Here is a 230,686-nt window from a genome sequence, read left to right as displayed (position 1 = left end):
GCGCGTTCAGAGACTTTTCGATCGAGGAGCGGTCTTGCACGAAGACAGGAGCTATCAACAGCCTCGCGCTGACGCAAGCCGAGCCGCCCACGGACGCGCTGCAGGGGCCCCCTGAACGTTCGTAGGGCGCCGTCCTCGGCGGAGGCGCCCGTCCTCGACTCGAACAGCGCCTCGGCCTGGGCTATAGCCATGGACGATGCAGCCGCTCGTCCGGGCCGCCGCCCTCGCCGCCCTGCTCGCGGCCCTCGGTGCGCTCGGGAAAACCCCCAGGCGAAAGGCGCCCGAGGCCGCGCCAACGCCCTCCACCGTCGCGCCGGGCGTGGCCGCGTCGTGTGGCCCGCGCACGTTGCCCGAGGGCGACGTGTGCATCCCCCTGCCCCCGCCGGGTCGGGCGCAGCCAGACGGCCAGGACGAGCTCGCCGAGGGCCCGGAGGCCGCGACGGAGCGGAGCACGCTCGTGCCGCGTCGGCCGGAGCGGCCCGTCGAGGTCGCGGCGTACCGCTTCCCGCTCGCGGCCGAGGCAACGCCGTCGGTGCTCGCGGGGCTCGATCGACCCTTCGGCCTCTCGCTCGAAGCGGGCGACGTCGCGCCTGGGCCCGGCGCCGTGCTCCTCGATGCGTCGAGCGGAGATGCGGTCGTGTCGCTCGCGCTCGAAGGGCAGGAGGGCCCGGCGGAGGTCGCGTTCGTCGGGGAGATGCTCGGCGCGACGGTCGTCACGGCGCACCTCGTGCGCGACGGAGGCCGTCTGCGGCAGGTGCTCCTCGTGCACGGCAACCTCGATCGGCCGAGCGAACGTGCGGTCGTCGGCGCGCCGCTCGAAGCGGGTGACGAGCTCGGCTTCGTCGGTGACAGCGCGTTCCGCGGTCGCCCCGGCCTCTACCTCGAAGCGCGCCAGCTCCGCGAAGGCACGAGCCTCGGCGGCCTCGACGCCGCGCGGCTCCGGAAGGACATCGTCAGCGTCCCCGTCGACGTGCGCAACGCGCTGCCCCTGCGCTGATCTCAGGGCGCCAGCTTGTAGCCGTGTCCGTACACCGTCAGGATGTGCTGCGGTTTGTCCGGGGACTTCTCGACCTTCTTGCGCAGCTTGACGATGAAGTTGTCGACGGTGCGGTTCGTCGGTGAACCCTCGATGCCCCAGACCTTCTGCAAGATCTCCTCGCGCGAGACGGGCTGGCCGACGCGCTCGTAGAGCAGGCGCAAGAGCTCGACCTCGTAGAACGAGAGCGGGCTCGACTTCGTGCCGCGCGCGACCGTGTGGGTCGTCATGTTGATCTTGGCCTGCCCGATCGTGAAGATCTCGGGCGTCGGATCCCCAGGCCCGCGCGTGGTGCGGCGGAAGATCGCGCGCATGCGGGCGATGAGCTCGCCGACGCTGAAGGGCTTCGTGACGTAGTCGTCAGCGCCCGCGTCGAGGCCGCGGATCTTGTCGAGCTCCTGGCCACGCGCCGTGAGGATGATGATCGGGATGAACGCATCCCAGCGGCGCAGCTCCTCGCAGACCTTGAACCCGTTCGTGTCGGGCAGCATCAGGTCGAGCAGGACCGCCTGCGGCTTCTCCTGCCGCGCGAGCTGCACGCCCGCGTTGCCCGTGCCGGCCGAGACGACGGAGAACCCCTCGAACTCGAGCGCGTCGGTCAGGCCGAGGACGATGTGGGGTTCGTCCTCGATGATCAGGATCTTCTTCTTCGACGTCACCTCGGGGCGCCGTCTTATCACAAAACGCGACGAGGCCCGATGCCGGGCCTCGTCACGTTACGGTCTCAGGAGGTCAGGTGCGGTCGAGCTCAGCCGCCGCCCGTATCACCCGAGCAGGTGATGAACAGCGTCGAGCCCGGCTGCGCCTCGCCCTTGCCGACGAAGCGGATGATGCGCTTCTCGTTCGCCGGGCAATCCTGGACGATCTCGACGTTGCCGGTCGGGGGCGTGGTCGTCCCGTCGACGTAGCACCAGCCGTTGACCGGCTGGCCGTTGAGCTGCGGCTCCTCGCTCGCGTCGTCCTGGCAGGCCGCGCGCGCGTCTTGCGTGCCCTCCTCCACGCCGAGCTGCGTGATCTCGCAGAAGCAGTCCCAGCCGGCCTTCGCCGCCGCCGGATCCGCCTTCGCGAGCTCGACCGCCTTCGCCTTCGGGCCCTCGCTCGGGATGTCGGTGCGAGCCAAGGCCGGGTCGCAGACGCAACCGGCACCCTGCGTGTTGCGCGCCTCGAGGATGAGGCACGGCACGTTGCCGCTGCCGTCGGGCGTGAGCGTACGGGGCAGGCACTGGCCCTTGAGGGCGCTCTTCAGGCGGTCGATGATCGAGCCGATGGCCGGGCGATACCCGAAGTCCGGCTTGTCGAGGTCGACGTCCTCGATCTTCGCGGGGCACACGGAGGCGACGATGCCCTGATCGCCGAGGTCACGCATGACCTCGAGCGGACGGATGCCGGGGTACGCCTTCGCGCGGACCTGGAGCGTCGGCGCGTTGCCGTTGTTCGGGTCCTGCTGGCAGAGGGGGTTGTCGTTGTTCGCCTCGAAGCAGTCGCAGGCCGTGAGGTTCGTGTTCGTGCAGTCGAGCTGACTCGCGGCGGGCAGCGGGAAGATGCACGCGTACTGGAGGTCGTCGTTCGCGATCGTCCACTCGTGGCCGTTCAGCGGGTTCGCGTTCGGCGTGGAGGCATCGGCGAGCGGATCGCCCGTGATCGGGTTCGTGCCCGTGCGCTTCGTGACCGACTCGATCATGAGCGGATCGAGCGGCTTGTTGCCCGTCTTCTCGCTGCCGAGGATGACGTCCCAGGTCGACTCGCCGCTCGCGCCGATGGGCGCGTTGAGCTCGTTCGCGTTCTTGAAGCCCTTCGACAGGTCGGTCTTGTCGCGGGCGATGTCCTGCCAGGGCACGCCGACGATACCGGCGAAGAACACGAGGCCGGCGTCGCGGATGTTCGTGATGTCGTCCTGGGGGTTCAGGTCCGAGAAGATCGGGTTCGGGACGAGGTCACCCGCGCGGTTCGGGATGTCCGCGGCCGAGAACGCCTGGACGTAGCGCGAGGTCGGGTAGAGGAAGTCGATGCCGAAGCGGCGCTTCTGATCCCAGCAGCGCAGGTTGATGTCGTCCTCCTCGAGGCTGAGCACCGCATTGCCGCCCTGCGGGTTCACGCAGGTCGGATCGTCGGGGCAGCTACCCTTGTCCATGCCGCACGACTTGCAGCACGGGTCGTTCGGATCGGCGGCGCACTCCTGGCGCGCGCGCGGCATGCGCACGTTCGTGTTGCCGATCTGGAGCTGACCGACGTAGTAGAACTGGCCGTACTCCTTGATCGAGCAGTCGTTCTCGTCGGTGAGCATGACGATCGCGAGCAGCGAGTCGGGCCGCATGAACTCGGCGCGCTGCTGCAGGAGGATCGTGTCCGTGCCGTCGGGCGTGGCGCGGTTGTTGACGATGGAGATCGTCTCGTACGGCTCGGGGTCCGCGAGGAAGCGGTAGATGCTCTCGAGCTGGGACTCGTAACCGCAGCCGATCTGGCCCGTGCCGATGACCATGTCGCGCAGGTCTTGCTGCAGGCTCGGGATGTCGGCCTCGCCGAGCGGCGAGAGCTTCTGCTCCGGATCCCAGGCGAGGAAGCCCTTGTCCGTGCTGCCCGTGCCGTACGGATAGGTGTCGACCGAGGCGCCGCCGCACTGGTTGAGGCGCGAGAGCAGGTGACCCTTGTCGTTGTTCGTCGTGTTCGGCTGCGGCGAGCACTCCTTGCTGCTCGCGATGGAGTTCGGACACGAGTCGGCGCCGTGGCCGCCGATGCTGGAGCTGATGACGCCGATGTGGATGTCGAGGATCGGCTGGAACTCGCGCTTGGTGCCAGCGGGGCAGTCCTGCGTCGGGTAGCTCGGCTGCTGCATCGCGGACACGGGCACGCCGTTGTCGTCGACGCAGCGCGGGTTCACGAGGCCCGCCACGAGGTCGGGCACCGCGAGCGCGAGGATTTGCTGCTTGTCGGCCATCGACCGCGAGTTGTCGATGGCGAGGAGGATGTCGATCTTGTCGACCGAGCTCTGGGTGAGCCGCTCGACGATCGTGGCCGTGATACGGGGCTCGACGGGCTCGATCGGGCGATCGAGGCAGCCTGCGGCGCCAGCCGCCATGGTGGCTACGACCATCGAGAGGGCCGCTCGGGCCGCGCGCTTCCCCAGGAAGCTTTTCTGACGCTGTAAGCCTTTCATGCTGAGCTCCTTAGCCGACCTTACGCTGGGCTCGTCCCAGAAACGGAGTTGCCGCGACGAACGGTTCCATGCTGCCGGGCCCGTCCGTGATCGATGGCCTCGATGCTAGGGATGTCCCGCGAACGCGTCAATTCGAGATCCGGCCTCGGAACGGCCCTTTTGCAGAAAAGCCGGCGATCAAACGGGGGGCTACGCAACGGCCATGCCGACCCGCGATCCTGACCTGCGTGGAGATCCTGCTCTTTCAACTGCCAACTCAGTTGGCGCAATGGACAACGAGCGAGCCGGTCCGGGACCGGAGGCCGAGGACCCGGACAGCCGCACGCGCGGGTCTCGCCGCGCCCCCGCGATCCTGCTTGCGGGCGAGCGGCTCCTCTGGCTGATTGGCGCCCGATGATGCGAGTCGCCGTCGCGATGCTGCCCGAGGTGCGAGAGCTCCTCGCTGAAGATCCCGCGCAGATCGGCGCCTTGCTCGAAGAGATCCACGACGAGGACCTCGCCGACCTGCTCGGCATGCTCGAAGAGCACGAAGCGGCCCTCATCCTCAAGACGCTGAAGCCCGAGGAGGCCGCGCCGATCTTCGAGCGCCTCGACGAGGATCAGCAGGAGGCGCTCGTCGAGGAGCTCGGCGTCGAGAACGCCGCGCCGATCGTCTCGGAGATGGCCGCCGACGAGCGGACCGACCTCATCGAGGCGCTGCCCGAGGAGGTCGGCGACAACCTGCTCGAGTCGCTCGAGAAGGTCGATCCCGAGGCCGCCGCCGAGGTCGAGGAGCTCGCGAAGTGGCCCGAGGACAGCGCCGGCGGCCTGATGACCACCGACTACGTCTCGGTGCCGCCCTCGCTCACCGTCGCCGAGGCGATCGAGAGCATCCGCAAGTCGTCCCAGGACGCCGAGACGATTTATTACGTCTACGTACTTTCGGACGACGAGCGCCTCCTCGGCATCGTGTCGCTCCGTGATCTCTTGCTCGCCGCGCCCACGGACCGGATCACCGACGTGATGACGGAGAACATCTTCGCGCTGAGCCCCGAGACCGATCAGGAGGAGGTCGCGCGGAAGATGGCGAAGTACGACTTCGCCGCGATGCCCGTGGTCGGGCCGGATCGAAAGCTGCTCGGCGTGATCACGGTCGACGACGTGATGGACGTGCTCACGCAGGAGCAGACCGAGGACATGCAGCGCCTCGGCGCCGTCGAGCCGATCGAGGAAGGTTACTTCCAGACGAGCTTCTGGACCTTCTTCACGAAGCGCGCGCCGTGGCTCGCCGCGCTGCTCGTGAGCGAGTTCATCACGGGCACGGTGCTCCGGCACTACGACGCGATCATCGAGGCCGTCTCGAAGCTCGCCTACTACGTGCCGATGCTCATCTCGACGGGCGGCAACACGGGCTCGCAGTCGTCGTCGCTCATCATCCGGGGCCTCGCCGTGGGCGACGTGAAGCCGACGGACTGGAAGCGCGTCATCGTGCGCGAGATCGGCCAGGGCGTGGTGCTCGGCCTGATGCTCGCGATCATCGGCATGACGCGCATCTACCTCTGGGGCGACGGCTACGCGCTGATGTTCACGGTCGGCATCACGTTGATGGGCATCGTGATCATGGGCTGCACGGTGGGCTCGATGCTGCCGCTCTTCCTGCGCAAGCTCGGCCTCGATCCGGCGACGAGCTCGACGCCGTTCATCGCCACGCTGATCGACGTGCTCGGGATCCTGATCTATCTGAACGTGGCCAAGCTCCTGCTCGCCGAGGTGATCGCGCAGGCCGCAAAGACCGCGCACTGACGAACGCCGCGCGGACGAACGAGCCGAGCGGGATCCGAAAAACGAACAAATGGGAGAGGCACGCCTCTCCCTTGACGCTCGGTGCGGAACAAGGGAGACCGGAGGCCGCACACGGTCGCGTGTCGCGGAGCGTCGTAAGGAAGGACAAGTCGATGGCGGAAGGCTTCAATCGCGTCATGTTGCTCGGAAATCTGGGCGCGGATCCCGAGCTTCGGTTCACCCAGGGTGGCCAGGCCGTGCTCAACCTCCGCCTCGCCACGACCGAGAGTTACCTCGACAAAGACAAGGTCCGCCGCGAGCGCACCGACTGGCACAACGTCGTCGTGTGGGGCAAGCGCGGCGAGGCGCTGGCGAAGATCCTCGGCAAGGGGACGTCGCTCTTCGTCGAGGGCTCGCTGCGCACGTCGAGCTACGACGATCGCGACGGCAACAAGCGCTACAAGACCGAGGTCATCGCGAACAACGTGATCCTCGCCAGCCGCGGTCGCGGCGCGCCCGCCGGCGAAGACATGGGCCCGCCCGCCGACTTCTCCGGCCCGCCCGCGCGCGGTGGTGGCGGCGGCGGCGATTACGGCGACTTCAGCGGCGGTGGCGGCGGCGGTGGTGGTCGCAGCGGCGGCGGCGGCGGTGGCGGCTACGGCGGCGGTCGCGGCGGTGGTGGCGGCGGCGCCGGTGGTGGCGGTCGTGGCGGCGGTGGCGGTGGTGGCGGCGGTCGTCCCGCGCCGGATCCCGGGCCTCCGGCGGATGATTTCGGCTACGACGGCGGCGACGACATCCCGTTCTGATCTCAGGGCCGAGGTCGCGGTCGCCGCGCGAGCAGCACCGCGACCAGGAGCACGCCGATCCCCAGGCCGAGCAAGGCCGCCTCCCGCGGCCGCTCGGCTGCCATCAAGATCGTACGCACAAGCAAGCTCGGCGGCGGCGGCGGCACGAGCGATGCGAGCTCGGCGCTCGCCACGAGCTCGGCGCAGCGCTCGCTCGCTCGTGGCTCCTCGCAGACGAACGTACACAGCACAGCTTCGCTCGCGGCGCCCTCGAAGCCGAGCACGTGCCGGCCCCGGAGCACGACGGGCGTCTCGCCGCGCGTCCCCTGCCCCGTGAGCGCTTGCTCGAAGCGGCCCTCGTGCCGCGTGATGCCCTCGGCGTCCCAGCGGTCGAGCGTGATGCCATCCGACGCCGCGCCCCGCGCGATCGACGTCGCCATGCCGAGCACGATCTCTTCCACGCCCGGCGCGAACCGATCCGACGGCGCCTCCACGCACGCGACGCGGAGCCGCAGGCCCGCCTCGTCCACGAAGCCACGCCGGAGCCCAACGCGCGCGCCTTTCAGGCTCGACACCACGATCTGCGGCAGCGCCTCGGCGCGCTCCTCCGTCGCGCCCGCGGGCACGCCGAAGCGCACGATGGCCCCGCCGGAGAGCGCCTCCTCGCGCCGCTCGGTCATCGCGCGCCGCTCTAGCTCTTCTTGCCCGGGGCCTTGGGCTCGTCGAGCTCACGCATCATCGCGACGAGCTCGCTGCGGATGTCGAGCAGCGCCTCGCGCATCTTGCGCGCTTGCTCCACGCTCGGATCGTCCTCGCCCGGCGGCTCGATGCCGCCTTCGCGCAGCTTGCGGCGCGCGCCCGCGATCGTGAAGCGGTGCGCGTAGAGCAGGTCCTTCACCTTGAGGAGCGTCTCCACGTCGCGACGTGAATAGACACGCTGCCCTTTGGCGGACTTCTGCGGCCGGATGGAGCGGAACTCGCTCTCCCAGTAACGGAGCACGTGCGGCTCGACGCCGACGATCCCGGCGACCTCTCCGATGCGGTAGTAGAGCTTCGCAGGAAGCTCTCGGCGCCCGGACAAGCCGCTCACTCCTCCGCGACGGCAGAAGCCGTGGCGCCGCTCGTCCCAGCGACGCGCGGGTTCAGCGCGTGCTTCAGGATCTGGCTCGCCTTGAAGGAGAGGACACGGCGCTCGGTGATCACGATCGGATCACCCGTCTGCGGGTTGCGGCCCTGACGCTGGCGTTTGTCGCGCAGAACGAAATTGCCGAAGCCCGAGATCTTGATCTTCTCCCCGCGACCGAGGGTCTCCTTCATCGTCTCGAAGACGAGGTCGACGAGGTCCGCCGACTCCTTCTTCGAGAACCCCCCGAGCCGACCGTAGACGGCTTGTACGATTTCGGCCTTGGTCATAGACGAAGTCCCGCCCTTGCGAGGCCGAGGATAAAAGCCCGGGCCCGGAATATCCAGGGGGGAGTGATGTGGAGTTGCGAGGGAGGGCGCCGCGGCGGCGCGTGAGGGAGGGAACCGCGATCAGGCAGCGAGCTTGCCGACGGGCTGCTCGGCAGCCGTGGGCTCGCTCGGGCGCTCGCTCGACGCACCGAGGAGCATCGGCGCGGCCTCGCGGCGGCGCGTCGACTGCTCGTGCGCCACGAGCATCGCCACGTAGCCGTAGCCAATCGTGAAGAGCGCCGCGAACGGCGTGGCGAAGTAGTGGCCCGTCTGGATCGAGGCGACCGTCGAGCCGAACGAGAGCAGGCAGAGGCCCGTCTCGAGGAGCGGGAGGTCGGCGCGGGCGCGGTAGCGGCCCTTGTTCGTGCCGTGCTTCGGGGTCCGGACGAACTCACCGGCCATGTGGCGCATGCCCTCGAAGACCGCCTTCGAGAGGTGCGGCGCGAGGCCCGTGCCGAGGGCGATGAGCATCGGCAGCCGCGTGAGCACGTTCGCGCGGCTCCGGCCCTGGGCCGCCTCGGCGAACATGTAGAACGCCGCGAGCGAGCCCGTCGTCGCCACGCAGAGCGGCAGGTCGACGATGAGCATCGTGAGCGTGTCCGTGGCCGGCAGGAGCACGAGCGCGGGCAGGAGCAGCACGCTCAGCGTCACCATGAGCGGGTAGGCGAAGTGCGGCGTGAGGTGGAAGAGCGCCTCGATGCGCTGCGCGAGGCTGATGTCCGAGGAGAGCACACGCTTCAGGAGCTTGCGGGCCGTCTGCACGGTGCCCTTCGCCCAGCGGTACTGCTGCGCGCGGAGCGCCGAGACGTCCTCGGGCAGCTCCGACGGCGAGACCACGTCCTCGCGGTAGACGAACTTCCAGCCCGCGAGCTGCGCGCGGTAGGAGAGGTCGAGGTCCTCGGTGAGCGTGTCGTGCTGCCAGCCGCCGGCCTCGTGGATCGCGTTCTTGCGCCACATGCCGCCGGTGCCCGAGAAGTTGAAGAGCAGGCCGGCGCCGTAACGCGCGCGGTTCTCGACGAGGTGGTGGCCGTCGAGCATGAGCGCCTGGACCTTCGTGAGCACCGAGTGCTCGCGGTTCAGGTGGCCCCAGCGCGTCTGGACCATGCCGATCTTCGGGTCCGCGAAGTGACCCACGATGCTGCGAACGAACGAGGGCTGCGGGATGAAGTCCGCGTCGAAGATGGCGACGAGGTCGCCCTTCGCGACCTTGAGGCCCTCGTCGAGCGCGCCCGCCTTGTAGCCGACGCGGTTCGTCCGGTGCAGGTAGACGGCGTCGATGCCGCGCTCGCGCAGGCGGTCGACGTGCGCGCGGACGAGCGCCTGCGTCTCGTCGGTCGAATCGTCGAGGACCTGGATCTCGAGCTTGTCCGCCGGGTAGTCCATGCGCGCGGTCGCCTCGAGCAGGCGCGCGGCGACGGTGGACTCGTTGAACAGCGGGAGCTGGATCGTCACGCGAGGCAGGTCTTCTTCGGCCACGTGGGGCATTTGCTTCGCGCGCTCGATCTGGCGGCGATGCCGCAGGCACAGCACCACGAGGTGCAGCCGGTGCAGACCGTAAGCGCTGAGAGCGAGGAGGACGGCGAAGTACAGGACGACGAGCATCGTGTGGAGCATCGTGCGCGCCTCCCTCGGGCGCAAAAAAACAGCAGAACAACGAGCAAGTACCAGAGGCCGGCCGCCATAGTTGTCATGGACTTGTAAAACGTTGTCTCGGTTTGTCTCTGCTCGTCACGCACCTGCCCGAGCTCGCCGGCCCCCCGTGACAACTCCTGACGAACCTCGACACTTCGCGGACCACGCGAGACGCCTCCACGCACGCGGGTTACCTTCGGGAGGTGAACGACCGATCCGTGCAGACGACCCGCGCCGCGCTCGACGACCTGAAGACGCGGCACATCGCCTTCCTGAAAGCGCGGCTCACCTCGCCCGCAGCGCGCGCCGAGTGGCAGAAGACCGTGGCCGACGTGCTCGACGAGCTCCGGTTCGCGCCGCTCGGTCGACTCGTGGAGCCGAGCTCGCTCGCCTCCGCGCTCGACGCGGCGATCTCGAAGCAGACCGTGGACGGCTCGTTGCGCCCCGCGATCGAGCGGCTCGCGCGCGAGGCGCACGCGCATCTCGTGCAGGAGCGCGCGACGATCGGATCGTTCGTGCCGGAGCACGCGCAAAAAGGCCTCGCCGAGCTCTTCGCGCGGCCCGACGTGCTGCCGCCGAAGCTCGTGCGCGAGATCGCCGAGAGCGAGGCCGCGCGCGAGGTGATGCGCGAGGTGATGCACGACGCGCTGAAGCAGTTCTCCGAGCGCGTGAACCCGTTCGTCGCGGACTGGGGGCTGCCCTCGCTGATGAAGAAGCTCGGGCCGTTCGGCCTCGGCGGCGTGGGCAAGTCGATCGACGGGATGCGCGTGGATTTCGAGAAGCGGCTCGATCCGGAGATCCGGAAGTTCTTGCTCGGCTTCTCGCAGAAGGCCGTGAAAAACGCGGCGGAGTCGATCCTCGCGCGCGGGGGGGAACCGCCGTTCGTGGCGCTGCGGCAGCGGCTCGCGGGGTTTCTCCTGGAGCAACGGTTCGCCGAGGTGCTGCTCGACGTCGAGGCGACGAAACAAGGCGCGCGGATCGCCGTCGACGTGGCGGCGCACGTCGCGGCGAACAAGGAGCTCGCGGCGCGGCGGCGCGCGTTCGTGCTCGCGTGGGTGAAGGAGAACGAGGCGAAGCCGGTGTCCGAGGTGTTCGCGTCGTTCGGGCTACCGAACAAACTTCCGCGCGAGATCACCACGGCCCTCGCGGACGCGACGTTCCCCGCGCTGACGGCGACGATCTCGACGCCGGCCGCGCAAGCATGGCTCGCGTCGATCGTGAGCGAGTTTTACGACGGGCTCGTGGCTTCGGATGAGGTGGGGTAGGCCCTCCCCTCCCCCGTCGCTGCGGGAGAGGGGAGCCTGAGGCGGGGATTCAGGCCGCGCGGCGGCGGCGCGTCGCGAGGAGGAGGCCCGCGACGAGGGTGAGCGTGATGGGCAACGCGCCGCCTTGCGCAGGCGCGGTGCGGCAACCGCAACCGTCGGGGTTCTCGGGCGTCCCCGGGACGTTGTCCGTCGGCGGCTTGGGCTGGCACTGACCCGCCGTGTTCGACGTCGACGTGCACACCTGATTGTCGGGGCAGCCGTTGCCTTCCACGCCGCGGCAGCCGGCGACGCAGCGCTGCTCCTGGCAGATCAGGCCGCTCGTCGCGTTGCCGCAGTCCGCATCCGTCGTGCACTCGGCCTGCAGGACGTCGTCGCCCGGGAAGAGCGGGTTCGTCTCCTCCGGGTCGACCACGCCGTTCAGGTTCGTGTCCTCGGCGCCGTCGGCCTTCGACCCGCCGTCCGTGTCCGCGAGGAGCACGAACGTCTTCGTCTCGCCATTGTCCGCGTCCGCGATGCACTTCTGCGCGGCCGGGTCCGTTCCCTCGCCGTCGCACGAGCGGCCCGCCTCCGTGCCGTCGAAGAGCGCGTCGCCGTCGCTGTCGGCGTCCTTCAGGTTGATGCCGCCGTCGCCGTCGGTGTCGTCGCTCGGGTTCGGCTCGGCGCCGTCGGCGAGGCCGTCGTCGTCCGAGTCCGCGTCGTTCACGCCCGTGCCGAGCGCCTTCTCGAGACCGTCGCTCAGACCGTCGGCGTCGGCGTCGGCGACGTTCACGTCGTCGGCGCCGTCCTTCGGATCGAGCTCGCCCGCGTTGACCACGCCGTTCAGGTTGCTGTCCTCGGCGCCGTCGCTCACGCCACCGCCGTCGGTGTCGCGCGAGACGGGCGAGGTCTTCGTGCCGCCGAGATCGCCGTCGGCGCGGCAATGACCGGCCATCGCGTTCGTCGCCGGGTGCTGGCAGAACTTGCCCGCCTCGGTGCCGTCGAAGAGCGCGTCGTTGTCGCTGTCGACGTCGAGCACGTTGACGAGCCCGTCGCCGTCCGTGTCGTCGCTCGGGTTCGCCTCGTCGCCGTCGAGCAGGCCGTCGTCGTCCGTGTCGGCGTCCTTCTCGTTCGTGCCGAGCGTCTTCTCCAGCGCGTCGCCGAGGCCGTCGCCGTCGAAGTCCTTCGTCAGGTTGCCGTCGCCGGGGTTCTCGGGGTTGCCCTCGTTCGCGTCGACGACGCCGTTCAGGTTCGGGTCCTCCGAGCCGTCGCTCTTGCCGTCGTCGTCGCTGTCGGGGTTCAGCGGATCGGTGCCCGTCTGGCCGGAGTCGCCGTCGGCACGGCAGTGGCCGAACTGCTCCTCCGTGTCGGGGTCGTTGCAGGCCTTGCCGAGCTCGGTGCCGTCGAACAGGCCGTCGTTGTCGCTGTCGGGGTCGAGCGCGTTGATGAGCCCGTCGCCGTCCGAGTCCTCGTCCCAGCTCGGCTCCTCGTTGTCGCGCACGCCGTCGTCGTCGCTGTCGGCGTCGTTCGGATCCGTGCCGACCTGCTCTTCGAGGCCGTCGTGCAGGCCGTCGCCGTCCTGGTCGCCGCAGCCGTTGTCGACCGTGCCGTCACAGTCGTTGTCCTTGCTGTCGCCGCAGACCTCGAAGACCGGCGCGCCCGGCACCGCGTCGCAGGTGACGCCGCCCATGCCGTCGCAGACCTTCAAGCCGCCCGCCGTGCACTCGCCTTGGCCGTTCATGCAGGGCTCGCCGACGCCGAGGCCGTCGTCGGGCGTGCCGTTGCAGTCGTTGTCCGCGCCGTCGCACACCTCCGGCATGGGCTCGCTGGGAACGGCGTCGCAGGTCGTGGCGCCCGCGCCGTCGCAGATGACCTTGCCGGCCGCCTCGCACACGCCGTCGCCCACGATGCACGACGTCCCGAGGTTGAAGCCCTCGTCGGTCGTGCCGTCGCAGTCGTCGTCGATCGCGTTGCAGATCTCGGGGATGCTGCCCGGCGCGACGGTGGGCACGCACTCGAGCACGCCCGCGTTGCAGTTCCTCACCCCGGCGCTGCAGACCGGCGGCAGGTTCGTGGTGCAGGCCGTGCCGGACTCGGGGTTGTTGTCGTCGACCGTGCCGTTGCAATCATCGTCCTTGCCGTTGCAGAGCTCGGCGCTCGGCTCCTTCGCCACAGCCGTGCATTCGGTGGTTGCCCCAACGCACTGCTGAATGCCGGTACCGAGGCAGGCGCCGATGCCGGTCGAGCAGGGTGTGCCGAAGATGGGGCACTCGGGAACGGTCACCGTGAGGGTGCAGTAGTTCGCGAGGTTCTGCTGGTTCGTGTAGATGACCGCGAGGACGTGCGTGCCCTCTTCGCCCAGGCCCGGCTTCCAGGTGAGGTTCGTCGTGAAGGGGCTCGGCTTGGTCGTGCCGGGGACGGGGTTCAGCGTTCCGAACGACCCGATCGACGTCATCTTCAGGAACGAGTTCGACGTGCCCGTGAAGTTCGTGTTGAGCGTCTGGCCCATGTCGACGACGAAGTCGCCGCTGCCCGTACACGAGGGGATGGGGTTCTGTACGAGCTCGATAATGAAGTCGAGCGTGGTGCTGCTGATGTTGTTGTTGGCCGCGTTGTGGGACTCGAGGATGACCTGCGTCGCGTAGCGCGTGCCGGCGACGCCGCCGTTCGTGTTCCAGGTCAACGTGCAGCCGGGCGGGCTGCTGCTCGGCGCGAGGGTCGGCACGTTGCCGTTGAGCACGGGCGGATGCACCGAGTCCGGGTTCGTCATGCCGGTCTCGGCCTTCGTGGCGAAGCGGCATGAGACCGGCGTTCCATCGGGATCGACGGCGGGGATCTGGATCGTGCGGATCCCGTTCACCTGCATCTGGATCATCGCCGGGAGCACCGAGGCCGGATTGCCCGTGTTGCCGGTCGTGAGGTCGACCTTCGCCTCGATCCGGTAATTGTCCTGGGTGGGCTGGTTGCCCATGGGCTCGACACGGCAGCAGTCCGAGATGTAGGCCACGAACTGGCCGAACTGCGTGTACGTGTGGCTCACCGTGTAGCGATAGAACTGGTACTCGGCGCCGGACGCGTCGTAGCCCGAGCCGACGTACGTGCCCTGCGTGTTCGGATTGAATCCGCCATCGCCGAAGTTCAGCGTGCTCGACCCGATGAACGAGTCTTTGTGCCACGCCATCGTGACCTCGAAGCGCACCGAGCGCGGGGCCGAGACGGGGTCGGGAACGGTGTAAATGATGCTGGCGTAGCGAAAATGCGTCGCCTCGGCGCGCCCTGCGAACACAAAGACGCAAAGCGCCGCAAGGACGGCGAGGAAGCCCTTGAATTTCGACATCGGTCCTCCGGAGGGCACGAACGAGGCGGGGGCCTCGGCGTGGGCGCGCCGGCGGGAACGTGGGCGCGCCTCAACATCCCCTTGGTCGATCTTCCGACCAGGGGCGCCGAATGGTCGCCTTTCCCGCCGCGCCGCGCAAGCATGGCGCAAGGACACGCAGGCGTGTCCGTCGAGCCACGACGAACCCGCCGGCCCTTCGGATGTGGATCGCGCGAGGATCGAGGTGGAAGGAGGTCAGGAAAAGTGCGCGGCAGCTTCGACGGCGGCCTCGATGTGGCCGAAGCCGCGCGCAGGGCAAGCCGGGACCGCGGGGGCGAACGCCTCGACGTCGAGCAGGAGCTCCTGGCCCGCTTCTTCCGTCAGGAGCACGAGCGGCAGCCGGGGATACACCTTGCGCACCTCCTCGACCTCGGCGTGCGGATGATCCTTCGTCGCGAGCACGAGCACGTGCGGCCTGCGCGACGAGACCGCGCTCCGGGCCCCGTCCAGAGCGGAGCACGTCGACACGTCGTAATGATGCGCGGAGAGGAACGAGGCCAGATCCCCGGCGCTCGCGGGGTTCTCGTCGATGACCAGGACGCGGATCGCAGCTGCGTTATCCATGATGATTCGCCCCTAGCAAAAGACGCGCCCGTGGGCCCAAGAACCGGCGAACGCGCAGACTGCGGGTTCGGCGCGGCGTACCGGGTGGCGCGGTGCGATCGCGATTGCACATCACGTGCCGCGTCATTTCGCAGCAGCGATCGGGGCGAGCGTCAGCCGCCGAGATAGGCCGCGCGGACCTCTTCGTTCGCCGCGAGCTCCTTCGAGTCGCCGCTCATCGCGATCTCGCCGGTACGGAGCACGTACGCCCGCATGCTGTATTTCAGCGCCAGGCGCGTGTTCTGCTCGACGAGGAGGATGGTCGTGCCGGCCTGCGCGACGCGGGCGATCGCCTCGAAGATGTCCGCGACGAGCCGCGGCGCGATGCCGAGCGAGGGCTCGTCGAGCAGGAGCATGGAAGGCCTGGCCATCAGCGCGCGGCCAATCGCGAGCATCTGCTGCTCACCGCCCGAGAGCGTGCCGCCCTCCTGCTTCATGCGCTCGCCGAGGCGCGGGAAGAGGCGCACCACGTCCTCGAGCGTCTCGTCCATCGTCGCCTGCTTCTTGTGGTTCCAGGCGCCGATCTCCAGGTTCTCGCGCACCGTGAGGTTCGGGAAGATCGCGCGGCCCTCGGGGACGAGCGAGACGCCGAGGCTCACGATCTCCTCGGCCGGGACAGCCGCGAGGTCCTTGCCGTCGTAGACGACCTTGCCCGCGGCGATCGGCAAGAGCCGCACGATCGTCTTCAGCGTCGTCGTCTTGCCCGCGCCGTTGGCGCCGATCATCGCGACGATCTCGCCGCGGCGTACCTCCAGGCTCACGCCCTTCAGCGCCTTGATGCCGCCATACGAGACGGCGAGGTTCTCCACGACGAGCAGCGGCTTGCCCACCTCGGCCGTGGGGGCCTTTCGCGTCGGGTGCGCGGTCTTCACGTCGCGGCCTCCTCCTCGGCCGGGGCGGCGGACGCGGCCTCGTCCGGGGTCTCTTCGCCGAGGTACGCGGCGAGCACCTTGGGGTTCTTGCGGACCTCCTCGGGCGTGCCGTGGGCGATGGTCTCGCCGTGGTCGAGCACGTGGATCTCCTCGCACACGCCCATGACGACCTGCATGTTGTGCTCGACGAGGATGACCGTCAGATCGAAGCGATCGCGCAGCCAGCGGATCTGCTTCTTCAGGCCCTCGGCCTCGCCGTAGTTCATGCCCGCGGCCGGCTCGTCGAGCAGCAGGATCTTCGGTTCGAGCATCATCGCGCGGGCGATCTCGAGCCTGCGCTGGTTGCCGTACGAGAGCGAGGTCGAGGTCTCGTCGGCGAGCTTGTCGAGGTCGAAGATCGCGAGCAGCTCGATCGCGCGGCGCTGCATCTCGGCCTCGTCGCGGAAGAACGAAGGCGAGCGAAGCAGGGCCGAGAGGAGGCCCGAGCGACGGCGGTTCTCGCACGCCACGAGCACGTTCTCGAGAACGGTGAGCTGACCGAAGAGGCGGATGTTCTGGAAGGTGCGGGCGACGCCGCGACGCGCGATCTGCGCGGGCTTCAACAGCGAGAGCTCCTCGCCGGCGAAGCGAATCGAGCCACTGTCGGGCTTGTAGACGCCGGTCACGAGGTTGAAGACCGTCGTCTTGCCCGCGCCGTTCGGACCGATGAGGCCGAAGATCGAGCGCTCCGGCACCTTGAAGGTCACGCCTCCGACGGCGCGCAATCCGCCGAAGGTCTTCGTCACGCCCTGGAGATCGAGCGCGCTCACTTGTCCGCCTTCCCGGTGAACGGACCCGTCTCGTTCTCGGGGTTCGCCTCCACCTCGGTCCGCGCAGGCACGGGCTCGGGCGGAGCGTGGCTGACACGCTGGCGAGGCTTGCGCCGGAAGAGCTCGCGCTCGCCGAAGATGCCCTCGGGGCGCAGGATCATGAGGCCGATCAGCACCGAGGCGTAGACGACCATGCGCAGCGCGTTGAGGTCGAGCGCGGGGTAGGCCGCCTGGAGCGCCTGCACCGACTCGAAGCGCTGGAGCTGCTCGATCATCTTCACGGTGAACGTGACGAACACGCCGCCGACGATCGCGCCGGACACGCTGCCCGAGCCGCCGAGGATCACCATGGTGATCGCGTCGAACGAGTAGGCGAAGGTGAACTGATCGGGCTGGACGGTGGGGTTGCCGTTGCGCATCGACGCGAGCATCGCGCCCGCGATGCCGGCCCCGGTCGCCGCGATGACGAACGAGGTCACCTTGTACCGCGTCGGATCGACGCCCACGCTCGCCGTCGCGATCTCGTCCTCGCGCAGCGCACGGAGCGCGCGCCCCCAGCCCGAGAACTTGAGCCGCCACGCGATGATCACCGCGACCACGGCCGCGCCGAAGATCCAGAACGGGCCGGCATACTGAGGCACGCCGTTGCGATCGGGCCCGGCGTAGCCGTTCTGCCCGCCGAGGTAGGCGAGGAACTGCGCGACCGGCCCCTCGACGTCGCCGCCTGTCTGCGCCGTCGCGATGACCAGCCGGAAGATCTCGGCGAAGCCGAGCGTGACGATCGCGAGGTAGTCGCCGCGGAGCCGGAGGCTCGGCAGGCCCACGACGAACCCGAAGATCGCGGCCACCGCGCCCGCCGCGAGGATCGCCGCGGGCATGACGATGAACGAGTTCGAGAAGAGGATGTCGTCGGCGCCGAGCGCCTTGTGGATGTGGCCCGCGACGATCGCGGCCGTGTACGCGCCGATCCCGACGAAGCCGGCGTGGCCGATGGAGAACTGTCCCGCCATCCCGTTGATGACGTTCAGCGAGAGGGCCACGACGACGTTCACCAGGGCGAACAGCACGAGCTGCTGCAGAGCCGCGTCGGGCACGAGCGTGTCGAACGCGAACTCGAGCCCCACGACGGCGCCGAGGAGGGCCAGCGTGACCAGGATGCGGCGCAGGAGGGGGTTGGGCGACGTGGCTCGGCTCGACCGAGCGGCGTCTCCCAGCGTCGAGGGGGACATGGGCGGTGGAAAACTCGCGCGGCCGGCTCCCACGGTCAAGCAGGAGCGACGCGGGATCTTACTTCACTACCCGCAGGTAGGGCGGCAGCTCGCGGCGCGGCTTGCGACCCGGGCCCGGTGCGGGCGCCGCCTGCGGACGCGGAGACTCCGTCGCTTCCACGGTCTTCGGCTCTTCGGCGCTGCTCTCCGTCGTTTCCGCCGTCGCCGCCGCCGCCGCCGCTTCGCCCGACGAACCTTCCTTCGCGGCGGCCTCCTCGTCCGACTCGGTCCGCGCCGGGGCGGGCTCCTCGGCGAGCGGCTTCGGCTCGGGCTCCGGCGGCGCGTCCGAGACGGCGGCGAGCTTGGCGCGCGGCTTCTTCTGCGCGGGCTTCGGCGCGTCCTTCGCCTGCTGCGGCGGGGCCTGCATCTGCGCCACGACCTCGGGCGGGATGTCGGTCGGCCACATCATCCCCCGGCCGTCCTCGCCGACGAGCGCGTAGATCGCGTTCCAGGGCATGCGGCACCAGAAGGGAGCCCGATCGAACGAGAGCGTGCACGTGATGCCCTCGTCGTCGACCTTGAGGTCGGGGATCGGGACGAACATGTTCATCCCGATTTGCAGGACGAGCTGCGGCTTGTCGAGGAAGCGCTTCGGCACCGACACGCCCGAGCGTCGCGGGTCGAGGTGCACGAACATGCTGGGCCCCTCGAGCAGAGCGAGCGCGACCTCCTTCTTGGGCGGGAGCTTCTGGTGACCGTCGGACATCCTCTCTCCGATACCCTGTAAGCGCGCATCTCGCCAAGCCCGGAATGCGCGATCCGCACGCCGCGCGCGCCCGCTCGGAGGCCGGCGCGCGCTCGGCGAGACCAAGCAGCCTCAGGCGAGGCGCAGCACCTCGGCGTAGAGGGTCTCGTAGGCGGAGATCATCTTTCCGATCCCATAACGTTCCTCCACGAGCGCGCGGCCGGCGGCGCCCATGCGCGCGCGATCGGGTCGCGCCCACACGCTCCCGATCGCATCGGCGAGCGCGGCGGGCTCTCCGGCGGGGACGAGGAGGCCGGTCTCGCCATTGGTCACGATCTCGGGATTTCCGCCAACGCGCGTGGCGACGATCGGCAGGCCTGCGGCCGCGGCTTCGAGGAGCGTGAGGCTCGTGCCCTCGGTGCGCGACGCGAGCGCGAAGAGGTCGAAGCCGGGCAGGAGCGCGGCGACGTCGTCGCGGTGGCCGAGCAAGCTCACCGCGCCTTGCAGGCCGAACTTCTTCACCAGCTCTTCGAGCGAAGCGCGCTCGGCCCCGTCGCCGACGAGCGTGAGCCGCGCTCCGGGGTGACTCGTGCGCACGCGCGCAAACGCCTGGATCAGCGAGGCGTGGTCCTTCTCGGCCGAGAGGCGCGCCACGCAGCCCACGTGGAGCACGCCCGCGGGCACGCCGAGCGCATGCCTCGCGCGCGTGGCGTCACCGGGCTTGTAGGCGCGCGTGTCGACGCCGTTGCGGATCGTCACGAGCCGCCGCGCGCTGCCGCGCTCGATCGAGAGGGCCACGCGCCGCGCGTCGTCGCTCACGGCCACGATGCGGTCGGAGAGGGCCGAGGCCATGCGGTTCGCGAGCACGCGCCCGAGGTCGTCGGGGTAGTTGCGCCCGTGTTTCGTGTGGACCACGCGTGGACGCTTGCCCGTCACGCGCCGCGCGGCGAGGGCCGCGATCGCGCCGTGCACGTGCGGGCGTGGGTTGTGCGTGTGCACGAGGTCGATCCCTTCACGGCCGAACAGATCCGCGAGCTCGCCGATCACGGCCGGATCGAGCCCCTTGCCGCGCCGGAGGAGGCGCAGCGGCACATCCATCGGCGCGAGGCGTGGCGAGAGCTCGCCCGGCTCGTCGAGCGCGACCACCATGGGATCGAAGCGCGCGCGGTCGATGCCTTGCACGAGGTCGAGCACGACACGCTCGAGTCCGCCTGCTCGAAGGCCGAGCACGACGTGCGCGACGCGCGTGCGGGGCCTCGGCGTCGCGGCGCGTGACGCGGGTTTTTCCTCGTTCGGCTTCTTGATCGTCACGCTGCCGAGGTCGACGGGCACCTCGGAGACCGTGACCCGATGTTTGCCCGCGGCGGTGAGCGGGATGTCACGCACGAGCTCCACGGTGAGCGGCGCGTTCGCGCCGAGCACGAGCCGCAGGCGCTCGTCGACGAGCTTCGTCACCTCGGGCCCGTAGCTCGGCCCCGGCACGATGCGCAGCGTCACCGTGCGATCGGCGCGCTGGTGGACCTGGTAGCGCTCGACGGGCAAATCTTTGAACAGAAACGGAATCATCTCGCCGGCGACGATGCGGCTGTCCTCGCCGACGAGCAGGTCGAGCACGCGTCCCTCGACCGAGGCGAGCCGCGGCAGCCCTCGACCACACGCGCAGGCGCCGGCCTTGGCGATGGCCACGTCGTCGTTGCGGTAGCGGATGAACGGCATCGCGCGGTTGTAGAGGTCGGTGAGGATCACCTCGCCGGGCGCGCCCACGGGGACGGGGCGACCACCGCTACAGAGCTCGACGAAGACGCCCTCGGCGTGCACGTGCAGCCCCTCGTGCCGCTCGCACTCGGCGCCGATCAGCATCACCTCGCGGCAGCCGTACCGATCGAAAACGGGCGCGCCGAACGCGCGCTCGATGACCTCGCGCTGCGGCTCGAAGAGTTTTTCCGCCGAGGTGATGATGCCGCGCGGCCGAGGGATCGTGATGCCGTGCTCCAGCGCGGCGCGCGCGAGGAGGAAGAGCGGCGTCGTGTAACCAACGATGATGCGCGGCGCGTAGTCCACGATCTCGCGCACCGTCTCGGCGAGCCGATCGGAGCGCAAATGGAAGGTCGAGATGTACTTGCGCCGCCAGAGCATCTCCTGCACCGCGCGCTTCGCCGTGACGAATCCCTTCTTTTCGCTCGGCGCACGACCCCAGACGTGGAGCTCCTTCTCACCCATCTCCGCGCCGGCCCATCCGTCGGCGCGCAGCGCGGCCGCGACACGTCGTTCGTACGTCGGATGATCGTACGCGAAGCGCACCGGCACGCCGGTCGAGCCTCCGGTCGCGCTCTGATGGAGCGTCCCCACGTGCGTCTCGGCGACGAGCTCCTTGCTGTAGAGGCGCACGTCTTCCTTCGTGAGGATCGGGAACGCCGCGAGGTCCTCGGGCGCCTTCACCTGGCTAACGCGCACGCCGTGCTCCGCGAAGCGACGCCGGTAGAACGGCACGTTCTTCTCGGCGTGGCGGAGCGCTTCGAGGAGCCGCCGGAACGAGTCCTCGGCGACCTCTTCCGGCGTGCGCCACTGCGACTGTTCGAGCTCGGAGAGCGCCCGCAGCGTGTCGCGCTTCCGGAGGTGGGTCTCGTACAGCGGGAAAAGCACCGACTGGAACAGGCTCGCGTACATCGCAGCGAGCGTCCCCTCGGAGGGGCCCGTGTCAAGCGCGCGGCCGTGCTGGATCCAGCGGGAAATCGGCCTCGATCACGCCCCGGGCGACTTGCGTGCGTCCGGGTCTTCCGCGGCGCGCGGCGCGTCCGTCCGGACCTCGGGTCCGAGGATCGCGACGAGCACGCCGGCGAGGATGATGGCCGCGCCGAGCAGCTCCATGCCCGTGGGTTTGGCGCCGAGGAACACCGCGCCGATCACGAGCCCGCCGAGCGTCTCGCCCGGCGACACGAGCGCCACGATCGCAGGCGGGAGCGTGCGCGCCGCGGCCTGCACCGAGGTGTGCCCGATGAGCGTGGGGACGACGGCGATCGCCGCGAGGGCCACGAACGACGTCGCGGGCAAGCTCGTCACGCCGTCGAGCGCGCCGAGCGGCGGCAACACGATGAAGGTCACGATCGCGGCGACGCCGTAGATCAAGGAGCCCGCGTGCCGCGCGGGCAAGGCGTCCTTGATGGCGCGCGCGGCCGCCACGTAGAGCCCGTAGAGCGAGACCGCGCCGAGCACGAAGAGATCGCCCGTGAGCTTGTGTTCGCCCGTGCCTGCCGCGCGCCCGATCACCACGGCGCCCGCGGTCGCGAGGAGCACGCCGACCTGCTCGCGGCGCGTCGGTCGCACGCCGTGCACGAGGAACGCGAAGACGACCACGCTGAGCGGCTCGAGCGAGACGAGCGAGACGGCCGCCGGCAGCGAGGTCGCGAAGAGCCCGACCTGAAAGAGCGCGAAGTGCGCGCCGAGCATCGCCCCGCACGCGAGGATGCGGAGGCGCACCCCGGAAGGCAGCGCGCGCGCGTGGCGCACGACGCCCGCCGGATCGAACGCGAAGAGCAGGAGCGACGCGAGAAACACGCGTCCGAACGCGAGGAACAGCGGGTGCGCGGGCTTCGCCACCACGGCCATCGGCGCGCTCACGGCGAAGGACAAACTCGCGATCGTGATGAACAGCGCCGCGCGACCGCGGCCCTCGAGCTTCTCGCTCACAGGCTGATCTCGCCGGCCCACGACGCGGCGAACGCCGCGCGCGCCGCGGAGGCGCGACCCCCGGTCTCGTCCGCCGCGCGACCGAGCACGATCATGAGCTTCGTCAGCGCGGCCTCCGTCGTCATGTCCCCGGCGCCGATCGCCCCTGCCCGCGCGGCCGCGACGCCGCCGTGGTACCGCGTCAGATCCACCGCGCCGCGCGTCGACTGGCTCACGATCACCACGGGCACGTCCGCGGCGCGCGCCGCTTCGAGCACGGGCACGAGCGAGTTCTCCAGCCGCGGCACGTTCCCCGCGCCGAACGCCTCGATCACCATGCCGCGCACGCCCGCCGCGAGCGCGCCGTGCAAGAGCCGCGGATCGAGCCCCGGGAACGTGCGCACCGCGAGCACGTGAGGCTCGAGCCGGCCGTCGAACGAGGCCCGAGGTCGCGGCGCGAGCACGTGCCCCGCGAGGTTCACGCCGAGGCCGAGCTCCGCGAGCGGCGGACACGCGGGCGAACCGAAGGCCTTCATCCCCCACGCGTCGAGCTTCGTCGCGCGACAGCCGCGCAGCAGCTCCGAGTGGAACGCGATGCCGACCTCCGGGATCCGCGTGGTCGCCAGATGGCAGGCGTCGACGAGGTTCGTCCGCGCGTCGCTGCGCACGTCGGCGAGCGGCTTCTGCGCGCCCGTCAGGATCACGGGACGATCGAGCCCGGGCAGGAGGAACGCGAGCGCGCTCGCGGTGTAGGCCATCGTGTCCGTGCCGTGCACGATCACGAAGCCGTCGTAGCGATCGAGCGAGGCGTGAACGGTCTCGGCGAGCTCGACCCAGTGGTGAGGTTGGAAGTCGGCCGAGTCGAGGTTGTAGAGGATCTTCGTCTCGATCTCGGCGAGCTTGCGAAGGACGGGCAGCTCCGCGACGAGGTCGCGTGTGTACACGTCGGGTTCGAGCGGCGTCGGATCGCCGCCGCGCATCATGAGCGTCCCCCCCGTGTGGATCAGCAAGAGCCGCACGGGCGCGAGACTAGCAAAGGTTCGGCGATTGGCTCATCCGCCCGGCGCGAACATGAGGGGGTAGACCACCGTCACGATCCCGCCTTCGGGCCTCGGGAAGCTCAGGCCTTCGAAGGAGCGCACGATGCATGACACGACGCCGCCGTCGGGCATGTCCGACCCGCCGTTGCCCACGTTCGACACCGCGCCGTCGGCGCCGATCACGAAGCGCACGGAGACGCGCCCCTGGAGGTTCGGGTTGTTGCGCAGGCCGTTCTCGTAACAGAGCCGGAAGCGCCCGAAGTTCTGCCGGATGATCCGCCGCACCACCTCCGGAGGCAGCCGACCGCTCAGGGCCATTGCGCCCGGTCGCGTCTGCGTGGCGCCGCGCCCTTTGGGCTCCGGGGGTTCGTCGTAGCGAATCGGCGTCGCGGCCTTTGGCGGCTTCGGCGGCCGATCGTAGAGCAGCCCGATCAGGCCGGTCTCGCGGGCGTCTTCGGGCTCACCGGCACGCGCACGGGCAAACTCTTCCGCGTTCCAGCGCTCGCCCGCGGCCTGAAGCGAGCGCATCCACGCCGCTTCGATCTCCATCTCCGTGCGGCTCTTGCGTTGCCGGCGCTGTGCCCTGCGCTCGAGGCCCGCGATCTCGTCGGCGTAGAGCCCTTCCATCTCCCGCTCGTTGCTGCGTTGGATCATCTGCTGGATGTAGAACCGCTGATCGTCCGTGATGCCGTCGAAGTCGTCGTCGTCGATGGGCTGGAACCGCGAGGCCACGAACACGAAGACGAGCAGGTGGAGCAGCACCGAAGCGAGGTGCGAGAGCCCGAGGCGACGCTCGAGCATGGGCTCGCGTGGCGCGCGGGGAGCGCCGTCGCTGCCGGTGATCTCGATCGTGATCGGCCCGATGCGCACGGCGATCGTCCCGCCGGACCCGAGCGGAATCTCGGCGGCGTCGCGGGAAACGCGCGAGGTCTCGGCGAAGCCACGCGCGATGGCGCGCGCGGGGGTCATGGGTTTGCCCTCGCCGCCGATCACGACACGCGCGCCCTTCGGCACGATGACGCGCACGTCGCCGTCCCAGCGCGCGAGCAGCACGGCCGCGCGGGAAGCGCCCACGATCTCCGCGGGCAATGCGACGTCGCAACCCTCCTCGTCGCCGACGAAGAACGAGCGCGGCGGCGAGAGCTCCACGGCGGCGAGCACGCAGTCGCTCCCCCATCGCACGACGACGTCGACGGCGCGCGCCGCGGCGCTCACCCTTGCATCCCGAACCGGCGGATCGGAGGCCACGGACACACCGACCACGACACCCTCCCGATCGTTCCAGCCGAGGACCTGCGCCTGGAGGAAAGGTACACGAGGGGGGCACGCGCAGGAAGGGAGGGCGTTCACGCGCGCACGCGCGCTCGGCGACGACCTCACACGCGTGCCAGACGAAGCTCCGATCCTCGAACGAGGGTCCACATACGTCACAGCTGACGAACGAGCCCTCCGAAGCTCACCTCCCACACATGCCAGCGGCCGAAGGAGGTCGGATCCGAGGACCCACACATGTCACAGCCGCGCGGGAGAGGTCGGAACGGGCGACCCACACACGTCACAGCTCCCCGAGGAGGTCGGGGCGGACGCATCCCACGCGCCCCAGGTGGGCGAAGCACGTCGGTGAGGACGCGTGGCGCGTGTGGGAACGACAAAAGGAAACCGCCGAGGCCACCTCCCACGTGTGTGAGGTGGCCCCGGCGGGCGAGAGAGGGGCGTTGTTGCGCTGGATCAGCTGCCGGGCTGGAACATGATCGGGTACGTCACGGTGACGATGCCGTCCTCCGGCGCCGGGAAGCTCATCCCGTAGAACGAGCGGACCACGCAGGAGACCGCGTTCTGGTCGGGCAGATCCGACCCGCCGTTCGACACCTGCGAGACGCTGCCGTCGCGACCGATCACGAACCGCACGGCCACGCGGCCCTGGAGGTTCGGGTTCGTCCGCAGGCCCTGCTCGTAGCAGAACCGGAAGCGACCGAAGTTCTGCCGCACGGTCCGCTGGATGATCTCGGCCGGGAGACGACCGGTCGTCGTGACACCCTGCGGACGCATGATGGGCGCGCTCGTCTTGTGATCCTTCGGCTTGAGCTGGCGGTTGAAGCCGCCGGGGCCGCCGAGGTTCACGCCGATCGTGTTGATGCGATCGATGCCGATGCCCTCACCCTTGCCACCACCACCCTCCTCGTGGCCCGACACGCCGAGACCACCCGAACCCGCGGCCTCGTCGATCGACGAACCCCACATGTTGCCGAGGGCGCTTCGATCGTCGCTGCCGAACGAAGTGTCGCCGCCCCACTTCGCCGTGACGGCGCTCGGGTCGCCGCCGTTCATCACGTTGAGCAGGCCGATCATGCCGAAGTTGTGCGCCTCGCTGATCGCCGCCTGGCGCGCGATCTGCGGGTCCGTGTTGTTCTTGTCCCCGAAGATCGCGAACCGGCCGTCACTCTTCCTGCTCGTCGTGCTGCCCATCTTGCCTTCGCTGTCCTGGGCGCGCGCGCCGGAGCTGCCGCCGGGGGCCTTGTCGGTCGTCTCGACGAGCTCGGGCGTCTCCTTCTTCTCCTCCTCGCGCTCCGCGCTCACGTCGAGCGCGTGCTGAATGAAGTACTTGTCCTCGTCCGAGATCGCGCCCTCGTCCGTCACGCCGAGGGGCGGGAGGAAAAACGCGGCCGCCGCGAGCAGACCGGCGTGCACTGCGAGAGAGACGCCGTGCCAGGACAGACCCTTGCCCTGCATCGCCACGGCAGAGCCCTTGACCTTGCGGCCCGCCTTCACGCTCGCGACCTGGATGGTCAGGCCGCCGATCTCCACCTTCACCCGCGCGCCGAGCGAGAGCGAAACCTCGACGCTGCCCGCGAGCGCCGCGCACGGCATCGCGTTCGTCGCGTCGACCGGAGCACGCCGGCCCTCGGTCTCGATCGAGGCCTTCGCCGTCGCGGGAACCACGACACGCGCCTTGCCATCCGCGCCCACGAGCACGACCGGGAGCTGCGAGGCGCCGAGCGTGGCCGCGGGGATCACGAAGTCCGCGTTCTCCTCGCCGACGTGGAACGGACGAACCGGCGAGAGGTGCGCGACGTGGAGGATCGAGTCGCCCCACAGGATCATGATCTCGACCGCCTCGTCCGCGCGCTCGCACTCCTCGGCCGGGACCTCGGGGCCGCTCTTGACGAGCGCGTACGTGTACGAACCCTCGGGCGCGTCGGCGGCCACCGTCTCGGGCTCGCTCGCCTTGTCGGCGAAGAGAGCGCGGGGATCGAAGGGGCGCGCCTGGGTCGCGCCGAAAAGATCCACGGGCGCCTTGGCGACGAACGGGTTGTTCGAGTCGAGTGCCTGCTTCTTCTCGTTGCGATGATCCATGACAAACCTCTCCTGATTTCCTCCGCGCACGGCGGGGATCGCTCTCGTCTGTTTTCGTGAAGCTCTGCTACGCGGGCGACTCGTCGGATGCCCTCTCCAGGGCGTCCTCGCGTCTCATCCGGCGTTCAGCATCGCGTCCACGTACCTAACGACAGCGAGATCGGGGGCGGGTTCCAGAAAAGCGACATGGACCCGAAACAGCGGGGATCGCAGGGAAATGGGCGGCGCCGGGGGCTCAGCTCGCTCGCGTCTCGGCCGGCGCGGGCGTCCGACCGAGGAGCGCCCGGGACGACTCGATGAGGAGCGCGATCGCGAGGCCGACGAGCAGCACGCCGACGACGCCGTTCATCGTCGCCGTGTTCAAGGAGAAGCCGCCTTCGCGGATGGTGCCGAAGGCGTGGCGGATCTGCGCGATGAGCGCCCAGAGGGTCACGGTCATGACGAAGACCATGGGCACGGCCGTGTACCAGACGCGGCGCTTCTCGCGGTGGAGCCACACGGTGACGGCGAGGAGCGTGAGCGCGGCGAGGAGCTGGTTGCTCGTGCCGAAAAGCGTCCAGAAATCGAGGTAGGCGGGCCGCACGCCGGGCCCGGGCGGGCGCGCGGTGGCGACGAAGTACGCGGGGGGGACCAGGGTCAGCGCCGCGGCGATCGCGCCCGCCTTGCGCTTCTTGCTCCAGCCGAAGAGCTCCTCGAGGACGTAACGGCCGAGGCGCGTGGAGACGTCGAGCGTGTCGAAGACGAAGGTGGAGAAGGCCATCGCGCCGAACGTCGCGGCGAAGAGGAAGTGCTCCTTGCCGAGGATCACGGTCATGAAGCGGCCGACGCCGTCGCCGTAGATCTTGCCGGGGCCGGGGAGCTTTCCTTCTGGCGCGAGCGTGATGACCGTGGTGAGCGCGATGATGGCGACGAAGGCTTCGAGCAGCATCGCGCCATAACCCACGGGGTGCGTGTGCGACTCCTTGGCGATCTGCTTCGAGGTCGTGCCGGAGCAGACGAGGCCGTGGAAGCCCGAGCAGGCGCCACACGCGATGGTCACGAAGAGGAACGGGAAGAGCGAGCCGAAGGGGCCGCCGGCGTCGAAGGTCTTGAAGGCCGGCATGCGGATGTCGAACTCGCCCGGATAACGCAAGCCGCCGAAGAAGAGGCCGATCGTGCCGACGGCGAGCGCGAGATAGAGGACGAATCCGCCGAGGTAGCCACGCGGCTGCAGGAGCAGCCACACAGGCAAGAGCGAGGCGATGAAGCAGTAGACCAGGATGCCGAGGCCCCACGCGCGTTGCGGGTTCTCGAACGGCAGCACGAACGAGGTGGAGACCTTCGTGCCGAGCCAGACGACGCCGAGCGTCGCGGGCACGAAGATGATCGTGGTGAGCCAGAGCGGGGGCTTCCAGCGCTTGTCGATGAGGCCCATCAGGACCGAGAGGCCGAGGTACATCGTGCTCGCCGCGGCCACGGCGCCGCCCGGGTTGAAGCTGTATTTGCCGCCCTCGAACTCCTCGGTCTTGCCCACGAACGTGCTCGCCGTGATGTCGGCGAAGGCCACGATCACGTAGATGAGCGCGAGCCAGATGAACGTGAGGATGAGCAGCCACGCGCGCCGGCCGAGCTGCCGCCGGACGATCTCGGCCACGCTCTCGCCCTCGTGACGCACGCTCGCCACGAGCGCGGAGAAGTCGTGCACGGCGCCGATGAAGATCACGCCGAAGCCGATCCAGAGCACACACGGCACCCAGCCGAACATCTGCGCCGCGAGGATCGGGCCCGCGATGGGGCCCGCCGCGGCGATGGCGCTGAAGTGCTGTCCGAGCAGGTAGAAGGGCTTCGTCGGCACGAAGTCCTCGCCGTCCGCGCGCCGCACCGCGGGCGTCTCCTTGGCGTCGTCGAGCACGTAGTTCCGCGCGATGAGGCGACCGTAGGAGAAGTAGCCGACGGTGAGGACGACGATGACGCCGAGCGCGAGCAGGGGCAGCACGCGGCGAGTATACGGCCACGCCGCGTAGGTCGAAGCGCGTTACGAGCTCCGCGCGAGGCTCGCGAGCGCTCGCTGTGCAGAGCGCCTTCGCGTGTCGGCCTCGTCCCGCAGGCGCCGCATCTCCGTTTCCATCGGGCCGATGCGTTGCTGCATGGCGTCGAGCTCGCTCACGTACCGCGCCCGCAGCGCCCCCTCCGCGCCCGCGTCGCGCAGCACCGCGAGCTGCTCGGCGATCTTTCCGTGCCGGGTGAAGATCTCGACGAGCTCGTGATCGAGCCGCACCCGCTCGGCTTCGAGCTGCGCCGCCTCCTCGACGTTGCGGGAAAGCTCGGAAAGAACGTCGAGCTGCGAAACGTCGACCCGCCCGGAGGAACGCCAGGCCTCGATGTGCCCGGCCTCGATCGACTCGTAGGCCAGGCGCGTCGACTCGGTCCACGCCTCGCGCACCTCGAGCGTCGCCTCGCCGCGCGGCGGGACCTCGACGCGGAAACGTGCGGCACGGAGCGTCTCCGCGATCGGCGCGATGCCCTCGCCGGTGAGCGTGCGGCCGTCCTTGCGCGGGATCTCGATGGCGACGTCCACGACCGTCGCGTGATCGCTCCGCACGCGGAACGCGTGGCGCTCCTCGATGCGCCGCTGTTCGATGAGGCCGCCCGCCTCGAAGACGAGGCCTGCGAAGGTCGTGTCCTTGCGGCTCGTGCGGTGGCAACGAACGCCGGGGTCTTTCGTGAACGAGACGCGCACGGGCGCGCCGCGCGCCGCGGCCCCGACCGCGGACTCGCCGACGTAACGTCCGTCGTCGTAGACCGCGCATCGGCCCTCTTCGAGGCGCACGCCGGTGTCGTTGTCGAAGCAGAGCACGAGGTCGGGGCTCGGCCCCGCGCCCTCGCGGAAGAGGCGCTCCTTGCGCACGCGGACGCTCGCGGCGAGCACGGGGATCATCGCGGCGCCGCGGCGCGAAATGGAGACGGGGCCCTCGGCGACCCACTCCCTCGGCTCGGCGGCGGCCGCGGCGGCGAGCTCGGCGGCGGCCTGCTCGGTGTCCATCGTGTCGGCTTCGTCGAGGCGCTCCGGCGGCCGTCCCGCAAGCGCGACGAGCGTGCCGATCGGCGCGGCGGCGCGGATCGTCGCCGGCTGGCCGTGGGCCCTCCGCGTGCGTTCGAGCTTCGTGGCGTTCTCGGTCTCGTCGTCGCTCCGCCGATCTCCGCGCCCGTACGAATCACTCGACGCCGCGGCGGCTTGCGCGGACGACAGCACGAGCTCCACGTCGTCGAGATCCTCGTCGAGCGGGTTCTGCACGAGCGCGAACGCAAAAAGCCTCGCCTCCGCGCCGCTGAGCGCGAGCCGATACGAGAGCTGAAACGGCGCCGCGGGCACGACGTAGAGCACGCGCACGTCCTCCACGCGGCCTGCGAGGACCACGCGCACGGTGCGACCATCCCCGCCCGCGGAGGCGCGCCCGCGGTTCACGAGCACGTCGAGGCTCCCTTGCAGCGCGGGATCCGCGAGCTCGATCTGCCGCACCGACGCCATGTCGACGACCTCGATCTGCCCCGCGCCCGTGCGCAAAAGCAGCCACCTGCGTGGCCCTTGCCCGCTCGTCGACTCCTCGAAGCCGAGCACCTCGCCCTCGATCGGCCCGTCGCCGCCGAAGGCCCGCACGCGCCGACCTCGCGCGGCGTGCACGATGCCGCGCAGCGTCGTCCCTGGCTCGAAGCGCAGCTTTCGTTCGGCGAGCGCGGCGTCCGGGTCCTCGGGCGCGTCGAAGGCGAGCGCCGTCGCTCGCCCCTCGCCGCGCTCCACCCAGACGACGAGCGATCGGAGCACCTCGCCGAGCTCGGCGCGGCCGAAGGGCAACTCGAAGCTGCCGTCTGCGCTGCCGCGCCGCTCGACGTGGGCGAGGCCCTCCTTGGAGAGGACCACGCGGCGGATGCGGGGCCCAACATTTCGTCCCATGCGAAACGGAGGTTATCGCCGAAGCGCACCCCGAGAAAAGCGCGGGCGCTTGACCTGCCGCATCGGCTCGGAAACGATGCATGCATGCGTCACTTCCTCGTCGCTCTCGTCGCGCTCTCGGGTCTCCTCGCCGGCTGCTCGCACCGGGCGCCGCCTCCCGCGGCCGATCCCGGCTGCGGATGCGCGGCTCGGCAAAACAATCAGCAGTCGTCGCAGTGGTCGCGCTAGAGACCACGACCGATCGGTGAACGCGCCGCGGCGTCGACCCTTTCGAGGCGCTGCGACGCTCCCCCATTTGTGAACGACGTGCGGCTGGGGACCATTACGAGGAGACGAGCTCGTTCGGGCCGAAGTGCGAGGAGCAGTCTCGCCAAGGCGCCCTGACGCCGCTACACCTCCCGGCAGGAGCCATGCACATCCTGCCCGACGTCTCGGCGCGCCTCGCGCGCTTCGTGCCCACGCCCATCGACGCCGACCTCGACGCGCTCGCGCCGGAAGAACGCGAGGTGCTCCTCCACCTCGTCCGCGCGTCCTTGCCGATCGACGCGATCTTCCTGCGGCAATCGTTCGCCGAGGCGCCGGACATGCGCGAGGCGCTGGCAAAGGAGACGTCGCCGCACGCGAAGGACGCGCTCGCGTATTTCGATCTGTCGGCCGGGCCCTGGGATCGGCTCGATCAGGAGCCGTTCGTGGGCGAAATGCCGAGGCCGCCCGGCGCAGGGTATTACCCGGTCGACATGACGAAGGACGAATTCGAGGCGAGGATCGCCGCGCATCCGGCCGAGGCGGACGCGCTCCGGAGCCTCTACACGCTCGTCCGGCGCTCTGAAAAAGGGCTCGTCACGACTCCGTATTCGATTGCGTTCCGGTCGTTCCTCGGGCCCGTCGTCGCGGAGCTCGAAAAGGCGGCGGCGACGACGAAGGACGCCGGGCTTCGGCGGTACCTCGGCGCCGTGGGGAAATCGCTCGGGGCGGACGAGTATTACGAGAGTGACCTCGCCTGGATGGACATGGAGAGCCGCGTGGAGGTCACGATCGGCCCGTACGAGACCTACGAGGACCGGCTCTTCGGGTACAAGGCCGCGTTCACCTCGTTCGTGACCGTGATCGATCCGTCCGCAAGTAGCACGCTCGCGCGATTGAAGTCGGAGCTGCCCGCGATGGAGCAGAACCTCCCGATTCCGGACGCGCACAAGAACCCGAACCGCGGCACCGATTCGCCGATCCGCGTGGCCGACCTCGTGTATTCGGCCGGCGACACGCGGGCCGGCGTGCAGACGCTCGCGTTCAACCTCCCCAATGATGAGCGGGTCCGCGAGGCGAAGGGGAGCAAGAACGTCCTGCTCCGCAACGTGATGAAGGCCAAATTCGAGGGGATCCTGAAGCCGATCGCGGCGCGGGTCCTCGCGCCCGAGGAGCTCGCGCGCCTCTCGGCCGACGCATTCTTTCATCACACGCTCTTGCACGAGCTCTCGCACGGCCTCGGTCCCGGCCGGATCGTCGTGGACGGCGCCTCCACCGAGGTGCGGCTGCGCCTGGAGGAGCTGCATTCGCCGTTCGAGGAGGCGAAGGCGGACGTGATGGGGATCTACAACCTCCTCTTTTTGATGGATCGCGGTGTCCTGCCGGCCGAGGGGCGGTCCGCGCTCTTCTCCACGTTCCTCGCCGGCATGTTCCGCGCGACGCGCTTCGGAATCGAGGAGGCGCACGGCAAAGGGACGGCGCTCCAGCTCCACTGGCTGATGGAAAAGGGCGTGATCCGCGAGGATGCGGCGAGCGGGCTCTTCTCGATCGACCACGAAAAGGTGCCGGGCGCGATCCGCGCGCTGCTCGGCGAGATCCTCCTCGTGCAAGCCCGCGGCGACAAGGAAGGCGCGCGGGCCATGCTGTCGAAATACGGCGTGATGTCGGAGCCGCTTTCGCGCGCGCTCGGCAAGCTCGGCGATATCCCCGTGGATATCCGTCCGATCTATCCGGCCGCCGAGCGGCTGCTCGGCGTCACGTCATAACTCGAGCGACGAGGGCGACGTGGCGCGGACCGTCGCCTTGCGCGGCGGAGGCGGGATCTCCGGGTCGAGCGCGGCCGGGTCCGCCTCCGCGGGGGGCGGCGGGATCGAGAACGGCGCATTCACGAGCGAGCGCGTCCGCTCGTAGAGCGCGCGGCAAAGCGCGAGCGAGGGCGGCGTCCGGTTCGCGGCGAGCGCGTGCACCTCGGCCTGGACGGCCGCATTGATGGGCGTCGCGATGCCGAGCGAGAGGCCGCGGCTCGAGACTTCCCCATTCAAGAAATCCACCGCGGGCGGGCGGCCGCGCTCGATCGCGGCGAGCATCGACGAGCGCATCTTGCGGAAGCGCGTGCCGACCGCGAGCAAAATGGCGTGCTTGGCGAAGAGCGAGGGCGAGGCGACGGCGACACGATCGGCGTCGGAGAGCGCAATCCAGTCGAGGTCGAGCGTGCCCGAGACCTTCTCCAGCTTCACGCCCGAAGCGCGCGCCACGAGCACGACCTCCGTCATGATCTCCAGCGTGAGCCGACGAATGAAGCGATGGCGCAAGAGCGCGCCGAGCCGGTCGCCGCCGAGCGCGCCGAGCGAGGTGATCGCGCAGTTGATCGCGAGCTTCGACCAGCGCGCGCCGGCCAGGTTGTCCGTGAGGATCGTCTCGCCGATCGAGCCGAGCGCCTTCGCCAGCGGATACAGCCTGTCGTCGGGCTGCCCATCCATGCGGCCCAGGACAAACCCTCCGGGGGACGTGCGCTCGTACACGCCGGGCTCGACCATGGACGCGCCCCACGCGACCACGCCGCCGAGCACGCGCTCCGGGCCCGCGATCTGCGCGAGGCGCGGCTCGCAGAGGCCGTTCTGGAACGTCACCATCGCGCCCGTCTCCGCGAGGAACGGCAGCACGGAGCGCGCGGCCTCCTCCACCTGCGGCGGCTGCGTGGCGAGCAGGATGTAATCGAACGGCTCGGTGCCCGGCGGAAGCTCGGGGATCGCCCGCCCGCGCACGGTGCCGGGGCTGTTCTCGCCGAGCACGCGCAGGCCCTTCGTATTGATCGCGTCCGCGATCCGTGCATTCGTGGTCAGCGCCGTGACGTCGTGCCCACCCGCGAACAGGTGCGCGGCCACGAGGCCACCGATACCGCCGCATCCAACGACAAGAAAGCGCGGTCCAGAGGATCGCGCGCCGCTCGAGACGCCGTCTTGGCTCATGGGACTTTCGATTCTACATCGAATGCAGAGCTGCGCGAGGCAATTCTGCAATGCCGCGACGCATTATTGCTTGGGGACGAAGACCTCGAGGGCGCCGGGCACCATCTCGACCTCGAGCGGCAAGCGGCCGAGCGGCTCCCCGTCGACGTCGAGCAGGAAACGATCCGCGACGTCCTCGTTCAAAAGTTCCAATTGGATGCGCTCGCAGCGGTAGTGCTTCACGTCGAGCGAGTGCACGTGCGTGCCGGTGTACATTCGCGATGAGACCAGAAAAAAACGAAGGCGCGACGCGGCGCCGAGGTCGACGACGTCGAAGAGCCCGTCGTCCGGGTGCGCCATCGGCGCGACCTGCATGCCGCTGCCGAAGTACCGGCCGTTGCAGATCGCCAGGCAGCGCGTCTCGATCGTCTCCTCCCGGGAGCCGTCCTCCCGCCATATCGTGCATTTGACGCGGCCCACGACGCTCTGCGCGAGGCCTTTCACCGAGGACGTGAAATAGGCCATCGTGCCGCCGAGCGTGCGCGTCGACTCGGCCACGAGCTGATCGACGAGGCCGCTCATGCCGACCGAGAGGATGTTCACGAAGTAAGAGCTCTTCTTCTCGCCGGTGTGCGTCGCGTAGGAGAATCGGCCGATGTCGACCGCGCGCGTCTTGCCCTCGGCGATGGCCTCGCAATAACGATCGAGGCGGTTCTCGAGGCCGAGCGTGCGCCGGTAGTCGCCGCCGGTGCCGGCGCCAAGGATGCCGAACTTCGGCAGCTTCTTGCCGCCTTCGCGCGCCTCCATGAGCCCGCAGACGGCCTCGTGGATCGAGCCGTCGCCGCCCACCGCGATCACCATCTCCCGCCCCTCGTTCGCCGCGTCGCGCGCGATGTCGACCGCGTGCCGGGAACGTTCGGTGAACACGACGTCGACGCTCCCGAGGTGGCGCTCGATCGGACCGCGCATCTTCTCGAAGAGCGCGCCCGTCTTCCCTCCCGCCGACTGGGGGTTCACGATGAGAAGCGGCTTCATCGATGTAACCCTTGCCATGACATGACCGCGCGCCACAAGATCGAACCGGCCTCGTTCTCCACTCTCGGGCGCGCCGCGAAATGTTTTTCGCGCCTCCCACCAGACAACGAAGGCGACGATCGAGGCGAGGGGCCCGCGAGCGAACAATGGTCGACCAGCGAAAAACCGTAGCCGAAGACGTGGTGATCGCGGGGCGAGGCCTGCACACGGGGGCGCACGCGGACGTGACAATCCGCCCCGTCGGAGCGGGCGAGGGCCGTTTCTTCGTGCGGATGGATCTGCCGGGCGAACCCGTGATCCGGGCGCGCGCGGCGTTCGTCGTCGATACGACGCGCTCGACCACGCTCGCGAATGCAGGGGCGTCCGTGCGGACGCCGGAGCATTTGCTGGCGGCGCTCGCGGGGATGGGCGTGGACGACGCGCGCATCGAGATCACGGGGCCCGAGGTGCCGATCCTCGACGGCTCGGCGCTGCCGTGGGCCGAGGCGATCGCGCGCGTGGGGCTGTCGGCAGCGTATGCGCCGCGGCTCGAAACGGTCCTGGAGGCGCCGATCTGGGTGCCTTCGAGCGGTGACGCGTTCGTCGCGGCGATCCCCGCGCTGGAATTGAGGTTTTCCTGTGGAATCGCGTTCGACGCGGCGCCGATCGGCGAGCAATGGGCCTCGTTCGTGGCCTCACCCGAGCGATTCCTCGCGGAGGTGGCGCCGGCGCGGACGTTCGGGGTCCTCGCGGACGTGCAGGCGATGCAGGCGCGGGGGCTGCTCGCGGGCGGGAGCCTCGACGCGGCGCTCGTCTGCGACGAGACGCAATGGCTGAACGGCCCGCTGCGCCTCCCGAACGAGCCGGCGCGCCACAAGCTCCTCGATTTCGTGGGAGATCTGGCGCTCCTCGATCCGCTGCCGCGGGCGCATTACCTCGCGTTCAAGGCGGGGCACGCGCTGCACGTGCGGCTCGCGCAGCGGCTCTCCGAAGGGGGCTGATCGAGCCTCCGCGTCCAGGACGGTGCCCACGAATTCAGCATTTCCCGATGGATTCGCCGCTGCCGCCATGTTCTCCTCGACGCCATGCGTCACACGAGTCTCGCTCTTCTTCTTACGGCCACGCTCCTCGGCTGCTCGCTCGATTCGCAGCAGACCCCTCCCACCACGAATCCGGACGCGGGCGGCGGCGGCGGCGGCGCGGGGGGCGAACCGATGGACGCGGGGCCCGATGCCCCGGCCGACGCGGAGCCTCCGCCCGATCCGGTCCCGCCGACGATGTTCGTGCCGACCGCCGTCGGCAAGGGCGGCGCCGCGGCGACGGTGGATCACCGCGGAACGTGGGCCGCGATCGAGACGCTCAAGGCCGGCGGCAATGCGATCGACGCGGCCGTCGCCGCGGCCGCGATGCTCGGCGTGACCGATCCATTCTCGTGCGGCGTCGGCGGCGGCGGGTTCATGCTCGTATGGCTCGCCGACAAGAAGCAGGCCGTGGTGATCGATCACCGCGAGACGACGCCGCAGGGAATGAAGCACACGGCGTATTACGAGAACGGCGCGCCCATTGCATTCAACGATCTGCTCACGAGCGGCCTCTCCGTCGGCGTGCCCGGCACGCTGCGCGGCTGGGACGAGGCGCTGCGTCGTTATGGAAAACTCCCGCTCGCCGACGCGCTGAAGCTCGCCATTTTCGTGGCCAAGAAGGGGTTTGATGTCGACCCGACGTTCTTCGATCAAACGACGCGCAACATCGATCGGTTCCGGCAGATCCAGAGCACGCGCGCGCTCTTTCTGAACGCAGCCGGCGACCCCTTCCCCGTCGGATCGATCTTCACGAACCCCGACCTCGCCGCGACGTACGAGCTCATCGCGAAGAATGGCCCGGCGGTCTTTTATGACGGCGACATCGGCAAGGACATCGTCGCGACCGTGACGAACCCGCCGTTCACGGCGGACGCGACGATCGTACCTCGCCCGGGCTTCATGGCGGTCTCGGACCTGTCGGCCTACGAGGCGCGCGTGCGCCCCGCCGTGCAAACGACCTATCGCGGGCTCACGATCCTCGGCGTCGGTTTGCCTTCGAGCGGCGGGCTCACCGCGGGCATGACGCTGAACCTGCTCGACGGATTCGATGCGGCTTCCATGAGCAAGGCGGATTTCCTGCACCTGTGGCTCGAAGCCTCCCGCCTCACGTATGCGGATCGAAATACCTTCATGGGCGATCCCGAGTTCGTGAACGTGCCCGTGGAGGGAATGCTCTCCGCGGCGTACACGGCCGAGCGGCGGGCCCTCCTCGATCCGACGATGGCCTCCGTCGAGGCGAAGCCCGCGGGCAATCCTTTCGCGCATCAAATGGATCCGAGCGGCGCGAAGCCGAAGCCGCCGGCCTGGGTCTCCGCCGGAGAATCGCCCGCCGACCTCGATCCGGAGACCACGCACATCACGGTGGCCGATTCCTTCGGGAACCTGGTCTCCTATACCTGCACGATCGAATACGAGGGCGGCAATGGCATGGTGGTGCCGGGGCGCGGGTTCTTGCTGAACAACGAGCTGACCGATTTCAACATCCCCGCCACGCCGGACACGCCGCACCCGAACGTGCTCGAACCGGGCAAGCGGCCGCGCAGCAGCATGAGCCCGACGATCGTGCTCGCGAACGGCGCGCCCGTGCTCGCGCTCGGCTCGCCCGGCGGCGCGACCATCATCACGACCGTGATGCAGATCCTCGTGAACCACCTCGATTTCAAGATGCCGATCGACGAGGCATTGGCCGCGCCGCGCGTCTCGCAACGAAACGCGCCGAACGCCACGAGCAGCGCCGAGCCGCTGTTCATGAGCTCGCCCGAGGCGACGGCGCTCCAGGCGCGCGGGCATGCGTTCTCGGACGCGGGCCTCATCGGCGCGGCGACGGCGATTCGTTTGAATGACGATGGGACGGTGACGGCCGTCGCGGAGCCCGTGCGCCGCAATGGCGGGAGCGCGATGGTGGTGGAGCCGAAATGAGGGATTGAATCCGCGCCTCTGCGGGATCCCGGGGAAGCTCAGGCCTCGGGATCTTGCAGCAGATACCCGGCCATTTCATCGATCAGCGGAATCGCGTCCGGCTCGTGCACCTCGGCGACCTTGCGGGCCGCTTCGAGCGCGCGCGTCGCCGTCTTCACGTCGTTCGTCGCCACGCAGAGCTGCGTCGTCGCGAGCAGCACGGGCAGGAGCGCAGCCGGATCCTCGGCCTGCTCGGCGGCCGCGCGCGCGCGCGGCAAGAGGTCGCGGGCGCCTTCGATGTCGCCCACGGAGAGCGCCGCGACGATCTTGTTCGAAAAAAGCACGGCGCGCTGGGCCGGATCCTCGGCTTGTCGCTCCAGATCATCCGCCGACATCGACGCGAGCCGCTCCATCTCGAATGCCTGCGCGAGCCCGGCGCGCAGACGCCCGAGGCCCTCGACGTGCTCGGTCAGGTTCGCCGCCTGGGCGTCCTTCTGCGCCTGATCCAGCACCGCGAGCGCCTCCTCTTCGCGACCGAGGCTCGCCAGCGCCCGCGCTTCGAGCGCGCGCGAGGGCGCGAGCAGGTCGGGCACGGCCGCGAGCGACGGCTGGAGCGCCTTCACGCGCTTCAGCGCCTCCTCGAATTGCCCCGCGCCGAGCTCGTTCGCGGCGAGCGACAGGACGCTCCGCGGATCGTCGATCCCTTCCTCGGACATGACAAACCTTTCTCGCGCCTCAGCGCTCTTCCTTGGGCCGCTTTTCCGGCGGCAAATAATGGGCCCCGAATCCCTTTTTTTCGAGCCAGGCCGAGAGCAGCTCGCGCCGCTTCGCCTCCTCGAGCCCCGATTCTTCGAGGCCGAGATCCACGGCGATGCTCGCCACGAGCGAGCAACGATGCTCCCCGGGCGAGAGCTTCGCCTTCTCCGTCTCGTCCTTGCAAACCCGGAACACCGCTTCGTACTTTTCGAGCGTCGCCTTGGCCTTCGCTTCCTTCGAGCACCCGACGGCGAGCATGGACAAGGCGAGGACGAGCGCGGCGAAGGCGCGCGGGGTGTGGATTTGCATGAGGCCGGTGTTCCTGCCGTTCGGGCGGCAGCGCACCGTACACGAGGGCGCGGGGGAACGGAAGGGCGGGATCTAGCCGCGGCGGAGAACGATGGCCGCCTGCGGTTCGAGGACGCGGAACGTGAACGACTCGGTCAGGAAGAGCTCGACCCGCTGTTTTTCATGGTACGCGTATCCGATCGAGAGATCCTGCCCGACCGTGAGCTCGAAATCGCCGCCGCGCACGGAGAGCAGCACCGCGCCGGAGAGCGCGGGCGCCCACACGACCGGGTGATCGATGATCTGTCGCTCGATGCGCTTCAGGATCGGATAGCCGTCGTCCGAGCCCGCCGCGAGCTCGTCGTATTCACGCGAGCCCGCCACGAGCACGTACGGGCCCGTCACGCCGGCCGACCGGAGGACCTCCTTCGCCTGCACGACCGCGGCCGGAAATGCAGGGACGCTCGGGATGCGCACAGGCGGATACGGGCTCTTCTGCACGATGCCGTGGATGTCGCCCTCGGCATATCCATGAAAAACGGCGCCGTCCTCGACCCGCGCGATCCGCTCGGCCGCCTGCACCACCGCGGACATGTCGAGGTCGTCCGCGCCGCGCGCCGCCGCGTCGAGGTCCGCGAGGTCGAGCACGATCGGCGTGCGCAGCTCGAGGAGCGGCTGCGACGTGCGCTGTCCAATGGACACGCCGGGCACGGGGCCCTCACCGAGCGGGCGAAGCCGGCCCGTGTTGACCGAGGCATACCCCCAGCCGAACGGCCCGCGGAAATCGACGAGCTTGCGCGCCGCGAGGCTCAACTGGAGCACGCGCCGCGCCTCCGCGTCGATGAGCGCGAAGGCCTCGGGCAGGATCGGTGCAAGGTCACGACGAAGCAGATCCAGGGCCACGATTCACCTCCCCCTCAAGCTGCCAATGCCGAGCCCACGACCCGGGCCGCCTCGCTCGGGCGGCGACGCGTCCGCGCCCTCGCTTTCGCCTAGGGCCGCGGCTTTTCCTTCCTCGCTCGCCTCGATCTCCGTGATCGGGACGTCCTTCAACAAATAGGTGCGGATATTCTTGTCGAATAGGGAGTCCTGTCGGCGAATCCATTCGAGGTTCATCATCGCGTGCTCGATCTCCTCGGCACGGTTGTGCAAGAGGACGGCACGAAGCTCCGCGTCGTCCGTGACCTCGGCACGTTGCGCGTACCAATCGATGGCCTCGAGCTCCTCGATGAGGGACCAGAGCGCTCGGTGCATGTCGCGAGCCGCGGGCGACAGGGCGTCGTATGGCTCGTGGTAGGTCTCGCTGCCCATGCCCTTCGGATGCTGGATCCGGGCGCGAGTTGCGGAGCGTCGGGGGCAAACGCCGCGCGAGCAGGCGCGGCCCGAAATCAGTAGTGGATGCGCGGTCCTTGGGTCTGTCCGGCTCCCTGCTTCACCGCGTTCGCGAGCAGGAAAATCGACACCGGCAGAAGCACGCCCGCGACGATGTGCATGAGCGTCGTGAGGACCTGCGAGAGCGTGTAGAGCGTCCCGAGTCCCGCGCCCGCGAAGCTCAGCGAGAAATTCACGAGCTGACGCAAAACCGAGGCGAACGACATGATCGCCCCCGCGCCCGCGAGGCAATACCCCGCGGCGGCATGCGTCTTCTTCACCGTGCCGAGGCCCACGGCGACGAGGGCGACCCCGAGCAGCGTGAGCACGCCCGAGCTCGCCATGCCGAGCAGGCCCATCCCAAGTCCGCTCAGCCCGCCCATGCCCCACCGCCCTTCGGCTGCTGCCGCGTCTCGGCGAGCTTGTACGACCCGAACGCGATCCCGCCGTAGAACACCGTGCCCGTGACGAGCCAGATCACGGTGCCGATGGCGTGCATGAACATGAACGCGTCGCCCTTCACCGTCATCGCGTCGAGGAGGAAATCGAGCACGAGGCCGAAGAGCCGCACGCCCCCGGCGGCCGCGAAGACGACCCCCGCGTTCTGGTTCACGGGCCGCACGAGGACGATCCCCAGCACGAGCACCGCGATGGCCACCAGGACCTGCACGCCGCTGCCGACGCCCCCGATCACGGACAAAAAACCACGTTCTGCCGGGTTCATCCATCCTCCCACGCGCCGCTCGGCGCTCCGTCGACGAACGGGCCCGACAGTACACTTGTCCGGGACACACCGCGAGGGAAGAAGGCTCTCGACCGGACCGGCCCGAATTCATGCTACGACGCGCGCCGTGTCCCTCCCCGTCGGGCTCGCCGTCCTCGCGCTCGCCGTCCTTCTCGGCGGCATCGCTGCGATCTGGCGCGACCACGGGCACCGCGTCATGCCGGGCCTCGGGACGTTCGCGATGGTCGCGTCCGCCGCGATCGCACTCTTGCACCTCCTGCCCGAGGCCATCGCCGAGGCCGGCTGGCTGGCGCTCGCGGCCGCCGCGGCCGGCTTCCTCGTGCCGTTCCTGATCGAGCGGCTCGCGCCGCAGCGGGGCGCGCACGCGGACGATCCCACGCTCGTCATGGGGTACGTCGCGGTGCTCCTGCATCAGGCCGGCGAGGGCACGGCCGTCGCCTCGCTCGCGCGCGCGGGCGAGCTCAACCCGACGATCGTGCTGGCGATCGCGGGGCACACGGTGCCGCTCGCGATGGTGGTGGCGATCCAGGCGCTCGAACACGTGACGGGGCCGAAGAGCAAGCCCGTCGCGGCGCTCTCGCTCGCCGGCTGCGCGCTCGCGACCGTGGGCGGCGCGCTCTCGCTCGACCTCGTGGGCGAGGCGCGCATCGCCTCGATCCGGCCGTGGATCATCGCGGCCGTGGCGGGGCTCTTGCTGCACGCGCTCTCGCATGCGCCGAAGGCGAGCGAGGAGAACGCGCGGAGCCGGGTGACGGAGATCGTGGCGGGGCTCGTGGGGCTCTCGCTCGCGCTCGTGAGCCTGGAGCACGACGGCTGGGTGCTCTACCTCGGCTGGCCCTTGCGCGTCGCTGGCCTCGTGGTGCTCGTCGCGGCCGTGGTCGCGAAGGGCCTCTTCACGGGCGCGCGAACGGTCGCGGAACATCCGCTGCGATCGGACGGACGAGATCCTCGGGCTGGATGAGCCACGTCGGCTCGGGGACGTCCTCGAGCTCGTAGAAGCCGCCGCAGAACACCTCGTGCGGGCACGCCTCGCAGACGGGCTTTTTCACGCGGCGCTCGCGCAGGTACTCGAAGAGGTTCACCTCCTCGTTGTTCACGAAGAGCATGTGCCGTTCGAGCTTGAGCATGTCGCCGAGGAGGAACGCCTCGTAGCCGGGCATGAAGCAAAACGGCAGGTTGATGACCTGGATCTTCATGCGATCGCGGAAGTCGTCGATGACGCGCATCGTCTCCTTCGCGGCGGCGCTCGTGTCGGGGCAGACCGAGCTCGTGGCGCGGCCGAACGGCGTGAGGAACTGGATGTTGAACCAGCGCAGGCCGAGGTCGAACACGAGCGCGGCGACGTCGTGGAGTTTTTTGTGGTTCGACTTCGTGAGCGTGATGTTCGCGCCGAGCTCGACGCCGGGCGGCGCAAGGCGGACGAAGTTCTTCACGCCCGCGACGGTCTGATCGAAGGCCTCGGCGACGCCCACGTTTTGCGCGTGGGTCTGCGCGTCGGGGCCGTGGATGCTCGTGAGGATCGAGGTGACGCCCGAGTGGACGAGCTTCTTCGCGTAGTCCTCGTAGCTCGACATGCGCGCGTTCGTGGTGACGTTGACGCGCTCGTAGCCGATGCGGCGGGCGAAGCCGACGAGACGGACGAGGTTCGGGTTGAGCGTGGGCTCGCCGCCGTCGAAGTCGAGCAACGTGACGCCGAGCTTCCGGTACTTCACGAGCAACTCGCGCTGTCGGTCGAGGTCGCCGTCGAACTGCGTGCGCGTGCCGGTCGCGCAGAACGTGCAGCGGTTGTTGCACTTGTAGGTGACGTTCATGATCACCTTCTTCGGGCCCTCGGAGGCGCCGATGCGCTGATCGAACGTCCACTTGAAGCGGCGGAGGTCGTCCTCGGTGAAGGCGTCGGTCTCGATCGTCGGCGCTTGCTGGAAGCGCGGGCCCCAGTCGCTCACGACGGGCAGCGCGCGGCCCTTCTTCTTCGCCTCGGCGCCGAGGCGCGTGCCGGGCAGGGGCGTGGCGAACTGGACGCTCGGGAACGCGCCCGTCTCCTCGAAGAGGTCGAGCGCGAAGGCGAGCGTGCCGTTGATGTCGCGCTTCGTCTCGCCGGGCAGGCCGATCATGAAGTGCACGAGCATCGGGAGCGCGGCTTTTTGCGCGAGCTTCGCCGCTTCCCGGATGGCCCCGAGGTCGAGCTGTTTGTCCACGACCTCGTCGACGACGCGTTGCACGCCGCTCTCGGCGCTCACGCTGAGCGTGGTCAAGCGGCCCTTCATGGCCTCGACGTGCCGCGGAAGGATGTAGTCGGCGCGCACGCCGTTCGGGATCTCGAAGCGCAGATCGTGTTTTTCGACGAGGTCGAGCACGGCGTCGAAGTGCCGCTCGTTCACGTTGACGAGCTCGTCGAGCAGGTGGACACGACGCACGCCACGCGCGGCGAGGTCACCGAGGAGGCGGTCGAGGTAGGCGGGGCTGTAGCGGCGCTGGGTCTTCGGCGCGATGAGCTCGCCGTCCTTGCGGGCCGTGGGGTTCGAGGAGCAGTGGACGCAGCGGTAGGGGCAGCCGCGGCTCGTGAGGATCGGCGCGCTCTGCCCGTCGATCGGGAAGGCCCAGTGAGGGCGACCGAGGCCGCGGATCATGGCCTCGTGGAAGGCGAAATATGCCGGCAGATCGACGAGGTCCCACGCGGGCAAGGGCAGGTCGTCGAGGCGCGGCGGCTCCTCGGGGACGGTGGCGAACGGCTCCTCCGGCCGGCCTCGTCGAACGAGATCGGAAAAAACCTGTGCGAGGACGCCTTCGGCCTCGTAGCGGATCAAGGCGGAGACCTCGGGGTACGCGGCGAGGATCTCGCGCGACGGGACGTCGACGACGTGCTGGCCGCTCTGGTAGAGGTCTGCCAAGACAAGGGGACGATCCGGACGATGCGCGGCGAGACCAGCGAGGAGCTTCCCAAGCAGATCGTCGCGCAAGGGCGGCCTGTGAAACGGCGTGTACGCGACGAGGACGGCGTCGGCCTCGGGAGAAACACGCGCGAGGACCTTGCCGAGCGGCGCGCCGAGCCACACGTGGCCCGCGTCGTCGTCGTGGCTCGCGAGCGTCGCGCCCTCCATCGCGAGCGCGTCGACGAGGTCGACCTCGAAGCCCGACGCGCGAAGGACCGCGGCGGCCTGGAGGGCGCCGAGGTCGGCGAAGTACGGGTAGTCGATGAAGTCGCGCGAGACGCGGATCGGAGGGAAGACGATCGCGATGCGAGACATCCGCCGTATCGTATAAGGGAAGGGCTCCGCATGGCGAAGGTTGTTTCCCCGAAAAAAGTGGCCGCACTCTCCGTCGCCCTCACCGCGGCGATCGCCTCGTGGTCCTCGCCCTCGAGCGCGCAAGAAGGCCCGCGCGGCGGCCGAAGCACGACAGAGGCGCAAGCCGAGGCGAAGAAGGAAGAGGCCGGCGTGCGCACGCTCGGGACGAGCGGCCTCGAAGACGAGAAAGACCCGACGCTACGCGAGGTGACGGCGGAGCGGCGGAGCAGCTTCACGTTTGGTCTCGCGATCGGCGCGTCGCTCGGCAGCGTCGCGGGGTTCCCGAACGACCCGACGAAGATCGGCCTCTTGCGGTACTACACGGACACCGGGATCGGGGCGGGCTTCGGCGGGCGCGCGTGGGTGGGCGTGGCGCTGCGGGACTTCTTGACGTTCGGCCTGACGTTCGGATCGCTCGGGATCAGCGCGGGCGACAAGGTGATGTTCAGCGGGATGGTCGGGTTTCACACGGAGATCTACCCGCTCTACACGCTCGGCGGAGCGCTGCGCGACCTCGGGCTGATGGCGGAGACGGGCGTGGGGACGGCGATCGTGACGCCGGCCGACGACCAGGACACGCTGCTCGTCGACGGAGGTTTGACCTCGGCGCTCGGGCTCGGGGTGTTTTACGAGGGGTTCCGGCTCGGATCGAAGGTCGGAATGGGGCCGTATCTCTCGTACGATTACATGTACGGCACGTCGATCCGCGGCGGGGCGTTCGTGCTCGGGTGGCGGACGGCGCTTTATCCGCTGCAGAAGTGACCCCCGCAGGCTGTTAAACGCCGACGAATACCTCGTCCCACTCCTGCTCGCCGAGCAGCCATTCGAGCGCCTTGCGTCGCTCCAAAATGACGTTCGGCTGGATCTTGCCCGGCAAGCTCATTCGTTTGCGCGCGGCGATCTCGATTCCGCGGTGCAAGCAGCGAGCGAGGTCGCACGCGGCGAGGACCTCGTCGAGGCGGCGCAATCGGCAGCGCTTGCGCAAGGCGCGCACGTCGCGGGCGTCGTCGAGCTCGCCGAAGATCATGGCGAGCTCGGGTCCACAAATGCGCGAGTAATCGAGGGCCCGGAAGAGCGAGGACGCCCAGCCGAGCGCCCAGAGCGCCTCCATGCGTTCGAGCAGGACTGCGGGCACGTCCTCGGCGCGCCCCTCGAGCACGCGCGCCTCCGAGGGCGAGAGCGCGCCCGTGATGCCGATCTCGGAGACCCAATCGGAGGCGATCTCGGGCGGCATGCCCGACGCGCAAGCGATCACCGCGTCGAGCGCGAGCATGCGGTCGACGACCTCGTCCTTGTCCCGTAAAACCCCGCGGTCCGTGAGCAGCGGCAAGCTCACGTCGACCGGATACCCGAGCCGACGCGCCATGAAGAGCGAGCGCTGGCGGATCATGCGCAGCGCCTCGCCATCCACGGGCGAATCCCCCGACGCGCGTCCCCCAGGCGCCTTCACGGTTTCCATGCCCCCGACACAACCCGCTCGTGTCCGCCGAGGTCTTTCTGGATCTCGATAGCGGTAAAACCCTGCGCGGCGAAGAGGGCGCTCACGTCCTCGGCCTGGCCGGACATCACCTCGACGGCGATCACGCCGCCCGGGGCGAGGAAACGCGGCGCCTCGGCGGCGATGCGCCGGAGGAGCACGAGCCCGTCCGACCCGCCCGAGAGCGCGAGGTGCGGCTCGAAGCCGCGGATGTCCACCGCGAGCGTGTCGATCTCGGCCTCCGGGATGTACGGCGGGTTCGCCGTGACGAGGTCGAACACGACGCCGCGGCCTTCGAGCGCGGAGAACAGGTCCGAGACGCCGATCGCGCAGTTCGTGGCGCCGAGGCGCACGACGTTCTCCCGCGCGACCTCGGCCGCGTCGGGCGAGAGGTCGAGGCCGAGCACGCACGTGGTCGGTCGTTCCCGCGCGAGCGAGATCGCGACGCAGCCCGAGCCCGTGCAGAGGTCGAGCACGCGGGCCGAGAGGTCGAGGTGGCGCGTGCGCGCGAGCGCGACCTCGACGAGCGTCTCGGTGTCGGGGCGCGGGATGAGGACACGTCGATCGACGCGGAAGGGCCGACCGTAAAACTCGCGCACGCCGAGCAGGTACGCGATCGGCTCGCCGTTCCGGCGGCGCAGGAACAGCTCGCGGTACCGCGCGAGCTCGGCCTTGTCGAGCGGGCGCTCGGCGTCGACGAGGAGCTTGATCCGGTCGATGCGCAGGACGTGGCAGAGCAGGAGCTCGGCATCGAGGCGCGCCGAGGTAAACGCTCGCTTCTTGAGGTCGTCCACCGCCCACGCGAGCACGCGGCGGATCGTCCACGCCTCACCCGGCGCCTCGCCGCGCGTCGCCGTCACGTGCGGCCGCCTGCCTCGGCCGCGCGGCGGATCGCCTCGGCGACCACGCCCTCGACCTCACGCCGGATCTCGTCGCGCCGCTCGGGCGTGCTCGCCTCGAAGCGCAGCACGAGCACGGGCTGCGTGTTCGACGCGCGGCAGAGGCCCCACGCGCCGTCGCCGAAGTCGAAGCGACCGCCGTCGATGTCGAGCACGGGGCGCTTTCCGCGGTAGTGCGCGACGACGTCCGCGACGACGGCGAACTTGAGCGCGTCGGGGCAATCGACGCGGATCTCGGGCGTGACGAACGTGGGCGGCACGTCGGCGAGCAGCTCGCGCAGCGTCTTGCCCTCGGCCGCGACGATCTCCACGAGGCGCACCGTGGCGTAGACCGCGTCGTCGAAGCCCGGCCAGCGGTCGGCGAAGAACATGTGGCCGCTCATCTCGCCGGCGAGCAGCGCGTGCTCTTCCTTCATCTTCGTCTTGATCAGCGAGTGCCCCGTCTTCCACACGAGCGGCCGCCCGCCATGCTTCGCGATGTCGGCGTAGAGCGTCTCGGAGCACTTCACCTCGCCGAGGATGGTGGCGCCGGGATGTTCGCGGAGCAGCGCGCGGGCGTAGAGCAGGAGCAGTTTGTCCCCCCAGACCACCTCGCCCGTCTCGTCGATCGCGCCGATGCGATCCCCGTCGCCGTCCCACGCGACGCCGAGCGTGGCGCCCGTGGCGAGCACGCGCTCGCGCAGCGCGGCGAGGTTCGCGGGGACCGTGGGGTCGGGGTGGTGGTTCGGGAAGGTGCCGTCGATGTCGCAATAAAGGGCCTCGGGCGCGAGCCCGAGCGCAGAGAGCGTCGCGACGCCGAGCGGACCGGCCGCGCCGTTGCCGGCGTCGATGACGAAGCGAACGTTGGTATGCGCGAGGCGGCTCGATTGACGGACCGACTCGATGTACGCGGCCTCGACGCGGGTCTCGGTGAGCTTGCCGCGCGCGGCGGGCGGCTCGGCGAGGGCGACCTCTTGCTCGATGAGGTCGGCGAGGGCCTGGATGTCCTTGCCGTAGAACGAGGCCTTTCCGCGCATCATCTTGAAGCCGTTGTCGGGCGCGGGGTTGTGGCTCGCGGTGATCATCACCGCGCCGTGCGTCTCGAGGTGATGCGCGGCGAAGTAGAGCATCGGCGTCGGTCCCACGCCGACGTAGATCACGTCGGCGCCGCCCGCGAGCAGGCCCTCGGTGAGCGCCGCGAAGAGGCGATCGCTCGACAGGCGGCCGTCGCGCGCCACGGCGACGCGGGGAGTTCCCACGTCCTTGCGAAGGACGAACGCGAAGGCGCGGCCGAGCTCGCGGGCGAGGTCGTCTTCGAGGTCTCGATCGGCGACGCCGCGGATGTCGTACTCGCGGAAGATGTGGCGCGGGATCTTCATGAGGATGCCTACTCGCCCGCGGATTTGGCACGTCGGGCGAGGGAACGAAACCCCAAAGTTCGCCCGGGGTCGGGCCGCTCGCTGCGCACGGGCGGGCCGTGGGCGGGGAACGCGACTTGCACGTTCGCCCGGGCGTGAACCGACTCAGCGAACAGGATCTGAGGGCGTCGGGCGCGATGACGTTGCCCGTGGATCAACAGCGGCGAGCGCTCGAGCACAGGCTGGAGCTGGCGAAGGAGCGCCTCGTCGCGGATCTCAGTCGTGTCTCGTCGATGCTGAAATCGAGCGCCGGCTCGATGCGCAAGAACATCGTGCGCGCCGCGGTCACGATCGGCGGGCTCTTGTTGCTCGGGATCGTGACGGCCGTGGTGCGCCGCCGTCGGCGCCTCGTGTGGCGCCCGCTGTGAAGGAGGGCGAGCGATGAACCAGGAGCGACCATCGAACGGAAACGGGCACGCGCGCCTGCGCGGCTCGGCGACGATGCCGGCCGGCATCACGGAGCGCGAGCTGCCGCCGATCGCGCGGCGGCCGGCCGGCGAGGGTCTGTCGACCGGAGAGGCGCTCGCGGCCGTCGCGCGCGACACGATCGACGTGGCGACGGAGCTCGTGCGTGACGGCATCGCGCTCGGAAAGCTCGAAGCGCAGCGGGCCGTGGGCGAGATGGTGCCGCGCGTGGTGTGGGGCGTCGTGGCGTTCACCTGCGGGGCCGTGGGGGCCGTGGTGGCGGTGATCGCGATCATGATCGGGCTCGGGGCGATCATCCCCTCGGTCGCGGGCCGGCTCGCGATCCTCGCGGGTGTGCTGTTCGTGGTCGCCTTCTTCGGCGCGGTGCGCGCGATGCGCTCGGGGCGGGTGAGCGCGAGCATGCCGATCAGCAGGACGGAGACGCCGGTCGAGGAGGGCGTGCACAAGGCAGAGCTGCCCGGCGTGACGCTCCCGGGCGAACCGGGCCGATCGCGGCCGATGGTGGGCCCGTAGAGGGGCTAGTCGATGTCGTTGTACCCGACCGGCGGCTCGGCGAGCTTCGCGACCTTCGCAGCGCCACGAAACACGTAATCCGAGTAGCTGTAGGGCCCATCCGACCAAACGAAAAAGTCTTCCCGAAGCTCGCCGCCCGGGGCTCCGTCGAGCAGCTCCGGCGCGGCGAGGATCGGGCCTTCCTGGAAGACGGGCGCGGAGGCGTCGACCTCCTCGCCCGCTTCTTCCATCGCTTCGAGCGCGCCGCGGTGCCGATCGGCGTCGAGCTCGTCGACGGGGAAGAGCTCCCAGTCGAGCAGGACGAGCTCGGGGTGCGGAGGAGCGTCGGCGGAGGCCTCGAAGGGCGCGTGGATCGCGGGGGGCAAACCCGTCTCGGCGAGCACCGCGCGCAGGGATTTTTTGTAGCGCTCGGCGGACTCGCCCGGGGTCCAGAATGCGCGGAAGACGGCGCAGACCTCGTCGGCGGTGGCCGGTCGCCAGAGCGAGGGATCCCGCGAGGAGATCTCGATCCCCTTCTCGCGGCTCTGTCGCGCGGCGAAGGCCTGTGCGTGCGGGGCGAAGGCGGGCAGGTCGGCGAGGGCGCGATCGACGGCCCAGTGGATGCGATGATCGACCTCGCGAACGTAGCGGTGTTTGCCGAGGGCGCGCAGGAGGCGCTCGATCTCTTCGAGGGTGCGCGCGGAGAAGGACCAGGCGAGCATCATGGGGTCTTATCGCTTCAGTCGTTGCAGGAGGTACGGGCGCCGATCTTCGTCGCGCCGACGTCGACGGTGCAGCGCGTGACGCACGCGTCGACCATGGGGGACTTCGTCTCGACGCACATGCGCTGGCAAGCGTCGCGGAGCGCGGCCTTCATGACCGGCCCTTTCTCGTCGCCCTCGCCGCGGGCCGTCGCCTTGAACGTCCCTGAGCCGGCGGTGATCTCCGTCGTGCACTCGACGCCGCGCTTGCAGCCGGCGAGGAGCGAGAGGACGAGCGGGAGCGCGAGGAGGACGAGGCGTGGGGTTCTCTCGAAGGCCTTCCGGTTCACGGCGCGGAAGATAGCAAAGGACGGGGACGAGCAGGAGCGAGGCGCGCGATGATATGAGTGCAGGTCATCCATGGACCTCGCCCTCTGCATCTCGGTCACCCCGAAGGACACCTCCCACCTCGGCGACGAAGACCTGGCCGAGCTCGACAGCCCGGAGCTTCGGGACGCGGTCGTCCGGGCGCTCGAACGCCTCGGCTGCGTGCGCGTGTGGGACACCACGACGATGTCGCCGAAGGAGATCGCCGCGGAGCGCCGGCCCGACCTGATCTTCAACCTCTCCGAGGGGATTTTCGGGACCGGCCGTGAAGCCCAGGCCCCTGCCCTCTTCGAATGGCTGCAATGGCCGTACGTGGGCAGCGACCCGGTGACGCTCGGAATCACGCACGACAAGTGGTACACGAAATGCATTCTCGACCGCGCCGGCATTCCGACGCCTCGCGCCGAGGTGATCCATCGCCCGCTCGATCGCGCGCTCGGCCTGGGTTTTCCCGTGATCGCGAAGCCCGTCGCGGAAGGGGCTGGCAAGGGGATCTACGATGCGAATGTGGTCGACGACGACGCGGCGCTCGCGGCGATCGTGAGCACGTGCCTCGATCGATATCGACAGCCGCTGCTCGTGGAGGAGTTCTTGCCGGGCAGGGAGTTCACGGCCGCGGTGATCGGCAATCGAGGGTCGTTCGAGGTGCTGCCGCTCGTGGAGATCGATTTCACGGCGATTCCGCGGAGCCCTCGGCGCGTGTATGGCTACGACGCGAAGTTCACGTGGCACAGCACGAAGCACATGCTCTGCCCGGCGAAGGTCGACGGCGGGCTCCAGCGTGAAATCGAGTCCCTGGTGATCCGCACGTGCGAGGTGCTCGGGATCCGCGACTGGGCGCGGGTGGATCTGCGGCTCGACGGCGCGGGAAAACCGTACGTGCTGGAGATCAACCCGCTGCCGGGGATTTACCCGGACCTCGAGTACATTTCGTGCTTCACGAAATCGGCGTATGCCGCGGGGATGACGTTCGAGGGGCTCGTCGAGCGGCTCGTGCGGACGGCGACGGAGCGGTATCGGTCGGATTGGTTCTTGCCGCACAAGGTGGGGAGGCGGCGAGAGGATGGATGAGGGCGGTGGTGCGCGCGTGGGTGTGGCACGAGGCGCCTCGTCCAGCGTGGGGGGAGTGCCTTGCGCTGGCGCAACGGCCGGTAGGCCATCTGCATGGCGTGTCTTGCGCTGACGCAAACACTCTCCGGCGCTCGCCAGGACCTCTCTTGCGCTGACGCAAATGCCTTCCGGCGCTCGCCAGGAACCCTCTTGCGCCGACGCAAACGCCTGCCGGCGCTCGCCAGGGACCCTCTTGCGCCGACGCAAACGCCTGCCGGCGCTCGCCAGGAACCTTCTTGCGCCGACGCAAATGCCTTCAGCCACTCGTCAGGAGTCCTCTTGCGCCGACGCAAGCACCACCGCGCAGGCGCGACCGCTCGACTTGCGCTTGATCGCACGCTGTAAGAAGCCGGAGGGCGCCCTCATCTCCGGCGGCTCGGAGAAGGCTGACGGGCAAGACGTCCCACCTGCCCCCCGGTCACCGCGAGCATGCCCTTCGTCCGCCATGGTATGAAGCGCGCACCTGCATGAAAAAGCCGACCGGACCGCTACCCTTTCCCCCGACGCGACGCGATCCGGAGAGCGGCTTCACGGCGCACGGAAAGCGCTTCGACGATCCGTACGCCTGGCTCGAACGGCTCGACGACGCCGAAACGCAAGGCTTTATCGCTACGCAGGAGGCCGTGACGCGCGGCATCCTCGACGCGGTGCCGGGGCGCGACTGGCTCCGGGACGCGGTCGCTCGCTCCGCGCGATATGCGCGGCTGTCGCCGCCGATTCGTAGGGGCCCAAACGGTCGCGAGTTCCTCTGGCAAGCGGATGCGGAGGACGAGAAGCTCAAGCTCCTGATGCGGCGTGAAAAAGGCGCGCCGCTCGAAACCGTGCTCGACCCGAATACGTGGCCGAGCGACGAGGCCCTCGTTTTCGCCGTGCCCTCGCCCGACGGCGCGCGTGTCGCGTTCGGGAAGGCCGTGGGCAGCACCCACGAGGCGCAGATTCACGTGCTCGACGTCGAAACGGGGCGCCTTTTGCCCGATCGACCTCGCGGGACGGGCCACGCCTCGCTGGCCTGGCGACCCGACGGATCCGGCTTCTTTTATTCGGCGTGCCCCGACCCGGGCGAGGTGCCCGCGGGCGACGAGGCGCACTGGAACGCCATTTACGAGCACCGGCTCGGCTCGGACGCGCCGGCCCGCCGGGTCTTCGGGGACGATCACGACAAGGAGTACTGGTGCTCCGTCAAGGTCAGCGAGTGCGGCCGGTTCGCCGTGCTCTTCAAATGGGACTTCGTGCACGCGAACGTCGTCTACCTCCTTCGCCTCGCCGACGACGCGCTCTTGCCGGTGGCTCCCGCGATGCGCTCGCTCCATCAGGTGCAGGTGATCGGCGATTCGCTGCTCATCCATACCGACCTCGACGCGCCGCGCGGTCGTGCCTGCGTCGCGTCGCTCGCGGCGCCGACGGAGTGGCGGACGATCCTCCCCGAAAACGAGGACACGCTGCAAACCGTCGCCGGGGTCGGCGGCCGGCTCTATGCCGTCTATTGCCAGGCGGCCTCCCATCGCATCCGGATTCACGCCGCGGACGGTACATATCTCCGCGAGCTCGTGCTGCCGGCGCTCGGATCGGTCAATCGCAATGAAGGCGAAGGCGTCGTCAGCGGCGTCAGCGGCGCCTGGAGCGGCGACGAGGTGTGGGTGAGCTTCGAGTCGTACGTGCAGCCGCCCTCCCATTATCGTTACGACTACGCGACGGACCGCCTGACGCCCTACCACGTGCCCGACGTCGCGCTCGACCCTGCGGCGTACGTGACAAACCAGGTGTGGTACGCGTCGCCCGATGGCACGCGGGTCTCCATGTTCATCATCCACCCCAAGGACCTGCCTCGCGACGGAAAAATGCCCGTGCGTCTGAGCGCGTACGGCGGATTCAACGTCTCGCTCCAGCCGCGCTTCACGGCGGTCACCGCCGCCTGGCTGAAGCTCGGCGGCGTGCTCGCGTTCGCGAACATTCGAGGCGGCGGCGAATACGGGCGTGCCTGGCACGAGGCCGCGGTGAAGACGCGGCGGCAAAACGCGTTCGATGATTACATCGCCGCAGCGCGTTTTCTCGTCTCGGCCGGATACACGACGCCTGCGCGGCTCGCCTCGCGCGGCAACAGCAACGGCGGCGTGCTCGTCGCCGTCACCGCCATGCAAGCGCCCGAGGCCTTCGGCGCCGTGTTCTGCCGCGCGCCCACGCTCGACATGCTGCAATTTCCCAAATTCGGCTTCATGAGCTCGGCGACCGTCGAATACGGTTCGCCCGACGATCCCGTCGAGGGCGCCTATCTCGCCGGGTATTCGCCCTATCACAACGTTCGATCGGATCGCCGTTACCCCGTGATCACGTTCGTCCCGGCGCTGAACGATCGGATCGCGCCTCCGTACGATTCCCTCAAAATGGTCGCACGGCTCCAGGCGGAAAACACGCGCGGCGGACCGTATCTTTTGCTGCCGCTCCGGGCCTCGGGCCACGGCGGCGGCACCACGATGACGGCGCTCGTCGAACAAGACGTGGACGAACTGAGCTTTTATTGCTGGGCGCTCGACGTCGCGCCGCCCGCGGACGCGGCGGGTGCAACGGGCGCGGCGGGCGGGGCAGACGTAGCGGGCGCAGGTTGACCCGGCGCCGTCTCACCGATCGGCGCGCCGCTGCCTTTCGTCCGCCATCCGCCCGCGAAAAACCCGAGCGATCCATCCGATTGCCGCACCGTCACCGGCGGTGCCCAGTAACTCTTCGGCGGCGGCACCTCCCAGCGACCACGCCGCCACACCCAGCGCCGCCGCTCCCACGTCCACTCGCCGTCGATCCACACTTCCTGTTTGCCCGGCCGCGCCGGCACGATCTCCACGCGCGCGGCTGGCGGCGGATACGGCACGAGCACCGGCGCCTCGCGCACGTGCGGGCCGATCTCCGGCAGCGGGAGCGGCGAGCCGCCGCAGCCCACGAGCGCCACGAGCGCGACGAGGATCAGCCCCCGGCCCATCCGAAAAACGCCTCGACGGCCACACGGCCGAAGAAAAGATACTCGAGCGTCGCGAGCGCCAAAAACGGCCCGAACGCGACGCGCGCCTGTCCGAGCCCCTCGCCCGCTTCCTCGGCGAGCGGATCCTCGGCGAGCTCTTTTTCCGCCTCGGCGCGCTCCTCCGGCGTCATCGCCGCGAGCTCCTTGCGGATCTCCTCGCGCTCGAGCCGCACCGCCTCGGGCTCCTCGATCTTGCCGCGCACCGCGAGCACGCCGATCGCCGCGAGCGTGCCCTGCACCGCGCCCGCGCAGAGCACCACGAGCGCGCCTCCCCAGCCGAACCACGCGCCCGCGAGCATCAAGAGCTTCGCGTCGCCGAGCCCCATCCCCACGCCGCCCCGCAAGCGCGGGTAGATCACGATGAACGGCAGCCAGACGATGGCAAACCCCACGGCCGCGCCGATCAACGAGTCGACGAACGAGAGCTCGCGCAGCGAGGCCGTCGCGAGGCCGAGCACGGCGCCGCCGAGCGTGATCTCGTCGGGCAAGATCATGTGCTCGAGGTCGATGAACGCCGCGGCCACGAGGCCAAGCGCGAGTGCGAGGTCGGCGATGTAGATGGCGCCGGCGCGCGCGATCGAGGTCGTCGGATCGAGCGGTGCGATGATCACGTGCACGATCGCCACGGAGAGCAGGCCGCCGATCGCCTCGACGAGCGGGTAGCGCGGCGAGACGGCTGCGCCGCAGCAGCGCGCCTTGCCGCGCAGAAAGAGCCATCCGAGGACGGGGATGTTGTCCCACGGCCGGATCGGGGTCTCGCACGCGGGGCAACGCGAGGCGGGCCTTACGACGCTCATCCCGCGCGGAACACGGTAAATCACGACGTTCAGGAAGCTGCCCCAGAGCAGGCCGAAGACCAGCGCGAAGCCGTAGAGGAACGTGAGGGGCAGATCGCCGAGCATCAGCACGGGAGGCGCAGCATAGCGCGAGGCTTTGCCGTGGCGCGCCGTGTCTGGCATAAACCGCCGTCCCCGCATGAAAATCCCGGGAAACGAGACCAACGCCGCGCTCCTCTGCGCCCTCGTCGCGCTCGCGGGCTGCACCTCGGGCGGAGGCGGTTCCTCCACGGGCGGCGCCGACGGCGGGCCGGCCGTCGTGCTCTCGCCGAAGGGCAAGGTGCTCGAAGCCGCCGAAAACCAGGCCGATCCAGACGCCGGCGCGTCGAAGGCGGAGGCCGCGAAGAGCGAACGCGTGGACATCCCCGGCGGCGCCCTCGTCGCCGGCTCGACTCCGGGCGACAAGGGGCGCGATCCCGTGCTCGAACCGGCCGAGCTCGAGGTGAAGCTCGGGCCCTACGCGATCGATCGGTACCTCTACCCGAACGACCCGACGAAGCCGCCGCTCACGGGCGTGTCGCGCGGGAAGGCGGCCGAGCTCTGCGAGCAAGCAGGCGGGCGGCTCTGCACGGAGCTCGAATGGGAGCGCGCCTGCAAGGGGCCCGAGGGGACGACGTACGCAGGCCAGGCGTCGTGGGACGCGAAATGCGCGAAGGAGCCGGCCTCGTGCGCGTCGGGCTTCGGCGTGCTCGGCATGGGCGCGGCGTACCGGGAATGGACGGCGAGCGAGGTCTTGCCGATCGAGGACATGCAGCCGCGCGCGGCGGCCGTGCGCGGGGCGCGCGGGAGCGCCGTGGGACCGGATCATCGCTGCGCGCATCGGACCGCGATCGATCCGGGCGCGAGCGCGGAGGACCTCGGCTTCCGCTGCTGCCGCGGCGCGCCGAACGCGGCCACGATCCCCTCGCCGCAATGGGAGCAGACCTACCGGCGCGTGGAGCTGCCGGCGAAGGAGCTCGGGGAGATGTTCGCCTCGGTGCCGGCGCTCTCCACGCTCGACCGGGAGATCACGTATTTCAAGGAGCCGGACGACGTGAACGTGGTGCTCGCGCGGGGCGACGCGGGCGCGCCGCCGGCGAACACGGTGCTCACGACGTCGCCCTTGCTCTGGAACCCGGTGCCCGGCGAGCAGATCGTGGTGCTCGCGGGCCGCGCCGCGAAGGACTCGTTCGTCGTCGCGTTTTACCGTTTGCCGGGGGATCGATACCGCATCGCCTCGACGCTCGTGCTGAAGGACGAAAAGGGTCCGATCTCGCTCGGCTTCAATGGTTATGTGCGCAAACGTTTGTCGTGGGCGAGCTGCTGGGATTGCCGGGGGGAATCGGGGAACGTGACATACCGAGACGACGGGCGCGTCGTGATCACGCAGAAATGACCATGAAGCACGCGCTCGCGCTCTGCATCGTCGGAGGCGCGCTCGCCGCGTGCAAGAAGGCGCCGCCCCCGCCCGAGGACAAACCGCCGCCGGTCACGGCGAGCGCGAGTCAAGCCGCCGCGCCCCCCGCACCTCCGCCTCCGCAGGAGAAGGTGCCGACGCTCATGCCGGAGCCCTTCGCGCCCCTGAAAAGAAGCCTGACGGCGACGGTCCACGTCATCGACGGTGCGGTGCTCGTGGCCGAGGGCGTGCGCGTGGGCCGGGTCGAAGGCGAGACTGTCAAGTGGATCGGCCAGGTCCCGGACGACAACAAAGACATCGGCGGGACCGAGATCCGGGCTGTCTGGGGCTCCTGGCCGGACGGCGTCGATGTGTATTCGTCGGGCAAACGCGGCTACGGGTGGCGCCCGACGATCTTCCCGCTCACGGGGAAGGGGTCGCGACTCGCGTTCGGCGACGACGACGGCGGCGGCTGGTTCCAGGGCACGGCGCGCCTCGGCCCGACGACGATCGTGGCCTCGGGGTCACGCAAGGGCCGGCGCCGCTCGGTGATTCGAGGGCCCGTGCGCCAGTTCGAGCCGATCTCGGCCGAGCAGGGCGGCTGCAAGCCCGAGGAGGTCCCGAAATCGCAGGAGCCCGTGCCCCTGGCCCTGCCCTATTGGTGGATCAGCGCGACCGGGGCCGGCACGTTCATGACGATCGGCAACCTCTGCAACCGCGAGAATGCGCTGGCCGTGGAGGTTTGGGATCAAGAGGGGGCGTCGCGCATCGTCGAGCTCTCCGGCATGGTCAAACCAACGGGTGGCGTCGGGGCCGTGCCGGTCCCCGGAAAAGGCGACGAGCTGTGGCTCAGCACGAGCCCCGTGATCCATTACAAGGCCGGGACGTTCGAGGCCTTGCCGCCGATCGGGCCGAGGCTCCAGAAGCTCTTCGTTTCGCCGTCCGGCAAGCTCCACGCGCTCGCGGGCCGCGGGATCTTCCGCTTCGACGAGGGCCGGTGGACCCGCATCGCGAACCTCTCCTATCCCCTGACGTTCAGGTCGATCGGAATGGACGACGCGGGGACGATCTGGGTCCGGTACGCCTGGCCCGCCAGGCTGCGCGAAGTAAAAAACGAGCCCCCTGAAGACGCATGCACGACGCCGTTCGTGTACGTCGGCGAGATGCCCTTGCCCCAGGGCGCCTCGTACACGTTCCGAACGACCATTGACGCGCTCACCACGTTCCCCGCGCTGTCCGAGATCCGCGGCATCGAATACATCGAGGGCGGCGGCCAGCACTTCGGTATTCAGGTGAAGGACTGGGCGCAGGCCGACGCCGTCATCGCGCACATCCGCGCGAACGTGCCGGACGCGTCGCCCGAGCGGCTCTGTTTTGCCCCGACCGTGCCGAATGCGGTCGAGATCAAACGAGAATGAACCGACGAGCGGTGGCGCCCCTCGTCACGGCGACGCCAGGTAATCGTGATAGTGGTGAAAATACTTCACGAGACGCTCGGTCGCGTCGGCGAACTCCGGAAAATCGAGCGATTCGGTCGGCAGCTCCGCGCAGAGCACGACCTCACCCTGGCCGCCGAGGGCGAACTTCGCGATGCGCATGTCGCGGTTCAGGAGCAGGAGCCGGCGCGGCAGCTCCGGCGAGGGCTGGATGCGCGAGGAGAGCACGGGCAGGAGCGAGAGCAAAAGCCAGTGCTCGCTGCACTGGATGAAGTAAGGGGGCAGCGACTCGTTGCCGGGCCGCCGAGGGAAGACGCGCAGCGTCGTCTTCGGGCCTTCGTCCTTGACCTCGTAATCGAGCCTCTCGAGCCAACCGCGGACCGTCTCGACGTCCATCGCGACGGAGCCTAGCGTTCTTCCGGGCAAGATGCGACGAGACAGAGCCGGGCCCGGCCATCCGCCTCGTGCGTCGTGTCGAGCCGGCCGCCGAGCAGCGTCGCCGCGATGCGGGCGCAGTAGAGCGAGAGCCCCCGGCCATACGCCGCCTGGATGTACCGGCGACGCTGCGCCGGCGGCGCGCCCGTGGGCGGCGGATCGACCGTGAGCTGCGATCGCGAGGCGTAACGGACCTCGACGCGCGCCTCCGCCCCGTCCTGCGTCGCCGACACGACGAGCCCCGTCCGCGGCGTCGCGCGCTCGATCCCGAACGCGATGAGGTTGTCGATCGCCCGCGCGCAAAGCGCCCGATCGCACCGCACGATCACTTCGCCATGCCGGAGCGCCGGATCCAGGGCGAGCTCGACCTCCGCCGCCTCCGCCTGCTTGCCGAGCCGCCCGATCGCCTCCCGCCCGAACAGGACGAGGTCACATGCCGATGGGGCGCCCGCATGCCCACCTCGGCGCGCCACGAGATCGATGTTGCCCGCGAGGCGCCGCAAGACGTCGCAAAGCATCTGCGCGTCGGCCAGCGCCTCGTTCGTCTCCGCGCTCGTCCCCGGCGCGAGGGTGCTCTCGAGGAAACTCAGGTTCGTGATCAGCGCGGCGATGGGGTTGTTGAGGTCGTGGGCCATCACGGCCATCAACTCCTCAAGCGATGCTTCGCCGCCTGGGTCGGACATAGTCGGCCAGGATACCGCGATCGGCCGCGCAGAGCACGGAAACGATGCAACGTCCGAGAATTATCTCACAAGGAAAGGACCGCGGCCTCGCCGCGCTCGGCGACGCGGGCCGAGATCAGCGTGAGCAGGCTTTTTCTGCGTTCGTCGAGGTCCACGAGGGTGCGCGGCGAGACGAGCCAGGTCTCGAACGGCCCTGACGCGAGCAAATCCCGCGCGTGGTCTCGATCGAGCGCGAGGAGGGCTTTTTGCAGGCCGCGCGGGAAACGCGTGACGGGGCGGAGGCGCGAGAGCAGGACGTCGAGCGCGCGAGGATCGACCTTCGACGGGAACGCGGCAGCATTGTCGGTGAGAAGGATCGACCCGGCGACGTCGTCGAAGTGGACCGAGCGGCGCAGGACGTGGCCAGCGAGGTAGTCGAGGACGAGGGTCTCGACGTAGTCGGCGAGGAGCGAGGAGGTTTCGCCGGGGAGCGGGTCGGGCGAGGCGGCCCAGCGGGCCCAGGTCTCCGCTTCGAGGGAGTTTTCGAGCGTGACGTTGTGGCCGGCCGGCAAGGACCACGCGCCGGGGCCGTCGCCGCGGCCGGGGGCGAACATCAAGGCGTCGACGGTGCCGTCGTTCTGCACGGCGGCGTGGCGCGAGAGGTAGTCGCGCAGGTCGCGCTGGCCCGCGAAGAGGGCGCCGAGCTCGCCCGTGCCGATGCGCCGGAGCACGGCCGCGGGGACGACGCGCATGCCGAGCGCCCGCGCGAGCCGCTCGAACGCGAGGCTGCGCCGGTACGCGACGGGGTGCTCCGCGAGCGCGAGCAGGATCCGCGCGGGCGCCAAGCGGGGCGGGTCTTGCCGTTCGAGCGTGACGTCGAACATCCCCGGCCGGCTCCAACCGACGAGCGCGACCGACTTGATCGGGGCGTGCAGAAGCTCGCGGCGCACGGGATCGGCCTCGACGTCGAGCTCCTTCGGTGCGGGCCTTGGGGCGGCGCTCGCGGCGGGCGTCAAGCTCGTGACGATCGCAGCGGACGGCGCGGCCTTCGCAGAGGCCTTCGAATCGCCCTCCGTGGGTTGCCCTTCCCGCGCACAGGCCCCGAGGACGAGCGCCGCCGCGGCGATCCGCGAGAGCGCGCCGCCCGGGCTCTTCATGCGAGCACGCGCTCGCGGAGAAACTTCTGGATGCGGTCGCGCACGAGGTCGGGGCGCTCGATGGGCACGGCGTGGGAGCCCCCGTTCACCATGAGCAGCTCGCCGTGCGGCAGCGCAGCCGCCATCTCCTCGGCGTACCGGGGCGGCGTGAAGGTATCGCGATCCCCCGCGAGCACGAGCGCGGGCACGGTGACCTTCGGCAAAAGGTCCGCGGCCGAATGATCGCCGGCGGACCGGAGCATCCGCAGGAACATGGAGACGTCGATGTCGACCATGTGCTTGAGGTACGGCATCACGTCGTCGGGACGGATCGACCGATCGATCTCGCCCGTGAGCATCGCGAGGCGCAAGGCCGCCTCGGCGGGCACCCTTCCCCAGAGCGCCCGCACGATCTCGGGGTGGGCGTCGACGCGCGCGATGAGCTTCGGCAGCATCTGCGCGAGCACGTCGGTGCCCTTGAACGTGTGGGTGATTCGCCCCGGCGCGCCGCAGATCAGGACGAGCGCGCGCACCTTCTCGGGCCGGAGCCGGTAGGCTTCGAGCGAGACCTGGCAGCCCATCGAGTGGCCCACGAGCACGACCTCGGGGTCGCCCACGGCGCGCCGGACCGTATCGAGGTCGTGCGCGTGGTCGATGAGCTCGATGCGCCGGGAATCGGCGGGAAGGCTGCTACGGCCGTGGCCGCGGTAGTTCCAGTGCGCGACGCTGGCGACGGAGGAGAGGTCGTCCCACAGGTATTTCCAGATGAACCCGTCGCAGGCGATCCCGTCGGTGAGCAGGACCGTGAGATCCGAGGGGCCCCGCCTGCGCCGCACGAAGAGGCGCGTCGTGTCGGGGGCAATGGCGAACGAGGCGGTCTGGGGGGCGCTCCCGCTCGAGGGAGGGGGAAGACTGCTCGTCGTCAATCGCCGAGATCCTCTTCGCCTTCACCGACCTCGTTGACGCTCGGCAGCTTCTTGATCTCCAGCCGGGCGAGTTTCCACGCGCGCTGGACCACCCACGACAAAGACCGATCGAGCCGCGCCGCTTCTTCCTTGATCTCCTGGAGCATCGACTCCGGGAAGTAGAGACTTTGCTTCCTTTTGTCGGTCTTCGACGCCTCGTTGTTCTTCGCCAGCGTGTCTTTGTCGTTCATGGCTCCCCGAAGGCGTGAGCTAGCTACAAGGGAATACCTTAGCGCACGCGGGATGCACGAGGAAGCGCCGCGGGAGCAAGCTCACGCTCACCCAGTGGTCTTCCCCACATTGAAAACGTCGAAATCTTACCTTCCGCCGAACCCCACGTCCGTCCACGCACGGACGCTCCGCTCTCGTCAGCCGGCATGGTAGGTTTGCCTCATGTCGGGCGATTTCGTGCTCGTCGTGGATGCGGATCTCTCCGCTTACCGGGCGCTCGTCGAGGGGCTGCCGTCCGATACGTACGACGTCGTCTCGGTCGCCACCGCGCGCGCCGGATTCAACGTGGCCTGCGCCCTCGAACCGCACGTGATCGTGGCCTCGCTGGATCTGCCCGACGCCGACGCGCTGGAGCTCGCCTCGGTAATCCGCGGCCACGATACGCGCGTCGCCTACACGCCGCTCGTCGTCCTCACGACGTCGGACACGGAATCCACGCGCCTCGCCGTGCTCGGCAGCGGCGCCGACGTCGTGCTCTCCGCCCCCATCGATCCCGCGGAGCTCGTCGCCCAGGTGAACGCCATGATCGCCATGGGCGAGCGCATCCGCGAGCTCGAACGCGGCCAGTCGATCCTGCCCCCCGCGAGCGACGGCGAGGCCTTCGCCGTGCTCGGCGACCCCACGAAGATGTCGATCGCCAGCGTGCTCGGCGCCCTCGAGCTCGAACAACGCAGCGGCGAGCTGCGCTTCTCCAGCGCCACGAGCCCGAGCCGCCTCGCCATGTACATCGCCTCCGGCATGATCGTCGGCGGGACGCTCGACAAGGAGCACATCTCCGCGCTCGAAGCCCTCAAAGCGGCGCTCACGTGGTCGGGGACACAGTTCGGCTTCGTGCCACGCGAACCGACGCCGCCGCCGCCGGGCGCACAGCAGCTCGGGGCGCTGCTCATCGCGGCGTTCAACGAGACGGAGCCGAGCGATCGGCTGGCGCACGAGATCGAGGCGAGCCAGCGGCTCTTCAGCGAGACGGCGGCGAGCCTGAAGCTCACGGAGTCGATCGCAGGGCTGCGCGCGGCGGCGAGCCTCAAGTTCGGCGAGACGGCGTCGGGGCTAAGGCTCGAAGATACGGCCGCGGGGCGGAAGTTCTTGCGCGACACGGCGGCGGGGCTGCGGCTCGGGAGTACGGTCGCAGGGACGCGGCTCGCGGAGTCGGTCGCGGGGATCAAGCTCGGGGATACGGCAGCCGGGATCCGCATGGGGACCACGACGAGCGGCAAGGTCGCGCCCGTGCTGCCCGCGCCGCCGGCACCGCCTGCGCCGCCCGCGCCGCCTGCGCCGACCCCGGCGGAGCTCACGAGCACGCTGACGAGCTTCGATCAGCGCACGACGCCCACGCCAGCCGTGCCCGAGTCCGAGCGGACGTCCACGCGTGTGCGCAGCGCGAAGCCCGACCTCGCCGCCGAGAAGGCGGCCATGCGAGGCACCTTCCGCGGGCTCGAGGTCGAGCAGGTGATCAAGTCGTCGCGAAACGGGAGCTAGGCGAGCGCCCCTCTCCCGAAAGGGGGGTTTGGGGGCGTAGCTCGGCTCGTCCGAGCGTAGCCCCCAAACGGTGAATGAGGGGATGAGGGAGCGAATCGCTCAGGCGATCGCCGCAGGCTCGACGATCCGCCCCGCGATCGCGCTCGCCGCGACGACGAGCGGGCTCGCGAGGTAGACCTTCCCGGGGCCGGATCGACCAGGGAAGTTGCGGTTGATCGCGGAGACCGTGACTTCGTCGGCGGTGAACGACACGCCCGGCCCGGCCTTGATGCACGCGCCGCACGAAGGGTCCACGAGCTCGGCGCCCGCGCGCTGGAAGATCTCGATGTAGCCCTTCTGCTCGGCGTACCTGCGGATGTCCTGCGAGCCGAACTGGATGTAGAGGTGCACGCCGTCGGCGACGCGCTTGCCCTGCTCGACCGCGGCCCGGAGAACCTCGGCGTACATGTCCATGTCCGCCTTCTTCCCGCCCGTGCACGAGCCGCCGTAGGCCACGTGGATCTTCACGTCGCCGCCCGCGACGTCGGTGAGCGAGCGCAGAGGCACGCCATTGCGCGGGTCGCCCGGGGTCGCGACCATCGGCTCGATCGCGCCGAGATCCACGTCGAAGACCGCCATGTACGTGGCGCCCTCGTCGGCCCGCACGATCTGCGCGCGCACCGCGTCCGCGTCGAGGCCGCGTTGCTTGACGAGGTACTCCACGACGACCTCGTCGGCCTCGATGATGCCCGTGAAGCCGCCCGCCTCGACGGCCATGTTCGTGAGCGTCGCGCGCTCGTCGAGCCCCATCGCGCGCACGCCCTCGCCCGCGAACTCCAGCACCTTGCCGATGCCCTCGCCGCTCTTCCAGAACGGCTGCGAGAGCAGGTAGAGCATCACGTCCTTGGCGGTGACGCCGGGGCGCAGCTTCCCGTGCAGGTTGAAGCGCGCCGACTCGGGTACGGCGACGCGGATGTCGCGCGTGAGCCACGCGTTCGCCATGTCCGTCGAGCCGACGCCAAACGCGAAGCATCCGAGCGCGCCGGCCATGCACGTGTGCGAGTCCGTGCCCGCCACGACCTGCCCGGGCAGGGCGATCTCCTCGATCACCTTGTTGTGGCAGATCGCCTCGGACCCGACGGTCTTTCCGTCTCGTACGACCTCGCCGTAGAGCTTCACGCGGTGCTTCTGGGTGAACGTCTCCTGCACCGTGGCGAGCGAGGCGGCCTGCTCCTGGAGGCCCATCTTCTTGTGCGCCTCGGGCATCACGAGGTCGAGGAACGTGAGGTGATCGCGGAACGCGTACACGCTCTCCGGCGCCTCGACCTTCGCGTCGGGGCCGAAGCCGGCGCGGAAGAGCGACTCCGCCATCGGCGTGACGTACTCGTGCGAGAAGCGGACGTCGGTGCGCACGAAGAGCGAGTCGCCGGGCTTGACGGCCTTCACGCCGAGCGCGCCCGTCTTCGCGTCGACGATCGCGCGCGAGGCGAGGATCTTCTCGCAGAGCGTCATCGGCCGCGCCGGCGTGTCGAGCGTCGGCGGCGAGACCTCGCCGGCGAGGCGCGCCTTGTTGTACGTGAAGAGGCCTCCGTACTCGACGACGTCGCGGCTGATCGGGTCGAGCCCGCGCGTGAACTCGGAGATCGGGATCTCCTCGCCGCGCTTGACGCGGTCGAGCACGCTGAAGTCCGTGGTCGTGAGCAGGCCGATGTTCTGGCAGTTCTGCCCGTAGATCTTCTCGATGCTCTTGGCGACGACGATCTGGATGCCCGCCTCGCGCTCGGAGTACGGCGCCGTCTCGCGCGACGAGCCGCAGCCCTTCGAGCGGCCGCTGACGATCACGCCGAAGCCGCCGTTCTTGATGGAGTCGCGCTCGATGAGCCCGCCGCGCAGGCCGACCAGGCAGTACCGGGCGAGCGTCTCGTCGTAGTAGTAACAAACCCAGCCCGGCGTGAGCTCGTCGGTCGAGATGTTGTTCACGAGGGCGTGTCGCTCGGGCTCGAACTCGATCGAGCCTCCGGCGAGCTGCGCGCGGAGCGCCTCGGGATCCTCGGTCAGGTACAGGATACGTCCGCTCGGGCGGACCGATGTGCGACGGGGGATGGGCATGTTCCTCCTCGACCCTCACACGGCGAGAGAACGGAACCTCTCGCGCCGTCCCGGTGATTTATCCCGATCCCGACGCGGGATCCAAGGCGGACTTTCCGCAAATTTTTCGCGCACCTTGACGCATCGTGGCAGGACGCGATCTACCACCCGCCGCAGTCGACGTCGTCGAGCCGGATCCCCTTCAGCCACTCCCAGCCGAAGCGACCCCGACCGACCTCCACGAACACGTCTTGCCCCTCGTGCAGCGACGCGAAGAGCTCGCGCGCGACCGGCAGCTCGATCGGCGCGCTCTCCCGCGGCAGGCCGTCGAGGTGCACGAAGTACGACGTGCTGGTCTTGTACGAGCGTGATCCCTTCGAGGAAACGCGCGCCTTCAGGCACGTCGGCCGATCGGCGTCCATGCGGCCGTTCATGGCGATCGCGGTGCCCGCGCCCGAGAGCGGCATGGCGAGCAAGAGGAAGCAGAAACACGCGCCGAAGAGGCGAAAGCTCACCGAGCGGCCGCGCACGAGCACGCCCACGAGCGGCAGCACGCAGAGCCACGCGAAGAGCCCGAGCGCCACGCCCACGATCGTCGCGCTGCTGCCGAGCGGGTAATACGCGCCGCGCGCCCACGAAAGGAGGTAAAACCCGACGAACGCGAGCACGGCCGACACCACGGCCGCAATCGGACCGGCGAGCCAGAGCGGCGGCAAACCGGGCCTCGCGCTCGGCGCCGGCAAGGCTTCCGCGATCGCGCCGAGCTCGCCACACGCCGCGCGCAAGGCGCCCTCGTCGAAGCGCTCGCCCGCGTCCCGCAGGGCGAAGAGCTTGCCGCCGCCGTCGTGGATCGCGACGGACGAGAAACCTGCGTCGAGCAGCGCGAGGACCTTCTGCCGCACGCGCGCCTCGCCGAGCACGCGCTGGACGTCTCCGTCCGGCGCGTCCGACTCGACGTACACGGCGGCGTCGAAGGCGGCGTCGCCCGTCTGCACCTCGCGGTTGATCCGGAGCTTCTTGCCGAGCATGTCGAGCGACGTCTCGCGACGGATCACGATCGGCAGCCGCGCCGCGGCGCCGCTGCCCGCGGCCTCGACCTCGAACTCCGCCCGCCCCCCACGCCCATAACGGAGCCGAAGCACGAACGGCTGACCATTCGCCGTGACGCGCAGCGCGCCGCCTTCGCTCTCCGCGTCGACGGACTGGCCGAGCGCGAGGAAGCGTCGATCGAGCTCCGCGCGCTCCGCGTCCTGCTTGCGCCCGAGCCTCAGCAGAACGAGCACGAGCACGGCCGCGAGGCAGAGGCAAAGGACGAGGGCGACGGCGAGCACGAGGCCTATCCTAGCGTGGTACCCTGCCGGGGATGACCGGCGAATTCGACCTCGTGGTGCGCGGAGGCGACGTCATCGACGGCACCGGCAGGGCACGCTTTGCGGCCGACGTCGGCGTCAAGGAAGGCCGCGTCGCGGCGCTCACGGTCCCGGGCGCGATCACGGGCAAGGAGACGCTCGACGCCCGCGGCCTCGTCGTCGCGCCGGGCTTCGTCGACATCCACTCGCACGCCGACTGGCTGCTTCCCCTCGGCGATCACGGCGAGATCCTCGCGCCGATGCTGCGCCAGGGCGTGACCACGCTCGTCGTGGGCAACTGCGGTCACTCGCTCGCACCGGTCACCGAAGAGTCCACCCGCCTCGCCGACGCGTCCTCGGAGATCCTGCGCGACCGCGCGTTCCCCTACGCGTGGCGCTCGACCGCCGAGATGCTCGACGCGATCGAGGCGCGCGGCGTCGCCTTCAACGTGGCGTTCCTCGCGGGGCACGGGACGATCCGTCAATCGGTGATGGGCAACGCGCCCCGCGCGCCCTCGCCGAGCGAGCTCGACGCGCTCCGGCGCGCGACACGCGAAGCCTTGCGGGAAGGCGCCTTCGGCCTCTCCGCGGGCCTCGCCTACAAGCCGGGCGTGTTCGCGCAATCGGACGAGCTTGCCTCGCTGTGCAGCGTCGTCGCCGAGGAGGGCGCGATCTTCACGGTGCACGGCCGCGCCTACGTTTGGATCTCGCCCTTCTACAAGCCGATGCTCCTCGGCGCGCCGCACAACGTGCGCTCCGTCGACGAGCTCGTCACGGCGGCGAAGCGCGGCGGCGCGCGCCTCCAGCTCTCGCACCAGATCTTCATCGGCCGCCGCACCTGGCGCACCTACCGCACCGTGCTCCGGCGCATCGAGGAGGCCGTCGCATCCGGCGTCGACGTCGCCTTCGACGCCTTCCCCTACACCGTCGGCAACACGACCATCAACGCGATCCTGCCCGCGTGGGTGCTCGATCATTTCGAGGAGCGCATCCGCGACCCCAAGGTCCTCGCACGTCTCCGGCGCGAGTTCGCGATGTTCCGCCTCGCGCTCGGCCTCGACTGGTCCGACATCACCGTCACCTGGGGCGGCGGCAAGGCCTCGCTCGAACCGCTCGAAGGCCTCGACATCGCCGCGATCGCGCGCCGCCTCGGCGTCTCGCCCTTCGACGCGTACGTCCACGTCTCGCGGGAGAGCTCCGGCGCGGCGCGTGTCCTCATCGGCACCTACTCCGGCGACGACACGCACGAAGAGCCGCTCCGCGCCGTCCTCTCGCACCGGCTCTGCGCCTTCGAGACCGACGCGATCCTCACGCGCCGCGGCCGCTTCCACAACCCCGCCTCCTTCGGCACCTTTCCTCGCGTGCTCGGCCGCTACAGCCGCGATCTCGGCCTCTTCTCGCTCGAAGAGGCCGTCCGCCGCATGACCTCGTTCCCCGCCGAGCGTGTGGGTTTGCCGGGCATCGGCCGCCTCGCGCCCGGCTACGCGGCCGACCTCGTGCTCTTCGATCCGCGCTTGGTCGGCGAAGGCGGTTCGAACGCGCCGCCTGTCGGCATCGACAAGGTCGTCCTCGGCGGCCACGTCGTCGTGGATCGCGGCGCGACGCGGCTCGACCGGCCGCGCGGTCGCGTCTTGCGGCGGCGCTAGCCGGATCGTGCGGAACGCCTCTCCCGGCCTGGCGAAGGCCTGCTAGAGTCCGGCGCTCCCTGCGCCTCGGCCGCAGGGATTCCCGACTCGACCGGATGATTCGTTCTCCCCGCACCCCCGTCGCGATCCTGGGCGCTGGCCTGACTGGCATGTCGGCGTCGTTCCACCTCGGCCGCGCGGGCGCGTCGCATCGCATCTTCGAGCGCCTCGGCCGTCCGGGCGGGCATGCGATCACGCTGGAGGACGAGGGCTACCGCTTCGATCGGACGGGCCACCTCCTGCACCTGCGCGACCCGGATCTTCGCGCGCTCGCGCTCGGCTGGATCGGCGACGACTGGGTCGAGGTCGAGCGCCGCTCACGCATCTGGTCGCACGGCACCTACACCCGCTACCCCTTCCAGGCGAACACCTTTGGCCTGCCGCCCGAGGTCGCCTACGAGTGCCTGCACGGGTTCGTCCGGGCGTACCATAACCCCGACAAACCGGCGCCCGCGAACTTCGAGGAGTTTTGCCTCCAGCATTTCGGCGAGGGGATCAGCAAGCATTTCATGATCCCCTACAACACGCGGCTCTGGGGCGTCTCTCCGCGGGAGATCACGGCCGCGTGGTGCTCCCGGTTCGTACCTCTGCCCAGGCTCGAGGACGTGCTCGCGGGCGCGGTGGGGCTGAACGACCGGGAGCTCGGCTACAATGCCCGATTCGTCTATCCGCGGCTCGGCATCGGCAAGCTCGCGGAGGGCATGGCGAAGAGCCTGCCTGCGCGGATCGAGCTCGGCCGCGCGCCCGCCTCGATCGATTTCGCCGCGCGCGAGCTCCATTTCGAGGACGAGACCGTCCCGTACGACGTGCTCGTCTCCACGGCGCCCTTGCCCGTGCTCGTCGAGCGCCTCGCGGGCGCACCGGCGAGCGTCGTGGAAGCGGCGCGACGCCTGCGCTGCACGCACCTTTATTACCTCGACGTCGCGCTCGACGGCCCTTGCGGAGAGCCGCTCCACTGGGTGTACGTACCCGAGGAAAAATATCCGTTTTACCGGGTCGGCTGTTACTCGAATTTTTCCGACGCGATGGCCCCGCCCGGCAAGGCGAGCCTCTACGTGGAGCTCGCGGATCGCGGCGAGCCCGACCTCCAGGCGCTCTTGCCCCGCGTCGCCGACGGCCTCACCGAGATGCGGCTCATCGATTCGCCGAGGCAGATCCGCTTCGCGCGGGTGCGCCGCATCGACCATGCGTACGTGATCTTCGACCACGCGTATTTCGAGTCGCTCGAGGTCGTCTTGCCGTTCCTCGAACGGAACGGCATCGTGACCGCGGGCCGCTACGGCGGATGGAATTACTCGTCGATGGAGGACGCCCTGCGGTTCGGCCGTGACGCCGCGTCGAAGGCGATCTCCTCTCTCGGCGAAGGGGCGGCGAAGGAGCCGTGAGCCCGATGGATCCCCGGATATCGATCGTCATCCCGGTCTACAACGAGGAGGCCATCCTCCACGCCGCGGTCGTCGACCTGCGCGAGCGGCTGCGCCCCTTCGATTGGTCCTACGAGATCGTCCTCGCCGAGAATGGCTCGCGCGACCGCACGGTCGAGATCGCGGCCGAGCTCGCCGCGAAGTACCCCGAGGTCCGCTTCTTCTCGTTCGGCGAGCCGAACTACGGCGGCGCCTTGCGACGGGGCATCGTCGAGGAGGCGCGCGGCGAGATCGTCATCTGCGACGAGATCGACCTCTGCGACGCCGACTTTCACAAGCGCGCGGTGGACCTGCTCGCCACGGGCTCCGCCGACATGGTGATCGGCTCGAAACTCCTCGACGGCTCGGCGGATGAGCGCCCGCTCGCGCGGCACGCGGCCAGCATCTTCTACAACGGCCTGCTGCGCGTGACGCTCGGCTTCCAGGGCACGGACACACACGGGCTCAAGGCGTTCACGCGGCGCACGCTCCTGCCGATCGCGCGCGCGTGCGTCGTCGAGAAGGACGTCTTCGCGAGCGAGTTCGTGATCCGCGCCTACCGCGCGGGCCTGTCGATCCAGGAGATCCCCGTCCGCGTGAAGGAAAAGCGTCCCCCCTCGATCAACCTCGCCAAGCGCGTGCCGAACGTGCTGAAGAGCCTCGCGAAGCTCACCTGGGCGATCCGGATCAAGGGCTAGTCGCAGGGCCGACCGAGCCGAGCACGCGCCTCTGCGACCCTCGCCGCGGCGTGCTATGACGCGCACCATGCCGCGCCCCGTCAACAGCTCCGGAAAGGTAGAACCTCGACGATCCGACCACGACGTCGACATCGTCGTGATCGGCGGCGGCGTGAATGGGACGGGCGTCGCGCGCGACGCGTCGATGCGCGGCCTCCGGGTCGCGCTGCTCGAGCGCAACGACCTCGCCTTCGGCGCGAGCGGCAACAACAGCGGCCTCATCCACGGCGGCCCGCGGTACATGCTGAACGACCCGAACGTGACGGCGACCTCGTGCCGCGACTCGGGCTACATCCAGCGCATCGCGCCGCACATGCTGCACCGCGTCCCGTTCTTGATGCCGGTCGAGAACAAGGGCCGCGCGAAGATCATGTTCGCCCTCATCGACGCCTTTTTCGAGGCGTACGACCGCTACCAGCCGCTGAAGCGCGGCAAGAAACACGCGCTGCTCACGGCCGAGGAGATGCAGCAGCTCGAGCCGGGGCTGCGCGGCAACATCGTCGGCGGCATCAGCTTCGACGAGTGGGGCATCGACGGCGCGCGGCTCTGCGCGGCGAACGCCGTCGACGCGGGCGAGCGCGGCGCGCGCATCCTCGTCGGCTGCACGGTCGAGCGCATCGAGCGGCGCGAGGACACGGGCGAGGTCGTCGCCGTGCACTACCGCGATCGGCGCACGGGCGGTGTGGGCAAGCTGCGCACGGGCACGGTCATCAACGCGACGGGCGCGTGGGCCCCGATCACGGCTTCGCTCGGCCGCATCGCGCCGACGCGCGCGCGCGTCCGCCCCGGCAAGGGCATCCACATCGTCTACGACCGGCGCCTCTTGAACTACGCGGTCGCCGCGCAGACCATCGACGATCGGCAGATCTTCGTCGCGCCCTGGCAGAACATGACGATCGTCGGCACGACCGACGACGACTTCTACGGCGACCTCGATCAGGTCCGCGCGACGAGCGAGGAGGTGCGTTACCTCGTGCAAGGCGTCGCGCGGGTCTTCCCGCAGATCCACACGGCGCGCGCGATCGGCACCTACGCCGGCGTGCGGCCCACGCTCTACGCCTACGGCCCGCACGAGGATCGGCTCTCGCGTGAGCACCAGATCATCGACCACGGAGGCCACGGCGCGCCGGGCGTCTACTCGATGGTCGGCGGCAAGCTCGCGAGTTATCGCATCTTCGCCGAGGAGATGACCGACGTCCTCGCGGCGCGCTTCGACATCGGCGCGCGCTGCGCCACGCACGAGCGCCCGCTTCCCGGCGGCGACAAACCCGTCGACGCGATCGAGCTCGCCGCGCGCATGGAGATCGATCCTGTCGCGGCGCGGCGTCTCGTGTTCCGTCACGGCTCGCGCTCGCTCCACATCGCCGAGCGCGTTCAAGAGCGCCCGCGCGAGGCGGCGATCGTCTGCGCATGCGAGCCGGTGATCGAGGCGGAGGTACGGCACGTCGTGCGAACCGAGTGGGCGCGTTCGGTCTCCGATGTCGCGCGGAGGACGCGGCTCGGCCTCGGCGCGTGCGGCGGCATGCGGTGCGCCGCGCGGTGCGGGCAGATCGTCGCACAGGAGCTCGACCTCCCGCCGCGCGAGGGCCTCCAGCAAGCGGCACGTTTCCTCGCGCGCCAGGCGCAGACACGCGCCGTCGCGCTCGGGCCCGAGCAGGCGCAGCAGGAAGCGCTGGCGATCGCCGCTGTTCGCGCCGAGCTCGGCGTCGACGTGCGTGATCTCGACGAAGGCGAGGCCGCGTGAGCCGCCGCGTCCTCGTGCTCGGCGCGGGCATCGCGGGCCTCTCGGCCGCGTTCGCCGCGAAAAAAAGCGGTGCCGACGTCGTCCTCGTCTCGGCCGGCGCGGGCGCGAGCTCGCTCGGCGGAGGCGCCGTCGACGACGTCCCCTGGGAAGAGCGCATGCACGCGGCGCGCGTGCTCGGCAGCCCCATCGAGCTCCACACGCTGCCGCCGGAGGTCGCCGCGTTCTCGAACGCGCTCGGCGTCTGGGACCTCCCGGATCGGGCGCCGCCGCCGTTCGTCGCGACGATCGCGGGCCGCCTGCGCCCCGCGCGCGGCCGCGACAAGGGCCTGCTCGACCTCGGCGCGCTCCGCGGCAAACGCGTGCTCTTGCCCCGCGCCCCGCGCGCCGGCTGGGACGCCGACGCGATCGCCGCGACGCTCTCCGACGACCCGCTCGCGCGCCGCACGGGCTTGCGCTTCGAGGCCATCGACGCGTCGATCCTGCGCTTCGCGGACGAGGCGCGCATCTCCGACGGCGATCTCGCGGCGCGGCACGACGATCCGGCGCGGCTCGCCTGGCTCGTCGAGCGCCTGCGCGAAGCGACCACCACCGACGCGCGGCTTCACCCGAACGAACCCGCCTCCGCCGTGTTGCTCGGCTCCTGGCTCGGTGCGCGCGCGGCCCGCGCGGAGGAGCTCTCCGCGCTCGCCGGTCTTCCCGTCGGCGAAGCGCTCGTCGGCGTGGGATCCGCCGCGGGTCTGCGCTTCGAGGCTGCGCAGAAAAAATTCCTCGACGCGCTCGGCGTGCAGCGCATCGTCGATCGCGCCGTGTCGCTCGACCGCGACGGCGATGGAATCCACCTCCTGCGTGCGCGTGACACCGCCAAGATCACCGCGGACGCGGCCGTGATCGCGATGGGTGGCGTCGTGGGCGGCGGCATCGTCTACGAGCCGCCCGAGCACGGGGCCGGCGAGGATCTCCCCGCGCGTGGCGCCGTCCCCTTCGCGCTCTCGCTTGACGCGCCCGTCGCGCTCGCGCTCGACCGCGGGCCGCTCGACGTCGTCGCCTCCATGCATGGCCCCGAGCTCGACCAGACCGCGTGGCCCAAGGACGCCGCGCCTTCCACGCTCGAGGCCGTCGGCATCCACGCGCCCGGCGGCCGCGCCGCGCCCGGCATCTTCGCCGCGGGCGACGTCCTCGCGGCTCGCCCGCGCACCCTTCTCGAAGCCGTCGCTTCGGGCCTGCGCGCGGGCCGCGCTGCCGCTCTTTCGGCCTAACGCGGCGCCGCGCCGAGCCTCTCGATCAGCATCTTGTAGCCGGTCGCCAGCACGAAATCGGAGCCCTTCGTCGGGTCCGTCGGCACCTCGCGCGAAGGCCCCGTATCGTCCGCGGTCGCTCGCACGATCGGCCCGCGCGCCACGTTCGTATTCCCGGTCCCGCCTCCTGCTTCGGCAGTCAGATGCCCATCGAGATCGCTCTCGCGCACCACCTCGCCGGGTTGCAGCGGGCGGTGCGCCTCGACGCGCACGTCGGGCTGGATCCCTTGCGCCTGGATCGATCGCCCGCTCGGCGTGTAGTACCGCATCGTCGTCAGCCGCATCCCTGCGCCGCCCGGCAGATCGAAGATCGTCTGCACGCTCCCCTTGCCGAACGTCGACGAACCGATCACCGACGCGCGCCGGTTGTCCTGCAGCGCGCCTGCGACGAGCTCCGACGAGCTCGCGGAGTACTCGTTCACGAGCGTCACGATCGGCAAGCTCGCGAGCGCGCCGCCGCCGTTCGCCTTCACCTCGTCGATCACCTTGCCTCGATGCCGCGTCGTGTAGATGACGCCCGTGTCGAGCATCTCGTCGGCCACGGCCTCGGCCTCGTCGACGAGCCCGCCGGGGTTGTTGCGCATGTCGAGCAGCACGCCGCGCAGCGGCCGCGAGCTCTCGGCGCGGAGCTTCGCCGTCACGCGCAAAAGCTCGTCGTGCGTCCCGGCCTGGAATTGCCGCAGCTTCAGGTACGCGATGTCGCTGTCGAGCCGCTTGCCCACCACGCTCGCCACGCGGATCTCCTCGCGCGCGAGGTCGAGCTGGATCGCCTCCGTCACGCCTTGACGACGCAGCGTGAGCCGCACACGCGAACCTGCGGGACCGCGCATCAATCCGATGATCTTCTCGAGCCGCTCGCCGCGCACGGGTTTGCCCTCGATCGCCACGATCTCGTCGCCTGGCTTCACGCCGGCGCGCGCGGCGGGCGAGCCTTCCATCGGCGCGAGCACCGTCACGCGCTCGTCGCGGAAGTCGACCTCGACGCCGATGCCGCCGAATTTCCCCTCGGTATCGCTCTGGAAGAGCGCGTACTCCTGCGGGGTCATGTACGCCGAGTGGGGGTCGAGCTCGGCGACCATCCCCTTGATCGCACCCTCGACGATTTTATTTCGCTGCGCTGGATCGACGTAGTGGTTCTCGACGAGCACGAGGACCCAGGAGAGCTGGTCGAACGGGTCGTAGGGGCTACTCGACTGGTTCCTCGCGTGTACGACCTGGCTCGTCACGGCGCCGCCGGCGAAGGCGGCAAGCACGAGTCCGGCGGTCCGGAGCCATCGGGGAGCGGACATGCGCATGCCCCGACCATAGCAGCCCGCGGCCTGGATCACGGCCTGGTCGAGAGGGCCCGCGAGCCGGGCGAGGGGCCCCCGTTCGTGACGCGTGCCCGCCTGGGGGAGCAAAATCCAGGCACGCCCCGGAGAAGCTCGTCCCAAGCAACGGCGCGTTGCTTTGTCCAACCGGCCATGTTCGGTTATGTTCGCGCGCCTGAACGTGGCTCGGGGCGCTCATCGGGGAGACCGTCGGGGGCACGGCACCCTTCCGTGGGGCCTTCCTCTCGGCGATCCCTCGCTCCCGGCCACGGACCTCGGGCACATCACACCTTCGCGCTCCTCGTCGGACTCACGGAAGTCGTGCGTGGTCCGACCGTGGCGGGACCCGCCCAGGGCGCCCTCCCTTCGTTTCACGCACCAGCGAGCCAGCCAAGATGGGCAAACCGACGGATCGTGAGCTCGTGGAGCAGGCACGCGCCGGGAACGCGCAAGCGTTCGGGACGCTCGTGCAGCGTTACCAGCGGCGCATCTTCCGCCTCGCGTTCCACCTCGTGCGTACGGGCGCGGAGGCCGAGGACGTGACGCAAGAGACCTTCGTCCGCGCCTACCAGGCGCTCGACCGCTTCGACGGCCGAAGCGAGCCTTTCACCTGGCTCTACCGGATCGCCGTCAACCTCTCGCTCAACACCATCCGCGCTCGCAAGCCGAAGCGCGACGCGGTGCCCGCGGACGACCCGCGCATCGAGCCGCTCCTCGCGGAGCACCGCTCGTCGCACGGCTCGGATCCGGCGCGGATCGCGCAGGAGCGTCAGCTCACGAAGGCGCTGTGCGAGGGCATCGACAAGCTGTCGGACACGCTCCGGACCACGTTGGTCCTCGTGTGCATCGACGGCATGGGCCATGAAGAGGCCGCGCGGGTGCTCGATTGTCCCGAGGGCACGGTCGCCTGGCGCGTGCACGAAGCGCGGCGCAAGCTGCGCGAGCACCTCGAAAAGCAAGGGTTTGGAGGGGACGCGGCATGAGCCCCCAAGACAAGACCGACAAGACCGATCTCGGTGCCAAGGTCGACGAGCTGCTCGGCTCCTGGCCCGCGCCGCATTTGGATGACGCGGCGTGGGAGGCGCGAGCGGCTTCGATCGTCGCGGCTGCAGAGGCCGCTCCGCGCGCGGACGACGCGGCGCTCACGGCGCTGCTCGCACCGCCTTCGCTATCGCCCGAGGGGGGAGAGGCAGAACGCTTGGTTGCTTTGGAGGGCCCCGCGCGGCCTGTCCTTTCAGGAGAAAGAACGATGTCTCAGCAGGATTCGAACCCCGGGTCGTCGTCGGTCAAGCCCCCGGAGAGCATGCCCACGAGCGCGGCGACCTCCAAGCGTCCTTCGCTGAAGGAGCTCGCCGCGCGGGCCAGCCAAGCGGGTGCGTCCCGCCCGAGCATCCCGGGCCCGAGCTCGATCCCGCCGGCAGCGATCAGCAAGCCCCCGTCGGAGGTGCCGCCGCCCGCGCCCGTCTCGCGCACGCCGCTTCCCTCTGCGCCGCCCCCGAGGGCCTCGGAGGCCAGCAAGGAAGACTCGGGCGTCGTCGACCTGAACCTCATCAACAAGACGGCGACGGCCGAACAGATCGCGGCGGCGGAGAAGGCCAAGCCCGCGGCGCACGACCTCGCGTTCGAGGGCGACGACAAGGTCGCGGCGGCGACCGCGGGCAACGTGAAGAACCTCGCCGAGGCGCGCGAGAAGAAGGCCGAAAAGAAGGGCGGCGGCGCGATGTGGGGCCTGCTCGTCGCGGTCGTCGGCATCGCCGCGGGCGCCGTGATCCTGATGCGTGGTCAGTCGCCGAAGGAGAACACGACCACGGCGAACGTCGGGCAGGACAAACCGGCCGTCGTGGCCGAGGCGCCGAAGCCGGTCGAGCAGAAGATTGCCGAGGCGCCGCCGCCGGCGTCGACGGGTTTGTCGCTGGACTCGCTCCCGACGGAGCCCTCGGCAGACACGCAGAAGCCCGCGCAGCCGACGGGCGGCGGAGCGGCGGATCCGAAGGTCGCCGCAGCCACGCCTCCTGCGGGCACCGCGGCGCCGACGCCCACGGGCCCGACCGGTCCGGCCCCGACGATCGGCGCGAAGCCGGGTGATCTCGCGGGCGCGATGGCGCAGGCCGTCGGTGGTTCGGCCGAGAAGAACGACGGGACCGGCGAGATGGTCCCCGCGGCGGGCGGCAACAAAGGCGGCAACCAGACGATCCCGGAGCAGCCGTCGCAGGGCTCGGTCGCGAGCGCCATCGGCGCGGTGATGCCGGGCGCGAAGGCGTGCGTCGCGGGCGCAGACGACGTGTCTCGCGCGCAGATCACGTTCTCGTCGAGCGGCACCGTGACGAACGTCAGCGTGACGGGCTGGGCCGCGAGCAACGGGCAGAGCGGGTGCGTCAAGGCTGCGCTGAAGGGCGCGAACGTCGGCGCCTTCTCGAAGCCCTCGTTCACCGTCGGTGCGACGATCCGGCCCTGAACGGCCGTACCGCGCCGGCCGGCCCCGGGCTTCGTGGTTCGGCCGGCGCGACGGATCGTGCGGAATAACGTGTATCTCGCCTTGACAGGCGGGACCCTCCGAATAGACTCCGCCCCCCCATGGTCTCCGCAACGCAGCAAAGCAGCCGCATCCGCAAGCGGAAGTCGCGGCGCGAAGGCACCGCCCGCAAGCGCGAGCTCCGCGCCCACGGCACGCCGAAGTTTCCGATCCACCTCGAGGGTTACGACCCGAACGCGCCCGATGCCCCCCGCACGGCGGTGGCGAGCGCGCCCGCGAAGAAGTAGGGATTTGCTCCATGGCCAATCACGCATCTGCCGAGAAGCGCAACCGTCAGCGCATCAAGAGGACGGCTCGTAACCGCGCCGCCAAGTCCGCCCTCCGCACCGAGCTGAAGAAGGCTCGCGCGACCATCACGGCCACCCCCGCGGACGCGACCAAGATCGTTCGTGAGGCCATCGGCGCGCTCGATGGAGCGGCGCACAAGGGCACGATCCCCCGCAAGCGCGCCTCGCGCCTGCAGGGCCGCCTCGCCCGCGCGCTGCACAAGGCCAGCAAGGCCGCGTAGCTGATCCTCGGCCCCGGCCGAGCACGCATCGGACCGCTACACACCTCGAAGTTTCGAGGCGTGCGGCGGTTTGTTGCATTTTGTCCTCGAAAAACCGATGCCCTCCCCTCTCCGTGAGGGGTTTGGGGGCACGGCTCGGCTTGTCCGAGCGTAGCCCCCAAGCGGTAAACGAGGGGTCGGGGGTGCGATTGACGATGCGGCTCAGTGCGCGTCGGCCCAGGTCGGCCCCGCGCCCGCCTCGGCGACCAGCGGCACGTCGAGCGGGAACACCGACTCCATCACCTCGCGCACCTTCGCCTTCGCCTCTTCCACGCGCTCCGCGGGCACCTCGAACGTGAGCTCGTCGTGCACCGTCAGCACCATGCGCGCGCCCGGCACGACGGGTTCGCCGAGACGAACCATCGCGAGCTTGAGCAGATCCGCGCTCGAACCCTGGATCGGCGTGTTCTGCGCGATCCGCTCGGCGTACGCGCGTCGGCCGCGATCGGAGCTGTGCACGTCGGGGACCATGCGACGACGACCGAGCATCGTCTGCACGACCTGCGTGTGCCTCGCCTCCGTCATCGTGCGCTCCATGAACTCGTGCACGCCGCGGTAGCGCTGGAAGTACGCGTTGATGAAGCGCGCGGCCTCGACGCGCGGGATGTCGAGCCGCCTCGCGAGCGCGGCCTCGCCCATGCCGTAGATCACGCCGAAGTTGATGGTCTTGCTGCGCCGGCGCATCTCGGCCGTCACCTCCGAGGCCTCGACGCTGAAGATCTCCATCGCCGTGCGCGTGTGCACGTCCTGCCCCGTGCGGAAGGCGTCGACGAGCACCGGATCCTTCGACAGATGCGCGAGCACGCGCAGCTCGATCTGCGAGTAGTCGGCGGAGAGCACGACGAACCCCGGCGGCGCCACGAACGCGCGCCGGATGAGGCGGCCGAGCTCGGTCCGGATCGGGATGTTCTGCAGGTTCGGATCCTGCGACGAGAGGCGGCCCGTGGCCGCGACGGCCTGGCTCCAGCGCGTGTGGATGCGCCCGGTCTCCGGGTGCACGAGCTTCGGCAGCGCGTCGACGTACGTGCCCTTGAGCTTCGCGATCGCGCGATGTTCGAGCACGATGCCCGGCAGCGGGTGATCCTCGGAGAGCTGCTCGAGCACGTCCGCGTCCGTCGAGCGTCCGGTCTTCGTCTTGCGCAGGCTGCGCAGCTTCAGCTCGTCGAAGAGGATCGTCTCGAGCTGCCGCGGTGACGCGAGGTTCCACTCCTTGCCGGCGGCCTCGTGCGCACGTTTTTCGAGGACCGCGAGCTCCTTCGCCATCTCCTCGCCGAGCGACGCGAGCGCCTTCGGATCGACGAGGACGCCCGTGTACTCCATCTGCGCGAGCACCGACGCGAGGGGCAGCTCGATCTTCGTGAAGAGGTCGCCGAGGTGCGCGGCGTCGAGGCGCGGCGTCTGCTGCTCGGTGAGCGTGAGGACCACCTCGGGGAAGGCCGCGGCATACCCCGTCGCCAGCTCGATCTCCACGTCGTCGAGCGCGCGCTGCGCCTGCCCGCGCTTCTTCGGCGCGAGCTCCTCGAACGGCTGCATCTTCACGCCCGCGTCGCGCTCGGCCACGTCGGTGAGCTCGTGCGACGCCTCCGAGTCGAGCAGGTAACTCGCGAGCATCGTGTCGAACGTGACGCCGTGGAGCGACAGACCGTTGCGGCGCAAAAGGACGTCGACGAACTTCAGGTCGTGGCCGAGCTTCGCGATCGAAGGATCGCTCAGGATCGGGCCGAGCACCGCGGCGATGTCGGCCATGCCGAGCTGCGCGGGCACGCCGAGGTAGCGGTGGCCGATCGGCACGTAGACGCTCTGGCCACGCTCGTAGGCGAGCGCGAGGCCGCAGACGTGCGCGCGCATGGCCTCGCGTGAGGTCGCGTGGACCTCGATCGCGAGCTTGCCGGCCTTCTGCGCCTCGGCGGCGAACGCCGCGAGCTCGTCACGCGTGGCGATCGCGCGCCTGCTCCCGCCTACGGGCGCCGCGGCAGGCACGGCCTTGATGAAGCGCGTAAAGCCGAGCTCCGTGAAGAGGGTCCGCAGCCGCGCGACGTCCGCGCCGCCGTAACGAAGCGCCTCGAAGTCGAAGTCGACCTGCGCCTCCATGTGCAAGCTGACGAGCTTCTGCGACAGGCGCGCGTCGGCCTCGTGCTCGCGCAGGTTGTCGCGGATCTTCTGGCGCTTGACGCGATCGAGGCCGGTGTAGATCGCGTCGAGCGTGCCGAACTCCTTCAAGAGGTCCGCGGCCGTCTTCACGCCGACGCCGGGCACGCCGGGCACGTTGTCGCTCGTGTCGCCCACGAGCGCGAGCAGGTCGCGCAGCTGCGTCGGCGGCACGCCGAACTTCTCCTCGACCTCGGTCGGGCCGTAGACCTTGTCGCGCCCGTCCCAGAGCATCACGCGATCGGCGTCGACGAGCTGCATCAGGTCCTTGTCGCTGCTCACGATCACGACCCGGAGGCCACGCTCCTTCGCGCGCGCGACCGCGACCGCGAGCAGATCGTCGGCCTCGAGGCCCTCGGCGATGTAGATCGGGATGCGGTACGCCTCGACGATCTCCTTGCAGCGCGCCATCTGCACGTGAAGGTCCGGCGGCGGCGGCGGGCGATGCGCCTTGTACCGCTCGTCGAGATCGTCGCGGAACGTGCGCCCGGGCGAGTCCATCGCGACCGCGAGGAACGCCGGTTTGCGCTCGTCGACGAGCTTCGACAGCATGCTCACGGTGCCGTACACGGCGTGCGTGGGCTCGCCCGTGGGGCTCGTCAGGGGCGTCTGGATCGCGTGGTAGGCGCGGAAGACGTACCCCGAGAGGTCGATGATGTAGAGGACATCGGACGCGCCCGGCGGCGGCAGCTCGGCCTTGCGGGTGACCATGGGGCGAGCATGTAGCACGGTCGCGAGGCGGATAGGTCGAGCAGCCGATCGCTACCGCTCGATGCGCTCGCGCGTCACCGTCACCTCGGCGTTGCCCTCACCTTCACGCGCGACCGACACCGTGACGCGTGATCCGGCGGGCCCGCGGAGCCTCTGGATCGCGTCGGGGAGCGTCATCTCCAAAGCCGATACGCCGTCGATCTGGAGAAGACGATCGCCGCGCCGTAGCCCCGCCTTCGCGCCGGGCCCGTTCTCGACGAGCGACGAGATCACGATGCCGCTCGGCGAGGGCACGAGGATCGCGCCGATGCCTTCGAGCTCGCTCTCACTGCCGCCGTCGCCGCGCGATCGCAGCGTGATTTCCTCGCGGATGACCGACGCGCCGCGCGTGGTCAAACCCGGCACGATCCGGCTCTTGTAGCCGTCGCGCTCCACGCGCACGGAGAACGGCCCCGGCGGCACGCCCACGAGCGAGAACGCGCCCTCCGCGTCCGTCGTCACGGGCGCCGCGATGTCGAAGCCTCCGCCGCCCGCCACGCCGTCGAGCCGCACCGTCGCCCCCGCGATGGGCTTGCGCGTCTCCTCGTCGCGCACCGTCCCCGAGAGCGTCGCCGCGCGCGGCAGCGCGATCCGCACGTTGCGCACGGTTTGTCCGACCTCGACCTCCACGCTCTCGCTCTTGCCCGGCGGATGCCCCTCCGCGCTCGCGCCGAGCACGTACTTCCCGGCGGGGAGTTTTTCCAAACGGAACGCTCCCGCCGGATCGTCCACCTTCTTCGGCCGGCCTCGCACGCCGATGTCGACGCCCTCGGTGTTCGGCAAGAAGAGCTCGATCGTGAGGCGATACGAGGTCACCGGCGCGCCTTGCTCGTCGACGACCACGCCCTCGATCGCGCCGCCCTTGCCGAGCTTCACGACGTTGTCCTTGCCCGCCTCGACACGGATGCGCTCGGACGACGGGTGCTGCGAGTGATGCGCGACGACCATGCAACCCGCGGCCTCCGCGGGCAGCCGGAAATGACCTTCCATGTCGGTCGTCGTCGTGAGCTGCGCGCTTCGATCGTCGCAGCCGACGGCCGCGCGCGAGACGGGCTGTCCTTCCGCGTCGAGCACGGTCCCGGTCACGTCGTCGTCCGGCGGCTCGTCTTCCTTGGCGATCGCAGGCTTCGACGGCGCGCGCGGCGCGTCCGTCGTGCTCGCCGGCGTCGTCTCCACGGGCGGCGCGAGGGCCGCGGTGGTCGTACGCGGGCGCGGCGGGCGCGCAGGCGGCGCGCCGGGGCTCGGCAGCACGAGCCACACGAGCAGCGGCACGAGCAGCATCGCGACGAACGTCGCGAGCGCGAACGACCAGGCGCGCCGGGGCGCAGTCACGGCTCGACGCCCGTCCCCCCGCCGCCGGCGTCGGGCGCGGCGCTGCGGATATCGTCGAGCTCGCCGGGCGACGTCTCGCCGGCGGGGCCGAGCGCGGGTCCCTCGGGCTCCGCGGGCCACGGCGTCTCACTGGAGGAGCCGCCGCAGCCGAAGAGCGAAAGGACGAGCAGGGCGAGGAGGGAACGCGAACGCATGCGCGGACTATAACCGAGCCGAGGGAGCTCGGCCGGCAGGGACGCTAGCGCGTTTCGGCGAGGTTCGTACGCGCGATCCAGGCGCAGATCGCCGCGTTCAGGACGCACCACGCGACGAGCGCCACGCGGCCGAAGGGCCCGCCCGCGTCACCGAGCGCGACGAGCGAGAGCAGATACGCCCCCGTGCCCACGGAGATCCCCGCGATCGCCGGGCGCAGCCGCTTCATGCCGAAGCCCACCGCGGTGAGCGCGAACGGCACGAACGCGTTCGCGAGCGGCAAGAAGCGATGGAGCGAGACGCCCACGAGCAGGTCGAGGTCCGCGATCGGGCGCGCGGCGACGTCGACCCAGAAATCCGCGCGCGGCAGGAGCCACGGCGCGAAGAAGAAGAGCCCCGGGCCCGCGGCGAGCGCCGGCAGGAGGAAGTCGAGGCGCAGCGGGCTCTTCGCGTCCTTGTTCTTCTTGCGCGCCGCGCGCGCGACGAAGGCCGTCATCAGAACGAGCGCGACGAGGCGCGTGAACGCGTGCTGCTTCGTCACGGCCACGGCCGCCTCGGCCGCGTCGAGCACGCCCGCGCCGTAGAGGCGCTTTCCGCCGTCGGAGCTGTCGACCACGCGCGCGCTCTTCCGCAGCGCGTCCTCGACCGCGGCCGGATCGGTCACGCCGAGGCCCATCACGAGCGCGGCCGCGCCGGCGACGTGCGGCGAGGCCATCGACGTGCCGTTCCAGCCGGGGAACTGCTCGCACTTGTTGCGGCCCTTGTTGCACACCGTCTGCTGCACGACCTTCACGCCGGGCGCGGCGAGGTCCACGCCTTCGCCGCGCGACGAGAACGACGCGAGTTTGTCGCCCGGATCGGTCGCGCTCACGCCGATGACGCCGTCGGATGCGCCGGGAAACTGCACGCTGCCGCCGGTGTTGCCCGCGGCCGCGACGACCACGGCGCCCATGCTCGTCGCGTGGTCGATCGCCTTCTGGAGCACCTTCGAATTGCGCGGGCCGCCGAGGCTCAGGTTGATCACGTGCGCGCCATGATCGGCCGCCCAGCGGATGCCGTCGGCCACGTCCGCCGTCGTGCCCCAGCCGCTCTCGTTCAGCACCTTCACGGGCATGAGGCGCGCGCCGAACGCCACGCCCGACGCGCCGATCCCGTTGTTCGTCGACTGCGCGATCGTGCCGGCCACGTGCGTGCCGTGGCCCTGATCGTCGTTCGCATGCTCGTCGCCGGTCACGAAGTTCCAGCCCGCGACGCACTCGGTCGCGGCGAGGTCGGTGCCCTTCATGAACGGACCGTGATCTTCGCAGGCGATGCCCGTATCGACGACGGCGACGGTCACGCCGCGGCCGACCGAAAAATCCCACGCCCGCGGAGCGCCGATGCGCTCCATGTGCCACTGCTCGCCGGCGAGCGGGTCGTTCGGGACGAACGACGCACGCACGCGCGCGAGCGGCTCGGCGAACTCGACGCGTGGATCACGCGAGAGCCGGCCGAGCACGCTCGCCATGTCGCCCATGGGCACCGTGGCGATCTGGATCTTCGTCGTCGGCTCGAGCCGCGTCGGCGTGAACGAGAGCCCGAAGTCCGTGGCGAGCGAGAGCAGATCGGGCGCGTCGAGGTCGTCGCGAGCGTCCACCACGATCTGCCCCGGCACGTCCCAGCTCGTCTCGCCGAGATCGGCCGGCGTCGACAGGAACCCTTCCGTCGCGATGGCCACGGGCTCGTAGAGCGGGCCGAGCGCGTCGGCGTACGTGGAAGGCACGCCGCCCGCGCGCGAGGGATCCACGAGCGAGCGCTCGGGTCGCTGGGCGCTCGCGGCGCTTGCGGTGACGACGAGCGCGGATGCGACGAGCGTCGCGACGAGCGCGGTCGGGAGAGCGGCAGGCGTTCGCATGTCGCTATCTTAGCGCAGCGCAGAAGCCGGGTCCCGCGCGCATCGAGCCGGCGAGCGGGACGACCTTGGACGCATCGCGGCGCATGTCGCGGCTTGGCAGCGCTCCCTCAGTCGTGGTAGCGGCCGCTTCCATGGAGTTCTTGATTCCCTCGCGAACCGCGCGCCCCGCGGACGATCCCATCTTCGCGCTGAACGCGGAAGCGCAGGCGAGAAAGAAGTCCGGTGAGCCGGTCATCAACGCGACCGTCGGCGCGCTGCTCGACGACGACGGCAAGCTCGCGGTGATCAGCGCCGTCGTCGAGGCGCTGCGCCAGGTCCCGCCCGAGGTCGGCGCCGCGTACGCCCCGATCGCCGGACCGCCGGCCTTCTTGCAGGGCGTGATCGACGACCTCTTCGCCGGCCGTCCCGAGGCCTCCCAGGCGACCGCCGTCGCCACGCCCGGCGGCTCCGGCGCGCTGCGCCACGCGATCACGACCTTCCTCGAACCGCAGCAAATGCTGCTCACGACGGGCTTTTACTGGAGCCCGTACAAGACCCTCGCGGACGAGGCGGATCGCACCCTCGCCACGTTCCGCATGTTCGACGACAAGGGCCGCCTCGACGTCGCCGACTTCGAGCGCAAGCTCGCCGGCGTCCTCGACGCGCAGGGCCGCGCGCTCGTCTTCCTGAACACGCCTTGCCACAACCCGACGGGGTATTCGCTCGACGAAAAAGACTGGAACGGCATCGTCGACGTCGTCAGTCGTGCCGCCGGGCGCGGGCCCATCACCGTGCTGCTCGACGTCGCCTACGGACGGTACGCGAAGCAGAACCTCACCGAGACGTTCGCGCCGGCGCTGCGCCTCGCGGACAAGGCCATGGTCCTCTTCGCCTGGTCCGCGTCGAAGTCGTTCACGCAGTACGGCCTGCGCGTCGGCGCGCTCGTCGCGCTCTGCCCCGACGGCGGCGAGCGCGCGCGCGTCCAGAATGCGCTCACGTACGCGAGCCGCGGCACGTGGTCGAACTGCAACGCCACCGGCATGAACGCCATCGGCCGGGTCCTCGCCGATCCCGATCTCCGCGCGCGCGTCGATCAGGAGCGCGCGGCCTACAAGGACCTGCTCGACCGCCGCGTCGCGCGCTGGAACACGCTCGCGACCGCCGCGGGCCTCGGCTATCCCCGCTACGACGGCGGGTTCTTCACGACCGTGTTTTGCGAGGACGCTCCGGGTGCCGCGGCGCGTCTGCGCGCGGAGGGCATCTTCGTGGTCCCGGTCCAGGGCGCGCTCCGGGTCGGCCTCTGCTCCGTGGCCGAGCGGGACATCGATCGGCTCGTCGACGGGCTCCGGCGAGCGACGAACCCCTGACGCGTCGGGCGGGCCCCGACGACCGCGACGAAAATCGAGCGTTCTGATAACGTCTCGGCTCCATTGTTGCGCGCGCGGCGCGCCTCGGAGGCCGTGAGAATGGGAAGGTTCGAGATGGGTGCTACTCGCCGAAGGCCGTGGGGGCTCGTGGGAGTCTCGGCAGCTCTCGTGATGCTGCTCGGTGCATGCCAGGATGCGCTGACCCTGGGAACCGGGGAGCCGACCGGGACCCCGGGCGGCGCGGGCCCCGGCGGAGGAGGAGGGAGCGGCGGCGACGGCGGCGGCGTGCCCACGAGCTGCGTCTCGAACTCCGATTGCCCCGCGCCCACCGCGGTCTGCGACGCGAAGAAGTCGACGTGCGTCGAGTGCCTCGAGATCACGGACTGCGCCTTCCGCCCTGGCACGATCTGCTCCGAAGGCGAGTGCGTCTGTCCGGGCGTGGGGGAGTCGTTCTGCGGCGATCCCGCCCGTTGCGTCGATAAGCAGACGAGCAGCCAGGACTGCGGCACGTGCGGCCACGCGTGCTTCGGCGCGTGCACCGAGGGCAAGTGCGCGGACGCCTGGGAGCCGACGCCGACGCAGGACGCGCCCGCCGCGCGCTCGCATCACGTCGCCGTGTGGACCGGCGCGAAGATGATCGTCTGGAGCGGCAACACCGCCGGCGGCAACACGAACACCGGCGGCATGCTCGACCTCGGCACGGGCACGTGGACGCCGACGAGCACCGCGAACGTCCCGGCGCCGCGCGCGCGCGGCCGCGCCGTCTGGACCGGCACGCACATGGTCGTCTGGGGCGGCGAAAACGGGACGCCGGTCAAGACGGGCGGCGTGTTCAACCCGCTCTCGAACACGTGGTCGACGATGACCACGGCCGGCGCGCCCTCGCCGCGCTCCGGTCACACGATGGTGTGGACCGGCTCGAAGGTGATCGTGTGGGGCGGGTTCGACGGGACGAACTACCTCGGCGACGGCGGCGCGTACGACGTGACCGAGGACCGCTGGGAGGCGATCCCGGCGGGCGGCACGCCTCCGAGTCCGCGCTCGGATCACTCGGCGGTGTGGACCGGCTCGGACATGATCGTGTTCGGCGGCTACGGCTTCAACGGCGTCGAGGTCACTTACCTCGGCGACGGCGCGGAGTTCGACCCGGGCACGGGCGTCTGGAGCCTCGTCAAGGACGGCCAGCCGCCGGCGCGCGCGCGTCACGCGGCCGAGTGGACGGGCACCGAGATGATCGTCTGGGGCGGCTACGACCTGCTCGGTCCGGCCTCGATCGGCGCGCGGTACAAGCCGAAGATCGAGTGGAGCTTCATGACGACCGAAGGCGCGCCCGAGCTCCGGCAGTACCACACGGCGGTGTGGATCGCGCCGCGCCTCATCGTGTGGGGCGGCCAGAACGTCGACGGCAGCTACCTCAACACGGGCTCGCTCTACAACCCGGCGACGAACACCTGGAGCGCAAAGCCGATCCCGACGGCGCCCATCGGCCGCGCGCATCACACGGCCATCAGCACGGGCAGCAAGATGGTCATCTGGGGCGGCGTCACGCCCGGCGGCGGCGTCACGAACACCGGCGGCGTCCTCGATCCGGCGATCCTCCCCTGATCGATCCCCTGGGCGCGCCTCGGGCTCGCGATGGTATGGGCACCAACGAGGTGCACATACCATCGCGAATCGAGCCTCATTCGAGCGCGCCTTCTTCCACCGCCGCGACGAACTTGTCCTGCTTCTTCTGCTGCGCCCACATCACGGCCTGACGCGGCCGGATGAAGCCGGCGCCTTGCTGGATCTTCGGGTACTGCGGCATGGGCGCGGCCGTCGCGAGCAGGCCCTCGCGGATCTGCGCGGGCGTGAGCGAGGGGTTCGCTTCGAGCATCTGCGCCGCCACGCTCGCGGCGATCGGCGCGGCGAACGACGTCCCGTCGACGTGCTGGTAGTCGACGCCGATGTACTTCTGCCGGTTGATGCGCGCGCTGACGGCGTCGATGAGCCCGTTCACGCTGCTGCGCTCGTCGTGGCTCGCGCGCTGCTTCTGCTCGGAGAAACCCTGCTCCACGGAGAGCTCTTCGAGCACGGAGAGGAGCTGGAAGAGGGCGACCGCCTCCCGCGCGACGAGCGTGCCGGGCAGCATCGGCGCGGGCACCCAGATCGCCGGGGCCACGAGGTCCGGCTTGTCGAGCCCCTCGCGGATCGTGCCGTAGCTCGACGGCCAGAGCGACGCGTCGCCCTCGCGCTCGCCCTTGTCGTCGAGCCCGCCGACGGTGATCGCCTCGGGCGCGGACGCGGGCGGACGCGAGGGCCTCCCGGGCGTGTTTCCTGCGGCGGCGAAGACCGTGATCCCGGCGGCGACGACCTCGGCGACGGCGGCCTCGACCTCGGGGAGGTCGGGATCACTCGACGGCGCGGCGAGCGACACGTTGAGCACGCGGATGCCGAGGTGCGGGTAACGCAGCGGAAGGCGGATCGCGTGCGCGACGTTCTTGCCCGTGATCTTCCCCTCGCTGCTCATCGCCTTCACGAGCACGACCTCGGCCTCCGACGCGAGCCCGCGGTATCGCCCCCCCGAGACGTAGCCGTTTCCTGCGGCCGTGCAGGCGGTCATGGTGCCGTGCCAGGACGCGGCGCGCGGCGTGAAGAAGTCGTCGGCGACGGCCTCGTCGCGGGTCGCGTCGGCGTAGGCCTTGATGCGACGCTTCGGCCGCATGAGGTCGGGGTGCGGGTAGAAGCCGCTGTCGACGAGGGCGATGACGACGCCGCGGCCGGTGAAGCGCGGGTTGGCGTCGAGGCGCTCGGGGATGGAGAGGAGCTGGGGGCGGGCCATCGGGGGCGTGGTTGTGCACCGAGGGAGGGGGGACGGCAACGAAAGGCGTGGGAAAGCGTGTGGAGCGACGAGCCACACGACGTGCCGCCAGACCGCAGTTTGGCATGAAATCGCCATCGATCGCGGGTCGACGGTTTCCTACCCAGCGCGGGATCTCGGCGCACGCATCAAAATGAGCGCCTTGACATGAGCCTGCTAACACCGATACGCTGGGGACCTATGTTGGCCTTCGGTCCCACGCTGCTGGCGCTTCTGCAGTCCCGTAGGGAAATCTACATCGAAGCCCTGGGGACCGCAATCAAGAATTCTCAGGAGATCATTCCGGTCGCGCGCCCGGAATACGATCACGATGCGCTGTCGCAAATCATCGAAGGTTACATGGCGATGATTACCGAGGCCCTGGAAGGTCGCGATCCGCCCGAGATCGCGACGATGTATTTCGAGACCATCATTCCGTCGCTCGTGGCCGCCGGAGAGCGCGTGGACAGCATGGTTCACGTCACGGTGGGCATGATGGTCCTGATGGCCGACGATGTGGGCCGGCACGTGAACCCCGATATCCGGGCAACCACCATGGACTGGCTGTCCAAGTTCTTCGCCACGTGGGTCACGCGCATCATTTCGGTGAAAGGCGGCCCCGTGAGCAGCCTGCGGCCGTTGCGCTAGGCTAGCAGGCTGTTGAGAAGCGCCGCGAGCGCCCTGGAGCTAGGGAGGAGGGCGCAGGAATACAGGCGTATTCCGAGGACGACGACCGACGATCCAGGGCGCGCAGCAAGCTTATCAACAGCCTGCTAGATGATGCCGCGCAAGGCGACCTGAATCGCCAGCATCTCGTCGAGGACCTCCGCGAACGCGTCGAGGTCGACGCGGGTGCTGCTCCGCAGCCCTAGCACCTCGGCCCGCTTGCGCTCCCAGGTGAGCAAGAGCTTCGTCTCGACGCCGGAGTGACGGAGCTGGCTGGCGAGGGCCCGCGGCGGCTGGCTTTCGATCTCCCGGACCGACAGGACACCTTGGTCCACGGCGTGCGCGAAGACGCCGCTCGTGAAGTCTCGACTCATGATTTCGCGCTCCCACGTCGTGACCATGTTGCCAATGCGCCCGAGCTCTTGCGCGAGGAGCGCGACCTTGCGGATCGGGCCGAGCTCGGCCATGGCGACGCCTGGCGAGCACATGAGATCCAGCGTCGCATTGCACATCATGTGCATGTTGTGAGGGACATACGCATCGTGCTCCGCTGCATTTTGCAGCGCGGGGATCTGATTGACGAGCAGCGAGTATCGCATCGAATTGATGACCTGATGCCAGTCGTACTGGAGCACCCGGCAGAATTCGTGATATCTCGGCAATCGCTCGATCATGTCCCACATCCGCTCCCACAGGGACGAGGCGAATGCCAGGTAGGGATCGCCGACGGGGACGGATACCGTCCCCTGCCCCGTCAGGCGGTGGCTGAACAGCCCGATCATTGTTTCGAGCCGCTCTCGATCCTGCTTTTCGTCCGCGAGATCGTCGAGCAGGACGTCGGCCATCGCCCCCAAGGTCTTGATGTCGTTGAGCAGCGGCTTCAGATCGGGGTTCACGGACGGAAGCATCACGACGTCCATCCCCATCCGCGTCGACTTCCACAGGAACCTGTTCCTGTGGGGCATACCGACGGCCTCGTACTCCCGTATGAAGGATTCGAGCAGCGGTGAAAGCGGATATCGGCTGATCCGGTCCCGCATCGCGACGAGCGAGAGCTCCGGCAGCAACAAAAGCGGGGTCAGCTTCGTACCGGGGTCATCTTCTTGCCGCAGGAGCGCGGTTCGACGTTTTCCGAGCGCCTGCAACGTCGACGCGCCGCTCGAAACCTTCGTGAATCGGATGACGAAGCCGCCGATACCTGCAATGGGATTTGGAGCGAGGCCGGTCGAGCGGACCTCGCCCTCGGCGACGACGTCCTCACCGCCGGGACAAACCAGATGAACGGAGACCACGCTGCCCAGGGCGGGGAGACTCGCGGCAGGGATGAACATCCCACGTTCGCTGATGTTCGATACCTGCACCACGAACGACTGCTGCTCGTATTGTACGCGACACGTGAGGACCGGGGGCGCGGTGCCCAAAGGATCGAGCTGCCCTTCGCTGATTTCGGGCCCGCCCGCAGCGTCACCGCTGGAACGACCACCCATGCGCGCTCGACCGTGCTCGTGCGTACCCATGAGGCTGCCCTCGGAGCGACGTCTCGCGTGGCAGACGCGCTCTTCATAGAATGCCAAGAAACATCTACCAAATTCGGTGGTTCGTCAACAGAGACCTTCGGATCCGGCCGTGCTTCGCGTGGTCGAAGATGCCCGTATCGGATACCGCCGATACACGCCGCGTGCGCTGACGTCCTGCGCCGAGGTCGATGAATTCGAGTCGAACGCACCACGCCGCGGAGACCCTGCAAAGGCGATGACGTGTACTTTGCCGTGCTCCAGAGCACGACGACCGCATCCACGGACGCGACGAATGTTCGCAAAGCATCCCGAGGCGCGGATGTCGACGGATCGCCGAGCGCGCGGGGGCGAAGCGGTCGACGTTTCCACGTCGACACATGTTCGATCCATCCTGTCAAGTGGTGTTCCACGGTCGCCTCGGGCGTCCCCGTGGGAGTGGCATGCGCCCTTTGCCGACGCCGAACGACCAGCCTGGTCGAAACCTCACGCGAACGGAAGAGTCGTTTCCGTGCCCACGACGCCGCGGTGCTCGAAGCGCGCGGCGCCGTTGGTCGCGGCGTGACGGCGAACGGACCACGACCACCCGCGCAAGCCTGGGATCGAAGAGCACTTGTGGACGGACGGCCCCCGTGGTACCAGGCCCTCATGGATGCGTGGGCACATCACTTCGTCGAGCTGTGGCGAGCCAACCGCGAACTGATCGGCGTAACGATCGTCGAGCACATCAGGAGCAACCCCTTCCTCCCCGTGAAGTACGCGCTCCCGGACGTCCATCAGATGTTCGACGGATCGCTCGCGATGATGATCGAGAAGCTCGAGGGGAAAGAGACCATCGCGTGGGACACGTACATGGACTCGGTCATCCCCGCGTTCTACGGGCAGGGCGCGACGATCTCGGGCCTGGTCGGCCAGATCACTGCCAACGCGATGATTCTGTACAACATTCTCGTCCCGCGCGCGGCCGAGGAGCACCGTCAGAACATCGCTGATTTCCTCGCGCGGTGGTTCATCGAAGTGAACATGACCGTCATCAAGATCGGTATCGATGCCGGCGTGAAGAGCTGACCCCCTGGGGTCGCTCTTCGGATGGATGCTCGCGTCCTCGATGCGCGGGCGTGATCGCCGCGGCGATCGCCTCTCTCTCGACAACATACACGCTTCCTGATCCGGACATTCGGGGATGACCTGGGGCACGACGAGCCCTTTTTCTCCCTACGAAGGTATCCGTTTACGTAGGCGAGGCACTCTGTGACCACACGGCAGCCTTCCGGTGGCTCGACGCTCGAACGGGCCCTCCTGGCCCTCGAGAAGATGGAGGCCAAGCTCGCTGCGGTGGAGCGCGCCAAGGCGGAGCCGCTCGCCCTCGTGGGGATGGCTTGCCGATTCCCGGGCGGGGCGACGACGCCGGGGTTGCTTTGGCAACGCGCCCGCGCAGGCGTCGATTGCGTGACCGAGATTCCCCCCGAGCGATGGAGCAGCGGCGCCCGTCTGCCTCACCCCGCGGCGCGATGGGGCGGATTGCTCGAAAACGTCGACCAATTCGATGCGCCATTCTTCGGGATCGGTCGCGCCGAGGCGGCGGACATGGATCCCCAGCAGCGCCTCCTGCTCGAGGTGAGCTGGGAGGCGCTCGAGGACGCCGCCGTCCCGCCGACGCAGCTCTCCGGCAGCAAAACCGCGGTCTTCATGGGTGTGTCGTCGGCGGAATACCTCGAGCTGATCACGCCGACGCTGACCGAGCCCCACCCGTACGTGCCCGCAGGCAATGCGCGGTCCTTCATTGCAGGTCGGATCGCTCATTCGCTGGGGACCCAGGGCCCCTGCGCCACCATCGAGACGGCTTGCGCCTCGTCGCTCGTCGCCCTGCATTTCGCCTGCCAATCGCTGCGACGCGGCGAATGCGACCTCGCCCTCGCGGGAGGCGTGAACCTCCTCCTCTCGCCGGAGCTCACGTCCCTGCTCGCGACATTGCAAATCCTGTCGCCGGACGGCCGCTGCCGCACGTTCGACGCGAGCGCGAATGGATATGCCCGCGCGGAGGGGGTCGGCGTCGTCGTCCTCCGGCGGCTCTCGGATGCCGAGCGCCGCGGCGACCGGATCCTGGCCCTCGTGCGCGGCTCGGCCATGAACCACAACGGCCGCGCGGCGAGCCCGACAGCGCCCAACCTGAAGGCGCAGGCGGCCGTCATCCGCGCGGCCTGTCAGGATGCACGCGTAGCGCCCGAGCGCGTCGGCTACGTGGAGGTCCATAGCAACGGCTCTCCGCTCGGCGATCCCGTGGAGCTCGAGGCCCTGAAGGAGACCGTGGGAAAGCCACGAGCCGACGGGGCTACATGCGTCCTCGGCTCGGTGAAGACGCTCATCGGCCACGCCGAGGCCGCCTCGGGGATGGCGTCCCTCGTCAAAGCCGTGCTCGTCCTCCAGCAGGAGACGATCCCCCCGAATCTTCATTTTCAGAGCCTCACGCCGCACGTCTCGCTCGACGACACGTGCCTCGTCATTCCGACCGCGGAGATCCCCTGGAAGCGGGGTGATTTGCCGCGGCTCGCAGGGATCAGCTCGACGGGGCTCAGCGGCACCAACGTCCACGTGATCATCGAGGAGCCGCCGCGCGCGCCGCGCGTCGAGGCGGCGTCCGAGCGGCCGGCGCACCTCTTCGTGCTCTCGGGCAAGACCTCGGAGGCCCTGCGGGATCGCGCCAAGCAGATGCTCCGGCACCTGCCCGCGCATCCGGAGCAGCCTCTCGGGGACGTATGTCATACGCTCGGCGCGGGGCGAAGCCATTTCGAGTTTCGCTTCGCCGCGATCGTCGCCTCTCGCGCGGACGCGTCCGCCGCGCTCGCGGATTTCGTCGAGGGCGCGCCGGGCGCATATGTCGCGGGGCGCGTCGAGGGAGGCGCGGCGCGCAGACGCATTGCGTTCGTCTTTTCGGGCCATGCATCGCAGGCGCGGGGCGCGCTCTCCTCCCTCGACGCGGCGCCGCCGGCCTTGCGCGAAGCATTGCAGCGCGGAGACGACGCCGCGCGCGCTCTCCTCGGACGAAGCATCCTTCCCATCGTGACGGGCGAAGCAATCGATCCTCCTCCGGACGGCGCCGTCGACCACGAGATTGCGCTGTTCGTCCTCCAGTACGCGCTCGTCGAGATGTGGCAAGCGTGGGGAATCGAGCCCTCGGTGGTGATCGGAGAGGGCACGGGCGAATGCGTCGCGACGTGGGTGAGCGGCATGCTCCCGCTCGGCGATGCCATGGCGCTCGCGCTGGCCCGCGCGGAGCTCATCTCCTCCGGCGCCCGGGACGCGAGCGCCCTCGCGCAGGTGCTCGCGAAGGCCAAGCCCACGAGCCCGCGGCGCGCCGTGATCCCGAGCCTCGGCGGCGACGCGCAGGCCTCCTCCCTGCTCACGAAGGCCTACTGGGAGCGACAGGCCAAAGAGGCCCGCCCGCTCGCCACGATCCTCGCCGCGTCGTCCCTCCAGGGGAACGTGACGCTGGTCGAGATTGGGCCAGGACAAACGAGGACGGAGCGTGCTCCTCTCGTGGCGACCGCCTCGGCGATGCTCCCCTCGCTCGCTCCGGGCGTGCCACCCTTGCGGTCCCTCCTCGACGGCCTCGGCTCGCTCTACGTTCGCGGCAGCGATCCGCAATGGGAGGCGTTCGACGCGCCGCATGCGTATCGAAGCGCGCCGCTCCCGTCGTACCCATTTCAACGGCAGCGCTACTGGTTCGACGCGGCGTCCGCCCCGAGCCAGGAGCCGAGCGTCCCCGAGGGGCATCCGCTCCTCGGCCATGCCCTGCCGGCCCGCGCGGATCGGCCCGAGGTGCGCGCCTGGGAGATCGGCCTCGGCCCTTCCGCGAGGGCGAACATCGGGATCCAGCGCCTGGTCGGAGGCTCGTGGTTGTCCTCGGGCGGGCTCGTGGCCATGGCGAGCGCGGCGGCGCGCGAGACGTTCGGCGACGCGCCCCTCGAGCTCTCGTTATCGCTCGGCGACCCACCGGCCCTCCGCGACGAGGACGCGGCGACGATGCAGATCATCGCGACCCCGGACGGCGATCGAAAAGCGACGATCGGGCTCTTCTTTCGAGATCGGAGCCATTCCCCCTGGAAACGCGTCGCCCAGGGCAGCTTCTCGCTCGTCGAGCCGTCCGACGACGACGAGGAGCTCGCCCCGCCGAGCATGCGACCCGGCCGCCGGCAAAGCGTCCCCGCCGCCCTCTGGACACATCGGCTCGAGCTGCTCGGCGTCGAGCCCGCCGCCTTTGCGATCGACCAGCTCTGGCGAAGGGAGGGCGAGACGCTCGCCCGCGGGGTCGTCGGGAAAAACCGCGCCGACATCTTCGTGCGAGCCGTCGCCGCCATCACGTCGATCACGCATCCCGCGGCGCATGGTCGGCCCTGGATGGTCGAGTCGGTCGAGGGTCTCACGAGGACCTCGACGTCGGCCGAAGGCCGCGCGTGGCTGCGCGTGAATTGGGACGCGTATGATGTCTGGTCGGCGCGGGTCAGCGCCGAGCTCGTGAGTGAAGACGGCGACGTGCTCGCGTCGGCGCGCCGGATCGCTCTTCGCGCGCAGGACCCTGCCTCGGCGCTCCGCGCGCAGAATGAAGATCCGCTCGGAGGTGCGTTCATCGATCTCGTTTGGCGCGAGATACCGCCGCCCGTGGGTCGCGTGGCCGCTCGACGCGCGTGGATCCTCCTGACGGACACGGGGGGCGTGGGCCAGGCCCTCGCGGCGCAGCTCAAAGCCGCGGGCGACGCCGTCATCACGCTGCCTGCGGCTCGTCTCGAGCAGCAAATCGCCGAGCTCGACCTCGCGCTCGCGGTCGGCGCATCCTTCCACGGGATCGTTCATCTGGGTGCGCTCGACGCGCCCTCCAATGACGCGCTCTCGCCCGGATCGCTCGAGGACGCCCTGCGCGAGGGGCCGCTTTCCGCGCTCCGCGTCATCGATCGCCTCTCGTTCCGGGCGCACGTGCCGCGGCTATGGCTCGTCACCCGCGGGGCGCAGGCCGTCGGGGACGAGGCTCCGGCCATTGCGCAGGCAGGACTCTGGGGCCTCGGGCGCACGCTCTCGCTGGAGCGCCCCGATATGTGGGGAGGCCTCATCGACCTCGATCCGAGCGCGAGCGCGGACGAGACGACCGAGCTTTGCAAGACGCTCACGGCCCAGAGCTCCGAGGAGTACGTCGCGCTGCGCGGCGCCAGGCGATACATGGCGCGGCTCTCGCGGGCGGCGCTCCCCGTCCATCGTCCGCTCGAGGTTCGTCCGGACCGCACATACCTCGTCACCGGTGCATGCACCACGCTCGGCGAGGAGCTCGCGCGCTGGCTCGTGCAGCGCGGCGCGAGGAGCCTTCTCTTGCCCATCGAGAGCGGACAAACGCCCGGCGAATGGGTCCAGGCGCTCGAGGCGCAGGGGGCCCGTGTCTTCGTCGATTCGCCGGATCCGGCCGACATGGAGGCCATGCGCGTCTTCCTCTCGCGCGCGCCGCACGCCCTGGGCGGGATCTTCGACGCGGCGAGCTTTCAGGATGGGCACCTGCACCGGCTGACGAGCCGTGACACCGCGGACGCGCTGCGCGCCTCCTTTCGATCGAAATGCGTTGCGCTGTGGGTCCTGCATACCCTGACCGCGGCCGCCTCGCTCGATTTCTTCGTCACGTTCTCGTCGGCCGCCTCCGCGCTCGGCTGGGAGGGGCTCGGGATCGACGCGTTCGCGGCCGAATGCGTCGGCGCTCTCGCGCGAAACCGCCGCTGCGCCGGGCAGCGTGCTGCGGCGGTACGGGTCGCATCTCCCATCGATGCGCGGCCGCTCCGGACCGACCTCGAGCACGAAATGGTGGCCGCTGGGCTCCAGGGAATGCCGGCGTCCATGGTCTTGCTGGCGTCGGAGCTGGCGGTGGCGGAGGGCGCGGGCGTCACCACCGTCGCGTGGATCGATTGGGATCTCTTCGAGCAATCGCACCGGGCGCGCGCCGGGCGCTCCCTCTTCGAGGGGCTCGGGGCCTCGAGCGGCGCCAAAGCGGGCGCTCCCCAGCTCCGCAGACGCGTCGCCGCCGCCGACCCCCAGCAAGCGAGCCGGCTCATCGAGGGCGTCGTCCGCAACGAGGTCGCTCGGGTTGTCGGGAGAAACCAGGCCGACCTCCCCGCGAGCACGCAGGATCTCTCGACGCTCGGGATGGATTCGATCATGGGCATCCAGGTGCTCACGAACGTCAGCGCTGCTTTCGGCGTGAACCTGCCCGTGAGCGCCCTGCTCGAAAACACCACCATGGGCTCGCTCGCGGCCCGCGTCGCCAGAATGCTACGGCCAGACGAGCCGAGCAGCGCCGAGGATCCCGCCTCGATCAGCCCGCTCAGCCGTCGCGGGCTGCTCGTCGAGCTCGCCCCGAAAGGAGCGAAGCCCCCCTTCTTCTGTGCTCCGCCATTGACGGGCGCGGCGCTCATCTTCCAGGCGCTCGTGCAGCACATGGGGGAGGACCAGCCGTTCCATAGCTTCAACGCGCCCGGCCTCGATACCGACGCGCCGCCGTGCGACCGGGTCGAGGCCCTCGCCGATCATTTCATCCAGGCGATGCGGCAGGTGGCGCCCCGCGGCCCCTACCGACTCGGCGGTTATTCCTTCGGCGCGTTCGTGGCTTACGAGATGGCGCAAGTCCTGACGCGCGCGGGAGAGCGGGTCGATCTGCTGGTGCTCGTGGATCCGCCCGCCCCGCGGACGCCGAGCGGCACGGCGCGGCTCCTCGACATGGCGCGCATGTTCGAGCTCTCCCTCGACGAACCGAGCTTTCGGGCGCTCAGCCGGGACGAGCAAATCGCCTCCATGGCGAGCTCCGTCGGAGAGCGGCTGATGTTGCCCCCGGAGCTCGGCGAATCGAGCCGCCAATTGCGGCTGTATCGCGCGCACCTCGACGCCTTGATCGATTACGAGCCGCCCGCGTACGAAGGCGCGCTCACGGTGTTGCGCGCGCGGGACACGGCCGTGTGGGCCGCTCGAAACGGGCTGTTCTCCGGAGATCCCACCTTCGGCTGGGGCGCCCTCTGCTCGGGGCACGTCCGCTCGTATGAGGTACCGGGCCACCATTTCAGCTTGCTCGTCGAGCCTGCCGCCCGGGAGACGGCGGGCGTGCTCCGTCAGGTCCTCGAAGAGCTGAACCTCGGCTGAAGGCTGCTGCTCAATCGAGAAGCCCTTGCAACGCCGCGAGCTTGGCTTCGAGTTTTGCCTCGATGTCGTCGCTCGCCTCCGGCTCCTCCGCGCCCGCGACCGGCTCCGCTCGCATTTCGCCCACGACCGGCTCCACCGCGTTTTGCTCGACGCCCGCGGCTTCGAGCCGTTCAAGCAGATACTCGACGAGCTTCGCCGGCGTGGGGTAGGCGAAGGCGAGCGTCGCCGAGAGCTTGACCCCGAGGCTCGCCTCGAGCCGCCTGCGCAGCTCGAGCGCCATGAGCGAGTCCATCCCCACGCTCGAAAAGGCCGCGGAGGTATCGATTCGTGTGGCTTCGATCCGCAGGACCCTGCCCATTTGCTCGACGACGTGCTCCTCGAGCAGGCGCTCTCGCTCCATCGGCGGCGCCGAGAGCAATGTCGCAACGAGGTCAGGCTTGGCGCTCGCCTCGTGGGCCTGCCCTTCCGCAGGCGAGGGCTCGATCGCCGCGCCAAGGGGCGCCTGAAAGACCTGCGCGCGCCTCGAAGGCGCCTCGACCCAGAACCGCTCCCGCTGCCACGCATACCGGGGCAGCGCGACCACCCGGCCTCCGTCCGGAAACCGTTTCGTGAAGTCGACCGGATACCCGCGCGCGTGCAGCGCCCCCAGCGCCTCCAGCATGCTCTCCACCTCCTTCGCATGCCGTCGCAACGACGCAATCGCTGCACCCTCCACCTTCGCCTCCTCGAGGTTCTCCTCGACCGACGGCAGCAGAATCGGGTGCGGGCTCATCTCCACGAACAGCGCGTGCCCCTCGTTCATCAGCGCGCGCGCCACCTGCGAGAATCGTACCGGCTCCCGCAGGTTGTCCCACCAGTACGATGCCGTCGCTTCGCCACCCTTCAGCGCGCCCTCCGTCACCGTCGACCGCATCGCCGTGCGCGCTTCCCCGGGCCGCACGTCCCGCAATGCCGCCAGCAATTCCTCGCGCAAGGGCTCCACCTGCGGGCTGTGCGACGCCACGTCCACCTTCACGCGCCGGCAAAACACCCCTCGCTTCTCCAGCGCTCCCAGCACCTCCTCCAGCGCGCCGGGATCCCCCGATAACACCGTCGACCTCGGCCCATTGCTCACCGCGACTCCGAGCAGGCGCTCGTACCCGGCGATCGCCGCTTCGGCCTCCGGCATCGGTAGCTCGACGAGCCCCATCGCCCCCTTCCCGCTGATTCTACGAAGCAGCCGACTCCGCCGGCAGATCACCTTCGCCGCGTCCCCGAGCGTCAACACGCCTGCCACGTGCGCCGCCGCCACCTCGCCCATGCTATGGCCCACCACGCAATCGGGCTCCACGCCCCACGCGCGCCACAACGCCGCCAGCGCCACCTCGATCGCGAACAGCACCGGCTGCACCACGTCGATCTCCGCGAGCCGAGACCGCCCCTCCTCGGCGAACAGCTCCTCCACCACCGAGAAGCCCGCCTCCTCGCGGATCACCGCATCACATTCCTTCAGCGCGGCGCCGAACGCTCGCTCCTCCTCCCACAGCGTTCGCCCCATCCCGAGCCATTGCGAGCCCTGGCCCGGAAACACGAAAACAACCTTCGGTCGACCCTCCGCCGACGTACGACCTTGCACCACGCCCGCCGGCGCCTCGCCTCGCGCATACGAGGAAAGACGCTTTCCGAGCTCCTCACGCGTCCCGCCCACCACCGACAGCCGATGCGCGTGGTGCGTTCGACGCACGCTCGCCGTGTACACCATGTCGGCCAGCGAGACATCGTTCGTTTGGGTCAACCATTCCCCATACGAACGCGCCATTGCAACAAGGCCCTCTCGGCTCTTCGCCGACAGCGGGAGCAGGAATGCGGACGCCTCCCTCCCGGCTGCCCTCGCCTCCTCGACGGGCGCCTCTTCCACGATCACGTGCGCGTTCGTTCCACTGATCCCGAACGAGCTCACGCCGCCGCGGCGGGGCACGGCTCCACGCGGCCACGTGACGGGCGCCGTCGGAACGACGAGCGGCGTGCCGTCGAACGAGATCCGCGGGTTCAACCTCCGGAAATGCAGGTTCATCGGGATCTGCCCGTGCTCCATCGATAGCGCGACCTTGATGAGGCCCGCCACGCCGGCTGCCCCCTCCAGGTGTCCGATATTCGTCTTCACCGCCCCCAGCACGCACGGGGACGCATTGGCCCTCGGCTCGCCGAATACCTCTCGCAGCGCCTCCGCCTCGATGGGATCCCCGAGCGACGTCCCCGTCCCATGCATCTCGACGTACCCAACATCCGCGGGCGACAAACGGCCTCGCTCCAGCGCCTGCCGCAACATCGCCTGCTGCGAGAGCACGTTCGGCGCCGTCAAGCCGGTCGAGCGGCCGTCCTGGTTCACCGCGAAGCCGCGGATCAACCCGCGAATTCGGTCCCCGTCGCGCAATGCATCCGAGAGCCGCTTCAGCACGACGAGCCCGCAGCCCTCGCCTCGAACGAAGCCATTCGCCCGGGCGTCCAGCGTCCTGCAGCGGCCATCCGGCGAGAGCGCTTGCGTCTCGACGGCCATGGCCATGATGCGCGGCGACAAGATCACGCTCACGCCCCCGGCCAGCGCGAGATCGCTCTCCCTCGCGCGCAGGCTCTGGCTCGCCTGCGCGATCGCCACGAGAGACGAGGAGCACGCCGTGTCGATCGTCAAGGCCGGCCCCTGAAAGCCGTGGAAAAACGAGATCCGCCCCGCCGACGTGCTCAGCATGTTCCCCGTGGCGCAATACGCATCGTATGCGCCAGCGCGCGCGTCGAGCACGAGCTGCTGATAATCATTGCTGCACTGACCGATGAAGACCCCGGTGCGGCTGCCGAGCAGCAGATCCGGACGTTGCCCGGCGTCCTCCAGCGCTTCCCACGACACCTCCAGCAACAAGCGCTGCTGCGGGTCCAGGCTCTCCGCCTCGCGCGGCGCGATTCCGAAGAACGCCGCGTCGAAACCCGCGACGTCGTCGAGCAATGCAGCCCAGCGCGCCTCCGGTCGCTCCCCGGGGATCGCGTCGCTCGGCCAGCGATCGGCCGGGATCTCGCGGACGGCGTCGACTCCCTTGCCAAGCGCCTCCCAGAACGCCTCGGGCCCGTCGCCTCCGCCGGGAAAGCGGCACCCCATTCCCACAATGGCGATGGGCTCGTTCGCCGCGCGCTCCATCGCGTCGAGGCGGGCCTTCATCTTCTCGAGCGCGGCGATCGCCCGCTGGAGAGGAGTCGCCTCGCTTCGCGCCGGGTCTCGACGCGCGGGATCCTCCGAGCCGGCTCCGTTGCTCATCGCAGGTACTCCTCCAGGGATTCGAGTTTGTCGAGGAGCGCCGATTCATCGCTATCGTCGAGGGGCGTATCCTCGGCGGGCCCTTCGTCCCTCGCCTCGCCCGAGACCTGCGCAGCCGCGCCCTCGCCCGTCGGCGCCACGGGCGGGACGAGGCGATCGAGGAGATGGACCGCGAGCGCGACCGTCGTCGCGTGGGTGAACAAAAGCGCGGCCGACAGCTTCAGCCCCAGGCTCGCTTCGAGGCGATTGCGCAGCTCCAGGCTGAGCAGGGAATCCATTCCGAGGCTCGTGAAGGGCGCGCGCTTGTCGATCCGCCCGGGATCCAGCCGCAGCACACGGCCGAGTTGCTCGGCCAGATGGGCCTCCAATAGACCTGCCCGCGCGTGCGGCGCCGCTGCCAGCACCACGTCGCGGAACATGCCCTCCTTTCCCCCTCGGACGGCGCTCGTACCATTTCCCTCCGTGAGCTCCGAGAGAAACGGGGCCCCTGCCATCTGGGGATAAAACTCCACCCATTGCCGCACGTGGAGGCGCATCAGCGCCACCTCGGGCCGCGGGCGCCCGAGCACCCGACCGAAGAGCTCGTTCCCCTCCGCGGGCTTGAAGCTCTCGGTTCCGCGTGACGCGATTCGTTTGCCCCGGATCGCCTCCGCCGCCGCGAGCCCCACCTCCGCGAAAGGCCCCCATTGAATGCTCGTCCCGGGCAAACCTTCCGCCGCGCGCGCCTGACACAGCCCATCGAGCGCCGTGTTCGCCGCCGCGTAATTCGCCTGCCCCGGCGAACCGAGCAGGCCTGCCGCCGCCGAGTACGCCACGAAGAAATCGAGATCCCGCCCACGGGTCGCCTCGTGCAGGTTCCACCCGCCGAACACCTTGGGCGCGCACGGATTCCAGAATTGCTCTTCCGTCATCTCGACGACGGTGCGGTCGTCGAGCACCGCCGCGGCGTGCACCACACCTCGAATCGGACGCATTTCACGCTCGATCTCTGCGATTGCGGCGTCGACGTCCGCGCGGCGCGACACGTCGCCGCGGAGGACACGCACGTCCGCGCCTGCCTCCTGCATCTTCTCGATCGCTCTTCGTGCCGCCTCGCTCGGCGCTCCGCGGCCCATGAGGGCGACGTGCCTGGCTCCCCGCTCCACGAGCCATTCCGCGAGGGACGAGCCCAGGCCTCCGAGGCCACCCGTGATGAGGTACGTCCCATCGGATCGCGGCGCCGCTCCGCCCCGGCGCACCGGGACGGAGAGCCGCGCGTCGGGGTCGCGCATCGAAAGCACGAGCTTGCCGGTATGCTTCCCTTGCGCCATCCACGCGAATGCATCCGCGGCCTTGGAGGCGGGAAAAGCCTGGAACGGAATGCGTCCCACGACGCCCGACGCGAGCAGGGGCGCGAGCTCCTCCAGCAACGACGCCACCACCTCCGGGCGATTGAACATCATTCCCCGCAGATCGACGAGCGAGAAGGAGAGGTTCTTCAGGAAGGGCCTCGACCCGAGCGGGCGATTTTCGTAATAATCGCGCTTTCCGATCTCCACGAATCGGCCGTGATCTCGCAACAGCCCGAGGCTCGCCTGGATGAATTCGCCCGAGAGCGAGTTCAGGACGACATCCACCCCTTCGCCCTTCGTGATTCGCTCGACATCCGCGACGAACGACAGCGAGCGTGAATCCATGACGTGGTGGACGCCCATGGCCCTCAAGAGCGCCCGCTTCGGCTCGCTCCCGGCCGTCGCGAAGATCTCCGCGCCGACGTGCCGCGCCCATTGAATCGCGGCCATTCCGACCCCGCCCGCGCCCGCGTGGATCAGCACGCGCTCCCCCTTCCGGAGGCGAGCGACATGGGCGAGTGAATAATAGGCCGTCAAGGCGACGACCGGCATTGCCGCGGCCTCTTCCCAGCCGAGAGAAGCCGGCTTCGGCGCGACGAGGAGCCGCTTTGCCGTCACATGCGTCGCCATGGCCGACGACGACAGCGCGATCACCTCTTGCCCGAGGGCGAGATCGAGGACCCCGTCGCCGAGCGCCACGATCCGCCCGGCGCACTCCACACCCAGCCGGGGACCTCGCTCGCGATTCCCGGCGACGTCATCCGGGAGCGCGCCGAGGGCCAGCAGGACATCGAGAAAATTCAGGCCCGCCGCCTCGACCTCGATTTCGACCTCCCCAGGGCCCGGCGGTCTGCGATCCATGGGCCTCAGGCAGAGCCGGTCGAGCACACCAGGCTCGCGGCTCTCCAGGCGGTAGGGACGCCCGGCCGCAGGCTCCTGCTTTTCGGAAGCCTCGTTCCCCAGGCGTCCTCGGACGAGGCGCGCCACGTATCTGCCTTCCGGCCGCAGCGCCACCTGATCCTCGTCACCACCCGCGAAAAGCTCGCGCATCACGAGGTCCACTTCGTTCGCGAGCGCCTCGGGCGGCAAATCGATTCGCGCGCACCCGAGGTCCGGCTGCTCCATCGCGATGACACGACCAAGCCCCCACACCGCGGATTGCGCGAAGGACAGCGAGCCCGTCCCCGTCCCCGCGGCCTGCGCGGCGCGCGTGAGGACGTGGAGCCGCGGTATGTCTCGCCAACCCTGGCGAAGGATCGCCTGCGCGAGCCGCAACAAGCTCGATGCGCCGCGCCGCAGGTCCGCCTCCAGCGTCGCCTCGGTCGTCTCGCCAAACCTCGCGCCGTCGAGCGACGCACAATGAATCACGCCTCGGCAGGCGCTCTTGCCTAACGCCTCGCCGAGGAGCCTCTGCCATTGCGCGAGGTTCTGGGGATCCAGGGAATACTGCCGCTCCGACGTCCGCGCGTATCCCTCCCCGGCCCTCACCTCCACGCACGTGTCCCCTCGCGCACGGAGCCGCTCGGCCAGGGTCGCGCCGAAGCCGTGGCCATCGGCGAAGACGAGCCACGCGCCGGCGGGCGGCTCGACCCCCTCGACGGCGTCCTTCCTCTGCCAGGACAGCTCGAAGACACAATCGGCAAACGGGTCTTGCGAGGGGTTGTCCGCCTCGACGAGCCGCTGCAATCGCAGCGCGCCGACCTCGACAACAGCTCGCCCCGCTCCATTGCGGATCACGAGCGATAGCACCGGATCGACCTGCCCCGGCTCCCTCACGACCCGGCCGTGCACCCATACCTCACGCCCGGGCCGCTCGTACACGCGGACGGAAGACACCTCGACAGGGACGAACGTCCCTTCTCCCATCAAGGAACGAAGCGACGGGCCCGCCGCCTGAAAACACGCATCGAGGAGCGCGGGGTGTACGAGGTAATCCCCCACGTTCGCGCCCGCCGCCTCCGGCAATTGCACGCGCGCCACGACCTCGTCTTTGCCGATCCGCAGCCGCTGCACCCCCTGGAAGCTTTCGCCATACGACAGGCTCCGCGCCTCCATTTGCCGGTAATGCGTCGCCTTCTCCACGACCTCCGGGCAACGCTTTTCCACGTCGTCGAGGGAATCCATTGCCGGCGCCTGTGCCGGAGCCGCCTCCACGCGAAGCCCCCCTTTGGCGTGCCGCACCCATTCCTTCGAACCTTCCGGCCTGCTCGACACCGAAAGCGTCGCGCGGCCCCCGCCCTCCTCGACGACGGACACCTGCACGAGCCGCTCCCCGCCTCGGGGCAGCGCGAGCATTCGCTCGAACTCGAGCGCGTCGATCCGGGCCGCGCCCTCGCCATAGACGGAAGCCGCGGCCGCGAGGGCCATCTCGACATAACCGGCCCCCGGGAAGACGACCTCGCCCTGCACTTCATGGTCCGCGAGGTAGGGGAGCGCGTCCGTACTGATCCATTGCTCCCAGAGATGCATCTCGGGTTGTGACGCCGGTACGATCCCCGCGCCGAGCAATGCATGAACCCCTTGTCCACGAACGGCTCGTGGGCTCGAAGGCGTCTCGACCCAGAACCGCTCCCGCTGCCACGCATACCGGGGCAGCGCGACCACCCGGCCTCCGTCCGGAAACCGTTTCGTGAAGTCGACCGGATACCCGCGCGCGTGCAGCGCCCCCAGCGCCTCCAGCATGCTTTCGACCTCCTTCGCATGCCGTCGCAACGACGCAATCGCTGCACCCTCCACCTTCGCCTCCTCGAGGTTCTCCTCGACCGACGGCAGCAGAATCGGGTGCGGGCTCATCTCCACGAACAACGCGTGCCCCTCGTTCATCAGCGCGCGCGCCACCTGCGAGAATCGTACCGGCTCCCGCAGGTTGTCCCACCAGTACGATGCCGTCGCTTCACCCCCCTTCAGCGCGCCCTCCGTCACCGTCGACCGCATCGCCGTGCGCGCTTCCCCGGGCCGCACGTCCCGCAATGCCGCCAGCAACTCCTCGCGCAAGGGCTCCACCTGCGGGCTGTGCGACGCCACGTCCACCTTCACGCGCCGGCAAAACACCCCTCGCTTCTCCAGCGCTCCCAGCACCTCCTCCAGCGCGCCGGGATCCCCCGATAACACCGTCGACCTCGGCCCATTGCTCACCGCGACTCCGAGCACGCGCTCGTAGCCGGCGATCGCCGCTTCGGCCTCCGGCATCGGTAGCTCGACGAGCCCCATCGCCCCCTTCCCGCTGATTCTACGAAGCAGCCGACTCCGCCGGCAGATCACCTTCGCCGCGTCCCCGAGCGTCAACACGCCTGCCACGTGCGCCGCCGCCACCTCGCCCATGCTATGGCCCACCACGCAATCGGGCTCCACGCCCCACGCGCGCCACAACGCCGCCAGCGCCACCTCGATCGCGAACAGCACCGGCTGCACCACGTCGATCTCCGCGAGTCGAGACCGCCCCTCCTCGGCGAACAGCTCCTCCACCACCGAGAAGCCCGCCTCCTCGCGGATCGCCGCATCACATTCCTTCAGCGCGGCGCCGAACGCTCGCTCCTCCTCCCACAGCGTTCGCCCCATCCCGAGCCATTGCGAGCCCTGGCCCGGAAACACGAAGACGACCTTCGGTCGACCCTCCGCCGACGTACGACCTTGCACCACGCCCGCCGGCGCCTCGCCTCGCGCATACGAGGATAGACGCTTTCCGAGCTCCTCACGCGTCCCGCCCACCACCGACAGCCGATGCGCGTGGTGCGTTCGACGCACGCTCGCCGTGTACACCATGTCGGCCAGCGAGACATCGTTCGTTTGGGTCAACCATTCCCCATACGAACGCGCCATTGCAACAAGGCCCTCTCGGCTCTTCGCCGACAGCGGGAGCAGGTATGCGGACGCCTCCCTCCCGGCTGCCCTCGCCTCCTCGACGGGCGGCTCCTCCAGGATCACGTGCGCGTTCGTTCCACTGATCCCGAACGAGCTCACGCCGCCGCGGCGGGGCACATTTCCACGTGGCCACACGCGGTCCTCGGCCGCGACGGTAATCCTCGTCCGATCCAGGACGATCCTCGGATTGAGCGTGCGAAAATGATTGTTCCTCGGGATGACGCCGTGGTTCAGGATCAGGGTCGTCTTGATGAGACCCGCCACGCCCGCCGTCGCTTCGAGGTGCCCGAGGTTCGTCTTGAGCGCACCGACGACGAGCGGCGCCCCGCCTCCGGTCGGGCGTCCGAACACCTTCGCGAGCGCGTCCATCTCGATCGGATCGCCGAGCGACGTCCCCGTCCCGTGCGCCTCGACATACCCGATCTCCTCGGGCAATACGCGCGCATTCGCGAGCGCCTGCGTGAGCACGGCTTCCTGCGCGAGCACGTTCGGGGTCGTGAGCCCGGTCGAACGACCATCCTGGTTCACCGCGGACCCACGGATCAGCGCCCAGATGCGATCGCCGTCCCTCTGCGCGTCCGAGAGGCGCTTGAGGACCAAGATTCCACAGCCCTCACTGCGGACGTACCCGTTCGCCGAAGCGTCGAACGTCTTGCATCGACCGTCCGGCGAGAGCGCCCGCGTCTCGGCGAGCATGGCCATCACGGAAGGCGATAAAATGACGTTGACGCCGCCTGCAATCGCGAGATCACTCTCCCCCGTCCGGAGGCTATGGCACGCGAGGTGCACCGAGACGAGGGACGACGAGCACGCCGTGTCCGTCGAAATGCACGGGCCCTGGAGGCCAAGCACGAAGGAGAGCCTTCCGGCGGCCGTGCACGAGAGGTTCCCCGTGAGGCAATAGGCGTCCACGGCGCCGGCGCCGAGGGCCTTGACGCGCTCCTGGTAATCGAGCGTCGTCAGCCCGATGAAAACGCCCGTGCGGCTGCCGAGGAGGCGGTCGGGGCGCTGCCCCGCGTCCTCCAGCGCCTCCCAGGCGACCTCGAGCAGGAGGCGTTGCTGAGGATCCAGGCGCTCCGCTTCACGCGGCGAGATCCCGAAAAAACCCGGGTCGAACGTCTCGATGTCGTCGAGCAGCCCCGCCCAGCGCACGCCCTGCTTCGCGCCGGGGATCGCGTCCTCCGGCCACCGTTCGATCTCTCGAACGACATCGACGCCCTCCCGGAGCGCCCTCCACAAGGCGTCCGGATCCCCGATGCCGCCTGGCAAGCGGCAGGCCATCCCTACGATCGCAATGGGCTCCGATTTCGTCTGATCGACCTGCTGGAGCTCCGATTGAAGCTGCTTGATGACTCCCAACGCCTCGCGCAGCCGCGTTCGATACTCGTCCAGCGAGGGACCACTCACCGTTTTTTCTCCTTGAACGATTGCATCGTCGCGTCGAAATGGGCAAGGAGATCGTCGTCGTCGATGGGCGCCCTCGCAGGCTCCTCCGGCATCGGCCCTGGCCTCAGGGTATCAGGCACGCGCGGAGCTTCCTTCTCCTCGACCTCGGGCGTGATGTTCACGAGCAAATGCTCGACGAGGACGGCCATCGTCGAATAGGTGAAAAGGAGCGTCGCGGGCAAGCGGAGGCCGAGGCTGCGCTCCAAATTGTTCTTCAGCTCCAGGCTGATGAGCGAGTCCGCTCCCATGGTCGCGAATGGGGCGGTCGTGTCGATCCTCGCAGGCTCCATGCGAAACACCTGCGCCACTTGCTCCCGGACGTGCGCTTCGAGCAGCGCGCGCCGCGCAAGGGGCGTCGCGCCCGCCAGCACTTTTTGAAGCCGCGCGCTGGCCTCGTCCACCTTGTCCGTCTCCGCGGGCGCTCCCTTCTTCCGCACCTCGGACCAGAACGCGGACGACGCCGCCTGAGGAAACACGTCGAGCCATTGACGCACGTCGAGCCGAAAGATCCCGATCGAGGCCCGCGGGCGCTCGAGCAGGCGCCCGAGGGCGCGCGGCCCCTCCTCGAGCTTGAGCGCGCCCATCCCCGCGGCGGCCATGCGCTCCCCGCGTCCCTCGCGAGCCGCGAGTCCCGCGTCCGCGAACGCGCCCCACTGAATGCTCATCCCCGCCCCGCCGCTCGCCGAGCGCGCCTCGGCCAGCGCGTCGAGGAATGCATTCGCGCTCGAATAACCCGCGTGCCCGGACAAACCGAGGACCGCGGACGCCGACGAATACAGCACGAAAAAATCGAGCGGGCGATCGAGGGTGGCCTTGTGCACGTTCCACGCGCCCCGCGTCTTCGCCGCTTGCCCGGCCCATAGCTCCTGCTCGCCGGCGTCCAGCAAGGGCTTCTTGTCGCCCGCCGCGCCGGCCGCATGCACGACGCCGCGCAAGGGGAGCCCCGCTCGGTCGATCTGTTCGAGCATCGCTGCCACATCGTCCGGTCGCGAAACATCCGCCCGCAGGACGAGCACCCGCGCCCCGGCCTCCTCCATCGTCCGGATGGCGTCACGCGCCGCTTCATTCGGCTCGCTCCGGGCCGCCAGCGCGAGATGCCGCGCGCCCTGCGTCACCATCCACCGGGCGACCATCGACCCGAGCCCGCCGAGCCCACCCGTGATCAAATACACGGCATCCTCGCGGAACCGGAATTCGCGCGGCGGGGCATTGTCGAACGAGCTGCGCACGAGCCGGGCGACGTATCGCCCCTCCGGCCGCAGCGCCACGCGGTCCTCCTGATCACGCGCGCCAAGCTCACGGAGAAGCATCCCCGCGTCGTCGTCCGAAGGCTCGGGGGGAAGGTCCACGAGCACGGACGAGAGCTCCGGGTGCTCGAGGTTGGCCGTGCGCGCGAGACCCCAGAGCGGCGCTTGCGACACGGATACCCCTCTCTGCTGCCCCGGGACGTGCTGCGCTCCCCGCGTGACGAGCCAAAGCTTCGGTTTGTCGCGCCAGGTGTACTGGAGGATCGCCTGGAGGAGGAACGCCGCGCTCAGGCTCCCGTGGCGCTGATCAGCGTCGAGCGTCTCCGCGGTCGTCCGGTCCCACGGCGCGGCATCCAGGCTGAAAAGGTGAATCACACCGCGGCACTTCGTGCCCTTCCCGAATGCGTCGCGAAGGAGCTGCCGATACCCGTCCCGATGGCCTGGATCGATGCGGTACATCCCGGGCTCGATGCTCTCGTATCGCTCCCCCGGGACCACCCGGATCGAGGGCTCGCCGAGCACGTCGAGCTGCCGAGCGAGCGCCGTGGCCACGCCGGCCGAATCGGCGAAAATCAACCAGGGGCCCGCCAGAGGGCGCCCGCCCTCCTCGACGCCCCGCGTCCCCGCGTCGACCTTGCGCCATTCCACCGCGTGCACGCAAGCGTCCAGCGGATCGGGCCGCGACCTCGCCACCTCCTCCCGCTTCGCGACGGCGCCCCACGGCGCGTTCGGAAGGTCGAGCCAGTATCGCTCCCGCTGCCACCGATACGTCGGCATCGGGACGCACTTGGCCCCGCCCGGCGCGAGCCGCGCCCATTCCGGAAAACAACCGCGCGTGTACAGCGCCCCCGCGGCCTCGAGCAGCGCCCGTCGATCGTCCTGGTTTCGCCGCAGGGTAAACGCCGCGATCCCATCCGCTTTCTTCGCCGCGAGGATTTGCCGTACGTTCTCGGCGAGCACCGGGTGCGGCCCCACTTCGAGAAAGAGCTGATATCCGTCGTGAATCGCCGCGCTGACGGCGCCCGCGAGATCGACCGTCTCCCGCACGTTCCGGCCCCAGTACCGCACGTCGAGCTCTTTCCCTTCGACGCACTCCGCGAGCACCGTGCTGTACATCGCCAACGTCGCCCGGCGCGCATCGACGCGCACGAGCCGGTCGACGAGCTCCTTCGCGAGCGGCTCCATCTGCGGGCTGTGAAACGCGTAATTGACCCGCAACGCGCGGCAGGATACGCCCTCCCGCTCGAGCTTCGTCGTGATCTCGTCCACGGTCGAGGCCTGCCCTGCGAGGACGACCGAGCCCGGATCGTTCACCGCGGCAATCGAGACGCGATCCTCGTACCCGGCGATCGCCATGCGCGCCGCTTCCACCCCGAGCGCGACCGACACCATCTTCCCGATGCCGCTCGCCTTTTGCATGATCCGCCCGCGGATGGCGACCAGCCGGACGGCCTCGTCGAGGGTAAGAATTCCCGAAATGTACGCAGCGGCGATCTCGCCGACGCTATGCCCGATGACCGCGTCCGGCGCGACGCCCCAGGACCGGAGCAGCTCCACGAGCGCGACCTGAATGGCGAAGATGAGCGGCTGCGCCACCTGGGTCTCGCCGAGCCGCGACATCGACTCCGTCGTATCGAGCTCGTCGAGCAGGCTCCATCCGAGCCGCGGGGTCATGAGCGCGTCGCAAGAATCGATGACCGATCGAAATGCCGATTCCTCTTCATAGAGCTTGCGCCCCATGCCGAGCCATTGCGAGCCCTGCCCGGAAAAGACGAACACGACCTTGGCCCGCGCCGGCGTCGACTTTCCCGTCACGAGCCCCGGGGCCGAGTCCCCACGGAGAAACGCGTCCAGCTTCCGGATCGTCTCCTCCCGATTGCCGCCCACGACCGAGAGGCGATGCTCGAAATGGGCCCGCCGCTGGCTCGCCGTGTACACGACGTCGCGCATCCGCACGTCGGGCTGCGAGGTCGCGAGGGAATCGCGATAGGCCCCCGCGAGCTCCAGGAGCGCCTCGGGGCTCTTCGCGGAGAGCGGCAGCAAATACGCCGAAGGCTCCGGCGTGAGGTCCTCCTCCGCGCTCGCGGGCCATTCCTCCACGACGACGTGCGCGTTCGTCCCGCTCATGCCGAACGAGCTCACGCCGGCGATCCGGCGCTTCATCCGCCCGCGCCAGGGGCTCGTCGCCGTGGGTATCACGAAGGACGTCCGGTCGAGCTGAATGCGAGGGTTGAGCGTCCGGAAATGGTTGTTCCTCGGGATGGTCGCGTTCTGGAGCACGAGGACCGTCTTGATGACCCCCGCGACCCCCGCCGCCGCCTCCAGGTGCCCGATGTTCGTCTTGAGCGCCCCGAGCACGCACGGCGAGTTTTCGGGCCGAGGCCCGCCCAGCACGGCCTTGAGCGCGTCCATTTCGATCGGGTCCCCGAGCGACGTCCCCGTCCCGTGCGTCTCGACATACCCGATGTCGGACGGCGCCACCCGGGCGCTCTCGAGCGCCTGGGTCAACATCGCCTGCTGCGCGAGCACGTTCGGCGTCGTGAGCCCCGTGGATCGGCCGTCCTGGTTGACGGCCGATCCACGAACGACCGCGAGGATCGGATCCCCGTCACGCTCGGCGTCGCTCAATCGCTTCAGCACGAGCATCCCGCACCCCTCGCCCCGGACGAAGCCGTTCGCCGTCGCGTCGAATGACTTGCAACGTCCGTCGGGCGAAAGAGCCTGCGTCTTCGCATATTTGCGCGTGGTGGAGGGCACGAGCATCAGGTTGACGCCGCCGGCGACCGCCAGGTTGCACTCTCCGGTGCGCAGGCTCTGGCAGGCCAGGTGAATCGCGACCAGCGACGAGGAGCAGGCCGTGTCGATCGCGACGCTCGGCCCCTGGAACCCGAAGGTGTACGAGACCCGCCCGGCGGGAAAACTATGGCCATTTCCCGTCGTCGTGTACGCGTCCTCCTGCTCCGCCCCGGCGACCGCGGAGAGCTCGGCATAATCATTGTTCATGATGCCGAGAAAAACCCCGGTGCGGCTCCCGACGAGCCGCTCGGGGACCTGCCCGGCGCGCTCGAGCGCCTCCCACGTGACCTCGAGCAGGATCCGCTGCTGGGGATCCATCTTCGATGCCTCACGCGGAGAGATGCCAAAAAATCGGGCGTCGAAGAGGTCCACGTCGCGCAGGAACGCGCCCCAGCGCACCGCGCGTGCTTCCGGATCCGTCGAATGATCCGACGCGAGCTTCCATCGCTCGGGGGGGACTTCGGTGATCGCGTCGACGCCCTCCTTCAAAATCTCGAAGAACGCCTCCGGGGTGTTCGCCCCGCCGGGGAAGCGACATCCCATTCCGATGATCGCGATCGGCTCGACGCGCGCGCGCTCGAGGTTCTCGATCTTCGCGCGCATCTTCTGGATCGTCATGATCGCGCGCTGCATCGACGAGAGCCCCGACGCCGGCGGGGCATCGTCGTCGTGCTGCGTCGTCATGCTCGACGGGGCATCGGGACGTCTGGTGGTCACGAGAGGTAATCCTCCGAGCGAGCCAGCTCCTCCTCGAGCTCGAGCAGGATATCGGCTTCCGACTGCGTTATGTGCCGGGGCGATTGCACCCGGATCGGTTCACTCGGCCTGGCCGGGAGCGCCGACGAGCGCTCCGCGCGCGGCGCAGCGAGGGACGGGGGCGACGTGTCCGTCGGGCGCCTCCCGGGCGAAAGGCTCATTCGATCGAGAAGGTGATCGGCGAGCGACGCCGGGTTCGGATACGTGAACAGGAGCGTGGCCGAGAGTCGCACGCCGAGGCTCGATTCGAGCCGATTGCGCAGCTCCAGGCTGAGCAGCGAGTCCATGCCGAGGCTCGTGAACGAGGCGAGCCGGTCGATGCGCCCGATATCGAGCCGGAGCACCTGGCCCACGTGCTCCAGGATGTGCTTCTCCAGCATGGGGAGCCGCTCCGGCGCCGGCCTGCGCTCGAGCAAGCCCCGGAACGAGACGCGGCTCGACGGGGCCGGACGATCCGTCGCATGTTTCGGGTCGCGCTGCAGCTCGGACCAGAAGGGGCTGCCCGCGAGCTGCGGGTAGAATTCGAGCCACTGGTGCACGGCGAGGCGCAGGACGCCGACCTCGGCCGGGGATCGTTCGAGCAAGCGGCCGAACGCGAGGAGGCCTTGCTGCGGCGTGAGGCTCTCGATGCCCCGATGCGAGAGCCGCTGGCCACGATTGCCCTGCGCGGCCGCGAGGCCGACGTCCGAGAACGGCCCCCAGTGAATGCTCGTCGCGGGCAAACCGGCGCGCCGGCGCGCGTGCGCGAGGGCGTCGAGGAAAGCATTGGCCGCCGCGTAATTGCCCTGGCCCGGCGCCCCGAGGAGCGAGGCGGCGGACGAATACAGCACGAAGAAATCGAGCGGCTTGTCCCGGGTGCGCGCGTGCAGGTTGAACGCGCCCGCGACCTTCGGTTCGAGCACGCGGCGGAATCGCTCCTCGTCGAGCTCGAGGAGCGTCCGATCGTCGAGGATGCCGGCCGCGTGCACGACGCCGTGAAGCGGCGGCAGGGCGCGGTCGATCTGCGCCAGCAGCGCCGCGACCTGGTCCTCCCGCGCGACGTCCGCCTCGACGACGAGGACCTGCGCGCCGGCCTTTTCCATGGTCCGGATGGCCTCGCGCGCCGCGGTCGAAGGCGCGCGACGCGAGACGAGCGCGAGGTGCCGTGCCCCCTGATCCACCATCCACTGCGCGAGCGAGAGCCCGAGGCCACCGAAGCCGCCGGTGATCAAATACGACACGTCGGGCCGAATGCCGGGGCGCGGCTGCTCCGCGGGCAAAATCGCGGCCGAGGGCTCGTTCATGACGAGCACGACCTTGCCGATGTGCTTCGCCTCGGACATCAGCTTGAACGCGGCATTCGCCTCCGACGCCGGGAAGACCTTCACGGGCAAGGGCTGGAAGATGCCCATTTCGAAGAGCTGCATCACCTCGTTCAGCAGCGATCCGAGGAGCGAAGGCCGCTCGACGGACATGCCAGGCAGGTCGACCGACGCGAACGAGACGCTCCGCCGGAACGGCGTCATCGCGAGCTGGTTGTTCTCGTAGATGTCGCGCTTGCTGAGCTCGACGAAGCGGCCATAAGGCGCGAGCAGCTCGAGGCTCCGCGTGCGCGCATCGCCGGTCAGCGTATTGAGCACGACGTCGACGCCCTGCCCGGCCGTGCTCTCCATGATCTCGGTGACGAACGAGAGCGTGCGGGAATCCATGACGTGCTCGATGCCGATGGATCGCAGGTACGCCCGCTTCTCCTCGCTGCCGGCGGTCGCGAAGATCTCGGCCTTGAGCACGCGCGCGATCTGGATCGCCGCGAGGCCCGTCCCGCCCGTCGCCGTATGCACGAGGACACGCTCGTCGTGGCCGAGGCGCGCCAATCGATTGAGCGCATAATAGACGGTCATGAAGACCACGGGGAGCGACGCGGCCTCCGCGAAGCCGATCTTCGCGGGCTTCGGCGCCACGAACACGGCGCGCGTGGTCACGTGCGACGCGAAGGAGCCGGGCGCAAACGCGACGACCTCCTGTCCCACGGTGAGGTTCTCGACGCCCTCGCCGAGCGCGATGATGCGGCCCGCGCATTCGTGGCCGAGCGTGCCGGCGTCGCCGGTCATCCCCGGGTAGACCGCCATCGCCTGCATCACGTCGACGTAATTGAGCCCCGCGGCCTCGACCTCGATTTCGACCTCGCCTGGGCCCGGCGGACGACGCGGCGCCTCGCGGAGCACGAGCTGATCGAGGACCCCCACTTCGAGGCTCTCCAGCCGGAAGGGCCTTCCATTCGCCGGCTCGGGCGGCACGTTTGCCTTGACAACCCCGATCGCGTCGAACGAGCTGTGCACGAGCCGGGCGACGAACCGGCCCTCCTTGCGATAAGCGACCTGATCCTCGCGGTCGCGCACAGCGATCTCGCGGAGCAAGACCGAGGCCTCGTCGGCGCTGCGGCTCGGATCGACGTCGATGCGCGTGCACTCGAGCTCCGGGTGCTCGAGCGCGATCGTGCGGCCGAGCCCCCAGAGCGTCGATTGCGCGATGGACAGCGGCATCCCCGACGAGAGCACGGCCTGCGCGCCGCGCGTGACGAGCCAGAGCCGCGGCATGTCGCGCCACCCCTGCCGCAGGACGGCCTGGACCAGGTAAAGCGCGCTCAGGCAGCCGTGCTCGACGTCACGCTCGATCGTGTCGTTCGTGGTCCGCTCCCACGGGGTCGCGTCGAGCGCGAACAGATGGACGATGCCGCGGCAATGGACCTCGCGGCCAAACGCCTCGCGGAGGACGCGCTGGTAATGCTCCGGGTTCGTCGGGTCGATCTCGAAGAGGCCCGCTTCGAGGCGAGCAAACCGGCTGCCAACGCGAACCCGCACGCACGTCTCACCCCGCGCGAGCAGGAGAAACGCCATGGACGCCGCCGTTCCGCCCTCGTCCACGAAAAACAGCCACGCGCCCGGGTTGCCCGCGGGCTTGATCCGCATGGACTCGCCGTCGAGGTCCTTCTTGCGCCACTCGATCGCGTAAATGGCATCGTCGAGCGCGTTCGCCGACGCCGATTTCCCGCTCTCCAGCCGCTTGATGCGCAGGCCCTGCACCTCCGCCTGCACCCGGCCATCCGCGTCGATGACGTAGACGTCCCCCGCGGGGTTCGACATGTCGTCGCTCGCGTGGAGCTGCGCGTGGACCCATACCTCCTGACCGAGCGTGCGATGGAGCCGGATTCGATCGATGCCGGAGAGCACGTAGGTGCCGAGCGGCTCCGTCTCCGTGGCGACGTGGACGCCCACGAGGGTCTGGAAGCACGCGTCGAGCAGCGCCGGGTGGACCTGATATTGGTCCGCGCTCACCGCGACGTCGGCCGGCAAGAAGACGCGGGCGAGCCCTTCCTCGGTGCCGAGCCACATCTGCTCGAGGCCGCGGAAGCTACGACCATAAAAGAGCCCGCCCTCTTCCATGCGGCGATAAAAGGACTCCGCGTCGAGCATCGTCGGGCAACGCGCCTGGAGCACACGAGGACGCTCGCGCGAGATCCGGGCCCCCGGCGCTCCCACGCCCGTCCGTACCTTGCCCGCCGCGTGCCGCGTCCACGTCGTCGCGCCCGCCTCGCGGCTCGATACCAGGAACGACGCGCGCCCCGGCTCCTCGTCGACGAGGACGAACTGGACGCGCCGATCCGGATCCTTGCCGACCGGGAGCATCCGATCGAAGGAGACCTCCTCGAGCGCGACGGAGACCTTGCCGTGCACCTCCGCGACGCCGGACAGGGCCATCTCCACGTAGCCCGCGCCAGGGAAGATCGGGTCGTTCTGCACGCGGTGATGCGCGAGGTAGGGCAGCGCCGTGGTGCTCAGCGATTGCTCCCAGAAATGCAGGGTGGGCTCGACGGAGAGCTGGAGCGGCGCGCCGAGCAGCGGGTGCGCCGCGGGATCCTGGTGCGCCACGTGCGCGAGCCACGACCGCGACGGCGATATCCGCGATTTCACCTCGTCGGACAGCCAGTACCGATCGCGCTGCCAAGGATAGGCGGGCAGCGTGATGCACCGGCCGCCGCGCGGGAAGAGCTTGCCCCACGCGAGCTCATGGCCCTTCACGTGCAGCGCGCCGAGCGCGTCGACGAGGCAATGGCGCTCGTCCTCGTTGCGCTTGAGCGACGCAATGGCCGCCCCCTCTTTCGAAAGCGCGCGCAGCGTCTCCTCGATCGAATGCAAGAGGATCGGGTGCGGGCTGAGCTCCACGAAGAGGGTTTGTCCCTCCTCGACGGCCTTCGCGACGGCCCTGCCAAACAGGACGGGCGCGCGGAGGTTCTTCACCCAGTACGACGCGTCGAGCTCCGGGCCCGCGACGAGATCGCCCGTGACGGTCGAGCGCATCGCGATCTTGGCCGCCCGCGGCCGGAGATCAGCGAGCGCGGTCGAGAGGTCCTGCTTCAGGACGTCCATCTGCGGGCTGTGCGAGGCGACGTCGACCTTCACGCGGCGACAAAAGACCCCGCGCCCCTCGAGCTTCGTGACGACCTCGTCGAGCGCCGCCGGCTCGCCCGAGATCACGGTCGAGCGCGGGCCATTGCTCACCGCGACGCTGAGCCGGTCCTCGTAGCCCACGAGCGCCCGCTCCGTCTCGTCCATCGCGAGCTCGACGAGCGCCATCGCGCCGAGACCCGCGACGCGACGAAGCAGCTTGCTCCGGCGGCAAATGACCTTCGCCGCGTCGTCGAGCGAGAGCACGCCCGCGACGTGCGCCGCCGCGATCTCGCCCATGCTGTGGCCGATGACGCCGTCGGGCTCGACGCCCCACGCGCGCCAGAGCGCGGCGAGCGCGACCTCGATCGCGAAGAGCATGGGCTGCACGACGTCGATGCGTCCGAGCTGCGAGCGCGTCTCGTCGGCGAGGAGCTCCTCGATGACGGAGAAGCCCGCCGCGCGCCGGATCACCGCGTCGCAATCCTCGATCGCTTCGCGGAAGACAGGCTTTTGCACGAAGAGCGAGCGGCCCATGCCGACCCACTGCGAGCCCTGCCCCGGAAACACGAAGACCAGGCCGCGCCGGCCGACGATCGGCACCGTGCCCGCGCGCGCCAGGGGATGCTCGCGGCCGTCGGCGAGCGCGCGCAGCCCATCGAGCACCTCCGCCCGGCTCCGCGCCGCGACGACCCCGCGCGTGCGGTGGTGCGCGCGACGAACGCTCATCGTGTAGCAGACGTCCCGCAGCGCGATTTCGCTCGATTTCTCGATGTGCTGGACGAGGTGCCGCGCCGCGTCCCGCATCGCCGCCTCGGTCTGGCCCGAGAGGGGCAAGAGGTGCACGTGGCCCATCTCGGTCGCGTCGGACTCGGTCCGGCGATCCATCACGCTCGCGCCGTGCACGAAGAGCTGACCGACGGCCTCGCGGATCGATCGGCCCTCGTCCTCGTTGCGCCAGAGCGCCGACACCGCGACCGCCGTGGCCTGCTTGTCCACGTGGCGAATGCACTCCTCGATCGCATGCTTGACGATCGGGTGCGGCGCGACTTCGAGGAAGACCGCGAGCCCATCGTCGAGGAGGCGCTGAATGCCGTTCGCGAACCGGACCGGCTCGCAGAGCTGCCGCGACCAGTACGGGACGTCGAGGTCCTCGCCCCGGATGCGCTCGCCCGCGAGGCCCGAGACGACCGGGACACGCGCGCTCATGGGGTGAAGACCGGCGAGCAGGGGCGGCAGCTCGTCGACGAGGTAGGCCATCTGCGGCCCATGCACGGCGGCGCCCGTGTTGACCGGGCGGGCGAAGACGCCGCGCGAAGCAAAGGACGCCGCGAGGCCGACGAGCGCGCCGCCGTCCCCGGAGAAGACCGTGGTGGTCGGGCTCGCGGCGATGGCCCTGTGGATGCGGCCGCCCGAGGACGCGACGATCGACTCCGCCTCGTCCCAGCCGACGCCCGCGAGCAGCATCATCCCCTGGCCCGCCGAGCGCTGCACGAGCATGGCCTGATGCGCGATGACCCGCGCCGCGTCCTCGAGCGAGAGCACGCCCGCGACGTGCGCCGCCGCGACCTCGCCGATGCTGTGGCCGATCACCGCGCCCGGCTCGAGGCCGAGGTCGGAGAGCAGCTCCGCGAGCGCGACCTGGAACGCGAAGAGCACCGGCCACATGACGTCGATGCGATCGGCCGCGACGCGCGGCGAGCCGGCCATGATCTCGTCGAGCACCGACCAGCCGAGCAGCGGCCCGAGAACCCGATCGCAACGCGTGAGCGCCGCGCGGAAGCTCGGCTCCGACAGCACGAGGGATCGACCCATCCCCGCCCACTGCGACCCCTGCCCCGAGAAGACCCACACGACGCGACGCGAGCCACGCGCCGCGCCGCGGAAAATTCCGCGCCCCTCCGCGCCGCCCCGCGCCTCGACGAGCCGCGCTTCGAGGCCGCTCTTCGTGCTCGCCACGACCGCGAGCCGCTGGCCCACGCCCGACGAAGGTCCGCGCAGGACCCGCCCGGCGATCACCTCCTCGCCGCGGATCGATTCGAGCGCGAGCCCGATCGAGGCGCCCATCGCCTCCGGAGCCCCCGCCTCGATCAGCGCGACGCTCGCCGTCGAGCGGGCCATGCTCTCCAGGATCACGTGCGCGTTCGTGCCGCCATAGCCGAACGAGCTCACGCCCGCGCGTCGCAGCGCGCCCTCGGACGCAGGCCAGGGCTCGACCTTCGTGACGACGCGCAGGTTCAGCCGAAGGAAGTCGATGTTCGGGTTCGGCGACTCGTAATGCAGGCTCGGCGGCAGCGCGTCGTGGTGCATCGCGAGCGCCACCTTCATGAGCCCCACGATCCCCGCGGCCGCCTCGAGGTGCCCGACGTTCGTCTTGACGGACCCGATGTAGAGCGGCTGATCCGGCGGATGCTCGCCGCCGATCACCGCCCCGAGCGCGCCTGCCTCGATCGGATCGCCGAGCGGCGTGCCGGTGCCGTGCGCCTCGACGTACTGGATGTCCGCCGGCGCGACGCCGGCCGCGCGGCAAGCGTCCCTGAGCATCGACTGCTGGGCGTGCGGGTTCGGCGCCGTGAGGCCGTTGCTCGCGCCGTCGTTGTTCACCGCGCTGCCGCGCACGACCGCGTAGATGCGGTCGCCGTCGCGCAGCGCGTCCGAGAGGCGCTTCAGGATCACGAGCCCCGCGCCCTCGCTGCGGACGTAGCCGTTGCCGCGCGCGTCGAAGGCGCGGCAGCGGCCGTCGGGGCTCATCGCGTTGAGCTTCGTGAAGCCCATCGTCGTCTCGGGCACGAGCATCAAGCTCACGCCGCCCACGATCGCGACGCTCGACTCGGCGCTGCGCAAGCTCTGGCTGGCGAGGTGCATCGCGACGAGCGACGACGAGCACGCCGTGTCCACGGTCATGCTCGGGCCCTCGAGGCCAAACGCATACGAGATGCGGTTCGCGATGATGCACGACGCGCCGCCCGTGCTCGTGTGCGCCGTGATCGACTCGCGCCCGGCGCGATCCTGCAGGAGCGCGTGGTCGAGGAAGAGCGCGCCGACGAAGACGCCCGTGCGGCTGCCCTTCAGCGACGGCGGCGGGATCCCGGCGTCTTCGAGCGCCTCCAGCGCGAGCTCGAGCGCGAGCCTCTGCTGGGGATCCATCTGCACCGCCTCGCGCGGCGAGATGCCGAAGAACTGCGGGTCGAACGTGTCGACGTGATCGAGGAACCCGCCCCAGCGGGTGTTGATCTTGCCCGTGGCGTTGTTGTCCGGATCGTAGAGCTCTGCCGCGTCCCAGCGATCCCGCGGCACCTCGGTGATCGCGTCGATGCCGTCGCGCAAGAGGCGCCAGAACGCGTCGAGGTCCGGCGCCTTGGGGAACCGGCACGCCATGCCCACGATCGCGATGGGCTCGTTCCCCACCGGCGTGGCGCGCGACGAAGGCGGCATGAGCGCGGGGCCTGGCAAGCCACCGGCCCCCGCGGACAAACCCGCGCTCGACGACAAGAACTTCGCCAGGGACGCCGGCGTCGCGTGCTCCCAGACGAGGGTCGGCGAGAGGCTACGGCCGAGGTGCTTGCCCAGATCCGCGATGAGCTTCGTGGCCCCGAGGGAGTCGAGCCCGTAGCGATGGAACCGCTCGCGTGGGTCGATGGTCCGCGGATCGATCCCCCGAAGCTCGGCGAGGCGGGAGATCAGCCAGGCCGAAAGGCTCTCTGCGTTGGGTGGAGTCATCGACGCGTAACCCGACCTCGTCTCCTGGAGGCCGCCCATCGGCCTCGTCGCGGTCCTTCGTGCTCATGTGCCGCGAAAAGCCTCAAACCCTGCTCGAGCGTTCGAAGCGCGCTGCAAGGCGCGCTCCCGGAAGCAGCATATACCCCGAGGAGGCGAAGCGACGCACGAGGTAGCCCGCATCGCGCGTTTCTCGCCCACCCCGGCGAGCGCGCACCGCGGCGACCATGACGGCAAACCTCCCCGCGGCGAGAGCGTCGGCGCCCTTCGCCCTCGGTTCCCCGCCGAAGATCGATCGAAGCAGGGAGGACGTCGCACATACAGTCCAGAGAATCCTAAACGAACCCGAACCGTTTGCCCATCGCACGTTCGGTGCTCGGACCGCGATGCAAGCCAGCCCGCACGGCCACACCGGAACGCCAAAGCGAGGAGCGCTCCGGACGGCCCGCGGGTGTGTCACGACAGAATCAGTTGCCCGCGCTCTCGACCTTTGGCTCGGGCGGGAGCGAAGGATTGCCCGGCGCAGGCCTGTATCCAGGCTTTCGGTATGTCAAGATTGCAATCTTTTCGTGCTTGTAGGGCTGTGTTTGTCCAGGCAGAGGGCACTGATCCCGCAGCCAGTACACGTCGAACGCGACGAGCTCGTCCTCGGGGCGGCCGGTCTCCTCGTGCCAGCGCAGGAGGTACTCCCGGAGGCCCTGACGGAACACTTTGTTGCGATCGAGCCGGATACGGTTGAAGTAGTCCTGCCGGATCTGGTTCAAGCCGAGGCCGCGCGCGTCCGAGAGATTGAGGTCCGGCTCCTCGCCGGTGAACGGATCGACGTGGCGACCGCTGATGGTAACTGCGTCGACCGTGATCGAGCCGTCGTCGCTGATCGGGTTCGGCGCGAACATACCCCAGCCCTGATACATGCGCGGGTAGCCGAGGGTCGCTTGCATGAGCCACGGCTGCGGGGGCTTCAGGGGCGCAGGGACGGACTTGTTCTCGTTCAGCGTCTGGCTCAGCGCGCAGGCGAAAAACCAGGCCACGAGCGCCTCGCGCAGGCCCGCGCGCACCCGCCCCGCGCGCGCGGCGAGCGGGGAAGGCCCTGCGCTCGCCGCACGGCCGCGCGGCCTCGCGTCGAGGCCGAAAGCGCGGGCAACGGCGTCGCGGCGGCGGGCGACGTAGCCGAAAAGCGGGGCCGAGAGGCCGAGCGAGAGGACGCGGAAGAGGGGCCAGAAAAAGCGGCCCGCCGGCAGCGATCGCGCGATCGCCGCGAGCGCCGCGTGATCGTCGAGGACCTCGTTCGAGGCGGGATCACGGACGCGGAGGAGCGCCGGCGCGGGTTCGTCCTCGGGGCTCTCCTCGAACGTGAGGCGCTCGCAGAGGTCGAGGCGCGCGAAGAGGCGGCAGAGGAAAAACGCGAGCGAGGAGCGCCGATCGTAAACCACGATCCACGCGCGGGCCTTCTTCGTGTACCAGCGGCCGAGGATCTCCCAGTGCACGGGCTGGGGGAACAGGAAGCTCCAGGCGATCATGAACCAGGAGAACGGGCCGAGGCGCATCATCACGCCGAAGCTCCCGTGCAAGCCGGTCATCAGGAGCATGGCGAGCGGCCGCGTGACGCGGCGGCCGGCGGGGGCGAGGATGAGCGGCACGAGGAGCGCCTCGACGACGAGCACGCTCCAGGTGACGGGCCGCATCATCCAGAGCGGCATGTACTCGCGAAACGGCACGGCGAGCCCCGTGATCATGCGATCGAGGTGGAGCACGTAATGGACCGTGTCGCCCTTGCGCCAGATGTGGCCCGATTTGTTGACGACGTTGAAATAATAAATGACCGCGATGTTCAGGGTCGTGACGAGCCCGATCAGCGAGACGTAGGGCTTCGTGGCCCAGGCGAACGGCGCGCGGGCGTTGAGCTCGGAGACCGAGCGCTCCTTGCGCTCGCGCAACGAGCGCACGAGCGCGTCGACGGAGAATCGCTGGCCGGTGGGCATGAACATCGCCCAGCCGATGAGCAGGTTTTCCACGACATACCCGCCGTTCTCGACCATGACGAGCCGGTTGTCGAGGCTCGTCACGAAGAGGAACGAGAGGACCGAGAAGATGCGGGTGTGCCAGCCGATGAAGAAACAAAAATGGCAGAACGTCGCGATCGCGAAGGCGACGTGGACCTCTTCGAGCGAGGAGAACGCGTGGAAGATGCTGAAATTGAAGCCGCTGCTCGGACGGAAGAGGTGGTAATGGTTCGTGAGGACGCCCTCGTTCGAATAGAACCAGCGCGCCTCCTTCCAGTGCCGGATGCAATCGGCGGTGACGAGGAACCCGATCACGAGCCGGAAGAGCCCGAGCGTGCGCGGATCCATCGTCATGTAATGGTCGCGGAGCCACGCGAACCCGGCGCGGAGCCGGGAGAACCGCGGCGTTGCGGGTTTGTCCTCCCGCGGCTTCTCCTCCGGCCCGGCGGCCGTGACCTCGCCCTCGGCGGCTATGTCGGCCACGGCGCCTACTCCTGCCGGCGGAGTTCGGGCTTGATGATGGGGAGCCGGTCGACACCGAGGCGTCCGCCGCGCGAATGCGTGAAGAGTTTTTCCCGACCCTTCTCGACCCGCGCCGGGCCCTCGCCGGGCTTCCCAATCGCGTACTTCACCCAGTAGGCGTCGTAGCCCGAGAGCTGCTCGTCCGGCGCGCGGCCTTCGAGCGCGGGGCCGCCCTTGCCGAGATAATCACGCAGGGCCTTCTGGAACGGCTCGTACTCGCGCAGGCGGACGCGGTTCAGGTAATCATTCCAGAGCTGGCCGAGCTTGCGCGCGTTGAAGGCCGCCGGGTCGATCGCAGGCGGGGCGCCCGTGAGCGGGTCGATGCTCGCGCCCTTGCGGTTCTGGCCGTCGACCACGAAGACGCCGTCCTCGGCGCTCACGGCGAGCACGTCCCAGCGCTCCAGCATGCGCGGCCAGGCGACGACCGCCGCGAGCACCTTGCCCTGGGGAATCGAGAAACGGAGCGGATTTTCCTTGGCCGCCTGCGCGAGCGCCGCGACGAAGAGCACGAGCACGAATGCCTCGCGGAGGCCGCCCGAAAGGAGTCGCTTCACACGCAGGGCAGACGGGACTTCGAGGGCCTCGGCCGCGTCGGGCTCGGATTCATCGTTCGGCGCAGGGACGCCGCACGCGTCCATCCCGAGGAGCACGCTGATGTCGGCGCGCCGCTTGGCGAAGGCATCGTAGAAGAGGTCGAGCAGGTTCGAGATGCCCGGCAGGCGCATGACGAAAGCGAGCGGCGCGCCGAACGGCAAGGCCCGCACGATCTCCGCGATGCCGCGGCACCGCGTGACGACCGTGCCCTTTGGGTCGACGACGACGATCGTGTTCTGCACGAGCTCCGCGGTGATGTCTGCCGGCAGCTCGACGGTCTCGATCGTGCCGTCGGCCTTCCCGCGGCGGAGGCCCTCGAGGTCGCCATTGCCCTGGAACACGAGGTGCTGATGGGCGTCGAGGCGTTTGGCGAGGCGCGCGAGCCACAAGCAAACGCCGCAATCCTCGTCGTAGACGACGCTGCGCGCGCGCTCGGGGGAGAAGCGGCGTTCGAAGGCGTCCCAGCTCTCCGCGGGCACGAGCAGCGCCGCGGCGGCGAGGAGCGTCCAGGCATAAAGGCCGAGCGAGAACAGGACGCCGAGCAGGAGCGAATACACGACGAGGAGCGCGACCGCGACGCCGCGGAGAGGCCGGCGCGCCACGGGGACGAGCACGAGGAGCGGCACGGCGCACTCCGTGGCGAGGAGCAGATACGACAGACCCTTCAAAAGGCCCGCCGGCGCGTGTTGAAACCGCGCCCCGAGGTCGCTCACCCAGCGCTCGACGTGGAGCGCCTGATGAAGCCCGCTGCCGTCCCGCCACGGCCCCGCGAAATGCCAGGCCGCGGACGCGATCAGGATGATCACGATTTGCAGCGTGACGGCGAGCGCCGCGAACGAGAGGGGCGACCAGCCGGGCCCGCGGCTGGCCCGGAGCTCGGCCTCCGTGGGCCGTCGGCGATCGTTCAGATCGGCGTCGGTCTTCTCGTCGCGATCCGCGTACGAGCGGGCGAGGGCGTCGATGGAGAAGCGGCTGCCGAGCGGCAAGAAGAGCGTGAAAAAGAGGAACGCGACGGCCGCGTAGTTGCCCTGGTTTTCGAGCAGGATGTTGCGCGAGCCTAGGCTCACGAGGCAGACGAGCGAAAGCGCGTGAAAGACGCGCGTCTTCCAGCCGAGGAGAAAGCCGAGGTAGACGAGGAGGATCAGGACGAACGCGACGTGGTTCTCGCCGGGGCTCGAAAAGGCGTGGAGGAAGCTCCAGACCTGGCCTTTGTCGCGCAGGTTGAAGATGTGGTTGTGGTTCGGGAGGACGCCCTCATTCGAATAAAACGCGCGCACCCAGGGCCAGCGGCGGAAGAGATCGCCCAGAAGGACGAGGGCCATCGTGATGCGAAAGAGCCCGAGGGAGCGTGCGTCGATGGTAAGAAAGCTCGACAGAATTCGTTTGCCCACGTCAATCCTCGACCCGGAATCGGTACTCGTCCTCGTGCGAGAGCAAGGGGACGCTCGGCTTGCGGAGCAGGATGGTCCGCACGGCCCAGAGGTCGTTGAAAATGCGATATCGAAGCGCCGTCTGATCGAGGTAATCGACGCCCGCGGAGCCGCCCGTGCCCGTGCGGCGGCCGATCACGCGCTCGACCATGCGCGCGTGCCGCTGGCGCCAGATGATCATCTGCTGCTCGACCGCGATCACGAGGTCGATGACCTCGCGCGGCCACGCGAGCCGCGGTAGCTCCCGGTAGCTCTCCAGGAACACGATCGCCGCGCGCAGGCGGCGGCGGAAGGCGCGCGCCTCGTCGTCGAGCCCCTCCTCGTCCTCGGCCTGGAGGAACCGCTCGGCGAACTTGATCTCGGCGCGGTACCGCTGCTCGAGCCGCGCGATGTCGTCAGGCGTGAGCGCGTTCTGTTTGGCGAGCCGGATGCGGTTCTCGATCTCCTTCTCGTGCCCCGCGATGAACGCCTTCGCGAAGCGCTCGGCCGACTCCTGCGTCGCAGGGCCGTCGATCGGCGTGCGCGCGAGCCAGTCGTAGAGCACGGTCTTCAGGCTCGGACCGCTCTCCCTGCGCTGCTCGACGCGCGCGAGCGCCGTCGAGGCCGAGCCGTCCGAGGAGCGGAGCGCCGCCATGTAGCTGCCCTCGCGGCCGAGCGGGATGCGCAGGTTGTCGTCGAGCCCGAGCAGGATCTCGATCTCGCGCATCTGCGCCGACTGGAAGCCGCTCGCCGGGATCAGGCGATCACGGAAGTCGAGGTAGTCGCGCGTCGTGAGCGTCTCCACCACGCGGAAGTGCGGCACGGCCTGCTCGAAGAGCGCGACGACGCGGCGGAGCGAGGTCGCCGCGTTCGCGAGCTTCATGTCGGGCACGGGGTTCTGGCAGAAGAGATCGCGCGCCGTCTCGAGCTCGCGCAGGATGAGCTTGAACCAGAGCTCGTAGACCTGGTGGACGACGATGAAGACGACCTCGTCGTTCGAGAGTTTGCTCTCGTCGTTGTCGAAGCCGCCCTGCAGCGACAGGAGCTCTTCGACCTTGATGTAGTCCCAGTAGTTACGCATGCCCCGGCTCCTTGACGCGAGGCGAGTCTACTTCCGGCCGGCGAAAACGGAAGCCACGAGCGCGCGCCCGCAGCGCGCTCGCGACCGCCGCTAACGTAACGTCTGCCCCCGTGATTCAGGGCGTCGTGGTGACGCTCGTGCCTTCCGGTCCGATGTTCACGGGTGGTCCGTAACTCCGGAGTTCGGCTCGCTCGTGGGCCGCGCGCGCCTCGACGTCGAGAACGGTGATGCCGACATCGGGACAAAACGTGGTCGTGTAGCGGACGGGGACATCCCCGCCGCGATCTTCGACCGTGACGACACACCCGTCGAAGCGCCCCGCCGGCACGGTCACGCTCTGGCCGACCGCCACGATCCGCGTCCATCCGCCATGCTCGCCGGTCCAGCTCATGCCAGCGGCGATCGGCGCGCGGAGCACGTAGACCGAGCGGCCGAGGAGCGCGACGCCTTCGCTCGTGAACGCGACGCGTCGCGCGCCGGTCGGCGTGACGAGCTCGCCTTCGGACGCGCTCGTGCGGCGGGCGCGGACGAGCAAAAGGCCACGCTCGCCGTCGTCGCTCGTCGTCTCGTAGTGCCAGAGGTTTCCGTGAACGAGCGGGAAATACCGCTCGATTTGCGTGCCCGAGGAGACGCCGACGGCGCCGTCGCCGGGGGCGGTGAACGAAGGCCGGGGCTCGGGCGCGGCAGGCCCACACGCGGCGAGCGCGAGGCCGGAGAGGCTCCGGGCGAGGGCTTTGCGCCTCGACGTCATGGGGTGGGCGCGAGCCGGTGGGAGAAGTACCAGACCGTGAAAAAGGCGAGGAGCAAGCACGCGGCGAAGAGCATGTACTTCGCGAGCGGATCGGGCTCGATGCGGCGGAGCAGCTCCTCGGCGGCGCGACGCACGGCCGGGTCTTCGGTGCTCTTCACGAGGCGCGCGCCGTCCTCGCGGACGCGACCGTAGTCGCCGCGGTCGAAGGCGGCGAGCAGCGCGTCGAGCTCTTCGTCGCGCGGGAACCGTTGCGCGAACGAGGGCACGCCTTCGCGCGGCGCCTTCGCCTTCTTCTTGCGCTTCTTCTTGGGGCGCGCGGCCTCGTTCGGCTCTTCGGCCTCGCCCTGCTGATCCGCGCCCTCGTTCGTCTCGCTCATCGTTCGGTCCTGTCGCAAAGCGCTCGCGGGAAATCTACCTCGGTTGCACGGGCGCGTTCGGATCGGCCCGATCACGCCAGCCGACGGGCCCGTCGCCCTCGCCCCTCACCTCGCAGGAGAGGCCCTCGCAGAGGGTGCGATAGTACGCCTTCCTGCCGCAGCCGATGGCCTTGTAGACCCCGCCGAACTCCTCGGTCACGCGCACCTCCTCGTCGGGACAATCGAGGTCCTTGGCCGCGTGCACGCGCACGAGCGGCGTGGCCGCGCCGCGTCCGTTGATCGTGCTGTCACAACCGACGAGGCCGAGGAGGAGGAGCAGGGCGAAGGGGCGCATGGCTAGAACTGGAAGTACACGAACGGCACGGCCTTCACGCTCGCCGCCTCGTGCAGCACGACGGCGACGAGGAAGAGCATGGCGCCCTGCGCGGGGGCCGGCAGGGCCGTGAACGCGGCGCGCATCCGATCGTAGATCACGCGCGGCGTGTAGTGCACGGCGATCCCGAGCGCGAGCAAGGCGACGACGATCGGCGGCAGGTTCGGGTGGAAGGTCGTCCTCGTCCAGATCTGCTTGAGGATGCGCGTGCCGATGTCGAAGGTCGGCGCGCGGAAGAAGATCCACGCGAGACAGACGTAGTGGAACGTGAGGAGCACGCCGATCGGCTTCGGCAGCAGCCTCTTCGGCTTGCCCGCGCTCTTGCCGCCGGCGCGCTCGACGGCGCGCGTGACGGCGAGGCCGAGCCCGTGCAAAAAACCCCAGAAGACGAACGTCCACGACGCGCCGTGCCAGAGGCCGCCGAGGAGCATCGTGAGCATGAGGTTGCGGTACGTCGCGACGTTCGAGCCGCGGTTTCCGCCGAGCGGGATGTAGAGGTAGTCGCGCAGCCAGCTCGACAGCGAGATGTGCCAGCGTCGCCAGAACTCGGCGAGGTTCGACGAGGTGTAGGGCGCGTCGAAGTTCGGCGGGAAGCGCACGCCGAGCAGGAGCGCCGAGCCGATGGCGATGTCGCTGTAGCCCGAGAAGTCGCAGTAGATCTGGACCGCGTAGCCGTAGACGCCCGCGAGCACCTCGACCGCGGAGTAACTCTCCGGCCTTTCGAAGACACGATCGACGAGGTGGATCGCGAGCTGATCGGCGAAGACGACCTTCTTCAGGAGGCCTGTCGCGATCAGGAACAGGGCCTCGGTGCCCACGTGGCTCGGCAGCGAGGGGACGGCTTCGAGCTGCGGCAGAAGATCACGCGGGCGAACGATCGGGCCCGCGACGAGGTGCGGGAAAAACGAGACGAAGAGCAGGTACCGGAGGTAGCTCCGGTGCGCCGGGAGATCGCCGCGGTAGACGTCGATGACGTAGCTCATCGACTCGAAGGTGAAGAACGAGATGCCGACGGGCGGGAGCAGGACCCGCATCGCTTCGGTCGTCTTCGGCGCAGTTCCCGTGAGCCACGCGCGGAGCAGCTCGACGTTCTCGACGCCGAAGTTCCAGTACTTGAAGAAGCCGAGGAAGCCGAGGTTCAGGACGACGGTGATCGTGAGGAGCGCCTTGCGGCGTGAGGCGCTCTTCTCGTTCGCGATGATGCGCGCGAGGAAAAAGTCGACCGTCGACGAGCCGAAGATGAGCGGCAGATACCGCCAATCCCAGGCGGCGTAGAAGCCGTAACTCATCGCAAGGAGGAAGATGATGCGCGGCCACGAGGCGAGGAGGCGCCCGCCGGACGTCGCGAACGAGGGGCGGAGGGTCGAAAGGCCCCACCACCCGACGAACGCAACGGCGAAGAAAACCGCGTACTCGATGCTGATGAAGTTCACGAGCGGGCCGCATGTTGAACGGCGCGGGCTGCCGTGCCAAGGATTACGGTGATGCTCGGGCGCCTGATCGTAGGGATCATCAAAGGCCTCGTCGTAGGCGGGCTCATCGGGTTCGGGCTTTTCAAGCTCGGATTTGCCGTACTGCCTGCGTGGCTCGCGTACATCGCCGCCGCGATCACCGGGGTCGTGATCGGCCTCGTCGCGGGCAAACCGATCTGGGCGAAGGACGCGAAGATCGAGGCCGGGATGAAGGCCGTCGTCGGCGCGCTGCTCGGCGCGGGGCTCATGTTCGCCGCGCGCAAGTGGCTGACGATGGCCCTGCCGACCGACCTCCTGAGCAAGATCGGCGTGATGACGAAGAGCGAGGCGATCTCGTTGGGCTCCTTCCCCATCACCGCGCTCGCCACGATCGCCGCGGTGCTCGGCGGCTTCTACGACGCGGACAACACGCCCGAGCCCGAGGGCGAGGCGAAGGAAGAAGCGCCGGCCGCGCAAGCGAAGGCCGGGCCGCAGAAGCGCATCGCGCAGCCGGCGGCGGATGAGCTCGACGAGGATTTCGAGACCTCGGCGGACGAGAAAAAGGCGAAGAAGTAGAGCGGTGCCGCCCGCGCGGATCCTGTTTTACATGGCGACGTTCGGGGCCCTCGCGCTCGTCGCGCGTTCGCTCTTGATCGGGCCCGTGCCCACGTGGATCACGCTCTCTGCGCTCGCCGCGTACACGGCCATCGTCCTCTCCGGCGTGCTCTTCCTGCGCCTGCGCATGTTCGTCGACGCAGTCTGCCGCGGGCCGAACGACGCGCGCGGCGTGGCGCTGACCTTCGACGACGGGCCGAACCCCAGGCACACGCCGAAGGTGCTCGCCGAGCTCGATCGGGCGAAGGTGAAGGCGACGTTCTTCGTGATCGGCAAGAAGGCCGAGGCGCACCCGGAGATCGTGCGCGACATCGTGGCGCGAGGTCACGCGCTCGGGTCGCACGGCTACGCGCACCCGCGGACGTTCGCGATGCTGTCCACGTCCGCCGTGCGCGCCGACATCGAGCGATCGCTCGTGGTGCTGGAAAAGATCACGGGCCGGAGGCCGTCCTTGTTCCGGCCGCCGATCGGGCACACGAACCCGCGCATCGCGAAGGTCGTGGACGAGCTCGATCTGACGGTGGTCGGCTGGTCGGTTCGGGCGATCGACGGGCTCGCCTCCGCCGACGCGGCAAGGGTGACGGCGCGCGTCACGCGAGGCCTCGAAGATGGGGCGATCGTGCTCCTGCACGACGCGGCCGAGCGCGACGATCACGTGCCGGCGAGCCTCGCCGCGCTGCCGAGGATCCTCGAAGGCATGCGGGCGAAGAACCTCGACGGCGTGACCGTCACGGAATTGATGGAAGGAAGCCGCGAGGAAGGTGCGGCCTAGGGCCCCGAAGAGCGCTACGAACGAAGACGGATCGTCATGGTGCCTTCTCGTCCGAGCCTGACCCTCTTCGCCCACCTCGTCTCGCTTCCCGAGTCGGAGATCGACCTCGTGCAAGCCTCGCTCGTCTTCGCGGAGAGCGAGTACCCGTCGCTCGACGTCGCGCGTTACGTGGCGACGCTCGAAGGGCTCGGCCGCGCGGCTGCCCGGCGCATCGCGCAGGCCGCGCCGCACGGGACGACGGAGGAGCGGGTGCGCGTGGTGCTCGAATGGCTCTACGGCTCGCAAGGCTTCCGCGGCAACGCCGAGGAGTACTACGACCCGCGCAACAGCTACTTGAACGAGGTGCTCGACCGGAAGAAGGGCATCCCGATCACGCTCGCGGTCGTGCTGCTCGACGTGGCGACGCGCGCGGGGATCGACGCGCGAGGGATCTCGTTCCCAGGGCATTTCCTGGTCGGCGCGGGAGAGCGGCAGAAGGAAGCGCCGCGGCCGGTGTTCAAGGCAGAGGGCGCCGTCCGGCGATCCGGCGCCCCGAGCGTCAACCTGGTGATCGATCCGTTCCACGGGCGGATCCTCGCGGGGCAGGAGCTCGAAGCCCTGCACGCGCGCGTGACGGGCGCGGGGCCGCGGGTCGATCCGCGGCTGCTCGAACCTTGCAGCAAGCGGCAGATCCTGGTCCGCATGCTCTCGAATCTCCGCAGCATCCACGCATCGCGGAAGGACGACGAGCGGCTGCGCAACGTGCTCGAACACCTCGTCGCGCTCTCGCCGACGCCGGAGCTGTCTCGCGAGCTCGAGCGGCTCGGCGGCAGCCGCGCGATCCTCGCCCGGCCCAGCGCGAGCCGCTCGTTCAACTGAGGTCCTTCGCGGCGAGCGGGACCGTGAAGAAGAAGCGCGCGCCCGCGCCCTGCTCGCCGGGCTCGACGCCGATCGATCCGCCCACGGATTCGAGGAGTCCACGACAAACCGCGAGTCCAAGGCCCGTGCCTTTGCCGACCTCCTTCGTCGTGGCGAAGGGTTCGAAGAGGCGATCGCGGATGGCAGGGGCAACGCCGGGGCCGTTGTCGCGGACCTCGACGCGCACGCCCTCGGGCGCGCGGCGGGCGAAGAGCTCGATGCGTCCTCCGGGCTTCGGGACGGCGTCGGCCGCGTTGAGCAGCAGGTTCAAGAGGACCTGCACGAGGCGCTCCTCGGAGAGCGCGACGAGCGGCAGGTCCTTCTCGACGTCGAGCGCGATGGCCACGTCGCGCAGGGCCTTCTGCGGTTTGACGAGGGCGAGCGCGGCGTCGAGCGCCTGCGCGAACGAGCCGCCGCTCTCGGGGGAACGACCGCCGCGCACGCTCGTGGCGGGCCCCGCGAAGTCGAGCAGGTCCCGCAGGATGCGATGGATGCGCTCGGTCTCGCGCTTCATGCGCTGCAAGAAGTCGCGCTGATCGGCCTCGTCGAGCCCACCGGCGAGCAGGAGCTCCTCGAAGCCGAGCAGCGCCGCGATGGGGTTTCCGATCTCGTGCGCGAGCCCGGCCGACAGGCGTCCCACCGAGGCGAGGCGCTCCGATCGCACGAGCCGCTCCTGCGCGCGCTCGAGCTCCTTCGCATACCGCGTGGCCTCGTCGATCTTCACGCGCAGGCTCTCCTCGTCGGCGCGCAGGCGCTCGGTCATGCGCGCCACGCTGTCGGCGAGCTCGGCGAGCTCCCGCGCGCCCACGCGCGGCAATTCGAGCCGCCGCGCGCCCTCCGCCACGCGGCCCGCGGCGCGCGAGAGGCGCTCGATCGGATCGACCACGAGCCGCGTCATCGCGAGGTACATGAAGATGAGCAGCGCGAGGGCGAAGATGCCCATGTAGAGGGCGAGGAGCCGGATGAGGGGCGCGGTGGGGATGACGCCGGCCATGCTGGCCCGGTGCAAGCTGACGACCGCGAAGAAGAGAGGGAGGAAGGCGAGGACGAGGAGCGTGCCGAGCGCGACGAGGAGTTGAAGGCGTATGCCGGGGCGCACAGGCGTTAGGGTAGCCGTCTTCTCCCAAAACTAGGCCCGGCGTGACGCCCTCTGATACGGGGCCCTTAGCACCCGCATGGCTCCGCTCGTGGTCCTCGTGCTCAAGCTTCGGCGCCTTGGCCGCGCGGCTTTGCCGCTCCTCGCTGCGATCGCCCTCGGCGCGGTCGTGGTCGCGTCCACGGCGAGCCCACTCTCGCTCTGGATCGAGGCGCCCGCCTCGGCGCTCCTGCTCGGCCTGCTCGCGGCGCGTGCGTCGCGGCGCTCCCGGGCGATCGAGGGCACGCTCCGCCTCGACCTCGAGGTCGGCGCGCTCCTCACCGTGCTCGTGTACGCGATCGTGACGCGCAGCGACGGCGCGCTCGACGGGCGCCTCTACCCGCTCGTCTACGTGTGCGTCGGCCTCGTGAGCGCGTTCGCGCGACCGATCGCCACGGTGCTCGTCCTCGCCTTCGCGCTCGGCCTCGACGCATCCGTGCGGCACTGGGCCATGGTGGCGTCGAGCTTCGAGCGGCTCGCCTACTCCGGCGCGTTCATGGTCGTGTTCGCGTCGTTCAACGCGCTGCTCCTCCGCGCCGAGATCGCCCGCGCGAGGAGCGCGCTGAAGGAGCGCATCCAGGCCGAGGTGGAGAAACTCCGCGACGACGCGCGCAGCTACCGACTGCTCGGCGCGCCGGGCGGCGGGCGTGCATCGTCGCGGACGAACGACGAGGAGCGGCTCGTGCGCTCGGGCGTGGAGGAGATCCACCAGTCCGTGCTCTTCGCGCTCCGGCTCCTCCGGCAGGCGATGAACCTGCACACGGCCGTCTTGCTCTGGCAAAACGACGCCGGGACGCACCTGCGCATCAGCGAGCTGTCGACGGACGACCCGAACGTCGCCGAGGGCCCCTTCCTCGCGGGCGACGGCATCTTCGGCGCGGCGATCACGCAGCGCGAGGCCGTCGCGCTCCGCGGCCTCGAGCCGCGCCACAAGCTCCCGTACTACACGGGCCCCTGCCCCGTCCGCGCCGCGCTCGCGTTGCCGGTCTTCGAGCACGGCGCCATCCGCGGCGTGCTCGTCCTCGACCGCCTCACCGACGAACCCTTTGGCCTCAAAGAACAGGAGCTCGCCATGGAAGCCTGCCGCTACGCGGTGCGGGCCATCCAGAACGAGCGCGTGTTCGTGCAGCTCGAACGCGCGAAGGTGGAGCAGGGCCGTCTCTACCGCGCGGTCGAGAGCCTCAACGCCGCGACGACCGAGGCTGAGGTCGTGGAGGCGGGCCTGCGCACGGCGCGCGAGATCACGAGCGTCGACTTCGCCGCGGTCACGCTCTACGACGAGTCGCAGAAGGCCCACGAGATCCGCGCCGTCAGCGGCGGCGACGAGGCGAACCTCGTCGGCCAGCAGTACAAGAAGAACGCCGGCCTCGTCTCGATGGCGCTCGAAAACAAGCACCCGCTGCCCTACCGCGGCGAGTACGACGAGAAGCGGCAGATCGTCTTCACGAAGAAGCTCGCGCCCCCGAGCATGCCGTCGATGATCGTGCTGCCGATGCTCGTGCACGACAAACCCCTCGGCACGCTCGTGCTCGGCTCGCGCCGCAGGGCCGCGTTCGGCGACGCCGCGCGCAGCACGCTCGAGGTGCTCACGAGCCACGTCGCCGTCTCGCTCGCGAACGCGCGCATGATGCGCAGGCTCGAAGAGATGGCCACGCTCGACGGCATGACGGGCCTCTACAACAAGCGCGCGATGCTGGAGATCGCCGACCAGAAGATCAAGGCGGCCAAGCGCTTCGGCCGCAAGCTCAGCGTGCTCGTGACGGACATCGACCACTTCAAGAAGGTGAACGACACCTACGGGCACGACGCGGGCGACGTGATCATCAAGGGCCTCGGCGAAATCCTCCGTCGCGAGCGGCGCGCGACCGACGCCACCGCGCGCTTCGGCGGCGAAGAGTTCGTGGTGATCTGCGAGGAGACGGACGCGCGCGGCGCGATGCTCCTGGCCGAGCGGGTGCGCGAGGAGCTCGGCAAGACGATCTTCCACGCGCCGAAGCCGGGCCCGGACGGACAGCCCGTGACGATCCGCGTGACCTGCTCGATCGGCGTGGCGAGCTTCCCCGAGGCCGGCGAGACCTGGGAAGACCTCTTCAAGGCGGCGGACGAGGCCCTCTACGCCTCGAAGCGCGGCGGACGAAACCGCGTCACCGCCCACGCGGCCTTGCCTACCCGCGCGGCCGGGTCGAAAGCGCAACACGCGGCCTGATGGCTTGCGAGCGCGCTGACACGACCCCTACACTCTGCGTATGAGCGCGAACGACGATCGGGACGATCGCAACGAGCAATCCGAGCGGGCGAAGACGCACCTGGTGCAAGGGCTCGGCCACCTGTTCCGCGCGGCCACGATGGCGGCGAGCGGGATCAAGAAGGAGCTCGACCGGACGGACGTGGGCAAGCAAGTCGAGGTCGCGGGTCGGGAGATCTACCGCGCGGCGAACAACGTGGTGAGCCGGTTCGGGACGGAGATGCTGTTCGGACCGAAGGACAAGGACAAGAAGCGCGAGCCCGAGCCGGAAGACGAGCGCAAGCGCGAGGATCGTGATCCGCCGCGGTACCCGCCGGGCCAGAAGCCGAAGGGGCCGACGGAGGAGGATCCGGGGTTCCGGATCATGACGGACGACGATCAGCCGAAGTGACGCTCAGTACTCGAACCCGCTCCCCCCGATGAACTCCCGCAGGATCGACGTCGGCGGCACGTGATCCGGGTAGATCGTCACCACCTTGTCGATGAGCTGCCGCAAGCGGTACGCCGTCACGAACGCCGGATGATCCTGCGACACTTCGAGCAGGTAGCGATCGGCGAACACCTTGATCACGCCGAGCTCGTAGACGAGCGCCGAGTCGAAGATCGCGTCGGCCTGCGCGAGGAACGGGAAGATGTTCGTGCGTTCGCCCGCGCGCACCGACGGCCAGCGCTGGATGTTCGCCGCCGCGTTCGCCCCGCGCCCGTGCCGGTCGCGCACGATGCGCCGAAGCAGCCGCACGTCGGACACGTTGACGCGGTTCACCCGGTCGAACGGCAGCGCCGTCATCGGCTGGATGAAGATGCGGAAGACCTTGTCCCGCGGAAGGATCCCGTCGAGGAGCTTCGGGTTCAGCCCGTGGATGCCCTCGATCAAGAGCACGTCCGAGCTGCGTAGCGTCACCTCGCGCCCGCCGTCCGGGTGGCTCTTGCCCGACACGAAATCGTAGCGCGCCGTCTTCACCGTCTCCCCGGCGAAGATGCGCCCGAGGTGGCCCCGCAGCGCGCCGACGTCGATCGCTTCGAGCGACTCGTAGTCGTACTCGCCTCGTGCATCCCGCGCGGTCTTCTCCCGGTCGACGTAGTAGTCGTCCAGCGACAAACCCACCGGGTGGATCCCGTTCACGAGCAGTTGCACCGTCAGGCGCGAGAGGAACGTCGTCTTCCCCGATGACGACGGGCCCGCCACGCAGATCGCCCGGATCGTCCCGCGTCCCGCGATCGCGTCCGCGATGCGGCTGATGCGCTTCTCGTGCTGGCCCTCGCTCACCCGGATGATCTCCGGCGTCTTGCCGCGCACGCACGCGTCGTTGAACGCGCCCACGCTCGTGATCCCCAGCGTCGTGAGCCAGGGTTCGTCCTGCCGCACCCCGTGCCGCGCCGATTCGGGCTGGATGTCCTCGTGCAGGCGCGTCGATGCCGGCGCCGCGCCGCCCTCGGGCGTCACGCATGGTTCGTCGCCGTAGCGGAGCATCACCGCCTCGCCGTCGACCTCGATGCGGAACGGGAACGGCGCGATGTGCCCCGCGCTCGGCAGGAGCGGCGTCATCGACAGCACCGCCACGGACCCCGCGCAGACGAGCTGCACGTGCCCCGTCCGCCACGTGCGCAGGAGCGCGAGCAGGTCCCGCGCGCCCTCCTCGGCGAAGTGGCTGCGCGCCTCGTCCACCGTCCAGAGCTCTTGCTGGAACGGCACGTCCGCCGCGATGAGCTCGTGCATCTTCCCCATCACGCTCTCCGCCCACGTCGCGAGCGAGAGCACCCCCGGACGGAGCAGCTCGATCGATTGTCCGAACCCCGCGCCGGGCCCGAGCCGCACGAACACGTCCGGATCCACCCGCCGCGCCGCTTCGAGCAGCAAGAGCCCGAGGCTCGCGCGATACACGCGCTTGCCTTCCCAGTGCGACGCGCAGAGCGGCTCCACGTGCGCGTCCGACGTGATCGGCATCCTGAGCGCCACGGCCTTGTTGTTCACGAGCGCCGCGACCACCGGATCGCCGTCGACGTCGCGCGGCAAGAGATCGCCGAGCAAGGTCCCCGTCCGCACCCGCGTCCACGCGCGGTTCACCGTGACGTCCACGAACACGCGCCGCGGCAGCGAGCGCTCGTGCAGGAGCGCGCCCACGTTCTCCGTCATCTCGATGAGCTCATGTCCGAGCGACGTCACGAGCGCCTGCGTCAGGCAGAGCGCGAGCTCCGGGTCTCGCTTCGACATCTGCTCGAACTGCTCACGCGAGAGCCGCGCGAGCGTGAGCGTCGACTCCGCGATCACGCTCGACGTCCGCAGGCGCCCCGCGATCAGCGCGAGCTCGCCGAAATGCGCGCCGGGCCCGATGCGCCCGAGGTCCACGTTCGCGCGGCGGAGGCGCGCTTCGCCCGACACGAGAAAATACATCTCCCGGCCGAACTCGCCCTCGCGCATCACCACCGACGTCGGCGGGACCTCGACGTGTTCGAGGTACGAAACCAGCCTCGACGCCGTCGCGGTGCAGACCTGCGCGAAAAGCGCGCTCGTGGCGGCAAGCGCGTCCACGGACGCGTGCGGAAGGGGCGCGGGGGGATGGGCCAGCGTGGACGACGACATGCGACGCAGGGAGAGCTACCATGCGCGCGCGAGGTGCCTTCATGCGTACTTCTTTTCGACTTGGACTTTTGTCGATCGTGCTCGGCCTTGGCTCCGTGACCGCTTGTGCGGCGGAGGTGGAGTCGCTCTTCTCCGGAGGCGGCACGGCCGGTGGAAACGGCGGGGCAGGCGGCGGCGCGGGCGGACAGGGCGGGCTCGGCGGCGCGGGTGGACAAGGCGGCGCGGGCGGACAAGGCGGGGCCGCGTCGAGCTCGAGCAGCGCTGCGACGGGCACGGGCCCGAGCTCGAGCAGCGCGGGCTCCGGAGGACAGGGCGGACAGGGCGGACAGGGCGGCGGCTTCGATCCGCAGGCTTGCGGGACATGTGCGTTCGGCGCTTGCCAGGCCGAGATCTTCGCCTGCGGCCAGGCGTGCCAGGGCTTCTTCACGTGCGGGCAGAACTGCGCCGACAAGGCCTGCGTCGACGATTGCCTGACGCAGTACCCCCAGGCCCAACCGGCCTACGATTGCACGTGTGCCTCGTGCAGCGCGCAGTGCGGCAGCTACTGCGGCGGCGCGAGCACGACCACGAGCAGCAGCGCAAGCGGCACGGGCGGCGGCGGCCCCGCGTGCAGCTCGTGCTCCGACCTCCTCCAGGGCGGCAGTGATCCGCCGTGCCAGGGCTCGGACGCCTTGCTCGGCGCGCTCTACACGTGCACCTGCCAGCAGAGTTGCACGGTCGAGTGCGCGAACACCTGCCAGAGCGGCGGGCAACCCTCGCAGGCGTGTTCCGGCTGCTTGCAACAGAAATGCGGACAGCAGCTCAGCGCCTGCTTGCAGGACTGAGCCGTCCTCGACACGCCCTCGTCGAGAAGTCGCCCTCGCCGTGACGCTGCACGTTCGTCACGGTAAGTATGGCGACCATGCGTACTTCTTCGCTTACATCACCGCTTCTCCTGCTTCCGCTCCTCACGCTCGCCGCGGCGCCTTTTGCCTGCGCGAATCCCATCGACAAGCCCGACGACGTCGGCGCCGGCGCAGGCGGTGACGCCGGCGCGGGCGGCGCGGGCGGGATGGGCGGCGCGGGAGGGCTCGACGCGGGCCCCGACGTCACACCCGGGACGCCATGCGAAACGGACCTCGACTGCGTGCCGCTCGAAGGCCCTTGCAGTGACGGCGTGTGCGCCGGCGAGAGCGGCTGTCAGCTCGTGCCGAAGAACGATTTCGGCCCCTGCGACGACGGGCTCTTTTGCACCATCAACGACGTCTGCCTGAGCGGCGTGTGCACCGCGGGCACCTCGAAGCTCTGCCCGTCGAACGGCGAGTCCTGCAAGATCGGGAGCTGCAACGAGGCGAACGACGCGTGCGAGTTCGCGCCCGTCAACGAGGGCGGCTTTTGCAACGACGGCGACCTGTGCACCGACCTCGGCACGTGCAAGGCCGGCTCCTGCCAGCTCGGCCCGCCGATCGACTGCTCGTTCCTCAACGACAACTGTGCCGTCGGCATCTGCGACCCGGCCAGCGGCTGCGTCGCCGTCCCGCAAAACGACGGCGTCTTCTGCGACGACAACCTCTTCTGCACGGTCGAGGACGTCTGCGTCTCCGGCCAGTGCATCGGCAAGCCGAACCCGTGCGCGCCGACGGCCGATCCTTGCCAGATCCCGCAGTGCGACGAGATCCTGAAGACGTGCACGACGGCGGCCGGCAACGACGGCGCCGCCTGCGACGACAACAACAGCTGCACCGCGGGCGAGGTCTGCGCGGCCGGCGCATGCGGCGTCGGCGCGCCCGTGCCTGCGGGCACCACGTGCAACGACAACACGGCCTGCACCACGGGCGAGACGTGCTCGGCCGGCACGTGCGGCGACGGCACGCCCATCCTCGCGTGCGCGAACGGCGACGGATGCTGCCCTGCGGGTTGTGATCTCTCGACCGACGACGACTGCAAGCTCTTGAAGATCGGCGTGATGGGCGGACCGTTCTACGTCGACGACCTGCGCGCCCACCTCGCCTCGCAGCCCTTCGTCGGCTCGGCCGTGGTGAACACCGATTGCTCGCTCGCGTCGCTCCAGAAGTTCGACGTCGTGATCCTCCACGGCTTCATGAGCTGCTTCAGCCCCGCCACCCTCAACACCTACGTGCAGGGCGGCGGCGGCGTGATCGCCACGCCGTGGCTCTACAGCAACTACGGCGACCTCGATTGCTTGCCCGTCACGGGCCAGCACATCAACAGCTTCCAGAGCTACCCGCTCAGCGTGAGCGTGACCGATCCGGCCGACGTCCTCCTGCAAGGCGTCACCTTCCAGAAGGGCGACTTCGTCGGCTGGGAGGAGGTTCAGTTCACGCTCAAGCCCGGCGCGAAGAGCTCGGTCGTGTGGCTCGGCGACGCGAGCCGGATCGCGGTCGCGAAGTGGCCCTATGGCGGCGGCCGCGTCGTCTATCTCGATTTTCATTACCTCACGTCCGATTGCTCGCTCGCTTCGGGCTACACGTGGGGCAAACAGCTCGCGTACAACGCCGCGCTCTGGGCCGGAAAAGTCCTGTAACGCACGGACCGTTCGGCGTATGCTCCGGGCTCCGGCGATGCCGCTGCCCCCCTTGCCACGCATAGAGCTCACGCAGGACCAGCACGCAGAACCGAGCTCGCCCGCCTTCCTGCGCGTGGAGCGCGTCATGCTCCGCGCCTCCTTCCCGGACGGCGAACAGAGCGAGCCCTTCTCCTACGATATCGTCGCTCGCGAGCGGCTCGACGCCGTGGTCATCGCCGCGCACTTCCGCGACGACGAGGGCGTCCGCCACGTCTACCTCCGCTCCTCGGTGCGCCCCCCGGTCGCGCTGCGGAGCCGTGCCGCTTCGCCCGTCCCCGAGCGTGACGAGCTCGGCAACCTGTGGGAGCTGCCCGCGGGCCTCGTGGAAGTCGACGAACGCAGCCCCGAGGGCCTGCTCCTTTGCGCCGCGCGCGAGCTCCAGGAAGAGCTCGGCTTCGAGGTCGACCCACGCGCGCTCGTGCCGCTCGGCCCCTCCTCGTTCCCGGCGCCCGGCATGGTCGGCGAGCGGCACTTCTTCTTCCACGTCGCCGTCGATCCTTCGCGGCGCACGGCGCCGACCGAGGACGGCTCGGTGCTCGAACGCAAGGCCACGATCGCCGCGCTCCCGCTCGACGAGGCGCTCGCGCTCGCGCGGAGCGGTCTGCTCGAAGATGAAAAGACCGAGCTCGCGCTGCGCCGCCTCGCGGAGCTCGACGCGTGAGCCGCGCCTCATCGCGCGCCGCGAAGAAGACGACGCCCGCGGGCACGAACGGCCTCGCGGCGCGCAGCGCTCCCACGTTCAAGGTCGCGCTCATCGTCAAGCGCTCGGCCTATCGGGTGCAGGTAGAGGAGCGCAAGAACGGCCGCATCCAGCGCCTGCTCGCCGCGCACGACCCCACCGTCGCGCACCTGCGCGCCGCGCACGAGGAACACGAGGCCACCGTGCGCGAGGTCAAAGCCGCGCTCGCCGTGCTCGGCGTGGAGGTCGCGTTCAGCGGCAGCGTCGGCGAGGCCTTCGACGCGCGCGGCCTCGACCTCGTCATCACCGTCGGCGGCGACGGCACGCTCCTCAGCGCTTCGCACTCCGTCGCGGATGTCCCCATCCTCGGCATCAACAGCGCGCCCGGGTACTCCGTCGGCTTCTTCTGCGGCGCGCGCCGCGGCGACGCCGCCCTCGCCATCAGCCGCGCGCTCCACGGCGAGCTCCGCCGCGCCGTGCTCACGCGCATGCAGGTCTGCGTGAACGGCCACGTCGTCGCAGCCCGCGTGCTCAACGACGCGCTCTTCTGCCACGTCTCGCCCGCCGCCACCTCGCGCTACATCGTCCGGCTCGGCGGCATCGAGGAGGAGCAGAAGTCGAGCGGCTTCTGGATCGGCCCCGCGGCCGGCTCCACCGCCGCGCAGCGCTCCGCGGGTGGCCGCGTGATTGCTTTGACGTCCAAACGATTGCAGCTCGTCGTCCGCGAGCCCTACACGCCGCACGGCGAGCGGTATCGCCTGCGCCACGCGCTCATCCCGCCGGGGACGCCGCTCGTCGTGCGCAGCAAGATGACGGACGCGAAGCTCTTCATCGACGGGCCGAACCGAACGATCGACGTCGGCGTCGGCGATCTCTTGGAGTTCACGCAGGCGAACGAGGACCTCACCGTGCTCGGCATCGCGCCCACGCGGCGCTGGGGCGTCGATCATGACGAACCCGCGCCGCACGTCCCGCGCCGCGCCGCGCGCCGCGACGACCACGCGCGCTGAGCTTTCGAGAGGGGTTCGTCCGCGCGTGTCCCCTCGCCGGAGGCCTGTCTCTCGGCCGTCCCGTGAAAAAATTCGCCTCGCGTCACCGCGCGCCGCGCGCTCCCCCGGCGGGGCCGGATCTGCGCGGACCCTTCGGGATCCGCCGTTTTCGTGGTAGCCGAACCTCCCACCGCGCCGCGATCCTCCGCTCCGCGCCGCGAGGGTTCTCCCGGAAGATCGCGCGTTTTGCCTGTAAATCGGGGCTCCTTGGGCCACTTCCGCCTCCGCTCGGAGGGCCCCTTCCGCCCGCGCCCTCGGGCGGGAGCTTCGCCGAATGGCCTATTTTTGTCGGTCCGAACGACGATTTCCCGCTCGACCTAACGCGTTCCTTGTGGTTGTTTGGGCCGCGAGAGGGGCTTTTACCTCGGAGGAAACACATCATGGCTGGCAAGAAGACGGAGACGAAGAAGGCGGCCTCGATCAGCAAGAGCGCGCTTCTGAACGCGATTGCGGAGGAGGCGGGGGGCGAGATCACGCGCAAGCAGGTCAAGCTCGTCCTCGACAACCTCGCGCAGATCGGCCACCGCGAGCTCAAGAAGGCCGGCATCTTCACCGTGCCCGGCTTCGCCAAGTTCCGCGTCGTGAAGAAGCCGGCCACGAAGGCGCGTGAGGGCGTGAACCCCTTCACGAAGCAGCCGATGACGTTCCCGGCCAAGCCGGCGAGCAAGACGGTCCGCGCCCGCCCGATCAAGGCGGTCAAAGACGCGATGGGCTGAGCCTTCGCTCCCGTCCCTCATGGGCGGGGCACGGGTCGCGGAACGCCGGTCTTCGCTGAGCGAAGCCGGCGCGCGGCCCGTTTTCTTTTTTGTCGCGCGACTAGCTCGCCGGGCCCACGAGACCGGCGAACCGCGCGTACGCCTGATCCCGATCCGCGCGGATCTCCTCGGCCCGCGCGAGCAGCGCCTCGATCGGCTCGCCGCGGAGCTTCTGGAACGTGAGCTCCGAGCGGTCGACGGCGCTCGCCTCGAACTCCTCGATCGACGTCGCGAACACCGTGCCGCCCTCGTGCACGCCTGCGGGGATGAACTGCACGAACGGGTCGGGCGCGCGGCGCAAGAGCCCCACGAGGCGATGCGCTGCGTCGCGATCGCCGACGAGCGCGGGGTGAAACGCCGCCATCACCGGCGCCTCCGCGAAAAACCCTTGCAAACGGGTGAGCAGCGTCGACGCGAACCGCTCGAACACGTTCGGCGGCGGCAGCGACAGCGGGAAGACCACGTGCAGCACATTGCTTTGCGCCGCAACGACCGCTTCGCGCGTCGCGTCGAGGTCTGGCTCGTGGTCGAGCATCACGCAGAACTTCCCGAACGCCACGTCCACATCCCGGACGAACGGGCAGAGCGCGTACGCCTGCACGATCTCCGTCGCGTAGCGCCGATGGACGCGCAGGACCTCGGCGGCGAACGCGGTCGCATCGGGGTGGGAGGCGAGCTTGCCCCGGATCATCGGCTCGAGCGCGGCCATCCTCGTGTACCTACCAAAGTTTTCCAGGGCCGCCGCGCGGTTTGCCCCGCGGAGCCCGTCGCTCGCCTCGTCTTGGTGGCCAGACCAACACTTCAAGAGCAGAAACCCTGTGTTTTCCGGCGCCCTCACGAGATTTGAGCCCACGTGGAGACTTCCCGCGTGGTTCCGCTCGGCTTATGTCGAGCAGCCGTGGTACTTATGCCGCCGCTGCGGCGGGTGTGGTGAAAGGAGGACGCGTGCAGGAATCGGCCAAGCTCACGCTGAACAAAGATGGACAGGAGCAGACGATCGAGCTTCCGATCGTGACCGGGACGGAGAACGAGAAGGGCATCGACATCTCGACGCTCCGCGCAAAGACCGGCTACGTGGTGCTCGACCCGGCGTTCGTGAACACCGCGTCCACGTCGAGCTCGATCTGTTTCATCGACGGGGAGCAGGGCATCCTGCGGTATCGGGGTATTCCGATCGAGCAGCTCGGTGAGAAGTCCACGTTCGTGGAGGTCGCCTACCTCCTGATTTACGGCCACCTCCCGAGCCGTGGGGAGCTCTCGCGCTTCTCGACGCTCCTCACGCGGCACTCGTTGATCCACGAGGACATGAAGCACTTCTACGAGGGCTATCCCTCGACGGCGCACCCGATGGCGATCCTGTCGTCGATGGTGTGTTCGCTCTCGAGCTTCTATCCCGAGGCGATCGACGCGGACAACCGCGACATGGTGGACATGACGATCGCGCGCCTTCTCTCGAAGGTCCGCACGATCGCGGCGTTCTCGTACAAGAAGTCGATCGGCCAGCCCTTCGTCTACCCGCAGAACTCGCTCTCGTACTGTGCGAACTTCCTCAACATGATGTTCTCGGTCCCGGCGGAGCCGTACGAGATCGACGAGGACATCGTGAAGGTCCTGAACCTCCTGCTCATCCTGCACGCCGATCACGAACAGAACTGTTCGACGTCGACGGTGCGGCTCGTGGGCAGCGCGAAGGCGAACCTCTTCGCCTCGATCGCGGCGGGCATCTGTGCCCTCTGGGGCCCGCTGCACGGCGGCGCGAACCAAGAGGTCATCGAGATGCTCGAGGAGATCCGCAAGGACGGCGGCGACGTCTCGAAGTTCGTGAAGCTCGCGAAAGACAAGACCTCGGGCTTCAAGCTCATGGGCTTCGGCCACCGCGTGTACAAGAACTACGACCCGCGCGCGCGCATCATCAAGGCTGCGGCGGACAAGGTTCTCTCGAAGCTCGGCATCAAGGATCCGCTCCTCGACATCGGCCGCAAGCTCGAAGAGGCGGCGCTCAGCGACCCGTACTTCGTGGAGCGCAAGCTCTATCCGAACGTCGACTTCTACAGCGGCATCATCTACCGGGCGCTCGGCTTCCCGACGAACATGTTCACCGTCATGTTCGCGCTCGGCCGCCTGCCCGGCTGGATCGCGCACTGGAAAGAGCAGAACGAGAACTCGTCCACGAAGATCGGCCGCCCGCGCCAGATCTACACGGGCGAGGTCGAGCGCAACTACATCTCCATCGAAGACCGGAGCTAAGGCTCCTGCGCTTCCCGCCTCGGACATGCGTGGGGGAGGGCCTCCTCCCCCGCGCTTCCCTCCCCCCGCTCCTCGCGAACGCTAGTTGATGATCGAGCTGCCGAAGCTCGGCACGGGCTCGTCCATCCGATCGATCGCGGCCTTCATCCCCGCCCACGCGTTGCGGAGGGCGTCGGCCGACATGCGCACCGTCACCCCGTTCTGAAGCATGGTGACGTGGACCGTGCCGCACGTGCATCGCGTCACGCGCACGGCGCTGTTCGACGCGAGCTCGGTGTGCTCTCCGCACTGCTTGTTGCCAGCCATCGACGAAAATCCTCCGTCCGGCGACAATAGCAGCAAGGCGCCCTGCGCGCGCCTCTCCGCGCGCGCCTCCTCCGGGGAAAGGACGGTCGGTGGGGCAGCAGGGCCCGGATGGCCGACGACTTGCTTTCGTGTAGCGTCCCTACCGTCCCCTTTTTCTCAGCCCCGGGGAGGAGAACCCTATGTCTGCATTCCGCTCGATGATCTTGCTCGCGTTCGCTGCGCCCCTGTTTTTTGCCTGCTCCAGCGAGCCCAATCCCCCCCCGACAACGGAGGCAGACCCGGCACATATCGACCCACCGCCGGCGGGTCAGGGCTTCCAGATCGAGACCAACCTCTTCGAGGTCCCGGCCGGCGTCGAGAAGCAGGACTGTTACTTCTTCCGCGTCCGTGACCTCGCGGCCGCGAACGGCCTCGATCCGGAGAGCCCCGTCTACGTCAACCGCGTGCAGATCGCCCAGAAAGAGGGCTCGCACCACATGAACGTCTTCCGCGTCCGGACGATCGTGGGCCTCGACCCCGAGAAGGGCGCGATCCAGGAGGGCACGAACAACGTCGGCGAGTGCTTCAAGAGCTCGAACTGGGCGGACTGGCCGCTCGTCGCGAACTCGCAGATCGACGGCAAGCTCGACTGGACCTTCCCCGAGGGCGTCGCCAACGAGTTCCAGCCCGACGAGTGGCTCATGCTCCAGACGCACTACGTCAACGCCTCGACGCAGGGCACGCCCTCGGGCGAGGGCAAGGTCAACGTGAACTTCTGGACCATCCCGAAGGAGAAGGTGAAGGCGCAGCTCGGCACGCTCTTCGCGACCAAGCAGTCGATCCGCGTCTGTGCCTCGAACCCGACGCCCTCCTTCGATGGCTCCTGCCAGTTCAACAGCGACACGCCCGTCCACATCATCGGCGCGAACGGCCACTTCCACAGCCGCGGCAAGCAGTTCGACATGTTCACGTGGGACGGCGTGAGCGTCGACCAGCCGCCGATGGATCAGCGCTTCTACGGGTCGCAGACCTGGGACGAGCCGCCGATGCTCACGTCGCCCCAGCTCGACCGTGAGGTCCCCGCGGGCGGCGGCGTGTTCTACACGTGCTCGTACCAGTGGCAGATGCCCGAGGCCTCACTCGGCTGCGACGGCCTGAACGCGCTCGACAAGCAGGGCGCGAACGACTGCTGCTACACGTTCGGCCCGATCGTCGAGGCGAACGAGCACTGCAACATCTTCGTCTACTACTACCCGAAGTCCGACAACATCAACTGCTTCTAGCCGTGGACAAACCCTGGCTCCCCCTCGTGCTCGCGCTCGCTGCTTGCAGCTCCCCCTCGCCGCCGCCGGAGACGGAGCCGGACGCCGGCATCATCGGGGGCTGCAAGCTCGCGTATCTCGGGGATCCTTCGGCCGAGCCGATCATGGAGGTGATCGCGCTCGGCCCCGAGGGCGAGATCCAGTCGGTCAGTGACGGCTCGAGCATCTCGCTCATCTTCCCGCCGCAGGGCGGCCGCGTCGTCTTCGCCGGCGTGCGTGCGACGAACGTCGACCCGTGCGCCGTCCGCGTCGCGGGCGCCCTGCGCGACCCGGCGACGAAGCAAGTTCGCCTGGACAATCGCATCCTCAACCTCGTGCCCACGGACGACGGCTACGGGCGCAGCGATCCGGCGGACATCTCCTCGTTCTCGAACATCGCGGCGTGTCCGAATCAGTGGGCCGAACAGGACCTCTTCGACAAACCGTACGAGCTCACGGTCTCGCTCACGGATCGCGACGGCAAGAAGGTCACGAAGATCATGACCGTGACCCCGCGCTGCGACGAACCCGGGCGCGAGGCCGAATGCCTCTGCATGTGCGCCGGCGACTACGTCCTCGGCATGCAGTGTGATCCCGAAGCAGGCGTGTTCGATCCGGACCTCGATGCCGGCGCGGACGCGAGCGCTCCGGATGCCTTCGGAGGACCGCCGTGAAGCGCCTTCGCCTCCCGCTCGTGCTCACGCTCGCCGCGCTCACGCCGGGCTGCTCCGATCCGCCGGACACGCCGCCTTCCTCGGAACCGTCCGCGTGGCAAGTCGCGCTCGACGGGGGCGACCTCGATCGTGCGGTGCTCAGCGTGTGGGGCAGCGGCCCGAAGGACGTCTTTGCCGTCGGCGGCCCGCTCGGAAACGGCCGGGCGTCGCTCGTGGTCCACTTCGACGGCGCCTCGTTCCGCGAGCTCCAGCCCGGCGGCGACCAGACGTACTGGTGGGTCTCCGGCTCGGGCCCGGACGACGTCTGGATGGTCGGCGAAGAGGGCCGCATCACCCACTGGGACGGCTCGACCTTCACGGAGCACGTTTCCGGCACGACGGCGACGCTCTGGGGGGTCTGGGCGGCCTCGAAGGCGGACGCCTGGGCGGTCGGCGGCACGCCCGAGGGCGGCACCGGCGCCCCGAACGACGTGATCCTCCACTGGGACGGGAGCGCCTGGACGCCCGTGACCTTGCCCGGCATGCCGCTCGGCCGCGCGCACTACAAGGTCTGGGGCGCGAGCTCGGACGACCTCTACGTGGTCGGCGAGTACGGCACGATCTGGCATAAGAAAGGCGCAGCGTGGGCCCTCGAATCGGATCCGCCGCTCGCGTCTGGCACACTCTTCACGGTGGCCGGCTGTGGCCCGAACGAGGTCTACGCCGTCGGCACGTTCGACGTCCTCCGCTCGGACGGCGCGGCCTGGCAGAAGGTCGACGTCGCACTCACGAACGGCGTGAACGGCGTGGCTTGCAACGCGCCCGGCGAGGTGCTCGTCGTGGGCTTCGGCGGCTCGAAGCAGCGCCTCGACGCGGGCGCGTGGGTGGACGAGTTCGACGTGCCACCCTATGCCGATCTGCACGCGGCCTGGGCCGATGGCACTGGCACGTACTGGGCCGTTGGCGGGAACTTCGTGACGAGCAGCATGCCGGGGGCGGCGCGCGAGGGCATCGTGGCGCGATACGGCCCGGGCAGGATCACAAGTCAGATCGCTCCGTGAGCTCGACCTGGTCGGACGGGCGACCGCCGGTATGACAGCGCCGCCCGAGGCGGCGTGAACGGCGACGCTCGACCGTTTCGAAATCCCCCGCGCATCGTCGAACGAAGGACCTACCCTCGTGGGTGGTCGCCCCCTTGCACCGGGGGGGCGCCACGATCGAGGGACCCCTCTCGTCCACACAGGAGAACGAACACATGCGTACTTCCCTTGCCCCGATCTTCGCCGCTGCTGCTCTCGCCGCCGCCACGACCTTCGGCTTTGCTTCCTCGGCCGACGCCAAGACCATCACCGCCTGCGGCGGCATCGAGCTCGCCGCGAACGCGAAGTGCGAGATGCGCGTCGAGGGCGGCTGCACCGCCGCGTGCGAACCCGTGAGCTTCCAGGTCCAGTGCGCCGCGGACCTCTACGTCGGCTGCAACGGCCAGTGCAACGCGCAGATCGACGCCCAGTGCAGCGCGAGCTGCCAGGCGAGCTGCGAGGCCGAGTGCAACGTCGACCCCGGCAGCTTCGAGTGCGGCGCTTCCTGCCGCGCGGACTGCGGCGCGAGCTGTGACGGCGCCTGCGCCGGCGACGCGGACGGCGCCCGCTGCCGCGCCTCCTGCGAGGCCACGTGCGGCGGCGAGTGCGACGCGCGCTGCGAGGCCACGCCGCCGAGCGCGGAGTGCAAGGCGCAGTGCTCCTCGTGCTGCAGCGGCTCCTGCGACGCGCAGGCCAACATCGACTGCCAGATCGACTGCCAGGCCAAGGCCTTCGTCGACTGCGAGGCCGATCTCAAGGGCGGCTGCGAGGTCGCGTGCTCGAGGCCGGAAGGCGCGCTCTTCTGCGACGGCCAGTACGTCGACGTCGGTGAGCAGATCGACAACTGCGTCGCGCAGCTCGAGAGCCTGCTCGAGATCAAGGTCGAGGGCTACGCGCGCGGCGACGCGAATTGCAGCGGCGGCCGCTGCACGGCCTCGGGCGAGGCGGGCGTCTCCTGCGCCCAGAGCCCCGGCAACGCGTCGAGCGGCGCGGCCGGTATCCTCGGCGCCATCGCGGCCTTCGGCCTCGCGCTCGGCCGCCGCAAGAACCAGAAGAAGTAGTCGCCGCCCCCCGAGCGTCGGCGATAGAGTCCCCCCGCCGATGCCCGCGCGTCCGAGATTTTTCCTCCTCGCGGCGGCGCTCGTCTCGGCCTGCGTCGCACAGACGCCCGCGCCGCGCGACGACGCCGCGCCCCCTCCCCCGCCCGCGACGGCCGCCGCACCGAGCGCTTCCACGCCCGCCCCCGCGGCCGTCGTCCCTGCGACGTCGGCCTCCGCGAGCGCGCCCGCGCCCGACGCTTACCCGGCCCCACCGCCGCCCGATCCGCCCGTCGCCCTTCGACCGGGCGGCAAGCGCGCCGCGCGCGGCGAGGCCGGACTCGTCACCTCTGTCGAGAAAAACGCCACGCGCATCGGAGCAACCGTGCTGCGCAGCGGCGGCAACGCCGTCGACGCCGCCGTGGCCGTCGCCTACGCGCTCGCCGTCACGCATCCTTCGGCCGGAAACATCGGCGGCGGCGGCGTGATGATGATCCGCCTGAAGAGCGGCGAGACCCACTTCGTCGACTTCCGCGAAACCGCGCCCGCGGCCGGCGCCACGACCGAGAAGGTGCTCGCGATGCTCGACCACGACGGCGGCATCGGCCTCCGCTCGGCGGGCGTGCCGGGCACCGTCGCGGGCTTGTCCCTCGCGCTCGAACGGTTCGGCACGCGCCCGCTCGCCGATCTCGTCGCGCCCGCCATCGAGCTCGCGAAGAACGGACACGCCCTCGGCCCGCGGCAAGCGCTCACGCTCGCCTGGGCCTGGGACAAACTCAAGCACGACCCTTCGGCCCGCGCGATCTGGGGCCGAGGAAAAAAGCCGCTCGGCGAGGGCGAACGCGTGCGCCAGCCCGACCTCGCGCGCACGCTCGAGTCCATCGCGAAGGAAGGCCCGCGCGCCTTCTACGAGGGATTTTTCGCGCGCGCGATCGACGCGTGGATGAAGAAGGGCGGCGGGTACGTGACGGCCAAGGACATGGCCGACTACAGCGCGAAGCTGCGCGCCCCGCTGCGCTTCTCGTACCGCGGGTTCTCCGTGGAGACCGCGCCTCCGCCGTCGATGGGCGGCGTCGCGTTCGCGCAGATCATGCTCTCGCTCGAGCGCGCGCGGGCCTACGAGCACAAGCCGGGCTCGGCCGACGCGCTGCACCTCTTCGTCGAGGCCGCGCGGCGCGCCTACGCCGATCGCCGGCTCGTCGCGGCCGATCCGGACTTCGGACCGAAGGACCTCGACGCGAAGCTCAAAGACCTCCTCTCGGGCGCGTACCTCGCGACACGCAAGCCCGCGATCGACCCGGCGCGCGCCACGCCCTCGACCACGCTCGCGGCGGCGATGCCCGAGGCCGCGCATGAATCGCCCGAGACCACGCACTTCTCGGTCGTCGACGCCGAGGGCAACGCCGTCGCTTGCACGTACACGCTCTCGGCCGGGTTCGGCGCGAAGGTCGTCGTGCCTGGAACGGGCGTCCTGCTCGGCAACGCCCTCGGCGGCTTCTCGAAGGACGGCCCGAACGTCGTCGCGCCGGGCAAACGCATGGCGACCTCGATGTCGCCGACGATCGTCACGCAAGGCGGACGCCTCGCGCTCGTGCTCGGCTCGCCGGGCGGCGACACGATCCCGAACACCGTGGCCCAGGTCTTCAGGAACCTCGTCGACTGGGGCATGACGATCGACGAGGCCGTCGCGAGCGGCCGCCTGCACCACCAGTTCCAGCCGGACAAACTGCGCGTCGAGAAGCAACGCCCGCCGTCGCGGGAGGCGCTCGCCGAGCTCGCGCGGCGCGGCCACACGATCGAGCAGAGCAACCTCACGCAAGGCGACGCGAACGACATCCTCGTCGACCCGCAGACGGGCATCGCCTACGGCTTCGCCGATCCGCGCGAGGGAGGCACGGCCGAGGGGGTCTCGCGGACCGAGGTGGAAACGGAAAAGGCGAAGGTCGCCCGTCCTTAACGGAGACGCGGATCGTATTGATCGACGCCTGGGTCGTCCTCGTCGCGCTTCGGGCGGACGATCACCACGGGGCACGGCGCATTGCGGGCGATTCGATCGGCGAGCGGGCCCCCGAAAAGACGCTCCAGGCGGCTCGGCGGGTGACTCGCCACCACGATGAGGTCGGCGCCAATCTCGTGCGCCAGGTTCACGATCGCCTTGTCCGGCCGGCCGTCACGGTAATGCATCGCCATGAGCCGCGCTTGCCCGCCCGCGGAGCGATGTTCGAGCACTTTCAGCGGCGGTAGCTTTGCCTCGCTCGCGTGCGACGTGGATACCCGCGGCGTCGCCACGTCCTTGATTCGCGGCGCCATGCCGCGCGCGCCGATCACCACGGCGTGAATCTCGGTCTCTTCGCCCCGGAGCTCCGCCAGATCAAAAGCGAACCGCCAGGCCCGGCCACCCGGCTCCGAGAGGTCGAGCCCCACGAGCACGATGTACGGGTCCTTTTTTCGCGCTGCCGGCGGCGTCAGCCTGCGGACCGCCGAATCCGGTGGGGGAACCGAGACGGCGCGCAGCCTCGGCTGCGTCGTTTCTTCGGCGTCGTCCTGGGCGGGCGAATCGGGGCCGGGCTCTACCGTGGACGGAGCTAATGCGACCATTGCCAGCGAATGTTTGGATCGCGTCGCGTGGTCGCAAGCCCCTTTCGCTGCTTCTTCGAGCGGAAGCATTCCGAGACGGGCGCGCGGGCGCGGGCAGACGGGCCCGGCCGCCGTGGGCGGCGCGGGCGACCTCAGCGTGGGAATCCAATGCCCACGCCGGCCGTGGCGGGAATGCGGACGGTCAGACCGAGCCCGATCGTCACGTTCGGCCGCTCCCCGATCTTCGCATACGCGCCTTCGAGGTAAAGGCCAGCACCCGCCTCGCCATATGCAATCCCGGCGCCGGCGCCACTCGAGCTGCTCCCCGAGAACGGCTTGTCGACGAATGTGGTCAACTCGCCTGTGATGCGAGCGGCCATGCCGAGCCCCATCTTGTCCGTCCCGGGCTCGTACCAGAGCCGCGGCTGGGCCGAGATGCCGATCCGGCCGCTTCGATCCACGACGGGAAAGACCGTCCCCTCGGCGAAGGCGCCGTGCCGGCTGGGCCCGGCGCCCGCCTCGAACGTGTATCCGAGGTTGATGTCCGCGCGCCGCTTTTGCCATTCGCGGATGAGCTGGAGCGGCTTGAGGCCCACGTCGACGTGCACCATTGCGGGGTCCGTCGATTTGATCTTCGGCGCGCCGAGACGAACCCCGCCGCCCACGGAGACGGCGACCGGCGGCGTCCCGAAGGGGGCGACGCAGGCGGGGAGCGCGAGGAGGCAAATCGCGGAAATGCCTCGGCGCATGGCGCGTCCCTCGTCAGAAAGCTCCGCGCACCATGACCGAGCTCGGCCCGATGAAGACCTCGGGCACGTACGCCACTTCGGGCTTGCGCGGAATCTTCTGGTTGCCGATGACGCCCATCGCGATGCCGCCCCCGAACATCACGGCGCCGAGGCCCGTGAACCCCCACGCGCCCGGCGAGCCGTGCGAAGCGTCCACCGCGATGAGCCCGCCGATCGTGACAAACCCACCGGCAATGCCGAGGAGAATGCCGCCGACGAGCATGCCCTTGCTGCGGCGGACCATGGTGACCTGGTCTTTGGGTTTGTCCCCCGGGCCCGGGCCCGGAAACGGCTGCGCTTGCGTGAGCTGCTCGGGCGGCGGCGGCGGGACATCGGTCGCGTCGAGCGTGACCTCGTCCTTGCCTTTCTCCTTCGATTCGACGCTCGCTTCTTTGAGCACGTCCTTGCCGCGCCGGAGCGTCACCACGTGTTTGCCCGGGTCGACCGGCAGCGGCACGCCGAACGTGACGGGGTCGAGCTTCACCTCGTCGCGATAGACGGCGAGCCCCTCGACGCTGCCCTTCACCTGCACCGTCAATTGCGGCAGGCGCGGATCGAGCTCTTTTTGCCGACGCGCGGCGAGGTCCCCCCGCGGCTTGTCGCCCTCGCGTTTGGCCTGATCCCGCGCCTCGCCCCACACGGCCCAGGCCCGCGCGAGCAGGCCTTGTTTTTCGAGACAATCGGCCCAGTTCAGCTTCGTGCCGACGGCCGGGTCGAGCTTGTAGCTCGCCTCGAATTTCGGGCAGGCCTCCGCGTAGTTTTTCTTCTCCATCAGGCCCTTGGCCACCCGGAACAGGGCCTCGGCCGCGGCCGGATCGTCGGCGAGCGCCGGCGCCGCGGCGAGCGAGAGCGCCGCGCCCAAGAGGGCCGGGGCGATGAAACGAAGAGGGCTCCGCCGCTCGAAATCAGCGGCGACCGGACATGAGGTCGTCATCGTTCGGCTTCTTCTTGGTGGTTGGGGGCGGCGCCGGCTTCGTGCGGCCCGAGGGAGGGGTCTGCGTGGGCGCGGCGGGCTTCGCGGAGGCGGGAGGCGGCGCGGCCGCAGGCTCGGCCGAGACCGCCGCGGCGGGCTCGACGATCGCCGGCGGATCCGCGGCCACGGGGGCCTTCGGGGTCGGCGCAGGCAGGGGCAGAGGGGCGGCCTCTCCGGCGGCCGTGTTCCCCTTCGGATCCTTGCTTCCGCTCTTCGCGCCGAACATCACGGCCCCGCCGAAGATACCGATCAGCGCAATGGCGATCGCCGCGAACATCGGGGCCTTGCTGCCGCCCGACGCATTCGGCGTGCTGCCCGTTTGCGTGAGCGGAACGGCCGTCGAAGCGGCGAGCACGGTCGCGCCCATGGCCGTCTTCGGCGAGATGGCTCCGCCGCCCACCGGGGTCAGCGCCATCGGGTTCTGCGGATCGGGCGTGCTTGCGAAGACGGGCCGCGCGCTCGCGTCGCTCTGCGCGATCGGCATCGGCGCGCCGGCGACCGTGTTCTTCGGCGCTCCCTCGGAAGCCTGCGCCTTCTGCAGGATCTCCGTCACTTCGAGCACGAGCGCGGGCCCCTCGACCACGCCGAGCGCGGCGGCGAGCTGCGTGATCGTCTCGCCGGCCGTGCGGAAGCGCTGCGAGGCGTCGCGGTTGCAACAGCGCAAGAACCACGCGTCGAACGCCGGGCCGAAGGGGCTGCCCTTCTGCGAGGGCGGCGGGATCGGATCCACCACGATCTGCACGACGAGGTCGCTGATCGTCTCCGCCTGCCAGTAATCGAAGCCGAGGAGGAGCCGCGCGGCGATGAGGCCGAGGGCCCAGACATCCGTAGGAGGACCAATGAGCTGCGCCTGGGCCCGCGCCTGCTCGGGCGCCATGTAGAGCGGCGTCCCGAAGACGGCGCCCGTCTTCGTCTTCGAGTACGCGCCCATCGCGCTCGACGCGGCGCCCGTGAGCTTCGCGATGCCGAAGTCGAGCAGTTTCACGCAGGGCGTGCCGTCCTCGCGCACGCTGAGGAAGATGTTCTCGGGCTTGAGATCGCGGTGCACGATGCCGATCGCGTGGGCCTTGTCGAGCGCGCGCGCGGCCTGCCGCAGGTAGAGCACGACCTCCTTCGGGTGCAGGATCCGACGCGCTTCGGCCTCGCCCGCCAGGTCTCGCCCGCGGAGGAACTCCATCACGAGGAACGGCGCGCCGGAAAGCTCCGGTGCCACGTCGGCATCCGTGACGCGCACGATGTGGTCGCTGTCGATGCGCGCCGGCGCGCGCGCCTCGGTCCGGAACCGCTCGATCGTGCTTGGATCGGAGAGCGTCTCGTTGTGCAGCACCTTCAGCGCGAGGCGCTCGTCGGTGTGGACGTGCTGCACGAGATACACGGCCCCCACGCCGCCCTCGCCGAGCTGCTTGACGATCCGGTAGCGGCCGGCGATCACGAGTCCGGGCTGGATTTTCTCGGTGCTCATGGAGCGATGGCCCCCTGAAAAGTACGAGCCGAGCCTAGCACGGCCCGGCCGGGCCCGTCGCCTTTCCTGCCGCGCCGCTCGGGCCCGGCCCGCTTGACGGCGCGCGCGACTTCTCCCAGCTTTCGCGGCGAATGATCCCGCGATACACCCCGCCCGCGTTCGCTGCGCTCTGGTCGTCCGAGACTCGTTATGCCGTGTGGCTCGACGTCGAGCTCGCCGCCTGCGAGGCGATGGAAGCCGAAGGCCTCGTGCCCGCCGGCGTGGCCCGAGCGCTTCGCAGCAAGGACATCAAGCTCGACCCGACGCGCATCGAGGACATCGAGCGGACGGTCAAGCACGACGTCATCGCGTTCCTCACGCACGTCGAGGAGCTCGCGGGGCCCGACGCGCGGTGGCTCCACCGCGGGATGACGTCGAGCGACGTGCTCGACACGAGCCTCGCGGTGCTGCTCGTCCGCGCCGCCGATCTCTTGCTCGAGCGGCTCGACGGCCTCGTCGTCGCGCTCTCGCGCCGCGCCGACGAGCATCGCCGCACGCCCATGATCGGCAGGAGCCACGGCATCCACGCCGAGCCCATCACCTTCGGCCTCGCGCTCGCGGGCCACCTCGCCGAGATGAAGCGCGGCCGCGCGCGCCTGCGCGAGGCGCGCAGCGAGATCGCCGTCGGCAAGATCTCCGGCGCGGTCGGCACCTACGCGCATCTCTCGCCGAACATCGAAGCCCAGGCCCTCGCCGCGCTCGGCCTGCGCCCCGAGACCGTGGCGACGCAGGTCGTCCCGCGGGATCGTCACGCCGCGTTCTTCAACGCGCTCGCGCTCGTCGCCGCGGGCATCGAGCGGCTCGCGACGAACGTGCGGCACTGGCAACGCACCGAGGTCGCCGAGGCCGAAGAGTCCTTCACGAAGGGGCAAAAAGGCTCCTCCGCGATGCCCCACAAGCGCAACCCCATCCTGAGCGAGAACCTCTGCGGCCTCGCGCGCATCGTGCGCGCCGCGGCCCTGCCCGCGCTCGAAGACGTCGCCCTCTGGCACGAGCGCGACATCTCGCACTCCTCGGTCGAGCGCATGATCGCGCCCGACGCGACGACCACGCTCGGCTTCATGCTGGAGCGAACGAGCTCGCTCGTGGAAGGCCTCGTCGTGCGCGAAGACAACCTCCGGAAGAACCTCGAGCTCACGGGTGGGCTCTTCTTCAGCGAGGCCGTGCTGCTCGCGCTCGTCGCGTACGGGCTCCCTCGGCAGGAGGCGTACGTGCTCGTGCAGCGCAACGCGATGAAGGCGCTCGCCGGCGAGGGCACGTTCCGCGACCTGCTCGCGGCCGATCCGGACGTGAGCGCGCGCCTCTCGCAGGCCGAGCTCGATCGATGCTTCGACCTCGACCACGCGCTCTCGCACGTCTCCGGCATCGTCGACCGCGCGATCGCGGCGCCCTGACGACGCTGTCCCGGCCCCGCTCGCCGGGGCATGTCACGGATATTCGATCGGCGTCCCGTCGGCGTCGTTCACATTGCCGACGACGGTCGGATTCGGATCGTCGATCGTCCACGGCCCGTACCCCCAATCGCCCTTGAAGCGGTTGCGGAGGACCTTGATCCCGGTCGGCATCTGTCCGCGCAGATTGAGCGAATAGCCGCCGCCGGAGAGCCAGTTGCACTCGATCAGGAGGTCGGTCGTATCTCCGCTCTCGTCGCCGGTCTGGACGCAGGCGTTGCTCGCGCCCTCGATCCGGTTGTAGCGGAGATGGACGTTCAGCCCGTGGGTCGACTGGACGCCGTCGTTGTGCTGGTCTGGATAATTGCCGAGATCGTGAATCCACGAATCCTCGATCAGCACGTTCTCGTCCGCCTTGAAGCCGTCGGCGCCGCCGTGGACGTTGACCCGGCGCGCGGTGTAGTTCGAGAACGACAGCCCGGCGGTGACGTCGGCGCTCGTCCCGATGATCTCGGTGTCCTCGACGAGGAGACCCTTGTTGTCGTTGTCGAAGTAGCGAATCGGGTAGTAGTCGCCGCTCGTGATCCGACATCGCCGGATCGTGACGTCGTCGGCGAGGATCTGGACCTCGCCCTGGATGTCGAGGTCCTCGACGATCGCGCCGTTGGTCGTCACCTGGATCGATCCGCTCGGGGTGAGGACCGTCCCCTTGGGGACGCCGGTATTGTCGGGCCCCGGTTGATTCGACCAGCACGGGTCGCCCCCGCCACCGCCACCGCCCGCGCCACCGCCACCGCCCGCGCCACCGCCGCCCGCGCCACCGCCCGCTCCGCCGTCGCCGCCGTCGACGGGTGTCATCGGGTTGGAGCTCGTGCCGCACGCGAGGAGCGGAAGAACGAGGGCAAAGAGAAGAGCCTTTTTCATTTCGTGATCGTATGCGAAGCGGAAGCGAAAAGGAAGCGCTCCTACCGATAAGGCGATCCCACCGCAATCCGCAGCTCACACTGGAACACCTCGTAATGCACCGTCACGGCGAGCGCTCGTCCCGCCGCGAAATGCACGTACACGCCGGGCCACGAGCTCGCCCAGGTCTCGTCGAGCGTGCGCACCACGAGCGTCACGGCCGGGAACCCGGCGCGGCGATCGAACCGCACGCAAACGAGCTCCTCGTCGCCGGCCGCGAGCCATTCGAGGCAGCCGCGCGTCTCCCGCGGCGAGAGCCGGTCCTGGCGCAGCCATTTTTCAAAGTCGACCGCCCCGCCCTTCCCATCGAGCGCCTCCCGAAAGGCGACGCTCCGGTCTGGCTCGACGAACTCCTCGGCGAGGCGCGCCGCGTGCGCCTCGGTGGCCCGCGCTCCGAGCGTGCGCAGATCGACCCGCAAGGAGCGCAGGCGCGCGAGTTGCTCCCGGAACGTGTCGCGGAGGAACCGTTCGTCGGGACGCACGCGGCCCCTCAGCCGTCCATTTTCTTGTAGTGATCGTGCCAGCGCTGGATCTCGTCGAGCACCGCCTTGCCCACGCGGGTCGGCTTTCCGTTCCCGAGGACCACCTCCGCTCCCTCCGCGTTGATCTGCCGGATGCGCGCGAATCTCTCCGAAAATCCCGGAGCCTTCGCGAGCGGGTGGCCCGCCTCGATCATGCGCTCGTAGAGCCGCGCGACGGGCAAGAACGCGTGGACCGCGAGCAGGACGCCGTGGAGCGGTCGCGGATCGGGCCGCACGGGCGACGTGTAGAGCGGAGAGAACGCATTTTCGAGCACGGAATCAATCTCGAAGAGCGCGTTGATCTTGTTGTGCGAAAATTCGTGGATCACGGCCTCCGCCATCGTCATGAGGCTCGGGTGCAGGGACATGTAGATCGTCCCGATCGCCTCCTGGTACGACGCGGAGAGGTGTTTTTCGGCGTGGTATCCGACGGGCACGATCTGCTGCACGAAGAGCTCGATCTCGCCCCGCAGGTCCGGCAGGTGTTCCCGCACGAGGTCGAGCGCGGCGGCGAGCGACGTCGTCCATTCCGCGACGTCCTTGCCGCCGAGGTCGATCGCATTTCCCTCCTTGTCGGGGTGCGCCTCGACCATGGCGAGCGGATTCGTGTCGACGAGCGCGAGCACCGTGCCCCCATCGATCGGGAAAAACGGCCGCGACACCGTCACGCCCCCGCGCGCCGCGGAATACCCTGGCGGCTGCGCCTCGAGCGCCTGGAGGCTCAGCGTGTGGACGCCCTCGGCGCGCTCCACGACGATCTTTCCCTCGTTCTCGAACACGACCGCACGCGTATCCTCGGGCAAACCAATGGAAATGCCTGCCGTCGTGGAGACGAGCTGCCTCGGCGGCGCTTTCTGCCGAATGCGTCGCGGCAGCGCGGAGGCACGCGCGAGGTGCAAAAGAAACACCCCCACGAGCTCGCGTACGTGCGCCTCGGAATCGGGACGCGGGGTTCGCAGGCATCGGACGAGCGTCCCCATGGCCGTACGCCGAAGGACGCTCGGGAGCGAGCCGGGGTTCTTCCCCGCGACGTCGCGCGTGAGCGCCTGAAAGACGGCGAGATCGGCGCGCGCCTCGGGCGAGAGCGCGACGCCCTGCCCGACGACGAAGAGCTCGGGCACGAGGCGACCGAGCGCGCGCGAGAGCACGCCTTTGGCGGTCTCCGAGCCCGGCGCGGGGATCGTGAGGTCCTCGGGCGGCTCGATCGGGCGCGTGGCGAGGGCGGGAGGCACGGCGCCATTGTGGGCAAAAGGGCGCGAGGCGACAAGCGAGAAGGGGCGCGGCGCGCGGCTTCAATCCGCGATGGCGCCGTGGTAAGCCGAAGCGCATGGCCGGCTGGTCCATCGGGAGACATTGGGTGCAGGTCGACGTCCGCGCGCCTTTCCTGACCATCTTCGTCGACGAGGAGAAGATGCTCGACAATACGATCCCGACGCACCTGCTCGGCGAATACCCGCTGAAGATCGGCAAGCGCGAGGTCGTGCTGAAGCGCGTGCGCAACCTCGACGTGGCGCGGAGCGAGATCTGGATCGACGGCGTGAAGGTGCCACCCTCGGAGGACCCGATCCCGCGGCGCAAGCCGCCGAAGGACGGCATCTGCGAGGCGCATCCGGGCGGCAAGGCGGTGTATCGGGAGCCGGGCGCCATGCCCGAGGCGAAGCTCGCCTGCGGGGTCTGCCGCGCCGCGCTCTGCAATCGGTGCGTCTCGGTGGACGCGGTGCGCTGCAAGGCTTGCTTCGACAAGGCGACGGCGGCGATGATGCAGGCCGAGCGCGACCTGCGCATCAAGGGCCCGCTGCTCGGCGTGGCGCTCGGCGTGCTCGTGTTCATCTTCGGGCTCGCGTTCGAGATTCCGCGCATGGCGGGCATCGGCCTCGCGGCGATCGTCCTCGTGGGGATCCGCGTGGGCGCGGGATACTGGAAAGAAAAACAGGAAGCCAAAAACCGGCCCTCCCCTTGATTCCGCGCCCGAGCGCGCGTACGCACGTCCCGATCCGCAATCCGCGGGAGGAACCATGCGTTACAAGCTCTTGGGTCGTACGGGGATCAAGGTGTCGGAGCTGTGCCTTGGCACGATGAGCTTCGGCGACAGGTGGGGATTCGGGGCGGACGAGGCGACGTCGATCGAGGTCGCGGCCGCATACGCCGAGGCCGGGGGCAATTTCCTCGACACGGCGAACAAGTATCACGAGGGCCATACCGAGGAGATCTGCGGCAAGATCATCGCGACGAACCGCGACCGCTGGGTGCTCGCGACGAAGTTCACGCTCACGACGGCGAACGGTGATCCGAACGCCTCGGGCAACTCGCGAAAGAACATGGTCCAGGCGGTCCACAAGAGCCTCGGGCGGCTCGGGACCGATTACATCGATCTCTTGTGGGTCCACGCGTGGGATTTCACGACGGGCGTGGAGGAGGTCATGCGCGGCCTCGACGACCTCGTCCGCGCGGGCAAGGTCCTGTCGATCGGCATCTCGGACGCGCCCGCGTGGGTCGTCTCGCAGGCGAACACGCTCGCGACGCTGCGGGGGCTCTCGCCGTTCGCGGCGCTCCAGATCGAATACAGCCTGATCGAGCGGACCGTGGAGCGTGAGCTCATCCCGATGGCCGAGGCGTTCGGCATCACGCTGACGCCCTGGGCGCCGCTCGGCGGCGGCGTGCTCACGGGCAAGTATTCGCGCAGCGGCGGCGCGCCCGAGGACACGAAGCGCGCGGCGGGCAACGAGCAACGCCTCTCGCCGAAAAACCTCGCGATCGCGAAGACCGTGGATACGATCGCGGACGAGCTCGGCAAGACGTCGGCGCAGGTCGCGACGAACTGGGTGCGTCAGAGCGGCACGAACGTCGTGCCCATCGTGGGCGCCCGCAAAGCGTCGCAGATCAAGGACGTCCTCGCGGGCCTCGATTTCACGCTCAATGACGACCAGCTCCGCCGCCTGAACGAGGTGAGCCGGATCGACCTCGGCTTCCCGCACGATTTCCTCGGCTCGCCCCGCATTCGCGGCATCGTCTACGGCGATCGCGTGAACGACATCGACCTGCCGGCCGCGACGCGCCCGCGCTGAAAACGCCTTCTCTCCTGCGAGGGCTACACGAGCCCGAGCCGCTCCAGCAGCGCCGCCGGGAGCGACGCGAAATCCGCGGACGTCCAATCGGCGCCCGCGTCGCGTAGCTCCTCGGCCGTCGTCGCGGTCGTCACCCCGACCGCCACCATTCCCGCCGCTTTCGCGGCGCGCACGCCGTTCGCCGCATCCTCGAACACGACACACGCGGCCGGCGCCACGCCGAGGTCTTGCGCCGCGCGGAGAAAGATATCGGGCGACGGCTTGCCGCGCGTCACCTCTTCGGCGCCCACCACGCGCTCGAAGCGCTCGCGGAGGCGGAGCCCATCGAGCACGAAATCGCGGTTCCCGAGCGGCGCCGCCGTCGCAATCGCGAGCCGCACGCCGCCGAGCCTCAACCGTTCGAGGAAAGCATCGGCCCCGCGCGTCAGCGCGAGGTGCGGGCGGTACGTGGCGCGGTAGAGCCCCTCTTTCTCCTCGGCGAGCCGCGCAAGCTCATCCGGCGGCACCGCCCGCCCGAGCAGCTCGGGAAAGATCTCCTCATTCTTCTTTCCCGCAAATTCCCGCTGAAAACGCTCGGCCGTGGTCGGCACGCCGAGCCGCTCCGAGACGATCTCCCACGCGCGATTGTGGAAGGCCATGTTGTCGACGAGCGTGCCATCCATGTCGAAGACGGCAGCGCGGAGGACCTCGATCATGCGTCACCCTAGCGCAGATCGCCGCTGAAACGCCTTTCGAAAAACAAACCCCCCCTCTCCCGCGAGGGAAAGGGGGGCTCGGGGGGTGTGGGCGTCCCTCAGCCCTGCGATTCGGGCAATGCCGAAATCGGCGCGCGCTGCTTCTCCACGGACATGTCCGCCATGAAGATCGGCGGGCAATGCAGCGCCATGATGTCCGGGTTCGGCGGCGCGGTCTGCTTCGCCATTCGCAGCGCCTCATCCATCGTCCGCGCCGTCTCCCAGCCGAGCAGCTGCGGGATGTATTCGTTGTCCGCGCCGACGACGATCACCCGGCCGAGGTGCTGCCGCCCCGCCTCGCCCCAGTACCACATGAAGAACGGGTGCGTCGGGTGATAGGCGTGACCGTATCGGTACATCTCGATGTAGGCCGGGTTCTTCGCGAACTTCGGCTCCCAGATCTTGTGCAGCTCCATCGCGTCGCGCGTCTCGGGCAGCACGCGGTGCACGAACTCGATGTACGGCGCGTGGTGCTCGTTGTCGAAGAGGTCCGTGCACGGATGCATGATGATCATCGTGCCGCCCTTCTTCACCATGGGCGCATTGCGATACAGGTTGAAGAGATACCCGTTCGCCATCACCTGCACGAGCAGCGGGTTCAGGAACGAATTCACGTTGTACGGGCTGATGAACGGAATGCCCGTGATGAGAATGTCGCTCTGCCCGACCACCGGCACGCAATATTGCTCGAAGCTCCGCCGGAGCGTGTGCTCGTGCACCGCCTCGGTCTCGCCCGCGAACACGCCCGTCACGCCGAACGGCGAGGGCACGCGCTGGAAGATCGCCTGGCGCGCGGGCTGCGGCAGCTTGTCGAGGGTGAACCGGAGGGCCTGGAGCGCGTTTCGCTCGGTCCGCGTGAGGTCATCCTCGTTTTTCGCGAGGAACTCGAGCGGCGTATCGAACATCCGGTTGTTGATCGTCGTCTCGATCGTGAAGACGTTGAGCTTCTTGTTCGCGAGCCGGCCCATGCGCACGACGCTCGTATTGAGCGCCGACGATTTCGGGTCCATGTACGAATAACATTGCCGCATCACGCGCGGATTGTGGTGCGCGCGCAGGCTCCGGTACCCGCAGAGGCCCACGGCGACCGATTTGTGGCCGCCGTCCATCGGCACGAGGTTCAGGTTCACGTAGATGATGAGGTCGCTCTCCACGGCGCGCCGATTGAGCTCGACGTCCTCGCCCTCCTCGGTCGTGCCGAGGTATTTCATGTTGGCGAGGTTCTCGGCGTCGTGGTTGTAGAGCTTCTTCGGCCAGTACGCGTTGAAGATCTTGTCGCCGACGACGTGCCGGATCTCCCAGTCCTTCATGCGCCGGTGCACGCTCGTCGCGATGATGATCTCGACGTCGTCGACGCCGTAATCGGCGAGCAGGTCGAGCACGATCGTCAGGACGCGCTCGCGGATGTCCGGCCGCTTCATCGGCGGCAAGGGCAACGAGATGTCGTCCATCGCGATCGTCACCTTCATCCCCGGCCGGAGCTTCGCGTAGAGCGGCTCGGAGTTGTACGGGTGGTTGATCGCGTACCGGATGGCCGCGTCCACGTCCTTCAAGGGCTTCAGCGGCGGCTTCGGGTAGATGACGCGGCTGCCCGTCGGCAGGTCGACCTCGACGAGCCGGTCGCCCGAGAAGAGGACGCGGGGTGCGCTGCGGCTGTCGATCGTCACGACACAGGGATGGCTCATGGCATTCTCGTATTCGGCGGCAATCCCGCCCGCTTCAGTCGACGTGGATGATGGGCCAGTGGTAGGCGTTCGCGAGCAGGGAGAGCTTGCGGTCCGGGTTCACGGCGGCCGGGTGGCCGACGATGCTGAGCATGGGGACGTCGGAGTAGCTGTCGGAGTAAGCAAAGCACTCGTCGAGGTCGTGACCGCGGTCTTTGGCGTGCTCGCGAATGAGCCGCGACTTCTCGGGGCCCGCGACCACGGGGCGCAGGAGCTTGCCCGTCGCGAAGCGGTCCTTGATCTCGAGGCGGTTCGCAATGACGTCCGTCGCGCCGAGGTGCTCGGCGAGCAGGCGCATCAGGAAGTCGAGCGCGCCCGACACGAGCACCACGTCGTGCCCCTTGTCGAGGCTCGTCTGCACGAGGTCCCGCGCGCCGGGGTAGATGTTGGGCTTGATCACGCGCTCGAACGTCTCGACCGCGAGCCCCACGAGCCGGTCCTCGCTCATCCCGCCGTAGGACGTGAAGAGCAGCTCGTTGAAGATGCGTCGGTCGCGCGTCTCGGCCCACACCAGCCACGGGGCCTTCACCAGCGCCCCGCCGAGCTTCGCGAGGCTGTGCAGCGGCGTGTTCTGGTTCAGGACGTAATAGAGCGTGGGGTGGACGAGGTTCGTGCGGATCAGCGTGCCGTCCACGTCGAAGTAGCTCGCTGCCATTTGCGTCCCGGAATCACCTCTCGAAGGCTTTTCGTCAAGTCAAAGGTGACGCGAAAGGAGCTTCGCGCCGGAACTTCTCGGTCCGCTCGGCCCTCACCTCGCGCTTTCGCGACCCAGACAGGAGCGTCATCCCACACGATGGATGCTCTTGACAGGAAGACCAAGTTGGCGGATGGGCGGCGTGGACAGTGTTTGTCCGCCTACGCCCCGGCGCCGGAGAGCGCCTCGGCATAACGATCGTCCAATTCGATCCCGCCCTCGGCGACGCCGCGGTCCACTGGATTGATCCCGCAATACTGCACGCTCGCCAAATGCCGCCAGCGGCCGGCGCGCTCGCTTTCGTCGGGCAGGACCGGGGTCGTGCAAGGAAAACAGCCGATCGTGCGAAATCCCATGGCGTGCAGCGGGTTCACGACGACGCCGGGATCGGCCGCGATCGCCTGGTCGAGCGCCTCGTTCGTCACGTGCGCGAGCGGGTGGACGCGCAAGGCGCCCATCGCGAGGTCGATCCCGACAGGCCGCACCTTGCTGCGCGCCCCGCCCTCGCCCTGCCGCAGCGCCGAGACGAGCACGTCGTAGCGGCCCCGGAGCGCGTGGAGCGGCGCCGTCTTGCGCAGATCGCAGCAGCGCTCCTGGCCCTCCACCGAGAGGTAAAGCAGGCCCTCCTCGGCCGTCTGCTCGGCGAACGTGCGGGTCGGAGAGAGCGTGATCACCCGCAGGTTCGTGTGCGTCCGCGCGAGCTCGTCCCGCGTCGCGCGCGTCTGCTCGTGCAGGACGCCCGTGTCGACGAAGAGCACGTCGAAGTCGAGCCCGGCCTGGTCGGCGAGCCGGCAGAGCCACGTGCCGGCGCGCTGCATGCTCGTCAGGATCGCGGCTCTCCGGCCGAACGTTTGGTGCACGAAACGCAGGACATCGAGGGGCGCGGCGCTCGCGAGACGCCCGTTCAGGGCCTCGAGGCCCGCATCGGTGACGCGCATGCCCCTCTAGGTAGCAGAGCCTGGCTCGGCTCGCCTGGCCTCGGCGTGCAGAAGCCGGTTGCCTTTCCGTTCCTCGTCGCCTAGAGGATCGCCGGATCGCATGCCCCCTTCTTCTCCCTCGCAAGGCCACGCGCCGGGGCGGCTCGTCGATGACCTCGGGCGGCGCCGCTTCCTCTTCATCACGGGCAAAGGGGGCGTGGGCAAAACGACGTTCGCTGCGGCCCTCGCGGTGGCGCTGGCGCGGGAGGGCAAGCGGGTCCTGGTCGCGCTCTGCAACACGAAAGAGCGGCTCTCGGCGATCCTCGGGACGAAGCCGATCGGCGACGAGATCATGCCCGTCGCCGAGGGCGTGTGGGCCGTGAACATCTCGCCCGAGAAGGCGCTCACCGAGTACGGGGAGATGGTCCTCAAGGTGCGCAGCGTGGCGCACGCCGTCTTCGACAACCGCTACACGAAGACCTTCTTCCGCGCGGTGCCCGGGCTCTACGAGTGGGCGATGCTCGGCAAGGCGTGGTTTCACACGACCGAGCTCGCCCCCGACGGCCGTCCGCGCTTCGACGTGGTCCTGCTCGACGCACCCGCGACGGGCCACGGGCTCGACATGATGCGCGTGCCGAAGGTGATCCTCGACGTGGTGCCGCCGGGCGTCCTGCGACGCGACGCCGAGGAGGCGTGGGCGATGTTCCGCGACCCTGCGCGGAGCGGGATCGTGGTCGTCACGCTGCCGGAGGAGATGCCGACGCAGGAGACGATCGAGCTCGTCGACGCGATCAAGGACGACCTCACCCTGCCGGTCCTGCGCCTCGTGGTGAACGCGGTCCTCACGCCGCTCTTTTCGCCCGAGGAGCGCGAGCGGCTCGCGCAGGAGACGTCTTTGCTCACGATTGAAGCGCCGGGCCAAACGGAGGGCACGGCGGAGAGCGCGCTCGTGGCGGGGGCGCGGCGCGCGGTGCGGGAGAAGGTGCAGGCCGAGAGCCTGGAGCGCATCGCGAAGGAGATCGATCTGCCGCGGATCACGCTGCCGCACCTCTTCGACGAGGCGTCGACGGTGGAGGGCACGAAGCTCCTCGCGAACCTGCTCTAGGCCGGCCTTTCCCGCGGGCCGCTCACGCTTTCGATTCGAAGCGCTGGCCCGTCGCCGAGGACGTCGCGACGCCGTCGAGCAGCCGGTAGAGCTTCCAGGCCTCCCGGAACGTCGGGACGACCTCCGTCCCTTCCGCGAGATCCTTCGCGAGCGCCGTGTAGAGATGCGCCGTTTGATAGGCGTCGTCGTTCAGATCCCCCTGGGCGGGTGATCGATATCGCTCGGGGATCTGCAGCGGCTCGAGCGGCTGGCCGTCGCCGCGTGCGCCCGAGACGGTGAAATCGTGGGACCAACGCAGGTCGCCCTCGGTGCCCGTGAAGGTCGCCCAGATCTCCCCGCCATTGCGCTTGCCGACTTCGATGTGCGCGGACAGGACCGCGCCATTCTGCAGCGTCCCGTGGATGCGCACCTGATCCGGCACGGTGATGGGCAGCGTCTCGCCCGTCTCGAGGATCGTCGCCTGGTCGAACTGCCGCGCGACCACCGCGGAGAGGCTCTTCACGTCGCCCACCGCGGCGAGCACCGTATCGAGGTAATGCGCGACCATGATCGACAGCGCGTTCGCGCCGTTCTTCGCGTCGGTCGTATACGCGAGGGCCTCGGGGACCCGCGGGCCGAGGTGCGGCACCGAAACATGGAGCGTGACGGAGCGAAGCTTGCCGATGTACCCCTCGGCCAGGAGATCGCGGAGGTAACGCACGCCCGGGGCAAACCGCCGCTGCACGCCGACGAACGTACGGACGCCGGCGGACTCCGCGCGGCGCGCGAGGTCGGCGGTCTCGTCCAGGGAGATGCCGAGGGGCCATTCGCAGAAGACGTGCTTCTTCGCGGCATACGCGGCGCGCACGATCCCCGCGTGCAGCGGTGCGCGGACGGAGACGACGACGAGATCCACGTCCGGATGCTCGATCAGGGCCTCGGCGCGGTCGAAGGCGTGGGGCACCCCGAAGCGTCGCGCGGCCTCGTCCGCGCTCGCTCGTCGCGTGGTGCTCACCGCCGTGACCTCGTAGGCGGGTAGCGCCTTCAGCGCGGGCACATGCGCATGCGACGCCCAGCCCCGGTCCGGGTTTGCCCCGACGATACCCACGCGAATCTTGTTCGACGTCCCCGTCTTGCTCATGAGCTCTCCATCCCTTCTTTCAGGCGCACCCGTGCCCCGAGGACCGGGCCCTCGTCCCGCCCCTCTCGCATCGAATGGCGTGGAGGAGACCGTAATCCGAGGTCCTCGGACGATCATTGGCATCGCGTCCGTATTTGTGGTTCGATCGTCCGACACGGAGGGACGATGGACGTTCTCGCGGACGTGCTGCGCGGGCTTCACTTGCGGACGAAGGTGTATGGGCGGCTGGAGATGCGGGCGCCGTGGGGCATGCGCGTCGAAAAGCCCACGCACGCTCTGTTTTACGCGGTCTCGCGCGGGAGCTGCCTGCTCGAGGTCGACGGCGCGCGCATCCCGCTCTCGGGAGGGGATTTTGTCTTCCTCTTGGGCGGCTGCTCCCATGTCCTCCGGGATGCTCCGGGGACGCGGGCCATGCCGGTCGCCGAGATCTATGCGATACGCGGCGGGCGTTGTGGCGGGCTCGTGCATCACGGCGGCGCGGGCGCCCCGACCACGCTCGTCTCCGGCTGCTTCCTCTTCGAAGGCACGTCGCTCGACCCGCTGATCGCGAGCTTGCCGGCGCTGATCCACGTGAAGGGCGACGGCGGTGTCGCCGCGCGGTGGCTCGAATCCACGTTGCAATTCGTGGCCTCGGAGATGGAAGCGGAACAACCCGGCTACGAGACGGTGGCGAGCCGGCTCTCGGAGGTCTTGTTCGTGCAAGCGCTGCGAACGCACGTGGCGTCCTTGCCCGTCGAACGGGCGAGCTGGCTACGCGCCTTGACCGACGCGCAGATCGGCGTCGTGCTGCAACGCCTGCACGAGACCCCGGAAAAACCCTGGACGGTCGAGAGCCTGGCGCACCTCGCGAGCATGTCGCGCTCGGTGTTCGCGGCGCGCTTCAAGGCCGTCGTCGGCGAGGGGCCGCTGACCTATCTGACGCGCTGGCGCATGCACAAGGCCACGCAGCTCCTGGCGGGGGGCGACATGGGCACGAGCGCGATCGCGCAGGCGGTCGGCTACGAGACCGACAGCGCCTTCGTGAAAGCCTTCAAGCGACACCTGGGCGAGACCCCCGGTGCCTTCCGACGTCGGCTCGAGGAGCGCCAAGGGGACACCGGGCTCGCGGCCGGACCGAGGTGACGGTCTCGCCGAAGGAAACACCGATCAGGGAGCGCAGCTCTTGTTCGCGCCCGAGCCAAGGCAATTGCCGCTCAGACAATCCGCATTCTGCGTGCACTTCTGGCCATTCTTGAGCCTGCAGGCGCCGGCGCCATTGCAGGCGCTCGTGATCGTGCACGTCCCCGGATCTTCCTCCTGCGCGGGAAGGAACGTGCACTCGCCGACGCTGCCCGGCCGAGCGCACGAGACGCACGTGCCCATGCAGGCCACGACGCAGCACACGCCGTCCGCGCAAAAGCCGCTCACGCAATCCATCGCCTCGGTGCACCCTTGGCCGTTCTCACCGGCGCCGCCACCGCTGCTGCTGCTCGACGACGTGGCCCCGCTCGATGAGGACGACGACGACGCGGTGACCGCCCCGCTCTCGTCGCCGCCCGCGCCACCGGCGCCGCCGCCCCCGGGCACGCCATCGAGGCCGCCCGTGCCGCCGCCGCGACCCCCCGCGCCGCTGCCGCCCTGGCCTCCGTCACCCGTCGAGAGCGAGAGGCACCCAATCGCCGGGGCCAGGCCCAGCACGGCCACGCTTCTCCACCACGTCCACGCGTCGCGCATCCGCTCCTCCGTCTCCGAAGCCGAAGATAGCGCGACGCGAAAGAACAACGCTCTCGCGGAGCAACGATGCGAGAGACAAAAAAAGTGAGCGCCTACTCGACGGCGGGGGGGGGGACCGGAGCAGGCGCTCGCGTAGAGATAGAGCAACCCCTGGGCCAAGCCCTTCGTGACGAATTTTCGTCGCCTTGCACCAGCTTGCCTGGGTGACCCTTGCAGTTGTGAAAGGCCTGCGGATTGCACCCTTTCAGGTCCGCCGTGGAGCGACGTAGGGCATCCCACGAGGACTGGACCCAGGTTGGCACGACGCTTCCTTGGGGTGGCGCGGGCCAGGATCGTCGCCGTCAGGCCGGGGTATCACGACGGCGATCCCGAGGCCATGCCACCAAAGAACCCTTTTCGAGCACGTGGGGCGGTTGACAAGGGCGAGCGAGCGCGTCCTTTTGGAGGGATGCCGCACCGTAGCCCCCTGCTGCTCGATGGCCGCGCGCTGCTCGACGCCGATCGTCTGCTCGACGCCAAGCTCGCCGATCGCCGCGCGAGCTTCGAGCTCTCGTTCCGCGCCGCGCCCCCGCACACCGGCTTCCTCGTGGTCTCCGGGCTCGAGAGCTCGCTCGAGCTCTTCGGTCGGCCGCTCATCGATCCCGCCGCCGTCGCCGCCGCGCAAAGCCTCGTCGGCTTCTCGGACGCGCTCGCGCAGAGGCTCGCCCACCTCGTGCCCGCGATCGATCTCGACGCGGTCCCCGACGGCACGATCGCCTTCCCCGGCGCGCCCATCGCCACCGTGGAAGGGCCCTTCCTCGAAGCGTCGCTGCTCGCCTCGCTCCTGCGCGCAGCGGCGCGGCGCGCGACGGCGATCGCCACGCGCACGGCGCGGCTGCACCAGGCGGCCGCGGGCGATCCGGTGATCGACGGGTCGAGCGCGCACGCCGCCGGGGCCGAGGCGTCGATGCTCGTCGCGCGCGCGGCGTACGTGGGCGGGGCGAGCGCCACGACGAACGTGATCGCGGCGATGGCGCTCGGCGTGCCCTTCCGCGCGAGCCCCGGGCTCGTCCTCGGTCCGACGGGGCCATCGCTGGAGACGACCGTGGTCGACGGCTGGGGCGCGCTCGACACGGACGACCTCGCGGACCTCGGCACGGGCGACGACGAGGAGGCGATGCTGATCGAGGCGAAGCGGCGCGGGCGTCGCGCGGGCGGGTGGATCGCGCGCGGGCTCGACGACGCGGAGGCGCGGGCGCTGCCGATGCGGTGCGAGCTCGTGGCGCTCGAGCAAGGCGGCGCGTGGGCCGTGCCGCCCGCGGATCTCGGCGACGAGACGGCGCCGCGCCCGGGTCGCAAGATGGTCGTGCGTTACACGGACAACGCGGGCAGGCTCGTCGCCGACGTGGTGCACCTGATGGCGGAGCGGATGCGCTCGGCGCAGGATCTCGGGGCGACGACGCTCGCGCCGCTGTCGCGGCCGCGGGTGCGACAGGGCCGCGCGCTCGAGCGGCCGGAGGCGCCGTCGCTCGGGCGGGATCGATCGATCGCGGCGCGCGCGACCTTGCCCGAGGCGGTGACGTACCTGCGCGCGCCGGCGTCGTACCGCGTGGAGGAGTCGGCGGCGGTCGCCGCGCAGCGCGAGGCCGCGGCGCGGGCGCGCGCGAAGCTGCCTTTCCGGGCGGGCTGATCCAAATTCCTACGCCGCCGAAATACCCGCGTTCGCGCCGCGGCCGCTGAGCACCTCTTGCACGCCGGCGACGAGCATGTTCGCGGTGAACGGCTTTGCGAGAAACGGCACGCCGAGCGCCGAGATCGAGGCCGAGTCCTCGCTGCTGTAGCCGCTCATGAGCAGCGCGGGCACCGAGGGGTGGATCGCGCGCAGCGCGTGGATGAGCTCGATGCCGCCGATCTCGCCCATGGTCAGGTCGGCGACGACGGCGCTGATCTCGTGGCGACGCTCGCCGAAGATGCGCGTTGCTTCGCGCCCGTCCGAGGCCAGAAGGACACGGTAGCCGGCGCGCTCGAGCACCCGCAGCGCGACGCGACGAACGGCGTCCTCGTCGTCGACCACGAGGATCGTGCCGTACGAGCCGACGCAGCTCGGCGGAGGCTCGTCGCTCGCGCGGGGCATGGTGGACACGTGCTCGACGGCGCTCGGCAGGAGCAACGTGAACGTCGTCCCGTGGCCCGGCCGGCTCGTCACGTCGACGAGGCCTCGATGTGCGCGGACGATGCCGAGCACGGCGGCGAGCCCGAGGCCGCGCCCCCCGATCTTCGTCGTGAAAAACGGATCGAAGATCCGGGGGAGGACCGATTCATTCATCCCCTCGCCCGAATCCTCGACCTCGACGACGGCGTAATCGCCGGGCGGAATGGGGTCGGTCATGCAGGCCGATTGCCGGGGCGCCGTGAGCTTTTGCACGCCGGTGCGGAGCCGGAGGACGCCGGGCTTGCCCTCGAGCGCGTCCGAGGCATTCGTGATGAGGTTCATCACGACCTGCCGCAAATGGGTCGCGTCTCCGTCGACGCACGCCCTCGACAAATCGAGCTCCAGCGTCGCGCCCTTCGATACGATCGTCCGGAGGAGGACGGCCATTTCGCGCACGACGGTATCGAGCCGCACGTGCTGGGTCACGAACGTGCCCCGACCGGAATAGGCGAGCATTTGCCGGGCGAGCTCGGCGGCGCGTTCGGCCGCGATCGTGATTTCCTGGAGCATCGCGGAGAGCGGCGACGGGTGCGACACCTCGGCGATGGCGAGGCTCGCCTGCGCGGTGATGACCGTGAGCAGGTTGTTGAAATCGTGCGCGATCCCGCCCGCGAGGACGCCGAGGCTCTCGAGCTTTTGCGCGTGGAACACCCTGGCTTCGAGCTCACGGCGCTCCTCTTCGGCGCGTTTTCGGTCGGTGATGTCGACCAGGACATTGACGGCGCCGATCAAATGGCCGTGACGATCCCGCACCGGATTGGCGTGCGCGAGCGCCACCACGTGCTCGCCGGAGGGCTGCTCGATGACGATCTCGAAGCCGTTGTGCGGCTCTCCCGTCTGGAGCGCCCTCGCCATCCAGCACTGGTCGTGGGGGATCTGTTCTCCTTCAGGGGTGAACAGGCGGAACGAACCGCAATAACGATCCCGTTCGTGACGAAGCTTGGGGGCGCGCCCCCAGACCTTCTCGGCGGGCCGATTGAAGAACGTGATGAGCCCCTGGGAATCGCAGGTATAGGCCGCCGCCGGGAGACGCTCGAGGAGGTCGTGGAACCGCCGCTCCGCTTCCAGCGCGCCCTGTCCTTCCAGCGCCTCGTCCGCGAGCCGCGTCCATGGGTCTTGCTGGGTCATCGAGCGTCCCTCCCGTTTTCCTTGGGCGTCTTTCGATGATCGAGCACCTGGCGCAGCGAGTCAATGCGCGTTTCGTAGAAAATCGCAATCGCTCGGCGACGCGGCATGGGACGCTTCCTGCTTGGGCGGCCTCACGGCATCTCGCTCGAGGGTGTTTCGCGGTCGAGACTCGGCTACGATGCGCCCTGGAAGGAACCGCTCCGTATGTGTCGATCTTCTACGTTCGCCTTGTCCTTCGCCGCGTTCGCCCTCGTCGGTCTCGCCGCGCCCGCCCTCGCGCACGCGCAGACAGAGTCCGCGCCCGACCCGCTGCCCCCGGGCGACAAGAAGGCCGACCCGATGGAGGTGGCCGCGCCGCCCCCGACCCCGCCGCCGCAACAGACGCTCCAGGTGCCGGAGCAACCCACGCCGCCCCCGCCCCCCTCGTCCGAGGAGGACGAGGAGTCCGACGGCTGGGCCAACGGAGACCATTTCGAGTTCACGATGGGCTTCCTCGCAGGGCAGCGGTCGTACTCGAAGACGTCCTTCAAGTTCGAGGAGGGCGCGGCCGAGGGGATCGGCGGCGGCGGGCTCGTCGACCCGTTCGTCAAGGCGCCCTTCGACGTCGCGACGGTGCTCGGGCTCCGGTACGACCTGCGCCTCGTGATGAGCCACATCCGGATGACGGTGGGCTTCGACGTGCCGTTCCCGACCTACAAAGTGAGCGACTCGAAGGCGTTCTACAACGTGAGCGGCACGCAGCGCGAGGTGACGGTGCAGTCGCTGTCGGCGAAGGAGCTGCGGTTCGGGATCGGCGCCGAGTACGCGTGGACGAAGGTCGCGATCTTCGCGGACCTGCTCGGCGGCGTCCACTGGGTGGACACCGAGCTCGCGATCGACGGCTACTCGGCCGATTACGGGGCGGTGAGCTTCGCGTTCTCGGGGCGCGCGGGCGCGCGGGCGCACGTGCGAAAGTGGTTCTTCGCGTCCGTCACCGGCGAGGTGGGCATCATCGGCGACATCCGCTGGAACACGGAGCTGTCGGTCGGGTTTTTCTTCAAATGACGGCCCCCCTGGAAGAGCGGGAGTGCCGCTCTTTCAGGGCGAGATCGCGTTGATGAACACGAAGAAGCCGCCGAGGACCACGACCGCGAGCCCGAGGAGCATGGGCACGCTCCAGTCCTCGGTCGGGGCCTTCTCGTTCGATGAATCGGTCGCCATGATGCCTCCCAAACGCGGCCGGCGGGCGCCGGCGCGGCTGCTTCCGTGACACCGGCGCGGCGCGGCGTCAACCGTGGACGTCAGTGCGAGCGCGCAACGAGGACGGAGCAGTGCGCTCCCCGCACGATCTTCTCGGCCACGCTGCCGAGCGCCACGCGCGCGAGCCCCGTGCGGCCATGGGTCGCGACCACCACGAGCTCGGCGTCGAGCTCCTCGGCGGTCCGGAGCACCGCCGTGGCGGCATCTCCCTCGACCACGCGACGATCGGCCTTGAGCCCGAGCCGCTCGCTCATGCCCACGAGCACGCCGTCCGCCGCGCCGCGCATCTGATCGATGAGCTCGGGCGGAGGAATGACGGGCACGCCGCCGAAGGGCACGGTGAAGCCGAACGCAGGCGCCGGCAGGATGTCGAGCGCGTGCAGCAACGTGAGCGTGGCGCCCTGCTGCGCGGCGACCTGACCGGCGAGCGCGACGCCGGGCTGCGAGAGCTCGGAGAGGTCGGTCGGGGCGAGGATCTTCTTCGTCCGGGTGTGCGGGCGCGCGACGAGGACGGGGCAGTGCGCGTACCGCACGATCCGCTCGGCGACGTTGCCGAGCAGGAGGCGCGCGATGCCCGTGAGGCCGCGGCTGCCGGTGACGACGAGCGTGGCGCCGACGTCCTCGGCGACGCGGAGGATCGAAGCGTCGGCGCCGCCGCTCTCGATGCGGACCTCGAAGCCGGTGCCGACGCGGCCGGTGACCTCCTTGACGCGATCCTCGACCGCGGCCGCGGCGAGGCTCTCGGCGTGGATCACGGCCTCCATGTCGGCCTGGATCGCCTGCGGGAAGAGGGGCGCAGAACGCAGCACCTCGTGCACGACGTGACAGACGACGAGCTTGCCGCCCGCCCGCTGCGCGTACTCGTGACCGAGCTTGATCGCCTCATCGGCGGAATCGCTCAGGTCGGTCGCCACCAAGACCACGTCACCCAGGGCCATGCGCTCTCCTTGCGAGATTCGCGGGTACCTTAGAGGGTCAGGCGGCGCTGTTCAACGGGCACCTTTCCAGGTCGGCGAGGACGCCGGTGACGACGCGCCGGGCTCTGCCGCCTGCGCGCGCGACGTTTCACCGCAGACAAACGGGTGCAACCGCGGGCGGCGCGCGGCTCAGACCGGGTCGAGGCGCCGGTAACCGCCGCGGAAGTAGAGCAAGGGCGCAGCCGGGCCGCTGGCGCCGGCGGCCACGACCTCGCCGAAGAAGACGACGTGGTCGCCGGCGTCGATCGCGCGGTCGAGCCTGCAATCGAGCCAGCCGAGGGTGCCGGGCAGGAGGGGCGCGCCGGTGACGGCCTCTTGCCCGATCTCGTCGAGCAGGGCTCTGCGCTGCTCGTCGGTCCCCTTACCGGCGAAGAGATCGGAGAGGTGGCGTTGCTCCTCGGCGAGGACGTTGATGGCGAAGCAGCCGGCCGCGGCGACGAGCATGCCGGAGCGGGCGCGTTTGTCGGCGCAGAAGAGGACGAGCGGCGGGTCGAGGGAGACGGAGGTGAAGGAGTTCGCGGTCATGCCCTGGGGCACGCCCTCGTGGCGGGTGGTGACGACCGTGACGCCGGTCGCGAACTGCCCGAGGACCCTACGAAGCTCGGCAGCGTCGATGGCCATCGCGCTGCACTGTAGGGTGGTTCTCGCCGGGAGGCGAGACGGTTCGGGCGTGGTTCCGGGCTTGTCGGGGAAGTGGGGGATCTGCCCGCGGGCTCGCGCGGTCGATCGCGGCCGTTCTGCGAGCGGCGCTGGAAACGAAGTTTACGGCGCGCTCACCCCGACGCCGCGGCCTCCGCCGCGCTGCTCCCGGAGACCATGTTTCGCCGGATCCTCGGCCCTGCGCCGAGCGCCTCGAAGCTCGCGCGTTTCACGTCGTCGTTCGCGAACTCGAGCCGTCCGGCGCCCTCGATCCGCGCCACGGCGGCGAGGATCCGATTGCCGATTCGATTCCGCTCCTGCGTCGTGAGCGGAGCGCTCGCGCGTTTTTGCTCCTGCTTCGTATCGGCGTCCGTGATCGCGGCGAGCGCCAGCGTGAGGCCGTCGAGGTCTTTCTTCATGATGCCGAGCGACTCGGCCTCGGCCGGCTTTTCCTTGGCGCGATCGAGGATCTGCTGAATCGCGGCTTTCACGTCGGACACGACATGCGTCCTCGTCCTCCGGCCGATCCCAAACGCGCGCTTCACATCGGCGGGCGCCTTGGCGCGGCGGACGGCGGCGCGGACTTGCCGCACACGCGTGTGCCCCTCTGCGAGCGCGACGTTTTGCGCGCTCGTCGCGGCGACCGACTCGCTCCGCGCCTGCTTCGCGCTGGGGACGACGTCCCCGAGCTTCTCCACGTCGGCAAGAAGGTCTTCGACCATTCCCGGCGGGAGCCGCGGACCGAGCGCGGCGACGTGCGCGAGCGCGAGGTTCAAGGCCTTGAGGCCGAGCTGGCTGATGGCGGAGAAGTTCTTCCGGGGCAGCGTGTCCTTCACGATCAGAGCCGTATTCATGAGGATTCCTCCCTCGACGCGATGAGTGATGCGGCGTCGGGTCGGCCCCGCGTGAGTGCATGAGGAATGCCAACCCTCAGCAGCGGCTCCGAACACGGCAGATCACGGCAAAAGAGCGCCTAACGCGGCTTGGGGGTCGAGCAGGAAGCGGAGGCGCCTGAGAACTTGTCCAGAGGATGTCCAGAATTGTCCAGACATTCGAAGCGGCAGAGCGGGGAACCACCGTGCCCTTGCCGCGAGCCGTCGTGCCCTCGGCGCGAGCGACAGTGCCCTCGGCGCGAGCGGCTGTGGCCTTCGCGCGAGCCTCCGTGCCGCTGGCGCGAGCGGCTGTGTCCTTCGCGCGAGCCTCCGTGCCGCTGGCGCGAGCGGCTGTGTCCTTCGCGCGAGCCTCTGTGCCGTTGGCGCGAGCGGCTGTGTCCTTCGCGCGAACCTCTGTGCCGTTGGCGCGAGCGGCTGTGTCCTCGCCGCGAGGCACGGTGTCCTTCCGGAGAACCATCCCGCCCTCGCGGGACATCGTCTCACCCGCCGGAGAGGCCCTTCCGCGCCCGGGGGATCCCGAAGGCATCCATCCACCGCGCGAGTTGCCGGTCGGTCACCCCAAGAATGCGCGCCGCCTCCACCTGGGAGCCTTTCGCCCGGAAGAGCGCCGCCTCGACCATCTCCCGCGGCGGACGTTTCGTGTAGCGCCGCTCCTCGTCCATCACCTCGGCGCCCGGTGGCTCCGATTCCGGCTCGTCCTTCTCGCTTGCCACGCGCGCCCGAAGCGCGCTCAGGTGCCGCAGATCGATCGGCCCGTCGCCCATGAGCAGGGACGCGCTCCCGAGGGTGCGCTCGATCTCGCGCACGTTGCCTGGCAGGTCGCCGAAGAAGAGCGCCCTCGCCGCCGGCCTCGTGATCGACGCCCGTTCGACGCCCCGCCGCCCGAGCAGGTGCGCGACCAGAAGACCGAGATCCTCGCGGCGCTTTCGAAGCGGCGGGAGCATGGCCACGTAGCCGGCGAGCCGCTCCCGGAGGTCCGCGCGAAAGCCGCTCTTCTCGGAGAAGACATCCACGTTCGTCGCGGCGATCCACCGCACGTCCACGTGTTGCCCCCGATCGGCGCCCACGGGTGTCACCTCGTTCTCTTGAATGGCGCGGAGCAGGCTCGCCTGCGCGCTCCCGGGCAGATTGCCGATCTCGTCGAGGAACACCGTGCCCCCCTCCGCGCTGCGAATGCGCCCCTTGCGCTCCTCGTGCGCGCCGCTGAACGCGCCGCGGCGATGACCGAAGAGCTCTCCCTCGACGAGGTGCTCGGGGATGGCGCCGCAATCGACCGCGACGAAGGGCCCCGCGCGACCGCTCTTGTCGTGCACGTACCGCGCGGCAATCTCCTTGCCGGCGCCGGTCTCCGCGAGCAAGAGAATCGGCTGATCGGAGCGCGCAAGGTGCTCGAGGTCGATCGCGAGGCTCATGAGCTCGGGGCAAAGGGTGCGCGTCGGGCCAAACGCAAACCCCGCGGGACGGGTGATCATGCGAACGGCCGTTGGCTCGTCGACCAGCCGATACACGAAGAGCGACTGTCCCATTTCCACGACGTCGCCGTCGGCGAGGGCGACGGGCCCTTGAATGCGCTCGCCGCGGACGAACGTGCCGAGCTTGCTCCCGGCGTCCTCCAGGAAGGCCTTGCCGTCACGACGAACCACGCGGGCGTGCACGCGTGATACGAAGCGGTCGGGCAGGAGAAAGGTTTTTCCCTGCATTGCGGGCGGGCGGACCTCGGAGGCTCGCCCGATCTCGAAACCGGCGCCGTCGTGCGTGAGCGGAGGCAAAGCCATGGAGTCCGCCGCGCAGAGGTCCTCGTAACGGAGGACGAAGACGAGGACGCCGAGGGTCGCCGGAGGCGTGGCGGCGCCGAGCTCGTTGTCGGTGGTGGCCAGGTCGCTCATGCGCGGCCCGCGATCACCACGCGAGCACCTGCGACCCATACCGCGCCCCGCCGGGCGAGCACTCCAGCGCAGCCATCTCCTCGGCCCGAGGCGCACCAAGGCTCGCGAACGACGCGCCAGCATCGCTCGAGATCCCCCAATCGCCCTTCTTGAACTTCACCACGACGTGCGATCCATACACGCAAGCATCTTCCGCCTCGGAGGGGAAACTCGACGCCGCCCCGAGCTTCCCGTCGGCGAGCCCAATCTTTCCGACGCCGCTCGGCCCGCTGTCTCGCTGGGCCAGGAACGTGAGGACGCCCTTTTCGATCGAAGCGCTGGACGGCGGCGAGGTCGATTTCGAGGCCCCTTTCCAGATCGGACGAACGGTGGCCCCACCATCCATCGACGCCGCGATCCGGAGCTCGCTGGATTCGTCGAAGCCGAGAAGCGCGATCTGGCTGCCGTCGGAAGCCGCCGCGAGGATCGGCTGCACGTCGGCGGGCCAGTCGAGGTTTCCCTTGGCGCTGCTTCGAGAGAACTTTCCGTCGCTCCCGCGCGATACGACGTGCAGGCGCGCCGTTTGGCCCTCGAACCTCCCGGTGACGAACAGTTTGTCGCCGGCCATCGCGTACGAGCCGAGCGCGACGGCCCCGTCGAGGGCGCCCACGCGGGTCCAGGTCTTGCCAAGGTCGGCGCTGTGCCAGAAATGGACGCGCGCCGGCTCCTCGGGGCCCATGCAATGCACCCACAACGACGTCCCGCTCGCGTCGATCTCCGCGGGCCCGCCCGCGCACGTCCACGGCGCCTTGCTCTTCGAAAGCGCGCCCTTCTTCCCCGTGAGCAGGGCAAACGGCTCGGCCTCGGACCCGTACGACTGCGCCACGACGAACGACCCCTCCGCGAGCGACACGTAGTCCACGGCGCCCTGCGGCGGGGCTTGTCCCGAGAAGGGCGAATCGTTCACCCACGCCGAGGACGGGCCAGCCGCGCCGCCGGTCGGCTCGGACGCGGGCGGCGCGACGACGGCGGGCGCGCCGCCGCAGGCTGCGATCAAGAAGAGCGTCGATATCGGGAGGATTCGTGCGGGCATCGTGGCCCGCGTTGTCTCGCCTCCGGCTCGGTGTGTCAAGCCGGAGCGCGAGCCGCGGCCTCACTGCGCCATCACGATTCGCTGATCACAGGGCCGCTCCTTTTCGTCCTGATGGAGCCCCGCGATCCGCATCGGATCGCCGTCCCGCGCCGCGATCGCCCCCCGCACCTTCCCCAGGATGAGCGCGTCCAGGTTCCCGCTCGTGTAATCCGTGTGCGTGCCGCCGCAGCTCGATCGCGGATCGCCGCCGCCCACCGATTCCGGCCCCGCGCCGCCGCGCAGGACGAACATGTGCGTGCCGCCGGTGTATTGCGCGATCTGCCGGAAGACCACTTGCCCGAGGGAATCCATGCCCGAGGCCGCGATCGAATACACCTGCACGCCCGCGTGGCTCGCCTCCTTCATCGCGCCGGCATACCCCTCGTCCTGCGCGTAATCGAGGTGCGGCGGCGCGTCGCCGATCAGAAAGACCAGGCGCGCGAGCGACTCGGGCCGGAAGCGCAGGTTTCGCACGGCGACACGGAGCGCCTCGTTCACGTGCTCCGGCGTATCGCCGCCGCCGCCCGCGGTGATGGCGGCGATCCGGCCCTGGAGGCCGGCGACGTCCGTGGTCATCTGGTGCATGCGGGTCACGTATTCGTCGCTGCGGTCGCGGTATTCGACGAGGCCCACGCGCGGGCGGACGTTCATCGTGGCGAGCGCGCCGGCCACCTTCTCCAGCGTGTCGCGCAGCGCATTGATTTCCTCCGACATCGAGCCGGTCGTGTCGAGGACGAAGGCGACATCGATGGTCTGCGCCGCGGGCAATTCGCGCGCGCCCGAGAGGACGAGGTCGACGACGCCGTCGCCGGGCGACATCGTGGTCGTCTTCGCGACGGATTCACCCTGGCAGCGCGCCGTGGCCACGAGGTCCGGGCCTTTCAGGCCCTCGGCGCGCGGAAACAAGAGGGCGCGGCCATTCGCGGTCGTGCGGAGCGCGAGCGTCGTGCCCGCGGCGTCGCGCACCTCGATGGGGCAGCTCGGGACGGGTTTGCCCGCGCTGTCCCGCACGACGAGGAAACGGCGCGCGGAGAGGTCGAGCGTCGCTGTGCCCGGTGCGCGCTCCTTGCCGAGCCAGCGGGCGAATTCACGATAGTTCGCGTTGTCGTCCCATTCACCCGTGCGCACGCCGCCCTGGGATTGCGCGGAGGCGCCGAGGCCACTCGATCCGACGCGTACACCCGCCGTCACGCCGTGCGAGCCGCCGAGCCTTCCATGACCCGATCCGAACCCCGCGCCCGAGCCCGTGCCGGCTCCGCGCCCCATCGTGCCGATCGTGCCGAGGCCAATGCCTTCCCCGCGCCCGCCGCCGCCTTCACCCACCCCGGACAAACCGAGGCCGCCGGTCCCTTTCTTGTCGCCCCCTGCCCCCCACATCGATCCCTTCGCTTCGAGCGGGGACGCGTGACGCGTATCGACGGGCGGCGCGAGCGGCTCGTCAGGGACGGGCGCGACGGCGACGGGCGGAGGCGCGTCGGTTTGCGTAACGGGAGGTGTGAGGGGCTCGTCGAGGGGCGGGGGCGTTGTCTTGGCGAGGGGTTTTGGCGCGGGCGCCGCGGGCGAGGCGACGTCCGGACCTGGAGAGGATGTGGCGCAAGCCGCGAGGGCGAGGAGGAGGGCGGGGGCGAGCCGGCGGGTGAACATGCCGGCTCCGAGCGCGGGCGCGGCCGGAAGTTCCCGGCCGCCGCGATCTTTCGCTCAGGGCACGAGGTGCAGGAGGAACGTCCCTTCGACCGCGAAGGGTTTTTTCATGCCGGCCTCGTCGTACTCGCCGACGGCGCTCACCTTCAGCGTGTAATCGCCGGGCGGGAACGGGTCGCCTTTGGGGTTGTTGAAATCGGAGGGCCCCGTCCAGTTGACCCCGTCCCACGTGAACGTGCTCGGGTAGGTGCCCGCGGGGACAGCGTTCGGCGTACCGCCCGGGGCCGGGCAGATGCCCACGTCGCAGAGGCAATATTTGTTGTTGTTGCCGGAGAGCTCCTCGAAGGGAATGAGGCCACTCGGGCCAGGCTCGCCGCAGCCGTTGTCCTGCGGGGTGGGATAAACGCTCGGGAGGTCGGCCGCCACCTGGATGTTGTACTGGATGGTGATACCGGCGGCCGCCTCGGCGAGGGTATACGTGCAATCGGTCGTGGTGAACTCGATGGAGACGCCGGGGAGCGTCGAGGCGGCGCTGCCGGCGCAGACCGCATTGCCGCCGCCGCCCCCGGAGCCACCGGCACCGCCGGAGCCGCCGCTGCCGCCGCTACCGCCGGAGCCGCCGCTGCCGCCGGAGCCACCACTGCCCCCGGAGCCGCCGGAGCCACCGTTCCCACCCGCTCCGCCCGAGGTTTGCCCCCCGCACGCGGCGAGGGCGAGGACCAGAAAAACGGAAGCAAAAGAAGCCGTTCGATTTCCAAGCATGTTCGAGAGTTTAGGATGTCAGCGGGGGAAGTCACCACGGAAACGGTTGAACATCGGACGGATCCCTGCTCGCCTTGACCTCGACCCTCTCCTGCTGGGACGATGTCTCCCATGTCGAGCCTGCCCGCAGACGTCACGAACGAACCGCACGGCGAAGAGCCTGCGGACGCGGACGGGCGGGTCTCGGACGACACCTGGTACACGCAGGTCTACCGGCCCCTCGAGCCACAATTCACGCTGCGCTCCGTGGTGTTCGGGTGCGTGATCGGCTCGGTCCTGTCGGCCGCGAACCTCTACACGGGGTTCACGATCGGCATCACGTACGGCGCCTCGATCACGGCGGCCGTCTCGGCGTGGATCGTGTTCCGGCTCTGGCGAGGCGTCGTGTCCGGACCCGCGTTCTCGGTGCTCGAGAACAACACCATGCAGACGGCCGCCTCGGCCGCGGCCGCGCTGGCCGGCTCAGGCATGGTGACGACCATGCCGACGCTCATGATCTTGACGAAGCGGCGGCTCTCGCTCCTCGAGATCACCGCGTGGCTCGTCTCCGCCGCCTTGCTCGGCGTGCTGTTCGCGGTCCCGCTCAAGCGGCAAATGATCAACCGCGAAAACCTGAAATTTCCATCGGGAATCGCCGCAGCCCAGACGACGCTCGCGCTGCACCGCGAGGGCGAGAGCGGGGCCCAGAAAGCCGTCGCATTGCTCTCGGCGACCGGGATCGCCGCCGTGCTCACCCTCGCGCGCGGGGGCCTCGGGCTCGTCCCGGATGCGGTGCCGTTCGCCTTCGCGAGCGTCGGCGGAATGAGTTTGGCGCGGCTCACGCTCGGGCTCGACGTGTCGCTCATGACGCTCGGCTCGGGCGCGCTGATCGGGCTGCAGACGACGGCGTGGATGGCCGTGGGCGCGGCGCTCTGCTGGGCAGGCCTCGTCCCCTGGGCCCTCGGGCGCGGCGTCGTGACGCCTACGCCGGGTGCGCCGTCGCTCTATGGCGACGCGGTGGGTTTCACCGTCTGGCCGGGCGTGGTGATGCTCGTGGTGGCTGGCCTCGTGTCGTTTGCCCTGAAGGGGGGCTCGATCGTGGCGTCCGTGCGGTCGGTCGGCGCGATGAACGCGCATGCGCCGGGCGAGGCTTTGCGCGAGGACGTGGAGGTGCCGCGGCGCTGGTTCGTCTGGGGCCTCGTCGCGGCGGTGCTCCTGGCGCTCGGGACGCAATGGTTCGTGCTCGGGATGCACCCGGGGACGACGCTCGCGGCCATCGTGCTCGCCGGCGCGCTCGCGCTCGTGGGGACACGGACGATGGGCGAGTCGGACGTGAATCCGATCGGCCCGATGGCCATGGTGACGCAGCTCCTCTTCGCCGCGCTCCCGGGCGGCAATGCGCAGGTCAGCCTGACGGCGGCGGGGCTCACGACCGCGGGGGCCAATAGCTGCGGCGACATGATGCAGGACCTGAAGACGGGCCGGCTCCTCGGCGCCTCGCCGCAAAAACAGCTCCTCGCGCAGCTCTTTGGGATCGTGATGGGCGGGTTTGTCACGGCGGTGGTCTTCGCCAAGGCGTTCCCGCTCGAGCTCCTCGGCACGAAATTCCCCGCCCCGGGCGTGCAAATGACCAGGAGCGCGGCGGAGCTATTGACGCGTGGCTTTTCCGGCCTGCCGCCGCACGCGTACCTGCTGATGGCGATCGCGGCGGCCGGCGCCGTGGTCTGCACGATCGCGCGCGAGCTCGGGCCGAAATGGCTCGCCCCCTGGGTGCCGTCGCCCCTGGGAATCGGGCTCGCGTTCATCCTGCCGGCGTCGACGAGCTTCACGTTCTTCGTCGGCGCCGCGGTCGCGGCGATCCTGGCGTGGAAATATCCCAAAAAGGACGAGCTTTACACGATGGCGACGGCCTCGGGGTTCGTCGCCGGCGAGAGCGTGATGGGCGTGGCGGTGGCGCTCTGGGCGGCGACGCGAACGTGACGCGAATCAGTAGAGGCCGGCGCCGACGAGCGTGACGCGATACAGGCCGGTCCGCGCCGTGATGAAGAGCGTCTTCTTGTCCTCGCCGCCGAACGCGCAATTCGCGGGCTGCTGGGGGACGGCGATGGCGCCGTAGAGCTTGCCCGCGGGGCTGTACACCTCGACGCCGGCCGACGTGGCGATGAAGAGGTTGCCCTTCTCGTCGACGGCCATTCCGTCGGGGCCCTGGCTCGTCGTGACGAGCTTGTTCGCGGCCCCGAGCGAGCCGTCGGCGTTCACGGGCCAGGCGCGAAGCTCGCCGGTGGCGGTATCGGCGACGTAAAGGGTCTTCTCGTCCGGCGAGAGCGCAATGCCGTTCGGCCGCTCCATGTCGTCGGCGACGAGCGTGACCTCGCCGGCGGGCGTGACGCGGAAGACGCCATAAAAGCCGAGCTCGCTGAGGCCCGGATCGGCGAGGCCGTAGGGCGGATCCGTGAAATAGACGGTGCCATTCGAATGCACGATGACGTCGTTCGGACTGTTCAGCTTCTTGCCCTGGTACGCATCGGCGATGGAAGCGAGCGTGCCATTCGCGAGCTCCCGCGAGACGCGGCGTCCGCTGTGCTCGCAGGAGACGAGGAGACCATTCTGATCGATGGCGAGGCCATTCGTGTTGGCGCTCGGCTCGCGGAAGACCGTGATCGCGCCGCCCGGCGTGTACTCGTGGATGCGATTCGCGGGGATGTCGGTGAAGAGGAGGGTCTTCGTGGCGGGGTTCCATTGCGGTCCCTCCGTGAACATGAAGTTGCCCTGGACCTCTTCGACGGTCCCGACGCCGACGAGCGGATCGACCTCCGCCACGCCGCCGCCTGCGCCGCCGGCGCCGCCCATGCCCCCATCGCCGCCGCCCATACCGCCGGTGCCGCCGGCGCCGCCGGTGCTACCCATGCCGCCCGCGCCGCCGGCGCCGCCCGCAGCGCCGCTGCCGCCGGCGCCGGAGCCGCTCGTGTTGGAGCCGCCGTCACTGCAGGCGGCGAGGAGGAAGGTGGTGGTGATCAGGCCCAAAGAAAGCGCGCGTTTCAGCATGGGGGCATGCTAGCGGCGCCTTCGCCTGGCGAAAAGGGGAGAATCTTTCCGCTACCGCAGCACGCAACGAAAGCACGCCCGGATCGGGAGCAGATCCGACGGCGACGCGGCGCGGTGGGTGACCCGGAAAAACCCTTCGAGCAAGCGGCCGAATTCGCCGGGCGTCCACGTATGCAGGTGATATCGGTCACCGCCCCAGTCGATACGATCACGCAAGGCCCAGCCGACCGGCGTGCGCCGGACGAATCCCTTCAGCCCCAGGATGAGCGGGTCGTTCGGGATCGTGATGACGGCTGCGCCCTCGGGCCGCAAGAGCCGCGCGATCGCACCGAGGATCGCCCGCGGGTCGACGCAATGCTCGAGGACCTCGGTGCAGATGATCCGGTCGAAGGAGCCGGGCGGGAGATCCATCTTGTCGACCTCGCCCTTCAAGAAACGCGCGTCGTATCCGGCGAGGTTTTTCCGGGCCGTGTCGAGGAAGACGTCGGAGACGTCGATCGCCGTGATGCGGGCGCGCGGGAACATGCGCAGGACGTGGCCGCCGCCCGAGCCGATCTCGGCGAGGTCGAGGCCGTCCGAAGGGCCGACGAAGCGGCGAATGATGGAGAGGCGGCCCTTCTCGATGAGCCGGATCGGCAGGATCGAGCGCTCGTAGTAGGCGTCGATCGGGTGCTCGCGGGCAAGCCTGTCGTTCAGCGCCTCGACGTCGAGGCTTTCGGGCCCGTGCTCGTGCGGACGCGCCATCCCTAGATGTCTCCCAGCATGACCTGCGTGAGAATGTAATTGGCCACGAGGATCGCCACGCAACTCTCGACGACCGCGCGCGTGGTCGCCATCCCGACGCCGCGCGCGCCGCCCGACGCGAAATAGCCGTGCCGGCAGGCGATCGAGCAGATCAAAAAGCCGAAGACCGCGCCCTTCACGAGGCCCATGAAGAGGTCGCGCGGGCGGGCGAAGTCGTGAATGCTGCGCAAGAAAAAACCCCAGTCGCCGCCCAGCAAGGCGACGGCCACGAGGTAGCAGCCGACCATGCCGATCGTCGAATAGAGCATGCACATGAGCGGGCCCATCGTGACGCCCGCGAGCAGCCGCGGCGAGAGGAGGTACTGGACCGGGCTCACGCCCATCGTGGTGATCGCGTCGATCTGCTCGGTGACGCGCATGTTGCCGAGCTCGGCCGCCATGCCGCTGCCCGCACGCGCCGTGATCATGAGCGCCGAGAAGACGGGCGAGACCTCGCGCATGAGCGAGACGGCCACGATGCCGCCGACGTTCGCCTCGGCGCTGAACTGCTTGAGCGCGTAGACCGACTGGAGCGCGACGACCATGCCGCTGAAGAGGCCCGTCAAACCGACGAGGAAGGTCGACTGGACGCCGATGAAATCCATCGCCGCGAGCATCTGGCTGATGCGAAACGGGGGGCGGAAGAGCCAGGCCACGGTCTGGAGGGTGAGGCTCACCGTGGTCCCGATGTTCTCGAAGAAGCCGAGCACGGGATCGAGGATCCGCTGCAAGAGCTTCGGTTCGGAGTCGTCCACGCGAGGACCTCTTTATCACGGCCGTCCGGCGCCCGTCAGGACGTCGTGCCGAGCCCCCGTGAAGCCGACGCGAGCAGCGCCGCCGATCGGACCCCCTCCGCCTCGAGGCGCGCCCGTCGCGTCCCGTCCGCCGCGACCTCGAACGTGACCGAGAGCGCATCCCCGCCGAGCGCCGCCGCATACGGCGCGCCCCACTCGACGACGAGGACCGCGCCCTCGCCGCGCCGATCCCGCAAGCCGAGCTGCGCGAGCTCTTCCTCGTCGCCGATGCGGTAAAGGTCCGCGTGGGCGATCGGGAGGCGGCCCGCATGCTCGTGGATGAGCGTGAACGTGGGGCTCGTGATGGGCTCGGCCGAGGGGACGCCGAGGGCGCGGCAGAGGGCGCGCGTGAAGAAGGTTTTGCCCGCGCCGAGGTCGCCCGAGAGGATCAGGAGGTCGCCCGGGAGGAGCGCGGCGGCGACGGCGCACGCGAGGCGGATCGTGGCGCGACGCGTGGGGAGCGGGACGATCGTGGCCAAGGCGCCTCGCTTCAGAACCGGTACGTCACGCCGAGCGTCGCGCCCATGAGGACGAGGGTGCCGTCGTCGGTGGGGACGAAGCGGAGGTTGCCGAGCTGGGCGTCGAGGCGGAGCGAAGGCGAGATGCCGAGGACGACGTCGAGGGCGGCGCCGATGGAGAAATGCCCCGAGCTGCGGCCCTCGTAGGTGACGCCGTTCGGCGCGGTGGCGGTGCCGCCGAGGCGGATGAAGGGGCCGAGGAAGAGCTCGGGGCCGACGTGAAAGGAAAAACCCTCCTTGCGGCCGTCGGGCGCGGTCTTGACGGCGGGAGAAAAGAGCCATCGGCCGCCGAGGTCGATCCACATGGCGGAGGGTCCAGCGAGGTTGCCCCCGAGGCCGGCGAAGAGCTCGAACCCCGATTCGCCGAGCGCGTAGCCGCCGCGCAGCGCACCGACGAAGGCCCCGGCGCTGCCCGTGGCGCGGCTCGAGGAGGAGGCGGCCACGGAGAAGCCGATGAGCGCGCTGAGGAAGACGGGTTTGCCCGCGGTGTAGGAAGGCCAAACGGTTTGTCGGGAGCCGCCGAGGTACGACATCATGACCTCGTTCTTGGCCACCGGCTGGGGCGGCGGCGGAGGCGGCGGCGGCATGAACTGCCCCATGTTCCAGGGGGTTTGCGGAGTCCCGAACGGGGGGAGCTGCGAAGGCGGCGCCGGCGGGGGCGGCGGCGGGACGGGGGGCGGCGGAGGAGGCGGCGGCAGGGGTTGCTCCCAGGGGAGGGCGCCGACGCCGACGCCCTCGGGGCGCATGAGGACGGCGAGCATCTCCTGGACCTGGGCGGCTTGTTTTTGCGGGTCGACGTCGCGGGCGACGGACTCGACGCGGCCGAGGGTGGCGAGGTAGGCAGCGATCTCGATGCGGGTGGTGGTGGCCGAAGGCTCGACGCGGGCCGCGAGGACCCAGTTCGCCCGGAGGACATTCGCGATGGTGGCGTACTCCTCCGGGGTATCGGCGGTGCCGTCGGCGATCCGAGCGAGCGAGGCCTGGGTCTCGACCTCGGACGCGATGGAATGGCTCAGCGATGCGGCCCCCCGCATGACCTCCTGATCGAGCCCGAGGCGCGCGGCCGGAGACGCGCTGCCCTGCGAAGGAAGGACGACGACGCGATCGGCGAGCGCAGGCGCCGCCGAAAGGAGGAGCAAGGGGACGAGCGAAAAGGCGGGGGCGCGGAGACGCATGCCAGGGATGGATGTACCGCGATTGGGGCGAAGGGGCGAGAAGGTTGCGCGGGGAGCGAGGCGGAGGGGGCGTACGGGTGGGGCGAGGCGGGCGCGCGGGGTCGCGGGCCCCGCGGTCGTGGAGCCAGGCGCGTCGGGGGCGCGTCGCGCCGGCGTCGAATGCCCGAGCGCGTCAATCCGATCTCGAAGTTCATGGATTGCAATGATCCGGCATAGGTTCCTTTTCACGCCAGACCGACGAAAGGAGAATGTTGTTGACAAGCGAAGGAACGACGTCACTTTCTCGCCCCTCATGAAAGCTGGCGCGATTGACCTCCGAGCGATGCTGGAGTTCTCCTCCCACGAGGGCAAGATTCGCCTCGGCCCGGATCGCATGCTGATCTTCCGGCAGGCCGCGTTCGGTGTGCTACGCGCATTGCTCTTCGAGCGGCTCGGCGTCGAGATGACGCACAGCGTGCTCGCGCAGTTCGGCCATCGGTGTGGTCAAGGCGATTATCATGCGCTCACCACCATGTTCGAGTGGGACACGGACGACGATTGTCTTGCCGCGGGGCCGATCCTGCATTCGTGGGAGGGGGTCGTCCTCGCGAAGCCGGAGCATATCCGCTACGACCGCGCCGAAGGCATCTTCCACATGTACGGCACGTGGGAGAGCTCCTACGAGGCGGAGACCCATCGGGAGCATATCGGCGAGAGCAGCGTGCCGACATGCTTCACGCTGGCGGGATATGCCTCGGGGTACGCGTCGGCGTTCATGGGGCGGCCGATGTTGTGCGTCGAAGCGCAATGCGTCGCAGCAGGCGCGACGTCGTGCCGCTGGGAGATCAAGCCGGCCGAGGAATGGGACGCGCGGGCCGATCCCTACCGGCGCGCGCTCGCGTCGACGGACGGCACCATTCACAAGGAGCTCGAACGCTCCCTCGATCGCCTGTCCACGCCGCTCCTGCGCGTCTGGGACGGCGTCCTGGCAATGCCGATCATCGGCACGCTCGACGCGCGGCGAACGGCGACGATCACGGCGACGCTGCTCGAAGAGGTCATTCGCTCGTCGGCGCGGAGCGTCATCCTCGACGTGACGGGCGTCGAAACGGTGGACGCCGCGACGGCGGACGGGCTTTTGCGTATCGTGTCGGCCGTGGAGCTCCTCGGAGCGCAATGCCATCTCTCCGGGATGCGCGGCGAGGTGGCGCGGACGCTGTCGGCCTCCCAGATCAACCTCGGGGGGCTGCGCACCTTCGCCACGGTCCGGCAGGCGCTCCGCCATTGTCTGCCGCTGACCGCGGCGCGCTGACGGTGCCTGCCTTCGATCACCCCACCGCCACGAGCCCCCCTGCCCCCTCCCCTCGCCGCTCGATGAGCTGCCGCAGCCCCTCCGAAATGGCCACCACCTCCGACGCCGTTTGCAGCGTCTGCGCCGAGCTCACCTCCGTCTCGCGCGCCGTCTGCGCCACCTCCATCACCGCGCTGCTCACCTGCTCCATCGCCGTCGTTTGTTGCTTCGTCGACAGCTCGATCTCCCGCGCGGCCTCGGCCGTGCCGTTCACGTAATCGATGATGCGGCGCAGATTCTCGGCCACGTCGTCGAAGCGGCGCGTCGAGGATTCGACCGCCTTCGCGCCGTCCTCCGTCGCCATCACCGTGGTGTTCGCCGCGCCTCGAATGTCGTCGATCAGCCGGCGGATCTCCTTCGTCGACATGCCCACGCGATCGGCGAGCTTGCGAATCTCGCTCGCCACCACGCCGAACCTTCGACCCGATTCGCCGGCGCCCACGGCCTCGATCGTCGCATTGATGGCCAGGATGTTCGTCTGCTCGCTGAGCTCGTTGATGATATCGAGGATCCCCCCGATTTCTTGCGATTTGCGGCCGAGGTCGAGCATGTGGCCCACGATGGCTTGCACCTGCCGGTGCACGGCCCCCATCGACTCCTGCGCCGTCACGAGCACCTGATCGCCCCCGCGGGCCGATTGCGCGGTGTCGCTCGCCATCCGCGTGACGCGTTGCGCGCTCTCCGAGACTTGCCGCGCCGTCACGGCGAGCTCCCGCACCGTGGTCGATACCTCCGTCGCCGAGGACGCCTGCTCCTTCGCCCCCCGCACCTGCTGCGTCGCCGCCGCTTCGAGCTCCGCCGCGGCGCTCTGCATGCGCTGCACGGAATCGCCGATCTGCCGGTCGAGCCGGCGAATGATGACGTATGCCACGAACGCCACGACGAGGACCGCGAAGCTCGTACCCGCCACCAGCATTCGATCGAGCGCCGTCGAGGCGCGATGGGCCTCGTGCGTACGCGCTTCGAGGGTCGCGGTCTCGGCGGCGGTGATGTCGTCCATGATGGCGCGGATCGCCTCGGTGAGGCGCTTGCCCTTGGCGGTCCCGATGTGCGCGAGCGCGGGCGCGAGCCCCTCGGTCTTACGGATCTGAATATTTTGCTCGCAAAATGTCACACGCTCGTCGACGGTCCGCTCGAGCTCTGCGAGCCGCCGCGCCTGCTCGGGATTCGAGATGCCCACGAGCTCGCGCACACGCACGAGGTGCGACTTGTAGCGACCGAGCGCGTCCGCGTAGGTCTGGAAAAACTCATCGGTCCCGCTGATGACGTAGCCCCGCTGCCCGCTCTCCATGTCCTGCAGATCGACGAGGAGGATGTGGAGCGCGTCGATCTCCTCTTGCACGTGCGCGGCCCACGCGCTCGCTTGCCGCATCTGCTGGTTCAGGCGGAACGACGAGAACCCGAGCACGCACAGCACGACGATTGGAATGATGAATCCGAGGATGAGCTGCTGACCGACGGTCCACGATCGCTTCATTCGCTTCTTCCCACGCCCCTGCGCGAAGGCCCGCGAGGAGACCCCCTCGCCGCCGCTGCGCAAACACAACGGAACGTTACGAAAGGGCCGCTCGAGAGGGAAGACGTCAACGCACTGACGTGCATCACGAAAGCGTGAGCGTCATTGCATCGACGGAGGCGGGGTCGTGAGCGGTAATGCAAGAGCGCCGCGAAACCCAGGCGCCCTCCACCCCCTCACCGCACCTCGCGCACGCCGATCGACCGGGCGAGCCTGCGTGCCCCGCCAAACCCTTTTGCCTCGGTCGTCCACAAGTCCCGCTCCGCCGCCGCGAGCGCAGTCGCCGCCTGCTCCCGCCGGCGCTTCACTTCCTTCGGGTCCCGCGTCCCCTGCGTGGGCAAACCCTCCACGCCGACCCACGCGAGCACCGCCGCGTCCCGCCCGAGCCCCGCCCACAAGCTCGGCGCGTCCGGGTGCACCTGCATCCACGCCGCGAGCGACTCCCGCCCCGGCGCACGCGGATCGATCGGGTACGCCCCCGCCGTCGCCGCGAACGTGCCCTTCGGCAAGCTCACCCCGCCGACGTCGAGCCCCACCGCGGTCTTCACGCTCGACCCGGAGACCGCGAGCAGCACGTCGGACACGCAGCTCCCGTAGACCGCCACGCCCCCGATGCCGCGCCACGACGGCGGGAGGCGCGTGCACTCGAACGCCTCCTCCCGCGCCATGTCGACGCTGCCCTTGTCGCCGACCCACACGACCTGTCCCTTCGAAGGCAACGCCCCGACGAGCGCCTTGCGCACGCGCTCCGGCTCTTCGCCGACCACGAACACGAACGGCGAGTCGGCCACGTCCGGCGCGGGCGGATGCAAGAGCACCACCGGGATCGACTCGCGCGCCGCGAACTTCGCCGCGATCGTCGCCTCCTCCCGATCGATGCCCGCGATGATGATCGCCGCGCCGTCCGCGCCGAGGCCTTCGAGCGCGTCCTCGATGCCCGTGTCGCGCCCGAGGTCGTCGCGCGTCACGAGCCGCGCCTTCGAGCCCGGCAGGCCGAGGCCGAACATCACGCCGCTGACGACCTGCGTGCCCCGCCGCCGCGCTTCGAGGCTCCGCGTGGGCAAGACCAAGCCGAGCGTCGGCGCCTCGACGCGCGCGCCGCCCGCGCCCGCCGCGAGCTCGGCGATCTCGTCGGCGCCCGTCCCGAGCAGGGGCATCGCCGCGCCGAGCAGCCGCCGCGCGAGCTGCTGATCGTGCGCCGAGATCGCCGCGTCCGAGAGCCTCTCGACGAGCGTCTTCTGCACCTCGAGCTCCTCGTTCTGCGGCTCCGGGTGCTTCTTGCGCCGCGCTTCGAGGATCGGCGCGAGCGACGCGGGCGGGATGCTCGCGAGCAGCTCCGCGAGCTTCGAGCGCACCTCGACGCGCTCCTCGAGCGACGCCTCGTGCAGCCACACGAGCATCAGCTCGATGGCCTGACCGTGGTGCTTTGCGCCGATCGCGCTCGCGGTCACCTCTTCGTTCAAGAACGTCCGGGCGTGCGGATCGATGAGCTTGCCGATCAGCGGCAGGAGCTTTCCGAGCGCCGCCTCGGCCTTGCCGGAACGACGCAGCGCGGCGCCCTGGATCATGCGGGCGAGCTCCGCGGTCGTCCCGACGGCCTTCGTCTGCGTCTCGGCGCGGGACGAGAGCTCCGTGGCGCGGCTGAGGTCGCCGCGCTCGAGGGCGATCCACGCGAGCATGACGTCGGCCACGGGGCCGAGCGCGTCCTTCGGGTAGCGCTCCTGGAACGCGAGCAGCCGGTTTTCCAGGGCCAGGCGTTCGGCGCGGCTCGACTGGGCGAACGAGGCCTCGATGCTCCGCAGCTCCGTCTGCGCCTCGACCGACGACGAGAGCGGGACCGTCGGCGTGACGGCGTCGTTCCGCGATCCACCACACGCGCCCGCGCCCGCGGCGGCCAACCCCAGCCCTGCGAGCGCGCCGAGCCAGCGGCCGAGCGAGTTACCTAAAGATCGCGCCACCTTGACGTCCTGGCTAGAGTCCCATACATCGCCGGTCGCCCGCAAGACGACGAGGAGCATTCGTGTCCGAAGCAGCGCTCGCCGATCAATCTCTCTTCGCGCAGAACCGCCGCGCGTTTCTCCTGCGCAAGCTGCACTCGCTGACGGGCGTCGCGCCCGTCGGCGCGTTCATGGTGTTTCACCTGTGGACGAACGCCAAGGCGCTCCAGGGACAGGAGCCGTTCGACAAGGCGGTCGCGGAAATCACGCACACGCCGTACCTCGCGATCGCGGAGTGGGGGCTGATCCTGCTGCCCCTGCTCTTCCACGCGGGCTACGGGGTCAAGCTCGCGCTCGACGCGAAGTACAACGTCTCGAAGTACAAGACCACGCGCAATTGGGCCTTCACGCTCCAGCGCGTCACGGGCCTCCTGGCCTTCGCGTTCATCGCGTTCCACCTCTACGAGTACTGGGGCAAGAAGCTCACGGGCAAGCTCGCGCCCGAGCAGTTCTACCCCGCGCTCTGCCAGAACATGTCGGCGACGGTGAAGGGCATCCCGGTCGTCGGGCTGCTCTACGTGCTCGGCATCGCGGCGAGCGTCTTCCACTTCGCGAACGGGCTCTGGGGCTTCTGCTTCTCGTGGGGCGTGACGGTGTCGCGCCGCTCGCAGCAGATGGCAGCGGCGGTCTTCGGAGTGCTCGGCGTCGCGATCTTCCTGCTCGGCGCGAACACGGCGATCTACTTCGCCACCGGGTCGAGCGTGCAGGACATGATCTTCGGCAAGAAGGGTGGCTCGGACGCGCGCACGTGCGTCGACATCCTCCAGCAAACGCAGAAGCCCGCCTCCGTCGGGCCGGTCATCGATTGAGGTAGCAAGCACCATGGCTGCGAAAAGCACGATCCGGAGCGAGGGGGGCAAGGTTCGAAGGGTGATCGTCGTCGGCGGAGGCCTCGCGGGCCTCATGACGGTGATCAAGCTCTGCGAGGCGAAGGTCCCGGTGGACCTGATCTCGCTCGTCCCGGTGAAGCGCTCGCACTCGGTGTGCGCGCAAGGCGGCATCAACGCCTCCGTGAACACCAAGGGCGAGGGCGACAGCCCCCAGATCCACCTCGAAGAGACGGCCTACGGCGGCGACTTCCTGGCGAACCAGCCGCCCGTCAAGGGCATGGCCGAGGCGGCGCCGGGCATCGTGTTCATGCTCGACCGCATGGGCGTGCCGTTCAACCGCACGCCCGAGGGCCTGCTCGACTTCCGCCGCTTCGGCGGCACGCTCTTCCACCGCACGGCGTTCGCGGGCGCGACGACGGGGCAGCAGCTCCTCTACGCCCTCGACGAGCAGGTGCGCCGCTACGAGATCGCCGACGTCGTCGACGAGCACGGCGTGTCGATCCCGGGCGAGAAGATGGTCCGCAAGTTCGAGTTCTGGGACTTCTTGCAGACGGTGCTCGACGACAACGGCACGTGCGTCGGCTGCGTCGCGCAGGACCTCAAGACGATGCAGATCAAGTACTTCCAGGGCGACGCCGTCGTGCTCGCCACGGGAGGCTGCGGCATCATCTTCGGCCGCTCGACGATGAGCGTCATCTGCACCGGGACCGCGGCCTCGTCGGTCTACCAGCAGGGCGCGGTCTACGCGAACGGCGAGTTCATCCAGGTGCACCCGACGGCGATCCCGGGCGCGGACAAACTCCGCCTCATCTCGGAGAGCGCGCGCGGCGAAGGCGGCCGCGTGTGGGTGCCGAAGGACGCGAAGGATCAGCGCAACCCGAAGGAGATCCCCGAGAAGGAGCGCGACTACATCCTCGAGCGCATGTACCCGGGCTACGGCAACCTCGTGCCCCGCGACATCGCTTCGCGCGCCATCTTCAAGACGTGCTTCCACGAGAAGCGCGGCGTCTTCAACCCGAAGACGGGTCGCAACGAGAACGAGGTCTACCTCGACCTCACGCACAAGGACGAGAAGTTCCTCCGCTCGAAGCTCGCGGGCATCCTCGAGATCTACGAGAAGTTCGCCGGGACAGACCCCTACCACAACCCGATGAAGGTCTTCCCCGCCGTGCACTACTCGATGGGCGGCCTGTGGGTCGACTTCGAGAAGGACGCGCGTGGATCGCTGAAGACGGGCTCGCCGCGCAACCACGCGACGAACATCCCCGGGCTCTACGCGGTGGGCGAGGCCGAGTACCAGTACCACGGCGCGAACCGGCTCGGCGCGAACTCGCTGCTCTCGTGCATCTACGCCGGCATGGTCGCGGGCCCCTCGGTCGCGAGCTACCAGAAGAGCATCGCGAAGAGCGCGTTCGACCTGCCGAAGTCGACGTTCGAGAAGGCCGAGAAGCGCTGCCAGGAAGACTACGAGCGCATCCTCAAGCAGAACCAGGGCGCGAGCGGCGCGGAGAACCCGTACAAGCTCCACCAGGAGCTCGGCGACATGATGCTGCGCGACGTGACGATCGAGCGCGACAACGCGACGCTCGAAGGGGTGCTCACGAAGATCTCCGAGCTCGACGAGCGCGTGAAGAAGGTCGCCTGCCCGGACGGCTCGCAGCGCGCGAACCAGGGCGCGCAGTTCGTGCGGCACCTCGAGAACATGCTGGTGCTCGCCCGCGTGATCGCGCAGGGCGCGAAGAACCGCGACGAGTCGCGCGGCGCGCACTACAAGCCCGCGTTCCCGAAGCGCAACGACGCGGACTGGATGCGCACGACGCTCGCGAAGCACGAGCAGAAGGGCGCCGTGAAGTACGTGCGGGAGTTCGACTACACGTGCGCCGGGCAGTCGGTCCACGTGACCGACGCCGTCGACGCGAGCCTCGTCGCCCCGCGCGAGCGCAAGTACGAGCAGGCGGGCGCCGCGAGCGCCGCCGCGACCGGGAAGATCCAGCAACCGGCTGCCTCCGAGCAGCAGAAGAGCGTCTGACCATGGCGAACAGCGACACGACGAAGGGCACCGGGCGTCTCGTGCATCTGCGCGTCAAGCGCCAGGACAGCCCCGATCTCCCGGAGACGAGGCGGTGGGAGGAGTTCAAGGTCCCCTACCTGCCGCAGATGAACATCATCAGCGCGCTCCAGCAGGTGCAGAAGGAGCCGCGCACGGTCGACGGGAAAGACGTCGCGCCGGTCGTGTGGGAGTCGTCGTGCCTCGAAGAGGTCTGCGGCGCCTGCACGATGGTGATCAACGGGCGCGTGCGTCAGGCGTGCTCGGCGCTCGTGGATCAGATCGCGCCGAACGGCGAGGTGATCCAGGTCGAGCCGATGACGAAGTTCCCGCTCGTGCGTGACCTCATCGTCGACCGCGAGCGCATGTTCCAGGACATGAAGAAGGTCAAGGCGTGGATCGACATCGACGGGACGCACGAGCTCGGCCCCGGTCCGCGCGAGAGCCCCGAGGCGCAGCAGGAGCGCTACCCGCTGTCGCGCTGCATGACGTGCGGGTGCTGCGTCGAGGCGTGCCCGCAGTACAACGATTCGACGCAGTTCGTCGGGCCGTTCGCGCTGAACCTCGTGCGGCTCTTCAACATGCATCCGTCGGGCGCGCTGCACAAAAACGCGCGGCTGGAGACGGTCATGGGCGAGGGCGGCGTGCAGGACTGCGGCAAGTCGCAGAACTGCGTCGAGGTTTGTCCGAAGGAGATTCCGCTCGTCGATTCGATCGCGCAGGTGTCGCGGGATGCGACGAAGCGGCTGCTCTTCGGCTGGCTGCTCAAGTAGAGCGACGCCCTCACCCCCAACCCCCTCTCCCTCGCGGGAGAGGGGGCAGAAGCCGCGGGCTTCAAACGCTGGGCGCAGGCGTCGTCAGGGCGTGACGAGCGCGCAGCTCGTCATGCCGGGCTCGCCCTGGGCGCTCGGGGATACGTCCAGACAAACCAGGAGCCGGAGCGGCTGCGGCTGGCCCGCACGGTCGCCGGTCAAGAAGAGCGTGACGACGCGATCCGCCACGACGGTCACGCCCGGGATCGTGATGAGGTTCGTCTGCTCGCCCGCGAGCCGCGCCGCGATCGTCGCGTTGTCGAGCGGCGCCCCCGTCACGTAGTTGCCCGCCTTCGAAAGGCCCGTCGAGCCATAGCTGACGCCCGTGAAGAGCGGCGTGAACGTGCCTTGCGTGTCGAGCGTGCCGATGTCGACGTCGGCCGTGTCCGGCGAGACGTGGATGAAGCGCACCCGCGAGAGCCCCGCGGCCGGCTCGGTGTCGTCCAAGAACCGCAGCACCGTGAGCTTCTGCTCGCCCGTCGGCGCCGCGAGCTGCCCCGCGACCACGACCGTGGAGAGCTCGCCCCCGCGCGCCTCGACGGTCGGGACGACGGCGCCCTGCGTGCCCGGCAGCGCCGTGTCGCAGCTCTGCGCGCCGGGCGCGACGAGGCGCGGCGTGTACTCGCCCTCGGGCACGTCGACGTACTTCGAGACCTCGCCGTACCGCATGCCTTCGGCGTGGTTCAACCGCTGCTTGAAGATCGGCCCGATCGCCCCCTCGTTCGCGCCGCCCGCCACCGGCAAGAGGCACACGTCCGCCGCCTGCATGTCCGGCGAGAGGTGCGAGAAGCGCACGCTCGACATCACCTTCACGCCCGCGTCGCCGCCGCCCGCGCCGCCAGCGCCTCCCATGCCGCCCATGCCGCCGGCGCCGCCCGTGCCGGCCCCGCCGGTCCCACCCGTACCTCCCGTACCGCCCGTCGCGCCCGTTCCTCCGCCCGCGCCCGCGGTCCCGCCCGTCCCGCCGCCGCCCTCTTCTTTCCCGCCGCACGCCTGCGCGGCCACGACGAAGGCCGTCACCAGCGTCGAGGCGAGGAGCATGTTTCGAACGTTCATCGACAAACCCCCCCGTTTGACACACGCCTCCCGGGCCTGCGCCGCAGGTTCGTCCCCGAAGGATGCGTCAGTCCACCGTGTGTCGGACTACACCCGTGCGCCGGATTCGATGGCCCAGGCGTTCGGCCCATCGCGCCGATCGTGACGTTCCAGGCGGGAAATTACGGCGTTCCGTTCAACGGTAGGGCAAACCGAAGCCCATGCCGGGCAGGTAGCCACCGGGGCCGTAGCCCATGCCATTCGGCATGACGGCGTTGTTGTTGCGCGACATCGAGGTGAGGCGCGGCGTGAGCAAGTGGCTGACGAGCGTGCACGTCTGGTGCTGCAGAGCGTTCTGGTTGCAGCCGATCCAGACGCCGAGCGAGCTGCGTCCGCCATCGTCGTCGTAGCGGACGACCTCACCTGTCTGCAGGACGCTGAGCCAGGCGTGCGTGTCGTCGCCCTGCGAGGCGTGGAGGATGCCGACGTTGCCGAGGAGTTTGTCGCCGGGGCCGACGAGCTTGCCGCCGGCCTCGAGGAGCGCGACGGGGTCGTTGTTCGGATCGTAGACGCGCCCGCCGCGGTCGACGGTCATCTCCTGCGTGTCGTTGATCGTCACGCGGCCGTCGGGGAAGACGTCGACGACCGCGATGCCGACGACCCAGCGGGCGCGGGGCACGTCGAGCATCGCGCCGCCGCGGGCCCAGTTGGCCGGGGCGCCCGGCGCGCAGGCGCCGAGGACGAAGGCGGAGGCGAGGATCAAGCGCCGCATCATCGGACCAAGGATAGTACGCAAGCGGCCCGTCGGTCAGGGCTCGACCCCATCAAACCTTCTCGATCGAGGCCTTTCCGAGCAGGCCCGTGGGCTTCACGAGCAAGACGGCGATGAGAGCCGTGAAGACCAGGACATCCTGCAGGCCGGAGTACGCCGTCAGCTTGGTCATCTCGCCGATGATGCCGATGAGCAGGCCGCCGAGCATCGCGCCCGGGATGTTGCCGATGCCGCCGATGACGGCGGCGACGAACGCGCGCGTGCCGATGACGACGCCCATCGTCGGGTAGACCTGCGACTGATCGAGGCAGTAGAGGACGGCGCCGAGCGCGGCGAGGACCGAGCCCGTGATGAACGTGATCGAAATGACGCGGCTCGTGCGGATGCCCATGAGGCGTGCGGCCTCGATGTTCACGCTGAGCGCGCGCATCGCCTTGCCCATCCAGGTCCTGTGCACGAGGAGCTGGAGGGCGACCATCACGGAGAAGGCCGAGATGAAGATGACCTTGCGCGTGTCCTCGATCGGCAAGAGCTGCGGGTAGCCGCGGTACTGCGCGGTGAAGAGGAGCTGCGCGAGGTTCTGCAAGAGCACGCTCATGCCGAGCGCCGTGACGAGCGGGGTAATGCGCGTGTTCGCCTTGCCCTTGCCGCGCGTGCGCAGCGGCGCGTAGGCGATGCGCTCGACGAGCATGCCGAGCAGGCCCGCGAAGGCCATGGCAGCGAGCGTCCCGCCGACGCCGGCGAGGAACGGCGCTTCCTTGCCGCCGAGCGCCGTGATGGCGAAGAAGCCGATGAACGCGCCCATCATGAAGACCTCGCTGTGGGCGAAGTTGATGAGCTTCAGGATGCCGTAGACCATCGTGTAGCCGAGGGCCACGAGCGCGATCATCGACCCCTGCGCGAGGCCCGTGACGAGGGCGTTCAAGATCTTCATCGCCATGAAATCACCCGACCTCGCGCCTCAGGGCTTCGCCGCCGCCTTGTCGTTCACCGTCGCGAAGTAGGTGAACTTCTTGTTCTTGATCTGCACGATCACGATGGATTTGTCCGCGTTGCGGTTCGGGTCGATGGAGATCGTGCCCGTCGCGCCGGCGAAGCTCTTCGTCTCGGCGATCGCGTCGCGGATGGCCTCGGGCGTGTCGCCCTTGGCGCGGCCCATGGCGTCGAAGAGCAGCTGCGCCGAGTCGTAGCCGAGCGACGAGAGGCTCGACGGATCGCGCTTGAAGCGCTCCTTGTAGGCCTTCAGGAAGAGCTGCGCGTTCGGCCAGGGGACATCGGGCGCGTAGTGGTTCGTGAAGTACGCGCCCTCCATCTCCTCGCCCGCGTCCTGCAAGAGCGTCTCGGCGTCCCAGCCGTCGCCGCCGACGAACGTGCTGCCCGGCATGCCCGCGGCCTTGGCCTGGCGCGCGATCGGGACCATCGCGTTGTAGTAGATCGGCGCGTAGACGAGCTCGGGCTTCGCGTCGCGGATCTCGTTGATGTACGTCGTGAAGTTCGTCTCGGTCTTGATGAAGCTCTTCTCCACGACGACCTCGCCGCCGAGCTTCTTCGCCGCGTCGCGGAACTGCGCCGCGAGGCCCGACGAGTAGACGTCGTCGGAGGCGTAGAGGATCCCGATGCGCTTCTTGCCCATGGTCTTCACCACGAACTCGGCGCCCATCTGGCCCTGCGTGTCGTCCGTGAAGCAGACGCGGAAGACGAAGGGCCCGATCTGCGTGACCTCCGGCGCCGTCGCCGAGGACGTGATCATCGGGACCTTGTGCTTGTTCGCGACGATGCCCCCGATCGTCGATCGCGAGGAGGCGACCTCGCCGAGCAGCGCCACGACCTTGTCCCGCGTGATGAGCTGCAGGACCTTGTTGTTCGTCTCCTGCGGGTTCGACTTGTCGTCCTCGTAGAAGACCTTCACGGGCCGGCCCTTCACGCCGCCCTTCTTGTTGACCGCGTCGACCGCGAGCTCGATGCCTTCCTTGGTCTCCGCGCCGAACTGCGTCTCGGCGCCCGACAGGCTCAGGTACGCGCCGACCTTCCAGGGCTCGACCACCGCGGGGACGCTCGGATCCTTGCCCGCGGCATCCTTCTGAGGCGTGTCTTTCTGGGTGGAACACGCGGCCAGCCCCAGCGCGCTCGCGCCGAGGGCCACGATCGTCATCACCCAACCCCGTCGTCCGAGCATCGACCTCTCCTCGCCGGTCAGGGCCGCGAAATCGCGCACATGCCCCGTGCCGGCCGATGAGTACCATCATCGCCGCATGTCGTCAGCCCCGAGCGCGCGCAGCCTCGGGATCAGCCGGCGCGGCGGCGCGCCCAGACGAACCGCTCCACGTTGCCCTTCGGCCCGTGGACCGCGCTGTCGACCTCGGCCACGACCTCGAATCCGCCTTCTTCGACGGCCCGACGCGCCGCGGCGATCGCGGCGCTCCGCGTCTCTTCATCCCGGATGACGCCCCGTCCCCGCGAGGCAGCCTCCCGACCCGCCTCGAACTGCGGCTTTACGAGCGCGACGAGGTCCGCGCCCGGATCGAGCAAGGCCGCGATCGACCCGATGAGCTTGCCGATGCCGATGAACGATGCGTCCACGACGACGAGGTCGACCCCCGCGGGGAGATCGCTCCGGCCGAGGTCGCGCGCGTTCACGCGCTCGCGGACGTCGACGCGCGGATCGGCGCGGAGCTTCTCGGCGAGCTGGCCGTAACCGACGTCGACGGCCACGACGAGCGCGGCGCCGCGCTGGAGCAGGCAATCGGTGAAGCCGCCCGTGGAGGCGCCGACGTCGAGGGCGCGGCGGCCGGCGACGTCGAGGCCCTTTTCCGCGAAGAACGTGAGCGCGTGGTCGAGCTTGTCGCCGCCGCGGGAGACGAAGCGCGGCGGGGCAGCGACGCGGAGGGGCGCGTCGGGCGCGACGAGCGCGCCGGGTTTGTCCACGCGCGTTTCGGCGCAGCTCACCTTGCCGGCCATGATGAGGGCTTGCGCCTGGGCGCGGCTCTCGGCGAGGCCGAGGGTGACGAGGAGGGCATCGGCGCGAACGCGGGCGGGCGAGCGGGTCATGGTGGGGGCGCGAGGTCCTCGCCGTGGATGGCGCGGGCGACGGCGAAGAGTCCATCACCGATGCGGGGGCCGGGGCGCAAGACGTCCGAGCCGACGACGCGGATCTGGCCTTTCTGGACGGCGCGGAGCTCGCGCCAGCCGGGCGTGTTCTCCACGCGCTCGCGCAGCGTCTTCGTGGCGCGCATGTCGGAGGCGCCGTCGAGCAGGACGTCCGGATCGAGCGCAAGCAAGTGCTCGAGGCCGATCGTCGGGTACGCGCCGCCGCGGGTGATGACGTTCTCGCCACCCGCGAGGCGCACGAGCTCATCGGGAAAACTGCCGGGGCCGGCGACGACGATCGGGGACACGTCGAACACGAAGAGCACGCGTTTCTTCGGCTTCCCCGCGATCTGCGCCGCGAGCGCTTTTCGTTTGTCCTCGATGCCTTGAGCGACGCGCTTCGCCTCGGCCTCGTGGCCGACGCGGCGACCGAGCTCGACGATCATGCTCGTGATGCCGTCGAGCGACTCGGTCTCGGGGAAAAACGTATCGATGCCGTGGGCGCGCAGCCCCTCTTCGAGCACGGGCCCGGCGGGGCCGCGCGCGCCGACGACGAGCGTGGGCGCGAGCGCGACGATCGCCTCGACGTTCGGATCGGCGTAGCCGCCGACGGCGGGCAATGCCTCGGCCTCCTTCGGGGAATCGCAGTACCGCGAGCGCCCGACGAGCAGGCCTCCGGCGCCGATCGCGAACATCGTCTCCGTCGTGCTCGGCGAGAGCGAGACGACGCGGAGAGGTTTGTCCTTGCCGGTGCCCCGCGAGCAAGCGGAGAAGGCGAGCGCGACGAGCGCGAGGGTGAACGAGCGACGCTTCACCGCGTACGGCGCCGCAGACCGAGCGCGACGAGCGCGAGCGCGAAGATGCCGCCGCGCCAGGGCACGGGCTTCGTCGGGTCGGCGTTCACGCTGCAGGAGCTGTCGTTCGAGAGCTCGGGGCCGTCATCCTCCTCGTTCCAGCCGCCGTCCTCTTGCTTGAAGCAGACGCCCTCGCCGTTGCTGTCGCTGTCGCAGTACCAGCCGTCGGGGCAAGGCGCCTTCTCGTTGCAGAGGCGCGTGCAGTACTGCTCGCTCCCGTCGTTCACGCAGCGGCCCGAGGCGCAGTCGGCGGGCTCGTTGCAGGCGTCGCCGGGCGTATACGTGTAGTCGGGGTTCGTGGGCGCGCCGGTCGCCCACGCGGGCGCGGTGTACCCGCCCATCTCGGCGGCCTTGAGGGCCGTGTCCTTGATCCACTGATCCCAGCCCTTCAGGTAGCCGTAGATCGGGGTCGAGCAGTTGAAGCCGCCGCGCGAGGTCACGCCGATGACGCGGTTCTTGGCATCGATCGCGGGACCGCCGGAATCACCCTGGCAGACGCCGGCGTTGCCCATCCACTCGGTCACCTTGGTCTGACCGTCCTGGCACGCCTCGGCGACGCAGGTGATGGTGAGGTCGTCGCGGCGCCGACGCGCGCCGGCGCCGTTGCCCGCGCCGTCCGTCGCGCCGAACCCGATCGCGGAGTACTTCTCGCCCGCGACGAGCGGATCGTCGATGCGGGGCACGAGCGGCTTGGCTTCCGCCTCCGGGATGTTCTCCGCGAGGATCAGGATCGCCTGATCCTGGCCGCAGAAATCGTCGCCGGCGGGCAGGAGCACGACCTCCTTGGTGACCCGGTAATCGGCGGGGTTCTGCGAGAGCTCGGGCCCGGTCGTGACGAGGTAGCTGCTCGCCGCGGCGGGCGGGGAGAACTTGGTGATGCCGCACGCGACGGAGCCATCGTTGTTGTTGATCTGCGAGACACAGTGGCGCGCCGTGAGCACCATGTTCGGCGCGAGGAGCGAGCCGGTGCAGATGCCGCCGAGGTTCGTCGCGTAAATGCCGACGACCGCGGTGTCCTTGTCATCCGCATAGCCGCCGCTGATGTCGAGCTCCGCCTCGCCGACGGCGCCCTCGGGCGCAGGTTGCGACATGTCGCCGCAGCCGGCGACGAGCGCGAAAGCGCCAAGGAACAAGGCAAGACGAGCGCGGGGCATACACGGGGACATCAACGACCTCCAGGGGGGACGATGGGCGCGCGCACCACGATGCGCTCGGGAGAGCGCGCGCAAGAGAGCCGCCATTGTAGGAAGGCGCCCCCGGACGCGCACGCGTTCTCTGTGCGTCTCGATGCACCCTCGACGCGAGTTTTACGCGGCGCGGAATCCTGCAATCCGATTGCATGACGTGGGGGAGAGGGCGGACCACGCACCTTCGCCAAGGTGGCGGCGCCAAGGGCCCGCCATGGCGGCGCCGGGGTGTTGGCGTGAGCAATCACGCGGAATTCCCGCGGATTCGAGGCCGGCCCGGCGCTTGCTGCATCGCGGCGCGTGACCGACAAGCTGCTGCTCACCGCCCTCGCGCTCGCGGCGGGATCCGCCCTGGCGCGCGCGCCCCTGCCCGCCGCGCTCGCGGCCGTGATCTCGCTCTTCCTCTTGCGCCGTCCTCTCGAACGGTGGGCGCTCGCGGGCCTCGCGATCGTCCTCGCGATCGGCGCGCTGCGCGCCCGGGCGGCGATCGACGAGGCCGCGGCCTTGCACGCGCGCGTGACCGAGGCGCTCGGGCCTCCAGGTCGATGTGAAGGAGAAGCCATCGTGCTGCGTTCGCCGGTGGTGCAGCGCGGCGAACCCGGGCCTCCGGGGGAAGAACGCGGCGAGGCTCGCATCGAGGTCGAGTTTTTCCAGGGCGCTTGCGAGCGGGGCCCGCTCGAAGGGCCGCTCCGCGCGCGGCTCCACGGCGCGCCCGAGGACCTCGCGCGTGGCGATCGCGTGCGTCTCGTCGCGGACCTCGCCCCGGTCCATCTCTTCCTGAACGAGAGCCTGCCCGACCCGCGCCCCTCCATCGCGCGGAGCGGCGTCGCCGCGTCGGGAGGCCTCGTCGATCTCGAACGCCTCTCCCGTGGCCAGGGCATCGGCGCGTGGATCGATCGCGCCCGCGCCCACGTGCGCCGCCGCATCGAGTCGACCTTCCACCCCGAGGCCGAGCCGCTCGCGCGCGCCCTCGTCCTCGGCGAGACGGATCTCGACGATGCTGACAACGAGGCCTTTCGCCGGAGCGGCTTGTCTCACCTGCTCGCGGTCTCCGGCACGCACCTCGTCCTCGCCGTCGCGGGCCTCGCGGCCGCCGCGCGCGCCTTGCTCCTGCGCGTCACGCCGCTCTCGGCGCGCCTCGACGTCGGCCGCATCTCCGCGGCGCTCGCGATCCCCACGTCGTGGCTCTACGCCGACTTCGCGGGTGGCAGCGGCTCGGCCCTGCGCGCCGCGGGCATGCTCTCCGTGGTGATGCTCGTGCGCGCGCTCGGCCGTCGCCCGAGCGGCGTGCGTGCCTTCGGAGGCTCGCTCCTTCTCGCGGCGATCCTCGACCCGCTCGTCGGCAGCGACCCGTCGTTCGTCCTTTCCGCCGCGGCGACGGCGGGCCTGCTCGGCCTCGATCGACCCATCGCGGAACGACTCGTACGAGGCCCCGCGCTCGTCCGCGCCGTGCTGCGCCCCATCGCCACGACGCTCGCCGCGATGGCCTCCTGCACGCCGTTCCTCGCGATGATGACGCCTTCCTTGCCGCTGCTCGGCATCCTCGCGAACCTCGTCGCCGCGCCGATCGGCGAGCTCGCGGCGCTGCCCGTGTGCCTCCTGCACGCCGCGCTCGCGTGGGCGCCTCCGGTCGAGCGTGGCGCGGCCCTCCTCGGCTCGGGCGCGCTGGTCGTGGTGCGCGCGGTCGCCCGCGTGACGAGTGATCTCGGTGGCATCGTCACCTTCCCGCCGCCCACGCCCTCGCAGCTCGCGGCCGTGGCCGTCGCCGCGCTCGCCGCGGCCCTCGCGAAGGACGCGCGGCGGCGCGCCGTGGCGCTCGCGCTCGGTGTTGCCGCGCTCCTCGTGCTGGAGCAGGCCGCCGCGCACGCGGGCAGCTCGAGCGGCCTGCTCCGCGTCCGCGCCCTCGACGTGGGCCAGGGGGATTCGATCCTCGTCGATCTGCCCGACGGGAAAACCATGCTCATCGACGGCGGCGGCTTCATGGGGAGCCCTGTCGACACGGGCACGCGCGTCGTGCTCCCGGTGCTGCGCGCGCTTCGCAAGGAGCGCGTCGACGTGGTCGTCCTCTCGCACCCGCACCCGGACCACTTCGGCGGGCTCGTCTCCACGCTCCCCGCGATCGACGTCGGCGAGCTCTGGGACACGGGCCAGGGCGAGGACCACGGCGCCGGTCCCACGTACGCCGCGATGCTCGCGAATCTACGCCACCGTAAGATTCCCCTTCGCAGGCCCGACACGCTCTGCGGCAAACACGAGATCGGCGGCGCCACGATCGAGGTCCTCGCCCCCTGCCCCGGGTTCGTCCCCGACGAGAGCGCGAACGACAACTCCTTCGTCCTGCGCATCACCTACGGCAAGCACTCTGCGCTCCTCGTCGGCGACGCCGAAGCAGCCGCCGAACGTGCGCTCCTCGAAAAACACCCCGCCGCGCTCCGCGCCGATCTCCTCAAGCTCGGCCACCACGGCAGCCGCACCTCCACGACGCCGCCCTTCCTCGACGCCGTACGCCCGAGCGTCGCCCTCGTCTGCTCCGGCGTGCGCAACCGCTACGGCCACCCCGATCCCGGCGTCCTCGCCTCGCTCCGCGCCCGCGCCATCACCATCGCCCGGACCGACCGGGGCGGCGACGTCGTCTGGGAGACCAACGGCGAGGCCGTACACCTCGCACGCCCCTCCGCCCGCTGACGCGGGGATCTCGGGTCTTTCCGTGAGGAAATCGGCTGGGATCGCTTGCGCCTCCGAGCCTGCTGAAGGAGTCTCTTCCCGAATGTCACGTGACGTCACCGTGGCGACCATCCGGCGGCGGCTCGCCGAGGAGGTCGGCCGCCTCGACAAACACGCGCCCTGGCGCATCGCGCTCGCCTACCCGTCGCCTTACCGCACGGGCATGAGCTCGCTCGGCTTCCTCCAGATCTACAAGTCGATCCAGAACGAGCCCGACATGGCCGCGGATCGCGCGTTCCTGCCCGACGACGACCACGGGCCGCGCGCCGTCCCGCTCACGTACGAGTCGCTCCGGCCGCTCAGCGATTACCCCGTCATCGCCATGAGCGTCGCCTACGAGCTCGAAACGGCGGGTCTCATCCGCTTGCTCGAAGCCTCGGGCATCGCGCCGCTCCGCGAAGAACGATCGCACCGCGATCCTTTCATCCTCGCAGGCGGCCCGCTGACGAACTCGAACCCGCTCCCGCTCGCGGCCTTCGCCGACGCCATCGTCATGGGCGAGGCCGACACGCTCGCCGTCGAGGTGCTTCGCATCCTGCGCGACACGCCCTCACGCGAGGCCGCGCTCGACCTGCTCGCGAAGACCCCGCACGTCTTCGTCCCCTCGCGCCACGGCGCCTCCATGCCCGGCATCGCGCAGTGCGACGACGAGCTGCTCCCCGCGTGGGCGCCGATCCGCACGCCCGACACCGAGCTCTCGAACATGTTCTTGATCGAGACCGAGCGCGGCTGCTCGCGCGGCTGCGCCTACTGCGTGATGCGCCGCTCGACGAACGGCGGCATGCGCATCGTCCCCAAGGAAAAGATCCTCGGCCTCATCCCCGAGGACGCGCGCCGCATCGGGCTCGTCGGCGCCGCAGTCAGCGATCACCCGAAAATCGTGGAGATCGTCCGCACCCTGGCCGAGCGCGGCTGCGAGGTCGGCCTCTCCAGCCTGCGCCCGGACAAGCTCTCGGACGAGTTCGTCGGCGCGCTGAAGCTCGCCGGCTACCGCACGCTCACCACCGCGATGGACGGCACGAGCGAGCGCGTGCGCGAGATCCTCGACCGGCGCGCGCGCGTCCGCCACCTCGAGCGCGCGGCCGAGATGGCGCGCAAGCACGGCATGCCGCGCATGAAGCTCTACCTGATGATCGGCGTGCCCGGCGAGGAGGACGTCGACGTCGACGAGTGCGTCCGCTTCGTCACCGAGCTCTCGCAAAAAGTCCCCATCGCGCTCGGCATCGCGCCCTTCTGCCCGAAGCGCAACACGCCGCTCGCGCACGCGCCCTTCGCGGGCATCGACGTCGTCAACGCGCGTCTCGAACGGCTGCGCCGCGGGCTCAAGGGCCGGGCCGACGTGCGCTCGACGAGCGCGAAGTGGGCCTGGGTCGAGGCCGTGCTCGCGCAAGGCGGCGAGGCCGAGGGCCGCGCGGTGCTCGACGCCGTGCATGCGGGCGGCACCTTCGCCGCCTACAAGCGCGCGTTCGAGGCGTTCACCCCGAAGAAGCCGAAGAAGAGCCTCTCCATCGTCGCCAGCGCATGAAGACGGTCACCCTGTACACGCGGGTGCAATGTCACCTCTGCGACGTGGCCAAAGAGGCCCTCGAACGCGTGCGCCTCACGGAGCCCTTCGAGCTCGTCGTCGTCGACCTCGATCACGAGGCCCCCGCCGAGAAGCGCGCCGCCTACGATTGGGACGTGCCCGTCATGGAGCTCGATGGGCGTAAAATCATGAAACACCGCGTCGACGAGGCGCGGCTCTTGCGGCTGATCCGCGAGGATGCGCCGTGAGCCTGTGGGCGAAGGCGCGCCCTTGCGCTATGGAGGTCGAGGCATGAAGTCGTCCACGCTCCTGCAGATCGTCTTCATCGTGGCCGCGGCCCTCGCCGTCTTCGGCTTCGTCACGGCCGCGAAGAACGATCAGGTCCGCGCGAGCTGCACCGCGATGTGTGGCCTCGGCCCCGCGTACGCCGGCCGCGACCGGCTCGCGCCTGACTTCGAGCTGCCCGACCTCGACGGCAAACCCGTCAAGCTCTCGTCGTTCCGCGGCAAGGTCGTCTTCCTCAACTTCTGGACCGAGACATGCGGCCCCTGCAAAGAGGAGATGCCCTCGCTCGCCACGCTCGCGCGCGTGCTCCACGGCCGCAAGGACATGGTCCTCCTGACCGTCACGATCGACGAGGACCGCACGAAGGTGCGTGACCTTCTGCGCGTGCTGCTCGACGGCGACGCACCCTTCCCCGTGCTCTTCGACGCCGACTCGAACGTCGTCGGCGGCAAGTACGGCACGAAGCTCTTCCCCGAGACGTGGGTCATCGACAAGAACGGCATCATCCGCGCCCGCTTCGACGGCGCGCGGGACTGGTCCGCGGCGAGCGCCATCGAGATCGGCGAGATGCTCAAGAAGCCCTCGGGCGCGGTCCTCGACTTCGGCTGCCCCGTCGACTTCATCCAGGGCGTGCCGCGCGGCAAACACGCGTCCCTGTGCATGGACGACTCCTGACGCTACATTGGCGCCCGCGATGACCCCTCGCAGGCCCGACCCGGACGGAGAAACGAGCGCCCCCGACGAACGCGTCGTCGCCGCGCGACAGGCGCTGCTCGAAGGCGTGGGCGCGGAGATCGCCGCCTCGTTCCCGGGCATCACGCGGCTCGGCGGGCAGGTCGTCGCCGCGCTCTACCTCGCCGACAGCCCGCGCTCGATGGACGAGCTCTCGCTGGAGCTCGGTCGTTCGAAGAGCAACATCTTCGCGAACCTGCGCGGCCTCGAAGCCGCGGGCATCATCGAGCGCCGCCGCGAGTCCGGCGCGCGGCACGACTCGTACACGCTGCGGGGCAAGTACCCCGACGTGATCATCGGCGCCTACCTCGCGCGCCTGCGCCGCGTCGTGCAGGACAAACGCTCCCTCTCGCGCCGCGCGCTCGGCCTGCTCGGCGACGCGCAAGGCGACGAGGCGAACGCGCTCCGCAAGCGGCTCGACGACCTCTCGCGCAAGTACGACCTCTTCGCCGAGCTGATGGACCGCTACGTCCCGAACACGGACGGCCCGGTGGACCTCGAACGGCTCATCGCGCTGATCCCCGAGCCGGTCCTGCGCGCGCTCACCACGGCCGTGAAGGCCGCGTTCTCCGTGGCTGACACGATCGCCGCGCACCAGGAAGAAGCGCGGCTCCGCGCGAACCGCAAGCGCTGACTAGCTCGCCGCTTGCTCGACCTCGAGCATCCGCTCGATTCGATCCCGCACGATCCGCGCCGTCGACATCCGTTCGAGCTCGCCCGCGTCCGCTGGCATGAGCTTGCACGGCAACACCCGCGCATCTGCCACCGGCGCCGCACCATCGGCCAGCCACACGACCGCGTGCGGGTTCGCGAGCGCGTCGTCGAGCTTCAGGACCGACGGCGTCTCCAGGCCGATTTCCGCGAGCACCGCGGGCACCTCGGCGGGCAGCGGCGACGCATCGCCCGAGGTCGCCGCCACTGCATCCGTGTATCCGAGCGCGCGCGCGACCGCCGCGCCGAGGACCGCGAGCGCGCCGCCGGATGCATCGGCGAAGCAAAGCGGCCGAGGGGTCTTCGTCGTCACGAGCAGCCCGCCTAGTTCGTGTTGAGCTCGACGCGCAGGAGCTTGCGGCCGATGAAGAGGTAGTCGCCGTGCCCGAGCTCGCGCTCGCTCTTGATGCGCACGTACGTGCCGTTGCGGCTGTTCAGATCGGTCAGCGAGAACTTCCCGGCGCTCTCCTCGATCCGGCAGTGCGAGCCGGACATGTAGAGGTCACCGGGGAAGTTCAGGTCGCCGCCTTCACGCCCGATCTGCAGCGACGAACCGCGCGCGCACACCGTCATGCCGACCGCGCCGCCCTGGAGGATCTGCGTGAGCCGGAACGGGCTCGGGTGCTTCGGCGACGAATAGAAGTACGTGCCGTCCGGGTCCTGCCCGTCGGAGGGCTTGGGGCTCGCATCGAGCCGGAAGAGCTGCTCGCCCGCGAGGAACGTATCGCTCGGGACGATGTCGACGGTGCCGCGCACGCGGATATAGACGCCGTTCAGCGAGCCCTCGTCGCGCACGACGAGCTTGCCGTCTCGGTAGAAGAAGTTCGCGTGTTTCGGAGAGACGAACGGATCGTCGGGGAAGACGAGCTGCCCGTTCCTGCCGACGATGTGCTGCTCGGCCTTGAGGTGGAAGCTCAGGCCATCCATGCCTTCGCCGCGGATCAAGATGAGCTTCGCCTTCGCCGGGTTCTGCATGTCCCCGAAGAAGAGCGTCTGCGCGTTCATGATCTCGAGCGGGACCGCGGTCCCGCACCTCCCGCAGAACTTGTGGCCCGAGGGGACGCCGCTCGAACAGGAACGGCAGACGTAGTTACGGGCTTGCTCCATGAGCTCCTCCTGCGATAGGTCCGCGAACTCGCTTCGTGCTGGGGTTTTCTGCGCGGCAACGGCGCCGGCCACGGGGGCGCGGCGAGGTCCCACGGGGTTCGTCGCGGGCGACAGCGCAGCGGGCCGCGGAAGCGGCGGCGCCGGCGTCGTCGCGGGGCGCGCCGAGACCGCCGGGCGCACGGGCGCTGGCGGCGGCGGCGTCGGCAGCACGGATTGCCGGCTCCCGAACAGGGCCAGATCGTTGTCGCACGCAGTGCAGCTCGCGGCGCCCATGGGGCTCCACGTGTCGCACTGACCGCAAACGATGCCTATCTCGTGCTGCTCGTTGCCCAACGTCGTTCCTCGGGGACACCCGGTTCTAGACGGCGATCGCGAGAAGGGTCAAGCAAACAAGGATCCGGACGAGCGCCTCATCGGATCCCGGTCATCGGATGACAGTCATCCGGGCATCCTCGTCCCCCCAGCCGTTCTTGCCGACGAACCGGAAGACCACGCGCTCCTTGCACGAAGCGCGCTCCAGCGTACCGAACTCGCGAGAATCGTCGTAGAGGTCGATGTCGTCGCTGAGCAGATAGACCATGCCCTCGCCCACCTCGGCCTTGAAGGTCATGGGGCTCGTCTTGGACTTCGTCTGCCCGCGGTAATGCCACCCCCCGCCCATCTCGACGACGCCGCACTCGAGCTCGACCTCGGCCTCGGTGTTGGGGTGCAAGGTCTTGTACTTGCGCGCCGGGCACGCCTGAACGGGGTTGTAGCGCTTGCCGTTGATCTCGACGTTGCGGCCGGCGATCTCGATCTTGTCGCCCTCGACGCCGATGATGCGGCCGACCACGTACTGGGTCGGGTCTTCGGGGTCCTTGCAGCGGACGAGGTCCCCGAAGCCCGGCGTGCCCCGGGTCAAGAGGAGGACGAAATCCCCGCCGTCGAGCGTGGGGGCGACCGACGCCGAAAGACGGAGCGTCGAGGGCACAGTCCAGGTCTTGAAGAGCAGCACCCGGAGCAGCACGAAGACCGCCACGAGGGCGAGGACGGTGTAGCCGAACGCTTTGCCGAATTTCTGCATCGAAGCGCGGATCGTATCGCAGGTGCGGCCCGAGGGGCGAGCATCCCGCGCCCGCGCGCGAAGCTCAGAGCCGCCCTCTCAGCGTTGGCAGCTACGGAAGGGCGGCAGCTCGCTCGGGCTCGTGCCGTTCGCGATCTCCTTGGCGGCGCTGAAGAGCTCACGCCATGCGTCGAGACGCACGAAGATCGAGGGCGCCGCCGTGGCGTCGTCGCCATCCATCACGGAGGCCGAGACCACGCCGACCACGTCTTGCCGCTTCGGGCTGTAGGCCGGTCCGCCCGAGTCGCCGGGGCAAACCGAGGCGACCGCAATGAAATCGCCGCTGCGCACCTTGCCGATCGGCCCGCCCACGCGCTCGATGCGGTGGATCGGGGCGTGCGAGAGTGCGCACCTTCCAAACCCGATCGGGTAAATCGTCTCGTTCGACGCGGGCGCCTCCTCGATGCGCGGGCTCAGCGTCGGCACGCCGACGAGCTTTCGCGAGAGCACGAGGATCGCGATGTCGCCTTCGCCCCACGCGTAGCCGCAATCCGGGCTCACGATCGCGCGCACCTTCACCTCGCCCCAGGGCAGGTCGTCGCCGCCGAGCTCGATGGTGAGGCTCTCCGGATCCTTGTCGCGATTCTGCACCTGCCCGTCGGCGCCGCGCTCCGCGACGCAGTGGTGCGCCGTGAGCACGAGGTCCTCCGCGATGAGCGTGCCCGTGCACGTCACATCCCCCACGATACGCACGACCGCGTTGACCTTGTTTTCGACGTCGAGGTCCACGGGCGGCTGAAAGATGAAGGGGCGCTCCTCGGCCTGACCGTGCGATGCGGGCATCGCGATCGGGCGCTTGGTGGGCTGGCTGCAGCCGATGAGGAGGGACGTGGAGACGAAGACGGTCGCCCAAGGCAGCCCACCCGAAAGGCGGGCGCCGAGGGAGGAGGGCGGGGAGGAGCGTGGGTCGCGTCGGTTCAGCACGCTTGCGATCGCCTCCCGAGTACGCAGCGACGATGGCTCACAAACATCGCTTCCTGAGACGAACCAGAAAAAGAATCGTGACATGGCGGCGCCGATGGGGCATCCGACAACGCCGCCCTATTTTCCTTGGGTGCGTCTTGCGTCAGGTGACGCACGCGCCCCCGGCAGCGTCAACGCATCGCGACAAGACCGACCTTCTGCGTCGAACGCTCGTACGCAGCCCGGACGGCGGCGGGATCCGCCATGGGATCCTCGACGCCCGCGGCCACGACTTCCTGAAGGAACGCGGCCTGGCGCCGGGCCTTGGCGACCTGCCACGAGCGGCACGCGACGGCGTCGGCGTCGCACGCGTCGAGCGCGTCCTCGACGGCGGCGAGGGCCTGGCGCGCCCGCCCGCGGTGAAAGAGGGCGCGCGCGGCGACATCGGCGACGCGGGGATCGAGCTGGATGGCGCGGGGGGCCTTTTCAATGACGGCGCTCGCGAGGCCGGGCTGGCCGCGGTCGACGTACGCGGAGGCGAGGGCCACGATGGAGTCGACGGTGGGCGAAAGCGAGGCGGCCGATTCGAGGGCGGCCATGTCGACGGGGGTCTCGGTGGCCGGGGTGGCGTCGGCGGGCAGGAGGCGCTTCGACTGGGTTCCGGGGCCGATGGTCAGGACTGCAAGGATGCCCGCGAGGAAGATGCCGTTCGTGAAGAGGAGGCCCGAGCGCATGGTGTGACGGACAGCGCTCGGGAGGGTCGGTTCCCGGGTTTCGAAGGATTCGTCGGAGGTGTCCGGGACACCCACGACTCAGAGCGCCGCCGCGAGGCCGAAGCTCATGTAGTCGCCGGGGCGGATGCGGACGCGGGCGAGCTCTTCCTCGTCGCCGCTGACGCGGGTGTATTCGTAGAAGAGGTGCACGCCCACCTTGCCGAAATCCTCCTCGCGGTTGCCCGTCCTCGGTCGGAACGAGACGTACAAGGAGGCGCGGAGCTTGTGCTCGCCGAAGCCCTCGTCCTCGAGCCCGTCCTCCCGGCCGCCGAAGATGTTGCTCGCGGTATCGGGGATCCAGCGGTACGTGGCATCGGCGTCGACGTAGCCGGGCACGATCGTGAAGGCGATGCGCGGCTTCAGGTAGCCATAGCCGTGGGCATTGAAGCCGCCGCCCACGGCGAGGCTCGCGCGCAGGTGCTGGAACGAGATCGGCTGCACGACGAGCCCGAGGTTCGCGCCGAAGCCGCCGAAGTACGACTTGAATGCCGGAAAGCCAATGGAGAAATCCGCCTCCATGCCGCCCATGCCCCCGAAGAGCGTGGGGAGCGGGAGGACGGCCGCAGCGACCGTGAAAGACCCGGTGCCCGAGATCGGCGGGTTCTGCTCGTCTTCCTCGTAATCGACGATGGAGCCGGGCATGTAGACGATGCCCACGCTCGCGAAATGGCTCGTGCCGAGGCCGTAGGCCAGCGAGAAGTTGTCGTCGAGCGAATACTCGTCCCGCGGGCTCCAGTCGTCGTCGGCGCGCGCCGCGTCGGGCGCGAGCGCGAGGGCGGTAAAGAGGACCGAGGCGGCGGCGATCGGGTGAGGCCATCGCATGCGAAGTCTCATGGTCAAAACCTCGCCCCCGCCGTGGCGACATATCCAAACTGGCCCGTCCACGGCCGCGCCGTCTCGACGCCCACCGAGAGGTGGAGCCGCCACAACATCGCATTGATCGATAAGGTCAGCGGGATCGGCCGCACTGGGTCGACGGTCATGGACCGGCCGTCGACCTGGCGGACCTCGCCCTCCTCCGAGAGCGCACCGAAATCGAGGCCGCGGAAGTTCAAATCGAGCGCGGCCTGCGCGTAGAGCGGGCCCCACGGGACGATGAACCGGATCGGAATGCCAATGTATTTCTCCTCGACGAGGATGTCCTTGCCCGGGACGATCGCGCTCACGTCGCCGAAGCCGAAGCCCCCCTCGATGATGAAGCGCTTTCCCGTGTACACGGTGAAGAGGAAGTTCATGCGGTAGCCGCGGGCGTCGCCGAGATCGGAGCCGAACCAGTCGCGGGTGTAGACGTCGAGCTCGAAGGATTGCTGGCGATATGCGATGAGGCCCTTGGCGCTCGCTTCGGCCGCGTCGAGGGTGGCCTGCCGTGCCTCGGGGCTCCGGTTGTAGGTCCCGGTGTACGTGGTGGTGGTGACGGTCTCGCTCTGGCCGTACTGGTTCGTGCGGGTCTCCGTGCTGGTCGACGTGCTGACGGAGTCGGGCATGCTCGCGACGGTCGCGCCGAGCAGGTAGAAGATGCCGCCGACCACGAGGCCGGAGATGAAGCCGCCGCGCTCGACGAAGCGGTAGCCAGTGACGAGCGCATTGCCCTGGCCGAGCGAGGAGCCGTACAAGCCGCCGCCGCCGCGGATGCTGGCCCCCACGGTGTACCCCGGCCAGCGCAGGCCGCTGTAAGCGTGCGATTGCACCTGGAATTTCGTCAGCCCCGGGGCTGGCGCGGGCTTGGGGGCAATGGGCGCGGGCGACGTTGTCGAACTCGCGGGCGACGTTGTCGAACTCGCGGACGACGTTGTCGAAGGCGCGGACGACGTTGTCGAACTCGCGGACGACGTTGTCGAACTCGCGGGCGACGTTGTCGAAGGCGCGGACGACGTTGTCGAAGGCGCGGACGACGTTGTCGAAGGCGCGGGCGACGTTGTCGAAGGCGCGGACGACGTTGTCGAAGGCGCGGGCGGCGTTGTCGAAGGCGCGGACGACGTCGTCGAAGGCGCGGACGACGTCGTCGAAGGCGCGGACGCCGTTGTCGAAGGCGCGGGCGCCGTTGTCGAACCCGCGGGCGGGGCCTGCGCAGCCGCCCCCGGCGCCGCGAGCGCGACAAGCCAAACGGCCGGAAACCAAAAAGGACGCTGGTTGAAAAGGGACATCGGCCAGGACTTCGAAATAGTCCCAGCACTGTAACCCAAGTGGCTATTCGGACGGAAGCACGACCAGGTCGTCCCGATGGATGACCACAATCTCCTCGCCTTCCTCTTCCCGCTTCTGCCCAGCTACCCGCGCGGCATCGGATTGCGACAGCCGGCAGAGGCCACGCGCGATCTCCCGGCCGTCCGGGTCGACGACGGAGACGGCGTCCCCCGGCTGGAACGTGCCGCGGACGCCGAGCACGCCGACCGCGAGGATGCTGCGGTTTTTCGCGCAGATGGCTTCGGCCGCGCCGCGATCGACGAGGATCACGCCGCGAGGCCGCAAGGTGTAGGCGATCCAGTGCTTGCGCGCGCCAAGGCGCTGGTGGACGGCCGGGAAGAAGGTGCCGACGTCCTCGCCCGCGACGACGCGGCCAAGGATGCCCGGCTCGCGGGCGTGCGCAATGACGACGTGGGCCCCGGCGAGCGTGGCCCGGCGCGCCGCCTCGACCTTGCTCGTCATGCCGCCCGTGCCGACGCCCGAGGTCGAGCCGCCGGCGAGCGGGCGCGCCTCGTGGGCGATGCTGCGGACGAGGGGGACGCGGCGGCCCTCGGCGTCGAGCAGGCCCTCGACGTCGGAGAGCAGGAGCAAGAGGTCGGCGTCGACGAGCGGCGCGACCATGCTCGCGAGCTGGTCGTTGTCGCCGAACTTGATCTCCTCGACCGCGACGGCGTCGTTTTCGTTGATGATCGGGACGCACCCGGCTTCGAGCAGCGCGCCGAGGGCGCCGCGCGCGTTGTTCGTCCGGGCGCGGTCGGCGAGGTCGGCGTGCGTGAGGAGGACCTGCGCGACGGGGATGCCGACCTTGTCGAACGCCTCCTCGTAGCGCTGCATGAGGATGCTCTGGCCGGCGGCAGCCGCGGCCTGGAGCCAGGCGATGTCCTTGGGGCGGCTCTTCAAGCCGAGCTTCTGGATGCCGTGCGCGATCGCGCCGCTCGAGACAATGACGACGCTGCGCCCGCCGCCACGGCCAGAGCGGTGGCCGCGGTAGGCAGCGACGTCCTGGGCGAGGCGGTCCCACGCGTCGCCGGTGAGGCTCTTCGAGCCGATCTTGAGGATGGCGCGCCGGGTCTTGGCGAGGATCGCGCGGGAAGGGGACGAGGAGGCCGCGTCGCGCTCAACCATCTTGGCTCGCGACCTCGTCAAAGGCGGCTTCGAGGCGCCGCTCGACGTAGCTCGGCAGCGAGGCGCCCGTGAGGATCGCGGTGTCGATCCAGCGGGTGAACTCGTCGCGGAGATCCTCGACGGAGTCCGGCATGGTGATCGGCGTCGGGCGGAGCATCGGGGAGAAGGCGTGCAGGAAGGCGCGGTCGATGGTCGCGCGGATCTTGCGGGCTTCTTCGCCGTGGATGCGGACGGCCCCGGTGCGACGAGCCTGGGCGATGTAGCGGTCGAAGAGGTGGCCAAAGGCGAACACTTCGAGGGCGCGGGCGACGTTCGTGATGGCGCCGAGGGGGCCGAGGCCACGCTTCAGGATGGCGAAGCCGATGGTCTCGGCGGCCTTGCGGGCGATGGCGCGGCCGGCGTTCTGCTCGCTGTCGATGTTGGCGAGGATGTCGCGGGCGTCCGAGGTGAGGCTGATGCCGTGGCGCGTGGCCGTGTCATGGGCGAGGGCGCCGCGCAGGCGCGTCACGATGCGGTCCGGCAGGATCGGCAGCGGGATGGCGAGCGCGCCCATGGCCGCCGCGGAGAGCACGGCGAGGCGGCCGGACGGCGCGCGCGCCGCCATGGGGACCGCGACAGTGCTCTGGCTCTGAGGGCGCACGGCAGGAGCGGGGGTCGTCATGAGGGCCGACCGTACCGAGCGGCTGGCGAAGGAGCAAGGCCTGCCTTCGCGCGCTCACGAGCCCGAGCGCGGGACGTCGTCGAAGTCGAAGCGGTAGATGTCCTCGAGCGGGGTGCCCGGCTTCATGTGCGCGTGTTCTTTCAGGAAGCCGGTGCGAATGTCGTAGACCCAGCCGTGCAGCGAGGGGCGGTTGTGGAGCGCCCAGGCGTGCTGGACGAAGCTCGTCTCGGCGAGGTTCTGCACCTGCTCGGCGACGTTGAACTCGACCAGGCGGTCGAGGCGCTTGTCGACGTCGGCGAGCGTCTCGAGGTCGCGGCGGTGGGCGCGGTAGACGTCCTTGATGTGGCGGAGCCACTTGTCGATGAGGCCGAAGGAGCGGTTCGTCATCGCGTTGCGCACGCCGCCGCAACCGTAATGGCCGCAGACGATGATGTGCTTCACCTCGAGCACCTCGACGGCGTACTGGAGCACCGAGAGCATGTTGAGGTCGGTGTGGACGACGAGGTTCGCGATGTTCCGGTGCACGAAGAGCTCGCCAGGCTCGGTGCTCGTGACGGACTCGGCAGGGACGCGGCTGTCGGAGCAGCCGATCCACAGGAAGGCGGGCGTCTGGGTCGTCGCCGTGCGCTCGAAGAAGTCCGCACGAATGGCGAGCTTCTCGGCGACCCAGGCCTTGTTGCTGAGCAGGAGCTTCTTGTACGCGTCCATCACGATTTCCTCACCGGCAGGAGCTCCCCGTCCGGGCGCTTTCCACGCAGGTTCTTGAATTCGACCTTGATGTCCTTGAACTTCGCGTTCTCGACGAAATCGTCGAGCACCTCGAACGCGTCCCTGTCGATGTGCAGGGCGCGGGTGCCGTCGACGATGAGCGTCGTGCCCTCGGGGATCGCCGCGAGCTTCTCCTTGAGCTCCGCCTTGTGCACGAAGCTGATGTCCTTGTTGAAGCGCAAGAGCCAGTAGTTGTCCTGCGAGACCACGATCATCGCCGCGTGCGAGTTCGTGCGAATGACGAAGAAGACGCCGACGGCCAGGCCGATGAGGACGCCTTTGAGCAGGTCGGTGAACACGATCGCCAGGATCGTCACGAGGAACGGGACGAACACGGAGAGGCCTTCGCGCCACATCTGCTGAAAGAGCGAGCGCGGCGCGAGCTTCGAGCCGATGACGATGAGGATGGCGGCGAGCGCGGCGAGCGGGACGCGATTGAGGACGCGGCCGAGGAAGAGGACCGCGGCGAGCAGGAGGCAGGCGTGGAGGATCGTCGACCAGCGCGTGCGGCCGCCGGCATAGACGTTCGCGCTCGTGCGCACGACGACCGACGTGACGGGCAGGCCGCCGAGCAAGCCCGAGGTGATGTTGCCGAGGCCCTGCGCGACGAGCTCGCGGTTCGGCAAGGCGATGCGCTTGTACGGATCGAGCCGCTGCCCGGCTTCGAGCGCGAGGAGCGATTCGAGGCTCGCGACCGCGGCGAGCGTCGCGCCCGTGACGTAGACGCGTTGATCCTTGAAGGCCTCCCAGAGCGGGCGCGGCAGCTCGCCGAGGATGTCCACGGGCGAGCTGAGGATCGGGAGCGAGACGAGGTGGCCGTCCTCGCCCTTCAGGTGAAACCCCTTCGTGCCGAGGCGAAACGCCTCGTTGAGCAGGGTGCCGACGATGACGACGACGAGCGGCGCGGGGATGAGCTTGAAGATCTTTCCGCGCGGGACGACGAGTTTGTCCCAGGTGAGCAAGATGAAGAGCGAGACGGCCGAGATGACCACGGCGCCGCCGCTCGCGCTGAGGACCGACTTCACGATGGACGAGAGGGTGTTCTCTTTGCCGTCGGGCTCGATGAAGCGCATGTCCATCTCGAAGTCGAGGTCCCGGCCGAGGGCGTGCGGGATCTGCTTCAAGACGATGACGATGCCGATGGCCGCGAGCATGCCTTTGATGACGGCCGTGGGGACGTAGTCGGCGACGGCGCCGAGGCGGAGGGAGCCGAAGGCGAGCTGCAGGACGCCGCAGACGATGACGGCGGCGAGGAACGCCTGGTAGCCGAGCGAGTGGATCGCGGTCGCGACGATGACCGTGAGGCCCGCGGCCGGTCCGCTGACGCTGACGTCCGAGCCTGAAACGAAGCCCACGACGATGCCGCCGACGACGCCGGCGACGAGGCCGGCGAGCAGCGGCGCCCCGGACGCGAGCGCGATGCCGAGGCAGAGCGGAAGCGCGACGAGAAAGACGACCAGCCCCGCCGCCGCGTCGTAGCGGAGGTGGTCCTTCCCGATGTTCTCCTTGAGCGTCATCCGGACCGTCGCTTACGATCGTTGCGCGCGGCGAGCCAGAAGAAGATGCGCTTTGTGTACAAAGCGTCCGCGTCCGGGACGGCGGGACGAGGCGTCTGGCCCATGGATCCCGTGACGCTGAAGGGCGGCGGGCTCAACGGACGAAGCGCGGGCCCGCGGGGGGGAGCGACAATCGGGCGAGGGGGTGCTCCGCATAGGGACGGCCCTCGTCCGTGCTGTCGATGTCCGGCCGGAAGTCGTAGTTCTTGAAGGAAAAACGGCGCGGATGGACGCGGAGGACGGCGCCGGTCGGGGCGCGGTGAATGGATGTGACGCTGTAGGCGTGGCCGTGGGGGATGTCGCGCTCGCGTCCGCCGTAGACCGCGCCCGCGATGATGCGGAGCGCGTCGGCGCCGCCGCCCGTGACGATTCGCTCGCTCTTCGCGTCGTGGACGTGGCCGGCGAGGTAGGCGTGGGCGCGGCTCCCGAGGAATCGGGCGAGGTCGCGCTGCTCGGCGAGCCAATCGTCTTCGAGCGGGTGATGGCCGAGGACGAGGACGAGCTCGCGTTCACGCGCGGCGTCGTTGAGGAGGGCGCGCTGGCGCTGGCCGAGGCGTAATTTGCGCGCGTCGTCGTCGCCGGCGGCGAGGAGCGCGGTGTTCACGCCAATGAGTCGGAGGGGCAGACCTTCGCGGGTGGTGTCGGTGCTCGACCAGAAGAGGTCCCGGCAGGCGGGCGCGAAATTGGCGGCGAACGCGAGGTAAGCGGCCTGGCGGCGGCGGAGGAGGTCCTTGTCGTCGCCGCTTTCGAGGGCCTCGTCGAGGTCGTCGTCGCCGCCGCGGAGGCCGCGGAGGAGGCGTTTGACGGTGCGATCGGCGTCGATGCTGCGATCGACGTCGTGGTTTCCGGGGACGACGAAGATGCGGTCTTTGGCGAGGCCGAGGCGCTGGGCCACGTCAAGCAGCCATTTCGAGGCCTCGGCATATTGATCGGGCTTGCCGCTCCAGGCGATGTCGCCGGTGACGAGGATGGCGTCGGGGCGCGGGAGCTTTTTCCCGTCGAGGATGGAGAGGTCGTCGCGGAGGATCGAGAGGATCTGCGATTGGTTGTGGCGGTCGCCCGCGCCGGGGAGGCCGAAATGCAGGTCGGAGAGGTGCAGCCACGTGAAGAGCGGCGCGGCCTCGGGCGGGGGGACGGAGGGGGAAACGGGCGCGGGAGCGGGAACCGAGGAGGGCGCAGAGGCGGGCGTCGCTCCGAGGACGCGGAGCGCGGCGACCTTTGCGGGGCCGGCTTCGTCGAGCAGGGTTTTCCACGTGGGACACGTGGCCACGAGGTCGAAGCCCGTCATGAGGGACGCGTAATCGGCGTGGGCGAGCGCGAGCGCGCCGACCGGGCCGTCGAGGCGGCCGTGGTGCTGGCGAAGGAGCTTGGCGTGCTCGTCCCAGGCGAATGCGACCCAAAAGGCGTCGACCGGGTTCTGATCGAGCCACGTCTCCCAGGCCTCGTCCGAGGATTTTTCGTCGGACGGGTGGACGTGGAGGTGCCGGCTCAAGGCAAAGAGCCACTCGTTCGCCGCGAGGGTGCCGACGTCGGCGAGGAGCACGGGCAGGGCGAGCGGGTTTTTCAGGTCGAACGTCAAATGGGGCGGGCGGGCCTCGGCGTGAATGCCGAGCCGCGGGCGGTGGATGTAGATGAGCCACCAGAAATCGTCCTGTTCGATCACGCGGGCGACGTGGGATTCCTGGCCGAGGGCCTGATCCCAGCGGGCCTCCCAGTCGAGCGCGTCCGCCGAGGCGCCCTCGTTTCCGAGGAGCGCGGCATAACGACGGCGATCCTGGGCGGGCACGAGGTCCCGCACGAAATCACGGCCGACCGCGGCGCCGAAGGAGCGCAAGAACGAGCGTCCGAGGGAGCGGAAGAAATCGCGGACGAAGTTCTGCGCGAATGCACGGCCGAAGGAGCGGAGGATGTCGCTGCGGAGGTCGCGGCCGAGGGACTGGACGAATTCGCGGACGAACGTGGGCTTCGGGTTGCCGGTGAAGGAGCGCGGAAAGCTCCAGGCAAACGTGCGGACGACGGTGCGGACGAAGGAGACGGCCATGCGGTGGACGGCGTCCTCGGGAATGGGCTCGCCCTGGGGGAAGGCGGCGAGCGCGTCCTGGTTGAATCGGACCATCCGCTCGATGATGGGGACCTCGACGAGGTCGGCGTCGCCCATGCGGTCGCGGGCGAGCTTCGGGTGGCGGAGGGTGGTGGTGATCGGCGCGGGCTGCGGGAGCGCGGAGACGGCCTGCGGGATCTTGCGGAAGGCGAGCGGCGACGCGAGGGTATGGGTCCAGTCGGAGAGGCGCCAGCCGTAGGGTGATTGCAGGAGGAAATGGACGCGCTCGGGGTAATGCTCGGTGTAGGCGAGGCGCGAGCTGATTTCGGCGCGGATGCGGTCGCGGAGCCAGCGCGCGGCGCCGAGGAAGGGGGCCTCCGAGGGGACCGGGGCCTCGGAGAGGCCGGTGAGCCAGCCGAGCGTGGTGCGATAAACGGCCGTGCCGCCGAGCGCGGCGAGCGCCGTGGCCCAGTGATCGACGGTGGAGCGCTCGTCGAGAATCGTGCCGAGCGTGGGTTCGTCGCGGAACACGACGAGGTCGGGCAAGAGGTCGGCGAGGTCGGGGCGGGCGCGAATGCGGTCGGCCGCGCCGGAGAGGTCACCGAGGAGCTTGCCTTCGAGGTGGAGGGCGGCGAGGGCTTCGGCGGCGTTGCCCTTTTCCTGGAGATCGGCGCAGGTGGCGCGGAGCTCGCTTCGAAGATCGGCGTCGCCGAATTCGCAGATGTCGTCGAGGACGACGAAGATGTCACCCGAGAAGGCGGGTTTTTGCGCCCAGCGGGAGACGATGACCGAGAGAATGACGCGGCGGTCGCGCTCGCGAGAGACGAGGCCGTCACGAATGGCGCGGCCGAGCGTGAGCCAGCCCGGATGCTCGGGCGTCTTGGTCAGCTCGTCGACGATCTCGCCGAGCAGATCACGGACGAGCTTGCGCCGGCGTTCGCCGCGTTTCTTCGCGAGGACGTACCACCGGAGGAGGAGCACCTCTTCCCAGGCGCCTTCGCCGAGGTGTTCCCGGACGAACTGGCCCTCGTCCTCGTGGTCGACGTCGAAGCTGCCGGCGTACGCGGCGAGGTATTCCTGGAGGGTGAGGTGCAAAAAGGAGAGCTTGCCGCCGCCGCGGTCGACGAGCAGGCCGATGCGGTCGCACGCGAAATCGATGAAATCGCGCATTTCGGCGTGGGCGACGTCGTAGGAGAGGTCGCGCTCCTCGTCCTCGGCGCGCTCGCGGTGGAGCTGCGTGAGAAAATCGAGGGCGTCGTCCCGGGAGAAGAGGCCGCGGACGTCAGCGCCGGTGGCGCGGGATTGGACGTGGAGGGCGAGTTTTTCCAGGTACGCGCGCGGCAGCTCCATGGGGAGGCCGCGGCGCTCGAAGGCGTGTTTTTCCGGGCGCTCCTTGGCGTCGAGCCAGGTGCGGAGGAGCATGTCGACGCATTTTTCGTAAAGCTCGCCGCGCTCCTGGGGCAAATGGCCGAGGAAGCGGTGGACGAACGCCATGAGCGTGAGGAGGAGCGGGTTCGTGGCGAGGGCGCGGACCTGCGCGGTGCGGAAGACGGCGCGGCGGAGCGAGGTTTGCTGGCTCTCGCGGAGGCGGTCGTTTTCGCGGATCTGAATGCGGTACCAGCGATCGATGAAGCGGTCGATGTCCGGGTCGGCGAGGGGGCCGATGCGGAGGTGCTCGAATTCGATGCGAGGGAGCGCGATGTCGGCGGTGTAGCCGTGGATGCGAGAGGTGACCCAGACAGGGCAACGAGGATAAGCGGCGCGGAATTCACGGACGGCCTTGGCGACGCGGCTGCGGGTGGTGGAGGAGCCGACCTCGTCGAGTCCATCGAGAAGGACGATGGCCTCGCCCATCCGGAGCGTGGCCTCGAAAAACGCGGGATGGGCATTCGGGAGAGAATGGTCCGAGTGCGCTCGCGCGGCGAGAAAATCGATCAGGGAGAGCTCGGACTTGTGCGATTCGAGGGCGTATTCGCGCAGGGAGACGAAAAAAGGGACGCGCCACGGCGGGGCTCGATACCCTTCGAGGGTGACGCTCGGATCCGAATGCAAGAGCGAGAGGAACGCGAGGAGCGTGGTTTTGCCCATGCCGGGGTCGCCGAGAACGAGGGCGGAGCTGCCACGCTTGAGGAGCTCGGCGAGCGTCGGGTTTCTCCGATCACGATCGTCGGTGATGAACCGCGTGGGGACGAAGAGATCGGCGAGGCGAATGTCGCCGCGGGCGTCCTTTTGACGGAGGGCGTCCGGGGGAAAACCGAGGAGGCTGAGGTGCTCGAAAGCGCGGGCGACTTTCTCGCGGTAAAGGCGGCCGAAGGCGTGAAAATCGAAGCCGTCGTAGCCCGGGAGGAGCGCGCGGGCCGCGGGAATCTCAGGATAATAACGGGCAAAGAGCGCGGGGACGAGGCGGAGGAGCTTGACGAGCTCGGACCTCGACCAGGTGCGCACGGTACGAACGTTCTCCCAGGCGCGCACATCGAGAATGCGCACCGGATCGTCGATGCTCCTCGGATCGGTGTCGATGAGGTGGCCGGTGAAGTCGAAGCCCTCGCGCTGCGCCCATGCCTGGATCAGCTCCTCCGCAAGGACGGTGAGCTCTCGCGTCCATAGCGTCCCCGGCAAGAGCCGCTCCACGAGCTGCGATGGCTCCACGGCCGTCGCCGCCTCCGGCAGCGTGCCCGCGAAAAGCGCGACGTCGTCCTTGTCCATCGATCCACCCTCCCCCGAGGGCAGATCCTAGCCCACGATCGGGAACATCTCCACGAGCGGCGCCCGCGCCTTGCTCGCCGCCGCGACGATGTCCTTCGTCGATGCATCGGGGGAGAGCCGTACGCTCATCCGCAATGGCCCGCCCGTGACCTCGAGCCCGCGCGCGAGCAATTCCTCACGGAAAGGTCCAGGGTTTTTGCGGATCGTGACGCCATACACGCGGACGCCGGCAAAAAGCGCCTCGGGCGCGCCTTCGAGGACGAGCGCGCCGCCCGCGAAGACGAGGACGTCGCTGGCCGCACGCGCGAGGTCGCCCTCGGGCGTGCCCGGATCGAGGCGCTCGGCCGAGAGAATGGCGCTGCGGCCGTCGGTCGCGCGACCCAGAGCGTTCATGACGAACGCGGCCGCCGGGCCGTCGAGGCCCGCGAGCGGCGCTTCGAGGACGAGGACCGCAGGATCGGCGACGATCGCATGCGCGAAGACGAGGGCGCGGCGCGGCGGGAGCTCGAACGCGTCGACCGCGCGGCGAAGGAAGGACGAGAGGCCGACACGTTCGAGCGCGGAGGCCGCGAGGTCACGCGCCGCGCGGGGCGAGAAACCGGCGAGGCGCGCGCTCCAGGTGACGTAGTCGTGCGCGGTCGTGCCCTTGGGCAAGGGCGGGTCGAGCGGAGCAATGCCCGCGGCGTCGAGGTGCGCGCGCGTGGCGACGTCGAGGCCGGCGACGTGCAACGTGCCCGCGGTGATCGAAGCTTCGCCCGGCATGGCCGCGTCGTCGTGCGAGGGCGCGCGCGAGCGGAGCGGGACGGCCGTGAGCGCGGCGAAGAGCGCCTCGGCCTCGCCGGTGCAAAGGACACGGTCGCCGCGGGCGCGGAAGGTGAGGCGGTCGATCGCGACGACGTCGTCGATCGCGATGCGAGCGTCCTCGGCGTGAAGGAGAGGCGGAGGCGCAGCGTCGCTCACGGCAGCTCGTCGTCCACGGTCGCGGGAGCGCCGCCGAAGGAGACGTCGCCGACGAGGTCGAGGCGCGCGAGCGGCTTCGTGCCGTCGTAGACCATGAAGGGCGCAAGGCCACGCGCGAGGTCGAGCAGCGCCGGAGGAATGACGATCGGCAAGGCGCCCGCTTGCGGGAAGACCGCGGCGATGCCGGCGAGCTTGGCGAGCGCGATGAGGACGTTCTCGTCGTCCTCGGGGAACTCGACGAGCGGCGCGTCGCGCGGGAGATCGGCGCGAGAACGGACGTCGTCGAGCGCCTCGCGCAGGCCGCCGATGCGATCGACGAGCTTGCGTTCGAGCGCCTGCTGGCCGGTCCAGACGCGGCCACGCGCGACCTCGTCGACGTCCTCGGGCTTCATTTTGCGGCCCTCGGCGACGCGCGCGATGAAGAGGTCGTAGAACTGTTTGACCTTCACGCCGAGCTCGATGCGCTCTTCCTCGGTGAAGGGGCGGTAGAGGCTCTCGGCGTCCGCGCGAGGAGCGGTGCGGAACTGTTCGAGGCCGACGCCGAGCTTGCCGAGGAGGCCGACGAGGTCGACCTTGCCGTAGAAGATGCCGATCGAGCCGGTGATCGTGGCGCGGTTCGCGTAGATCGGGCCACCCGCGACGGAGGCGTAATAACCGCCGCTCGCCGCAGCCGTGCCCATGGAGACGACGAAGGGTTTCGCCTTCGCGGTGAGGATGGCCTCGCGAAGAATGACGTCGGCCGCGAGGGAAGAGCCGCCGCCGGTCTCGATGCGGAAGACGACGGCCTTCACGCTCGCGTCCTCGCGCGCGCGCTTGAGGGCCTTCGCGATGGTGTACGAGCCGGCGAGGCGAATGCCGACGAGCGGGATCGTCTGGCTCTCGCCGTCGACCATGTCGCCCGAGAGGTAGACGACCGCGATCTTCGAAGGCGTGCCCCACCAGGTGGGCGCGTTCGAGGGCGTGGCGTCGTCGACGATGCGCGCGCGGCCGCCCATCATCTCCTCGACGACCTCGTCGATCTCGTCGTCGTACGCGAGGACGTCGACGAGGCCACCATTGCGCGCCTCGGGCGCGACGAACGGGCCCTTCGCGATGGTCGCGCGGAGCGTGGAGAGCGGGATCCTCCGGCCGCCGCCGACGTCGTGCATGTAGATGCCCTCGAGCTGCATCAGGAGGTCTTTGTGGTCCTGGCGCCCGACCTCGGTGGAGTCCTTGCGCGTGAACTGCTCGGCCGCGAGCTTGTGCTTCTCGACGCGGACGAAGTCGGCGCGGACGCCGAGTTTGTCGAGGACACCGCCGTAATACATGTACTGCGAGGAGAGGCCCGCGAAGCGCAAGCCGCCGGCCGGGTTCATGGCGATCCGATCGGCCTGCGAGCAGACGAAGAGCGAACGGCCGCTCGCGTCTTCGAGGTGGCAAAGGACCTTCTTGCCGGCCGCGCGGAGCATGCGGATCGCGTCGCCGACCTCCTCGGCGTGCGCGAGCGAGCTCGCAGGCTCGGCGCGGAGCTGGAGGACGACGCCGTCGACGCTGCGATCCTCGGCGAGCCGCCAGAGGCGCCGGAGGAGTTTTACGTGCGCACGGACGCCGGGCGTGGAGTCGAGGCGGATGCGCGCGACGTGCTTGAGCGAGGGCAAACCCGGCTCGCGGTAGGTGCGCAGCGCGGCGGTCGCGTAATACCCGACGTCGCCGCCGCCGAAGATGGCGCCGCCGCCGGCCTGGAGCGACGCGAGGTTCACGTCGAGGCCGACCATCGCCATGACATCGGGGCTCGACGCGAGGTCACGCACGGAGAGCTCGCCGCGCAGGCGGCCCACGGCCGGGACGTCGACGCCGAGCGTGGCGCGCGGCGTGACGTCGCCCGTGCGCTCGTGGATCGAGGCTTCGAGGCCGAGCTCGGCGGCGCGGCGTCCCCCGAAGGGGCGGAGCGCGAGGCCGACGTCGTACCGACGATCGGCGTTCGTGGTCCAGTCGCGCGCGACGGCGGCGGCCGAGAGCCACGTGAAGGGGCGAAGCGTGAGGCCGGTCGTCACGCCAAACTGCTCGTCGAGGTCACGCCGCTCGGCGTAGGACCAGCCGAACGTGGTGCCGATCGAGAGGTTGTCGCCGAGGCTCGCCGCGAGCGCCCAGCGCAGCCACCGCTGCGAGGCCGGCGTGCCGACGTCGAGCAGATCGACGCGCAGGCCCGTGGACAAACCGAGGATCGGGAGGCCGAGATCGAAGGCATGCCCGTTCGTCGTGCCCGCGCCCGCGCCGGCCTGCGCCATGGTCCAGCGCAGCTCCGCGCCGGGCAAAAACGCGAGGTTCGCCGGGTTGTAGGCGATGCTCGACGCGTCGTCGCCGGCCGCGACGGGGCGACCTGGCGCGGGGACGTACGCGCTCTGGGCGTGGAGGGGTGCGCTTTGCGTGGTGAGCGCGGCGAGGGCGAGGCCCCCGAGGGCCAGGGCGGAGAGCTTCTTCATAAGGTCGAGAGGCGTCGCAACGTCTCGGCCTCGGCGTCGTAGATCTTGCGGATCTCGACCAAGGCCATACGGCCGGCGAGCGACGAGAGTACGCCAGCCTTGATCTCGATGTCGCCCTCGACGGTCTTTCGCACGCGTCCCTCGGGCGCCGCTTCGAGCCGGCAGGTGCCCGAAGCGCTGAAATACTTGCGGAATTGCTGGCGCGGGGAGACCGACCAGGTGGCGACGTGATCGGCGAGCCGATAGACCGAGCGCTCTTCCCAGGAGAGGGCCTCGCGCGCGATGTCGTAGCCGCGGAAGACGGCGAGCGGCGCGTTCGCCTGGAACCGAAGGACGCGGCGCAGCTCGCCGTTCGCGATGACGTGCTCGATCGTCTCGACCGAAGCGACGCTCGTGGTCGCGAGGAAAGGGACCATCATCGCGCCGAGGTCGGGCGAGAGGACCGCGAGCTCCAGAGCATCGAGGCGGACGTCGAACTCATGCGTGATCTCGAAGTGCAATGCCGTGGCTCCCTTGCGCGATCCGTACGGGACTGAACGAATCCTATCTACGCAAGAATCCCTCGGGCCCGGAGCGCTTTTTCGATCTCGGGCCTGCGGCGCTCGAGCTCGGGTACGTCCTTCACCGGCAAGAAACGCGACGCGGCCCCGTCGCGCGGGACACGGAGGAACTGCGGATCGAGCGCGGTCGTGATCTCGTTGACGATGCGCTCGAACTGGACCGCCTTCGCCTCGCCGACCTGCTTGTCGACCTCGACGTACGTCCACGCGAGGTCGAGCGAGGCGAGCGCCTCGGCCGATACGAGGAACGTGTTCGTGCTGAAGACGGGCATCTGCGCCGGGTCGAAGCCGAGCGGGAGGCGCATTTCCTCGGCGATGATCTTCCGGCCGTTCCAGCGGACCGGGCCGCCGCCCTTGTCGCTGCCGACCTTGTTCACGACCTCGACGGTGAGCGGACCGCCGTGCGCGAGGTGGAAGCCGAGGATCGCCGGATCGACGGTGGCGCCGAGGTTGTCGAGGTTCGCGATCCATACGGTCTTGCCGCCTCGTTGGATGAAGCGATCGAGGAGGCCGCTCGCCTTCAGCGCGTCGGGCAGGTCGCCGTGGCCCGTGGCGTAGACGCTCGGCTCGCCGTGTTCGTCCCGGAAGATCGTGCCCTCGCGCGTGAGGCGCAGCGAGACGAACTGCTCGAACGTGGCGACGTCGCCCTTGTCGAGCCGAGCGCCGAGCGCGGCGCGGATCGGGCCTTCCGTGGCCTCGCTCGTCATGAGCCAGAGCGGGCAGGTCGCGCCCGCCGTGCGCGCGAGGGCGTCCATCTCGGCGAGGCGTAGATCGAGGAACGTCTTTCCCGGCAGGGCCTCGACGAGCGCCTTGACGACGCCGCCCATGCGCGTCGCCATGCCGCCGGCGAGCACGCAGAGCGCGACCTCGCCCCGCGCGAGCGCCTCGCGGCCGAGCGCCTCGAAGCGCGCGGCGTCGGCGCTGCGCGGCGCCGGTGCGTCGACGACGTCTCCGGGGGCGGGCGGAAGGACTTCCCCCGGGAAACGATTTCGCTTGTCGCGATCCTGGCCGATCGTGGCAGCCCACGCGGCGAGGCGGTCGGGATCGAAGCCACGCGCCCGAAGGCGAGCGAGCAGGGCCGGCGGGAGAGCAGCGATCTCGTGCGCGAGCGTCACATAATCGGAGAAAGCACGGCGCTGGTGTCGCGGCAACCCGTCGTGGCCTCTGCTACCCGTCAGGGTTTTGCGTGGAGCGCCGCGGGGACTCCCACCGACCTGGAATCCATACGTATTGGACGCCATCGTCGTGCCAGGCGCCCGGGATCCAGAGCATGCCCGGCGCAGGCGGCGCCGTCTTCACCTCCGGCAGGGGCGGAGGCGCGCCCTGTCCCCGCGCCGGGGTCTCCGGTGCGCCGGCGACACACGCGGCGAGGAGCGAGCACAAAACGAGGGCGAGCGAGCGGGCTGTTCGATTCATCCGTGAAGCACCATCGCCCACACGTCGTAGAGGGCGTGCGTCCAGACCGCAGGCGCGAAGCCGCGGAACACGTAGATCGCCGTGAGGACCAGGCCGCACACGGCACGGAAGACGAACGATTGGACGTCCCACGAATCGCCGAGCGCGCCGACGTAATGCCAGGCCGAGAACGCGGCCGCCGCGACGCCGGCCCAGAGGAGCGTGAGCACGAGGCGGCGGACGCCCGGGCCGAAGATCGCCTTCACGACGAGCGCGCCGAGGCCGAAGATCCCGGCCCGGAAGGCGATCTCTTCATAGAAGCCGGCGCCCATCGACATGACGACGCCCGAGAAGATGCCGCGCGTCTCGACGCTCGGCCCGAGCGTGAGCGATCCGACGACGTACGAGGCGGCGAACCGCATGAGGATCGCGTAGAGCGTGCCTTCGAGGGCGATGAGCGCGAAGCGCTTCCCTTCGAGCGCGCGCTTCTGTCCCGTGGCGGCGAGGACCACGACGAACGCGATGCCGACCGCGACCGTGAGGGCCGCGTACGTGGGCAGGCTGTTCTTCGCGAGCGCCGAGAGCTCGGCCGTGACGGGATCGGCGGCGTTCCGCACGGGGAGGAAGACGACGCCGAGGTGATAGAGGAGAAAGATGGGGAGCGTCAGGCCGAGGTCGGTCCAGGCGTCGCTTTTCTCCGGGACTTTGCCCGGTTCTTCCTTCGCCTTCGCCTCGTCCGCCATCAGGAAGGCCTCAGCCGGTAGACGATGAACACGACCTCGGCGACCCAGATCATGATGTTCATCATGAAGGGTACGTCGCGCAGGATCTCCTGCGTGGGGCTCTCGGCCTTGGGGCGGCTCACGACGAGCTGGAGGAAGCGCACGACCCCGAAGAGCGGGTGAATCGTGGTGGCCCAGAGCCAGGGGTTCTCGAAGAAGCGCTGTGTGTCGTGGTCGAGCGTGTACGCGAGGTACGTGCCGATCGTGGCGATGCCCGTGGCCGCGAGCGCAAAGGTGAGCGCGCGCGGCGAGTAGGCCTCGAGCGCGGCGCGCTGCTTGCCGGCGTTCGTCGCCGAGGCGAGCTCGTGGCGGCGCTTGCCGAAGCCGAGGAAGAGCGCGAGGAGCGCGGTGCACCCGACCATGAAGCCGGAGATCGGCGTGTTCGTCGCGAAGCCACCCGCGAGGACGCGCAACACGAAGCCGAGGGCGATGAGGCCGACGTCGACGTACGCGATCTTCTTCAGGCCGAAGGAGTACGCGACGTTCTGCGCGAAGTACGCGACCGCGACGACGAGGAACTTCCACGGCCCGAGGAGCGCGCCGCCGAGCGCCGTGACGACGAGCGCGATCGCCATGATCTTGGCGAGCTCGACCGGGACCTGGCCGCTCGCGATCGGGCGGAAGCGCTTCACCGGATGCACGCGGTCGGCCTTGGCGTCCACGATGTCGTTCATCGTGTAGACCGCGCCGGCGAGGAGGCAAAACACGCCGAATGCGCCGATCGCGCTCTTGATGATCGACGGGTGCGTGAGGTGCTTGGCGAAGACGACCGGCGCCAGGACGAAGAGGTTCTTCACCCACTGGCTCGGCCGAACCGTGCGGATCATCCCGCGGATTCGCCAGAAGACGCTGCCCTGTTTGGAAGGCGGGATGAGCGGCGTCGGCTCCGAGAGCGGCGCGCTCGCGCCCGGTAGCTCCAGGGCAGCGCCGCCCGGAGCCGGGGTCAAGGCGAGCGCGTCGGCCTCCGCGGAGGAGGCTTTCCGACGCTCGTCGTCATCGTTTGAAGGGGCCCGAGAAGGACCGGGGAC

General features: G+C 69.6%; 185 protein-coding genes (1 of these 185 only partly in view). 65 read left to right on the top strand and 120 right to left on the bottom strand.

Annotation, left to right across the window (positions count from 1 at the left end; all coding sequences use genetic code 11):
* A protein-coding gene (locus QHF85_RS04530) for a hypothetical protein (RefSeq protein WP_281325796.1) crosses the window boundary here: on the bottom strand, positions 1 to 40 show its 5' portion. The gene continues 650 nt to the left of window position 1, outside the view; only the first 40 of its 690 coding nucleotides appear in the window; it begins with the start codon at positions 38 to 40; its stop codon lies off the left edge, out of view.
* A gap of 156 nt (positions 41 to 196) precedes the next feature.
* Here QHF85_RS04530 and QHF85_RS04525 point away from each other — a divergent pair, with 156 nt between their 5' ends.
* Positions 197 to 997, top strand: coding sequence for a hypothetical protein (locus QHF85_RS04525; RefSeq protein ID WP_281325795.1), 801 nt, complete (start codon positions 197 to 199; stop codon positions 995 to 997).
* 2 nt (positions 998 to 999) lie between these two features.
* Here QHF85_RS04525 and QHF85_RS04520 read toward each other — a convergent pair whose 3' ends face one another.
* Entirely contained in the window at positions 1,000 to 1,695 is a 696-nt protein-coding gene (locus tag QHF85_RS04520) for a response regulator transcription factor (RefSeq protein ID WP_281325794.1), read from the bottom strand.
* Between the two features lie 89 nt (positions 1,696 to 1,784).
* Positions 1,785 to 4,190, bottom strand: coding sequence for a hypothetical protein (locus QHF85_RS04515; RefSeq protein ID WP_281325793.1), 2,406 nt, complete (start codon positions 4,188 to 4,190; stop codon positions 1,785 to 1,787).
* Between the two features lie 393 nt (positions 4,191 to 4,583).
* Between QHF85_RS04515 and mgtE the strand changes: the two genes are divergently transcribed.
* Together mgtE and ssb are read left to right on the top strand one after the other, a co-directional pair.
* On the top strand, positions 4,584 to 5,972 hold the full coding sequence (gene mgtE / locus QHF85_RS04510; protein ID WP_281325792.1) for a magnesium transporter: 1,389 nt from the start codon (positions 4,584 to 4,586) through the stop codon (positions 5,970 to 5,972).
* 152 nt (positions 5,973 to 6,124) lie between these two features.
* Complete coding sequence (gene ssb / locus QHF85_RS04505; protein WP_281325791.1) at positions 6,125 to 6,757, top strand: single-stranded DNA-binding protein; 633 nt, start codon at positions 6,125 to 6,127, stop codon at positions 6,755 to 6,757.
* 2 nt (positions 6,758 to 6,759) lie between these two features.
* Here the strand turns inward: ssb and QHF85_RS04500 are convergent, their stop codons facing one another.
* From QHF85_RS04500 to QHF85_RS04485, 4 genes are all read right to left on the bottom strand, one after another.
* On the bottom strand, positions 6,760 to 7,416 hold the full coding sequence (locus QHF85_RS04500) for a hypothetical protein (RefSeq protein WP_281325790.1): 657 nt from the start codon (positions 7,414 to 7,416) through the stop codon (positions 6,760 to 6,762).
* Between the two features lie 11 nt (positions 7,417 to 7,427).
* A complete protein-coding gene (locus QHF85_RS04495; protein ID WP_348652714.1) occupies positions 7,428 to 7,826 on the bottom strand; it encodes a MerR family transcriptional regulator in 399 nt (132 codons plus the stop codon).
* Complete coding sequence (locus tag QHF85_RS04490; protein ID WP_281325788.1) at positions 7,823 to 8,149, bottom strand: integration host factor subunit alpha; 327 nt, start codon at positions 8,147 to 8,149, stop codon at positions 7,823 to 7,825. Before QHF85_RS04490 ends, QHF85_RS04495 begins: the two co-directional genes overlap by 4 nt.
* A gap of 120 nt (positions 8,150 to 8,269) precedes the next feature.
* On the bottom strand, positions 8,270 to 9,802 hold the full coding sequence (locus QHF85_RS04485; protein WP_281325787.1) for a cellulose synthase family protein: 1,533 nt from the start codon (positions 9,800 to 9,802) through the stop codon (positions 8,270 to 8,272).
* A 221-nt stretch (positions 9,803 to 10,023) separates the two neighbouring features.
* On the opposite strand from QHF85_RS04485, the gene QHF85_RS04480 reads away from it, so the two are divergent.
* A complete protein-coding gene (locus tag QHF85_RS04480; protein ID WP_281325786.1) occupies positions 10,024 to 11,085 on the top strand; it encodes a hypothetical protein in 1,062 nt (353 codons plus the stop codon).
* Between the two features lie 49 nt (positions 11,086 to 11,134).
* Here QHF85_RS04480 and QHF85_RS04475 read toward each other — a convergent pair whose 3' ends face one another.
* The 13 genes from QHF85_RS04475 to QHF85_RS04415 form a co-directional block, all read right to left on the bottom strand.
* Positions 11,135 to 14,398 carry a MopE-related protein gene (locus QHF85_RS04475; protein WP_281325785.1) on the bottom strand — a complete coding sequence of 1,088 codons (3,264 nt, stop codon included), beginning with the start codon at positions 14,396 to 14,398 and terminating at the stop codon, positions 11,135 to 11,137.
* 234 nt (positions 14,399 to 14,632) lie between these two features.
* Positions 14,633 to 15,001, bottom strand: coding sequence for a response regulator (locus QHF85_RS04470; RefSeq protein WP_281325784.1), 369 nt, complete (start codon positions 14,999 to 15,001; stop codon positions 14,633 to 14,635).
* A gap of 152 nt (positions 15,002 to 15,153) precedes the next feature.
* Positions 15,154 to 15,912: an ABC transporter ATP-binding protein gene (locus QHF85_RS04465; protein ID WP_281325783.1), complete on the bottom strand. Its 759-nt coding sequence runs from the start codon at positions 15,910 to 15,912 to the stop codon at positions 15,154 to 15,156.
* The gene (locus QHF85_RS04460; RefSeq protein ID WP_281325782.1) at positions 15,909 to 16,721 is read right to left on the bottom strand and encodes an ABC transporter ATP-binding protein; all 813 of its coding nucleotides are present in this window, start codon (positions 16,719 to 16,721) and stop codon (positions 15,909 to 15,911) included. Before QHF85_RS04460 ends, QHF85_RS04465 begins: the two co-directional genes overlap by 4 nt.
* Positions 16,718 to 17,950 (bottom strand): branched-chain amino acid ABC transporter permease, encoded by a 1,233-nt coding sequence (locus tag QHF85_RS04455; protein WP_281325781.1) that lies wholly within the window; start codon positions 17,948 to 17,950, stop codon positions 16,718 to 16,720. Before QHF85_RS04455 ends, QHF85_RS04460 begins: the two co-directional genes overlap by 4 nt.
* A gap of 58 nt (positions 17,951 to 18,008) precedes the next feature.
* Positions 18,009 to 18,695 (bottom strand): ClpXP protease specificity-enhancing factor SspB, encoded by a 687-nt coding sequence (locus tag QHF85_RS04450; protein ID WP_281325780.1) that lies wholly within the window; start codon positions 18,693 to 18,695, stop codon positions 18,009 to 18,011.
* A gap of 111 nt (positions 18,696 to 18,806) precedes the next feature.
* Positions 18,807 to 21,341, bottom strand: coding sequence for a glycosyltransferase (locus QHF85_RS04445; RefSeq protein WP_281325779.1), 2,535 nt, complete (start codon positions 21,339 to 21,341; stop codon positions 18,807 to 18,809).
* Between the two features lie 75 nt (positions 21,342 to 21,416).
* The gene (locus tag QHF85_RS04440; RefSeq protein ID WP_281325778.1) at positions 21,417 to 22,361 is read right to left on the bottom strand and encodes a DMT family transporter; all 945 of its coding nucleotides are present in this window, start codon (positions 22,359 to 22,361) and stop codon (positions 21,417 to 21,419) included.
* The gene (locus QHF85_RS04435; RefSeq protein ID WP_281325777.1) at positions 22,358 to 23,359 is read right to left on the bottom strand and encodes an asparaginase; all 1,002 of its coding nucleotides are present in this window, start codon (positions 23,357 to 23,359) and stop codon (positions 22,358 to 22,360) included. Before QHF85_RS04435 ends, QHF85_RS04440 begins: the two co-directional genes overlap by 4 nt.
* A 33-nt stretch (positions 23,360 to 23,392) precedes the next feature.
* On the bottom strand, positions 23,393 to 24,643 hold the full coding sequence (locus QHF85_RS04430; RefSeq protein WP_281325776.1) for an AgmX/PglI C-terminal domain-containing protein: 1,251 nt from the start codon (positions 24,641 to 24,643) through the stop codon (positions 23,393 to 23,395).
* A gap of 465 nt (positions 24,644 to 25,108) precedes the next feature.
* Complete coding sequence (locus QHF85_RS04425; protein ID WP_281325775.1) at positions 25,109 to 26,734, bottom strand: AgmX/PglI C-terminal domain-containing protein; 1,626 nt, start codon at positions 26,732 to 26,734, stop codon at positions 25,109 to 25,111.
* 235 nt (positions 26,735 to 26,969) lie between these two features.
* Positions 26,970 to 28,709 carry a carbon starvation CstA family protein gene (locus tag QHF85_RS04420; RefSeq protein WP_281325774.1) on the bottom strand — a complete coding sequence of 580 codons (1,740 nt, stop codon included), beginning with the start codon at positions 28,707 to 28,709 and terminating at the stop codon, positions 26,970 to 26,972.
* A gap of 39 nt (positions 28,710 to 28,748) precedes the next feature.
* Positions 28,749 to 30,665 carry a hypothetical protein gene (locus QHF85_RS04415; RefSeq protein WP_281325773.1) on the bottom strand — a complete coding sequence of 639 codons (1,917 nt, stop codon included), beginning with the start codon at positions 30,663 to 30,665 and terminating at the stop codon, positions 28,749 to 28,751.
* Positions 30,666 to 30,749: 84 nt separating this feature from the next.
* On the opposite strand from QHF85_RS04415, the gene QHF85_RS04410 reads away from it, so the two are divergent.
* Positions 30,750 to 30,893 carry a hypothetical protein gene (locus QHF85_RS04410; protein ID WP_281325772.1) on the top strand — a complete coding sequence of 48 codons (144 nt, stop codon included), beginning with the start codon at positions 30,750 to 30,752 and terminating at the stop codon, positions 30,891 to 30,893.
* Positions 30,894 to 31,075: 182 nt separating this feature from the next.
* Positions 31,076 to 32,674 carry a hypothetical protein gene (locus QHF85_RS04405; RefSeq protein WP_281325771.1) on the top strand — a complete coding sequence of 533 codons (1,599 nt, stop codon included), beginning with the start codon at positions 31,076 to 31,078 and terminating at the stop codon, positions 32,672 to 32,674.
* Here QHF85_RS04405 and QHF85_RS04400 read toward each other — a convergent pair.
* Both QHF85_RS04400 and QHF85_RS04395 read right to left on the bottom strand, forming a co-directional pair.
* A complete protein-coding gene (locus QHF85_RS04400; protein WP_281325770.1) occupies positions 32,669 to 33,877 on the bottom strand; it encodes a 2-dehydropantoate 2-reductase in 1,209 nt (402 codons plus the stop codon). The genes QHF85_RS04405 and QHF85_RS04400 overlap by 6 nt on opposite strands.
* Positions 33,878 to 33,940: 63 nt before the next feature.
* Positions 33,941 to 34,891 (bottom strand): diacylglycerol kinase family protein, encoded by a 951-nt coding sequence (locus tag QHF85_RS04395; RefSeq protein WP_281325769.1) that lies wholly within the window; start codon positions 34,889 to 34,891, stop codon positions 33,941 to 33,943.
* A gap of 146 nt (positions 34,892 to 35,037) precedes the next feature.
* Between QHF85_RS04395 and lpxC the strand changes: the two genes are divergently transcribed.
* Together lpxC and ggt (QHF85_RS04385) are read left to right on the top strand one after the other, a co-directional pair.
* Complete coding sequence (gene lpxC / locus QHF85_RS04390; RefSeq protein ID WP_281325768.1) at positions 35,038 to 35,871, top strand: UDP-3-O-acyl-N-acetylglucosamine deacetylase; 834 nt, start codon at positions 35,038 to 35,040, stop codon at positions 35,869 to 35,871.
* An 84-nt stretch (positions 35,872 to 35,955) separates the two neighbouring features.
* Complete coding sequence (gene ggt / locus QHF85_RS04385) at positions 35,956 to 37,872, top strand: gamma-glutamyltransferase (RefSeq protein ID WP_281325767.1); 1,917 nt, start codon at positions 35,956 to 35,958, stop codon at positions 37,870 to 37,872.
* Positions 37,873 to 37,910: 38 nt separating this feature from the next.
* On the opposite strand, the gene QHF85_RS04380 is transcribed toward ggt (QHF85_RS04385), so the two are convergent.
* The 6 genes from QHF85_RS04380 to QHF85_RS04355 all read right to left on the bottom strand — a co-directional run bounded on the left by QHF85_RS04380 (position 37,911) and on the right by QHF85_RS04355 (position 40,990).
* Positions 37,911 to 38,567, bottom strand: coding sequence for a hypothetical protein (locus tag QHF85_RS04380; RefSeq protein ID WP_281325766.1), 657 nt, complete (start codon positions 38,565 to 38,567; stop codon positions 37,911 to 37,913).
* 19 nt (positions 38,568 to 38,586) lie between these two features.
* On the bottom strand, positions 38,587 to 38,916 hold the full coding sequence (locus QHF85_RS04375; protein WP_281325765.1) for a hypothetical protein: 330 nt from the start codon (positions 38,914 to 38,916) through the stop codon (positions 38,587 to 38,589).
* A gap of 72 nt (positions 38,917 to 38,988) precedes the next feature.
* Entirely contained in the window at positions 38,989 to 39,798 is an 810-nt protein-coding gene (locus QHF85_RS04370; protein ID WP_281325764.1) for a family 1 encapsulin nanocompartment shell protein, read from the bottom strand.
* A gap of 3 nt (positions 39,799 to 39,801) precedes the next feature.
* On the bottom strand, positions 39,802 to 40,206 hold the full coding sequence (locus QHF85_RS04365) for an encapsulin-associated ferritin-like protein (protein ID WP_281325763.1): 405 nt from the start codon (positions 40,204 to 40,206) through the stop codon (positions 39,802 to 39,804).
* Positions 40,207 to 40,283: 77 nt separating this feature from the next.
* Positions 40,284 to 40,649, bottom strand: coding sequence for a hypothetical protein (locus QHF85_RS04360; RefSeq protein WP_281325762.1), 366 nt, complete (start codon positions 40,647 to 40,649; stop codon positions 40,284 to 40,286).
* Positions 40,637 to 40,990 carry a hypothetical protein gene (locus tag QHF85_RS04355; RefSeq protein WP_281325761.1) on the bottom strand — a complete coding sequence of 118 codons (354 nt, stop codon included), beginning with the start codon at positions 40,988 to 40,990 and terminating at the stop codon, positions 40,637 to 40,639. The genes QHF85_RS04360 and QHF85_RS04355 overlap by 13 nt, the downstream gene beginning before the upstream one ends.
* 127 nt (positions 40,991 to 41,117) lie before the next feature.
* Between QHF85_RS04355 and QHF85_RS04350 the strand changes: the two genes are divergently transcribed.
* The gene (locus tag QHF85_RS04350) at positions 41,118 to 41,972 is read left to right on the top strand and encodes a hypothetical protein (RefSeq protein ID WP_281325760.1); all 855 of its coding nucleotides are present in this window, start codon (positions 41,118 to 41,120) and stop codon (positions 41,970 to 41,972) included.
* Here QHF85_RS04350 and QHF85_RS04345 read toward each other — a convergent pair.
* Positions 41,905 to 44,259: a radical SAM protein gene (locus tag QHF85_RS04345; RefSeq protein ID WP_281325759.1), complete on the bottom strand. Its 2,355-nt coding sequence runs from the start codon at positions 44,257 to 44,259 to the stop codon at positions 41,905 to 41,907. The two genes, QHF85_RS04350 and QHF85_RS04345, sit on opposite strands and share 68 nt — an antisense overlap.
* Before the next feature lie 30 nt (positions 44,260 to 44,289).
* Between QHF85_RS04345 and QHF85_RS04340 the strand changes: the two genes are divergently transcribed.
* Positions 44,290 to 45,060 (top strand): hypothetical protein, encoded by a 771-nt coding sequence (locus QHF85_RS04340; RefSeq protein WP_281325758.1) that lies wholly within the window; start codon positions 44,290 to 44,292, stop codon positions 45,058 to 45,060.
* Between the two features lie 13 nt (positions 45,061 to 45,073).
* On the opposite strand, the gene QHF85_RS04335 is transcribed toward QHF85_RS04340, so the two are convergent.
* From QHF85_RS04335 to QHF85_RS04325, 3 genes are read right to left on the bottom strand one after another with little or no spacing between them, the layout of a single operon-like run.
* Positions 45,074 to 45,757, bottom strand: coding sequence for a DUF4272 domain-containing protein (locus tag QHF85_RS04335; RefSeq protein WP_281325757.1), 684 nt, complete (start codon positions 45,755 to 45,757; stop codon positions 45,074 to 45,076).
* Positions 45,745 to 46,635 (bottom strand): peptide chain release factor N(5)-glutamine methyltransferase, encoded by an 891-nt coding sequence (gene prmC, locus QHF85_RS04330; protein ID WP_281325756.1) that lies wholly within the window; start codon positions 46,633 to 46,635, stop codon positions 45,745 to 45,747. Before prmC ends, QHF85_RS04335 begins: the two co-directional genes overlap by 13 nt.
* Complete coding sequence (locus tag QHF85_RS04325) at positions 46,632 to 48,032, bottom strand: phosphomannomutase/phosphoglucomutase (protein ID WP_281325755.1); 1,401 nt, start codon at positions 48,030 to 48,032, stop codon at positions 46,632 to 46,634. Before QHF85_RS04325 ends, prmC begins: the two co-directional genes overlap by 4 nt.
* Before the next feature lie 134 nt (positions 48,033 to 48,166).
* On the opposite strand from QHF85_RS04325, the gene QHF85_RS04320 reads away from it, so the two are divergent.
* Entirely contained in the window at positions 48,167 to 48,439 is a 273-nt protein-coding gene (locus tag QHF85_RS04320; RefSeq protein ID WP_281325754.1) for a hypothetical protein, read from the top strand.
* A gap of 13 nt (positions 48,440 to 48,452) precedes the next feature.
* The gene (locus QHF85_RS04315; RefSeq protein ID WP_281325753.1) at positions 48,453 to 49,010 is read left to right on the top strand and encodes a phage holin family protein; all 558 of its coding nucleotides are present in this window, start codon (positions 48,453 to 48,455) and stop codon (positions 49,008 to 49,010) included.
* 5 nt (positions 49,011 to 49,015) lie between these two features.
* On the opposite strand, the gene QHF85_RS04310 is transcribed toward QHF85_RS04315, so the two are convergent.
* Both QHF85_RS04310 and QHF85_RS04305 read right to left on the bottom strand, forming a co-directional pair.
* Positions 49,016 to 49,714 carry a hypothetical protein gene (locus QHF85_RS04310; protein ID WP_281325752.1) on the bottom strand — a complete coding sequence of 233 codons (699 nt, stop codon included), beginning with the start codon at positions 49,712 to 49,714 and terminating at the stop codon, positions 49,016 to 49,018.
* A 14-nt stretch (positions 49,715 to 49,728) separates the two neighbouring features.
* Complete coding sequence (locus QHF85_RS04305) at positions 49,729 to 50,040, bottom strand: hypothetical protein (RefSeq protein WP_281325751.1); 312 nt, start codon at positions 50,038 to 50,040, stop codon at positions 49,729 to 49,731.
* A 70-nt stretch (positions 50,041 to 50,110) separates the two neighbouring features.
* On the opposite strand from QHF85_RS04305, the gene QHF85_RS04300 reads away from it, so the two are divergent.
* Entirely contained in the window at positions 50,111 to 51,148 is a 1,038-nt protein-coding gene (locus tag QHF85_RS04300) for an ATP-grasp domain-containing protein (protein ID WP_281325750.1), read from the top strand.
* Positions 51,149 to 51,654: 506 nt separating this feature from the next.
* Positions 51,655 to 53,790, top strand: a complete 2,136-nt coding sequence (locus QHF85_RS04295; RefSeq protein ID WP_281325749.1) for a prolyl oligopeptidase family serine peptidase — start codon at positions 51,655 to 51,657, stop codon at positions 53,788 to 53,790.
* On the opposite strand, the gene QHF85_RS04290 is transcribed toward QHF85_RS04295, so the two are convergent.
* Both QHF85_RS04290 and QHF85_RS04285 read right to left on the bottom strand, forming a co-directional pair.
* Positions 53,700 to 54,155, bottom strand: a complete 456-nt coding sequence (locus QHF85_RS04290; protein ID WP_281325748.1) for a hypothetical protein — start codon at positions 54,153 to 54,155, stop codon at positions 53,700 to 53,702. The genes QHF85_RS04295 and QHF85_RS04290 overlap by 91 nt on opposite strands.
* Positions 54,140 to 55,096, bottom strand: coding sequence for a prepilin peptidase (locus QHF85_RS04285; protein WP_281325889.1), 957 nt, complete (start codon positions 55,094 to 55,096; stop codon positions 54,140 to 54,142). The genes QHF85_RS04290 and QHF85_RS04285 overlap by 16 nt, the downstream gene beginning before the upstream one ends.
* Positions 55,097 to 55,169: 73 nt before the next feature.
* Between QHF85_RS04285 and QHF85_RS04280 the strand changes: the two genes are divergently transcribed.
* Positions 55,170 to 56,405: an SUMF1/EgtB/PvdO family nonheme iron enzyme gene (locus QHF85_RS04280; protein ID WP_281325747.1), complete on the top strand. Its 1,236-nt coding sequence runs from the start codon at positions 55,170 to 55,172 to the stop codon at positions 56,403 to 56,405.
* Between the two features lie 2 nt (positions 56,406 to 56,407).
* Positions 56,408 to 57,823 (top strand): hypothetical protein, encoded by a 1,416-nt coding sequence (locus tag QHF85_RS04275; RefSeq protein WP_281325746.1) that lies wholly within the window; start codon positions 56,408 to 56,410, stop codon positions 57,821 to 57,823.
* Between the two features lie 24 nt (positions 57,824 to 57,847).
* On the opposite strand, the gene QHF85_RS04270 is transcribed toward QHF85_RS04275, so the two are convergent.
* From QHF85_RS04270 to QHF85_RS04250, 5 genes are all read right to left on the bottom strand, one after another.
* Positions 57,848 to 58,237: a YbjN domain-containing protein gene (locus tag QHF85_RS04270; RefSeq protein WP_281325745.1), complete on the bottom strand. Its 390-nt coding sequence runs from the start codon at positions 58,235 to 58,237 to the stop codon at positions 57,848 to 57,850.
* 11 nt (positions 58,238 to 58,248) lie between these two features.
* The gene (locus tag QHF85_RS04265) at positions 58,249 to 58,920 is read right to left on the bottom strand and encodes a hypothetical protein (protein ID WP_348652713.1); all 672 of its coding nucleotides are present in this window, start codon (positions 58,918 to 58,920) and stop codon (positions 58,249 to 58,251) included.
* 104 nt (positions 58,921 to 59,024) lie between these two features.
* Positions 59,025 to 60,095 (bottom strand): hypothetical protein, encoded by a 1,071-nt coding sequence (locus tag QHF85_RS04260; protein WP_281325743.1) that lies wholly within the window; start codon positions 60,093 to 60,095, stop codon positions 59,025 to 59,027.
* Complete coding sequence (locus QHF85_RS04255) at positions 60,092 to 61,000, bottom strand: alpha/beta hydrolase (RefSeq protein ID WP_281325742.1); 909 nt, start codon at positions 60,998 to 61,000, stop codon at positions 60,092 to 60,094. The genes QHF85_RS04260 and QHF85_RS04255 overlap by 4 nt, the downstream gene beginning before the upstream one ends.
* Entirely contained in the window at positions 60,997 to 61,230 is a 234-nt protein-coding gene (locus QHF85_RS04250; protein ID WP_136926995.1) for a TIGR04563 family protein, read from the bottom strand. Before QHF85_RS04250 ends, QHF85_RS04255 begins: the two co-directional genes overlap by 4 nt.
* 202 nt (positions 61,231 to 61,432) lie before the next feature.
* Between QHF85_RS04250 and QHF85_RS04245 the strand changes: the two genes are divergently transcribed.
* Entirely contained in the window at positions 61,433 to 62,749 is a 1,317-nt protein-coding gene (locus QHF85_RS04245) for a response regulator (RefSeq protein WP_281325741.1), read from the top strand.
* A 99-nt stretch (positions 62,750 to 62,848) separates the two neighbouring features.
* On the opposite strand, the gene QHF85_RS04240 is transcribed toward QHF85_RS04245, so the two are convergent.
* Both QHF85_RS04240 and QHF85_RS04235 read right to left on the bottom strand, forming a co-directional pair.
* On the bottom strand, positions 62,849 to 64,837 hold the full coding sequence (locus tag QHF85_RS04240) for an aconitase family protein (RefSeq protein ID WP_281325740.1): 1,989 nt from the start codon (positions 64,835 to 64,837) through the stop codon (positions 62,849 to 62,851).
* A gap of 140 nt (positions 64,838 to 64,977) precedes the next feature.
* Positions 64,978 to 66,147, bottom strand: a complete 1,170-nt coding sequence (locus QHF85_RS04235; protein ID WP_281325739.1) for a hypothetical protein — start codon at positions 66,145 to 66,147, stop codon at positions 64,978 to 64,980.
* A 32-nt stretch (positions 66,148 to 66,179) separates the two neighbouring features.
* Here QHF85_RS04235 and QHF85_RS04230 point away from each other — a divergent pair, with 32 nt between their 5' ends.
* The 5 genes from QHF85_RS04230 (at position 66,180) to QHF85_RS04210 (ending at position 72,990) form a co-directional block, all read left to right on the top strand.
* Positions 66,180 to 67,811 (top strand): amidohydrolase family protein, encoded by a 1,632-nt coding sequence (locus QHF85_RS04230; protein ID WP_281325738.1) that lies wholly within the window; start codon positions 66,180 to 66,182, stop codon positions 67,809 to 67,811.
* A gap of 95 nt (positions 67,812 to 67,906) precedes the next feature.
* Positions 67,907 to 69,235: an FAD-dependent oxidoreductase gene (locus tag QHF85_RS04225; RefSeq protein ID WP_281325737.1), complete on the top strand. Its 1,329-nt coding sequence runs from the start codon at positions 67,907 to 67,909 to the stop codon at positions 69,233 to 69,235.
* A 5-nt stretch (positions 69,236 to 69,240) separates the two neighbouring features.
* Complete coding sequence (locus QHF85_RS04220; RefSeq protein WP_281325736.1) at positions 69,241 to 69,951, top strand: glycosyltransferase family 2 protein; 711 nt, start codon at positions 69,241 to 69,243, stop codon at positions 69,949 to 69,951.
* Between the two features lie 67 nt (positions 69,952 to 70,018).
* Positions 70,019 to 71,734: a glycerol-3-phosphate dehydrogenase/oxidase gene (locus QHF85_RS04215; RefSeq protein ID WP_281325735.1), complete on the top strand. Its 1,716-nt coding sequence runs from the start codon at positions 70,019 to 70,021 to the stop codon at positions 71,732 to 71,734.
* On the top strand, positions 71,731 to 72,990 hold the full coding sequence (locus tag QHF85_RS04210; protein ID WP_281325734.1) for an FAD-binding protein: 1,260 nt from the start codon (positions 71,731 to 71,733) through the stop codon (positions 72,988 to 72,990). The genes QHF85_RS04215 and QHF85_RS04210 overlap by 4 nt, the downstream gene beginning before the upstream one ends.
* Here the strand turns inward: QHF85_RS04210 and QHF85_RS04205 are convergent.
* Positions 72,987 to 74,324 carry a S41 family peptidase gene (locus QHF85_RS04205; RefSeq protein WP_281325733.1) on the bottom strand — a complete coding sequence of 446 codons (1,338 nt, stop codon included), beginning with the start codon at positions 74,322 to 74,324 and terminating at the stop codon, positions 72,987 to 72,989. The genes QHF85_RS04210 and QHF85_RS04205 overlap by 4 nt on opposite strands.
* A gap of 410 nt (positions 74,325 to 74,734) precedes the next feature.
* Here QHF85_RS04205 and QHF85_RS04200 point away from each other — a divergent pair, with 410 nt between their 5' ends.
* From QHF85_RS04200 to rpsT, 4 genes are all read left to right on the top strand, one after another.
* Positions 74,735 to 75,322: a sigma-70 family RNA polymerase sigma factor gene (locus tag QHF85_RS04200; protein ID WP_153821614.1), complete on the top strand. Its 588-nt coding sequence runs from the start codon at positions 74,735 to 74,737 to the stop codon at positions 75,320 to 75,322.
* On the top strand, positions 75,319 to 76,794 hold the full coding sequence (locus QHF85_RS04195) for a hypothetical protein (protein ID WP_281325732.1): 1,476 nt from the start codon (positions 75,319 to 75,321) through the stop codon (positions 76,792 to 76,794). The genes QHF85_RS04200 and QHF85_RS04195 overlap by 4 nt, the downstream gene beginning before the upstream one ends.
* Before the next feature lie 119 nt (positions 76,795 to 76,913).
* Positions 76,914 to 77,099 carry a hypothetical protein gene (locus QHF85_RS04190; protein WP_281325731.1) on the top strand — a complete coding sequence of 62 codons (186 nt, stop codon included), beginning with the start codon at positions 76,914 to 76,916 and terminating at the stop codon, positions 77,097 to 77,099.
* A gap of 11 nt (positions 77,100 to 77,110) precedes the next feature.
* Positions 77,111 to 77,380, top strand: coding sequence for a 30S ribosomal protein S20 (gene rpsT, locus QHF85_RS04185; protein ID WP_281325730.1), 270 nt, complete (start codon positions 77,111 to 77,113; stop codon positions 77,378 to 77,380).
* Between the two features lie 201 nt (positions 77,381 to 77,581).
* Here rpsT and polA read toward each other — a convergent pair whose 3' ends face one another.
* Genes polA through QHF85_RS04165 form a run of 4 tightly spaced genes read right to left on the bottom strand, consistent with a single transcriptional unit; the run spans position 77,582 to position 83,735 of the window.
* Positions 77,582 to 80,278: a DNA polymerase I gene (polA, locus tag QHF85_RS04180; RefSeq protein ID WP_281325729.1), complete on the bottom strand. Its 2,697-nt coding sequence runs from the start codon at positions 80,276 to 80,278 to the stop codon at positions 77,582 to 77,584.
* A gap of 51 nt (positions 80,279 to 80,329) precedes the next feature.
* Positions 80,330 to 81,649: a carboxypeptidase regulatory-like domain-containing protein gene (locus QHF85_RS04175; protein WP_281325728.1), complete on the bottom strand. Its 1,320-nt coding sequence runs from the start codon at positions 81,647 to 81,649 to the stop codon at positions 80,330 to 80,332.
* On the bottom strand, positions 81,646 to 81,843 hold the full coding sequence (locus QHF85_RS04170; RefSeq protein WP_281325727.1) for a hypothetical protein: 198 nt from the start codon (positions 81,841 to 81,843) through the stop codon (positions 81,646 to 81,648). The genes QHF85_RS04175 and QHF85_RS04170 overlap by 4 nt, the downstream gene beginning before the upstream one ends.
* A gap of 44 nt (positions 81,844 to 81,887) precedes the next feature.
* The gene (locus QHF85_RS04165; protein WP_281325726.1) at positions 81,888 to 83,735 is read right to left on the bottom strand and encodes a S8 family peptidase; all 1,848 of its coding nucleotides are present in this window, start codon (positions 83,733 to 83,735) and stop codon (positions 81,888 to 81,890) included.
* Positions 83,736 to 83,866: 131 nt separating this feature from the next.
* Here QHF85_RS04165 and QHF85_RS04160 point away from each other — a divergent pair, with 131 nt between their 5' ends.
* Complete coding sequence (locus QHF85_RS04160; RefSeq protein WP_281325725.1) at positions 83,867 to 85,081, top strand: aminotransferase class I/II-fold pyridoxal phosphate-dependent enzyme; 1,215 nt, start codon at positions 83,867 to 83,869, stop codon at positions 85,079 to 85,081.
* A 147-nt stretch (positions 85,082 to 85,228) separates the two neighbouring features.
* The gene (locus QHF85_RS04155) at positions 85,229 to 86,686 is read left to right on the top strand and encodes a kelch repeat-containing protein (protein ID WP_281325724.1); all 1,458 of its coding nucleotides are present in this window, start codon (positions 85,229 to 85,231) and stop codon (positions 86,684 to 86,686) included.
* Positions 86,687 to 86,762: 76 nt separating this feature from the next.
* On the opposite strand, the gene QHF85_RS04150 is transcribed toward QHF85_RS04155, so the two are convergent.
* Positions 86,763 to 87,902, bottom strand: coding sequence for a S8 family serine peptidase (locus QHF85_RS04150; RefSeq protein WP_281325723.1), 1,140 nt, complete (start codon positions 87,900 to 87,902; stop codon positions 86,763 to 86,765).
* Positions 87,903 to 88,121: 219 nt separating this feature from the next.
* Between QHF85_RS04150 and QHF85_RS04145 the strand changes: the two genes are divergently transcribed.
* Positions 88,122 to 88,568: a hypothetical protein gene (locus tag QHF85_RS04145; RefSeq protein ID WP_281325722.1), complete on the top strand. Its 447-nt coding sequence runs from the start codon at positions 88,122 to 88,124 to the stop codon at positions 88,566 to 88,568.
* Between the two features lie 125 nt (positions 88,569 to 88,693).
* On the opposite strand, the gene QHF85_RS04140 is transcribed toward QHF85_RS04145, so the two are convergent.
* Positions 88,694 to 90,073 (bottom strand): PilZ domain-containing protein, encoded by a 1,380-nt coding sequence (locus tag QHF85_RS04140; RefSeq protein ID WP_281325721.1) that lies wholly within the window; start codon positions 90,071 to 90,073, stop codon positions 88,694 to 88,696.
* A 555-nt stretch (positions 90,074 to 90,628) separates the two neighbouring features.
* Here QHF85_RS04140 and QHF85_RS04135 point away from each other — a divergent pair.
* The gene (locus QHF85_RS04135; protein ID WP_281325720.1) at positions 90,629 to 91,168 is read left to right on the top strand and encodes a hypothetical protein; all 540 of its coding nucleotides are present in this window, start codon (positions 90,629 to 90,631) and stop codon (positions 91,166 to 91,168) included.
* 183 nt (positions 91,169 to 91,351) lie between these two features.
* Positions 91,352 to 97,264 carry a type I polyketide synthase gene (locus tag QHF85_RS04130; protein WP_281325719.1) on the top strand — a complete coding sequence of 1,971 codons (5,913 nt, stop codon included), beginning with the start codon at positions 91,352 to 91,354 and terminating at the stop codon, positions 97,262 to 97,264.
* A gap of 10 nt (positions 97,265 to 97,274) precedes the next feature.
* On the opposite strand, the gene QHF85_RS04125 is transcribed toward QHF85_RS04130, so the two are convergent.
* From QHF85_RS04125 to QHF85_RS04075, 11 genes are all read right to left on the bottom strand, one after another.
* Positions 97,275 to 100,547: an acyltransferase domain-containing protein gene (locus tag QHF85_RS04125; RefSeq protein ID WP_281325718.1), complete on the bottom strand. Its 3,273-nt coding sequence runs from the start codon at positions 100,545 to 100,547 to the stop codon at positions 97,275 to 97,277.
* A complete protein-coding gene (locus QHF85_RS04120) occupies positions 100,544 to 107,146 on the bottom strand; it encodes a type I polyketide synthase (protein WP_281325717.1) in 6,603 nt (2,200 codons plus the stop codon). The genes QHF85_RS04125 and QHF85_RS04120 overlap by 4 nt, the downstream gene beginning before the upstream one ends.
* Entirely contained in the window at positions 107,143 to 111,945 is a 4,803-nt protein-coding gene (locus QHF85_RS04115) for a type I polyketide synthase (protein WP_281325716.1), read from the bottom strand. Before QHF85_RS04115 ends, QHF85_RS04120 begins: the two co-directional genes overlap by 4 nt.
* A complete protein-coding gene (locus tag QHF85_RS04110) occupies positions 111,942 to 120,128 on the bottom strand; it encodes a type I polyketide synthase (protein ID WP_281325715.1) in 8,187 nt (2,728 codons plus the stop codon). Before QHF85_RS04110 ends, QHF85_RS04115 begins: the two co-directional genes overlap by 4 nt.
* A gap of 464 nt (positions 120,129 to 120,592) precedes the next feature.
* On the bottom strand, positions 120,593 to 122,611 hold the full coding sequence (locus tag QHF85_RS04105) for an HTTM domain-containing protein (protein WP_281325714.1): 2,019 nt from the start codon (positions 122,609 to 122,611) through the stop codon (positions 120,593 to 120,595).
* Between the two features lie 5 nt (positions 122,612 to 122,616).
* Entirely contained in the window at positions 122,617 to 124,635 is a 2,019-nt protein-coding gene (locus QHF85_RS04100) for a DCC1-like thiol-disulfide oxidoreductase family protein (protein WP_281325713.1), read from the bottom strand.
* 1 nt (position 124,636) lies between these two features.
* The gene (locus QHF85_RS04095) at positions 124,637 to 125,734 is read right to left on the bottom strand and encodes a tryptophan 2,3-dioxygenase family protein (RefSeq protein ID WP_281325712.1); all 1,098 of its coding nucleotides are present in this window, start codon (positions 125,732 to 125,734) and stop codon (positions 124,637 to 124,639) included.
* Between the two features lie 115 nt (positions 125,735 to 125,849).
* Positions 125,850 to 126,485: a hypothetical protein gene (locus QHF85_RS04090; RefSeq protein ID WP_281325711.1), complete on the bottom strand. Its 636-nt coding sequence runs from the start codon at positions 126,483 to 126,485 to the stop codon at positions 125,850 to 125,852.
* The gene (locus tag QHF85_RS04085) at positions 126,482 to 126,862 is read right to left on the bottom strand and encodes a hypothetical protein (protein ID WP_281325710.1); all 381 of its coding nucleotides are present in this window, start codon (positions 126,860 to 126,862) and stop codon (positions 126,482 to 126,484) included. Before QHF85_RS04085 ends, QHF85_RS04090 begins: the two co-directional genes overlap by 4 nt.
* Positions 126,863 to 126,896: 34 nt before the next feature.
* Positions 126,897 to 127,196 (bottom strand): hypothetical protein, encoded by a 300-nt coding sequence (locus QHF85_RS04080; protein WP_281325709.1) that lies wholly within the window; start codon positions 127,194 to 127,196, stop codon positions 126,897 to 126,899.
* Between the two features lie 2 nt (positions 127,197 to 127,198).
* The gene (locus tag QHF85_RS04075) at positions 127,199 to 128,668 is read right to left on the bottom strand and encodes an MBOAT family O-acyltransferase (RefSeq protein ID WP_281325708.1); all 1,470 of its coding nucleotides are present in this window, start codon (positions 128,666 to 128,668) and stop codon (positions 127,199 to 127,201) included.
* 51 nt (positions 128,669 to 128,719) lie between these two features.
* Here QHF85_RS04075 and QHF85_RS04070 point away from each other — a divergent pair, with 51 nt between their 5' ends.
* The 3 genes from QHF85_RS04070 to QHF85_RS04060 are packed head-to-tail and all read left to right on the top strand — an operon-like array spanning position 128,720 to position 130,931.
* Positions 128,720 to 129,262 (top strand): hypothetical protein, encoded by a 543-nt coding sequence (locus tag QHF85_RS04070; RefSeq protein WP_281325707.1) that lies wholly within the window; start codon positions 128,720 to 128,722, stop codon positions 129,260 to 129,262.
* 4 nt (positions 129,263 to 129,266) lie between these two features.
* The gene (locus tag QHF85_RS04065; protein WP_281325706.1) at positions 129,267 to 130,073 is read left to right on the top strand and encodes a polysaccharide deacetylase family protein; all 807 of its coding nucleotides are present in this window, start codon (positions 129,267 to 129,269) and stop codon (positions 130,071 to 130,073) included.
* 36 nt (positions 130,074 to 130,109) lie between these two features.
* On the top strand, positions 130,110 to 130,931 hold the full coding sequence (locus QHF85_RS04060; RefSeq protein ID WP_281325705.1) for a transglutaminase-like domain-containing protein: 822 nt from the start codon (positions 130,110 to 130,112) through the stop codon (positions 130,929 to 130,931).
* Here QHF85_RS04060 and QHF85_RS04055 read toward each other — a convergent pair.
* Complete coding sequence (locus QHF85_RS04055) at positions 130,924 to 132,069, bottom strand: HAMP domain-containing sensor histidine kinase (RefSeq protein WP_281325704.1); 1,146 nt, start codon at positions 132,067 to 132,069, stop codon at positions 130,924 to 130,926. The genes QHF85_RS04060 and QHF85_RS04055 overlap by 8 nt on opposite strands.
* 76 nt (positions 132,070 to 132,145) lie before the next feature.
* On the opposite strand from QHF85_RS04055, the gene QHF85_RS04050 reads away from it, so the two are divergent.
* Together QHF85_RS04050 and QHF85_RS04045 are read left to right on the top strand one after the other, a co-directional pair.
* Positions 132,146 to 134,311: a sensor domain-containing diguanylate cyclase gene (locus tag QHF85_RS04050; RefSeq protein WP_281325703.1), complete on the top strand. Its 2,166-nt coding sequence runs from the start codon at positions 132,146 to 132,148 to the stop codon at positions 134,309 to 134,311.
* 40 nt (positions 134,312 to 134,351) lie between these two features.
* Complete coding sequence (locus QHF85_RS04045; protein WP_281325702.1) at positions 134,352 to 134,741, top strand: hypothetical protein; 390 nt, start codon at positions 134,352 to 134,354, stop codon at positions 134,739 to 134,741.
* A gap of 3 nt (positions 134,742 to 134,744) precedes the next feature.
* Here the strand turns inward: QHF85_RS04045 and QHF85_RS04040 are convergent, their stop codons facing one another.
* Positions 134,745 to 136,931: a cyclic nucleotide-binding domain-containing protein gene (locus QHF85_RS04040; protein ID WP_281325701.1), complete on the bottom strand. Its 2,187-nt coding sequence runs from the start codon at positions 136,929 to 136,931 to the stop codon at positions 134,745 to 134,747.
* Positions 136,932 to 136,972: 41 nt separating this feature from the next.
* On the opposite strand from QHF85_RS04040, the gene QHF85_RS04035 reads away from it, so the two are divergent.
* The 5 genes from QHF85_RS04035 (at position 136,973) to QHF85_RS04015 (ending at position 141,941) form a co-directional block, all read left to right on the top strand.
* Positions 136,973 to 137,755: a hypothetical protein gene (locus tag QHF85_RS04035; RefSeq protein WP_281325700.1), complete on the top strand. Its 783-nt coding sequence runs from the start codon at positions 136,973 to 136,975 to the stop codon at positions 137,753 to 137,755.
* A gap of 77 nt (positions 137,756 to 137,832) precedes the next feature.
* Complete coding sequence (locus tag QHF85_RS04030; RefSeq protein ID WP_281325699.1) at positions 137,833 to 139,455, top strand: hypothetical protein; 1,623 nt, start codon at positions 137,833 to 137,835, stop codon at positions 139,453 to 139,455.
* A gap of 37 nt (positions 139,456 to 139,492) precedes the next feature.
* A complete protein-coding gene (locus QHF85_RS04025; RefSeq protein ID WP_281325698.1) occupies positions 139,493 to 140,158 on the top strand; it encodes an NUDIX hydrolase in 666 nt (221 codons plus the stop codon).
* Positions 140,155 to 141,186, top strand: coding sequence for an NAD(+)/NADH kinase (locus QHF85_RS04020; RefSeq protein ID WP_281325697.1), 1,032 nt, complete (start codon positions 140,155 to 140,157; stop codon positions 141,184 to 141,186). Before QHF85_RS04025 ends, QHF85_RS04020 begins: the two co-directional genes overlap by 4 nt.
* A 419-nt stretch (positions 141,187 to 141,605) precedes the next feature.
* Positions 141,606 to 141,941 (top strand): HU family DNA-binding protein, encoded by a 336-nt coding sequence (locus QHF85_RS04015; protein ID WP_272419432.1) that lies wholly within the window; start codon positions 141,606 to 141,608, stop codon positions 141,939 to 141,941.
* 100 nt (positions 141,942 to 142,041) lie between these two features.
* On the opposite strand, the gene QHF85_RS04010 is transcribed toward QHF85_RS04015, so the two are convergent.
* Positions 142,042 to 142,689 (bottom strand): hypothetical protein, encoded by a 648-nt coding sequence (locus QHF85_RS04010; RefSeq protein WP_281325696.1) that lies wholly within the window; start codon positions 142,687 to 142,689, stop codon positions 142,042 to 142,044.
* A 236-nt stretch (positions 142,690 to 142,925) separates the two neighbouring features.
* Between QHF85_RS04010 and QHF85_RS04005 the strand changes: the two genes are divergently transcribed.
* Positions 142,926 to 144,227: a citrate synthase gene (locus QHF85_RS04005; protein WP_348652716.1), complete on the top strand. Its 1,302-nt coding sequence runs from the start codon at positions 142,926 to 142,928 to the stop codon at positions 144,225 to 144,227.
* Between the two features lie 81 nt (positions 144,228 to 144,308).
* Here the strand turns inward: QHF85_RS04005 and QHF85_RS04000 are convergent, their stop codons facing one another.
* Positions 144,309 to 144,533: a hypothetical protein gene (locus tag QHF85_RS04000; RefSeq protein ID WP_272419427.1), complete on the bottom strand. Its 225-nt coding sequence runs from the start codon at positions 144,531 to 144,533 to the stop codon at positions 144,309 to 144,311.
* 179 nt (positions 144,534 to 144,712) lie between these two features.
* On the opposite strand from QHF85_RS04000, the gene QHF85_RS03995 reads away from it, so the two are divergent.
* From QHF85_RS03995 to ggt (QHF85_RS03975), 5 genes are all read left to right on the top strand, one after another.
* Positions 144,713 to 145,795 (top strand): hypothetical protein, encoded by a 1,083-nt coding sequence (locus QHF85_RS03995; RefSeq protein WP_281325694.1) that lies wholly within the window; start codon positions 144,713 to 144,715, stop codon positions 145,793 to 145,795.
* 2 nt (positions 145,796 to 145,797) lie between these two features.
* Positions 145,798 to 146,487: a hypothetical protein gene (locus tag QHF85_RS03990; protein ID WP_281325693.1), complete on the top strand. Its 690-nt coding sequence runs from the start codon at positions 145,798 to 145,800 to the stop codon at positions 146,485 to 146,487.
* A complete protein-coding gene (locus QHF85_RS03985; protein WP_281325692.1) occupies positions 146,484 to 147,527 on the top strand; it encodes a hypothetical protein in 1,044 nt (347 codons plus the stop codon). Before QHF85_RS03990 ends, QHF85_RS03985 begins: the two co-directional genes overlap by 4 nt.
* Positions 147,528 to 147,721: 194 nt before the next feature.
* Positions 147,722 to 148,606, top strand: coding sequence for a hypothetical protein (locus tag QHF85_RS03980; RefSeq protein ID WP_281325691.1), 885 nt, complete (start codon positions 147,722 to 147,724; stop codon positions 148,604 to 148,606).
* A 40-nt stretch (positions 148,607 to 148,646) separates the two neighbouring features.
* A complete protein-coding gene (ggt, locus tag QHF85_RS03975) occupies positions 148,647 to 150,539 on the top strand; it encodes a gamma-glutamyltransferase (protein ID WP_281325690.1) in 1,893 nt (630 codons plus the stop codon).
* On the opposite strand, the gene QHF85_RS03970 is transcribed toward ggt (QHF85_RS03975), so the two are convergent.
* The 4 genes from QHF85_RS03970 to QHF85_RS03955 form a co-directional block, all read right to left on the bottom strand.
* Complete coding sequence (locus QHF85_RS03970) at positions 150,536 to 151,180, bottom strand: universal stress protein (RefSeq protein ID WP_281325689.1); 645 nt, start codon at positions 151,178 to 151,180, stop codon at positions 150,536 to 150,538. The two genes, ggt (QHF85_RS03975) and QHF85_RS03970, sit on opposite strands and share 4 nt — an antisense overlap.
* A gap of 131 nt (positions 151,181 to 151,311) precedes the next feature.
* Positions 151,312 to 151,908: a hypothetical protein gene (locus QHF85_RS03965; RefSeq protein WP_281325688.1), complete on the bottom strand. Its 597-nt coding sequence runs from the start codon at positions 151,906 to 151,908 to the stop codon at positions 151,312 to 151,314.
* Between the two features lie 13 nt (positions 151,909 to 151,921).
* A complete protein-coding gene (locus tag QHF85_RS03960; protein ID WP_281325687.1) occupies positions 151,922 to 152,881 on the bottom strand; it encodes a hypothetical protein in 960 nt (319 codons plus the stop codon).
* Positions 152,853 to 154,382 (bottom strand): serine/threonine-protein kinase, encoded by a 1,530-nt coding sequence (locus QHF85_RS03955; protein ID WP_281325686.1) that lies wholly within the window; start codon positions 154,380 to 154,382, stop codon positions 152,853 to 152,855. Before QHF85_RS03955 ends, QHF85_RS03960 begins: the two co-directional genes overlap by 29 nt.
* A gap of 131 nt (positions 154,383 to 154,513) precedes the next feature.
* Between QHF85_RS03955 and purB the strand changes: the two genes are divergently transcribed.
* Positions 154,514 to 155,815: an adenylosuccinate lyase gene (gene purB / locus QHF85_RS03950; protein ID WP_281325685.1), complete on the top strand. Its 1,302-nt coding sequence runs from the start codon at positions 154,514 to 154,516 to the stop codon at positions 155,813 to 155,815.
* 33 nt (positions 155,816 to 155,848) lie between these two features.
* Here the strand turns inward: purB and QHF85_RS03945 are convergent, their stop codons facing one another.
* The 3 genes from QHF85_RS03945 to QHF85_RS03935 are packed head-to-tail and all read right to left on the bottom strand — an operon-like array spanning position 155,849 to position 158,528.
* The gene (locus QHF85_RS03945; RefSeq protein ID WP_281325684.1) at positions 155,849 to 156,736 is read right to left on the bottom strand and encodes a right-handed parallel beta-helix repeat-containing protein; all 888 of its coding nucleotides are present in this window, start codon (positions 156,734 to 156,736) and stop codon (positions 155,849 to 155,851) included.
* A 41-nt stretch (positions 156,737 to 156,777) separates the two neighbouring features.
* The gene (locus QHF85_RS03940) at positions 156,778 to 157,257 is read right to left on the bottom strand and encodes a hypothetical protein (protein ID WP_281325683.1); all 480 of its coding nucleotides are present in this window, start codon (positions 157,255 to 157,257) and stop codon (positions 156,778 to 156,780) included.
* Between the two features lie 8 nt (positions 157,258 to 157,265).
* Complete coding sequence (locus QHF85_RS03935; protein WP_281325682.1) at positions 157,266 to 158,528, bottom strand: HEXXH motif-containing putative peptide modification protein; 1,263 nt, start codon at positions 158,526 to 158,528, stop codon at positions 157,266 to 157,268.
* A gap of 95 nt (positions 158,529 to 158,623) precedes the next feature.
* Between QHF85_RS03935 and QHF85_RS03930 the strand changes: the two genes are divergently transcribed.
* Both QHF85_RS03930 and QHF85_RS03925 read left to right on the top strand, forming a co-directional pair.
* A complete protein-coding gene (locus QHF85_RS03930) occupies positions 158,624 to 159,256 on the top strand; it encodes a hypothetical protein (RefSeq protein ID WP_281325681.1) in 633 nt (210 codons plus the stop codon).
* A gap of 55 nt (positions 159,257 to 159,311) precedes the next feature.
* Positions 159,312 to 160,361 (top strand): aldo/keto reductase, encoded by a 1,050-nt coding sequence (locus QHF85_RS03925; protein WP_281325680.1) that lies wholly within the window; start codon positions 159,312 to 159,314, stop codon positions 160,359 to 160,361.
* 23 nt (positions 160,362 to 160,384) lie between these two features.
* Here the strand turns inward: QHF85_RS03925 and QHF85_RS03920 are convergent, their stop codons facing one another.
* From QHF85_RS03920 to QHF85_RS03905, 4 genes are all read right to left on the bottom strand, one after another.
* The gene (locus QHF85_RS03920; protein ID WP_281325679.1) at positions 160,385 to 161,056 is read right to left on the bottom strand and encodes a beta-phosphoglucomutase family hydrolase; all 672 of its coding nucleotides are present in this window, start codon (positions 161,054 to 161,056) and stop codon (positions 160,385 to 160,387) included.
* A gap of 98 nt (positions 161,057 to 161,154) precedes the next feature.
* The gene (locus tag QHF85_RS03915; RefSeq protein ID WP_281325678.1) at positions 161,155 to 162,780 is read right to left on the bottom strand and encodes a lactate racemase domain-containing protein; all 1,626 of its coding nucleotides are present in this window, start codon (positions 162,778 to 162,780) and stop codon (positions 161,155 to 161,157) included.
* A gap of 34 nt (positions 162,781 to 162,814) precedes the next feature.
* Positions 162,815 to 163,474 (bottom strand): HAD-IB family hydrolase, encoded by a 660-nt coding sequence (locus QHF85_RS03910; RefSeq protein WP_281325677.1) that lies wholly within the window; start codon positions 163,472 to 163,474, stop codon positions 162,815 to 162,817.
* A 200-nt stretch (positions 163,475 to 163,674) separates the two neighbouring features.
* A complete protein-coding gene (locus QHF85_RS03905) occupies positions 163,675 to 164,451 on the bottom strand; it encodes a phosphoadenosine phosphosulfate reductase family protein (RefSeq protein WP_281325676.1) in 777 nt (258 codons plus the stop codon).
* A gap of 100 nt (positions 164,452 to 164,551) precedes the next feature.
* Between QHF85_RS03905 and QHF85_RS03900 the strand changes: the two genes are divergently transcribed.
* A complete protein-coding gene (locus QHF85_RS03900) occupies positions 164,552 to 165,535 on the top strand; it encodes an ArsA-related P-loop ATPase (protein ID WP_281325675.1) in 984 nt (327 codons plus the stop codon).
* Between the two features lie 22 nt (positions 165,536 to 165,557).
* Here QHF85_RS03900 and QHF85_RS03895 read toward each other — a convergent pair whose 3' ends face one another.
* Complete coding sequence (locus QHF85_RS03895) at positions 165,558 to 166,655, bottom strand: Gfo/Idh/MocA family oxidoreductase (protein WP_281325674.1); 1,098 nt, start codon at positions 166,653 to 166,655, stop codon at positions 165,558 to 165,560.
* A 165-nt stretch (positions 166,656 to 166,820) separates the two neighbouring features.
* Here QHF85_RS03895 and QHF85_RS03890 point away from each other — a divergent pair, with 165 nt between their 5' ends.
* Positions 166,821 to 167,777 (top strand): AraC family transcriptional regulator, encoded by a 957-nt coding sequence (locus QHF85_RS03890; protein ID WP_281325673.1) that lies wholly within the window; start codon positions 166,821 to 166,823, stop codon positions 167,775 to 167,777.
* A gap of 24 nt (positions 167,778 to 167,801) precedes the next feature.
* Here QHF85_RS03890 and QHF85_RS03885 read toward each other — a convergent pair whose 3' ends face one another.
* Positions 167,802 to 168,368, bottom strand: a complete 567-nt coding sequence (locus QHF85_RS03885; RefSeq protein ID WP_281325672.1) for a hypothetical protein — start codon at positions 168,366 to 168,368, stop codon at positions 167,802 to 167,804.
* Positions 168,369 to 168,816: 448 nt separating this feature from the next.
* Here QHF85_RS03885 and QHF85_RS03880 point away from each other — a divergent pair, with 448 nt between their 5' ends.
* A complete protein-coding gene (locus QHF85_RS03880; protein ID WP_281325671.1) occupies positions 168,817 to 170,037 on the top strand; it encodes a hypothetical protein in 1,221 nt (406 codons plus the stop codon).
* 9 nt (positions 170,038 to 170,046) lie between these two features.
* Here QHF85_RS03880 and QHF85_RS03875 read toward each other — a convergent pair whose 3' ends face one another.
* Positions 170,047 to 171,687 carry an ATP-binding protein gene (locus QHF85_RS03875; protein WP_281325670.1) on the bottom strand — a complete coding sequence of 547 codons (1,641 nt, stop codon included), beginning with the start codon at positions 171,685 to 171,687 and terminating at the stop codon, positions 170,047 to 170,049.
* Positions 171,688 to 171,891: 204 nt separating this feature from the next.
* Between QHF85_RS03875 and QHF85_RS03870 the strand changes: the two genes are divergently transcribed.
* A complete protein-coding gene (locus QHF85_RS03870; protein ID WP_281325669.1) occupies positions 171,892 to 172,731 on the top strand; it encodes a hypothetical protein in 840 nt (279 codons plus the stop codon).
* A 33-nt stretch (positions 172,732 to 172,764) separates the two neighbouring features.
* Here the strand turns inward: QHF85_RS03870 and QHF85_RS03865 are convergent, their stop codons facing one another.
* The 8 genes from QHF85_RS03865 to QHF85_RS03830 all read right to left on the bottom strand — a co-directional run bounded on the left by QHF85_RS03865 (position 172,765) and on the right by QHF85_RS03830 (position 180,835).
* On the bottom strand, positions 172,765 to 172,887 hold the full coding sequence (locus QHF85_RS03865) for a hypothetical protein (RefSeq protein ID WP_271929603.1): 123 nt from the start codon (positions 172,885 to 172,887) through the stop codon (positions 172,765 to 172,767).
* An 80-nt stretch (positions 172,888 to 172,967) separates the two neighbouring features.
* The gene (locus QHF85_RS03860) at positions 172,968 to 173,864 is read right to left on the bottom strand and encodes a universal stress protein (protein WP_281325668.1); all 897 of its coding nucleotides are present in this window, start codon (positions 173,862 to 173,864) and stop codon (positions 172,968 to 172,970) included.
* Positions 173,865 to 174,032: 168 nt separating this feature from the next.
* Positions 174,033 to 174,524 (bottom strand): flavin reductase family protein, encoded by a 492-nt coding sequence (locus tag QHF85_RS03855; protein ID WP_281325667.1) that lies wholly within the window; start codon positions 174,522 to 174,524, stop codon positions 174,033 to 174,035.
* Positions 174,525 to 174,676: 152 nt separating this feature from the next.
* A complete protein-coding gene (locus tag QHF85_RS03850; protein WP_281325666.1) occupies positions 174,677 to 175,396 on the bottom strand; it encodes a hypothetical protein in 720 nt (239 codons plus the stop codon).
* A 518-nt stretch (positions 175,397 to 175,914) separates the two neighbouring features.
* A complete protein-coding gene (locus QHF85_RS03845; RefSeq protein ID WP_281325665.1) occupies positions 175,915 to 177,321 on the bottom strand; it encodes a sigma 54-interacting transcriptional regulator in 1,407 nt (468 codons plus the stop codon).
* A 13-nt stretch (positions 177,322 to 177,334) separates the two neighbouring features.
* Positions 177,335 to 178,393: a hypothetical protein gene (locus QHF85_RS03840; RefSeq protein ID WP_281325664.1), complete on the bottom strand. Its 1,059-nt coding sequence runs from the start codon at positions 178,391 to 178,393 to the stop codon at positions 177,335 to 177,337.
* Between the two features lie 60 nt (positions 178,394 to 178,453).
* Positions 178,454 to 180,076 carry a vWA domain-containing protein gene (locus QHF85_RS03835; RefSeq protein WP_281325663.1) on the bottom strand — a complete coding sequence of 541 codons (1,623 nt, stop codon included), beginning with the start codon at positions 180,074 to 180,076 and terminating at the stop codon, positions 178,454 to 178,456.
* Between the two features lie 54 nt (positions 180,077 to 180,130).
* The gene (locus QHF85_RS03830; protein ID WP_281325662.1) at positions 180,131 to 180,835 is read right to left on the bottom strand and encodes a hypothetical protein; all 705 of its coding nucleotides are present in this window, start codon (positions 180,833 to 180,835) and stop codon (positions 180,131 to 180,133) included.
* A 111-nt stretch (positions 180,836 to 180,946) separates the two neighbouring features.
* Here QHF85_RS03830 and QHF85_RS03825 point away from each other — a divergent pair, with 111 nt between their 5' ends.
* Positions 180,947 to 182,794, top strand: a complete 1,848-nt coding sequence (locus QHF85_RS03825) for an OPT family oligopeptide transporter (RefSeq protein WP_281325661.1) — start codon at positions 180,947 to 180,949, stop codon at positions 182,792 to 182,794.
* A 6-nt stretch (positions 182,795 to 182,800) separates the two neighbouring features.
* Here QHF85_RS03825 and QHF85_RS03820 read toward each other — a convergent pair whose 3' ends face one another.
* From QHF85_RS03820 to QHF85_RS03800, 5 genes are read right to left on the bottom strand one after another with little or no spacing between them, the layout of a single operon-like run.
* Positions 182,801 to 183,859: an SMP-30/gluconolactonase/LRE family protein gene (locus tag QHF85_RS03820; RefSeq protein ID WP_281325660.1), complete on the bottom strand. Its 1,059-nt coding sequence runs from the start codon at positions 183,857 to 183,859 to the stop codon at positions 182,801 to 182,803.
* Positions 183,860 to 183,910: 51 nt separating this feature from the next.
* Positions 183,911 to 184,603, bottom strand: coding sequence for a class I SAM-dependent methyltransferase (locus QHF85_RS03815; RefSeq protein WP_281325659.1), 693 nt, complete (start codon positions 184,601 to 184,603; stop codon positions 183,911 to 183,913).
* A gap of 2 nt (positions 184,604 to 184,605) precedes the next feature.
* Positions 184,606 to 185,397 carry an ABC transporter permease gene (locus QHF85_RS03810; RefSeq protein ID WP_281325658.1) on the bottom strand — a complete coding sequence of 264 codons (792 nt, stop codon included), beginning with the start codon at positions 185,395 to 185,397 and terminating at the stop codon, positions 184,606 to 184,608.
* Positions 185,398 to 185,432: 35 nt separating this feature from the next.
* Positions 185,433 to 185,915: a tRNA (adenosine(37)-N6)-threonylcarbamoyltransferase complex ATPase subunit type 1 TsaE gene (gene tsaE, locus QHF85_RS03805; RefSeq protein ID WP_281325657.1), complete on the bottom strand. Its 483-nt coding sequence runs from the start codon at positions 185,913 to 185,915 to the stop codon at positions 185,433 to 185,435.
* A gap of 11 nt (positions 185,916 to 185,926) precedes the next feature.
* Positions 185,927 to 187,129 (bottom strand): hypothetical protein, encoded by a 1,203-nt coding sequence (locus tag QHF85_RS03800; RefSeq protein WP_281325656.1) that lies wholly within the window; start codon positions 187,127 to 187,129, stop codon positions 185,927 to 185,929.
* A 322-nt stretch (positions 187,130 to 187,451) separates the two neighbouring features.
* Here QHF85_RS03800 and QHF85_RS03795 point away from each other — a divergent pair, with 322 nt between their 5' ends.
* On the top strand, positions 187,452 to 188,420 hold the full coding sequence (locus QHF85_RS03795) for a XylR N-terminal domain-containing protein (RefSeq protein ID WP_281325655.1): 969 nt from the start codon (positions 187,452 to 187,454) through the stop codon (positions 188,418 to 188,420).
* 16 nt (positions 188,421 to 188,436) lie between these two features.
* Here QHF85_RS03795 and QHF85_RS03790 read toward each other — a convergent pair whose 3' ends face one another.
* Positions 188,437 to 189,936, bottom strand: a complete 1,500-nt coding sequence (locus QHF85_RS03790; protein ID WP_281325654.1) for a methyl-accepting chemotaxis protein — start codon at positions 189,934 to 189,936, stop codon at positions 188,437 to 188,439.
* A 215-nt stretch (positions 189,937 to 190,151) separates the two neighbouring features.
* The gene (locus tag QHF85_RS03785; protein ID WP_281325653.1) at positions 190,152 to 191,993 is read right to left on the bottom strand and encodes a hypothetical protein; all 1,842 of its coding nucleotides are present in this window, start codon (positions 191,991 to 191,993) and stop codon (positions 190,152 to 190,154) included.
* Positions 191,994 to 191,995: 2 nt separating this feature from the next.
* Between QHF85_RS03785 and QHF85_RS03780 the strand changes: the two genes are divergently transcribed.
* From QHF85_RS03780 to sdhB, 3 genes are read left to right on the top strand one after another with little or no spacing between them, the layout of a single operon-like run.
* Entirely contained in the window at positions 191,996 to 192,781 is a 786-nt protein-coding gene (locus tag QHF85_RS03780; RefSeq protein WP_281325652.1) for a succinate dehydrogenase, read from the top strand.
* A gap of 13 nt (positions 192,782 to 192,794) precedes the next feature.
* Entirely contained in the window at positions 192,795 to 194,831 is a 2,037-nt protein-coding gene (gene sdhA, locus QHF85_RS03775; protein WP_281325651.1) for a succinate dehydrogenase flavoprotein subunit, read from the top strand.
* A gap of 2 nt (positions 194,832 to 194,833) precedes the next feature.
* Positions 194,834 to 195,622, top strand: a complete 789-nt coding sequence (sdhB, locus tag QHF85_RS03770) for a succinate dehydrogenase iron-sulfur subunit (RefSeq protein ID WP_281325650.1) — start codon at positions 194,834 to 194,836, stop codon at positions 195,620 to 195,622.
* Between the two features lie 84 nt (positions 195,623 to 195,706).
* Here sdhB and QHF85_RS03765 read toward each other — a convergent pair whose 3' ends face one another.
* From QHF85_RS03765 to QHF85_RS03735, 7 genes are all read right to left on the bottom strand, one after another.
* The gene (locus QHF85_RS03765; protein ID WP_281325649.1) at positions 195,707 to 196,717 is read right to left on the bottom strand and encodes a DUF4397 domain-containing protein; all 1,011 of its coding nucleotides are present in this window, start codon (positions 196,715 to 196,717) and stop codon (positions 195,707 to 195,709) included.
* Positions 196,718 to 196,892: 175 nt separating this feature from the next.
* Positions 196,893 to 197,471 (bottom strand): hypothetical protein, encoded by a 579-nt coding sequence (locus QHF85_RS03760; protein ID WP_281325648.1) that lies wholly within the window; start codon positions 197,469 to 197,471, stop codon positions 196,893 to 196,895.
* Between the two features lie 49 nt (positions 197,472 to 197,520).
* Positions 197,521 to 198,402: a branched-chain amino acid ABC transporter permease gene (locus QHF85_RS03755; protein ID WP_348652715.1), complete on the bottom strand. Its 882-nt coding sequence runs from the start codon at positions 198,400 to 198,402 to the stop codon at positions 197,521 to 197,523.
* Between the two features lie 27 nt (positions 198,403 to 198,429).
* On the bottom strand, positions 198,430 to 199,644 hold the full coding sequence (locus QHF85_RS03750; protein WP_281325646.1) for an ABC transporter substrate-binding protein: 1,215 nt from the start codon (positions 199,642 to 199,644) through the stop codon (positions 198,430 to 198,432).
* 110 nt (positions 199,645 to 199,754) lie between these two features.
* Positions 199,755 to 200,516, bottom strand: a complete 762-nt coding sequence (locus tag QHF85_RS03745) for a TlyA family RNA methyltransferase (RefSeq protein ID WP_281325645.1) — start codon at positions 200,514 to 200,516, stop codon at positions 199,755 to 199,757.
* The gene (locus tag QHF85_RS03740) at positions 200,513 to 201,370 is read right to left on the bottom strand and encodes an ABC transporter substrate-binding protein (protein WP_281325644.1); all 858 of its coding nucleotides are present in this window, start codon (positions 201,368 to 201,370) and stop codon (positions 200,513 to 200,515) included. Before QHF85_RS03740 ends, QHF85_RS03745 begins: the two co-directional genes overlap by 4 nt.
* A complete protein-coding gene (locus QHF85_RS03735; protein WP_281325643.1) occupies positions 201,367 to 202,542 on the bottom strand; it encodes a S1 family peptidase in 1,176 nt (391 codons plus the stop codon). The genes QHF85_RS03740 and QHF85_RS03735 overlap by 4 nt, the downstream gene beginning before the upstream one ends.
* A 354-nt stretch (positions 202,543 to 202,896) precedes the next feature.
* Between QHF85_RS03735 and QHF85_RS03730 the strand changes: the two genes are divergently transcribed.
* From QHF85_RS03730 to QHF85_RS03710, 5 genes are all read left to right on the top strand, one after another.
* The gene (locus QHF85_RS03730; protein ID WP_281325642.1) at positions 202,897 to 205,281 is read left to right on the top strand and encodes a DNA internalization-related competence protein ComEC/Rec2; all 2,385 of its coding nucleotides are present in this window, start codon (positions 202,897 to 202,899) and stop codon (positions 205,279 to 205,281) included.
* Between the two features lie 82 nt (positions 205,282 to 205,363).
* A complete protein-coding gene (locus QHF85_RS03725) occupies positions 205,364 to 206,845 on the top strand; it encodes a radical SAM protein (RefSeq protein WP_281325641.1) in 1,482 nt (493 codons plus the stop codon).
* Positions 206,842 to 207,093: a glutaredoxin family protein gene (locus tag QHF85_RS03720; RefSeq protein ID WP_281325640.1), complete on the top strand. Its 252-nt coding sequence runs from the start codon at positions 206,842 to 206,844 to the stop codon at positions 207,091 to 207,093. Before QHF85_RS03725 ends, QHF85_RS03720 begins: the two co-directional genes overlap by 4 nt.
* 43 nt (positions 207,094 to 207,136) lie before the next feature.
* Positions 207,137 to 207,805: a TlpA disulfide reductase family protein gene (locus QHF85_RS03715; protein WP_281325639.1), complete on the top strand. Its 669-nt coding sequence runs from the start codon at positions 207,137 to 207,139 to the stop codon at positions 207,803 to 207,805.
* Between the two features lie 19 nt (positions 207,806 to 207,824).
* On the top strand, positions 207,825 to 208,496 hold the full coding sequence (locus QHF85_RS03710; RefSeq protein WP_281325638.1) for a MarR family transcriptional regulator: 672 nt from the start codon (positions 207,825 to 207,827) through the stop codon (positions 208,494 to 208,496).
* Here the strand turns inward: QHF85_RS03710 and QHF85_RS03705 are convergent, their stop codons facing one another.
* The 7 genes from QHF85_RS03705 to QHF85_RS03675 form a co-directional block, all read right to left on the bottom strand.
* Positions 208,497 to 208,886, bottom strand: coding sequence for a hypothetical protein (locus QHF85_RS03705; protein WP_281325637.1), 390 nt, complete (start codon positions 208,884 to 208,886; stop codon positions 208,497 to 208,499).
* A gap of 11 nt (positions 208,887 to 208,897) precedes the next feature.
* A complete protein-coding gene (locus QHF85_RS03700; RefSeq protein ID WP_281325636.1) occupies positions 208,898 to 210,013 on the bottom strand; it encodes an FHA domain-containing protein in 1,116 nt (371 codons plus the stop codon).
* Between the two features lie 91 nt (positions 210,014 to 210,104).
* Positions 210,105 to 210,743, bottom strand: a complete 639-nt coding sequence (lepB, locus tag QHF85_RS03695) for a signal peptidase I (RefSeq protein ID WP_281325635.1) — start codon at positions 210,741 to 210,743, stop codon at positions 210,105 to 210,107.
* Positions 210,744 to 210,821: 78 nt separating this feature from the next.
* Positions 210,822 to 211,565 carry a trypsin-like serine protease gene (locus tag QHF85_RS03690; protein WP_281325634.1) on the bottom strand — a complete coding sequence of 248 codons (744 nt, stop codon included), beginning with the start codon at positions 211,563 to 211,565 and terminating at the stop codon, positions 210,822 to 210,824.
* A 311-nt stretch (positions 211,566 to 211,876) separates the two neighbouring features.
* Positions 211,877 to 212,419, bottom strand: coding sequence for a hypothetical protein (locus QHF85_RS03685; RefSeq protein ID WP_281325633.1), 543 nt, complete (start codon positions 212,417 to 212,419; stop codon positions 211,877 to 211,879).
* Between the two features lie 78 nt (positions 212,420 to 212,497).
* Positions 212,498 to 213,280, bottom strand: a complete 783-nt coding sequence (locus QHF85_RS03680; protein WP_281325632.1) for a hypothetical protein — start codon at positions 213,278 to 213,280, stop codon at positions 212,498 to 212,500.
* A 14-nt stretch (positions 213,281 to 213,294) separates the two neighbouring features.
* Positions 213,295 to 214,146 carry a hypothetical protein gene (locus QHF85_RS03675; protein WP_281325631.1) on the bottom strand — a complete coding sequence of 284 codons (852 nt, stop codon included), beginning with the start codon at positions 214,144 to 214,146 and terminating at the stop codon, positions 213,295 to 213,297.
* A gap of 43 nt (positions 214,147 to 214,189) precedes the next feature.
* Here QHF85_RS03675 and QHF85_RS03670 point away from each other — a divergent pair, with 43 nt between their 5' ends.
* Positions 214,190 to 214,636, top strand: coding sequence for a hypothetical protein (locus QHF85_RS03670; protein ID WP_281325630.1), 447 nt, complete (start codon positions 214,190 to 214,192; stop codon positions 214,634 to 214,636).
* Between the two features lie 9 nt (positions 214,637 to 214,645).
* On the opposite strand, the gene proB is transcribed toward QHF85_RS03670, so the two are convergent.
* The 12 genes from proB to QHF85_RS03610 all read right to left on the bottom strand — a co-directional run bounded on the left by proB (position 214,646) and on the right by QHF85_RS03610 (position 230,605).
* Positions 214,646 to 215,767, bottom strand: a complete 1,122-nt coding sequence (gene proB, locus QHF85_RS03665) for a glutamate 5-kinase (protein WP_281325629.1) — start codon at positions 215,765 to 215,767, stop codon at positions 214,646 to 214,648.
* A complete protein-coding gene (locus QHF85_RS03660; protein ID WP_281325628.1) occupies positions 215,760 to 216,428 on the bottom strand; it encodes a hypothetical protein in 669 nt (222 codons plus the stop codon). Before QHF85_RS03660 ends, proB begins: the two co-directional genes overlap by 8 nt.
* A 54-nt stretch (positions 216,429 to 216,482) precedes the next feature.
* Positions 216,483 to 217,136 (bottom strand): carbonic anhydrase, encoded by a 654-nt coding sequence (locus QHF85_RS03655; protein WP_281325888.1) that lies wholly within the window; start codon positions 217,134 to 217,136, stop codon positions 216,483 to 216,485.
* Positions 217,136 to 218,713 carry a SulP family inorganic anion transporter gene (locus tag QHF85_RS03650; RefSeq protein ID WP_281325627.1) on the bottom strand — a complete coding sequence of 526 codons (1,578 nt, stop codon included), beginning with the start codon at positions 218,711 to 218,713 and terminating at the stop codon, positions 217,136 to 217,138. Before QHF85_RS03650 ends, QHF85_RS03655 begins: the two co-directional genes overlap by 1 nt.
* A 133-nt stretch (positions 218,714 to 218,846) precedes the next feature.
* Positions 218,847 to 223,499 (bottom strand): metallophosphoesterase, encoded by a 4,653-nt coding sequence (locus QHF85_RS03645; protein WP_281325626.1) that lies wholly within the window; start codon positions 223,497 to 223,499, stop codon positions 218,847 to 218,849.
* 27 nt (positions 223,500 to 223,526) lie between these two features.
* Positions 223,527 to 224,459 (bottom strand): ABC transporter ATP-binding protein, encoded by a 933-nt coding sequence (locus tag QHF85_RS03640; RefSeq protein WP_281325625.1) that lies wholly within the window; start codon positions 224,457 to 224,459, stop codon positions 223,527 to 223,529.
* Positions 224,456 to 226,921, bottom strand: coding sequence for a signal peptide peptidase SppA (sppA, locus tag QHF85_RS03635; RefSeq protein ID WP_281325624.1), 2,466 nt, complete (start codon positions 226,919 to 226,921; stop codon positions 224,456 to 224,458). The genes QHF85_RS03640 and sppA overlap by 4 nt, the downstream gene beginning before the upstream one ends.
* Entirely contained in the window at positions 226,918 to 227,421 is a 504-nt protein-coding gene (locus tag QHF85_RS03630) for a DUF2505 domain-containing protein (RefSeq protein WP_281325623.1), read from the bottom strand. Before QHF85_RS03630 ends, sppA begins: the two co-directional genes overlap by 4 nt.
* A gap of 47 nt (positions 227,422 to 227,468) precedes the next feature.
* Positions 227,469 to 228,596 (bottom strand): UTP--glucose-1-phosphate uridylyltransferase, encoded by a 1,128-nt coding sequence (locus QHF85_RS03625; RefSeq protein ID WP_281325622.1) that lies wholly within the window; start codon positions 228,594 to 228,596, stop codon positions 227,469 to 227,471.
* 52 nt (positions 228,597 to 228,648) lie between these two features.
* Entirely contained in the window at positions 228,649 to 228,897 is a 249-nt protein-coding gene (locus QHF85_RS03620; RefSeq protein WP_281325621.1) for a YXWGXW repeat-containing protein, read from the bottom strand.
* Positions 228,894 to 229,619, bottom strand: a complete 726-nt coding sequence (locus tag QHF85_RS03615) for a CPBP family glutamic-type intramembrane protease (RefSeq protein ID WP_281325620.1) — start codon at positions 229,617 to 229,619, stop codon at positions 228,894 to 228,896. Before QHF85_RS03615 ends, QHF85_RS03620 begins: the two co-directional genes overlap by 4 nt.
* Positions 229,619 to 230,605, bottom strand: coding sequence for a decaprenyl-phosphate phosphoribosyltransferase (locus QHF85_RS03610; RefSeq protein WP_281325619.1), 987 nt, complete (start codon positions 230,603 to 230,605; stop codon positions 229,619 to 229,621). The genes QHF85_RS03615 and QHF85_RS03610 overlap by 1 nt, the downstream gene beginning before the upstream one ends.
* Positions 230,606 to 230,686 lie beyond the last annotated feature (81 nt).

This window comes from Polyangium sp. 6x1 (assembly GCF_029946515.1).
Classification (GTDB): Bacteria; Myxococcota_A; Polyangia; order Polyangiales; family Polyangiaceae; genus Polyangium.
This window is presented reverse-complemented; position numbering and strand designations above follow the sequence as displayed.

Coding starts and splice junctions, on each gene's coding strand:
- QHF85_RS04240 (WP_281325740.1), bottom strand. CDS start 64,837: ATGCCCATCCCCCGTCGCACATCGGTCCGCCCGAGCGGACGTATCCTG.
- QHF85_RS03980 (WP_281325691.1), top strand. CDS start 147,722: ATGCGTACTTCCCTTGCCCCGATCTTCGCCGCTGCTGCTCTCGCCGCC.
- QHF85_RS04035 (WP_281325700.1), top strand. CDS start 136,973: ATGCGTACTTCTTTTCGACTTGGACTTTTGTCGATCGTGCTCGGCCTT.
- QHF85_RS03915 (WP_281325678.1), bottom strand. CDS start 162,780: ATGAGCCATCCCTGTGTCGTGACGATCGACAGCCGCAGCGCACCCCGC.
- QHF85_RS04200 (WP_153821614.1), top strand. CDS start 74,735: ATGGGCAAACCGACGGATCGTGAGCTCGTGGAGCAGGCACGCGCCGGG.
- QHF85_RS03660 (WP_281325628.1), bottom strand. CDS start 216,428: ATGACGACCCCCGCTCCTGCCGTGCGCCCTCAGAGCCAGAGCACTGTC.
- QHF85_RS04470 (WP_281325784.1), bottom strand. CDS start 15,001: ATGGATAACGCAGCTGCGATCCGCGTCCTGGTCATCGACGAGAACCCC.
- QHF85_RS03930 (WP_281325681.1), top strand. CDS start 158,624: ATGGCCGGCTGGTCCATCGGGAGACATTGGGTGCAGGTCGACGTCCGC.
- QHF85_RS03835 (WP_281325663.1), bottom strand. CDS start 180,076: ATGTTCACCCGCCGGCTCGCCCCCGCCCTCCTCCTCGCCCTCGCGGCT.
- QHF85_RS03960 (WP_281325687.1), bottom strand. CDS start 152,881: ATGACGACCTCATGTCCGGTCGCCGCTGATTTCGAGCGGCGGAGCCCT.
- QHF85_RS04525 (WP_281325795.1), top strand. CDS start 197: ATGCAGCCGCTCGTCCGGGCCGCCGCCCTCGCCGCCCTGCTCGCGGCC.
- QHF85_RS03945 (WP_281325684.1), bottom strand. CDS start 156,736: ATGAAAAAGGCTCTTCTCTTTGCCCTCGTTCTTCCGCTCCTCGCGTGC.
- QHF85_RS04325 (WP_281325755.1), bottom strand. CDS start 48,032: ATGAAGATCCCGCGCCACATCTTCCGCGAGTACGACATCCGCGGCGTC.
- QHF85_RS03825 (WP_281325661.1), top strand. CDS start 180,947: ATGTCGAGCCTGCCCGCAGACGTCACGAACGAACCGCACGGCGAAGAG.
- QHF85_RS03655 (WP_281325888.1), bottom strand. CDS start 217,136: ATGGACGCGTACAAGAAGCTCCTGCTCAGCAACAAGGCCTGGGTCGCC.
- QHF85_RS03905 (WP_281325676.1), bottom strand. CDS start 164,451: ATGCGCGTCACCGATGCGGGCCTCGAGGCCCTGAACGGGCGTCTCGCG.
- QHF85_RS04195 (WP_281325732.1), top strand. CDS start 75,319: ATGAGCCCCCAAGACAAGACCGACAAGACCGATCTCGGTGCCAAGGTC.
- QHF85_RS03865 (WP_271929603.1), bottom strand. CDS start 172,887: ATGGCGACCGATTCATCGAACGAGAAGGCCCCGACCGAGGACTGGAGC.
- QHF85_RS04315 (WP_281325753.1), top strand. CDS start 48,453: ATGAACCAGGAGCGACCATCGAACGGAAACGGGCACGCGCGCCTGCGC.
- QHF85_RS03820 (WP_281325660.1), bottom strand. CDS start 183,859: ATGCTGAAACGCGCGCTTTCTTTGGGCCTGATCACCACCACCTTCCTC.
- lpxC (WP_281325768.1), top strand. CDS start 35,038: ATGGTCGACCAGCGAAAAACCGTAGCCGAAGACGTGGTGATCGCGGGG.
- QHF85_RS04250 (WP_136926995.1), bottom strand. CDS start 61,230: ATGAACGACAAAGACACGCTGGCGAAGAACAACGAGGCGTCGAAGACC.
- QHF85_RS04500 (WP_281325790.1), bottom strand. CDS start 7,416: ATGACCGAGCGGCGCGAGGAGGCGCTCTCCGGCGGGGCCATCGTGCGC.
- QHF85_RS04400 (WP_281325770.1), bottom strand. CDS start 33,877: ATGAGCCAAGACGGCGTCTCGAGCGGCGCGCGATCCTCTGGACCGCGC.
- QHF85_RS03815 (WP_281325659.1), bottom strand. CDS start 184,603: ATGGCGCGTCCGCACGAGCACGGGCCCGAAAGCCTCGACGTCGAGGCG.
- QHF85_RS04140 (WP_281325721.1), bottom strand. CDS start 90,073: ATGGGTGGTCGTTCCAGCGGTGACGCTGCGGGCGGGCCCGAAATCAGC.
- mgtE (WP_281325792.1), top strand. CDS start 4,584: ATGATGCGAGTCGCCGTCGCGATGCTGCCCGAGGTGCGAGAGCTCCTC.
- QHF85_RS03880 (WP_281325671.1), top strand. CDS start 168,817: ATGCCGCACCGTAGCCCCCTGCTGCTCGATGGCCGCGCGCTGCTCGAC.
- QHF85_RS04190 (WP_281325731.1), top strand. CDS start 76,914: ATGGTCTCCGCAACGCAGCAAAGCAGCCGCATCCGCAAGCGGAAGTCG.
- QHF85_RS03870 (WP_281325669.1), top strand. CDS start 171,892: ATGTGTCGATCTTCTACGTTCGCCTTGTCCTTCGCCGCGTTCGCCCTC.
- QHF85_RS03955 (WP_281325686.1), bottom strand. CDS start 154,382: ATGAGCACCGAGAAAATCCAGCCCGGACTCGTGATCGCCGGCCGCTAC.
- QHF85_RS04285 (WP_281325889.1), bottom strand. CDS start 55,096: ATGCTCGGCGATCTGCCCCTCACGTTCCTCTACGGCTTCGCGCTGGTC.
- proB (WP_281325629.1), bottom strand. CDS start 215,767: ATGGTTGAGCGCGACGCGGCCTCCTCGTCCCCTTCCCGCGCGATCCTC.
- QHF85_RS03765 (WP_281325649.1), bottom strand. CDS start 196,717: ATGAACGTTCGAAACATGCTCCTCGCCTCGACGCTGGTGACGGCCTTC.
- QHF85_RS03615 (WP_281325620.1), bottom strand. CDS start 229,619: ATGGCGGACGAGGCGAAGGCGAAGGAAGAACCGGGCAAAGTCCCGGAG.
- QHF85_RS04485 (WP_281325787.1), bottom strand. CDS start 9,802: ATGCTCCACACGATGCTCGTCGTCCTGTACTTCGCCGTCCTCCTCGCT.
- QHF85_RS03710 (WP_281325638.1), top strand. CDS start 207,825: ATGACCCCTCGCAGGCCCGACCCGGACGGAGAAACGAGCGCCCCCGAC.
- QHF85_RS03920 (WP_281325679.1), bottom strand. CDS start 161,056: ATGATCGAGGTCCTCCGCGCTGCCGTCTTCGACATGGATGGCACGCTC.
- QHF85_RS04260 (WP_281325743.1), bottom strand. CDS start 60,095: ATGAAGAGCCCGGGCGGCGCGCTCTCGCGGATCGCCGCGGCGGCGCTC.
- QHF85_RS04490 (WP_281325788.1), bottom strand. CDS start 8,149: ATGACCAAGGCCGAAATCGTACAAGCCGTCTACGGTCGGCTCGGGGGG.
- QHF85_RS04335 (WP_281325757.1), bottom strand. CDS start 45,757: ATGGAAACCGTGAAGGCGCCTGGGGGACGCGCGTCGGGGGATTCGCCC.
- QHF85_RS03800 (WP_281325656.1), bottom strand. CDS start 187,129: ATGCGTCTCCGCGCCCCCGCCTTTTCGCTCGTCCCCTTGCTCCTCCTT.
- QHF85_RS03830 (WP_281325662.1), bottom strand. CDS start 180,835: ATGCTTGGAAATCGAACGGCTTCTTTTGCTTCCGTTTTTCTGGTCCTC.
- QHF85_RS04165 (WP_281325726.1), bottom strand. CDS start 83,735: ATGCGAACGCCTGCCGCTCTCCCGACCGCGCTCGTCGCGACGCTCGTC.
- QHF85_RS03760 (WP_281325648.1), bottom strand. CDS start 197,471: ATGATGCGGCGCTTGATCCTCGCCTCCGCCTTCGTCCTCGGCGCCTGC.
- QHF85_RS04225 (WP_281325737.1), top strand. CDS start 67,907: ATGATTCGTTCTCCCCGCACCCCCGTCGCGATCCTGGGCGCTGGCCTG.
- QHF85_RS03670 (WP_281325630.1), top strand. CDS start 214,190: ATGGGCGCGGGCGACGTTGTCGAACTCGCGGGCGACGTTGTCGAACTC.
- QHF85_RS04300 (WP_281325750.1), top strand. CDS start 50,111: ATGGACCTCGCCCTCTGCATCTCGGTCACCCCGAAGGACACCTCCCAC.
- QHF85_RS04220 (WP_281325736.1), top strand. CDS start 69,241: ATGGATCCCCGGATATCGATCGTCATCCCGGTCTACAACGAGGAGGCC.
- QHF85_RS04205 (WP_281325733.1), bottom strand. CDS start 74,324: ATGCGCATGTCCGCTCCCCGATGGCTCCGGACCGCCGGACTCGTGCTT.
- QHF85_RS04410 (WP_281325772.1), top strand. CDS start 30,750: ATGCGTCACTTCCTCGTCGCTCTCGTCGCGCTCTCGGGTCTCCTCGCC.
- QHF85_RS04045 (WP_281325702.1), top strand. CDS start 134,352: ATGAGCGCGAACGACGATCGGGACGATCGCAACGAGCAATCCGAGCGG.
- QHF85_RS04025 (WP_281325698.1), top strand. CDS start 139,493: ATGCCGCTGCCCCCCTTGCCACGCATAGAGCTCACGCAGGACCAGCAC.
- QHF85_RS04060 (WP_281325705.1), top strand. CDS start 130,110: ATGGTGCCTTCTCGTCCGAGCCTGACCCTCTTCGCCCACCTCGTCTCG.
- QHF85_RS04095 (WP_281325712.1), bottom strand. CDS start 125,734: ATGCGTAACTACTGGGACTACATCAAGGTCGAAGAGCTCCTGTCGCTG.
- ssb (WP_281325791.1), top strand. CDS start 6,125: ATGGCGGAAGGCTTCAATCGCGTCATGTTGCTCGGAAATCTGGGCGCG.
- QHF85_RS04275 (WP_281325746.1), top strand. CDS start 56,408: ATGAAGCACGCGCTCGCGCTCTGCATCGTCGGAGGCGCGCTCGCCGCG.
- QHF85_RS03840 (WP_281325664.1), bottom strand. CDS start 178,393: ATGCCCGCACGAATCCTCCCGATATCGACGCTCTTCTTGATCGCAGCC.
- QHF85_RS04445 (WP_281325779.1), bottom strand. CDS start 21,341: ATGTACGCGAGCCTGTTCCAGTCGGTGCTTTTCCCGCTGTACGAGACC.
- QHF85_RS03745 (WP_281325645.1), bottom strand. CDS start 200,516: ATGACCCGCTCGCCCGCCCGCGTTCGCGCCGATGCCCTCCTCGTCACC.
- QHF85_RS04030 (WP_281325699.1), top strand. CDS start 137,833: ATGCGTACTTCTTCGCTTACATCACCGCTTCTCCTGCTTCCGCTCCTC.
- QHF85_RS04265 (WP_348652713.1), bottom strand. CDS start 58,920: ATGGCCGTGATGGCCCACGACCTCAACAACCCCATCGCCGCGCTGATC.
- QHF85_RS04375 (WP_281325765.1), bottom strand. CDS start 38,916: ATGCAAATCCACACCCCGCGCGCCTTCGCCGCGCTCGTCCTCGCCTTG.
- QHF85_RS04450 (WP_281325780.1), bottom strand. CDS start 18,695: ATGTCCGACGGTCACCAGAAGCTCCCGCCCAAGAAGGAGGTCGCGCTC.
- QHF85_RS04340 (WP_281325758.1), top strand. CDS start 44,290: ATGGCGAAGGTTGTTTCCCCGAAAAAAGTGGCCGCACTCTCCGTCGCC.
- QHF85_RS03995 (WP_281325694.1), top strand. CDS start 144,713: ATGTCTGCATTCCGCTCGATGATCTTGCTCGCGTTCGCTGCGCCCCTG.
- sdhB (WP_281325650.1), top strand. CDS start 194,834: ATGGCGAACAGCGACACGACGAAGGGCACCGGGCGTCTCGTGCATCTG.
- QHF85_RS03875 (WP_281325670.1), bottom strand. CDS start 171,687: ATGACCCAGCAAGACCCATGGACGCGGCTCGCGGACGAGGCGCTGGAA.
- QHF85_RS04125 (WP_281325718.1), bottom strand. CDS start 100,547: ATGAGCAACGGAGCCGGCTCGGAGGATCCCGCGCGTCGAGACCCGGCG.
- QHF85_RS03725 (WP_281325641.1), top strand. CDS start 205,364: ATGTCACGTGACGTCACCGTGGCGACCATCCGGCGGCGGCTCGCCGAG.
- sppA (WP_281325624.1), bottom strand. CDS start 226,921: ATGAAGAAGCTCTCCGCCCTGGCCCTCGGGGGCCTCGCCCTCGCCGCG.
- sdhA (WP_281325651.1), top strand. CDS start 192,795: ATGGCTGCGAAAAGCACGATCCGGAGCGAGGGGGGCAAGGTTCGAAGG.
- QHF85_RS03750 (WP_281325646.1), bottom strand. CDS start 199,644: ATGCTCGGACGACGGGGTTGGGTGATGACGATCGTGGCCCTCGGCGCG.
- QHF85_RS03855 (WP_281325667.1), bottom strand. CDS start 174,524: ATGGCCATCGACGCTGCCGAGCTTCGTAGGGTCCTCGGGCAGTTCGCG.
- purB (WP_281325685.1), top strand. CDS start 154,514: ATGATCCCGCGATACACCCCGCCCGCGTTCGCTGCGCTCTGGTCGTCC.
- polA (WP_281325729.1), bottom strand. CDS start 80,278: ATGGTCACCCGCAAGGCCGAGCTGCCGCCGCCGGGCGCGTCCGATGTC.
- QHF85_RS04425 (WP_281325775.1), bottom strand. CDS start 26,734: ATGGATCATCGCAACGAGAAGAAGCAGGCACTCGACTCGAACAACCCG.
- QHF85_RS04345 (WP_281325759.1), bottom strand. CDS start 44,259: ATGTCTCGCATCGCGATCGTCTTCCCTCCGATCCGCGTCTCGCGCGAC.
- QHF85_RS04215 (WP_281325735.1), top strand. CDS start 70,019: ATGCCGCGCCCCGTCAACAGCTCCGGAAAGGTAGAACCTCGACGATCC.
- QHF85_RS03845 (WP_281325665.1), bottom strand. CDS start 177,321: ATGAGCGACCTGGCCACCACCGACAACGAGCTCGGCGCCGCCACGCCT.
- QHF85_RS04040 (WP_281325701.1), bottom strand. CDS start 136,931: ATGTCGTCGTCCACGCTGGCCCATCCCCCCGCGCCCCTTCCGCACGCG.
- QHF85_RS04365 (WP_281325763.1), bottom strand. CDS start 40,206: ATGGGCAGCGAGACCTACCACGAGCCATACGACGCCCTGTCGCCCGCG.
- QHF85_RS04160 (WP_281325725.1), top strand. CDS start 83,867: ATGGAGTTCTTGATTCCCTCGCGAACCGCGCGCCCCGCGGACGATCCC.
- QHF85_RS04515 (WP_281325793.1), bottom strand. CDS start 4,190: ATGAAAGGCTTACAGCGTCAGAAAAGCTTCCTGGGGAAGCGCGCGGCC.
- QHF85_RS03900 (WP_281325675.1), top strand. CDS start 164,552: ATGCCCCCTTCTTCTCCCTCGCAAGGCCACGCGCCGGGGCGGCTCGTC.
- QHF85_RS03795 (WP_281325655.1), top strand. CDS start 187,452: ATGCTGGAGTTCTCCTCCCACGAGGGCAAGATTCGCCTCGGCCCGGAT.
- QHF85_RS04270 (WP_281325745.1), bottom strand. CDS start 58,237: ATGGACGTCGAGACGGTCCGCGGTTGGCTCGAGAGGCTCGATTACGAG.
- QHF85_RS04000 (WP_272419427.1), bottom strand. CDS start 144,533: ATGGCTGGCAACAAGCAGTGCGGAGAGCACACCGAGCTCGCGTCGAAC.
- QHF85_RS04380 (WP_281325766.1), bottom strand. CDS start 38,567: ATGTCCGAGGAAGGGATCGACGATCCGCGGAGCGTCCTGTCGCTCGCC.
- QHF85_RS03620 (WP_281325621.1), bottom strand. CDS start 228,897: ATGAATCGAACAGCCCGCTCGCTCGCCCTCGTTTTGTGCTCGCTCCTC.
- QHF85_RS04355 (WP_281325761.1), bottom strand. CDS start 40,990: ATGAACCCGGCAGAACGTGGTTTTTTGTCCGTGATCGGGGGCGTCGGC.
- QHF85_RS04085 (WP_281325710.1), bottom strand. CDS start 126,862: ATGAGCGAGACGAACGAGGGCGCGGATCAGCAGGGCGAGGCCGAAGAG.
- QHF85_RS03790 (WP_281325654.1), bottom strand. CDS start 189,936: ATGAAGCGATCGTGGACCGTCGGTCAGCAGCTCATCCTCGGATTCATC.
- ggt (WP_281325767.1), top strand. CDS start 35,956: ATGCGTCACACGAGTCTCGCTCTTCTTCTTACGGCCACGCTCCTCGGC.
- QHF85_RS03755 (WP_348652715.1), bottom strand. CDS start 198,402: ATGAAGATCTTGAACGCCCTCGTCACGGGCCTCGCGCAGGGGTCGATG.
- QHF85_RS04110 (WP_281325715.1), bottom strand. CDS start 120,128: ATGACTCCACCCAACGCAGAGAGCCTTTCGGCCTGGCTGATCTCCCGC.
- QHF85_RS03715 (WP_281325639.1), top strand. CDS start 207,137: ATGAAGTCGTCCACGCTCCTGCAGATCGTCTTCATCGTGGCCGCGGCC.
- QHF85_RS04070 (WP_281325707.1), top strand. CDS start 128,720: ATGCTCGGGCGCCTGATCGTAGGGATCATCAAAGGCCTCGTCGTAGGC.
- QHF85_RS04395 (WP_281325769.1), bottom strand. CDS start 34,891: ATGAAGCCGCTTCTCATCGTGAACCCCCAGTCGGCGGGAGGGAAGACG.
- QHF85_RS04015 (WP_272419432.1), top strand. CDS start 141,606: ATGGCTGGCAAGAAGACGGAGACGAAGAAGGCGGCCTCGATCAGCAAG.
- QHF85_RS04145 (WP_281325722.1), top strand. CDS start 88,122: ATGTTGGCCTTCGGTCCCACGCTGCTGGCGCTTCTGCAGTCCCGTAGG.
- QHF85_RS03645 (WP_281325626.1), bottom strand. CDS start 223,499: ATGGACAAGGACGACGTCGCGCTTTTCGCGGGCACGCTGCCGGAGGCG.
- QHF85_RS04010 (WP_281325696.1), bottom strand. CDS start 142,689: ATGGCCGCGCTCGAGCCGATGATCCGGGGCAAGCTCGCCTCCCACCCC.
- QHF85_RS03680 (WP_281325632.1), bottom strand. CDS start 213,280: ATGCGATGGCCTCACCCGATCGCCGCCGCCTCGGTCCTCTTTACCGCC.
- QHF85_RS03720 (WP_281325640.1), top strand. CDS start 206,842: ATGAAGACGGTCACCCTGTACACGCGGGTGCAATGTCACCTCTGCGAC.
- QHF85_RS04080 (WP_281325709.1), bottom strand. CDS start 127,196: ATGCGCCCCTTCGCCCTGCTCCTCCTCCTCGGCCTCGTCGGTTGTGAC.
- QHF85_RS03785 (WP_281325653.1), bottom strand. CDS start 191,993: ATGCTCCTCGTCGTCTTGCGGGCGACCGGCGATGTATGGGACTCTAGC.
- QHF85_RS04230 (WP_281325738.1), top strand. CDS start 66,180: ATGACCGGCGAATTCGACCTCGTGGTGCGCGGAGGCGACGTCATCGAC.
- lepB (WP_281325635.1), bottom strand. CDS start 210,743: ATGCAGAAATTCGGCAAAGCGTTCGGCTACACCGTCCTCGCCCTCGTG.
- QHF85_RS04290 (WP_281325748.1), bottom strand. CDS start 54,155: ATGGGCCGGGGGCTGATCCTCGTCGCGCTCGTGGCGCTCGTGGGCTGC.
- QHF85_RS04050 (WP_281325703.1), top strand. CDS start 132,146: ATGGCTCCGCTCGTGGTCCTCGTGCTCAAGCTTCGGCGCCTTGGCCGC.
- QHF85_RS03925 (WP_281325680.1), top strand. CDS start 159,312: ATGCGTTACAAGCTCTTGGGTCGTACGGGGATCAAGGTGTCGGAGCTG.
- QHF85_RS04245 (WP_281325741.1), top strand. CDS start 61,433: ATGTCGGGCGATTTCGTGCTCGTCGTGGATGCGGATCTCTCCGCTTAC.
- QHF85_RS04090 (WP_281325711.1), bottom strand. CDS start 126,485: ATGACGTCGAGGCGCAAAGCCCTCGCCCGGAGCCTCTCCGGCCTCGCG.
- QHF85_RS03890 (WP_281325673.1), top strand. CDS start 166,821: ATGGACGTTCTCGCGGACGTGCTGCGCGGGCTTCACTTGCGGACGAAG.
- QHF85_RS03650 (WP_281325627.1), bottom strand. CDS start 218,713: ATGACGCTCAAGGAGAACATCGGGAAGGACCACCTCCGCTACGACGCG.
- QHF85_RS04360 (WP_281325762.1), bottom strand. CDS start 40,649: ATGGGCGGGCTGAGCGGACTTGGGATGGGCCTGCTCGGCATGGCGAGC.
- QHF85_RS04455 (WP_281325781.1), bottom strand. CDS start 17,950: ATGTCCCCCTCGACGCTGGGAGACGCCGCTCGGTCGAGCCGAGCCACG.
- QHF85_RS04415 (WP_281325773.1), bottom strand. CDS start 30,665: ATGGGACGAAATGTTGGGCCCCGCATCCGCCGCGTGGTCCTCTCCAAG.
- QHF85_RS04405 (WP_281325771.1), top strand. CDS start 31,076: ATGCACATCCTGCCCGACGTCTCGGCGCGCCTCGCGCGCTTCGTGCCC.
- QHF85_RS04475 (WP_281325785.1), bottom strand. CDS start 14,398: ATGTCGAAATTCAAGGGCTTCCTCGCCGTCCTTGCGGCGCTTTGCGTC.
- QHF85_RS04310 (WP_281325752.1), bottom strand. CDS start 49,714: ATGATGCTCGCCTGGTCCTTCTCCGCGCGCACCCTCGAAGAGATCGAG.
- QHF85_RS03690 (WP_281325634.1), bottom strand. CDS start 211,565: ATGCCCGCATCGCACGGTCAGGCCGAGGAGCGCCCCTTCATCTTTCAG.
- QHF85_RS04170 (WP_281325727.1), bottom strand. CDS start 81,843: ATGCGTTCGCGTTCCCTCCTCGCCCTGCTCGTCCTTTCGCTCTTCGGC.
- QHF85_RS03910 (WP_281325677.1), bottom strand. CDS start 163,474: ATGGCAGCGAGCTACTTCGACGTGGACGGCACGCTGATCCGCACGAAC.
- QHF85_RS04280 (WP_281325747.1), top strand. CDS start 55,170: ATGAAAATCCCGGGAAACGAGACCAACGCCGCGCTCCTCTGCGCCCTC.
- ggt (WP_281325690.1), top strand. CDS start 148,647: ATGCCCGCGCGTCCGAGATTTTTCCTCCTCGCGGCGGCGCTCGTCTCG.
- QHF85_RS03965 (WP_281325688.1), bottom strand. CDS start 151,908: ATGCGCCGAGGCATTTCCGCGATTTGCCTCCTCGCGCTCCCCGCCTGC.
- QHF85_RS04150 (WP_281325723.1), bottom strand. CDS start 87,902: ATGGCCCGCCCCCAGCTCCTCTCCATCCCCGAGCGCCTCGACGCCAAC.
- QHF85_RS03885 (WP_281325672.1), bottom strand. CDS start 168,368: ATGCGCGACGCGTGGACGTGGTGGAGAAGCGTGGCCGTGCTGGGCCTG.
- QHF85_RS03850 (WP_281325666.1), bottom strand. CDS start 175,396: ATGAATACGGCTCTGATCGTGAAGGACACGCTGCCCCGGAAGAACTTC.
- QHF85_RS03860 (WP_281325668.1), bottom strand. CDS start 173,864: ATGGCCCTGGGTGACGTGGTCTTGGTGGCGACCGACCTGAGCGATTCC.
- rpsT (WP_281325730.1), top strand. CDS start 77,111: ATGGCCAATCACGCATCTGCCGAGAAGCGCAACCGTCAGCGCATCAAG.
- QHF85_RS03895 (WP_281325674.1), bottom strand. CDS start 166,655: ATGAGCAAGACGGGGACGTCGAACAAGATTCGCGTGGGTATCGTCGGG.
- QHF85_RS03685 (WP_281325633.1), bottom strand. CDS start 212,419: ATGCGCTCGGGCCTCCTCTTCACGAACGGCATCTTCCTCGCGGGCATC.
- QHF85_RS04295 (WP_281325749.1), top strand. CDS start 51,655: ATGAAAAAGCCGACCGGACCGCTACCCTTTCCCCCGACGCGACGCGAT.
- QHF85_RS03970 (WP_281325689.1), bottom strand. CDS start 151,180: ATGGTCGCATTAGCTCCGTCCACGGTAGAGCCCGGCCCCGATTCGCCC.